The sequence below is a fragment of the Teredinibacter haidensis genome, assembly GCF_014211975.1.
Lineage (GTDB): Bacteria > Pseudomonadota > Gammaproteobacteria > Pseudomonadales > Cellvibrionaceae > Teredinibacter > Teredinibacter haidensis.
On record NZ_CP060084.1, the window covers coordinates 1,211,103 to 1,441,788 of the forward strand.

127 protein-coding genes and 1 pseudogene (2 of these 128 only partly in view) are annotated in these 230,686 nt (G+C 44.1%); 93 read left to right on the plus strand and 35 right to left on the minus strand.

The window, feature by feature from the left end; translation table 11 throughout:
- The 3 genes from H5715_RS04940 to gltA all read right to left on the minus strand — a co-directional run.
- Positions 1-2,745, minus strand: partial view of a Gldg family protein gene (locus H5715_RS04940; protein WP_075187932.1) — the 5' portion only. Its footprint begins 213 nt before the window's first position; the window shows 2,745 of its 2,958 coding nt (coding positions 1-2,745); its start codon is at positions 2,743-2,745; its stop codon lies beyond the left edge, outside the window.
- Positions 2,735-3,724 (minus strand): ABC transporter ATP-binding protein, encoded by a 990-nt coding sequence (locus H5715_RS04945; RefSeq protein WP_075187931.1) that lies wholly within the window; start codon positions 3,722-3,724, stop codon positions 2,735-2,737. The genes H5715_RS04940 and H5715_RS04945 overlap by 11 nt, the downstream gene beginning before the upstream one ends.
- A 259-nt stretch (positions 3,725-3,983) precedes the next feature.
- The gene (gltA, locus tag H5715_RS04950) at positions 3,984-5,297 is read right to left on the minus strand and encodes a citrate synthase (protein WP_075187930.1); all 1,314 of its coding nucleotides are present in this window, start codon (positions 5,295-5,297) and stop codon (positions 3,984-3,986) included.
- Between the two features lie 837 nt (positions 5,298-6,134).
- On the opposite strand from gltA, the gene sdhC reads away from it, so the two are divergent.
- The 11 genes from sdhC to H5715_RS05005 all read left to right on the plus strand — a co-directional run bounded on the left by sdhC (position 6,135) and on the right by H5715_RS05005 (position 20,880).
- Positions 6,135-6,509, plus strand: a complete 375-nt coding sequence (gene sdhC / locus H5715_RS04955) for a succinate dehydrogenase, cytochrome b556 subunit (protein ID WP_075187929.1) — start codon at positions 6,135-6,137, stop codon at positions 6,507-6,509.
- Positions 6,503-6,874 carry a succinate dehydrogenase, hydrophobic membrane anchor protein gene (gene sdhD, locus H5715_RS04960; protein ID WP_075187928.1) on the plus strand — a complete coding sequence of 124 codons (372 nt, stop codon included), beginning with the start codon at positions 6,503-6,505 and terminating at the stop codon, positions 6,872-6,874. Before sdhC ends, sdhD begins: the two co-directional genes overlap by 7 nt.
- Positions 6,874-8,646 (plus strand): succinate dehydrogenase flavoprotein subunit, encoded by a 1,773-nt coding sequence (sdhA, locus tag H5715_RS04965; protein WP_075187927.1) that lies wholly within the window; start codon positions 6,874-6,876, stop codon positions 8,644-8,646. Before sdhD ends, sdhA begins: the two co-directional genes overlap by 1 nt.
- 17 nt (positions 8,647-8,663) lie before the next feature.
- A complete protein-coding gene (locus H5715_RS04970; protein ID WP_075187926.1) occupies positions 8,664-9,368 on the plus strand; it encodes a succinate dehydrogenase iron-sulfur subunit in 705 nt (234 codons plus the stop codon).
- Positions 9,369-9,625: 257 nt separating this feature from the next.
- Positions 9,626-12,463 carry a 2-oxoglutarate dehydrogenase E1 component gene (locus H5715_RS04975; protein ID WP_075187925.1) on the plus strand — a complete coding sequence of 946 codons (2,838 nt, stop codon included), beginning with the start codon at positions 9,626-9,628 and terminating at the stop codon, positions 12,461-12,463.
- Between the two features lie 43 nt (positions 12,464-12,506).
- Positions 12,507-13,715, plus strand: a complete 1,209-nt coding sequence (gene odhB, locus H5715_RS04980) for a 2-oxoglutarate dehydrogenase complex dihydrolipoyllysine-residue succinyltransferase (protein ID WP_075187924.1) — start codon at positions 12,507-12,509, stop codon at positions 13,713-13,715.
- A 94-nt stretch (positions 13,716-13,809) separates the two neighbouring features.
- On the plus strand, positions 13,810-15,264 hold the full coding sequence (lpdA, locus tag H5715_RS04985) for a dihydrolipoyl dehydrogenase (protein WP_075187923.1): 1,455 nt from the start codon (positions 13,810-13,812) through the stop codon (positions 15,262-15,264).
- Between the two features lie 128 nt (positions 15,265-15,392).
- A complete protein-coding gene (gene sucC / locus H5715_RS04990) occupies positions 15,393-16,559 on the plus strand; it encodes an ADP-forming succinate--CoA ligase subunit beta (RefSeq protein WP_075187922.1) in 1,167 nt (388 codons plus the stop codon).
- On the plus strand, positions 16,559-17,431 hold the full coding sequence (gene sucD, locus H5715_RS04995; RefSeq protein WP_075187921.1) for a succinate--CoA ligase subunit alpha: 873 nt from the start codon (positions 16,559-16,561) through the stop codon (positions 17,429-17,431). The genes sucC and sucD overlap by 1 nt, the downstream gene beginning before the upstream one ends.
- 550 nt (positions 17,432-17,981) lie before the next feature.
- Positions 17,982-18,650: a MaoC family dehydratase gene (locus H5715_RS05000; protein ID WP_075187920.1), complete on the plus strand. Its 669-nt coding sequence runs from the start codon at positions 17,982-17,984 to the stop codon at positions 18,648-18,650.
- Positions 18,651-18,885: 235 nt separating this feature from the next.
- A complete protein-coding gene (locus H5715_RS05005; protein ID WP_075187919.1) occupies positions 18,886-20,880 on the plus strand; it encodes a TonB-dependent receptor plug domain-containing protein in 1,995 nt (664 codons plus the stop codon).
- A gap of 992 nt (positions 20,881-21,872) precedes the next feature.
- Here the strand turns inward: H5715_RS05005 and H5715_RS05010 are convergent.
- The 6 genes from H5715_RS05010 to H5715_RS05035 all read right to left on the minus strand — a co-directional run bounded on the left by H5715_RS05010 (position 21,873) and on the right by H5715_RS05035 (position 31,319).
- Entirely contained in the window at positions 21,873-23,624 is a 1,752-nt protein-coding gene (locus tag H5715_RS05010) for a peptide MFS transporter (protein WP_425507034.1), read from the minus strand.
- A gap of 42 nt (positions 23,625-23,666) precedes the next feature.
- On the minus strand, positions 23,667-25,289 hold the full coding sequence (locus H5715_RS05015) for an ABC transporter ATP-binding protein (RefSeq protein WP_075187917.1): 1,623 nt from the start codon (positions 25,287-25,289) through the stop codon (positions 23,667-23,669).
- Between the two features lie 11 nt (positions 25,290-25,300).
- Positions 25,301-26,197 carry an ABC transporter permease gene (locus tag H5715_RS05020; RefSeq protein WP_075187916.1) on the minus strand — a complete coding sequence of 299 codons (897 nt, stop codon included), beginning with the start codon at positions 26,195-26,197 and terminating at the stop codon, positions 25,301-25,303.
- Positions 26,198-26,204: 7 nt separating this feature from the next.
- Positions 26,205-27,134, minus strand: a complete 930-nt coding sequence (locus H5715_RS05025) for an ABC transporter permease (protein WP_075187915.1) — start codon at positions 27,132-27,134, stop codon at positions 26,205-26,207.
- A gap of 3 nt (positions 27,135-27,137) precedes the next feature.
- Complete coding sequence (locus H5715_RS05030) at positions 27,138-28,769, minus strand: peptide ABC transporter substrate-binding protein (RefSeq protein WP_075187914.1); 1,632 nt, start codon at positions 28,767-28,769, stop codon at positions 27,138-27,140.
- Between the two features lie 507 nt (positions 28,770-29,276).
- Positions 29,277-31,319 carry a M3 family metallopeptidase gene (locus tag H5715_RS05035; protein WP_075187913.1) on the minus strand — a complete coding sequence of 681 codons (2,043 nt, stop codon included), beginning with the start codon at positions 31,317-31,319 and terminating at the stop codon, positions 29,277-29,279.
- Between the two features lie 141 nt (positions 31,320-31,460).
- Between H5715_RS05035 and H5715_RS05040 the strand changes: the two genes are divergently transcribed.
- Positions 31,461-32,888 carry an HDOD domain-containing protein gene (locus H5715_RS05040; RefSeq protein WP_246434693.1) on the plus strand — a complete coding sequence of 476 codons (1,428 nt, stop codon included), beginning with the start codon at positions 31,461-31,463 and terminating at the stop codon, positions 32,886-32,888.
- Between the two features lie 11 nt (positions 32,889-32,899).
- On the opposite strand, the gene H5715_RS05045 is transcribed toward H5715_RS05040, so the two are convergent.
- Together H5715_RS05045 and gloB are read right to left on the minus strand one after the other, a co-directional pair.
- Entirely contained in the window at positions 32,900-34,420 is a 1,521-nt protein-coding gene (locus H5715_RS05045) for a LysM peptidoglycan-binding domain-containing protein (RefSeq protein ID WP_083608250.1), read from the minus strand.
- A 220-nt stretch (positions 34,421-34,640) separates the two neighbouring features.
- A complete protein-coding gene (gene gloB / locus H5715_RS05050; RefSeq protein WP_075187911.1) occupies positions 34,641-35,420 on the minus strand; it encodes a hydroxyacylglutathione hydrolase in 780 nt (259 codons plus the stop codon).
- Between the two features lie 151 nt (positions 35,421-35,571).
- Here gloB and H5715_RS05055 point away from each other — a divergent pair, with 151 nt between their 5' ends.
- Together H5715_RS05055 and dnaQ are read left to right on the plus strand one after the other, a co-directional pair.
- Complete coding sequence (locus H5715_RS05055) at positions 35,572-36,417, plus strand: methyltransferase domain-containing protein (protein WP_075187910.1); 846 nt, start codon at positions 35,572-35,574, stop codon at positions 36,415-36,417.
- Positions 36,418-36,845: 428 nt separating this feature from the next.
- On the plus strand, positions 36,846-37,568 hold the full coding sequence (dnaQ, locus tag H5715_RS05060; RefSeq protein ID WP_075187909.1) for a DNA polymerase III subunit epsilon: 723 nt from the start codon (positions 36,846-36,848) through the stop codon (positions 37,566-37,568).
- A 4-nt stretch (positions 37,569-37,572) separates the two neighbouring features.
- On the opposite strand, the gene nhaB is transcribed toward dnaQ, so the two are convergent.
- Positions 37,573-39,072: a sodium/proton antiporter NhaB gene (nhaB, locus tag H5715_RS05065; RefSeq protein WP_075187908.1), complete on the minus strand. Its 1,500-nt coding sequence runs from the start codon at positions 39,070-39,072 to the stop codon at positions 37,573-37,575.
- A 496-nt stretch (positions 39,073-39,568) separates the two neighbouring features.
- Between nhaB and H5715_RS05070 the strand changes: the two genes are divergently transcribed.
- The 4 genes from H5715_RS05070 to sohB are packed head-to-tail and all read left to right on the plus strand — an operon-like array spanning position 39,569 to position 43,856.
- Entirely contained in the window at positions 39,569-41,299 is a 1,731-nt protein-coding gene (locus H5715_RS05070; protein WP_246434695.1) for a FimL-related protein, read from the plus strand.
- Entirely contained in the window at positions 41,286-42,083 is a 798-nt protein-coding gene (gene nudC / locus H5715_RS05075) for an NAD(+) diphosphatase (protein ID WP_075187907.1), read from the plus strand. Before H5715_RS05070 ends, nudC begins: the two co-directional genes overlap by 14 nt.
- A gap of 8 nt (positions 42,084-42,091) precedes the next feature.
- Positions 42,092-42,748, plus strand: a complete 657-nt coding sequence (locus H5715_RS05080; protein WP_075187906.1) for a multidrug transporter — start codon at positions 42,092-42,094, stop codon at positions 42,746-42,748.
- A 25-nt stretch (positions 42,749-42,773) separates the two neighbouring features.
- Positions 42,774-43,856 (plus strand): protease SohB, encoded by a 1,083-nt coding sequence (sohB, locus tag H5715_RS05085; protein WP_075187905.1) that lies wholly within the window; start codon positions 42,774-42,776, stop codon positions 43,854-43,856.
- On the opposite strand, the gene H5715_RS05090 is transcribed toward sohB, so the two are convergent.
- The 6 genes from H5715_RS05090 to metH form a co-directional block, all read right to left on the minus strand.
- Complete coding sequence (locus tag H5715_RS05090) at positions 43,853-45,019, minus strand: cation:proton antiporter domain-containing protein (protein WP_075188122.1); 1,167 nt, start codon at positions 45,017-45,019, stop codon at positions 43,853-43,855. The genes sohB and H5715_RS05090 overlap by 4 nt on opposite strands.
- A gap of 132 nt (positions 45,020-45,151) precedes the next feature.
- Positions 45,152-45,649, minus strand: a complete 498-nt coding sequence (locus tag H5715_RS05095; protein ID WP_075187904.1) for a DUF934 domain-containing protein — start codon at positions 45,647-45,649, stop codon at positions 45,152-45,154.
- Positions 45,633-47,297 carry a nitrite/sulfite reductase gene (locus H5715_RS05100; protein WP_075187903.1) on the minus strand — a complete coding sequence of 555 codons (1,665 nt, stop codon included), beginning with the start codon at positions 47,295-47,297 and terminating at the stop codon, positions 45,633-45,635. The genes H5715_RS05095 and H5715_RS05100 overlap by 17 nt, the downstream gene beginning before the upstream one ends.
- Before the next feature lie 599 nt (positions 47,298-47,896).
- On the minus strand, positions 47,897-48,136 hold the full coding sequence (locus tag H5715_RS05105) for a DUF2970 domain-containing protein (protein ID WP_075187902.1): 240 nt from the start codon (positions 48,134-48,136) through the stop codon (positions 47,897-47,899).
- A gap of 72 nt (positions 48,137-48,208) precedes the next feature.
- Positions 48,209-48,511: a hypothetical protein gene (locus H5715_RS05110; protein ID WP_075187901.1), complete on the minus strand. Its 303-nt coding sequence runs from the start codon at positions 48,509-48,511 to the stop codon at positions 48,209-48,211.
- Between the two features lie 172 nt (positions 48,512-48,683).
- On the minus strand, positions 48,684-52,385 hold the full coding sequence (metH, locus tag H5715_RS05115) for a methionine synthase (protein ID WP_075187900.1): 3,702 nt from the start codon (positions 52,383-52,385) through the stop codon (positions 48,684-48,686).
- Positions 52,386-52,701: 316 nt separating this feature from the next.
- Between metH and nfuA the strand changes: the two genes are divergently transcribed.
- A complete protein-coding gene (gene nfuA / locus H5715_RS05120; protein ID WP_075187899.1) occupies positions 52,702-53,286 on the plus strand; it encodes a Fe-S biogenesis protein NfuA in 585 nt (194 codons plus the stop codon).
- Between the two features lie 54 nt (positions 53,287-53,340).
- Here nfuA and H5715_RS05125 read toward each other — a convergent pair whose 3' ends face one another.
- The 6 genes from H5715_RS05125 to H5715_RS05150 form a co-directional block, all read right to left on the minus strand.
- Positions 53,341-53,754, minus strand: a complete 414-nt coding sequence (locus tag H5715_RS05125; RefSeq protein WP_075187898.1) for a hypothetical protein — start codon at positions 53,752-53,754, stop codon at positions 53,341-53,343.
- A 510-nt stretch (positions 53,755-54,264) separates the two neighbouring features.
- A complete protein-coding gene (locus H5715_RS05130; protein WP_075187897.1) occupies positions 54,265-55,332 on the minus strand; it encodes a 3-deoxy-7-phosphoheptulonate synthase in 1,068 nt (355 codons plus the stop codon).
- Between the two features lie 144 nt (positions 55,333-55,476).
- The gene (locus H5715_RS05135; protein WP_075187896.1) at positions 55,477-58,938 is read right to left on the minus strand and encodes a UvrD-helicase domain-containing protein; all 3,462 of its coding nucleotides are present in this window, start codon (positions 58,936-58,938) and stop codon (positions 55,477-55,479) included.
- Entirely contained in the window at positions 58,935-61,658 is a 2,724-nt protein-coding gene (locus H5715_RS05140) for a PD-(D/E)XK nuclease family protein (protein WP_075187895.1), read from the minus strand. Before H5715_RS05140 ends, H5715_RS05135 begins: the two co-directional genes overlap by 4 nt.
- 1,535 nt (positions 61,659-63,193) lie before the next feature.
- On the minus strand, positions 63,194-63,526 hold the full coding sequence (locus tag H5715_RS05145) for a hypothetical protein (protein WP_075187894.1): 333 nt from the start codon (positions 63,524-63,526) through the stop codon (positions 63,194-63,196).
- A 69-nt stretch (positions 63,527-63,595) separates the two neighbouring features.
- Positions 63,596-64,459 (minus strand): acyl-CoA thioesterase, encoded by an 864-nt coding sequence (locus H5715_RS05150; RefSeq protein ID WP_075188121.1) that lies wholly within the window; start codon positions 64,457-64,459, stop codon positions 63,596-63,598.
- A gap of 42 nt (positions 64,460-64,501) precedes the next feature.
- Between H5715_RS05150 and H5715_RS05155 the strand changes: the two genes are divergently transcribed.
- Positions 64,502-65,146, plus strand: a complete 645-nt coding sequence (locus tag H5715_RS05155; protein WP_083608249.1) for a DUF4823 domain-containing protein — start codon at positions 64,502-64,504, stop codon at positions 65,144-65,146.
- Between the two features lies 1 nt (position 65,147).
- On the opposite strand, the gene H5715_RS05160 is transcribed toward H5715_RS05155, so the two are convergent.
- The gene (locus H5715_RS05160) at positions 65,148-66,773 is read right to left on the minus strand and encodes an electron transfer flavoprotein-ubiquinone oxidoreductase (RefSeq protein WP_175574343.1); all 1,626 of its coding nucleotides are present in this window, start codon (positions 66,771-66,773) and stop codon (positions 65,148-65,150) included.
- A gap of 232 nt (positions 66,774-67,005) precedes the next feature.
- Between H5715_RS05160 and H5715_RS05165 the strand changes: the two genes are divergently transcribed.
- From H5715_RS05165 to H5715_RS05175, 3 genes are all read left to right on the plus strand, one after another.
- Positions 67,006-67,758 carry an electron transfer flavoprotein subunit beta/FixA family protein gene (locus tag H5715_RS05165; protein ID WP_075187891.1) on the plus strand — a complete coding sequence of 251 codons (753 nt, stop codon included), beginning with the start codon at positions 67,006-67,008 and terminating at the stop codon, positions 67,756-67,758.
- Complete coding sequence (locus H5715_RS05170; protein ID WP_075187890.1) at positions 67,755-68,690, plus strand: electron transfer flavoprotein subunit alpha/FixB family protein; 936 nt, start codon at positions 67,755-67,757, stop codon at positions 68,688-68,690. Before H5715_RS05165 ends, H5715_RS05170 begins: the two co-directional genes overlap by 4 nt.
- A gap of 211 nt (positions 68,691-68,901) precedes the next feature.
- A complete protein-coding gene (locus H5715_RS05175) occupies positions 68,902-71,040 on the plus strand; it encodes a histidine kinase (protein WP_246434696.1) in 2,139 nt (712 codons plus the stop codon).
- Positions 71,041-71,214: 174 nt separating this feature from the next.
- On the opposite strand, the gene xthA is transcribed toward H5715_RS05175, so the two are convergent.
- Complete coding sequence (gene xthA, locus H5715_RS05180; RefSeq protein WP_185906598.1) at positions 71,215-72,024, minus strand: exodeoxyribonuclease III; 810 nt, start codon at positions 72,022-72,024, stop codon at positions 71,215-71,217.
- 33 nt (positions 72,025-72,057) lie between these two features.
- The gene (locus H5715_RS05185; protein WP_185906599.1) at positions 72,058-74,241 is read right to left on the minus strand and encodes a carboxy terminal-processing peptidase; all 2,184 of its coding nucleotides are present in this window, start codon (positions 74,239-74,241) and stop codon (positions 72,058-72,060) included.
- A 700-nt stretch (positions 74,242-74,941) separates the two neighbouring features.
- On the opposite strand from H5715_RS05185, the gene H5715_RS05190 reads away from it, so the two are divergent.
- The 12 genes from H5715_RS05190 to H5715_RS05245 all read left to right on the plus strand — a co-directional run bounded on the left by H5715_RS05190 (position 74,942) and on the right by H5715_RS05245 (position 94,526).
- The gene (locus H5715_RS05190) at positions 74,942-75,550 is read left to right on the plus strand and encodes an HAD family hydrolase (RefSeq protein ID WP_075187885.1); all 609 of its coding nucleotides are present in this window, start codon (positions 74,942-74,944) and stop codon (positions 75,548-75,550) included.
- Positions 75,551-75,741: 191 nt separating this feature from the next.
- Entirely contained in the window at positions 75,742-76,356 is a 615-nt protein-coding gene (locus tag H5715_RS05195; protein WP_075187884.1) for a TetR/AcrR family transcriptional regulator, read from the plus strand.
- 63 nt (positions 76,357-76,419) lie between these two features.
- Positions 76,420-77,616 carry an efflux RND transporter periplasmic adaptor subunit gene (locus H5715_RS05200; RefSeq protein ID WP_075187883.1) on the plus strand — a complete coding sequence of 399 codons (1,197 nt, stop codon included), beginning with the start codon at positions 76,420-76,422 and terminating at the stop codon, positions 77,614-77,616.
- A 4-nt stretch (positions 77,617-77,620) separates the two neighbouring features.
- Complete coding sequence (locus H5715_RS05205) at positions 77,621-80,767, plus strand: efflux RND transporter permease subunit (RefSeq protein ID WP_075187882.1); 3,147 nt, start codon at positions 77,621-77,623, stop codon at positions 80,765-80,767.
- A gap of 626 nt (positions 80,768-81,393) precedes the next feature.
- Positions 81,394-82,002 (plus strand): DUF1780 domain-containing protein, encoded by a 609-nt coding sequence (locus H5715_RS05210; protein ID WP_083608247.1) that lies wholly within the window; start codon positions 81,394-81,396, stop codon positions 82,000-82,002.
- Between the two features lie 2,761 nt (positions 82,003-84,763).
- Positions 84,764-85,987, plus strand: coding sequence for a lysozyme inhibitor LprI family protein (locus H5715_RS05215; RefSeq protein WP_075185003.1), 1,224 nt, complete (start codon positions 84,764-84,766; stop codon positions 85,985-85,987).
- Positions 85,988-86,889: 902 nt separating this feature from the next.
- On the plus strand, positions 86,890-87,447 hold the full coding sequence (locus H5715_RS05220; protein ID WP_075185461.1) for a restriction endonuclease: 558 nt from the start codon (positions 86,890-86,892) through the stop codon (positions 87,445-87,447).
- 926 nt (positions 87,448-88,373) lie between these two features.
- A complete protein-coding gene (locus H5715_RS05225) occupies positions 88,374-88,844 on the plus strand; it encodes a hypothetical protein (RefSeq protein WP_075186653.1) in 471 nt (156 codons plus the stop codon).
- Between the two features lie 2,182 nt (positions 88,845-91,026).
- Positions 91,027-91,461: a hypothetical protein gene (locus tag H5715_RS05230; RefSeq protein WP_075186169.1), complete on the plus strand. Its 435-nt coding sequence runs from the start codon at positions 91,027-91,029 to the stop codon at positions 91,459-91,461.
- 126 nt (positions 91,462-91,587) lie between these two features.
- Positions 91,588-92,109, plus strand: a complete 522-nt coding sequence (locus tag H5715_RS05235; protein ID WP_075186168.1) for a YcxB family protein — start codon at positions 91,588-91,590, stop codon at positions 92,107-92,109.
- Between the two features lie 505 nt (positions 92,110-92,614).
- Positions 92,615-93,034 carry a GNAT family acetyltransferase gene (locus H5715_RS05240; protein WP_075186167.1) on the plus strand — a complete coding sequence of 140 codons (420 nt, stop codon included), beginning with the start codon at positions 92,615-92,617 and terminating at the stop codon, positions 93,032-93,034.
- A 1,069-nt stretch (positions 93,035-94,103) separates the two neighbouring features.
- On the plus strand, positions 94,104-94,526 hold the full coding sequence (locus tag H5715_RS05245) for a lipocalin family protein (RefSeq protein WP_185906600.1): 423 nt from the start codon (positions 94,104-94,106) through the stop codon (positions 94,524-94,526).
- A 569-nt stretch (positions 94,527-95,095) separates the two neighbouring features.
- Here the strand turns inward: H5715_RS05245 and H5715_RS05250 are convergent.
- Positions 95,096-95,602: a DUF2938 domain-containing protein gene (locus H5715_RS05250; protein ID WP_075188200.1), complete on the minus strand. Its 507-nt coding sequence runs from the start codon at positions 95,600-95,602 to the stop codon at positions 95,096-95,098.
- A gap of 130 nt (positions 95,603-95,732) precedes the next feature.
- Between H5715_RS05250 and H5715_RS05255 the strand changes: the two genes are divergently transcribed.
- The 15 genes from H5715_RS05255 (at position 95,733) to H5715_RS05325 (ending at position 115,561) form a co-directional block, all read left to right on the plus strand.
- A complete protein-coding gene (locus H5715_RS05255; RefSeq protein ID WP_075188199.1) occupies positions 95,733-96,155 on the plus strand; it encodes a helix-turn-helix domain-containing protein in 423 nt (140 codons plus the stop codon).
- A 1,817-nt stretch (positions 96,156-97,972) separates the two neighbouring features.
- A complete protein-coding gene (locus H5715_RS05260) occupies positions 97,973-98,362 on the plus strand; it encodes a VOC family protein (RefSeq protein ID WP_083608212.1) in 390 nt (129 codons plus the stop codon).
- A gap of 1,045 nt (positions 98,363-99,407) precedes the next feature.
- The gene (locus H5715_RS05265) at positions 99,408-99,731 is read left to right on the plus strand and encodes a hypothetical protein (RefSeq protein WP_075186752.1); all 324 of its coding nucleotides are present in this window, start codon (positions 99,408-99,410) and stop codon (positions 99,729-99,731) included.
- A gap of 3,343 nt (positions 99,732-103,074) precedes the next feature.
- Positions 103,075-103,443 (plus strand): hypothetical protein, encoded by a 369-nt coding sequence (locus tag H5715_RS05270; RefSeq protein ID WP_185906601.1) that lies wholly within the window; start codon positions 103,075-103,077, stop codon positions 103,441-103,443.
- Positions 103,444-103,561: 118 nt separating this feature from the next.
- Positions 103,562-104,254: a hypothetical protein gene (locus tag H5715_RS05275; RefSeq protein ID WP_139309712.1), complete on the plus strand. Its 693-nt coding sequence runs from the start codon at positions 103,562-103,564 to the stop codon at positions 104,252-104,254.
- Positions 104,255-105,208: 954 nt separating this feature from the next.
- Positions 105,209-105,514 carry an NIPSNAP family protein gene (locus H5715_RS05280; protein WP_075187879.1) on the plus strand — a complete coding sequence of 102 codons (306 nt, stop codon included), beginning with the start codon at positions 105,209-105,211 and terminating at the stop codon, positions 105,512-105,514.
- Positions 105,515-106,165: 651 nt separating this feature from the next.
- Positions 106,166-106,474 (plus strand): BrnT family toxin, encoded by a 309-nt coding sequence (locus H5715_RS05285; protein ID WP_075184715.1) that lies wholly within the window; start codon positions 106,166-106,168, stop codon positions 106,472-106,474.
- On the plus strand, positions 106,471-106,662 hold the full coding sequence (locus H5715_RS05290) for a hypothetical protein (protein ID WP_075184714.1): 192 nt from the start codon (positions 106,471-106,473) through the stop codon (positions 106,660-106,662). Before H5715_RS05285 ends, H5715_RS05290 begins: the two co-directional genes overlap by 4 nt.
- On the plus strand, positions 106,649-106,786 hold the full coding sequence (locus H5715_RS05295) for a hypothetical protein (RefSeq protein WP_175574238.1): 138 nt from the start codon (positions 106,649-106,651) through the stop codon (positions 106,784-106,786). Before H5715_RS05290 ends, H5715_RS05295 begins: the two co-directional genes overlap by 14 nt.
- A 2,225-nt stretch (positions 106,787-109,011) precedes the next feature.
- Positions 109,012-110,031: a ParA family protein gene (locus H5715_RS05300; RefSeq protein ID WP_075188181.1), complete on the plus strand. Its 1,020-nt coding sequence runs from the start codon at positions 109,012-109,014 to the stop codon at positions 110,029-110,031.
- 590 nt (positions 110,032-110,621) lie between these two features.
- Complete coding sequence (locus H5715_RS05305; protein WP_075188182.1) at positions 110,622-111,119, plus strand: hypothetical protein; 498 nt, start codon at positions 110,622-110,624, stop codon at positions 111,117-111,119.
- Between the two features lie 138 nt (positions 111,120-111,257).
- Positions 111,258-111,989, plus strand: coding sequence for a hypothetical protein (locus H5715_RS05310; protein WP_075188183.1), 732 nt, complete (start codon positions 111,258-111,260; stop codon positions 111,987-111,989).
- Between the two features lie 124 nt (positions 111,990-112,113).
- Positions 112,114-113,889: an ATP-dependent nuclease gene (locus H5715_RS05315; protein ID WP_075188184.1), complete on the plus strand. Its 1,776-nt coding sequence runs from the start codon at positions 112,114-112,116 to the stop codon at positions 113,887-113,889.
- 538 nt (positions 113,890-114,427) lie between these two features.
- Entirely contained in the window at positions 114,428-115,060 is a 633-nt protein-coding gene (locus tag H5715_RS05320; RefSeq protein ID WP_075188185.1) for a DUF4145 domain-containing protein, read from the plus strand.
- A gap of 75 nt (positions 115,061-115,135) precedes the next feature.
- Complete coding sequence (locus tag H5715_RS05325) at positions 115,136-115,561, plus strand: hypothetical protein (RefSeq protein WP_139309947.1); 426 nt, start codon at positions 115,136-115,138, stop codon at positions 115,559-115,561.
- A 102-nt stretch (positions 115,562-115,663) separates the two neighbouring features.
- Here H5715_RS05325 and H5715_RS05330 read toward each other — a convergent pair whose 3' ends face one another.
- Both H5715_RS05330 and H5715_RS05335 read right to left on the minus strand, forming a co-directional pair.
- Positions 115,664-115,933 (minus strand): Txe/YoeB family addiction module toxin, encoded by a 270-nt coding sequence (locus tag H5715_RS05330; protein ID WP_075188187.1) that lies wholly within the window; start codon positions 115,931-115,933, stop codon positions 115,664-115,666.
- Positions 115,914-116,186 carry a type II toxin-antitoxin system Phd/YefM family antitoxin gene (locus tag H5715_RS05335; RefSeq protein ID WP_075188191.1) on the minus strand — a complete coding sequence of 91 codons (273 nt, stop codon included), beginning with the start codon at positions 116,184-116,186 and terminating at the stop codon, positions 115,914-115,916. Before H5715_RS05335 ends, H5715_RS05330 begins: the two co-directional genes overlap by 20 nt.
- Positions 116,187-117,233: 1,047 nt before the next feature.
- Here H5715_RS05335 and H5715_RS05340 point away from each other — a divergent pair.
- From H5715_RS05340 to H5715_RS05370, 7 genes are all read left to right on the plus strand, one after another.
- Positions 117,234-117,644, plus strand: a complete 411-nt coding sequence (locus H5715_RS05340) for a DUF4279 domain-containing protein (protein WP_075188189.1) — start codon at positions 117,234-117,236, stop codon at positions 117,642-117,644.
- Between the two features lie 535 nt (positions 117,645-118,179).
- Entirely contained in the window at positions 118,180-119,502 is a 1,323-nt protein-coding gene (locus H5715_RS05345) for a hypothetical protein (protein WP_083608276.1), read from the plus strand.
- 511 nt (positions 119,503-120,013) lie between these two features.
- Positions 120,014-120,541: a hypothetical protein gene (locus tag H5715_RS05350; RefSeq protein WP_075187527.1), complete on the plus strand. Its 528-nt coding sequence runs from the start codon at positions 120,014-120,016 to the stop codon at positions 120,539-120,541.
- Positions 120,542-122,006: 1,465 nt separating this feature from the next.
- Entirely contained in the window at positions 122,007-122,435 is a 429-nt protein-coding gene (locus tag H5715_RS05355; protein WP_185906602.1) for a hypothetical protein, read from the plus strand.
- 96 nt (positions 122,436-122,531) lie between these two features.
- Positions 122,532-123,680: a DUF6161 domain-containing protein gene (locus H5715_RS05360; protein WP_075185372.1), complete on the plus strand. Its 1,149-nt coding sequence runs from the start codon at positions 122,532-122,534 to the stop codon at positions 123,678-123,680.
- A 144-nt stretch (positions 123,681-123,824) separates the two neighbouring features.
- Positions 123,825-124,136 carry a hypothetical protein gene (locus H5715_RS05365; protein WP_075185373.1) on the plus strand — a complete coding sequence of 104 codons (312 nt, stop codon included), beginning with the start codon at positions 123,825-123,827 and terminating at the stop codon, positions 124,134-124,136.
- A gap of 3,515 nt (positions 124,137-127,651) precedes the next feature.
- Entirely contained in the window at positions 127,652-128,026 is a 375-nt protein-coding gene (locus tag H5715_RS05370; protein WP_083607995.1) for a hypothetical protein, read from the plus strand.
- A gap of 114 nt (positions 128,027-128,140) precedes the next feature.
- Here H5715_RS05370 and H5715_RS05375 read toward each other — a convergent pair whose 3' ends face one another.
- Together H5715_RS05375 and H5715_RS05380 are read right to left on the minus strand one after the other, a co-directional pair.
- Positions 128,141-128,536, minus strand: a complete 396-nt coding sequence (locus H5715_RS05375) for a type II toxin-antitoxin system VapC family toxin (protein ID WP_185906527.1) — start codon at positions 128,534-128,536, stop codon at positions 128,141-128,143.
- Entirely contained in the window at positions 128,533-128,763 is a 231-nt protein-coding gene (locus tag H5715_RS05380) for a type II toxin-antitoxin system Phd/YefM family antitoxin (protein ID WP_075184717.1), read from the minus strand. Before H5715_RS05380 ends, H5715_RS05375 begins: the two co-directional genes overlap by 4 nt.
- 650 nt (positions 128,764-129,413) lie before the next feature.
- Between H5715_RS05380 and H5715_RS05385 the strand changes: the two genes are divergently transcribed.
- The 12 genes from H5715_RS05385 to H5715_RS05440 all read left to right on the plus strand — a co-directional run bounded on the left by H5715_RS05385 (position 129,414) and on the right by H5715_RS05440 (position 142,271).
- Entirely contained in the window at positions 129,414-129,698 is a 285-nt protein-coding gene (locus tag H5715_RS05385) for a hypothetical protein (RefSeq protein WP_075187343.1), read from the plus strand.
- A gap of 524 nt (positions 129,699-130,222) precedes the next feature.
- Entirely contained in the window at positions 130,223-130,678 is a 456-nt protein-coding gene (locus H5715_RS05390; RefSeq protein ID WP_075186651.1) for a GNAT family N-acetyltransferase, read from the plus strand.
- 120 nt (positions 130,679-130,798) lie between these two features.
- Positions 130,799-131,167, plus strand: coding sequence for a hypothetical protein (locus H5715_RS05395; RefSeq protein WP_185906603.1), 369 nt, complete (start codon positions 130,799-130,801; stop codon positions 131,165-131,167).
- Positions 131,160-132,137, plus strand: a complete 978-nt coding sequence (locus H5715_RS05400) for a hypothetical protein (RefSeq protein ID WP_221892346.1) — start codon at positions 131,160-131,162, stop codon at positions 132,135-132,137. Before H5715_RS05395 ends, H5715_RS05400 begins: the two co-directional genes overlap by 8 nt.
- A 502-nt stretch (positions 132,138-132,639) precedes the next feature.
- Positions 132,640-133,056 carry a hypothetical protein gene (locus tag H5715_RS05405; RefSeq protein WP_075186652.1) on the plus strand — a complete coding sequence of 139 codons (417 nt, stop codon included), beginning with the start codon at positions 132,640-132,642 and terminating at the stop codon, positions 133,054-133,056.
- 134 nt (positions 133,057-133,190) lie between these two features.
- A complete protein-coding gene (locus H5715_RS05410; protein ID WP_075188144.1) occupies positions 133,191-133,907 on the plus strand; it encodes a L,D-transpeptidase family protein in 717 nt (238 codons plus the stop codon).
- 945 nt (positions 133,908-134,852) lie between these two features.
- Positions 134,853-135,281: a hypothetical protein gene (locus H5715_RS05415; RefSeq protein ID WP_075185462.1), complete on the plus strand. Its 429-nt coding sequence runs from the start codon at positions 134,853-134,855 to the stop codon at positions 135,279-135,281.
- 552 nt (positions 135,282-135,833) lie between these two features.
- Complete coding sequence (locus H5715_RS05420; RefSeq protein ID WP_075184540.1) at positions 135,834-136,322, plus strand: hypothetical protein; 489 nt, start codon at positions 135,834-135,836, stop codon at positions 136,320-136,322.
- Between the two features lie 1,884 nt (positions 136,323-138,206).
- Complete coding sequence (locus H5715_RS05425) at positions 138,207-138,617, plus strand: lysozyme family protein (protein WP_075187501.1); 411 nt, start codon at positions 138,207-138,209, stop codon at positions 138,615-138,617.
- A gap of 487 nt (positions 138,618-139,104) precedes the next feature.
- Positions 139,105-139,545, plus strand: coding sequence for a hypothetical protein (locus H5715_RS05430; RefSeq protein ID WP_075187500.1), 441 nt, complete (start codon positions 139,105-139,107; stop codon positions 139,543-139,545).
- Between the two features lie 690 nt (positions 139,546-140,235).
- Positions 140,236-141,858 (plus strand): DUF637 domain-containing protein, encoded by a 1,623-nt coding sequence (locus H5715_RS05435; protein ID WP_075187498.1) that lies wholly within the window; start codon positions 140,236-140,238, stop codon positions 141,856-141,858.
- A 53-nt stretch (positions 141,859-141,911) separates the two neighbouring features.
- On the plus strand, positions 141,912-142,271 hold the full coding sequence (locus H5715_RS05440) for a hypothetical protein (protein WP_075187497.1): 360 nt from the start codon (positions 141,912-141,914) through the stop codon (positions 142,269-142,271).
- A gap of 376 nt (positions 142,272-142,647) precedes the next feature.
- Here H5715_RS05440 and H5715_RS05445 read toward each other — a convergent pair whose 3' ends face one another.
- Positions 142,648-143,142 carry an IS110 family RNA-guided transposase gene (locus tag H5715_RS05445; RefSeq protein ID WP_075187496.1) on the minus strand — a complete coding sequence of 165 codons (495 nt, stop codon included), beginning with the start codon at positions 143,140-143,142 and terminating at the stop codon, positions 142,648-142,650.
- Positions 143,143-143,559: 417 nt separating this feature from the next.
- On the opposite strand from H5715_RS05445, the gene H5715_RS05450 reads away from it, so the two are divergent.
- Both H5715_RS05450 and H5715_RS05455 read left to right on the plus strand, forming a co-directional pair.
- Positions 143,560-143,970 carry a hypothetical protein gene (locus H5715_RS05450; RefSeq protein WP_075187495.1) on the plus strand — a complete coding sequence of 137 codons (411 nt, stop codon included), beginning with the start codon at positions 143,560-143,562 and terminating at the stop codon, positions 143,968-143,970.
- Positions 143,971-144,162: 192 nt separating this feature from the next.
- Positions 144,163-144,534, plus strand: coding sequence for a hypothetical protein (locus H5715_RS05455; protein WP_075187494.1), 372 nt, complete (start codon positions 144,163-144,165; stop codon positions 144,532-144,534).
- A 908-nt stretch (positions 144,535-145,442) separates the two neighbouring features.
- On the opposite strand, the gene H5715_RS05460 is transcribed toward H5715_RS05455, so the two are convergent.
- Together H5715_RS05460 and H5715_RS05465 are read right to left on the minus strand one after the other, a co-directional pair.
- Positions 145,443-146,219: a helix-turn-helix domain-containing protein gene (locus H5715_RS05460; RefSeq protein ID WP_139309902.1), complete on the minus strand. Its 777-nt coding sequence runs from the start codon at positions 146,217-146,219 to the stop codon at positions 145,443-145,445.
- A 103-nt stretch (positions 146,220-146,322) separates the two neighbouring features.
- Complete coding sequence (locus H5715_RS05465; protein ID WP_075187492.1) at positions 146,323-147,345, minus strand: ketoacyl-ACP synthase III; 1,023 nt, start codon at positions 147,343-147,345, stop codon at positions 146,323-146,325.
- A gap of 388 nt (positions 147,346-147,733) precedes the next feature.
- Here H5715_RS05465 and H5715_RS05470 point away from each other — a divergent pair, with 388 nt between their 5' ends.
- From H5715_RS05470 to H5715_RS05560, 22 genes and pseudogenes are all read left to right on the plus strand, one after another.
- Positions 147,734-147,991: a hypothetical protein gene (locus H5715_RS05470; protein ID WP_075187491.1), complete on the plus strand. Its 258-nt coding sequence runs from the start codon at positions 147,734-147,736 to the stop codon at positions 147,989-147,991.
- Positions 147,992-148,318: 327 nt separating this feature from the next.
- Positions 148,319-148,549: an IS66 family insertion sequence element accessory protein TnpB gene (tnpB, locus tag H5715_RS05475; RefSeq protein ID WP_175574329.1), complete on the plus strand. Its 231-nt coding sequence runs from the start codon at positions 148,319-148,321 to the stop codon at positions 148,547-148,549.
- A 292-nt stretch (positions 148,550-148,841) separates the two neighbouring features.
- A complete protein-coding gene (locus H5715_RS20165; RefSeq protein ID WP_281388207.1) occupies positions 148,842-149,036 on the plus strand; it encodes a transposase in 195 nt (64 codons plus the stop codon).
- A 224-nt stretch (positions 149,037-149,260) separates the two neighbouring features.
- Positions 149,261-149,587 (plus strand): IS66 family transposase, encoded by a 327-nt coding sequence (locus H5715_RS20170; RefSeq protein WP_246434699.1) that lies wholly within the window; start codon positions 149,261-149,263, stop codon positions 149,585-149,587.
- Positions 149,588-149,705: 118 nt separating this feature from the next.
- A pseudogene (locus tag H5715_RS20375) lies at positions 149,706-150,032 on the plus strand (IS66 family transposase); the annotation flags it as partial.
- Positions 150,015-150,203, plus strand: a complete 189-nt coding sequence (locus tag H5715_RS20380; protein WP_281388208.1) for a transposase domain-containing protein — start codon at positions 150,015-150,017, stop codon at positions 150,201-150,203. The pseudogene H5715_RS20375 and the gene H5715_RS20380, both read left to right, overlap by 18 nt.
- A gap of 1,901 nt (positions 150,204-152,104) precedes the next feature.
- Positions 152,105-167,986, plus strand: a complete 15,882-nt coding sequence (locus H5715_RS05485; RefSeq protein ID WP_075187490.1) for an SDR family NAD(P)-dependent oxidoreductase — start codon at positions 152,105-152,107, stop codon at positions 167,984-167,986.
- The gene (locus H5715_RS05490) at positions 167,983-168,981 is read left to right on the plus strand and encodes an NAD-dependent epimerase/dehydratase family protein (RefSeq protein ID WP_075187489.1); all 999 of its coding nucleotides are present in this window, start codon (positions 167,983-167,985) and stop codon (positions 168,979-168,981) included. Before H5715_RS05485 ends, H5715_RS05490 begins: the two co-directional genes overlap by 4 nt.
- A gap of 22 nt (positions 168,982-169,003) precedes the next feature.
- The gene (locus H5715_RS05495; protein ID WP_075187488.1) at positions 169,004-170,239 is read left to right on the plus strand and encodes an aminotransferase class I/II-fold pyridoxal phosphate-dependent enzyme; all 1,236 of its coding nucleotides are present in this window, start codon (positions 169,004-169,006) and stop codon (positions 170,237-170,239) included.
- Between the two features lie 26 nt (positions 170,240-170,265).
- Entirely contained in the window at positions 170,266-170,526 is a 261-nt protein-coding gene (locus H5715_RS05500) for an acyl carrier protein (protein ID WP_075187487.1), read from the plus strand.
- Between the two features lie 58 nt (positions 170,527-170,584).
- Positions 170,585-172,420: an ACP S-malonyltransferase gene (gene fabD / locus H5715_RS05505; RefSeq protein ID WP_075187486.1), complete on the plus strand. Its 1,836-nt coding sequence runs from the start codon at positions 170,585-170,587 to the stop codon at positions 172,418-172,420.
- A 57-nt stretch (positions 172,421-172,477) separates the two neighbouring features.
- Complete coding sequence (locus H5715_RS05510; RefSeq protein ID WP_075187485.1) at positions 172,478-175,021, plus strand: efflux RND transporter permease subunit; 2,544 nt, start codon at positions 172,478-172,480, stop codon at positions 175,019-175,021.
- Complete coding sequence (locus H5715_RS05515; protein WP_075187484.1) at positions 175,014-176,003, plus strand: outer membrane lipoprotein-sorting protein; 990 nt, start codon at positions 175,014-175,016, stop codon at positions 176,001-176,003. Before H5715_RS05510 ends, H5715_RS05515 begins: the two co-directional genes overlap by 8 nt.
- A 92-nt stretch (positions 176,004-176,095) precedes the next feature.
- A complete protein-coding gene (locus H5715_RS05520; protein ID WP_075187483.1) occupies positions 176,096-196,558 on the plus strand; it encodes a non-ribosomal peptide synthetase in 20,463 nt (6,820 codons plus the stop codon).
- Positions 196,555-197,682 carry an ABC transporter permease gene (locus H5715_RS05525; RefSeq protein ID WP_075187482.1) on the plus strand — a complete coding sequence of 376 codons (1,128 nt, stop codon included), beginning with the start codon at positions 196,555-196,557 and terminating at the stop codon, positions 197,680-197,682. Before H5715_RS05520 ends, H5715_RS05525 begins: the two co-directional genes overlap by 4 nt.
- Before the next feature lie 17 nt (positions 197,683-197,699).
- Positions 197,700-199,097 (plus strand): Tat pathway signal protein, encoded by a 1,398-nt coding sequence (locus tag H5715_RS05530; RefSeq protein WP_139309901.1) that lies wholly within the window; start codon positions 197,700-197,702, stop codon positions 199,095-199,097.
- A gap of 25 nt (positions 199,098-199,122) precedes the next feature.
- Positions 199,123-200,427: a diaminobutyrate--2-oxoglutarate transaminase gene (gene ectB, locus H5715_RS05535; RefSeq protein ID WP_075187480.1), complete on the plus strand. Its 1,305-nt coding sequence runs from the start codon at positions 199,123-199,125 to the stop codon at positions 200,425-200,427.
- A 501-nt stretch (positions 200,428-200,928) separates the two neighbouring features.
- Positions 200,929-202,986 carry a TonB-dependent receptor plug domain-containing protein gene (locus H5715_RS05540; RefSeq protein ID WP_075187479.1) on the plus strand — a complete coding sequence of 686 codons (2,058 nt, stop codon included), beginning with the start codon at positions 200,929-200,931 and terminating at the stop codon, positions 202,984-202,986.
- Positions 202,987-203,124: 138 nt separating this feature from the next.
- Positions 203,125-217,944, plus strand: coding sequence for a hybrid non-ribosomal peptide synthetase/type I polyketide synthase (locus tag H5715_RS05545; protein WP_075187478.1), 14,820 nt, complete (start codon positions 203,125-203,127; stop codon positions 217,942-217,944).
- A 14-nt stretch (positions 217,945-217,958) separates the two neighbouring features.
- A complete protein-coding gene (locus tag H5715_RS05550; RefSeq protein ID WP_075187477.1) occupies positions 217,959-226,226 on the plus strand; it encodes a non-ribosomal peptide synthetase in 8,268 nt (2,755 codons plus the stop codon).
- Positions 226,223-227,872, plus strand: a complete 1,650-nt coding sequence (locus H5715_RS05555) for a cyclic peptide export ABC transporter (RefSeq protein WP_075187476.1) — start codon at positions 226,223-226,225, stop codon at positions 227,870-227,872. The genes H5715_RS05550 and H5715_RS05555 overlap by 4 nt, the downstream gene beginning before the upstream one ends.
- Before the next feature lie 66 nt (positions 227,873-227,938).
- Positions 227,939-230,686, plus strand: the 5' portion of a protein-coding gene (locus tag H5715_RS05560; RefSeq protein ID WP_185906604.1) for an efflux RND transporter permease subunit. Its footprint extends 384 nt past the window's final position; only the first 2,748 of its 3,132 coding nucleotides appear in the window; the start codon lies at positions 227,939-227,941; its stop codon lies beyond the right edge, outside the window.

A 230,686-nucleotide genomic window follows, 5' to 3' on the forward strand; every position in this document is an offset into this window, starting at 1 on the left:
GCGGGAACGAATACTGAGCAAGCCTTCGTCCTCAAGGCTCCACTCAGCGGCATTAATGACAAACTGCAAAGGGTTGACGTAGTTGTTGCCGGCCATGGAGCTTTGTAGGCGTAGCACACCATCCTCGGCAAAGCTGTTAGAGGCGATAACAATTAGGCGTGCGGATTCGGGGGAGTGCTCGATGATGTTACTGAGCACTTCCTTATCGTCTTCGGATGTACCTTCTGTTTTCTCCTCTTCTTGGGTTTCGGCCGCTTCCCGCTTTAGTAACGGGGATTCCTTACCGGAATAGAACGATCTAAAACGACCGGTTAATACAACCGAAAGCGATTGTTCGCCAACGAACGCCCCAACATCAAAACCGGTGCTACCGTCCTCCCGCGTTTTGGGGTTGATATCCAGGTCGTCACTTAACCATGTGGTGCCGGAGCTTTTTGCCAGAACGACAGAGCTTCGCTTAGCGTTTTTGGATGCATCCAATGTGATGGGAGATGCCCAGGGCACGCTCAGCTGTTGGAGGCCGGAGGTGACTGGGTTTGTCTGGCTCAGTCCCGCGTCGCGTAACTCAAGGAAGTAGGGGTAGTCCAGCATGTCGATTTCCTGCACGGCGAACATACCTACTTGACGGGTGACGGGGATGGGGAAAGCAGAGTTTTGGGTATCCATCACCAAAGATTTACCGATACTGACGCCATGGTGAGCCAACCAGTCCTCTAGGTTGGATACGTGGGTATTTGCAGACAGACCTTGCTGCTGGAGTTGCGCAAGGAAGGGGGAACTTGCTAACAACAGGGTACCGCCACGCATTAGATATTGGTCGATCGCAAATACCGATCTTTCATCGAGATTTTCCGGCGCTAAGACCATCAATAAGTCAATATCTTCCGGTATTTTTCCAGATGAAAGCTCAACGTTTTTAGTCGTCATATTCTCATTGAGCATTTGTTGAAGCGCGCCGAAACTGGCGGGAGAAGGTTGGCCCATTTGCGCCGCGTAAGGGTTGGGTTGCGGTGCAACAATACCGATGGTTTTGGTGAAGCCGGAGGCAAAACGTTTAAGACCAGACTCCAGAGCGCGGTTAATGGAATCCTCATTCCACTCTTCAGGTAGCGCGATTTGCACTGCAATCTCGTCGTTGCTTAATACCAGATAGTAATAAAAAGTAGAGAGATCAAACAAGCTGGAGGCCATCGGTTGGAAACCATAGTTTTCAGCAATTTCCTGAGCGACAGCTCCATCATTGGCTTCTGGGTCGATAAATTTAAAGGCGAATTTGCCGTTGGATTTATCGCGGGTGTTTTCAAGTACAGATTGCAGTGCCGTATTCAATGCCAGCAATGATTCTGGCAGTTTGTCTTCGGTAGAAACATAGGCGGTAAGTTGGACGCTAGCCTGAATACTGTTAAAGAGGTTGCCTCCGGACTGGTAAGCATAGAGTACCTGCTTGATGGCATTAGTTATATCGTATTCGGGATTGCGCAGCTTAATATCCAGGTCGCTTTCGCCTTGGGCTTTCACTTCGATCAGTTCCTGAAAGCTCAATACTTTATATTCATCGCCGTACTGAATCAGAATGTTGAAGTAGGAATTTATGACGGCAGATTGATAACGGTCAGCAACGCGGAAGGGGACTGGTCGAATTCCGTATTTACTTCCGGCTTCCTCTTCCGCTTCTGGATTTGTGGCCGGGTCTATTAGTTCTACCCGTATTTTACCTTCGCTTTCTGCTGCATATTCTTTTAATAGGTCTTGTACTTCTGGGACGAGCGGTGCAAGTAGTGGATGTGTTTTTGCGCTGAAATAGCCGCGAATTAACAGAGGCTCCTGCAATTGATTCAGGTATCCCCGAGTCGCATCGCTAATGGAGTACATTTGTCCCTCTGTTGTGTCTAAACGCAGCGCAGAAACGGGTGAAAGTACCAGATTAAATATTAACAAATTGGCAATTATTAGTAGCGAAGAAAACTTCCAGCGGTTGTGATGTTTTTTATCTCCATCATCAGCCCACCGGTCTTTTTCCAGACTGTAGCGATTTAATACCAGAAAAGCGGCGGCAACACTGATGTAATAATAAAAATCACGGATATCCAGTACGCCGCGAGTAATGGATTCAAACCGCGAGCCGGACCCGAGAAAACGCAGCCATTCAGCGGTTTCATTGCTTACCAGCTTTAATAGTACAGGCGAACCGAGCAAATAGAACACCGTGCATAAAACAACGGTAAGAATCAGGCTGACGATTTGATTGTCGCTGCGACTGGAGACAAAAAGCCCAATGGCAATATAGGCTGCACCTAAAAGAATGGTTGCCATATAACCACTGACTACTGGCCCCCAATCCAGATTCCCGATCAGCGAAACAGTAATCGGCAGGGGTAGCGTTAACAGCAGTGCGACCAGCAGTAAAATTTTACAGGCGGCGAATTTACCTTGAACAAACTGCCAGCTCGAAACCGGCAAGGTCAAAACGTGTTCGAGCGTGCCGCTACGTCGTTCTTCGCTCCACATGCGCATGGTGAGTGCAGCGCTGAGGAAAATTAGTAATACAGGCATCCATTCAAATAGTGGCCGAACATCGGAAATATTGCGGGAAAAATAGGATTCACCCCAGAAGAAAATAAAAAGTGTCGTGGCAATAAATACGCCCAAAAACAAATAGGCTATAGGTGACGCAAAAAATAACTTCAGTTCTTTTTTTGCGATTTTAATGACAGGCTGTTGACCTCTTCGAATATCAAGCAGCATTGTTAACCTCCCGCTCGACGACGCCTAAATGGTTTTTATTTAAGTGAATATTACGGAATACGGTTTCCAGGTCTCGAAGCATTGGGTGGATAGCATAAATTTTATGGCCCTCCACAATAAGTTTTTCGCAAATCCAGGCGATTAGGGCTGAAATATCAATATTGCTTCCGGTAGGCAGATGGAACTGGTTGACTCCATTTGTGTCACTGACAAGTTCAGCCGCTGCAGAATCCAGTAGTTGATTGTTTACGTAAAAACTAGCCAACAGAGCATTCACTGCGCTTAAATTCGCAGAGGTTTGCAGTGCAATGGTGTCGCTGCGGCGTAGTTCTTCTAAGCTTTGATCAACGGCGAGTTCGCCGTTATCGAGAATAATTACGCGGTCACAGAGTGCGTCCACTTCTTGCATAATATGGGTGGAAATAATAACGGTAGACTGTTGCGCGAGCCCGCGGATAAGTTTCCGCATCTCGTGGGTTTGATGTGGGTCGAGGCCGTTCGTGGGTTCGTCGAGAATTAAAATTTTAGGGTTGTGGATAAGTGCCTGGGCAACACCAACGCGCTGCTTAAAACCTCGGGAGAGGGTTGCAATAGCCTGCAGAGCTTTACTGGCGAGCTGTGTTTTTCTGATGCTTTCAACAACTGCAGTCTCCTGCGCCTGCTCCGGGATATTGCGAACCTGAGTACAGTAGAATAGGTAATCCATCACGCTCATTTCCGGGTATATCGGCAAGTTTTCCGGAAGGTAGCCTATTGATCGCTGGATGTCGTTGGCGTTTTCTGACAGCTCTTTGCCATCAATAACAATAGAGCCTGCGCTGGGCTCAATATAGCCCGTCAGCATTTTCATGATTGTGGTTTTCCCCGCACCATTATGGCCGAGTAAACCAACAATTTCGCCAGACTTTATATGAAAAGAGACGTTGTTGACGGCGGCAAAGTTACCGTAGCTCCGACTGATATTGTTCGCACGAATCATTTCTGACCCCAAGTATTTTACGTTATTGTTTAAATATTAACCTGTGACGGTGGTTTCTTTAGTGTGAGTTCTTCTGAGCTTTTTTCTTGCTAAAGAGTTCCCTTAATTAACATATCGAGTAGGAATTTATCGGAAGGAAGGTGGTGCCTCCCGCAAAAATATCAAGTCTTGAATAAGAAGTTTTGGAAGGAGGGGGCGTCGAGCCTATAAAAAAGGCCGCGAGCTTTAGCTGGCGGCCTTTGCTCCAAAACAGGAAGTCTTAGAATATGGACGGATTGGCGTCTATGCGACCTTCGCGAACGGGGAAGTCGCGTGAAGGAGAGCCGGTGTATAACTGCCGAGGGCGACCAATTTTGTAGCCGTCGGTAATCATTTCATGCCAGTGCGCAATCCAGCCAATGGTGCGGCCAGTCGCGAAAATGACAGTAAACATATCGGTTGGAATGCCAATCGCTTTCATAATGATACCGGAGTAAAAGTCGACATTCGGATAGAGTTTTTTCTCTACGAAGTATTCGTCTTCCAAGGCAATGGTTTCTAGGCGTTTAGCGATTTTCAGGAGAGGATCATCTTCCAGTCCTAGTTCAGCCAGTACTTCGTCGCAGGTCTCTTTCATCACCTTTGCACGTGGATCGAAGTTTTTGTATACGCGGTGGCCAAAACCCATTAAGCGGAAGGGATCGTCCTTGTCTTTGGCGCGAGCAACAAATTTATCGATGTTTTTCTCGTCGCCAATCTCTTCTAGCATATTCAGTACGGCTTCGTTTGCACCGCCGTGAGCAGGCCCCCAAAGGGTTGCAATACCAGCAGCAATACAGGCAAACGGGTTGGCACCGGATGAGCCAGCCAAGCGTACGGTGGAAGTGGAGGCGTTTTGCTCGTGGTCAGCATGCAGCAGGAATATGCGATCCATGGCGCGCGCAATAACGGGGTTTACGTCTGGGTCATTGCACGGCGAACCAAACATCATATGCAGGAAGTTTTCGGCATAGCCCAGATTGTTATTCGGGTACATAAACGGCTGACCCTGCGAGTGTTTGTAACACATGGCAGCTAAGGTAGGTACTTTTGCAATTAGGCGGTGGGCAGAAATAATTCGATGGCGGGCGTTATTGATGTCGAGCGAGTCGTGATAGAAAGCTGACAGTGCACCGACAATACCGCACATCATGGCCATGGGGTGGGAGTCATAATGGAAACCGCGGAAAAAGCGGGAAATAGACTCGTGAACCATGGTGTGGTTGGTCACAATGTTAACGAATTCATCGTATTCGCTTTGCGACGGAAGTTCTCCGTGGAGCAGTAAATAGCAGGTTTCCAGATAGTCGGACTGTTTTGCGAGTGTTTCAATAGGGTAGCCGCGGTGTAGCAGAATGCCCTTGTCGCCGTCGATATAGGTAATTTTGGATTCGCAGGAAGCGGTTGAAACAAAGCCGGGGTCGTATGTGAAATAGCCTTTTCCTGTTAGGGCTCTAACATCGATAACATCTGGACCAATGGTGCCGGCGTATACTGGCAGTTCAATGGGTTCATCCAAGTTATCAATCTTTAGGCTGGCTTTTTTATCAGTCATTTTGGACTCCTGTGTAACAAAACGTGCATTCTCACTCAAATGAACAAGAACACATTCTTATATTGAAATTGTGTAGCTGCATGAACCGCAGGCACATGATGTGCGAGTTTGGCAACAAAACGAACCAATCGCTTTTTTTCAATTATGATCAGTATATTGCAACTGAGGTAATTTGCAGTAGCCGACATTAGTCTATGGCTACCGTTAAATGGCGGTGCATACAGGTTGGGCACCGATATTGGTCAAATAGTAGGCGTAATAAATCCTCTTTATCGAAACCGGCCTCCGCCAAGGGTCACGATTATAGTGAATTTTGCCTGCATAAGTGTAGTCTTGCGCTGAGCAGAATCAAAAAAACATGCTTTAATGGAAATAGGGATGGTTGATTTTCGATCGTTGTGAGCTTTTATGGTGAAAATATTAGCCTGTAGTCCAAAGTGGTGCGCGGCAACTTGCTCTTTAGTTGAATAATGTAGCCTAAGTACTTATAAACAATTGTAATTTTACTGTCGCATTATTATAATTTCGTGCGTTTCCGATGGCGCATTCGCGCATGAGGTTATGGCGCGTTTTTCGTTAATACCGCCTTCCCTAACACATCCAGCAAACCTGATTCATTTACCGTACTCTGTGGTGGTGGTTTTTTTGTAATCTGGTTCTTGATGCAGTGAGTTTATAGAGTCTAGAGCTTACAAAGGTATGCATATTGAGCGCGAAAAGAAAGAGCCATGAGTCGTTCTTTGGGTAGAGATCAAATAGGTGTCAATTAATGCCAGAAAGAACGAGATTGGTTAAATGAATTTTATACAAACCCGGTAAACAAGGTGCGACGCGACTGTGAAAAATAACAGACCTGTTAATCTGGATCTCTCAACTATCAAGTTTCCTGTTACGGCAATAGTTTCAATCTTACACCGTGTGTCTGGTGTGGTTTTGCTGGCAGGGGTTATTGTACTGCTACTGATGCTTGATATGAGTCTGTCCTCAGAAGAATCCTACAATCAGCTTGCTGATCTACTCGCTACGCTCTGGGCAAAATTAGTGCTCTGGGGTGTTTTGGCGGCTCTGGCCTACCATTTCTGCGCAGGTGTTAGACACCTGATTATGGATGTGGGTGTTGGTGAGAGCCTCAAGGGTGGCAGGCTGGGAGCCAAACTCGCATTGTTTTTTGCGATTGTACTAATTATTTGTGCGGGGGTATGGGTATGGTAACGGCGGTTACAAGCTGGGGGCGAAGCGGCCTCTACGACTGGTTGGTACAGCGCTTCAGTGCATTGGTTCTAGCGACTTACACCTTATTAGTTGTTGGTTTTATCGTTGCTCATCCGGGTATGAGCTATGAAGAGTGGTCTGGTCTTTACGGTCAGTTGTGGATGCGGGTGTTCAGCCTGCTGGCACTGATCTGTACCATTGCGCATGGTTGGATTGGCTTGTGGGGTGTGTTGACCGATTATGTGACTACGCGAATGATGGGCGAATCTGCATTGGTTTTGCGTATGCTGGCGTTACTAATCTATGCGCTGGTTAGTATTACTTTCCTAGTGTGGGGCGTTGAGATTTTGTGGGGGTTTAATTAATGGCTAACATCCGAACGATTTCATTCGACGGTATTGTTGTCGGTGGTGGCGGTGCAGGTATGCGCGCGGCATTGCAGATGGCTCAGTCCGGATTTAAGACAGCGGTGGTAACAAAAGTATTTCCAACGCGTTCTCACACGGTTTCCGCTCAAGGCGGTATTACCTGCGCAATTGGCAGTGCAGACCCAGAGGACAACTGGCGCTGGCATATGTACGATACCGTTAAAGGGTCGGACTATATAGGTGATCAAGATGCTATTGAATATATGTGTTCTGTTGGCCCGGAAGTGGTGTTTGAGTTAGAACATATGGGCCTGCCGTTTTCCCGTACCGACAATGGCCGTATATACCAGCGTCCTTTCGGTGGGCAATCAAAAGACTTTGGTCGCGGTGGCCAAGCCGCACGAACCTGTGCTGCGGCAGACAGAACCGGTCATGCGCTTTTGCATGCGCTCTACCAAGGCAATGTTAAAAATAACACCGTATTCCTGAATGAATGGTTCGCTGTAGATCTGGTGAAAAACCAGGATGGCGCTGTTTGTGGTGTTATTGCTATCAATATGGAAGATGGTGAAGTGGTCTACATTAAGTCGAAAGCGACGGTGCTGGCGACCGGCGGTGCAGGCCGTATGTATGCCTCGACAACCAATGCTCATATTAATACCGGAGACGGTCTTGGTATGGCGCTACGTAGTGGCTTCCCTGTTCAGGATATTGAAATGTGGCAGTTCCACCCAACGGGCATTCACGGTGCCGGTGTGTTGGTGACTGAAGGTTGCCGCGGAGAGGGTGGTTATCTGGTGAATAAAGATGGCGAGCGCTTTATGGAGCGTTATGCGCCAAACGCCAAAGATCTCGCTGGTCGCGATGTTGTGGCACGTTCTATGGTACTTGAAATTCTGGGTGGTCGAGGCTGTGGTGAAAATGGCGATCATGTGTTTTTGAAGTTGGATCATCTGGGTGCCGATACCTTGAACCAGCGTTTGCCAGGTATTTTGGAATTGTCCCGTACCTTTGCGCACGCCGACCCCATTAAAGACCCCATACCGGTTGTACCAACCTGTCACTATATGATGGGTGGTATTCCTACCAATGTTAATGGTCAGGCGCTTACCCAGAACGCAAAGGGTGACGACGAAGTCGTTGAGGGTTTTTATGCTTGTGGTGAGGTGGCCTGTGTGTCAGTTCATGGCGCTAACCGTTTGGGCGGGAATTCCCTACTGGATCTCGTTGTGTTTGGTCGCGCCTCGGGTCTGTATATCGAAAAAGCGTTGCGTGAGGGTATTGAATTACGTGATCCAACAGAGTCGGACTTGGAAGTTGCAACGGCTCGCCTGAATAAAGTCAATGCCAGCTCGGGTGGTGAGAATGCTTCTGTTCTGCGCACTGAGTTACAGAACATTATGCAGAACCACTTCGGCGTATTCCGCAAAGGTGAGTTTATGCAGGAAGGGATACAGAAACTTGCAGCACTGCGGGAGCGTGTCGAAAATGTAACGTTGGCTGATAAGAGCAGCACCTTTAATACTGCCCGTATCGAAGCACTGGAAATTCAGAACCTGTTTGAAGTCGCTGAAGCTACTGCGATTGCCGCAGAAGAACGCAAGGAATCTCGTGGTGCCCATGCCCGGGAAGACTTCCAGGATCGCGACGACAAGAACTGGTTGTGCCACTCGATGTATTTTCCTGGCGAAAAGCGCGTAGGCAAGCGTGATGTGAATTTCGCTCCGAAAACGATGGAAGCCTTCGAACCCAAAGTTCGTACCTACTAAAACAGGGTGCTCATAAAATGCTGAAAGTTGAAGTTTATCGCTACAATCCCGAAACGGACAAAGAGCCCTATATGAAAGCCTATGAGCTTGATGTCCAGGGTAAAGACCTTATGGTGTTGGATGTTCTTGAATTATTGAAAGCTCAAGACCCTGCGTTGGCCTTTCGTCGATCTTGCAGGGAAGGTGTTTGCGGTTCGGACGGGCTGAATATTGCCGGTAAAAATGGTCTGGCTTGTGTAACACCTCTTTCCGATTGCGTTAAGAATAATAAGTTAGTGTTGAGACCTTTACCTGGCCTACCGGTGGTGCGTGATCTGGTTATTGATATGAGCCAGTTCTACGCACAGTTTCTCAAGGTAGACCCTTATCTGCAGAACGATACGCCTGCGCCAGCGATTGAACGTTTGCAGTCTCCAGAAGAACGTGAAAAGCTGGACGGTTTGTACGAGTGTATTCTCTGTGCCTGCTGTTCAACCAGTTGCCCATCATTCTGGTGGAATCCAGATAAGTTTATTGGCCCTGCAGGCTTGTTGCAGGCCTATAGATTCCTGGCCGATAGTCGCGATACAGCTACGGACGAACGGCTGGCAAAGCTGGATGATCCGTTCAGTGTTTTCCGTTGTCACGGCATACAAAACTGTGTGGATGTTTGCCCTAAGGGTTTGAATCCTACACGAGCAATTGGCCATATTCGTAGCATGTTATTACATCGAGGAACTTAATCGACGGAGCAGTTTCAGCGTACTGATGATGTAAGTATCGGTACTGAAGCTGAACCGACATATTTAGTTGCCGGAGCTTTGCGTAGTGCGTTGCTCCGGTTTCTTCGATAAGAGCAGTAAGATTTTCTATACTGATTAGCAGGATTGGTGAAGCACATAAAAAATTACCAATCGGTTGATTAGAAAGCCTTAATTTGAGTATTTATTTGCTTCAGCCCAGCATGCTTGAGCAAATCCCTGAAAGCGGTGAGTAAACCATGCATGACAGTTTAATGGAGGCACTTTGGCAAACGGGCCATATATCCGGCAGTAATGCTGCATATGTGGAAGACGTTTACGAGTCGTTTCTGAAGGATCCAAACTCCGTCCCAGAGCAGTGGCGCGAGTACTTTGAAAAACTACCTACCGTTAACGGTGGTACTGGTGCTGACGTTCGCCATTCCGAGATTATCGAATATTTCGAATTGCTAGGCCGTAATCGTGCTCGTCCGATGGTAGCTCCCGGGGAGGGCGCTGCAAATATTGCGCACGAACGAAAGCAGGTTGAGGTTGTTCAGTTAGTTAATGCTTACCGTTTGAGCGGGCATCAGAAGGCGCAGCTTGACCCACTAAAACTGCGCGATGTTAGAACACCTCACGATCTGAGTTTGGATTTTCACGGTTTAAATACCGCTGATTTGGATTCCGTATTTCAAACTGGGGATCTGTCATTTGGCTATAATGAGGCCTCTTTAAAAGACATTATTGCCGATTTGGATAAGACCTACTGCCATACGATTGGTGCAGAGGTCATGCACATTACCAACTACGAAGAGCGTCGCTGGTTGCTGCAACGGCTTGAAAGTAGTCGTTCCTGTCCGGATTTTGGCGAAAAAACCAAACTCAATCTGTTGCGTCGTTTGACCGCAGCGGAAGGTTTGGAGCGCCACCTGGACAGTAAGTATCCGGGTACCAAACGCTTTGGCCTGGAAGGCGCAGAAAGCTTAATTCCTTTGCTGGATACTTTGATCAATCGCTGTGGTGGATACGGAGCCAAGGAAATGGTTATCGGTATGGCTCATAGAGGCCGACTCAATACATTGGTAAACGTGTTGGGTAAGAATCCGGTGGAACTATTCGAGGAGTTCGAAGGGAAGAAATTGGTGGACACCTCCGGTGATGTGAAATACCACCAAGGGTTTTCTTCGAATGTGATGACCCCAGGCGGTGAAATGCATCTGGCCCTGGCTTTCAACCCGTCACATCTGGAGATTGTAGCTCCAGTAGTTGAGGGCTCTGTGCGTGCACGCCAGGATCGTCGCGATGATGTTCGCGGAAATAAAGTAGTTCCTTTGGTAATTCACGGCGATGCGGCGTTTGCTGGTCAGGGTGTCGTGATGGAAACTTTTCAGATGTCCCAAACCCGTGCTTACAAAACAGGCGGTACGATTCATCTGGTTGTCAATAATCAGGTTGGCTTCACCACAAACCGAAAAGAAGACTCTCGGTCTACCGACTATGCAACCGACGTTGCAAAAATGATCGAAGCACCGATTTTCCACGTTAATGGTGATGATCCCGAAGCTGTTGCTTACCTAGCAAATCTGGCTGCCGATTATCGCAATGAATTTGGGAAAGATGTGGTTGTTGACTTAGTCTGTTATCGCCGTCGCGGTCACAACGAAACTGATGAGCCCTCCGCGACACAGCCGGTAATGTACAAAGCTATTCGAGCGCAGAAAACAACGCGTACGCTCTATGCTGAGCAGTTGGTCAACGAGAGTGTACTGAGTGCAGAAGAAGCGCAAAGCATGTCTGATGATTACCGTGCCGCACTGGATCGCGGTGACCATGTGGCGCGAGGCTTGGTCAGTGAGCCTGATAGATCCCTATTCGTCGATTGGTCACCCTATATTGGTCATGATTGGCAGACCCCCTACGATAGTACTTACCCTATAAAAGAGCTGCAGGATCTAGCAGAGCAAATCAACAACATTCCCGATGGTGTTCAAGTTCAGCGGCAGGTCTCCAAGATTTATGAGGATCGCCGCAAGATGGCCGGTGGTGCGCTACCTATTAACTGGGGTATGGCCGAAACTTTGGCTTATGCAACCTTGCTAAAGCAGGATTACGGCGTTCGTCTTACGGGGCAGGATGTTGGTCGCGGTACTTTCTCTCATCGCCACGCTGTTGTTCACAACCAGAAAGATGGTGAATGTTATATCCCGCTGCAAAATGTGAAGGAAGATCAGCCTGTATTTGATATTTTCGATTCGTTTCTTTCCGAAGAGGCTGTGCTGGCATTTGAATATGGTTACGCAACAACCAAACCGGGTGGTTTGGTTATTTGGGAAGCCCAGTTTGGTGATTTCGCCAATGGTGCGCAAGTCGTCATCGACCAGTTTATTACCAGTGGTGAGCACAAATGGCAGCGGTTATGTGGTTTGACGATGCTCTTGCCTCACGGCTACGAAGGTCAGGGACCAGAGCATTCTTCCGCTCGTCTTGAACGCTTCATGCAACTGTGTGCTGAACACAATATTCAGGTGTGCATTCCTACAACACCTGCGCAGGTTTACCACATGATACGGCGCCAGGCGATTCGTTTGATGCGCCGTCCTTTGGTTGTGATGAGCCCCAAGTGGATTCTGCGCCATAAATTGGCGACTTCATCTTTGGAGGAATTGGCAGAAGGTACTTTCCAATCCGTTATTGGTGATGACAAAGTGTCTGGTGAAGATGCAAAACGTGTCATTCTGTGTAGTGGTAAAGTGTATTACCACCTATACGAAGCGCGCGAAGAACTTGAACAGAACGATGTGGCATTAATTCGAATTGAACAGTTGTATCCCTTTCCGGAAGAAGATCTGCGTGTTGCTCTTAAGCAATATGCTCATCTTTGCGATGTTGTCTGGTGTCAGGAAGAGCCGATGAACCAAGGCGCCTGGTATGCCAGTCAGCACCGTATGCGTCGAGTGGTTGAGCGAGTTAACGAAGATGCCTACCTGCGTTATGTTGGTCGGCAATCTTCTTCCGCTCCAGCTGCGGGCTATATGTCGACCCACCTGGATGAACTGAACAAATTTGTAAATGCAGCACTGGACACCAGTGTATAAGTAACGACTTTTTAGCTAATAAGCGACAAGGACACATTTGAAAATGAGTAACGAAATCAAAGTCCCGACGTTTCCTGAATCAGTTCAGGACGGCACCATTGCAACGTGGTACAAGAAGCCCGGCGAAGCATTTTCGCGCGACGAGGTAATTGTCGATATTGAAACCGACAAGGTTGTACAGGAAGTTCCGGCTCCTGCAGATGGAGTACTGAAAGAAATTTTGAAAGAAGAGGGTGATGTCGTTACCAGTAACGAAGTGATTGCTATCTTTAGTGAAGGTGGTGCAGCGGCTTCAGACGATGTCACTTCGGTTGATAGCAGTGCTGACGCGGGTGAAATTCTCGCTGCCCCTGCAGCAAAAAAACTGGCCGACGAGCGCGGCATTAGCTTGGCAGATGTAAGTGGTACAGGCAAAGGCGGCCGAATAACCAAGGAAGATGTGGCTAACTTCAGCAAAGCGGCGCCAACAGAAGAAAAACCGGCCGCAGTTGTTCCAGCGCAGGCTAAAGCAGCCGCAAGCCCAGAACCGGTTATGCAGATGACGGGTGATCGCGTAGAGAAGCGTGTCCCTATGACACGTTTGCGTGCACGTATCGCTGAGCGTTTGCTCGAGGCGACCCAGTCTACGGCCATGTTAACTACTTTCAACGAAGTGAATATGGCGCCGGTAATGGAGCTTCGCCGTCAGTACAAAGACCGCTTTGAAAAAGTTCACAACGGCACTCGCCTTGGGTTTATGGGCTTCTTTGTAAAAGCGGCCGTTGAGGCTTTGCGTCGTATCCCAGCAGTCAATTCATCTATTGATGGAAACGATTTTGTATACCACGGTTATCAGGATATCGGTGTTGCTGTATCCACAGAGAAAGGCCTTGTTGTTCCGGTACTGCGTAATTGTGAAAACATGAGTATTGCTGAAGTGGAAAATGGTGTACGAGACTTCGGTATCCGTGGTCGCGATGGCAAGATTGGTATAGATGAAATGCAAGGTGGCACTTTTACCATCACCAATGGTGGTGTATTCGGTTCCCTGATGTCTACACCCATTCTCAATCCACCTCAGGCAGCGATTTTGGGAATGCATAAAATTCAGGAACGCCCAATGGCCGTAAACGGCGAGGTAAAAATTCTGCCAATGATGTATCTCGCACTGTCATATGACCATCGCATTATTGATGGTAAAGAGGCCGTTCAGTTCCTGGTGGCTATCAAGGATATGATTGAAGATCCTGCGCGTATTCTGCTCGAACTATAAATCATTTTCCTATTTGCAAGGCCAGTCATTTGATTGGCCTTGCTGCCATAACAAATTAGATTGCACATATACACAACTTTCTGGGGTTTATCCTATGTCTAACAAATACGACGTTATCGTTATCGGTTCTGGTCCTGCCGGCTATGTTGCCGCCATTCGTGCAGCTCAACTCGGATTGAAAACAGCCTGTATCGAAAAGTGGAAAGGTAAAGATGGTAAGGGCGTTAATGGTGGTACTTGTCTAAACGTAGGTTGCATTCCATCCAAAGCTCTACTCGATAGCTCACACAAATATCATGAGGCCAAAGTGTCATTTGGCTCACACGGTATTGGTACTGGTGATGTCTCCATCGATGTCCCATCGATGATCGAGCGTAAAGAGCGTATCGTAAAGCAAATGGCCGGTGGTGTAGCCGGCCTGTTAAAAGCTAATAAAGTAGATTCGCTCTATGGTACTGGCAAGCTGTTGGCTAACCGTAAAGTTCAGTTCGTCGATTTCGAAGATAAAGAAACTATTCTGGAGGCAGAAAACGTCATTTTGGCGTCTGGCTCCATTCCGGTAAATATTCCAGTTGCTCTCGTTGACAACGATGTCATCGTAGACTCAACAGGCGCGCTAGAGTTTCAGGAAGTACCAGAGCGATTAGGCGTAATTGGCGCCGGTGTTATTGGCCTGGAGCTGGGCAGTGTGTGGGGTCGTCTGGGCTCTAAAGTTGTGTTGCTGGAAGCGATGGAATCTTTCCTGGCGATGATGGATCAGCAAATTTCTAAAGAAGCTCAGAAAATTTATAAGAAACAGCATCTCGATATTCGTCTCGGTTGCCGCGTAACGGGCACAGAAGTCGTCGAAAGTAAGGGCAAAAAAGAAGTTGTTGTTACCTATACCGATAAAGACGGAAAAGATGCGAAAGAAATATTTGATAAGTTAATTGTTTGTGTCGGGCGTCGGCCATTCACAGATGGCTTACTGTCTGATGAAAGTGATGTAAAGCTCGACGAGCGTGGCTCTATTTATGTTAACGACTTGTGTTCAACCAGTGCCCCGGGCGTTTGGGCTATTGGTGATGTTGTTCGTGGCCCGATGCTTGCGCACAAAGGTTCCGAAGAGGGTGTAATGGTTGCCGAGCGTATCGCTGGTCAGAAAACTGTAATGAATTACGATATTATCCCTAACGTTATTTACACTCATCCGGAAATTGCTGCAGTAGGTCGCACCGAAGAACAAATTAAAGCCGATGGAGAGCCCTATAATATTGGAACTTTCCCATTCCAGGCTATTGGTCGTGCGGTAGCTGCTGATGAATCGGATGGTATGGTGAAAATTATCGCACACGCCGACACCGATCGTATATTGGGTTGCCATATTGTAGGCCCAAGCGCGCCCGATTTAGTGCAACAAATCGCTATTGCTATGGAATTTGGCTCCACTGCAGAAGATATTGGTATGACCGTATTTGGTCATCCGACCTTCTCTGAGGCAGTAAAGGAAGCTGCATTGGCCGTTAACGGGCATGCTATCCATATGCCCAACCGTAAGAAGCGCAAATAAACATAAAAGGCGCAAAGGGAAAACTCTTTCCTACATAAAACCCCGGCCAGCTTAAATACTGGCTGGAGACCTCCATAACATTTCCATACAAGTCCGTGGGGCGCGTTTGGAAAACATAGGAAGTAACAATGAACTTACATGAGTATCAGGGCAAACAGCTTTTTGCTGAATATGGATTGCCTGTTTCTAAAGGTATGGCCGTAGAAACGCCAGCCGAAGCGGCAAGTGCCGTCGATATTTTGGGTGGTGACAAATGGGTTGTGAAGGCCCAGGTTCACGCCGGTGGCCGCGGTAAAGCCGGTGGTGTAAAGCTGATTAAATCTAAAGCGGAAGCAGAAGAATTTGCCAAACAATGGTTGGGTAAAAACCTGGTTACCTATCAAACTGATGAAAACGGCCAGCCAGTCAGCCGTATTCTTGTGGAGACCTGTAGTGATATTGATCAGGAGCTCTACTTAGGTGCCGTTGTCGATCGTTCTTCTCGCCGCATTGTGTTTATGGCTTCCACTGAAGGCGGTGTTGAAATTGAAAAAGTTGCAGAAGAGACTCCAGAAAAAATCCTGAGGGCAACTATCGACCCATTGACGGGTGCCCAGCCTTATCAAGGTCGTGATCTGGCATTCAGGCTTGGTTTGAAAGATAAGCAAATCAAGCAATTCACCCAGATCTTTATGGGCTTGGCAAAAATGTTTCAGGACAAAGACTTGGCCCTGCTGGAAATTAACCCCCTGGTTATTACTACCGACGGTGACCTGCATTGTCTCGACGCAAAAATTAATATCGATGGCAACGCCATGTACCGACAGCCAGCGTTAAAAGAAATGCACGATCCTACCCAGGAAGACGAGCGCGAGGCGCATGCAGCTAAATGGGAACTGAATTACGTTGCACTCGATGGCAATATCGGTTGCATGGTGAATGGCGCAGGTCTGGCCATGGGCACCATGGATATTGTAAAACTACACGGTGGAAAGCCAGCTAACTTCCTCGATGTCGGTGGCGGTGCAACTAAAGAGCGAGTGATTGAAGCCTTTAAAATTATTCTCTCCGATGAAAACGTCTCCGCCGTTCTGATTAACATCTTCGGTGGGATAGTTCGTTGCGACCTTATCGCCGAAGGCGTTGTAGGTGCGGTAGAAGAAGTGGGCGTGAAAGTGCCCGTAGTTTGTCGCCTTGAGGGCAATAATGCCGAGCTGGGTGCAAAAGTACTGGCTGACAGCGGTTTGAACATTATTGCTGCAACCAGTTTGACCGATGCGGCACAACAAGCTGTTAAAGCAGCGGAGGGCAAATAATGAGTATTCTGATAAATAAAGATACCAAGGTTCTCTGTCAAGGTTTTACCGGCGCTCAGGGTACGTTTCACTCCGAGCAGGCAATTGAATACGGAACCAAAATTGTTGGTGGTGTAACGCCTGGGAAAGGGGGGCAAACCCATTTGGATCTGCCTGTGTTTAATACAATGGCTGAAGCAGTAGCTGATACTGGCGCTGAAGCCTCTGTTATCTATGTGCCAGCACCTTTCTGTAAAGATTCGATTCTCGAAGCCGCAAACAGCGGTGTAAAGCTGATTGTATGCATTACCGAGGGTATTCCAACACTGGATATGCTTGAGTGTAAAGTGAAGTGTGATGAGCTAGGTGTACGTTTAATTGGCCCTAATTGCCCAGGTGTTATTACGCCTGGAGAATGTAAAATCGGTATTATGCCAGGCCATATTCACCTGCCTGGAAAAGTCGGTATTGTTTCCCGTTCTGGTACTTTAACCTACGAAGCTGTTAAGCAGACTACCGATTACGGTTTTGGTCAGTCTACCTGTGTCGGTATTGGCGGTGACCCCATTCCGGGTTCCAACTTTATCGATATTCTCGAACTGTTCGAGAAAGACGAAAAAACCGAAGCCATCGTTATGATTGGTGAAATCGGTGGAACGGCGGAAGAAGAAGCGGCGGCATACATAAAAGAGCATGTCACCAAGCCTGTTGTTTCTTACATTGCGGGTGTAACTGCGCCTGCTGGTAAGCGTATGGGCCACGCTGGCGCCATTATTTCTGGCGGTAAAGGTACGGCGGACGAGAAGTTCGCTGCGCTGGAAAGCGCTGGTGTTAAAACCGTTCGCAGTCTCGCGCAAATTGGTGATGGCTTGAAGGAAATTGCCGGTTGGTAAATTCGTTTCATCCTTGGCTATGACAAAAAGCCTCCACTGAAAGGTGGGGGCTTTTTAGTTTCTAGGAAAGCTCGAAACACATGGGTTCAAGTTGAAAGGCTTCATTCGTTGCCTTAGCACTAAAATCCCGTCCCATTTTAAATGGTGTGAGCCCTGGGGCGCAGTCGCTACTAGAAGAGTTTTTATACCTTAGTGGGGGCTTGAATTGAGCCTTTTGAGATGCCACTGAACAATTTATGTGGATATGAGAGGTGGAACCTTTGTTCTCAGATAAACGGTAAAACTTCATACTGAATGTTGAAGCCGATAGGTTACTCAAAGGGGGTTCATAAAAAACACTTAAAAAACAATGTGTTACGCCCATGTCTTTACTCCGTTTATAGTTTTCTTTGTCTGCTTTCAGCGTTATACATTTTTCTAAAATATTCTTCTGAGTCTATATACGTCAATGGCGTTTGGGATCTGTTCGCTTTCGAGTACAATGTTACAACTGTTGATCGGATCGGTAGGTTGATGGCTAAGCTTCTCTTCGATTTTTAAGGAATATAAAGTGAAGTTGGTTGCATTGCTAAAAGAAAAAAGCCAACAAATTCAGTTGAGTAATGGCGAGTTTATTAAGCGATTCGAGCCTCAGGTTCGAGAGTTGCGGGAGTCCTTTAACCAGTCGGTATCGAACTCTTTTGCCAGCGCTTGGTTTTCACGCCTACTAGCGGTTGCGAATGAAGAAGAGCATATCAACTTACCGCCAATTCCTGAGGTGCTTGCCCTAAAAGACAGGCTTACAGGTAAATTGGGTGCTGAGATTCATATCAGTGGCTGGCACACGGTTACGCAGGCTTGCATCGATGGCTTTGCTGAGGTGACCGGTGACCATCAGTGGATACATGTGGATGAATGTCGCGCGAAAGTAGAATCGCCTTATAAATCCACCGTTGCCCACGGCTTTCTCATTCTCTCTCTACTCCCTCGTCTAAGGGGGCTTGATAGTTACGCGAAGGAACACTATGCCCAGGCGAAACTTGTCGTCAACTGTGGCTTGAATAACGTTAAGTTTCTTTCACCGGTAAAACCCGGAAATCCGATACGCTCCCGCACGTTTTTGCGGGCTTTGCAGGCGAACAAGAGAAGTCTTGATGTCACAGAAGAGGTCATTGTCGAGGTTGGCAATGGCGCTCGAAGGGCTTGTACCGTCGAATTGGTTACCCGTATTTACTTCTAATGCTGTTCTCTCCCCACCAAATCATACCTAGCACGGCGATCGAGACGATGTTCGTTCGTTTTCCGTAGGCTGTCTATACTTACGTGAGTCAACACCGTCGTTGACGATTTATTTGATAGTCCGAGGAGTTAATGCTTTGGTTTTGCCGAGCGTTTCGAAGCCGTTCCTAGCTGTTTGTTTAACTTATATTATCTTGTCATTCACATACTCAGAAGTGTCGTCCGCTGGCTCCGATATGAGCACCATTATGGGTATGTCGCTTGAGGATTTATTGAATATTGACGTAGCGGTGTGGTCTGTAAGCCGCTCAGATGAAGGTTCCGCGTCTGCTCCAGCAACTGTCGTTGTGGTGGGTAAACGAAAAATAAAGGAACGGGGTTATAGGGATCTGGTTGATGCGCTACGCGATTTGCCCGGTTTTGATATTATGGAGTCGGCAGGGCGGTTTGGTGAGTACTACACCATTAGAGGGATCCAGGGTAATGACCGCTTTTTAGTTCTAGTGGACGGCCACCGAATAAACCCTAACCAAGGCACCTTTCTTTCTACGGGCAACTCGATATCTATTCGTTATGCCGAGCAAATCGAGATTGTCTACGGCCCATCATCCGTGACTTTCGGTGCAGATGCTTTCGCCGCTATTATCAATATTGTTACGCCTCATACCTCTGAAACTAGCTCTCCCGAGGGTAGTGTTTATCTTGCCGGTGGGCAGGAGAGCACAAAAGATATCGGGTTTGAAGGTGTCACTCCGCTAGCGGGTAAGAATGGTTCGCTGTATATCAGTGGTCGTCAATATACTTCCGATGGCGTGGATCTTTCAGCGCGAGATACCGCGTTTTCTACCCTTGGCGACTTCGATCAAGCCATTTCCGACCATACTCTCAATGCCCGTTTGCGATATAAGCAAGTAGAGGTGGGGTATTTTAAGCAAAGTTTCAATGAAGGAAATGGCGTTGGACATAATCCGGCGATCTATGAAATGTCGAATGACAACGTATGGAAAACGTCCACCGATATCTTTTGGTTGAATTACGACATTACCCCTAAGGATACGGTCAATGTTCATATGGATCTGTCCTATACGAAACATATTCAAGATCCTGACACACTCTTTAAAAAGCAACCGGCGCAGTATTTTACCGGTGAGGACAAAACACTTAAGGCCAGCTCGACGCTGAATTACCGTATGGCGAATGATACTCAACTGGTGGCTGGTGCTGAGATTGAGAGAACCGAAAGCATACCGCCCTATGCCAATGATCAAGTCTTCGGTACGGGTAATTCAGTTCAATTTTCTGGCAGTAACGAAACAAGAATACGCGAGGAGTTAACGGTAGAAGAGGTGCGCTTGGCAGGGTATTCTCAATTAGCCGTGCCTCTTTACGATAATCTAAGCTTAACGGCTGGATTTCGCTACGATTATTCGGACGAAAAATCGAACAGCTTTAACCCTCGCGGGAACCTTATTTACACCCCGAATAAAAAGACAACGCTTAAATTTATTTATGGGACAGCGTTTCAAGCTCCGTCGTTGTTTTACCAGTATGAACAGTTTGTTGTCCCGAGCTCTAGCCTTATCATGATTCCAAATACCAAGCTCGAAAATCAGGAGCTAGAATCGTATGAGTTAAGCCTAACCCAGCGTTTGACCGATAATGCCGTGATCAATGTATCCCTGTACAACAATTCTCTATCAAACCTTATTTACCGGTCAAACTCAGATGTTGAGGTAGATGGTTTTTCCACGGTATTGCAGAATACCAATATAGGTACGCAGGAATCCTTCGGTACGGATATGCGATTAGATGCGGTTGTAAATGAAAAGTCTGAAATCAGCTTATTCTATAGCTATATTCATAGCCATTATGACTTGAGCGGCGAATCCAATGATACCCCTCGCGTTTCCACGCATAAGTCGGGCCTCTCATATACGTATAAACCGACACAGGGTTTCCTCACTACTTTGCAGGTACGTTGGGTTTCCCCTATCTCAACGCATGAATTAAACAGCCGGAATCCTGTAAGCGGTAAGCAGTCTGGACACTACTTGTTAAACGTGTTTATGAAATACCGAGTGCTTAAGACCATAGCGTTGTTTGCCAAACTGGAGAATTTACCGGATAACGATATTGAACATGGTGGATTGTTTGGTCAGAGCGGCCCTTACACTCCATCCCTTTATCAGCCGGGGTTTAACGGAACGCTCGGGATAGACGTAGAGTTTTGAGGAGAAACGCCAATCCCTCCCAATAAAAGTAACTCATCGTCCAATATTCTCTAGTCCCCATCATTTATGAGGCACCTATGGCCAGGCGTCGCTTATACCATTGGCTACCACGCTCTGTCGGTTTTGAATAATCGATTAAAGGACTCTATTGGGACGCTCCCGATTTTTGCAAAGGGCAAAACGCCTGGAGAACGGCAAAAGGTAGATTCAACTAAAATCCCATAACCCGTTATTTTATACCGATGTCGCCGAATCCGTTTGTCTGCTAGCCACCACTAAATCCCCCCCCAAACCCCGATCGATGTTTTGGAGAGTTGTTTAGTCGTGGCGATGGCTTAGTTGTAAAGCCTATCCAGAAGGGGCAGAAGCCTATCCGGATGGGTCAGAAGCCTATCCGGATTGGGCCAGAACCTTATCCGGGAGGGTCAGAAGTCTATCCGGGTTGGGCCAGAACCCTATCCGGGAGGGTCAGAAGTCTATCCGGATTGGGCCAGAACCTTATCCGGGAGGATTAGAACTCTATCTGGGCCATCGATACCCATTGCGTGCTTGCGCCACAAATCCGCCGTAAATCCATCCGTGGGGGCTTCACGCCCGCGTCCCTGCGGGTGAGAGTGTGTGGGGCAAACGCCCAATTATAGAGGCAAGTCTGCGTTACTAGGGGAGACTCATTAGACCAAGTCTCAATCGGAGTATCAGGCATGCCATGAGTATAGATAGTGAAAAAATCCTGCTTAGATTAACGAGTGCGATTTACGATAAAAAGCATAAGCACTATCGACAGCAAGGCATATGCAGGGAGCATGAACCATTTATTATTGCGATCAACGGAGCACTTTTTACACCGAGCTCTGGGCTCGACGACGTTACGCCGCGCATAGTTCCGTCCCTTGCTTGCAGGAGTGCAGGCGCTACAAAACTTCAGAAAAAGTGCCGCGCCTCCAGCAACAAAGTACTGTCTATATTCATCCATCATTATGGGTATTTTAGGGTTAATGAATGCCTTTCATTTCTTTTTTAAGCCAAGGTGAAAGCAGAATTACGAACAATCCAACGCAAATACCTATCCACATAAGGGTGGAGTATAAATTTGTGTAGGTTGCTAACATGGCTTCTGTAGTCGCCTGCTCAACGCCAGAGGTATCGATAGAAGCCATCTTTCCTATTCTGGTTGAAATAGTTTCAGATAGGGCGGTGGCTAAAAACCAGGTTCCCATACTTACACCAACAACTTTGTGAATAGACAGTTTACTGACTGCGGACAATCCAACGGGGGAAATGCATAGCTCTCCGGTTGTATGCAGTAAATAGGCGAGCACCATCCAGATGGCGGCGACTTTCCCCGCATCATTCGTATAGTGTGCGCCTATTACCAGAGCGCCAAAACCCAAGCCTGCTTGAATAATACCGAGCCCGAACTTTACTGGCGTTGATGGCTCCATGTTTTTTCGACCTAACCATGTCCAGAAAACCGCTAGAGGGATCGCGAGTATCATTATAAAACCCGCATTCAGGGAGCCAAACATAGATGCACGGATTTCTTGACCATTAACGTCTCTATCGAGAACACGATCCGCATAAAGCGTCATACTACCTGCCGATTGCTCGAATAGAGCCCAAAATACCACGCTGGATAATATCAGGAACATTAAGACGACTGTTCTTCTGTACTCGGGACTTTTATTTGTCTTAAATCCGTAACCAATAAAGGCGAAAAGACTGAGTAACATTAAGCCTAGACCGATATCTTTACCTGTTATGGCCCAAACCAAGCCGGTAACCACTGAAAAAGTCGCCAGAGTAAGTGCGGCTTTATCGTGCAATACACTTTCCTGATGGTAGCTCATGGAATAAAGTATAAGCGCAACGATGGCAACAATAAGCATGCTGTTTTGTGTAATGTGGACAATGGGTTCGTGCTGAACCAGCCACCAGACGATAGAAAGGGAAAGAATAGAAATTAAATAGATGGACCACTCGGTATTGATGGGCCCCAGAAATGCCTCTTTCAATTTTTTGGGTTCACTGGGGTCGGCGTGATTGTATAAATAACGTTGTCCGTAGAGGAAACTGAATAATCCAAATAGCATGCCTATGCCGGCAGTGCCAAAGCCGTAGTTCCAGCCAAAGGTTTCACCCAGCCAGCCACAAAGCAGCACTGCGGCGAACGAGCCAATATTAATGCCCATATAATAGATGGTGTAGCCGGCATCGCGACGTGTGTCTTCAAGCTCGTAAAGACGACCTACGATGGCAGAAATATTGGGTTTTAAAAAGCCAACACCGAGGGTAATAAGGGCGAGTGCAAAGAAAAATATATTCAGCGCAATTTTATCCTGAATGATGACTTCTTCCGCGAGGATTGTGCCGGCTAATATCTTTTCACCCGAATCTAACGTAAGTGTTTCCTGCAATACGGAGCCTGCGGCATATAGTGTAGCTTGGCTGCCTTCAAAGGCCATGGTCGCATGCCCTAGAGACAATAATATTGCGCCGAATACAACCGCCTTACGCATACCGAGATACCGATCTGCCAGCAGGCCGCCAATAAGGGGTAGGGCATAGACCAACCCAGCGTAGGCGCCGAGAACATCGTAGCTGGCCGCATCGGTGAAGAGATGGTATTTGGTCAAATAGAGTAACAGCAAATATTTCATGCCGTAGAAAGAAAACCGTTCCCAGAGCTCTGTAGTAAAGCAAACGAACAAACCCTTGGGGTGACCGAATAATTCGGTTTGCGTCATGATCGCTGACAAGATGAGTCTCCAAATTTTTGGTGTTTAAATTTAATGCTCTAAATTTTTAGATATAACCGGTATAGCCGCTAACAACTGCTGCGTGTATTCCTCTCGAGGGCTTTGAAACACGGTTTCGGTTTCTCCCTGCTCGACAATCTTTCCGCTGTTCATAACCATAACGCGATCACACAAATATCGAACTACAGAAAGGTCGTGAGAAATAAAGAGCATTGTTAAGCCGCGTTTTTTCGTAAGCGCCAATATCAGTTCCAATATCTGCGCCTGAATTGTAACATCCAATGCTGATACCGGTTCATCGGCAATAATAAATTTTGGCTTAGGTGCTAACGCTCTGGCGATGGCTATTCGCTGTCGCTGGCCCCCAGAAAATTCATGCGGGTACTTTCGTATATGTTCCCGCTCCAGGCCGACATCATCCAAAAGCTCATTTATTTTTTGCAATAGGTTGTCGCGGTTTGCAATATTGTGTTTCAACAAGGGTTCAGCGAGTGTGTCAAATACGGTGTATCGAGGATTTAACGAAGCAAACGGATCTTGGAAAATGATTTGAAAATCTTTTCTAGCATTCCTCAATTCTGTTTGGTTCATAGTGTGCAGCGTTTGTTCGCCCAAGGTTATAGATTTTGCGTCACTTTCTATTAAGCGAATAATGCTTCGGCCAAGTGTGGATTTTCCCGAACCGGATTCACCCACAAGCCCCAATATCTCACCTTTTCTAATATCCAGGCTTACATTGTCGACGGCTTTAAACGTTTGTGTATTTCGTTTAAACCAGGAGCTTGATGTTGTTTGGTAGACCTTGGTGATGTTTTCTACTCTAATCAAGGGCTTTTCTTTGATGTTAATTGCCGCATCGACAGGCTTTGTTGTGCTGGGTATTGCGGCGATAAGTTGCTGCGTATAGGGGTGCTGTTGTCGATGGAAAATATCGTCTGTTTTTCCTTGCTCAACAATTTCGCCATCTTTCATAACAATAATATCGTCGGCTAAATGCGAGATAACGGCTAAATCGTGGGTAATAAAAATGACCGCAAGATTATGGGATGCTTGCAGCTTTTTGATAAGTTCAAGAATTTGAGCCTGAATAGTAACGTCCAGAGCTGTTGTAGGCTCATCCGCGATCAGTAGTTTTGGCTCTGTAATAAGCGCCATGGCGATCATAACACGCTGGCGCATACCGCCAGAAAACTCGTGAGGGTAGGCGTTTAAGCGCTGCTCGGCATTGATAATGCCGACTTCTTCAAGTGTTTTTAGGGCCTTTTCCCTCGCATTTTTTTTATTCCCCTTAAAGTGTACGCGGTAGGCTTCCATTAGTTGGTCACCTATTTTCATATACGGATTTAAGGACGTCATCGGGTCCTGAAAAATCATACTGATTTTGTGGCCGCGTATGCTGAGTAGCTCTCGTTCGCTCATCTGCAATAGATCTTTCCCTTCAAACAGGGCTTCACCTGTTTCTATCTTTCCTGGGGGAGTGGGTACAAGACCTAAAATACTATAGCAGCTGACTGATTTCCCCGAGCCGGATTCTCCGACGATACCTAGGATTTTTCCCGCCTCGACACCGAAGCTGATGTTGTTAACCGCCGTGGTAACACCTTCTCGGGTGTAGAATTTAGTTGTTAAGTTTTTAACGGTAAGTATGCTCATTCTTCCGGCCCCTAATCTTTTGACGTTCGTGGATCAAAGGCGTCGCGTAAGCCATCACCGAGGAAATTTAAGGCGAATAGCGTGAAGGATAAAAACAAGCTAGGGTAAAGTATCAGCCATGGGTATTCTTCAATCGTTTCTACTCCATTTGAAATAAGCGCCCCCCAGGAGCTTTGAGGTGGTTGAATACCAAGCCCCAGGAAGCTGAGGAAAGATTCCAGCAAAATGACGCTGGGGATCGTCAGTGTTGTATATACGATTACCGGCCCGAGAATATTGGGGATTAAATGTCGAGTCATAATCTGCCAACGATTTAGACCCATAGAGATTGCCGCTTCGATAAACTCCTGGTGTTTTAGCGCCATTACTTGACCGCGTACAATTCTCGCCATCGTCAGCCATTCCACTGCACCAATGGCCAAAAACAGAAGGAAAATACTGCGGCCAAAAACAACAGTTAACAATATGATAAAAATAGTAAAAGGCAGTGCGTAGAGAATATCAACGATACGCATCATAACGGCATCTGTTTTTCCGCCTAGGTAGCCGGCAGTTGTTCCCCACAAAACACCGATAAGTAATGCAACTGCAGTGGCGACAATCCCAACCATCAGCGAAACCCGGCTGCCGTATAGAATACGGGTAAGCTGGTCGCGACCAAAAATATCGGTTCCCATCCAATGTGTCAGGGACGGTGGTGTTGCTCCCAGATCCAAATTCTGAGCTTCGTATGAATATGGGGCTATCAGAGGTGCGAGTAATGCGAGCGTCACTATCACGACTAAAAAAATAAGGCCTGCTATGGCAAGCTTATTTTTTTTAAGCCGTACATAGGCATCCTGTGATAGCGAGCGTCCGGCTTCGTATTCACTAAGTGAATCTTTCAAAAAAGGTTTGTTCAGGAGCATGGTTGAATTACTTACTCAGTGATTGTCGCAATTTGGGGTTCATCCAGGCCTGCAAAATATCCGCAAGGAAATTGAAGGTGATAATGAGTGTGGAAAAGAAAATTGTCGTACCAAGAATCATGGTGTAATCGCGGTTAAATGCTGCCTGCAAATAGAAACGGCCCAGGCCCGGAATTTGGTAGATGGTTTCCACTACAAAAGAACCGGAAAGCAAACCCGCTGCAGCGGGGCCTGCGAAAGCCACAACGGGAGAGAGTGCGCCGCGCAATGCATGGTGAAAGACAACATTGAATCTTGAAACGCCTTTTGCCCTTGCTGTACGAATATAATCCTGTGATAAGACTTCCAGCATACCACCGCGAGTTAGGCGCGCGACGTAGGCAGCGTAAGCTGCTCCCAGAGTAATGGCGGGCAGTACTTTATCGCCTTGAGATGACCCCCACCCAGAAACAGGAAACCACTCAAGCCCAATTCCAAAGCCCAAAATCAACAATGGCCCAAGTACGAACGACGGTAGGCAGATACCCATCATGGCAATCGTCATGGGAATATAATCTTGCAGGGTGTTGGGCCTTAAGGCAGCAATTACACCGGAAAGTATACCCAGGCAGGCGGCAAATAGGAGGGCATATAAACCTAGCTCAATGGTGATAGGAAGTCCCGTTCCGATTATTTCGGTAACACTACGGCTCGGGTATTTAAAGGAGGGCCCGAAGTCTCCTTTTAATAGATTGAAAACATAGTCTTTAAATTGTACTGCGATGGGGGCGTTCAAGTTGTAGCGTTCGTTTAGATTTTGCAGCACTTCGGGAGAAACGGCTCGATCACTATCGAACGGGCCTCCTGGTGCCATATGAACCAGGGTGAAAGTGATCAGTACAACAAAAAAAAGTACTGGTATCGCTGAAAGTAAACGAATAATAATGAATTTAAACACGGTTTATTTTGGCTCGCTTTCGAGGTAGACATTTTTATAGGGGTGGCGATGCAGAACATTGGGGTACCAGTTTTTAACATTGGTTTGAACCAAGTTAAGATCCGCCATAAAATACAGCGGGACTATTGGCATTTCGTCCGCAAGAATTTTGTTGGCCTGTTCAAAAAGAGAAAAACGTTCTGTATCTGTCTTGGCGCTTTGGGCATTTAAAACAAGTTGGTCGTAGTGTTCGCTTTTCCATCCGGTATCGTTATTGCCTCCGTAGGAAAGCATAAGTTCATAGAAGTTGCTGGGATCCAGGTAGTCTGCTATCCAGCCTTTTCTCGACACATCGAATTGCAGATTCTGTTGTGTGTTTAAATACACTTTCCATTCCTGGTTTAATAAGTTGGCTTCGATATTGAGGTTTTTATTCCACATTTGTTGTACAGCTAGCGCAACCTTACGATGATTGTCGTGAGTGTTAAATAGAATGTCGATCGCTGGAAATCCTTCGCCGTTGGGGAAGCCTGCCTCTGCAAGTAGTTCCCTGGCCTTTTCTGGGTTATAAGCGAAGTAAGATTTTGGTTGGTGGCCGGAAGGGTCGGGTGGAACAAAATAGTAGGCCGGAATTTCACCACCCTTGGTTACTCGTTTAACTAGCGACTCTCGGTCAACCGCATAGGCTAGGGCCTTACGCACACGAACATCATTAAAGGGTTTTCGTGTGGTATTAAGCAGGTAGTAGTAATTGGAATAAACTAATTTTTTCCTTAAAAATTGAGGTTTTTCTTTTTCGTATGTAGCGATTTTTTCAATTGCCATTTGAGGCGTATAGGTTAGGTGCACCTGTCCACTGCGAAAGGCTCGCTCCTCAGTTTGTTGGTTGTCGATAGGGAAGAAGTGTATGCCATTAAGTCGTACGGCGTCGGCCCCCCAATACTGAGGGTTTTTTTCCACTTCAATAACCTTGTTAATTTCCCAGCGCTTTAGTGTGAAAGCAGAGTTGGATACAATATTTCCAGGTAGCGTCCACTTGGATATGCGGTCATCGATTTTCCCAAATTTTTCAATGGTGGCCTGGTGTACAGGGAAATAAGTGTGATGCTCCAGTACCTGTAAAAAATAGGGTGTTGGATTAACGAGTTTTACTTCCAGTCGCTTGTTGTCCAGCGCTTTAACGCCAACCTTTGAAAAGTCGTCTGTTTTCCCCAAATTAAATTGTTCTGCGTTTTCAACATAAAACATCATGTAGGCATATTGATTCCCCAATCCTGGGGATAGTGCGCGCTTCCACGAATAAACAAAATCCTGGGCGGTTAAGTTGTCGCCATTCGACCATTTGGCGTTATCGCGTATTTTAAATGTATAAGTGAGTCTGTCGTCTGAAATTTGCCAGTTTTCAGCTGTTGCGGGGATTGGCTCGAGCGTTTTTTCATGTAGTGTTGTCAAGCCTTCAAACATTGATGTTATAACGTTGAAGTCGGGACTTCCGGTGGTTATGTGGGGGTCAATACCTTGAGGTTCCTCACCGTTGGCGATAAAAAGAATTTGATTTTCATTGCCATATTCAACGTTAGTCATTTCTTTTTTACCGCAGCCAATCGATAACGCAAGCACACAGCTTAAAAGAAGATGGATTGAAACTTTTAACATGCGTTATTGCCCTCTTAGGGTTATTTGAATTAACGGTTTATTAGTGTGACACGAAGCTCCTTCGGGGATTGATAAGTGTTGAGCTGCATCATAAGGGATTGGTGGCGGAGCTGCTTGATCCAAGAGCAATGGCGAGAATTTGTTAGCGTTGCTATAGATGTTTGAAATGATGTTACGCATTGAGTCTCGTTAAATACCAGTCAAAGGGGCAGGTTTGCGATATGTGGTGTGCTTCAAGAGCATACCACTTGGAAAACTAAAGTGCGCGAACTGCAGAATAACATGTTGGCAAAAATGACGGGTATAGCATGGGGTTGCACAATATATAAACGCAACATTTTAAGCCAGGAAGTTAGATCAATCATTGATGTTGCCAACCGTCACTTATGACAAAAACGATTAATACGACATATTGTTACGACAAGGGGTACATTCTATAAGATCGGCTCCCCGATAAGGTGCGCCGATTCTTCGGGCGCACCAAGGCAGTTCCTCTTAGGTCTGTTGTTAGTGGTCCACTTTTAATTGCTCTGCAAAGGTTTCGAAGCTATAAGGGCGACCTAAAAAGTCTTCGACTAGTACTGCCGCATCTTTCACTCCACCAGGAGTCAATACCGATTCACGATAGCGGCGTGCAATATCTTTATTACGCAAGCCTGCCTTTTCGAACTCGCTAAACATATCCGACGCAATAACCAGCGACCACATGTAAGTGTAGTAGGACGCGGAGTAACCATAGAGATGACCGAAGCTATTGTGGAAATAGGTGTCTTCGACATAGGAAAAGGGGGAATATTCCGCCTGCAACTCCGCCATAGTGGTCGTCAGATCGAGATCTTCCGGGTTTTGATTGTAGAAGTGGAGGGACACTGCGGCATAGAACATCTGGTGTCGCGTCCAGAGGGCTCTGCCGAAATGGCGACCTGCGTTCATTTTTTCGACTAGTTCATCGGGAATTAGCTCGCCATCAGCATTACGAGCAAAGGTTTTAAGGGTGCCACTGTCCCACACCCATTCTTCCAGCATTTGCGATGGAGCCTCCACAAAGTCGTGCTCTGTTTTGATCCCCGAGAAATATAGCCAGCGTTGGTGGCCGCCAAACAGGCCGTGGAGGAGGTGCCCGAATTCATGTAGGAATGTCTCTACCTGGGCATGCTCCATTAGTTCGCTGCCGTCCTTTTCGCCGGGGAAATTGCACACCAGTGCAGCAATAGGTGGTTGAATCCCGGCAACACCATCCTGCACGCCAAATGCCGCAGCGTGGCTGTATTTCCCATCTCTTGGGTGCATATCTAGATAAAACTGCCCTATGAGATTATCGCCTTCATACATCTCATAGGCACTGACAGACTCGTGCCAAACATCCGTCTGCCACGGTACAATTTTCACACCGAACATTTTTTCGGTCAGATCGAAAATACCCTGTTTGACGTTGGCGTAGCTGAAGTATTGACGAACCTGTTGGGAATCGACGGCGTATGCTTCATTCTTTACCTTTTCTTCGATAAAGGTTTTTTGCCAGTCACCCACGCCGTTGGCTTCGGGATATACCTCGCGCAAGCGATTTAATAGTTGCTGGTATTCACGTGCGGATTGGGGTTTGGCGAGTTCACTTACGCGGTTGATAAAGTTTTCCGCTTTTAAGGGATCACCAATCATCAAATCTTCCATCACATATTGGGCGTAGTTTTGGTAGCCGAGTATCTGTGCCAGCTCGTATCGCTTGACCAGCAGGTCCTTTAGTACTGTCTGGTTGTCTGGGTAGGCACGTTTGCGGAATTCTTTATAGAGTTCTAGGCGTAAGCTGTCGTCTTCAGCATATTGCATAACCGGTATGTAATCGGGGTAGCGTGTTGTTAGGGGTATCTCGCCGTTTTCGTCTGCATTGTGACTGTCGATATAGTCCTGGGGTAAGCCCTTAAGACGCTCTACCGAATCGATCTTGATCGAACGAATATTTTCCCGAATATTTTTATTGAAGGTTTGGCCTAGCAGTAAAAGCTCTTCATTCAATTCGCGTATACGCTCACGGGATTTTTTGTCCAAGCTTACGCCCGATCTTTTGTAATCCAGCAGCATTTTTTCAACCAAGCGTTTATCGATGGCGTCGTAGCTTATTGTATCCAGCGCCTGCAGTTGGTTGAAAATGGGGCGTGAAAGCGAAATATCCGTGAGCAGCTGGATATAGCGCTGTTGGCATTCGTCAGCGGCTTTTCGCACTTCCGCGTTGGGGTGAACATTTCTGTACAGGCTGGCTTTGCTTAAGCTCTTATCTAACAGAATATCCAGCTCGTTTATTTCTGTGAGCAGCTCTTTATTGCCGGCGGAAGGTTTATGTTGTTCGAGCACCATGTAACGCTTGGTGGCTTTCTGGATATCCTTTTTACACTCCCCTTGATAGGCAGCTGCTTGGGCATCTTCAAAGACAGTTTCGAGAGACGCTTGATTTTCATCCGGAGTATCGGTTGTTGAGCACCCGACTAGGGCTAAAACAACAAATATGAATAATAGGGGCTTAGAGAGGTGCAAAGAAGAAGCGTACGAGTTCATGATATTGCCTATTCAGTAACGGTTGCCCAAAGTTTATCCTATATTTTGCGTGCTTGCGAAGTACCAGAGTGGGCGTGTATCTGGCGCTGGACTACACTGTATAGGTATTTTCACGAAACAGGATCACTAACGGAAGCGCCTATGCCCGTAAAAGGATTAAAAGCTTGGACTGAAAAGTTACAAAAGCAGGACATGCCCGTATTGGGCAATGTCATCGCAGAGTTGAACAAAATTACCGGTAGCGATGACGCAAATGTCAACCAATTAGCAGAGGTTATTCTTCGAGATCCACAGTTAACATCGCATGTATTACGTATTGCCAATAGTGTGCAATACAACTATTCCAAGGCTTCTATTAATACGGTTAGCCGGGCCATTGTTTTAATAGGCCTCAAAGGTGTTCGCGCCATTTGTATCTCATTACTTGTTATGGACAGCCTTTTGGGCGATCAACCAAAAGAGCAGGTCTTGAAGTTGGTTGCGCAGGGCTTCCACGCGGCCACCCAGGCTCGCCAGATTGTGCAGAAGGTGGATGAAAAGGTAGGCGAAGAAGTGTTTATTGCCGCGCTGCTTACCAACCTGGGCGAAATGGCTTTTTGGGCCACCGAAGGTGAAGCGCAGTCGCATCCGGGGTTGTTAAGCGAGGAGCCGGCGATAAAACGCGATGCGATGGAGCAGGTGCTGGGTACATCGTTCAAAGCCATTACAGGCCAGCTGGCCAAACATTGGAAGTTGGGTGATACGCTGGAAGAGGCGCTGTATCCCAAAAAGCACCTGTCAAAAAAAGCGGAAGCGGTTATTATCGGTGAGCGTTTAAGCAGAGCTTCTCTTTATGGGTGGACGAGCCCCCAGCTAAAAAAAGTGCTTCGGGAGGTTATTTCGTTTACCTCGATGGATGCGGAAGCAACCCTTGCCATGGTTAGAGATGGTGCGGACCAGGCTGCGCAAGTTGCGCTTAGTTATGGTGTCTCGGAGGCCTGCCCGCTCATTCCTTCTGCCACCAAAGCTAGCAGCAAAGGGAAACGTAAAATACGCAGTAAAATTCTAAAGGGCGACCCGAGCGTGCAACTCAGTATTTTGCGCGAACTTTCTACGGCCGCAGCTGATTGTCTGGATGTGAATACCATTTTTCAAATGGTGTTGGAAGGGATGCACAGGGGGATAGGTCTCGAACGCGTATGCATTGCCTTTATCGATAAACGAAAGCTGAAAGCTAAATACGTTTTAGGCGAGGGTACCGAGCACTGGCGCAGTAGTTTTCTGTTTGATATAGGCCCTTATAGCGACAGTATTTTTACGCGCGCTATCGAGCAGGGCGGCAGTCATTGGTTTAGTTTGGAAACTATCAATGCAAACCCAAAACTATTTAGCGATGATATTTCACGCATTATTGGGAAATTTCCGGCGTTTGTTTCGGTTCTTCAGTTAGGCGACCGAAAAATCGGGCTTTTCTACGCCGACCGTTCGACTTTTGGCGGCAAACTAGACGAAGAGCAGTTCGAAAGCTTTAAGCATTTTGCGGGGCAGGCTCAGTTTTCTCTATCGCTACAGTCAAAAAAGCGAAAGTAATAAGCTGCCATTTAGTTTACGTGAGTGACATCCACAAATAGCGTTAACGATTGTCCCGGCTGTAGATATTTTTTTGTGCTCAGCTTATTCCAGCGCAGGATATCGTTTACCTTCAACTGAAATTTGTCGGCAATACGGTGTAGCGAGTCCCCCCTGCGCACTTTGTAGGAGACCTTGCGAATAACGGCGTTATTGTTGGATTGTTTTGTGGCGACGCTGCTTGTTTTGGTCCAAATAGCGAGGGTTTGGCCAGGATAGATAGGGTCGGTTGGAGCCATATTATTCCAGCGCGCAACCTGGCGGGTGCTGACCTTGTAGCGGCGGGCGATGGTCCATACGCTGTCACCCTTCTTGACGTGGTGATCAACGCGCGTGCCGTTCGCTGTTTTCGAACTTAAGCTGCGGCGATTGTGTAGGCGCTGATCCAGGCTCTGGCTGTAGTGGTGCACATCGGCAGCTGCCACGGGAACCATTAGGGTTTTACCTGCGCGAATAAAGGAGTTGTTAATGTTATTGATGGCTTTTAACGAGCGGATACTGATCTTGTATTGATCGGCAATAGTGGAAAGGGTATCGCCGTTGCGAATGGTGTAGCGTTCCCAGGTGACTCGGTCTCTCTCGGGAATCTTCGAAAGATTTTCTTTGAAGCGGGTCGCGTTGTTAACGGGTATCAATAGACTGTGTGGTCCTTTGGGATCTGTCGCCCAGCGGTTAAAAGCAGGGTTAAGGTGGTAGAGAGTATCCATGCTTAAATCTGCCAGCTCTGCCGCCTGGGCCAAGTCGATCTGAGAGCCTGTTTCAACTTCGGCAAAGTAGGGTTCGTCGGCTATTGAGTGTAATGAAAGTCCATACTTCTCTGGGTTTCCGATAAGGATTGCCAGGGCGATTAGCTTGGGGACGTAAGCTTCCGTTTCCCTGGGAAGATCAAGGTTCCAGAAATCCGTCGGCTTACCTTTCTTACGATTTTTTCGAATGGACTTGGAGACGTTACCTGAGCCACTATTGTATGAGGCCAGTGCATGCAGCCAGTCACCGTCGAAACGAGTATTTAATTTATCGAGGTAGAGCAGGGCCGCGTTGGTAGAAGCGACAATATCGCGCCTGCCGTCGTACCACCAGTTTTGTTTTAAGCCCCACATTTTCCCGGTGCCGGGAATAAACTGCCATATACCGGATGCCCGACCGTGGGAGTATGCGAAAGGATCAAATGCGCTTTCGACAACCGGCAGTAAAGCCAGCTCCATTGGCAGGCCCTTTGCCTCCACTGATTCTACAATATGATAGAGGTAACGCTCCCCGCGTTTTGCCACGCGATTAATGTACTGAGGGTGTTTGGCGTACCACTTTAGTTGTTGCTCAACTCGCTTGTTGGTGGATCTATCCAGCTGGTAGCCTGCGCGAATACGATCCCAGATATCTCCTGGTAGCGGCTCTGGCAATTGCGCCAAGTCCTGCTCTGAAAGCTCATCACTCGGTTCCTCGAACAAAAAAGCAACGGGGTTTGTGACAGCTGATACCTCTGAATGAAGCATCTGAGCGGGTCTAATATTGAGGGTGTTACAGCCACTTATCCAAAGAAGGGTGAACAGTAAGGTGAAAATTTTTGCTGATAGAGATCGGCTACTATGCATAAGTACTAATAAACGGGTGTTTTAAGCTGTTTTAGTTGTGTAGATCTATGAGACAAACAAATGGCCCTGAGGTTCAGGTTCCTGGCGCAGCAGTTTACCTTCGCTCGGCCTATATGCAAGTTCAAAACCGATCTTTCCACTGGCGAAGCAGGGTAAAGACATCTTCTTCATTGCTAGCCTGCTTATCAAATGCGGCTTCCACGGTGGCTTTTACCTGGTCGTCATCGCAGCGTAAAAACGGGTTTATCTGCAATTCGGTCTCCAGGGTAGACGGTAATGTGGGGGCGTTGTTCTGCCTATGGCTTTTAACCTTGGCCATATACGCCTTAACCGCGGCGTTTTCCGGCATTACTGTATTCGCAAAGAGTAAGTTGGCGGCTGTATATTCGTGGGTGCAGTAGATGGAAGTCCTTATCGGCAACTGCTTTATGCGGTCGAGAGAGCTTTTCAGCTGCGTTGCTGTACCACCTAACAAGCGGCCGCAGCCGGCAGAGAATAGAGTGTCTCCGCAAAACAGGCTTGTACCTTCTGGTTGTTCCAGGATATACCCGAGGTGTTCCTGGGTGTGACCGGGAATTTCGATAACAGAAAATCGTAGAGTGTTATCTATCGCTACCTCAGAGCCTTCATGTACGGGATGCGTAATACTGGGGATAGAGGGAGAGTTCGGGCCAAAAACGGGGCAATGGTATTGCTTCACAAGCGCTTCGATACCACCAACATGGTCCCAGTGCTGATGGGTGACCAGGATACCAGCCAAGCTTACATTCTGCTGTTGCAAGGCCTGAGCAACGGGGGCTGCGTCGCCCGGGTCAACGACAACTGCCGACCTATTGGCTTGATCGGCAATCAGCCAGACATAATTGTCCGTCAGTATGGGGATAGCTTTTATATCTAACATGTCGAAATCTCTTTAAGACGAGTGCTGTTACATCCTATGCCTGTAAAGTAACGCAGTGCTGTCAGCTTGTAATATTAGAGTCTCTGGTACACTATTGCTGACCAGATTAAGGTAGTGAACAAGCCAGTATAGCAATTGCTCTGCGTTATTTATGAAAACGAAACAAAGCATCAAGCCACTCCATCAAACAATAGCTCAGATTGCCAAGTGGTATGAGTCGCCCCTAGGTCAATCGATTCTTGCTGCCCAGCAACAGGTACTGAACGAGGAACTTAGTTGCCTGTTCGGCTATCATCTTATGCAGTTGAGCGTTTTACCTTATCATCGCCTGTCGGAATCCAGTCGCATTAATCACTGCTTCTCTTTGGCTCCAGCCGTAGTGCATTCGAAGCAGGCTGCGCAAAACTTGTGCGATCTTCAAGGCATGGCTGAACTAGATGCCTTGCCATTAGCTGATGAGTCTATCGATGTCACCATTCTCCACCATGTGCTGGAGTTTTCCAATAATCCCCATCAAGTGCTCAAAGAGGCTGCCCGTGTCACGGTTCCCCGGGGACATATTGTTATTTTTGGCTTTAACCCCCTCAGTCTTCTCGGGTTATTGCAACTGGGAGCCCAGTTTTACAGCCGCAAGGTCATTTGGAAGCGGCGGGCTTTACGTGCAGGGCGCTTGAAGGATTGGCTGGAATTTCTGGATTTTTCCTGTTTACAGCTCAAATACCTTTCGCATAATCTGCCCATTAATCATGCTCGCTATCTACATCATTCCCGGTTCCTGAGTCGCGGGTTAAATAGCACCCTGCCTTTCGGTTCAACATTCTGTATGGTCGCGCGTAAAGATAAGGTTGGGTTGACGCCTTTAAAACCCGAGTGGGAAGCTGCGGCTCCGTTGCTAGGGGCTTCGCCTCTACCCAAAAGATCGATGACTGCTCGTTCGGGCGAATCAGCGTTAATCTTGCCCTTGCGGCGTAGAAATAACATTCAAACAAAGCGCTAACACATTGAAAATAAAGTTATTTTTAGAAGTTATTTGTTTCGGTCGCCTGGGGCTGGGCTCTTGAGGCCTAGCCATACTGTACCGAAGTGCAGAGAAAGCGCTATACGGTGGTGAAGTCCTCAGAGTGAATAGCCGTATGGAGTTACGCGCGGCAATCGACGGCTTACCCAGCCTCAAGTAGAGTCACGGTGACTCATGGGGCCGATTCCTAGTCTGTGCGTAGAGGCATTACGGAATGGATTACTAAGTGAAGGCTGGAAATAGCGGCAAAAATTGCTGTCGTGATTGAAGGTCTTTGGCAGCAGTTAGGGGCTCGAACCCAGCGCCATAGTATTCGATAGAAATGGGTAAAAGGCCGTCGGGAAAATGAAATCGCCGACGAGTTGGATAACCGTGGTATTGATGAACTTTAACAGGATGAACAAAACGTGAGACAAGTTGTACTGGACACTGAAACGACGGGCCTTGAACCCGAACAGGGTCACAAAATTATTGAAATAGGTTGTGTAGAACTATTTAACCGCAAGCTGACCGGACGCCATTACCATCAGTACATTAAACCCATGCGGGATATCGATGAGGGCGCAATTGAAGTTCACGGTATCACAACTGAAATGCTCGAAGATAAGCCGGTCTTCTCACAAATTGTGGATGAATTTCTTGAATTTATCGGCGATGCAGAGCTGGTAATTCATAACGCCCCCTTTGATGTTGGCTTCCTCAATCATGAAATCAAAGCGTTACGCCGCGGTTTAGGTACCATTGAGGATCGATGTAAAATACTTGATACCCTGGTATTTGCACGCCGCAAGCACCCTGGTCAGAAGAATAATCTCGATGCGCTGTGTAAGCGATATACCGTAGATAATTCCCAGCGAGACCTGCACGGCGCTCTTTTGGATGCCGAGATTCTTGCCGACGTATATTTAATTATGACCGGTGGTCAAACCAATCTCGCCTTGAGTGGCAATCAGGTGGATGGTTCGGGAGGTGCAGAAGGGGAGGAGCAGGTAGTGCGGATAGCAACCGATAGGCCAAGGCTTAAAGTCCTACGTGCCAGCGAAGAAGAGCTGGCACAGCATGAAGCAAAATTGACCACCGTCGACAAAGTCTCCGGTGGTAATTGTTTATGGCTTAAATCTGAACCTTAAACGACTAAGCCAAGTACAGTACGGCAACAAATCCAACGCCACCTAATACAAAGGTGTACGGCAGAGCCATAAGGACCATCTTCCCATAGGAAAGCCGAATGAGTGGCGCAAGAGCAGATGTTAGCAGGAACAGGAAGGCTGCCTGACCATTGGGGGTCGCCACGCTTGGCAGGTTGGTGCCCGTGTTAATCGCTACCGCCAGCAAGTCGAAATGTTCCCGGGTGATATCTCCTGCCAGAAGCGCACTTTTTATCTCTGTTATATAAACCGTCGCAACAAAAACGTTGTCGCTGATCATGGATAAAATGCCGTTGGCGACAAAGAACATGGGGCCTTGCAGCTCGGGGCTTAGGTCTAGCAGAAGATGAGTGATCGGTTGAAATAGGTGCTGATCGTGAATAACGGCAACAATGGAGAAGAAAACTACCAGTAGTGCGGTAAAAGGCAGGGCCTCTTCAAATGCATGGCCAATCCGGTGCTCTTCGGTGATGCCATTGAAAGCGGTGAGCAGAATAATGACAGCCAGGCCAATCAGTCCAACTGCTGCTAAGTGGAATGCCAAGGCAATTACCAGAAATAGGGTACCAAGAGCTTGAACGACTAGCTCAATTTTTTCGTTATTCGTACGCTTGGCTGACTCTTTGCGGTCGAAGTCCTCAAGAATCTCGCGCACACGATCGGGAAGAAGGGCGCCGTAACCAAATATTTTAAACTTTTCAACCACAACACAGGTGATAAGACCTGCAACTAGAGCCGGCATGGATACTGGTGCCATCACCGTAAAGAACTTAATAAAATTCCAGCCCGCCTGCTCTGCAATTAACAGGTTCTGCGGCTCACCAACCAAAGTGCAAACTCCTCCAAGGGCTGTCCCCACTGCGCCATGCATAATCAGGCTGCGTAAAAATGCGCGAAAGGCGTCAAGGTCGTTGCGGTGTTGATCGTCTACTTTTCCGTCATCCGAATGGTCGTGGTCAACGTTTTTGTGTCCACCAGAGGCGAAGCGGTGATATACCGAGTAGAAGCCTACTGCTACGGCAATCAGTACAGCGGTAACTGTAAGCGCGTCTAAAAATGCCGATAACACTGCTGCAACCAGAGAAAACAACAATGACAGTATGATTTTTGAGCGAACGCCGAGCAATATCTTGGTAAACACGAACAGCAGCAAACTTTTCATAAAGTAGATGCCGGCAACCATAAACATCAATAGCATGATGACTTCAAAATTGGCTTCAGTTTCATGTAAAACGGATTCTGGTGATGTCATACCCAGCATGACCGCTTCAATTGCCAGCAATCCACCCGGCTGCAGTGGGTAGCATTTAAGCGCCATTGCGAGCGTGAAAATAAATTCCAGTATTAGTACCCACCCGGCAACGAACGGATTTACGGCAAATAAAACAGGGTTTATTAGCAGAAATGCGATTATTGTTTGTTTATACCAAGTGACGGACGGGCCAAGAAAGTTTTCGGCGAGCGCGTTTAATGGTTTTAGTGGCATGACATTTGATCCTTTAGAGAAATTCCCCATCGGGGTTAAAATTTTACGAAAAACGAATACGTTAAGAATAGCCTAATCTTGCCATAATCTGGCGCATTGTATGGTAACGGAGGTATACGAGAACTCGTTTGTGGGTACTTAACTTCCATATTGGAGTTTGAGAGCTGACGTAATCTATGGACATCCATATCGGGACGACAATTTGGACTAGATCTTAATAAAAATCAACTGCTATCAGATACTTAGCGTATGGAAGGGGCCTTGGCCTTGAATCGGCAAAAAAAGTAAACCTTTTTATTGCCGCCTCAATTGGCATGACGCAAATAACAACATAAAGGTTTTGGAGTAATCCCCTGCCACTATGTCGAGATCTTTACTTAAGGTTGAGAGGTAACTCTTAGAAAATTAAAGACTTTTTCGTAAACCATATTATACTTGTAGGGCTTTTTACCCATTTTTTGGTTAATTCCAAAGCTGAACCAAGGAAAGTAACCCTGTGAAGCCAGATACGGATTCCGTTAAATTTCAATCGCTCAATATGGTGCGTGATGAGCTCGTGGCAACAATAGACGAGTCTGCGCGCAACCTGGAGCAGTTTGTAACCCAGCAAGAAGACAGCGATGCATTGCAGAGCTGTATTAACGGTATACGCCAAATTGTGGGTATTCTCCGGTTAATCCAGTTTGGAGGGGCCAGTCTTTTAGCGGAAGAATTGCTGATTACCGCAACCGATATTTCACCTGGGAACAGTGGATCTCATTTTGATAAACAGCTTGAAGTGATCTCGAATACTTTTTTCGTCTTAACGCGTTACCTTGAATACATACAGCAGGTCGAACGAAATATCCCCGTTTTGCTAATACCTCAAATTAATGAGCTTAGAAAGTTACGCTCGGAACCTGCGCTTTCGGAGTGTCATTTCTTTCATATCGATTTGGGGCAGAGCCCAGCCATACCTGCGTTCGAGCCCTTTCCCTTAAACGGGACTTCTTTCACACAAATGGTCAAGCGGCTTAGGCAGATGTATCAAATCGGTTTGCTCGGTCTGATGCGCGAACAGCAAATCAAGAACTCGCTGGCTATGATGCGGCGGGCAATGATTCGTATGCAGCGCATTTCTGGTCATTCACAGCCCTTAACCCTGCTGTGGTGGCTCGCAAATCTTTCGCTTGAGGCGATGCATACTGAAGGGATGGCTATTCTGGAAACCCGCAAAATACTGTTTTCCCGGATTGACAGGGTGCTGAGGCAAATTCAGGTAAACGGTGAGGCGGCGCTTAAGGCTGCTCCACCCCGGGCATTGCTGAAAGAGCTAGTTTATTTACTGGCGCTTTCCGGAAAGGCGTCGTCAGAGATTACCGCCATTCGGGAAAGTTACGGGATATTGGGGTTTTCTCTCAACGATAAGGATTTAACTAATGAGCGTGATGCCCTAAACGGCCCCAGTGCACATACGGTAATGTCGTTAGCCAATGTGCTGCAAAGCGAATTGGAAGGCACGAAGCGCGTACTCGAAAATGCAGCGCAGAGCAGCAGTCAAAAAATAGATGATATTGACGAGTTTATCGCCAACCTGCAAAAAATCGCCGAAATTTTGTCGGTTGTTGGGTTGGTTTCGCCGAGCAATATTCTGAGGGAAGAAATTAAACGGATTCAGCTGTGGAAACTCGATCCCGACGCACCGGATAACAGTGAGTTGGCTGATGTAGCGAATACACTTTTGTACCTGGAAAGCGCTGTCGCTGCGCTGGAGTCTGCCAAACTGTCCGACGAAAAACTGGCAGAGGCCAATAAGATTGCGCAGCAGGAAATTATTGCCTCCAGCGAGCTTTCAGAAGCTGGTCGGATCGTTGTCGAAGAGTGCGAGGCCGGTCTCTCTCTCACCAAGCGTGCTTTAAGTTCCTTTGTTGATTCGAATTATGATATCGGGCATATCCGCAATATAGCTAAAACGCTCAATACCGTTCGTGGCGGCATGATTATGTTGAAAAGAGATCACGCTGCAGATGTTTTGGCGCGCTGCGTCAGTTTTGTAGAAGATGTTCTAATGGATCAGGAGCAGCCCGCTGCACTAAAAGAGTTGTTGGAAACCTTTGCTGATGCCATCGTATCTATCGAGTACTATCTAGACTCTGCCACATCGTCGTTGCAAATGGACGAATCCGTATTAAAAATTGCTGATGAGAGCCTCGAAGCATTAGGTCACGCGGTTTATGGAGAAAGTTGAAAGAGGCTGCCAGCCTACCTCGGTAAGTGAGTCTGCAATCGTTATTTTACAGTCAAAATTTCTTCTCACAAAAAACGATAACAGTGAATTTATATTTCCTGTCGAGAGTTTATTATCCCTGGGCACGACGGTGTTGCGGCAATATAGCCTTGGTGAAAACCCTGTAATTGTCGAGGTCACCGATGACTCTTGTGCAGAGGGATTTGAGTGGCGAGATCTCCGGCAAATACTTAGCAGTGTGGAGCCCTCGCTGTTCAAGGTTGCCAGTAAAACGATACAGTACAGCCGATGGTTAACGGATCACACGTATTGTGGTCGTTGCGGACAAAAAACGCTTTTGGATTCGATGGAACCAAGGCTTTATTGCGAGTGCTGTAAGCTGGATGTTTACCCCAGAATATCTCCCTGCGTGATCGGCCTAATTCAAAAAGGCGACCAGTGTTTACTGGCGAGAGGAGAACGGCACCCAGATATTTTCAGTACCTTGGCCGGGTTTATCGAGCCCGGTGAAACACCAGAAGAGGCTTTTGCTCGCGAAGTAGCAGAAGAGGTGGGGGTTTCCATTACCAATATACGCTATGTGGGCGCTCAAACCTGGCCGTTCCCTAGTCAGTTGATGCTGGGCTATACGGCTGACTATAAGCATGGTGATCTTATTATCGACGAAAAAGAAATTCTTGAAGCCGGGTGGTTTGATGTCGATAACTTGCCCTCGATCCCGTCGGAGCGTACGATCGCCGGGCAATTGATTCGAGCCTTCGTTAAAAGCAAAGCAAGTCATTAGGAGAAGCTATGCTCTACAGTGGATTCGTTGGACTGATTATATTGTTGTCCCTCGCTGCCATTTATTTCGGCCTGAAAATGATGGGGCGCGGGAGGTGGCTACTTGCCTGGATGAGAGGAACGTTTGGAATAGGGCTTCTTGTTGGGGCGGTATTGCTTGGCCTGCTAAGCTTGGATTTGCTCAGCTATAAGCTATTGTTGGAAAATAAACCACTGGGAACCATTAGTTTCAGCAAGCTTGCAGATCAGCATTACACTGCCAAGCTAACGCTTATCAATGAAGGCACGGAGTTGGAATACCCGATTTTCGGTGATCAGTGGCAAATTGATGCCCGTATCATCAGTTGGACCGGAGCGCTTAAAATGTTGGGTGCCAAGCCGGGTTATCGCCTCGATCGCCTGAGCGGACGATACTATTCCTTGGAGGATGAACACCGCAAGCAACGTAGCATTCATCAGCTAGCCAGTAGTGAATATTGGGTTGATATTTGGAGCTGGCTACAGAATGACAGTGGGTTTGTTCCTCTCATTGATGCCACTTACGGAAGTGCCACGTACTTACCAATGGACGATGGTGCGTTTTATGAAGTTTCACTTAGCAGCAGTGGGCTGCTAGCAAAGCCAATGAATAAAGTCGCTGAGAATGCCGTAGAGCATTGGCGTTAATACTGTAAATAGACGGAGTCTTATCTTGGAATTTTTATATGAATATGGCCTTTTTTTTGCGAAAAGCGTCACGATTGTTATCGCTATAGGCGCTGTCGTGGCTGTTATAGCGGCCACAAGCCTTAAATCGCACGGCCATAGTAAAGGTCATATTGAAGTCAGTAAGCTTAATGAAAAATATGAAGATATCGTCGAGGGGATTAAGTCGGTTGTTATCGATGAAGAGACATTAAAGCTCGAAGAAAAGGAAAGGAAGAAACAGGCGAAGATCGATAAAAAAGCCGCAAAAACGAAAGCGAAAGCTGAAAAAAAGAACAAAACCGAGCTTGTTGAAAATACTGAAGAGAATGTCAAAAAGCGCGTTTTCGTTACTGATTTCGACGGCGATATTAAAGCGTCGGCAACGGAAGAGTTACGTAAGGTAGTAACGGCAATTTTGTCTCTTGCTAGCGAGCATGATGAAGTTGTTGTGAAACTCGAAAGTCAAGGTGGAATGGTACACAGTTATGGCTTGGCTTCCAGTCAGCTTTCCAGAATTACCGCAAAGGGTATTCCATTAACGGTTTGTGTCGATAAAGTTGCTGCGAGCGGTGGTTATATGATGGCATGTGTGGCCAATAAAATTATCAGTGCACCTTTTGCTATTATTGGCTCTATTGGCGTTGTTGCGCAGCTGCCTAACTTTCATCGGTTGCTGAAAAAGAACAATGTTGATTATGAAATGTTTACGGCGGGTGAGTACAAGCGCACCATAACGATGTTTGGCGAAAATTCGGAGAAAGGCCGCAAAAAGTTTGTTGAGGACCTGGAAGATACTCATGTTCTTTTTAAAGACTTTATCCGTGAGAATCGCTCGGTCGTGGATGTGGATGCGGTTTCAACCGGGGAAATCTGGTTTGGTACGCGAGCTTTAGATAAAAAGCTTATAGATGAAATCCAAACATCGGACCAATATTTGATGGATGCGTGTGTTGATTCTGATGTGTTTGAAATCACCTATATTGAGAAGAAATCGCTGCCAGAAAAATTCGGATTGAGCGTGGAATCGGCACTAGACAATGTTTTTACCAAAACACTACAAAAGTTAAATAATAAAATTTTCAGTTAATCTCGTCTTAACTTATCGGAAACGGCTATAGGGTTCGGGAAGTTAAAGATCACAATATAGCTGGAAATTACGAAAGTAAAGATAGCCGCTGTTTGAATAAGCAAGGATGCTTTCTCTCCGATCAACCCTGTCGTTGTCGCAACAAAGACAATGAGCAGGGAGAATTCACTGATTTGCCCCAAACGAAAACCAATATCCCAAGCTAGCGCTGGCCTTTCACTTTGCTGCCGAAGTAACCCGTAAAAGACCAAGGGCTTAGCAATTAAAATCATCCCCGCATAAATTGCCGCGAACAGAAGTATTTCTGGCAGTAGTATAATGTTGAGCTGAGCTCCCAGGCTAAAGAAAAAGAGTACGAGGAAAAAGTCGCGCAGCGGTTTCAGGTTTAAGGCTATATATTGGGCGATCGGACTGGTGGCAATGGAAATACCCGCTATAAACGCCCCAATTTCAGCCGACAAATAAAGAAGCTCTGCCAGCTCCGCCAGCCCTAGGCACCATCCAATAGCGACTAGGAAAATATATTCATGGAAGCGGTCGAATCGTGCGATCAGTTTTATCAGAACAAATTTTACGAAAAGAAAGGCGCAAGAGACTAAAATCGGAAGGGCGATGATGGCGATACCGAGTTGGGTAAATTCCACAGAGCCGCTTTTTCCACTGATTAGAATCATCAGGCAAATAATGGCGATAAAATCCTGCAGCAACAGCAGGCCAATCATTAATTCACCCGTGTGTTTGTGATGCAGTACGGTGGTAGGCAGTAGTTTGATTCCAATAATTGTACTGGAAAACATCGAAGCCATGCCGATAGCTGTAGCTTCCATAAGTGTGAAGCCAAAAACTAATCCTAGCCCCAAGCCCAGCAGCGCAAAGACAGTGCTGCTAATTACCGCAATATGGGTTGCGCTGCGCAATACGGCTAGTAGAGCGCGAGGCTGCATATCTAGGCCTAGCAAAAATAGCAGGAAAATAATGCCGATCTCGGATATTTCGGCGATATGTGAAACGTCTTTAACAACGGAGAAACCGTAAGGGCCTAAGAGTACGCCAAGCGCAATATAGGCGACTAAGAGTGGTTGACGGGTATAAAGTGCTACTGACGCAAGAACTGCAGCGCCACAAAAAATCGCAAAAAACGCACTAAAAATTTGTCCTTCCATAAGGGAAATGGCCGCCATTAATCCAACTGCTAGTCTATCATTGTTGCAGTAAAGGCGTTTAAAGAAAAGAGTGGCGAAGAAGTGGTGGATTATAGAGGAGGCAGCCACCGATGAAGGCGACTGCCGTAGGCCCTAATTCCGGCGACGAAATAACGGTTGGGGCTCATCAATAGCGGCTTGGTATTTCACAGAAAAATCTTCCAGACTTTCCAATGCCGATTCCACGTCAATATCTTCAGAAAGTTCAAAGCTGTTAACGCCACATCGAGCGAGGTAGAACAGCTGATCCTGAATAAAATTACCGATGGCGCGAATTTCGCCTTGGTAATCATAAGTCTCCCGAAGTGAGCGTGCTATGGAAAAGCCTCTACCGTCGGTAAAAGCTGGAAAATCAATACAAACTAGAGGGGTTTTATCCAGGATGGTTTCTAAAGTCGAGGACTCATTATCCGTGCTAATCCACACGGCATTAAGACTGGTGCCTTTTGTATCTTTGGCAAAGGCTTCGAACTCGGGTAACGGGAGTATGTAGTTTCCCTGCGCGAGATCTGCCTGCTGGCACTCTTCCGCTGTACGTAATATGCGCCAGTTATTCTCTGATAGTACCGAGTCTTTAATTAGCTTTCGCATACACTCGCTCCTTAAATGAGGTTATACCGATACGATGGTAGGTCTCGCCGAAGCTTTCTTCCTCGTTGCGATACTCAACATAGACATCAACCAGCTGACGAATGACCCTGGACATTTCTTCCCGAGAGAATGATGGGCCTAGTACTTTCCCGAGAGCGGCATTGTTACCTGAACGACCGCCGAGCTGTACCTGATAGAATTCCTCGCCTTTTTTGTCAACACCTAGTATGCCGATATCGCCGATATGGTGGTGGCCACAGGCGTTCATACAACCGGAGATATTCAAATCCAAATTGCCGAGATCGTATAGGTAATCCAAATCATCAAATTCACGCTGGATGGCTTCAGCTATCGGGATAGATTTGGCATTTGCCAGAGAGCAGAAATCGCCACCGGGGCAACAAATCATATCAGTGAGTGTGCCGATATTGGGGGTCGCAAATCCGGCAGGTTTCAATTCCGACCATAACGAGAATAATTGGTGGACCGGCACATCGGCCAGGACAATATTCTGTTCGTGCGTTGCTCTAACTTCGCCAAATGAATATTTGTCTGCAAGCGTCGCGATGAGTTCTAGCTGCGCGTCAGTGATATCTCCCGGTGGAATACCAACTGGCTTTAACGATAAGGTCACGGCTCTATAACCGGGCATTTGGTGGCCGAAAACATTACGTGAAAGCCAGTTGCCAAAGGCCTTGCTCCCCTTTACTTGATTTGCCAGTTGTTGTGCTTCTTCCTGTTCGGTAAATTCTTCGTAATCAGGTGTAGTGAAGAAGCTTTTGGCCCGTTTAATTTCTTTATCGGTAAGCAGTGTTTGACTATCGCGAATTTTTTCCCATTCATGTTCAACCATTTGGCTGAAGGCTTCGGGGCCTTTGGCCTTTACTAGAATCTTGATTCTCGCTTTGTATTTGTTGTCGCGACGACCGTGCAAATTGTAGATACGCAGGATGGCTTCCAAATACGTCAACAAGTCTTGTTCTGGGAGAAACTCTCGAATAACACTGCCAATAATGGGGGTTCTACCCAAGCCTCCACCCACCAACACCTTAAAACCAATACTGCCGCCTTCCTGTTGGATCAATTGCAGGCCAATATCGTGGAAATGGATGGCAGCACGATCATCTTTACTACCGGAAACGGCGATTTTAAATTTGCGCGGCAGAAAGGCGAATTCTGGGTGGAAAGTAGACCACTGGCGGATGATTTCGCAGTAGGCGCGCGGATCGACAATTTCATCCGGTGCGACACCGGCGAACTGATCGGATGTCACGTTGCGGATACAGTTACCGCTGGTTTGTACCGCGTGCATTTCAACTTCAGCGAGTTCCGCGAGAATGTCGGGCACTTGCTCTAGTTGCGGCCAGTTCAATTGAATGTTTTGGCGAGTCGTTACGTGGCAATAGCCCTTGTCGTAGTATCGACAGATATGAGCGAGCTTTCGTAACTGCCTTGAGTTCATCATGCCGTATGGAACGGCAATGCGCATCATTGGTGCCAGGCGCTGAATGTAGAGACCATTTTGGAGGCGAAGGGGTAAAAACTCGTCTTCCTTTAGCTTGCCTGCAAGGTAGCGTTCGGTTTGACCTTTAAACTGAGCGGCGCGCTCTCGGATAATCTGGTGGTCATGTTCGTCGTAAACGTACATTGATTAGATATACCTAATTTACAGTTGTGTGACATGTAGCATCCAGCGATAAACTGTTGCCACAAGTAGGCGTTATGACGAAAGCGTTACGACTGAATGCTGCCAAAAAGGAGCGCAAGGATACAGTAATTCTTTTAAAGCTGCGAGTATAAGAGGCTCTCTGGCTGTCGTTGGTTTGGTATAAAAAACTGTGGGAGTGTAGGGTTATTCGCACCTTGACACCAATTTACCCATGCGGTGGGTTAATTGGTGTCAAGGTTCACATTATTCACTGTCGTTAGAGTTAATTAATGTTAAGGCACTTGCAGATTATAATGAGTTGAGATTGAATGTAGTCGGTGGAGCATATTTCGCACAGCGAAAATTGCTTGTTAATCGTACTCTAGATATAAAAAGAAAGGGGGAGACGATGGAAGATGATATTCAAATGATGGAAACAGGTGACAGTATTGCGGACGCCGTTGCGGCGGTGGCACTTATACTTATTTTTGTAACAACCTGCGTATTTTGGATTAGTGGCCAATAACTCTTTTTGTAGGGCTATAAAATTCGTACGTGATTAATAGCGCAAAAAAACCCACTGTTTAAAGTGGGTTTTTTTATATAATCATACTAACAACCGCAATCAATATCCCTATAAGAGCAAAGGTAAAGACGATGCCCGCAACAATATACGGCAGTGCTGACTTCTGAGAAAAATCCGACTGCCTGTTTTTCTCACTTTGAACACCTATTGCGGCAGCTAGTACGCTTCTGAGCAAACGAATAAACCCAGGCTTGTTCGTTTGCTCAGAAGCGGTGGTCTTGGTAGTAAAAAGAATAGCTGTTCGAAGGCTCATTGAGATTCAAAGTCCGGCTTGGTTTGTCTGATTGTGCCAGAAAGCCGGATAAAACCCCAGAGGCCATATTATCTATTGAGTAAAGCTAACGTAGTGTATGGAGTCTCGTGTATTTGTCTGCGCCGCAGGTAACAGCTTCTTAGCAACACTGTATTGGTCTCCAGCAGCTTTTAATTCGCTAAAGCACTGTTTACGGGCAAGACCTTCGGAGGCAGCGCATTGTTGACGCAAATTTTTGTAGTTTTCTACAATCACCTTTGCTGAAGATGCAGACATAAAGGGCTTGGTTTCGGCGCCTATGCTTTCCGAAAAAGCGTAAGCGCTGTGTAAACAAAAAACACCTATAGCAACGGATAAAAACAGCTTCTGATTCACATCTAAACTCCTATCTCAAACGTTCAAATAAACTGACTTATTTTTCCAGTGTAGTGTTGAACATTAAAACTGCTACGAAAGGATGATTAAAATGTGATCAAGTGCGCATACTAAAGAGCTGTTTGTAGGTGTGGCGGCACCAGTGTTTTGTATCTGGCGCCTTACGCATCGGCTAGCGATCGTAGTTAAGTATGGTGGCTAGCCAGGTTTCGATTTCAGCGACCTTTTTTCCTTTTCTCTTCGCCAAGGACTCGACCTGATCCTTGGTGATCTTGCCTGTGCTGAAATACTTGGCTTTAGGGTGAGCGAAGTACCAGCCGGAAACAGAAGCTGCTGGCAGCATAGCGAAATGCTCTGTAAGTGATATGTCAGCTTGTTCTTCAGCATCCAGTAACGCGAATAGGCTTTGTTTTTCGGTGTGGTCTGGGCAGGCCGGGTAGCCGGGAGCTGGACGAATGCCGACATATCGCTCTTTTACGCGTTCCTCGTTTGTTAGTGTTTCATCTTTTATATAGCCCCAGTAACGCGTTCTCACCTCTTCGTGTAGTTTTTCGGCGAAGGCCTCCGCGAGCCGATCTGCCAGGGCTTTAATCATTATGGCGTTGTAATCATCTCCTTTGCGTTCATATTCTTTTGCATGCGCCTCTGCGCCTATACCGGTTGTAACGGCAAATCCGCCAATAAAATCCTGCTTACCACTTTCTTCGGGAGCAATAAAATCGGCCAGGGAGTGCATCGGTCCTGACCCGTTTGTTTTATCGATTTGCTGACGAATGTGATGAAGGGTGGACAAGCTTTTGCCGTCGCTATTCTTCACCAAAATGTCATCATGATTGACAGTATTTGCTGGCCAAAAACCAAATACTGCTTTTGCCGATAGCATCTTTTCGGAAATAATTTTTTCAAGCATTTCCTGTGCGTCGGCATAGAGTTGTGTGGCAGCTTCACCAACGATCTTGTCGGAAAGTATCGCTGGAAATTTTCCGACTAAATCCCATGTGATAAAAAAGGGCGTCCAGTCGATATAGTCTACGAGTTTTTCAATTGGGTAATTGTCTAATGTCTTTGTTCCGATAAACGAGGGTTCAACTGGGGTGTAGCTGGCCCAGTCTAATGCAAATTTTTTATTGGTAGCTTCCTTATAGCTTAATGCCTGTCTTTTCGACTGCTGTTTGCTTCTTCGCTCGCGAACTTTTTCATACTCAGCTTTTGTTTCAGCAATAAGAATCGGGCGTGCTTCGTCAGAGAGAAGGCGGGCTGATATGCCGACAGCGCGGGAAGCATCGGCAACATACACGGCCTGGTTTAAAGAAAATTGCGGATCGATTTTTACTGCCGTGTGAGCTTTGGAGGTGGTAGCGCCACCAATGAGTAAAGGAAGGTTTATATTTTGATCCTGCATTTCTTTTGCAACCGTAACCATTTCGTCGAGTGATGGCGTAATCAAACCGGAAAGGCCAATAATGTCACACTTTTCCCGTTGAGCGACTTCAAGAATTTTTTCACACGGCACCATTACGCCGAGATCAATAACTTCAAAATTGTTACATTGCAGAACGACACCGACAATATTTTTACCAATATCGTGCACATCACCCTTGACTGTCGCCATCAATATTTTACCGTTTGATTTTGTTTTTTCGTCTTTTTCTTCTTCGATATAGGGTTGCAATAACGCTACTGATTGTTTCATTACGCGGGCTGATTTGACTACCTGGGGTAAAAACATTTTGCCTGAACCAAATAGATCGCCAACAACGTTCATTCCGTCCATTAACGGCCCTTCGATGACATCTAATGGGCGCTTAGAGCCCTGGCGCGCCTCTTCTGTATCTTCATCTATGTAGGTGGTAATGCCTTTCACCAGTGCGTGCCCCAAGCGCTCAGCGACCGGAAGCTTCCTCCATTCTAAATTTTCCTTTTTATCCTGGGTTTGACCGTCACCACGATAGCTGTTTGCCACAGTAAGTAAGGCTTCGGTAGCATCCGCAGAGTGATTTAGAACAACGTCCTCGACTAACGTACGTAATTCGTCGGGCAGGTCGTCATAAATTGCGAGCTGTCCGGCATTCACTATGCCCATATTCATTCCCGCCTGAATCGCGTGGTAAAGAAATACTGAATGAATGGCTTCGCGCACCGGGTTGTTGCCGCGGAACGAAAAAGATACGTTACTGACGCCGCCTGAAATACCCGCGCCCGGCAGGTTCTCGCGTATCCAGCGTGTAGCCGTAATAAAATCAACGGCATAGTTGTTGTGCTCATCAATACCGGTCGCAACGGCAAAGATGTTGGGGTCGAAAATTATGTCTTCTGGGGGAATGCCTGCAGTTTGGGTGAGAAGATCATAGCTGCGCTTACAGATTTCTATCTTTCTGTCAGACGTATCGGCTTGCCCTTTTTCGTCGAAGGCCATAACAATCATGGCGGCGCCGTAACGCCGACAGAGTTTTGCTCGCTCCAGAAACTCAGCTTCGCCTTCTTTAAGACTAATGGAGTTAACAATGGGCTTGCCTTGAATGCATTTCAATCCAGCCTCAATCACATCCCATTTAGATGAGTCCACCATAATGGGGACTCTTGAAATATCCGGTTCGCTCGCAATCAGGTTTAAAAATTTCACGATCGCCGTCTTGCTATCGAGCATCCCTTCATCCATATTGATATCGATAATTTGGGCGCCATCAGTGACCTGCTGAAGGGCGACATCCAGTGCAGTTGTATAGTCCCCCTCTATAACGAGACGTTTAAATCGTGCGGAACCCGTAACGTTGCAGCGCTCTCCAATGTTGACGAAGAGGGAACTATTTGTAATGTTGAAAGGCTCCAAACCTGAAAGGCGGCATGTCCCAGGGTTTTCGGGTTTTATGCGAGGTGTTTCTTCCGATAGAGCGTTAGCGATAGCCTCAATATGTGCAGGTGAGGTGCCACAGCAACCGCCGACAATATTCATATAACCCTTTTTCGCGAACGAGCGAACGATCGCGGCCATTTCTTCAGGGGATTGATCGTATTCGCCGAATTCGTTGGGTAGACCGGCATTGGGGTGTGCGGACACGTAGCAGTCGGCAACACGCGAAAGCTCTTTCACGTAGGGTTCGAGTTCTTTTGCACCTAGTGCGCAATTGAGGCCGATGGATACGGGATTTGCGTGTGCCAGGGAGTTGTAAAAGGCTTCAGTCGTTTGGCCTGAAAGTGTTCTCCCTGAGGCATCTGTGATGGTGCCCGAGATCATTATGGGTAGTTCATAACCTATTTCGTCATAGACAGACTGGACCGCAAATATGGCTGCTTTGGCGTTGAGTGTATCGAATACGGTTTCAATCAATAGGATGTCAGCGCCACCTTTTATTAGGCCACGCGCGGCTTCGGTATAATTCTCCACCAGCAGATCAAAGGTTACATTGCGGGCGGCGGGATCGTTAACGTCTGGCGACATCGATGCGGTTCGGCTGGTAGGCCCAATCACACCCGCTACCCATCGAGGTTTGTTCGGGGTGGCGGCGGTGTACTGGTCTGCGATAGTCCGTGCTAGGGCCGCAGAGGCTTCGTTCAATTCGTAAGCAATAGATTCTGTGTTGTAGTCGGATTGCGAAAGCTGGGTCGCATTAAAGGTATTGGTTTCAAGAATATCCGCCCCGGCGTCCAAGTAGGCCTTATGTATGTCGCGAATAATATCTGGGCGCGTAAGCGTTAGCAGATCATTGTTGCCGATCAGATCTTGGTTGTGCTTGGCAAATCGTTCACCACGATAGTCCTTTTCCTGCAGTTTATATTGCTGGATCATTGTTCCCATGGCGCCATCTAATATCAAAATGCGTTGGCCTAGGGCCTGGGAAAATAGAGGGTTTCGCGTTTGTTGATCGGAGGACATGAACTTACCTTTAAAAATCGAAAGAAATACAATCTTAGCCTTTGCGGCAACCCTATATCGAAATATATTGATATAGGTGGCGGCAGATGCTAACAGATTCTTAAAAGATACGCACCCGAAAATAAGGGAGCCAAAGAAAGCTGCCGTATACGGCTCGCAGTTTGGCGGTATTGCTGCGTTTTATGACTATAGACTTTGTTGGTATTCTTGCATGGAAATCTGTCGTTAATAGGGATTTCCATGGGGCCTGAATTCAGATAATATAACCAAGTATTTCACTCAAGTATTTCCCGTGTAAAACGTAGACAGGATATAGATGCTCAACGTAACCATTACTCCTAGCGCACAAAGTTACCTTAAAGAATTGCTCGACAAACAGGCGTGCGAAGGCATTGCTATACGTATGTTTGTTTCCAATCCGGGGACTCCTCAAGCGGAAACCTGTATTGCCTACTGTAAGCCTGGAGAGGAAAAAGAAAACGACCATCAGTTGCCGCTCGACGGGTTTAAGGCGTTTTTTGAAGATCGCAGCATTCCATTTTTGGACGAAGCGAAGGTTGATTACGCGGCGGACAAAATGGGTGGACAGTTAACTATTCGGGCGCCTAATTCAAAGATGCCGAAAATTAGTGACGATAGCCCTATAGAGGACAAGATCAATTATTTGCTCTATAACGAGGTTAACCCGGGCCTGGCTTCACATGGCGGTAATGTTAGCTTGGTAGAGATGACAAATGATGGTTATGCGGTGCTGAAATTTGGCGGAGGGTGCCAGGGCTGCAGCGCCGTAGATATGACGCTAAAAGAAGGCGTTGAAAAATCACTTATGGAAAAAATACCCGAACTGAAAGGTCTGCGTGACATTACCGATCACTCGGATAAATCGCACGCTTACTACTGAGCTGCCTTCTGTAAAGGTTAAGAGAGCACTCTGCGGGTACTCTCTTAATTTCCGCTACTCTACATCGTCAATTAAGTTGACGCTGTGCTCAAGTAGCATTTCAACAAATTCAAACTGTGCCGTTCCGTTTAGCTTTGAGCGGCTGCAATCGATGATGAGCGATTCGCTCCAGTCGATATCATAACGATCCATCTCGAGATCGCCCGATTCATTCTTTTCAAAACCAATTAAAACGGTTCTTTCGGGATCGGAGCGAAGTAGTGCTTGAATGTTGCCAAGGAAGTTTTGAAGTGTAACGAAATCTGTAATTTCATCGCAAATTTCCATGGGAGCAAAGATATAGTCGAAACCAGACATCTCTGCAACACGGATATCAAACCAGTCGGAAAGGGTTTCATAGACCTCTCCAAAGGAGGGCTGTAAAGGAGTGGCCGTATCTGTGTGGTTTGCTTTTACATGAGCGTTCATGAGTTGTGTGACCCCACTAAGTTAAGTTCTGGACATCTCCTTGTCGCTTCGTTTTTATTTGTAGTTTACGTTTGCAAGCTTAGGTCTGTATTGCGAAGAGCTGCCGACCGGATGCGCCTTAGCTAGATTCGCAATGTATTTATTAATCCATACGGATATATGAAAGACCATCATCTATACACTCAAGAAATTACCAGCTAACCAAATCAAATTCCACTACTTTCGATTGATGTATGTTAAATTTTTGGGGGATATCTGCGTATTTTCGCTGAGATGAGATTCAATAATGGCACTTTATACCTCAGTAAAAAGTGAAGTATTGCTTGGTGGATCTATTTTTGTTAATTTTATCAATGGGTTATGATGGTTTTGTTATCTGATTTCGAAGCTGGCTTTAAGTTTTGCGTATGGCGCAGCAGGCAAATAAAACCTGTCTATAAGCTAAATAAAGGTTGATCAGAGTGGTGAATGGGAAGCGACAACACAGCATGTACGTTGCCGCTCGGGGTCTTAGCTGTTTCGAGTGGGCAAGGTTTTACGAAGCTTTTCAGCAGCACTTAAAATCATGGTTTCGGTGGTTTCCCAGTCAACACAGGCGTCCGTTACAGAAACACCGTATTCGAGCTGTGATAGATCGGCGGGGATATTTTGGTTACCGGCACCAATATTGCTCTCTACCATCACGCCAATAATGGATTTGTTACCTTCCAGGATCTGGTTGGCGACATTGTCGAGCACGAGCGGTTGCAGCTCATGGTTTTTATTGGAGTTGGCATGGCTGCAGTCAACCATAACATTCGCCGCTACCTTAGCGTCAGCCAGCTCCTTTTCACACATCGCAACGCTGACGGAATCGTAATTAGGTTTGCCATTACCACCACGAAGAACAACATGCCCGTAAGGGTTTCCGCGCGTGGTAATTACAGATACGCTACCGTGCTTGTTAATACCCAGGAAACGATGGGGGCTGGAAACTGATTGCAGTGCGTTGATGGCAACGGTAAGGCTACCGTCTGTGCCGTTTTTGAAACCTACGGCCGAAGACAAGCCGCTAGCCATTTCTCGGTGAGTCTGGGATTCAGTCGTCCTGGCGCCAATAGCCGACCAGGAGATCAGATCTTGCAGGTACTGCGGTGAGATTGGATCTAATGCTTCGGTTGCGGTGGGTAGGCCTAGCTCAGCCACATCCAGCAGGAGCTTACGGCCCACATGTAGGCCTTCCTGGATTTTGAATGAGTCATTCATATAGGGATCGTTAACCAAGCCTTTCCAGCCTGTTGTTGTACGTGGCTTTTCAAAGTACACACGCATAATTACATAGAGCGTATCGCCCACCTTGTCAGATAATGCTTTCAAACGATTGGCATAATCCATGGCGGCTTCGGTATCGTGAATTGAGCATGGGCCAATAACAACGATCAAACGGTGGTCTTTGCGGTCCAAAATATTGCGGACGGTTTCTCTACCGACATTGACCGTTTCTGAAGCCTTGGGCGAAGGAGGTAACGCCTCTTGTAGTTGCGCAGGCGTTATCAATACTTCTTGCGATACTACGTTTAAATCTTGAATGCTGGACATAGGTTAACCGGGTATTTACTTTTAATTATGAATAACATTTACCACGAAAAGGGATAGCCCTTTCGCGCTCGAGTAAGGGAAGTAAAGTATTGTACTGGAATCAGCCACTGAAATGGATGAATACAACGATAAATAATGCCCATTTTAGGTATATTCCGCAAGTTCGCCGATTCTTGGGAAGTACAGTGCCGTTCTATATCCGTGGACAGTCAATGCCGGGGTCGTTTGGTCGAGTCCCTGCATCAGTTTTTGATAGTGGGTTAACTGCGGCTGATAGCTGGCCTTTTCTCGCAGAATAAACGTTTCAATGTTTTCGCCCTCTGCCGGTATCGAACTTTTATAGTCGACAATCCAGCGTATGCCTTTGGCATCAACAAAGGTGCGATCCAGTATCGCGTAGCGGGCTGGCTTGCCATAGCACAACCGGTATTCGCATTGGCTGTCGGTGTGTCTGTTGTCCAGCAACCAAGCAGCTTTTGAATCGCTTAAAAGTAACGGCAAGGTGGACGATAATATCGCGACGCCTTGCTGTGCTGCTGATTGACCCAAGCCGTTTTGTTCAAGCTGTGCCTGCCAGAATGGGGATAGGGTATCCGGTGAGCGCGACTGCCACTGTGCGTAGCCCTCGCGGTGAATATTTTGAAGAATTCTATGTAATACGATTCCTACCGCAATGGCCAGGGGAGCATTGGACGCTCCTTTGAAATCTTCAATTACCTGTATTTCTGTATTGTCGAATATTGCGGGTTTCCACTTGTCGATATCCGTTGACTGCGGCTTGTCACCACTGTAATTGAGGGGCAGCCGCCGAATATAAGTGCGTTCAACTTGTTGGACATCCAGCTCTGTCGATTCATTCTCTACAGTGGATTCAAATAATTGAATCTGACGTTGAATAACAGGCCAGAGCTTCGATACCATCGACGAGCTGGAAGGGGGTTTTAGTGCATCATCCTTAGCAGGTTTTACATTGCAACTTAGGTAAAGGCGCTTTTTGGCTCGCGTGCAGGCAACGTAGAGCAGTCTTGTTTCTTCCAGTTCTTTACGTCTTTTGGCTTCTCTGCTAATCAACAGTGTTAAAGGATCTCTGTCTGCAGCATCAGAAGCGGATATGGGACTGATCAATAAATCCAGTTCACCCTTTGTATTTAATCTTTCATGCCAGTTTAAGAGGTCTGCGGTATCTGCCTTGCCCTGCTTATCTAGCGAAGGGAGGAATACGCTATCGAACTCAAGCCCTTTGGATTTATGCATGGTCAATATTTGAACCGCTCCCGCTGAACTTTCGGGCTGTGCAAATAATTTTTCGAGCGCGTTCATAAATGACTGCTTTTCTGTCATTCGGCCGAGGGGAGCGTATTTACTTAATAATCGAAGAAAGGTGCCAATATCTTTGATTTCGCTCTTATTCTTGAGTGTTTCTGGCCCGCCGAGCTCTATCCATGCACTCTCCACCAGCTCTGCCATTGGCCGCCGTTCACGCAGTGTCAGAGCACTGTTTATCGATGTTTGCAATCGTCTAAATACGGCTTTTCCCTCGGCTTTGAGTTGTCCCGACGAATCCGCAAGTTTCATTTTGTTTAGTAAGCTGTACTCGATCGTTGACTCCAACGGATTAAAGAGAGAGTACAAATCTACATTGTCTACGCCACACCACGGGCTGCGCAGCAAGGTCAGCCAGCTTGCATTGTCAGCGGGGTTTTCCAGTACTAGCGTTAATGCCAATATATTCTGAATACAGGGGCGCGACAGTAGCGGGTCGATATCGACGGCGCTGTAGGCAATGTCCCGGTCATGTAGCGCGGGGAGGATTTCACTGAGGTGACCGCGGCCGCGAACGAGGATTGCAATACTGTCTTCGGGGTAGGACGACTTTAAGTCGACAATTTCTTCGGCGATAGCTATCGCTTCTTGTTCGCGGTTGGGCTGATCAATAAAACCCCTGCATTGCACGTAGCTGCTGGAATCCGTTTCGGGTATCTGCGTAAAGGCATGCGAAGGGGTATATCGTACTGCACCCAGAGATATATTATCTTTTTTCGGGAATGCGCTATCGAAACTGTGATTGACCCAATCGATAATCGTCGATGTGGAGCGAAAATTCACGCTCAAGTCTACGGCGTTTAGCTCTTTCCCCTCAAGACCATGCTTGCGTACATCGAGAAATATCCCGACGTTAGCATTTCGAAATCCGTAGCACGACTGCATTCCGTCACCGACAATAAACAACGTTTTCCCTGCGGTGCTGTCCCATTCTCGTGTTAGCAGCTGCAATAATTGCAGTTGGCTGTGTGAGGTATCCTGAAATTCATCAATAAGAATATGGTTGAGTTGGTAGTCCAGTTTTAAGGCGAGTTCTGTAATATCGTTAAAACCACCAAGTGCTTCTCTTGCACATTCGGCAATTTCGACAAAATCGGCATTGCCATTTTTTTGGAAAACCAACTTTAAGTGGGCGGTTAAAAGGGGTAATAATTCAATTAGCGCAGACAGTACACGCCATTGTTGCGGAGAATACGTAAGCGAAACAAACTGCTGTATAGATGCAAGATTTTCTCGAACAGTGGGTTTTTCTGCGAATAGTTTCAAAAGCGCCAAATAGCGAGTTTTTTTGTCTGAATATTCTGCTTTGGTTTCTTTGTCGCCCGTGGGGAATCCGTGACGCTTGTCCACCCGTTTTATAAATTGCTCAGTTGCTGTAAGTGCAATATTGGCGAAGGGTTGCCAAAACTCCTTTATCGCTATTTGTGGTGTTGTATCAACGGGAAAGCCATGTACTCCGGAAAGTGCTGTAGAAATCGAATCGGGTTTGTCATTCTGTAAATGGGTGCCGGCAAAATCCAGGAGTTCGCACAGTTCCCCCTCATACAGCTGAAGATCGTCCGCCAGTTCATGTAAGAGCTCTTCAGCCCACAAAGATAAATTGCTTTCCAGCCACTCTTGAACAACTTCGAGTTTAGAGTCGTCGACGCTTTTAATGCTGTAAATTAACGGTAGCCATTGGTCGCGCGTTTGAAGCATGGCCATCAACAGGCGCGCCAGCCTGTCCAAATCGCCCCCTAAATGCTGGAACAGCACTTTCAATGAGTTGGGCCAGCCATTTGAATTACAGCTATCTAGGAGAGAAATAACGGCCTCTTCAAAAACAGTATTGGTATCTTCAACCATTGCAGGGGCAGTTCCAGCGCGGCTCATTAGCGGCATTTGCTGGGTTAAACTGCGACAAAATCCATCAATCGTCAGGATTTTTAGACGGAAGGGCATTTCCTCAAGATGCCAATTCAAACGGTCATTATTGTCCGCAGCTGCTTTGGCATAACGCATTAAGTTTGCGTGATGAGGATCCTCGATTAAACCAATATCGTTTTGGCTTAGTATTTGTGCTTCTTTTAAAGCGCCAAGAATGCGCTCACTCATCTCTTCAGCGGCTTTACGGGTAAAGGTAATGCATAAAATTTCTTCTGGCTGTTTGCAGGTGGCGAGCAGGCTTAAAACTCTCAGGCTTAACAATCCCGTTTTCCCGGACCCTGCAGGAGCTGAAACGGCAAAGGATTGCTGGGTATCCAGTACGGCTTCGCGCACGGCTTTATCGATTGGCGAAGTCATTTAGAATCCTTTTGTTTGCTAGGCTCATCGTGCGCTGCGGGCAAAATGTGTTCGTAGTGACGCAATAATGAAGGGTTGTGGTTGATACAGGCGGTATAACCGCTGGCGAGCTGTTGGGTATAAAACTCCAGTTGTTCTTTCCACCAGGCCAGAGCGTCGTCCCACTGTGCTGGCAATTGATAGCGATTGAGCTGTGCTGCAGTGGAGATACCCGGAATGGATAATTCGGTATCGCTAATTCCACTGTAGGAACACCGGCGAGCGTTGAGTTCAAAGTAACTGATACCCGCCATATTTACTGGATCGCCTGCGAACAAATAAAGGGGTAATTGAGGATCTAAAATAGGCTTCTTCTGTAAATGTGACACGGAGGGCTTGCCTGTTTTGTAATCAATCACCAATTGCTTGTCGTTAATGATATCGATTCTGTCGACGCGTAATGAATAACGATACTGTGCAATGTTTACGCTAATGGGAGCTTCAACTGCGGCAACCTTAAACGGAGGGCGTTCGCAATCGGCCACGACCGCATTTAACGCGATATTGCAGAGCTGTTCTTTTGTTAGCGCTATAAGGTCTGCGTTAAGGTTAAGATTGTGGCGTTTTACTTGTGCTGAAACCGCACGATCAAATTCTTTTTCAAAGGTACATAATCTTTCTTGTGCAGATACGTTTTCAGCAGATGCTTTTGAAGGGTATAGCCCCCAGAATGCCGCCAGTATTTGATGCAGGATAGAGCCGCGTACAAATGCTGGAATACCGTAACAGGGCTGTTGTTCAGCCTGAATACCCAGGCGGTAGTTGGCGAACGCATAAAATGGATTGGCGATAAAAAGCTGTAAATGATATGCACCGCCAGCGATAGTATCACCGGGTGTTAATGGTGGGCCGTAGCTGGTATCCACCACGTCAGCATTTATATCTTTTTCCACCATTTGAAGGATATGGGTATCGACCACGTTACGCTCGGGCAATTCGCTAAGTTGATCTGATATAGCCATAGAGAGCAGTGGGCTGGGGGAGCAGGCTTCGTCGTTATCATTTTTCTGGTGGTAACTAAAGATTAGGTTTTCACTGGCATTTTCGTAGCTGTGCAATAATTTCCGCGCGTATTCAAGCTCTCTCTCCGATGTTGAGCGAGGTGTTTTGACCTGTTTTTGGAGGCCGTAGGGCAGAAGGCTGTTAGGTTGTGGTGCCGAAGGAAAATTGCTTTCCGTTAACGATATAACGCGACAATGTTTAAATTGAATCCCGGCACCTTCCATCAAACCCAATATCTGAATTGGGCAATCGAGCTTTTGCATATGGAATGATGTTTTTTCACAGAGCCATTGTAGAAGAGACATAAATTGCGTGAGGTTGATCGGCTTTTTGTGCTCTAAAAGTACTGCGTAGCGATCTGATGTAGATAGCACCTCAAGAAATGTCTGGGTAGCTTGGTATTCGCGGCTGTTTAGCGTTCTGTTACCCGGCCAACCCGCAGCCTCCAATAGTTTCGGTAATAGTGCTTTCCATTCGACAAAGGTTTGAGACTTAGTCTTTTGTTTTAGCGTGCTTATGAACCGAATAAGATATTCGCTATCTGCTGTATTTGTCGCGGTTACGCTGGCTTCGGTATCGGCTGCTCGTGTATCGGCTTTCTGTAGTGTATCGATGTAAAGACTCAGCGTAACTTTGTGAGTCAACAGTTGTGTTAACGCACTTTGCGCGAGGAGTCGCGTTTCACTTAAGCCGTTACCCCAGAAGCTGGATAAATTCAGTTTCTGCAACCGGCTCGCCTCCAATTGAAATTCGGAGAATGAGAAGAGTTCGAACAGTGAGCCGATAATAGGTTCTTCGATAAGGCTTGAACTGACGGAAATATCAAAGGGAACAGCGGCGGCATCGCGCTCATTGCCACAGACATACGCCGGATCGAACACGCGATTGAACAGCGATGAAACCCGTTGGTGAACGTCCGATAGGTTGGTTACGACAACGGCTATTTGTTCATTTTCCTTAAGCTCGGGCAAAAGCGCTTTGCACCACTGGGCTGCGGCTTCAACTTCTTCAGAAAAAGAAGAAAAAGCCTGCACGGGTATACCCGTATGCAAATCAGGCTTGTTCGAGACGTCTTTTATCCCTTGTGTTGAGACCAAAGACAGCGTGTCTCGCCAAAGGGGGCTTAGCTCTGCGAAGCCATGAAGACGAATCTCACCCTCAATTCTTATGGCCGACTGATCGGCCGCGGCTTTAAGTAATTGGATGGCGTCGTCTTTTACTAGCCAGCGATTACTCTGCAGTTTGGCATTTAGTCTTTCAATACAGGCCAATAGAAATTGTGTTTCCTGGTCATTGGCTAGCGAAAGCTGGTTTGTGGGAATACCCCAGTGGACTATCAAACTCCGTGCTTGCTTGAGTTGTTCGACCAGAGGCCTTGAATGAATGAGTGACTCAATTGAAATGCCAAGCTCTAAGAGTTGTTGCCGGAAAGTGGGATCATTTAATAACTCATCCCAAAGGAATAGCTCTTCCTGATCAGACATTAAACGCTTATCGGTATTGGGGAAGCAGGAATCCTGAAGTTCAAGCCATATTTCCTGAAACCAGCGCTCCAAACTTGCTATGGAGGGGGCAACAGACACCGGTAGGCGGGTATGCGTTATGTATTGTTGGAGTAGATACCGTTGTTGTCGCTCATTTGCTGTAAGAATGAGTGATTCCTCTATTGCGCTGCTCATATTGCCTTTTTTCGACCTAAGTGAATGCTTTCGCGGTTTATACCTAAAGGGTATTAAATAAAGTTGTTTATTTCTAAGTTGTATGGCCCGTCAAATCGTGACGATAAGCGCCAATAAAAAGTTTGATTTATGTCAGTTGTGTTACTACAGGGCTTTCAGCGTAAGTAGCGACTAACGTTTTATGCACACGGGGCTTACTCTCTGTAGAAATCTACGTCAGATTGTCGAAATTACGTTCTTTTCTGCCGGGGAATACTACAAAAACTCTCTAACATATTGAAAAATAAAGGAATTAATTTAGTGGTTATATTTTGATCGATCTGTGTTCTTCTGAGTATTTATGGGCGTCATGGCGTTTTGCACAAAGACTGTCCACTAAGTTATCCACAGGAAATGTGGACAACATAGGTTGGTGAAATGACACCCAGGGAAACATCTTTGTCATATTTAGGTTTTCGCCGCTTAGAATATTTTCTTTTAACGTTAGGGACAATTATTATCGTCCTTTTCAAGCCTTTCTGACGTTAGCAGGATGGGCTTTGGATCGAGCGCGCTTTCATAGACAAATCGATGATGCTGTGAGGTCTTTAGCCTGATGAGGTGGCACGTCATGGTTGGTTGAGGTGCTCAGTATAGCTTTAGTAAAAGTCACTAAGCGCTGTTTGGCTGCTTTCTAGTCAGGCAGAAACATCCCCGATAAGCCTCTAAAGGGTAATATCAAACGGATCCTGAGCGGCTTAGGGAATACGGCTAGCTTCATGCGCTGGGCACAGGCTAGCAGAGTTGGGCAGCTGCGTCAGTAAGTCTATAACAGTGATTGAATATCGCCATTATTATGCGTTTACTCGTTTAATACTCGTGCCTCTTTGTAAGGGCTCTCGATTATCTGTCGTCCACTTTAGTACTGATACGGCCAATTTCCATGACACTTATTGTCCGAATACTTTCGGACCTTCAATAAACACTATTCGGTTCTACTGTATTACGCGGTTCGCTCAGTCAATAAAATATTCTGCGATGAATAAAATTGGATTTATTCGGTAGCGCAGGTGAGGGGATAGCAATGGAGATGAATAAGCTTGGCAATAGGTTGACCCACGACCAGATAGTAACAAAATAAGTAGGGGGGCATAAAAAAAGCCCGGCGTTTCTGGGGGAGAGCGCCGGGCCAGGACCATTAGGAGTGAAACATTAAGGGCTATGCCCTCAACAAGCTACAAGTAGCTCTACCAGCAGCGCAGACACTTGGGGGGGATGTGTGCCACCGGTATTAATAAGTATCGGTTATTTTTCATTTTATTCCACTTTCCCGGCTTTGTATTTTTAAAACATTTCTTAATAGAAAGTGGGTCAAATTAATCTCAATGCTATATATTTTTACTTGCCTAATTTAAAAAACGCTATTTTACTCACTTAAATGCTTAGTGATCGTAAAGGTTCTATTGTTTATAAGCGCTCAATGCGTTACCCGCTCGCATGCGGGTGCTGACGGTATAAACGATAAATTTGTTGACCGCCCCTAATAGTCAAATACTTTAGTCAACCTCAAATAAGTTTGCTACTGGAGGTATCGCTTGCTGCAATTGTTTTGCCGTTGAGGTTCTTGGAAACCATATTTCAATATTATTTTGTATATGACGGAGGTTCAATTTGCTCGATTGAAAGGCGATAGTGACGGGTTCATAGGTCATGGTGTGATCGGAAACGCTCAGTTTCGCCAGTTCATTTAATTCACCAAAAATTGTGGTGATTAAATCGAATATACAATCTTTTCTGTGAATCTTACTGGTTTCCCAGTATGCAGTCGTAAGTGCACTTGAAAGCTCTTCCAAATTATGTACTGCGTCAGCTACGGATGTTCTGTTCATGTTGTTAATACCTGCAGTTATCGATCTCTTTAGTATAGACACATGATAATTTTTTATTCTAAGGTCGATCTATTCATTCTGTCTAATCAGGCCTTCCTGTGCGGCCGAGAGAATAAGTTTACCGCCTTTGGTGTATACGTGGCTGTAGGCGAATCCGCGCGCACTCCCGGCCCACGGGCTGGTGCTGTGGCAGAGTAGCCAGTCATCTGCTCGAAAATCATCTGAATGAAACCACATGGCGTGGTCGATGCTGGCGGGAAAAATCTTGCCCGAATAAATGGATATACCGTGGGGGAGAAGCGTTGTTGCCAACAATCCCAAGTCGGAGGCAAAGGCGAGCGTACATAAATGTTGGATCTTGTTGTCACCGAGGGGTTTGCGCGTTTTTATCCAAAAATAGGCATCGGCAGGACGTGAATCGCAGGATTGAAACAACTCCTCATCGATGGGAAGCAAATCAAAGGGGTTGTGCGTTTCGTGCCCCAAGTCCGGCGCTGGTAGTGGGCTTTTTCCCGAAGGTGGTGTTCGACGCTCTAGAATTTCTTCGGGCATAGGAATATTGGCAGGAAAAGGCGTTTGATGATGAAAGCCTTCTTCTGGGTGGTGGAAAGAGGCTGACATATTAAAGATGGGCCGACCAAACTGACGCGCGACGACGCGACGACTGATGATGGACCTCCCATCTCTTACCTTTTCAACATCGTAAATCACCGGCACATCACTTTTGCCCGCACGTAGAAAATAGGCATGTAAAGAATGGGGAAGGGCGATGCTGCGGGCCTTGTCCTGCGTGAGATGGCAGGCGAGGAGAGCCTGGCCCAAGACCTGCCCACCAAACAGTGTTCCTTTGAAGTTTTCCCTGTGGTGGCGGCTACGGAAAAGGTTGGTGTCGAGCGTTTCTAGATCTAGGATGTCGTCTAAGGCTGAGTGCATGAGGGGGCCTTTAATAATTCTGTATTCTGCCGATACTCTAAGATGAATGATCATACACCTCTATCACGAGACGTTGAGATGCTTTTTGCCCGCTTACTTTGCTTAACTCTGGTTGTGTTGATTTCAGCCTGCTCAACCAGCTATACCGCCAATAACTTCAGCCATGCGAAGCAATGGGTTCGCCTCGATAACAAGCATCAGCTTACCCGTAGTAACCAGTGGCGTTTGGCTCGGGACACCTCTTTGTACTTAGCCAAACCGGTACTGCCAATGCAGGTCACCAGTGGAGTGCTGGCCTATAACCGGGCGCGATACTCCCTTCTGCAGTCGATGGAAAGCGCGTTATCGATTTATTACCCTTCACTGCAAGCATCTAGCGTTGATATGTCTATGGAAGAGGCGCTGATTGCTTCGCGGCTCAGTGGCAGCCGTATTCTTGTCTTCCCCAGGCTCCTGGAGTACCCGGATAGTGGGCCCAGCCACCAGTCCCGCGAGAAAATTATCGATGTATCACATGCCCATTTTCAGGTGCTGTTAGTTGATGTGTATACTGGCGAAATATTAGACACGGGCACCATCAGCAGTCGCAGTAGTATCCACAGTGCCAATAGCACAGCGGCCAATGAATTAATGGCGTCCGCGTCTAAACACTATGCCGCACAGTTGGCAGGGCTTAATCCGCAATAATCTACATATTGGGGTAATTAGGGCCGCCGCCACCCTCCGGTGGTTGCCACTGAATATTTTGTTCCGGGTCTTTAATGTCGCAGGTTTTACAGTGAACGCAGTTCTGTGCATTTATTTGAAACTGTGGCTCTCCCGAATCATTTTCAATTACTTCGTAAACGCCTGCAGGACAGTAACGCTGAGCGGGCTCGTCAAACTCCGGTAGATTATAGCTTAACGGCAGCTTGGCATTTAACAGCTGTAAATGGCAAGGCTGATCTTCTTCGTGATTTGTGTTTGACAAATAGACAGAAGATAAACGATCGAAACTTAAAATATTGTCGTGTTTTGGGTATTCAATTTTTTTCGATTGTGCCGCCTTAATAAGCTGTTGGTGGTCGGGCGTTTTATCTTTTAATGTCCAAGGCAGACAGCCATTGAAAATATTGATATCCAAAAAGGCGTATGCAGAGCCCCAAAAATTTCCCCACCGGTGTTGTGCCGGTCCAAAGTTACGTTGTGCATAGAGTTCTTTGTAGGCCCATGATTGCGTAAAGGCTTTAGGGTATGCCGCAAGGCTCTCATTCTGCTGACCGTTAGCAATTGCAGTGGCAACCGTTTCTGCGGCGACCATGGCGGATTTCATCGCCGTATGCGTACCTTTAATTTTAGCGAAATTAAGGGTGCCGGCATCATCGCCGATCATAATTCCACCCGGAAACACCATCTCGGGTAAGGATTGAATGCCACCCTTAGTAATGGCGCGCGCGCCATAAGCGATACGTTCGCCGCCAGTTAAATGTCGTGCTATTACTGGGTGATGTTTGTACCGTTGAAACTCTTCGAAGGGGTCCACATAAGGGTTGCTGTATGACAAGTCTGTGATAAAACCGACGGCTACTTGCTGATCCTCCAGGTGATATAAAAAGCCACCGCCAGAGGAATCACTTTCGCTCAGCGGCCAACCTGCGGTATGTATAACCCGTCCTGCTTGGTGTTGGCTCTGTGGTACTTTCCATAGTTCCTTAACACCTAAGCCGTAATGCTGCGGGCATTTTCCGCTGTCTAAGGAATAGTGTGCAATAAGCTTCTGACCTAGGTGTCCTCGAGAGCCTTCAGCAAACAGGGTGTATTTCCCTCTTAACTCCATTCCCTGCAGAAAACTGTCCTTTTGAGCTCCATCGGCGGTAACACCCATGTCTCCCGTGATAATGCCAAGAACCGTATTATTGTTACCAAAAAGAATGTCGGCTGCGCTAAATCCAGGGAAAACTTCTACACCCAAGGCCTCTGCCTGCTCGCATAACCAGCGGCATAAATTTCCCAGGCTGACAATATAATTGCCTTCGTTGTGCATGGTTTTCGGGGTCAGTATCGAGGGGATTCTTTTGCTTCCAGTAGCGCTGCTGAGCAAAAAAATTTCGTCGCCAGATACCTTTGTGAATATTGGCGCCCCAAGCTCTTTCCAACTAGGGAACAGTTCGTTCAGGGCGCGAGGCTCTATTACGGCACCCGACAAAATGTGGCCACCCACTTCTGCACTTTTTTCAACAACGCACACACTAAGTTCAGAGTTGAGTTGCTTTAGTTTGCACGCGGCACTTAACCCGGCGGGTCCGGCGCCAATGATGACAGCATCGTATTCCATGGACTCTCGTTCCACTTCGCACCCCTTATGTAGTTGATTTGTTCACTATAGCTATACAAATAATAGCTATATCGGCAGGTATTTCCGTTCGCTGCGTGTAACTTGCGCGCTCAATGTCTCGAAATAGTCGTGGTTTATAGTTGTTTGGCCCGTGAGAATAGCATAGCCTTTAATGACCTTATCTAGTTTCAAAGAAAGATCCTTACGTGGAATAGCAGGAGCGTGAAAGAGTATGAAGATTCTGGTGCCAATCAAGCGCGTTGTCGATTACAACGTAAAAGTCAGGCCAAAATCCGATGGCAGCGACGTTGATCTTGCCAACGTAAAAATGTCGATTAACCCCTTCTGTGAGATTGCGGTAGAAGAGGCGATACGTATTAAAGAAGCCGGGAATGCAGAAGAGGTTGTTGTTGTAACTGTTGGATCGAGCAAGTCACAGGAACAGCTGCGCGCAGCGATGGCGCTTGGTGCCGACAGAAGTATCTTGGTGGAAACAGACGAAAATCTGGAGCCATTGGCGATCGCAAAAGTCTTGAAAGCTATTATCGAAAAAGAACAGCCAGGGTTGACCCTAATGGGCAAGCAATCGATTGATGCGGATAACAATCAGACCGGACAAATGCTCGCCGCCCTGTGCCAGCAGCCCCAAGGCACGTTTGCTTCGCAAGTAGAATTGGATGGCAGCAAAGTGGCTGTAACGAGGGAGGTCGATGGTGGATTGGAAACGTTGTGTTTAAGCCTACCAGCGATAATTACAACCGATTTGCGCCTAAACGAGCCTCGGTTTGCAGCACTGCCAAATATTATGAAAGCCAAAAGAAAGCCGCTTGAGATTATTCCCTTAAATGACCTTGGGCTCGATACGGGTGCTCGCACGCAAATACTGTCTGTAGAGCTTCCTAAAGTACGCGAGGCTGGCGTCAAAGTCGCTGATGTGAACGAGCTGTTAGATAAACTGAAAAATGAAGCAAAGGTGATCTCATGAGCGTACTCGTCTTGGTAGAACACGATAATCACAATCTAAAGGCCGTAACACTGAATACTGTTACAGCAGCTTTGGCGCTAGAGGCTGATGTCCACCTGCTGGTGGCCGGCTACAACTGTTCAGAGGTTGTCGAAAGCGCCAAAACAATACAGGGCGTAACGACTGTGCTTCAGGCAGACTCGGTGATACTTGAACACCAGATGGCGGAGAGTGTTGCACCCTTAATCGCCAGCCTCGCGAGCGAGTACAGCCATATTTTGGCTGCCGCAACAACCTATGGCAAAAACAGCTTACCCCGCGCTTCTGCACTGGTTGATAGCCAGTTGATTTCGGACATCCTGTCTGTTGAGAGTGCGGATACCTTTAAGCGTCCTATCTATGCAGGGAATGTTATCGCAACCGTCAAAAGCAATGATGTAATCAAGTTTTTGACGGTTCGCACTACCGCCTTTGATGCCGCTAACGCTGAAACAGGTACCGCTATTGTTAAATCCGTTACTCCCGGTGAAAATCAAATCCTGTCCTCCTTTGTTGATCGGCAATTAGCAAAATCAGACCGTCCAGAGCTGACCTCAGCGAGTATTGTTGTGTCTGGTGGACGAGGGTTGCAAAATGGCGAAAATTTTGAATTGCTATTCAAGTTGGCTGATGAACTTAATGCCGCTGTCGGTGCCTCGCGCGCGGCGGTTGATGCTGGGTTTGTTCCAAACGATATGCAAGTCGGGCAAACGGGTAAGATCGTTGCTCCAGATTTGTATATTGCCATCGGTATTTCTGGGGCAATCCAGCATTTGGCTGGAATGAAAGAGTCAAAAGTGATCGTCGCAATTAATAAAGATGAGGGTGCCCCCATATTTCAGATAGCTGATTATGGCCTGGTGGCCGATTTGTTTGATGTGTTACCAGAGCTAACCGATAAACTGACTGCATAAAAACACACTATGGTGGCGAGTTCTTGGATTGCTCGCGACCATCGTTTCTATTCAACACGGACACCTCCGCTTGTTACGGCTGCTGCTGCAGGAGTAGAATGCCGACCAGCAAATAACTTGTTGCTGTGTTTAATAATCAATCAAGCCAGGCCCGGCATTTATGTTCAGTTTCTTCCTTCCCTCGAGTAAAGTTCAGAAAGATCGCAGCATCATGCGTGAAACAGACGCAAGGATGGCGAAATATAGCCGTAGAGGCCTTATTTTCAATTTTTTGGCCTACTTAATTTGCTTGGTGGGTGGACGATTTATCGATGAAAATCGTGATCTAACCATAACGCTGACGATTGGTCTTTTATTTATTACCATCGTTAGAGGCTTTTTTCTTTTCCGCTTTGACCAACTTTACCCAAGAGCGCCGCAGCGCTGGCGAACGAACTATTTTATTGCGACTTTATTCGGTGCATTCTGGTGGGCTGTTATTCTTGTTAGCATCACCCTTAAATTGGATATGCGCAACGAAGCTCCGTTGCTTTGGTTGTACACCGTCGTCTTTTTTTCGACCACTGCACATGCTTTTGCTCCCTACCAGAAATTTCTGTCTTACTATCAATTTATTGGCTTAGTCCCTGCTGCGTTAGCGGCTATGTTTGTAGGTGAATCAACGGCCTACCTTTATGGCATTCTTATGCTGATGTTTTTCTTTGTTTTATCGCATCAATGTCGATTGATTTCGGAAAACTACTGGGAGAGATTGGAAGCTGCGTACGCACTTGCGAGAAAAACTCAATCAATAGAAGAGGAAAAACGTGATACGAGGGCGAGCGTCCAGTTAAATAAAGAGTTTCTCGCATATCTCAGGAATGATTTAAAATCGATTTTTATTCAGGCTAGCGATGCGTTGAATGAGCTGGATCAAGGACATGTCAATCGACCATCTCTACGCCAATGTGAAAAAGCGTATCAGGATGTCTTTCGCAGCGTAAGTGATTTTAATAATGTGCTCAATAAAAAGCTGGTGCTCGAAAACAAAATATTCAATATACGCCACGAGCTTCAACACCTTGTGGCGGAATATATCGATGAGTCTGAAACTGAAGGTATTCGTATAGAGACTGCCTTATCGCCAACACTGCCCATGCGCCTAAAAGGCGATGCATCCCGTCTCGCACAAATTATTCGCACCCTAATTTCGCTGAGCATTCAGTCGTTGGATAGGGGTGTTGTGTTAATTGAAGTTGAGTTCCTGCGGGAGTATGAAACTGCAGGTGAGCTTTATATTAATATTTCCAGTTTTAACCAAAGCCAAAAGAAACATTTCTTTAGTGAGGAAAATGGTCAGGCACCCAAAACCAGTATGTCCTACGCCGTTGCCAAAGGTATTGCCGAGCTTATGAACGGCAGTATCGAAGTAAGTGAAATATCCCAGGAGGGAATTCTGTACCGGCTTGATGCAAAATTTGATATCGCAGAGCAAGCCGGTCACTTGGACTTCCACCGAAATTCTTTTCTTGGTCGCAGTGTAATGCTGATACATAACAATCGTCGGATTGTTGACATAAAGCGCCGGGAACTCGCTGCACTTGGATTTGAGGTCTTTACAGAATCTCAATATAGGAAAGCGCAACAGCAATTGGCTAACAGCTATAAAGACAGTAAGCCAATTGAGTGTGTCCTTTACTATTATGAAGAAGGTGAAAGCGAAGCCGTCGAATTTAATAATGCCTTGGCCGAGCACCCAGAGCTTCGTTATACGCACCAATTAATTGTTGCTACTGAGCGGCAGCAACGCCTGCTCGGGAAGCTTGGTTTTAGTGATACCGAATATTTACATGTTGTCAATAAGCCTGCAGGGCTATACGAGCTGGAAACGTCCTTTAAAGAAGTTTATAGCATGATGGAGGATGAAGAGATTTCTATTGAAGATGTGATTGTAAAGGTATCGTCTGCAGATGAAACCGTTTTGGAAATGCTGCTAATTAGCAGGCAAGAGAATGCAGAGTCTCGCGTGAAAGACATGCTACAGGGGCTTCGGTTGGAGTTGACGTTAGTTTCTGAGGCCGGAAAAGTTCAAGCTGTTTTTAATAAAAAGCAGCCAGTTGTCGCTATTATCGATTGTGATGAAGAGCCTGAGTTTATAAATATTGTTGATAGTATTCGTAGCTTGGAGCAAAAAACTAATACCGATTTTTATATGCCTATTATTGGGATAAGTTCTTCTTCTACAGTGGCGGAATCTACAGCCTATGAACTTGGTGTGGACGACTTTGTTGACCTGTCTAACCCAAAGAAAACATTGCGAAGAATTGTAGAAAACTGGTTGTCGTTAACAGCGAATGCAAAGGAAGGCTAACGGTTTTATTTAAAGCGTAAAAGTATTGAGCTTTGTTGCTAGTAGCTTTAATGCAGAGCGTGGACGTTGCCGCGGTTGGGCCGAAAGGGAATTCTTTGCAAGCCCGAAATAAAATACAAATCACTCAAGTAGCTATTAGGGTTTGTGGGGTGGTACTGTACATTGCCCACTTTTTTAGGAAAATTCTGCCCAAATAGGGCAGTGGTCGGAAGGCTTTTCCATCGCTCTTATCTCTGTATCAATACCGGAGCCAATACACTTGTCAGCAAGTGACTTGCTCGCCAAAATAAGGTCTATACGCAGGCCGCGTTTAGGTTCACGTTCAAAGCCTTTGCTTCTGTAATCGAACCAGCTGTAGTGGCTTTCCTGTTCGCCGTGAATACCCCTAAAGGTATCAGTAAGCCCCCAGCTCATTAGCTTATCCAGCCACTCTCGTTCTTCGGGTAGGAAGCTGCACTTGCCGGATCGCAGCCAGCGTTTGCGATTGTCTTCACCAATACCGATATCAATATCCTGTGGCGAGATGTTCATATCGCCAATAACCAACAAGGTATCATCTGGGCTGTAATTGTTTTCAATATAGGCCTGTAGATCACGATAAAAATTGCGTTTGTTTGGGTATTTTACGGGGTGTTCATTGCTTTCGCCCTGAGGGAAATATCCGTTCATTACGGTGATGGTATTTCCTTCAATATCAAATGTTCCTGCAATAAAGCGCTTTTGTGAAGAGCTATCATCGGTTGGGAAGCCTTTTTGCACGGTTTTAAAGTCGTACTTGGATAGCAGCGCAACCCCGTAATGGGTTTTTTGCCCTAAGTATTGCACTCGGTACCCCATAGCTTCAATAGTTGCTACAGGGAAGTCTACATCGGTAACTTTAGTTTCCTGAAGGCCAATAAAATCCGGGTCGTATTTATCGATAAGACGTTGCAGCTGGTGCAAGCGTATACGCACACTGTTTACGTTAAAGGATATGCACTTCATAGAGCTTATATGTGTTCTCTGGCCTTAATATGGCTAATTTTTAGCTTTAAATGGCGAGCGCTGTCCCCAAGTGGACAGCGCAGGTTCCTTTTGCTCAAAACTTGCGGCTTGCTGCGTGTTGCTGGTGCTTGAAATGCGAATCATATCCACCAGAATATTGCCAGTTTCAATCAGTAATGTGTCGCCATCGACGTCAATTCGATTTTGCTGATTTGAGGCGGCTTGCTCCTGTTGCTTTTCTTCGGATTCTTCTTCCGATTTCCTAAATTCTTCAAGTGTTTTATAAGGTTTAAGTTGTTTGCCTAGACGTCGTTTATTATCTATAGCCATAGCTTGTTTTTCTAGGCGTTCTTTTTCCTGAATGCGTTCTTGCTCATTTAGAGACACGATTTTTTTGCGCTTGTTTTCTTCCATAATATGGATTTGATCAAGAATAAAAGTGAAGTCGGGGTCGTTGGCCACCCGTTTATTGTGAGAGTCCATCAACTGTGGGATTAACGGTTCATAATTGAAGTACGTGGCATGTGGTACCGCGTGAATTTGATCCCAGGGCAGGGCGTTGTCGTACGCGGCTTCACCCACTTCTTCCGTATCGATTAATAGAGGCAGTGCAATATCGGGTACAACACCTCGGTGCTGAGTGCTTTCGCCGGATACTCGGTAGAATTTGGATTCGGTGATTTTTAGCTTGCCTTCGAGCAGGGGGGTAACAGACTGGACGGTACCTTTACCAAACGACTCCGAACCAACAATTAGCCCACGATGATAATCCTGAATTGCGCCAGCAAAAATTTCAGAAGCTGATGCGCTTAAGCGGTTTACCAGAACTACAAGAGGGCCTCGGTAGCGCGCTTTAGAGTGGGATCGATGGTGGCGATTGATTCGGCCATCTGGCGAGCGTATTTGTACCACAGGCCCTTGATCAATAAACACATCGGTTAAGCGCGTAGCTTCGTGTAGCGAACCACCTCCGTTATTGCGAAGGTCGAGAATTACGCCATCTACATTTTCTGCTCGCAGTTCATCCAGTAAGTTTAGGATGTCTTGCGTACTGCTTTTGAAGTTTAAGTCACGGTTGTTGTAGGCTTCAAAATCGATATAAAAGGCGGGCAGGTGGATCACCCCAATCTTGTACAGGTCCACGCCATCAGTAAGTTCAAGTACGGCTTTTTGCGCCGCCTGATCTTCAAGTTTTACCTTGCCTCGATTGATTCGAACGGTTTTTGATTCTGCATTTGCTGGACTGTCTGTCGACATTACCTCCAGTTTAACAACAGTATTTTTGGGTCCGCGTATTAAATTGACGACTTCATCCAGTCGCCAACCGACAACATCCACTAGTTCGCCATCGGAACCCTGGCCAACAGAGATAATTTTATCGGCGGCTTTTAGTTGCCCTTGCTTGTCTGCTGGCCCACCGGCAACTAAGCGTACAACTTTGGTGAATTCGTCTTCTGATTGTAATACTGCGCCAATCCCCTCGAGCGATAAGGACATATTGATGTCGAAGTTTTCAGACGTTCGTTGACTCCAGTAATTCGTATGTGGGTCATAAAGCGTGGCCAGTGCATTAACCATTGTTTCAAAGACATCAACACTGTCTTGCTGCATTACGCGGTTCAATTGATTTTTATAGCGGCGACGCAGGGTATCCCGGGCCTCGTCTAGCGTTTTACCTGCAAGCTTTAAGTTCAATAAGCTGAGTTTAAGGCGTTTGTACCAGAGCACATCGGCTTCGTCACGTGTAACGGGCCATGCGCTATCTTCTCGATCCAGCGCGAGGGAATCTTTTTCGGTAAAGTTGAATTTAATGTCGTCGTCGTCGAGCATATCCAATACGGATTCAAGGCGAGAGACCAGTCGCTGACGGAAGGTGTGGTAAATATCAAAGCCTGGCTCTAAATTTCCGCGCTTAAAAAAATCGTCAAAGTTATCTTTGTTTTTTTCAAAGCCTTCAACGTCTTTAGAGTAAAAAAAGAGCTTGGCAGGATCCAGTGTTGTAAGGTATTGCTCCAGGAATTTTTTCGACAGCTCGTCGTCGACAGTTTGCTCTCGATAGTGTCGAGACTGCAACTTGGCGATAACGTCTTTAATCGTCTCCGACTGCGCTTTGGTGTGTTGGAGTGGCGCAACAATGGAGGCCTCTGCGTAAATGCTGGCCAGTACAATGAGCAGTAGGGCGATGCTGTAACGAGGAAATACTTTGGTTAAAATCATACTTTTAGATAACCGGGATCTGAATGGCTGTACGTTTTTTGCGTTAAACGCCTGAAATATCTGGCAAATATAGCACAGAGTCGAAGTATTAAAGAGTGAGTCAGGTGCATTTAGTTCCTCTTTGCGTAGCAGTTACGCCATAGCCTATGTCGAACCACAAGGCATTCAGTTCAATAATGAATCATTACCGCCGTGATACAGACTCTAAGCCCCCTAGAAAAGTAGGGTATTATTGTTCTACATAGCTTCTTTTTAGCTTTCGGAGGCTTTTATGCTCATTTTTTAGAGCTAAACGGTAACGGGCTTGCTTGAGGTTTTCGGCTGAGGGCTCGTCCATGCGCCCGCGCGTTCTTGGCGTCTGTGAGATGGGGCCGTTGCGAGGCGCTTATGCGCCCAATATTGGTGCTTTCATTGTTTCCTCTCTGTATAGGTATTGTTGAGAGCCTCTGCGCCAGCGCTGTAATGCTTCTGGCGCCACTGAGCTATTTTCTAGATAAACTTGTGACTTCCGGGGCAGGAAAAGAGGCCGGTAACAGCTATAGCGCTTCAATTAGACTGCATACGGGAGGGCGGTGCCGATACCATCCGTTTCACGCTCTTTGTTATATAGACATCGTTTTGCTGGGGCTCGGGGATGGTTACTTTGGGTTAGCGATCACACAGGAAGATAGCTTAAATATAAATACTATGGTTGTAATCAATGAGTGAGATAAAGGTAATTTTGTTTGATTTAGGTGGTGTACTGCTGGAGCTTGATGGTCCACCCATTAAAAATCACTGGATAGAAGAAGAGTTGACCCACGAGCAAAGTTGGCAGCGTTGGATGTCATCACGTTATGTTAAGCGGTTTGAAACGGGGAGTATCTCGGCTGATGAGTTTGTGTCTGGCGTGGTTCAAGAATTGGGTATAAATCTATCTGAAGGAGAGTTTCGAAAGGCCTTTATCGATTGGCCTAAAGAGCTTTTTGATGGTGCTGCGGAAATGCTTACGGCGTTAAAAAAGCGATATCATATCGCTTTTTTTTCCAATACTAGTGAGCTGCATTTGCCCCGGTTGTTGGATAAATTAAAGTTGGCTGACTATTTTCACAATACCTATGCATCCTACGAAATCGGTTTTTTTAAGCCTGATATTGCCGGTTTTCACTATGTCGCTGATGATCTGGATATATCCGTCGAAAATATTTTATTTATCGATGACAATCAGGTGAATGTGGATGGAGCAGTCCGGGCCGGGATGAGAGCAAAAAAAGCTGTTGGCTTAAACCAGGTTGAGCAGGTTCTACGCGAATTTGGCTGTTTGGTATAGGGTTTAATTAAATGCCAAAGCACACTGTGGAGCGGTAAAAAGGCTCACTCCATTTACAGTTTTGGTCGAATCTACTGAAGAGCATTCCTTATTGCTCTAGTGTCGGCTCACGAATCTTTATACTTGAAACCTTGACATGCAAGCCTTTTCACTTAGAATGAATGAACGTTCATTCACTGGTAGTGTACTTTATGTCAGACGCTATTTGTCAAGATGCCCGTTTACCCGCTCAGGAAGCTAAGCGGCAACAGATCTTGCGGGCAACTCTCAAGTTATTGGCTAAGCAGGGCTTTCACGGGTTTTCCATTAAGCAGGTGGCGAAGGCAGCAAATGTGGCCGCCGGAACGGTGTATCTCTACTTCCGTGATAAGCAGGATATGATCGAGCAGCTTCATATGGAGATTATTCAGAGTGTGGCCAGTGCGACCTTTGATGGCTGGGATGAGAGCGCTCCACCATTCAATCGCTATCAACGCCTGTGTCGCAATCTTTGGTACTTCAATATAGAGCATCCAGATGCTTTGCTGTGCAAGGGACAGTTCGATCAACTGCCGCCGGATGTGCTGCGCAATCAGTACACAGAGGCGCAAAACCTTTTTGCACCGTTGAATGCCCTATTCTGCGAGGGTAGGGAGAGTGGAGAGCTGGAGGCTCTGCCCAATGAAGCAATGTTCTGTATTTCGGTCGATACCTTCTGGCAGATGGCGCGCAAGCAGCACCTGGGGATGGTGGAGGTGAATGAGGCGTTATTAGAACAGATGATCGATAGTACTTGGCGAGGGATATCGCGAAACCAAAACACCTGAAGTGGCCCGTAACAAACCCCTCATGCTGCCGTAACGCGGCAGTTGAATTTGAAGGAATATATGATGTACCTACCCCGAATGCCTTTAATGATTACCAGCGGACTTTTGATCTTGGCAGTATTGGCTTTGTCCGCCTGCCAGCAAGATGAACAGAAGAGTACAGCGAACCGGCAGCGACCACCCGCCGAAGTCGGCGTGGTTACCCTGCAAGCCAAAAATGTACCTCTTACCTCGGAATTACCGGGCCGCGTTGTTGCTACACGCATGGCGGAAGTACGACCACAGGTTAGCGGTATCGTCCAGCAGCGATTGTTTGATGAAGGCTCGCAGGTGGAGGCTGGTCAGCAGTTATACCAGATTGACGCCGCTCGATATCAGGCGGCACTGACGACGGCGAAAGCCAGTTTGACCCGAGCGCAAGCGTCTTTTGATACGGCAAATACCCAATACCAGCGTTATCAGGCGTTAATTAAAGACAATGCCGTCAGTCAGTTGGATTTTGACAACGCCAAGTCTGCTTACTTGCAGTCCAAGGCCGAAGTGGCGGTGGCCGAGGCGGCGGTGCAGACAGCGGAGATCGACCTAGCCTACACCCATGTTCTGGCTCCCATAAGCGGACGCATTGGTAAGTCGAACGTAACCGAAGGTGCATTGGTGACTGCGGGACAGCAGTCTGCCTTGGCGACGATTCACCAACTCGACCCTATCTACGTCGACCTTGCCCAGCCCGCGCGGGAGCTTCTTAATCTACGTCGCCAGATCGCGGCAGGGACCCTAAAGCGTGACACGCTTGGCCAAGTACGGCTTTTAATGGAGGATGGCAGTCGCTACAAGCATGCCGGTAGCTTGCAGTTTTCCGAAATGAGTGTGAACGCGAGTACGGGTAGTGTGACTGTGCGTGCACTGGTGCCCAACCCAGAGAGCCTTCTAATGCCCGGTTTATTTGTGCGGGCGGTACTCGAAGAAGGCTTTCGGGAAAATGCCGTATTGGTGCCTCAACGCGGTGTAACCCGTAACCGTCAGGGGGAGGCGACAGCCCTAGTGGTTAATCAAGACAACGTGGTAGAAGCGCGCGCACTAACTACTGGTCGCAGTGTCGGCAATCAGTGGTTAGTGGAAGGCGGGCTGCAAACTGGCGACAGGGTTATTATTGAAGGCCTGCAGAAAACCGCGCCGGGAGCTACGGTGATACCGGTAGAGTTGCCTGATGATTCTGCGAAAAACTCATCCATCGAAAAAACCGTAGTAGTGGAGGGGTAAAGTTATGGCTCGTTTCTTTATAGACCGGCCTGTGTTCGCATGGGTTATTGCGATCGTTATTATGCTCGCGGGAGCCCTCGCTATTACTCAGTTGCCAGTGGCTCAATACCCCGAAGTCGCACCGCCTTCAGTGTCCATTCGTGCCGCCTACCCGGGTGCCTCAGCCAAAGTGGTTGAAGACTCGGTCGTGCAGGTTATCGAGCAGAACCTTACCGGTGTGGATAATCTGCAATATATGTCGTCAGTCAGCGACTCAACAGGTGCGGCGGAAATCACGCTTACTTTCGAGGCCGGTACTGACCCAGATATCGCCCAGGTGCAGGTGCAAAACAAACTGCAAACGGCTATGCCATTGCTTCCGACTCAGGTTCAACAACAAGGGGTGCAAGTCAGTAAGTCCACTGCTGGGTTTCTAATGGTGCTGGGCTTTGTGTCCAGCGATAACAGTTTGGACAAACATGATATCTCCGATTTTATTGCCGCCAAAGTACGCGAGCCCCTGAGCCGCGTAAACGGCGTTGGTCAGGTGAGACTGTTCGGCTCTCAGTATGCGATGCGTGTATGGCTGGATGCCGCCAAAATGGCGGCCTTTGAATTAACAACCGTTGATGTGGTGAGTGCCATTCGCGCTCAAAATGCACAAATCGCCGCCGGTGAGTTGGGTGGCTCACCCGCTCAGACGGGGCAGGATATTAACGCCAGTATTGTGGTTCAAACGCAACTTTCGTCCCCAGATGAGTTCCGTAGCATATTGATGAGAGTGAATACTGATGGTTCCTATCTCACTCTGGGCGATGTTGCCCGCGTGGAGCTGGGCGCGGAGAGCTACCAGTTTGAGACCGAGTATAACGGTCAGCCGGCGTCGGGGCTGGCTATTACCTTAGCCTCCGGTGCGAACGCTCTGGATACGGCCGCGCTGGTGAATGAGCGCCTTGAAGAGCTGAAACCCTTTTTTCCTCATGGGTTGGAAGTGGTACGAGCCTATGACACAACGCCCTTTGTGAGAATATCCATTGAAAGTGTGGTGCACACATTGGTGGAAGCCATTGTGCTGGTCTTTTGTGTGATGTATTTATTCCTGCAGAATTTTCGCGCAACGCTTATACCTACCATAGCTGTACCGGTGGTACTACTCGGCACCTTCGCGATTTTATTAGCTTTTGGATACTCAATTAATACGTTGACGATGTTTGCCATGGTGTTGGCGATTGGCCTGTTAGTGGATGATGCCATTGTGGTCGTGGAGAATGTTGAGCGCGTTATGCATGAGGAGCAGCTTTCCCCCCGTGAAGCTACGCGCAAATCCATGGACCAAATTACCGGTGCTCTTATCGGTATCGCGCTGGTGCTTTCTGCGGTGTTTGTGCCTATGGCGTTTTTCGGTGGTTCCACCGGGGTCATCTACCGTCAGTTTTCTATCACGATTGTTTCCTCGATGCTCTTGTCTGTGGTTGTGGCCCTAACGCTCAACCCAGCCTTGTGCGCCATTATGCTAAAAACCACGGACGCCGATCACTACAATCGCGGCGGGTTTTTTGGTTGGTTTAATCGCAACTTCGATCGTGGTAGTCGGGGCTATCAGAAGGGCGTTCGCTCGATGCTCGCACGTAAGGGTCGTTTCTTACTGGTGTATCTCCTGATTGTAGGTGGCCTAGTTTTATTGTTCGGCCGGTTGCCCGGCTCATTCCTCCCAGACGAAGACCAGGGCATTATGTTCACCCAGATGACCCTGCCTGCGGGCGCGACTACGGAGCGATCAAAAGATGTTATGGATAAGGTGGAAACCTATTTTCTGGAACAGGAAAAAGAAAATGTAGAGTCGGTGTTCTCCGTCATCGGGTTTAGTTTTAGCGGACGTGGGCAGAACAGCGGTATAGCTTTTGTTAAAATGCGTGATTGGAGTGAACGCAAACGCCCTGACCAGCATATCCAGGCAGTAGCTGGTCGTGCGATGGGCTACTTTATGCAACTGCGTGAGGCCCTTGTGTTTCCCTTTGTGCCACCAGCAATCACACAGCTTGGAACCTCCTCCGGATTCAATTTGCAGCTGCAGGATCTCGGTGGTCAGGGCCATGATGCGTTAATGGCTGCACGCAATCAATTGATAGGAATGGCAAGTCAGGACCCGCGCCTTGCGCGCGTGCGCCCCAATGGCCAAGAGGATACGCCACAGTTTAAGCTGGATATCGACCAGACCCAAGCTGCAGCCCTTGGCATCTCTCTGGAGCAAATTAATTCAGTGTTTTCTACAGCATGGGCTGCAACTTACGTTAACGACTTTATCGATCAAGGCCGTATAAAACGCGTTTATGTGCAGGGAGATACACCTTACCGTATGACACCTGACGATATTGGTGATTGGTATGTACGTAACAACCAGAATGAAATGGTTTCGTTCTCCGCCTTCGCGAATGCCCATTGGTTTTACGGATCGCCGCGCCTTGAACGTTATAATGGCGTGTCTAGTGTAAATATTCAGGGACAGGGTGCGCCGGAAGTGAGTTCAGGAGACGCGATGATAGTAATGGAAGAGCTGGCGGCAAAACTTCCGCCCGGTTTTGGTTATGAGTGGACCGGTATGTCATTGCAGGAGCGACAATCTGGTGCTCAGGCTCCCGCTTTATATGCGCTTTCAATTTTGGTGGTGTTCCTTTGTCTCGCAGCGCTATACGAAAGTTGGTCTGTACCTATTGCCGTCATGATGGTGGTACCTCTCGGAGTGATTGGTGCTGTGTTACTTGCGATGGCTCGTGGACTGTCTAACGATGTGTATTTTCAGGTGGGGCTGTTGACGACTATCGGGCTATCGGCAAAGAACGCAATACTGATTGTTGAATTCGCTCGAGCCCTTTACGAACAGGAAGGCAAACCATTGATTGAAGCGACCATGACAGCAGTGCGCATGCGCTTACGGCCCATCCTTATGACCTCGTTAGCTTTTGGTCTTGGTGTGCTGCCTCTGGTTCTGGCTGATGGAGCTGGTTCCGGCAGTCAGAATGCCATTGGTACGGGTGTGTTTGGTGGAGTGATCAGTGCTACGGTATTGGCAATCTTCTTCGTTCCAGTGTTTTTTGTGGTGGTGTTTAAATTGAGCCACAAATTGCAAGGCATTGCTCCAGAGAGCAAGCCATTAGAGTCAGAAAAAAACTAAAATAGAACGTTCGGTTGGGCTTTCTGGCCCAGCCGAATCCATATTAAGGTAAGCCGTTTTTGTTCTCCTAAAAAGTTCTTTAAGATGCTCTATAGGGTGTCCATTGTGTTAGCTTGCAAAGTGTCGTCGCGAAAAACCTAATTCCTTTCTCTTGTCTGCCACTATCATTTCTTGCTCCAAATCAACCCTATGTTTTCCGCTATGGCTGTTTTAGGGATAACTGATTCACAATGGGTTAGTTTTGATACAAGGCTCGCTCCTGTGGGGAAAATCCCCGAATCAACGGTTTTCTCCCTCTATTGGTCGAGCCTTAAATGAAGGTTTTATCTACCCTGTCGGGCCTTATTCTGCTGGAGGTTTATTAGTTGTCGAGCGTTCCTTCTGTGTTTCCCATGGATTTTACAGTGGGTGTGTGCATATATACAGTTAAAGTGGGTTGCCGTCTAAGCGCAACTTGTGTGCAAAAGCTCGAAAACTACTTATAACTTTTTATTATTAGCCTTGAGGTTAGGGTTTGGAGTGCTTTTGGAGGTATGCTTTAACAACGTACGCGCTGAAAGGCGGCATTTCGCCGTGTTTAATACGGCGTTTTACATTCTAATAATATTGTTAAACATAGGCCAACCATGAACGACGAAGAATTTATAACAGAACGAGTAGAGGCAATGGAAGAATCCGTCCGTTATTATTCTGCGGATAAGAAAGCTGAGCGGGAGCGTTGGGTTGCCTCTACTTTTCTTGAAAATTTGAATATCTCTCACTCTGTTGAAGATATCATTAATCCAGATATTGATCCCCCTGATGCAGTGATTTTTGGAAGTGATTTTGAAATAAAAGAGATCCTTGATTTCGGTCGGAAACGTCATAAAGAATATAAAAAGGAGCTAGAAAGAATTAAATCAATTACTGACCCAAAGGATCTTTTTACAATGCATTCACCTAAGGATATGAGCATTGAAGATATCTTCCAAAAATGTGTGGTTGAGTTAGAAAAGTTGGATAAAAAATACCCAAAAGAAGTTAAGGAATCCCTTAATTTATTGTTCTACGTCAACCTACAGCATATATGTCATATTTTTGAAGAGCCTTTCCCTAATGCATCATCTCTAAAAGATTTTGGCTGGAAATCAGTTTCCTTCATTAAAGGTAAAATAGCTTGCTCCTTTTACGCTAACGAGCACGCGCCGAAGTGGATAAAAGACAATGTCGGCAGAATAGTTCATGCTCAATGCTAAAATGTTTAACAAAAAGCTGCACCTGACATTTTTTGCTACGCTCAATTGTGTATGTCGCGTAGCTCCATTTTACACAATTGCTCTCCGCAAAAACTGCAGGTGAGCTTGGCGTTACTTGTCTATTCAAAAAAGTTTGGTGTGTATTTAAGTTTCAGTAGGGTGTTCCTAAATTCGTCACCCTCCATCAAGTTTAGGTAACCAACCTTTGGTCGCTTACAACGTGCTTCGTAAAAGGCAGATTTGGTAATCCGGTAAAGCTTCGTTGCAAAAAAGCGCAACCAAGCTTTACCTAGCAAAGGGAAATTGCGGCTTATTCCTCCCGTTCGTTCCTTGCTGTTGGTTGCCATAATCACTTGTTGTTTTGGGTCAATTTTATGCCTTCTGTTTTGGCTATCCCACGGTTATAGTTGGGTCCAACCAAAGCTTCAGGCTTTTTAAACAAATACAGCAATTGGCGTAGCAGCGTAGTTCAAAGCGAGTAGGTGTTTGGTACAAGTAACAAACCAAGCCAGAAGGACTTACTTTGCTGTCGCTTCGCTCCAAAACGCAAAGTAAGCCTCTGCTTGGGGCGTTACTTGTCTATTCAAAAAAGTTTGGTGTGTATTTAAGTTTCAGTAGGGTGTTCCTAAATTCGTCACCCTCCATCAAGTTTAGGTAACCAACCTTTGGTCGCTTACAACGTGCTTCGTAAAAGGCAGATTTGGTAATCCGGTAAAGCTACGTTGCAGAAAGCGCAACCAAGCTTTACCTAGCAAAGGGAGTTTGCGGCTTATTCCTCGCGTTCGTTCCTTTCTGTTGGTTGCCATAATCACTTGTTGTTTTGGGTCAATTTTATGCCTTCTGTTTTGGCTATCCCACGGTTATAGTTGGGTCTAACCAAAGCTTCAGGCTTTTTAAACAAATAGAGCAATTGGCGTAACAGCGTAGTTCAAAGCGAGTAGGTGTTTGGTACAAGTAACAAACCAAGTCAGTAGGACTTACTTTGCCGTCGCTTCGCTCCAAAACGCAAAGTAAGCCTCTGCTTGGGGCGTTATAGCGGTCTTTAGCATTTTACATTTTTAGGTGAGTCTCAAGTATCCCTTACCTTACTTCGTAGGGGCCTTGGTCAAGCAGTTGGATCGTAAATCGCGAGATTCGGCATCGCTAACGTAGTTTCTTTTTCGTTGGTGGTATTTAACTACGAGCCTTTACCAGTTTGGATGTTGTGCTGTTGCTCAGCTTTTGTCAGTGGTGGTAGTGTTTAAAGGAAAGTAGGGGCGGGCGGTCTGGTCGTTATTGTCGGCAATGGCTTTGTTAGAGAAATGGGGAAGGTTTGTAGGCATGAACGCTGCCTTGCTATAACAAAGTCATCAAACCTGACACTTTTTACTGCATTCCATGTTGTGCATGCCTACGGCATAATCGCACAACATTACATTACATAAAAAGTGCAGTTTATAACAACGTTATAGCGGTCTTTAGCATTTTATATTTTTAGATGAGCCTCAAGTATCCCTTACCTTACTTCGTAGGGTGCTTGGTTAAGCAGTTGGATCGTAACTCGCGAGATTCGGCATCGCTAACGTAGTTTCTTTATCGTTGGTGGTATTTAACTACGAGTCTTTTCCAGTTTGGATGTTGTTCTGTTGCTCAGCCTTTTTTAGTGGTTGTAGTGTTTAGACGGGCAGTAGCTTGGTATGGCTTGGTCGTTATTGTCGGCGATGGCTTTGTTAGATATATGGGGAAAGTTTGTAGGTATGAACGCTGCCTTGCTATAACAAAGTCATCAAACCTGACACTTTTTACTGCATTCCATGTTGTGCATGCCTGCGGCATAATTGCACAACATTCCATTACATAAAAAGTGCAGTTTATAACAACGTTATAAGCGCTCGTAGTTGGTTGTAAGGTTTTTACGTGTTTCAATTGAGCGCAGAGGCCCCTGAGGGTTTCGTGGAACCACTTTTAGGCTAAAAGGCCGCCTGTCGGCCGCCATAGTTTGAGGTTAAGAGTGTTCGTTCTCGGTGCGAGTTATACCAGCCAAACTAAATTGTTAAAGAGCAACAATATAGCTTGGCTTAGTCAATCAGTTTGTTGTTGGTTGTTTGACTCTGTTCCAACCATCTTTGTGTCGGCTAAGTCAAAATATTGAAGAAGGGTCTTTGAGTAAGGTATTGTGGTCCTCACTAGCAGGTTCTGTGCGGTTCCGCTTATAACAAATTACTTAAACATCGTTCCGGCCAAAAAGACGGCCTCCACTGGACGCAGCAAGCTGCGCCGTTTAGCAAAACGTTACTTGTCTATTCAAAAAAGTTTGGTGTGTATTTAAGTTTCAGTAGGGTGTTCCTAAGTTCGTCACTCTCCATCAAGTTTAGGTAACCAACCTTTGGTCGCTTACAACGTGCTTCGTAAAAGGCAGATTTGGTAATCCGGTAAAGCTTCGTTGCAAAAAAGCGCAACCAAGCTTTACCTAGCAAAGGGAGTTTGCGGCTTATTCCTCGCGTTCGTTCCTTTCTGTTGGTTGCCATAATCACTTGTTGTTTTGGGTCAATTTTATGCCTTCTGTTTTGGCTATCCCACGGTTATAGTTGGGTCTAACCAAAGCTTCAGGCTTTTTAAACAAATAGAGCAGTTGGCGTAACAGCGTAGTTCAAAGCGAGTAGGTGTTTGGTACAAGTAACAAACCAAGCCAGGAGGACTTACTTTGCTGTCGCTTCGCTCCAAAATGCAAAGTAAGCCTCTGCTTGGGGCGTTAGGCAACAAAAAAAGGAATTCACATTAGATGATTAGAATTATATTACTTCTTACAGCATTTCTATCAAATGCATCCCTTGCTGCAAGTTTTGATTGCAGTAAGGCTGACCGAGAACTAGATAAAACAATTTGCTTGAATAAAAATTTAAGTAAACTTGATGAGGATATGTCTTCCTATTATTTTAAACTTAAAGAAACCCTTAATGAGAAAAAGTCCGATAAATTCCTTAAGAATCAAAGGGTATGGCTAAAGCAGAGAGCAGTAGAGTGTGGTTTCAATGATGCTACTTGTCTAGTGGAACTTTACAAAACGAGAATTCTAGAGCTTAGAAAGGAACACGAAAACCTTATTCCATATACATATTCAAAGAAAAGTATGTTTCAAGGTGTGAAAGGTGCGTGTAGCTTTGATACTGAAGTGATTTTTGATGATACAAAGATTTATGCTGGCGGATCTTATAGCGGTAAAAAAATCAACTTTCAAATCGATCAAAGTGGGCATCAAGCAACTCAATTTGAGGTGATTGTTAACTCTCCCAATAATCCAGTAGCATTAATTTTAGGGGCTTATGAACCCTCTGTTTGGAATATAGCCTGGACACAAGGAACAAAAATATCTGCTGTTGTTGCCACTGGCTATCATAGGCAAGCCGTTGCAGGTCTACCTCAAGATACACCAATATTAATAAGTTCCTATGATAATCGTGGCCCGTGTGGTTACGTCTATGTAGCAGAAAAAAATCTAAGGAAAATTAACCCTCTGTCTAGGAAGGTTTTTAATAAAGATGTGACATTAGTGCATTATGCCAGTAAAGGTAGCTTGGTTTTTGGTGACCAGATTAATCATAATGACAAATTGTTTACATCTAAAGATACTCCACCGGAATTATTCTTTGATAAAACCGTTCCATTAGCAGGTCAGGCCGGTTTAGAAGATTTTGTCAGGAAGGGATTAATTCGAAAAGCTACTGTACAAGACTCTGAGCGGTGGGCACAAATGAAAGCTGAGATGCATAAAGATGAATTGCCGCCAGTAGCTTCAGGCTCTATCTCATCAACATTTCGACCAAGAAGTATTCATAACGGGTATGTAATACTTAAGGAAATTACTATTCCTTCAGGCCTATACGGTGGTAATTCTGCCACTTTCTTTTTAAACAAAGGTGTTCCATTTCCGAAGGGAAAACTAGGCCATTCTACGTTGTATAATTTCAATACCAAGTCTTGTTCGGGCACTGGCTGTCGTAGATAGTAAATGCCTAACAAGGGGCTGCAATCTGACTCCGCAACCTGTCACTTTTTGTGCAAAAAACCGCACAAAAAGCGCCAGTTCGCTACGCAGTTGAGCCCGGCGTTATAAGCGCTCGTATTTGGTTGAAAAATGTTTACGTGTTTCAATTGAGCTCTGAGTTTTTCTGAGAGTTTTGTGGAATCACCTTTAAGTTAAAAGGCCGCCTGTCGGCCGCTATAGCTTCAGGTTAATAGTGTTCGTTCCCTGTGCGCGTTATACCAGCCAAACCAAATTGTTGAAAAGCAACAATATGGCTTGGCTTAGTAATTCATTTGGTTGTTGGTCGCTGAACTTCGTTCTAACCATCTTTGCGTCGGTTACGTCAAAATATTGAAGAAGGGTCTTTGAGTAAGGTATTGTGGTACCCTCTAGAAAGTTCAGTGCGGTTCCGCTTATAACAAATTACTTAAACATCGTTCCGGCCGAAAAGACGGCCTCCACTGGACGCAGCAAGCTGCGCCGTTTAGCAAAACGTTATGCATAAAGGAGTATTTTGTTGTTACATATTGCAGTTATGTTTACTAATGCCGTTTTAATATTAATGGTTTCTTTCAAGATCTTCCCGTTTTCAAAATGCTATTTTAAAAGTTTTTATGTGAAAATCGAGAAATATAGGAAGTATGGAAAAATAATTGGGTATCTTGGTTTGGCTTATTGTTTTCTTTTAACGATTAAGTTGTTTGTATAAAATATATTTACATTTTGGTGAAAATACAAAATGCGTCAAAGGCATAACAAAAATAGCCACCTGACAAAAATTGTGAAGCGCCTTATTTGTGTAAACGCTTCGCTTATTTTACACAAAACAGCACTCCACAATTTGTGCAGGTGCTATAGGCGTTAGGGCTCGCTAGGAAATCAAAATGATATCGCCTTTTAAACATATTGATTCGAATATGAGCTCGAAAGAATTCGAAATTGCGGTTTGTAACTGGGTGAATTCTTGTGGAAAAGACCTCAAAAATATCGAAGTCCTGCATGATCAAAAAATTTCGGCGCACGATGGCACTTACCAAATAGATGTGCTTGCTACATTCAATGCATTTGAAGATGCGGAGTTTAAAGTTCTTGTAGAATGTAAGAAACACGGACGAAAAATTGAAAGATCATATGTACAAGAATTACATGGGAAATTACAGTCCCTAGGGGCGCAAAAGGCTATATTGTGCTCAACCACTGGGTTTCAATCCGGCGCGTTAGAGTACGCAAAAGCACACAAAATAGCTTTGGTTTTAATTTCTTCGGAAGGTGCGAGGTATGAGACCCGGATGTTAACAGTAGAAGACTTACATAACCCTATTGGAGCTAGTGATGAAACTACCGCTTGGCTGGTGGAGCAAACAGGTGAGAACAAGGCCACGGTTACTCGTCTCAATTTATTTACTGATAGCTTCAGTATGTTTATTCAAGGTCAGCCCTAACAAACAAAGTCAGCCGACGCAAAAAGCGCGCGGCTGCTTTGGGCGTTACTTGTCTAATCTAAAAAGTTTGGTGTGTAGTTAAGTTTCAGTAGGGTGTTCCTAAATTCGTCACCCTCCATCAAGTTTAGGTAAGCAACCTTTGGTCGCTTACAACGTGCTTCGTAAAATGCAGATTTGGTAATCCGGTAAAGCTTCGTTGCAAAAAAGCGCAACCAAGCTTTACCTAGCAAAGGGAAATTGCGGCTTATTCCTCCCGTTCGTTCCTTTCTGTTGGTTGCCATAATCACTTGTTGTTTTGGGTCAATTTTATGCCTTCTGTTTTGGCTATCCCACGGTTATAGTTGGGTCTAACCAAAGCTTCAGGCTTTTTAAACAAATAGAGCAATTGGCGTAACAGCGTAGTTCAAAGCGAGTAAGTGTTTGGTACAAGTAACAAACCAAGTCAGTAGGACTTACTTTGCCGTCGCTTCGCTCCAAAACGCAAAGTAAGCCTCTGCTTGGGGCGTTATAAGCGCTCGTAGGTGGTTGTAAGGTTTTTACGTGTTTCAATTGAACGCTGAGCTTTACTGAAAGTTTTGTGGAATCAGTTTTAAGCTAAAAGGCAGCCTGTCGGCCGCCATAGTTTGAGGTTAAGAGTGTTCGTTCTCGGTGCGAGTAATACCAACCAAACTAAATTGTTAAAGAACAACAATATAGTTTGGCTTAGTCAATCAGTTTGTTGTTGGCTGTTTGACTCCGTTCCAACCATCTTTGCGTCGGCCAAGTCAAAATATTGAAGTAGCGTCTTTGAGTAAGGTGTTGTGGTAATCACTAGGAAGTTCGGTGCGATTCCGCTTATAACAAATTACTTAAACATCGTTCCGGCCAAAAGACGGCCTCCACTGGACGCAGCAAGCTGCGCCGTTTAGCAAAACGTTAGGCAAAATATGAATTCAATCATCCTTAGAATCTGCGTGATATATTTTTTGACTGGTTTCCAGCTTGCCTTCGCAGGAGCAGACAAATTATGTGGTTATCTAGATGCATATCTAAAAACGATAGGTCCTGATAAGTCATCGACTATTGAGTTGCACACATCGTGGGGTTCAAATTTTATAGGGGAGTCGGAAGAGGCTTTCGCGGCTAAGAGATGCATTCGAGATGAATCTCCATTGGCAAAGAGCTTATGCAACTACTTAATGGAGAACTCATCTACCGAGTTCTCTGGAGTTAATTTCAAAAGGTTTTTGATGTGTCTATCGCCAAAAACGAAAATAGAAAGAGACGTGTCATTTGAAACGGCGTTTGTTTCGCTATCATGGGGTACGGATGAACGCGGCTCACTTATAGAGCTGTCCCTGAAAAATGATAAAAAAATTGGTGGTATGGTACTTAAATTGGAAGCGGAGGGTTATTAAGCCTATGCCTAACAATTTACTCCTGCTGACGTTTTGGTCTACGCTCCGTTTTGGGGTGGCTGCGCCACTTTACCCCAAAACTCCACTTCAACCAAAACGCAGCAGAGTAAGGCGTTATAAGCGCTCGTAGTTGGTTGTAAGGTTTTTACGTGTTTCAATTGAGCGCTGAGGCCCCTGAGGGTTTCGTGGAACCACTTTTAGGCTAAAAGGCAGCCTGTCGGCCGCCATAGTTTGATGTTAAGAGCGTTCGTTCCCGGTGCGAGTTATACCAGCCAAGCTAAATTGTTAAAGAGCAACAATATAATTTGGCTTAGTCAACCAGTTTGTTGCTGGTTGTTTGGCTTCGTTCCAACCATCTTTGCGTCGGCCAAGTCAAAATATTGAAGTAGCGTCTTTGAGTAAGGTGTTGTGGTCCTCACTAGCAGGTTCTGTGCAGTTCCGCTTATAACAAATTACTTAAACATCGTTCCGGCCAAAAGACGGCCTCCACTGGACGCAGCAAGCTGCGCCGTTTAGCAAAACGTTATAAGCGCTCGTGGTTGGTTGTAATGTTTTTACGTGTTTCAATTGAGCTCTGAGTTTTTCTGAGAGTTTTGTGGAATCACCTTTAAGTTAAAAGGCCGCCTGTCGGCCGCCATAGTTTGAGATTAAGAGTGTTCGTTCTCGGTGCGAGTAATGCCAGCCAAACTAAATTGTTAAAGAGCAACAATTTAGTTTGGCTTAGTCAATCAGTTTGTTGTTGGCTGTTTGACTTCGTTCCTACCGTCTTTGCGTGGGCTAAGTCAGAATATTGAAGAAGGGTCTTTGAGTAAGGTATTGTGGTCCTCACTAGAAAGTTCGGTACGGTTCCGCTTATAACAAATTGCTTAAACATCGTTCCGGCCAAAAGACGGCCTCCACTGGACGCAGCAAGCTGCGCCGTTTAGCAAAACGTTATAAGCGCTCGTAGTTGGTTGTAAAGTTTTTACGTTTTTCAATTGAGCTCTGAGCTTTCTGAGAGTTTTGTGGAATAACTTTTAAGCTAAAAGGCCGCCTGTCGGCCGCCATAGTTTGATGTTAAGAGCGTTCGTTCCCGGTGCGGGTAATGCCAGCCAAACTAAATTGTTAAAGAGCAACAATATAGCTTGGCTTAGTAAACAATTTGTTGGTGGTTGTTTGACTTCGTTTCGACCATCTTTGCGTCGGCTAAGTCAAAATATTGAAGAAGGCTCTTTGAGTAAGGTATTGTGGTCCTCACTAGCAGGTTCTGTGCGGTTCCGCTTATAACAAATTACTTAAACATCGTTCCGGCCAAAAGACGGCCTCCCCTGGACGCAGCAAGCTGCGCCGTTTAGCAAAACGTTATAAGCGCTCGTAGTTAGTTGTAAGGTTTTTACGTGTTTCAATTGAGCACTGAGTTTTCTGAGAGTTTTGTGGAGTCACTTTTAGGCTAAAAGGCCGCCTGTCGGCCGCCATAATTTGAGGTTAAGAGTGTTCGTTCTCGGTGCGAGTTATGCCAGCCAAGCTAAATTGTTAAAGAGCAACAATATAGCTTGGCTTAGTAAATAATTTGTTGCTGGTTGTTTGGCTTCGTTTCAACCATCTTTGCGTCGGCTAAGACAAAATATTGAAGTAGGGTCTTTGAGTAAGGTATTGTGGTACTCACTAGGGAGTTCGGTGCGGTTCCGCTTATAACAAATTGCTTAAACATCGTTCCGGCCAAAAAAACGGCCTCCACTGGACGCAGCAAGCTGCGCCGTTTAGCACAACGTTATAGCGGTCTTTAGCATTTTATATTTTTAGATGAGCCTCAAGTATCCCTTACCTTACTTCGTAGGGTGCTTGGTTAAGCAGTTGGATCGTAACTCGCGAGATTCGGCATCGCTAACGTAGTTTCTTTATCGTTGGTGGTATTTAACTACGAGTCTTTTCCAGTTTGGATGTTGTTCTGTTGCTCAGCCTTTTTTAGTGGTTGTAGTGTTTAGACGGGCAGTAGCTTGGTATGGCTTGGTCGTTATTGTCGGCGATGGCTTTGTTAGATATATGGGGAAAGTTTGTAGGTATGAACGCTGCCTTGCTATAACAAAGTCATCAAACCTGACACTTTTTACTGCATTCCATGTTGTGCATGCCTGCGGCATAATTGCACAACATTCCATTACATAAAAAGTGCAGTTTATAACAACGTTAGGGCTCAAAATACATGAAGTCAATTTTACTGTTTATAGGATTATATTTTTCCTTATGCGCTTTTGCAGAAAAGGCGCCTGTTGGACAATTTGAAGTAGAGACAGAAAGTGGTTTTTCTGTAAAGCGTACGGAACTATCTATCATTTTTGAAGAAGTAACGTCAGGGGAATTGATTACATTAAGCCCATTTAGAATGCCTGAAAATGCGACATTTGAAGAAGTGGTAAAAAAAGTGGAAAGGAGTGAGTATCTAAGTGTTGGCGAGTTTAAGCTTTCATCGGTTACTAAAAAGTTTAATCTTTACGAAGGCGTGTGGGAACGTAGTTGGTTGGCATATTCTCGTGACTTTGTGTTTCTTATAAAAAATGAGTCTAGGAAGGAGAGCTTCCCTGAGTTGGATAGTTTTGTTCAGAAGGCTCTCTCGGCTACCACATGGGCAAAGCCCTAACAAGTTGCTGCACGCTGACACATACTGCTACGCTCGTTTTTGTGTCTGTCGCTGCGCTCCATTATTCCACAAAAACGCTCTCCGCAGTATGTGCAGGTGAGCAAAACGTTACATTTAAGAGGAAGTATGGAGCAAACTTTTAGATACGAAAAAGAAGATTGGAAGAAGTTTCAGTCGTACTTGGAGAAAGACCTCTGTAAATCGAAAAAGATGTGGTATGAAACCCTTTGGTTTAATTTTGTTTCGTGGTTCGGGATAGCCATCGTGTTTTTTTCGTTTTTTCAGAGTAAAAGTGAATTCAGCTGGGCAACAGCGGGGATTGTGTCTTTTTTCTTTGTGTTCATATATGCACAGCTTATTCTAACAGGTATCAAATTTAAAAAATTGTGTGCACCTTCTGACAAGGGAAGCTTTATTGGTGAGCATCGCTTCAAATTTGACGAAAGCGCGATCCATAGCGAAGGTTCTGGATATACCGCTAAACATAATTGGAGTGTCATTAAGCGCGTGGCTAAAACAAACGATGCAATCTATCTGTTTTTAGATAACGCATATGCGTATATATTTCCGGTGTCTCAAATTGAAGATCCCGATAAATTCTATGAATATGTTAGTGCAAAAATAAATGTAACAAGTTTGTCCATTTGACGTTTTGGTCTACGCTCCGTTTTGGGGTGGCTACGCCACTTTACTCCAAAACTCCACTTCAACCAAAACGCAAATGACAAAGGCGTTATAAGCGCTCGTAGTTAGTTGTAAGGTTTTTACGTGTTTCAATTGAGCACTGAGTTTTCTGAGAGTTTTGTGGAGTCACTTTTAGGCTAAAAGGCCGCCTGTCGGCCGCCATAATTTGAGGTTAAGAGTGTTCGTTCTCGGTGCGAGTTATGCCAGCCAAGCTAAATGGTTAAAGAGCAACAATATAGCTTGGCTTAGTAAATAATTTGTTGGTGGTTGTTTGGCTTCGTTTCAACCATCTTTGCGTCGGCTAAGCCAAAATATTGAAGTAGGGTCTTTGAGTAAGGTATTGTGGTACTCACTAGGGAGTTCGGTGCGGTTCCGCTTATAACAAATTGCTTAAACATCGTTCCGGCCAAAAAGACGGCCTCCACTGGACGCAGCAAGCTGCGCCGTTTAGCAAAACGTTAACACTCATATGAAAGTACGCGTATACAACGAAGAAGATCAAGATTCCGTCATTTTACTTTGGGAAGAATGCGGCTTAGTTGTGCCACAAAATAATCCAACCAGAGATATAGAGCGAAAGCTTAAAGTTGACCCTGATCTTTTTCTGGTTGGCACCAATGAAAATGGAATAGTAGCAACTGTAATGGGTGGTTATGAAGGTCATCGAGGCTGGATTAATTATCTAGCTGTTAAGCCTTCGGAACAACGCAAAGGCTATGGACAGTCTATTATGCAGGCAGTAGAGTTGCGAATTAAAGATAAAGGGTGCCCTAAAATCAACTTGCAGGTACGCACCACGAATGAAGCAGTTATCGCATTCTATGCTGCAATTGGTTATGGCAACGATAATGTCGTTGGTCTAGGAAAGCGCCTTGAACATGTTTCATAGCCAGGTGTTAACAAACGGCTCAAGCCGACCTCCACTACGTTGCTCGTTTTGTGCTTTTCCGCTACGCTCGCACAAAACAATCAACTCCGTTCCGGCGGCTTAGCCGGGCGTTATGGCGGGTTTAAATAATTTGTATATCGTTCTAGAGTTCGTCAAAATTTGAGAGTTCGCAGTTTAGTAAGTGCCATCGTCGAGAAAGAACAAATAGTTTCACTCGGCACAAGAAAGTAGCCAAGTGGTCACAATAGAAAGCATTGGAATAAGGTGAGAGCAAAACCATTCGCTCCTTGGTTCACCGTTTAAGATTTCACTGCGAAACAAAAGTGGGTGACTCGCATCTTCAAGGCTTCATCAAGAAGGTACGAACTAAAATAATAGTAGTTTAAACTGGTTGGGTTTTTAATAGGCTAAAGTTCCGCGTTTGCTCCACAAAGAGCGCTGTAGAAAGTAAGTGCCACCCAGCTCATAACAAATCGCTGCACTCGGACGCATATTGCTACGCTCGTTTTTATGTATGTCGCGGTGCTCCATTTTACATAAAAACGCTCTCCGCAATATGCGCCGGTGAGCTCGGCGTTAGGAGTTCATCGTAATCAAGATCGCAGTTTTTCATATTTTAATTCCTGTTGCCTTTTCGGTAGTAGTGGCGATGCTTGGCGCACGGCAAGAATTCAGCGATTTTATAGTTGCGTTATCTGGTGGCGTAATTTTCTATAGCGCGCCACACTTATGTTGGTTGGCTTTTCAGCTCCTAGTCAAACCAAGCAGTATTGTTGTGCAGTCGGGTTATTCCGGTGCTTCATTTGCATTGTTTTTAATCGCTAGTCTCTGGCTTCTTCCTCCGGATCAGTCGGGGTTGCCAGTTCAATGGATGGCGTATTTGCCATTGGCGGCACTACTTATAATTTTATTTTCTGGAGTTGCGTTTATTTTTGTTAAGCTGCGTAGATCCTAACAAAGCAAATCAGTCTGACGGATTTTTCGCTACTTGCTTTGTGGTTTACGCTACGCTACCACAAAGCAATCCACTACAAAGCCGCAGCTGTTTGCGGCGTTAGGCGTAAATTTCATGAAATTATTATCCGCTATATTTTTGGTAATCTTTGTTGGTGCATACGCTTCGGCAGAAGAAGAGTTGAATTGTGAATACTTAGTCGGTACTTGGGTTGGTAGTAGTTTTGAGTACAGCATACAATCCCAGAAAACGTTTCAATCCACCTTTAATAAAGATGGAACATTTGAAATGGTATTTAACTTTGCTGATGGCGTTGTAGATGAATCACAGAAAGAGTCTGGGGTGTGGGAGTGTGATGGGAGGTATGTTGTAGAGCATACGCTGACAGTTTCTGAAACTGAAGTTGAGTATGTAGACTTGTATGAATATTTGGAGTTAACAGCGTCTTATAGCAAGTACAGAGCTGTTCTAGCTAATTGTGATGATGTTATTGGGGATTGTAATGGAAAGCTGTATGAGTCAGTAAAAATTCGTTAGCCTAACAAAGCTATCAAATTGACCACCGAAGCTACGCGCCGTTTGGTGTATTTTCTTCGCAAATTATCACACAAAACGTCACTCCACTTCGGTGGCAATTTATAGCGGCGTTATTGAGCAGTTTAGGAATTGGTTTAATTTGAAGTATGTAGAAAACGTACTTCGTAGATAGGAATCCGGCATAGAGCTACGAAGAAAAAATGTATCTCGCCAGTGTCGTTCTGGTGCCATAGTAAAGTAATTGGTTGCTGGTACATTATGCTTCGCGGCGTGGGTTACCGGTGTTAAGGTTTTGGTTTGTGGGTAGAGAGCGCTATTGTTCGTTTGGCCTAGTTTTCGGCAATTGGCTGCGCTAGCGCTTCGCGAGTGGTTCTAGTGAACTGTGTCCACCGCTAATAACAATACAAATCAAGGTGACGTCTTTTGCGTTGCGGCTTCGCCTCCACTACAAAGCCGCACTTGTTTGTAGGCGTTAGCAGTCTTTTATAGTCAATATTTACAGTTAGATTTTTGTGAGTTTGACTCATTCGTTTTCTCTTCACAATTAATTAACGTCATGCTTTTACTTATTACTCCAAAAACAATAGATTGATTATGGCAGTGAAATAGAGGCCTAAGCCAAAGACTAGATGAGTTAATAAACTGCGAAAGCGAGCCACATTTGGCTTAGGGGTCTTGGCTGCGGCAATACCGAAACCAAAGCAAGGCTGTATTATAAAAAAGGGAAAAGCTACGGTTAATGCGCCAAATGTTATCGCAGGCACTATAGATGGCTCAATCAACCATTTATTTCCGGTAAATATTATTAGTGCTGCCGCAAATGTAATGCCGATCAAATAGTGTGATACCCAACCGATTACTGACTCTAACGCAACTGGCTTCACCATACTGATATTTTCATGACAAAATGCACCTCTAGGTATATTTGCTAACCAGCGACCGACCAAAGCATAATTAAGTGGAACAATACCCAAAATACGCTGTAATAGAATGCCCCAAAGATCCATTACCAAGGTTGCACCAGTGCCAATAATGACAGAACTGGTAAACAGTCTAAATAATAATTCATCATTCATTAAATAATTCTCTCTTAAATTTTGTTATAAAAAGTTAAATTTACAGCTGATATCAAAACTTGCTTTAATTTGGTGTTTCAGTGTTAGTTCGCTATGATTACACTTCAAGTTAACTTGAGGTCAAGTGTAAATGTTAAAAAAATCCTTAGATATTGGCGAAGTAGTAAAACGCGCGGGATTGCCTGCATCAACTTTGCGTTATTATGAAGAAAAAGGCTTAATTAAATCAGTTGGCCGACATGGGTTGCGGCGTATGTTTGATGTCAGTGTACTGCATCGATTATCCTTGATTTCATTGGGGCGACTTGCAGGTATGTCGTTAGAAGAAATCAATACGATGTTTTCTCGCGATGGTATTGCAAAAATAAATAGACAACAATTATCAAATAAAGCGGATGAGTTAGAGCAAAAGATTATGCATTTAAGTACAATGCGTGATGGTCTGCGACATGCGGCAAGTTGTCCTGAGCCAAATCATTTTGAATGCCCAAAGTTTAATCAAATGCTTCGTCTTGCTAATCGTCAAATAAGAGTGTTAAATAAAAAGAGTTGAAGTGAATTTAATGGATATGATGAAAGAGTATCACGACTGCTAACAAGAACATCAAACGGAAAAATTACAGTTGGCTGTTTTCGTTCCTCAAACATTATAGCCAACTATCATTTTCCGCTTATGTAAGCGTTATAAGCGCTCGTATTTGGTTGTAAGGTTTTTTACGTTTTTCAATTGAGCGCAGAGGCGCCTGAGGGTTTCGTGGAACCACTTTTTGGGCTAAAAGGCAGCCTGTCGGCCGCCATAGTTTGATGTTAAGAGTGTTCGTTCTCGGTGCGAGTTATACCAGCCAAACTAAATTGTTAAAGAACAACAATATAGTTTGGCTTAGTAAATCAGTTTGTTGTTGGCTGTTTGACTCCGTTCCAACCATCTTCGCGTGGGCTAAGTCCAAATATTGAAGTATGGTATTCGAGTAAGGTATTGTGGTCCTCACTAGAAAGTTCGGTACGGTTCCGCTTATAACAAATTGCTTAAACATCGTTCCGGCCAAAAAGACGGCCTCCACTGGACGCAGCAAGCTGCGCCGTTTAGCAAAACGTTATAAGCGCTCGTAGTTGGTTGTAAAGTTTTTACGTTTTTCAATTGAGCACTGAGCTTTCTGAGATTTTTGAGGAATAACTTTTAAGCTAAAAGGCCGCCTGTCGGCCGCCATAGTTTGAGGTTAAGAGTGTTCGTTCTCGGTGCGAGTTATACCAGCCAAACTATATTGTTAAAGAGCAACAATATAGTTTGGCTTAGTCAATCAGTTTGTTGTTGGCTGTTTGACTCCGTTCCAACCATCTTCGCGTGGGCTAAGTCCAAATATTGAAGTATGGTATTCGAGTAAGGTATTGTGGTCCTCACTAGAAGGTTCGGTACGGTTCCGCTTATAACAAATTACTTAAACATCGTTCCGGCCAAAAAGACGGCCTCCACTGGACGCAGCAAGCTGCGCCGTTTAGCAAAACGTTATGTGTCATATACACCAAAGCATGGAGTTAGTATTGGAAATAGTAATAGCCGAAATAATCAATGACCATTACTCTGTAGATAAGGAAGTGTCTTGGCTAAAGTGTAGAACCGATAGCAATGTCTTTGTATGCTTCTGGGGTGAGCTTGGTAAGCCAAATAGAAACATTGTCTCAATACGTAACCAAGTGGTTCCTCTCAGTATAGAAATACTGAATCCTGAGTGTTGCGAGCCAACGCAATATGAAAAATCAGAGTATGGTATTGCCATCAGTGTTCCTTCGGATACATATATACAAATTAATCCCGAGCAATAAGCACATAACAAATTGCTCAAGTACACTCCGGCCGCAAAAGGCGCGGCCTCCGCGGGACAACCTACACTGCGTTTCGGTTGCCCCTTAGCAAGGCGTTATAAGGCGCTCGTAGTTGGTTGTAAAATTTTTACGTGTTTCAATTGAACTCTGAGTTTTTCTGAGAGTTTTGTTGAATCACCTTTAAGTTAAAAGGCCGCCTGTCGGCCGCCATAGCTTGAGGTTAAGAGTGTTCGTTCTCGGTGCAAGTTATACCAGCCAAACTAAATTGTTAAAGAGCAACAATATAATTTGGCTTAGTCAACCAGTTTGTTGCTCGTTGTTTGGCTTCGTTCCAACCATCTTTGCGTCGGCCAAGTCAAAATATTGAAGTAGCGTCTTTGAGTAAGGTGTTGTGGTAATCACTAGGAAGTTCGGTGCGATTCCGCTTATAACAAATTACTTAAACATCGTTCCGGCCAAAATACGGCCTCCACTGGACGCAGCAAGCTGCGCCGTTTAGCAAAACGTTATGAATCCAGAGGCTCCGAGGGGTGTAGCTGAGAAATCTGTATGGGCATAAAATTTATAAACACTATTGTCTTCTGCTCGGATATAAAACTATCAAAAAACTTCTATGAAAGTATATTGGGTGTACAGGTTGAGAAAGATCTTGGAGATATAGTGTTTTTTGGCAATAATCTGGTACTGCATTGTGCAGATAGTATCACCAGTACAGTATTCAAACGAGAAAAAAGTGCCCCTCCGTCAATGCAGGGTAAAAAAAATATATTAATCTACTTTGAAGTAGAAAACTTGGAGCAGATTTTCTCCAAGATTGGGAAAATCGTAAAAGTAATTCATGGTGTTGAAAAGCAGGCATGGGGGCAAAAAGTATTCAGGTTCTATGATCCAGATGGCCATATAATCGAGTTTGGAGAGCCATTCGATGTAAATTCATAACAAATTGCTGCACGCTGACACATACTGCTCCGCTCGTTTTTGTGTCTTTCGCTGCGCTCCATTTTACACAAAAACGCTCTCCGCAGTATGTGCAGGTGAGCAAAGCGTTATGGCGGGTTTAAATAATTTGTATATCGTTCCAGAATACTGTCCAATTTGAGAACTCGCAGTTTAGTAAGTGCAAACGTCGAGAAAGAACAAATAGTTTCACTCGGCACAAGAATGTAGTGAAGTGGTTACAATAGAAAGTATTGGAATAAGGTGAGTCTAAAACCATTCGTTCCTTGGCTCACGGTTTAAGATTCCACTGCGAAACAAAAATGGGTAGTTCGCATCTTCAAAGCTCCATCAAGAAGGTACGAACTAAAATAATAGTAGTTTAAACTGGTTGGGTTTTTAATAGGCTAAAGTTCCGCGTTTGCTCCACAAAGAGCGCTGTAGAGAATAAGTGCCACCCAGCTCATAACAAATCGCTGCACTCGGACGCATATTGCTACGCTCGTTTTTATGTATGTCGCGGTGCTCCATTTTACATAAAAACGCTCTCCGCAATATGCGCCGGTGAGCTCGGCGTTACTTGTCTATTCAAAAAAGTTTGGTGTGTATTTAAGTTTTGGTAGGGTGTTCCTAAATTCGTCAGGCTCCATCAAGTTTAGGTAAGCCACCTTTGGTCGCTTACAACGTGCTTCGTAAGAGGTAGATTTGGTAATCCGGTAAAGCTTCGTTGCAAAAAAGCGCAACCAAGCTTTACCTAGCAAAGGGAAATTGCGGCTAATTCCTCCCGTTCGTTCCTTTCTGTTGGTTGCCATAATCACTTGTTGTTTTGGGTCAATTTTATGCCTTCTGTTTTGGCTATCCCACGGTTATAGTTGGGTCTAACCAAAGCTTCAGGCTTTTTAAACAAATAAAGCAATTGGCGTAACAGCGTAGTTCAAAGCGAGTAAGTGTTTGGTACAAGTAACAAACCAAGTCAGTAGGACTTACTTTGCCGTCGCTTCGCTCCAAAACGCAAAGTAAGCCTCTGCTTGGGGCGTTATGAGGCAACATGCTCTGGAAGCGTGCAAAAACATTTAAACTCATTCCTGTATTGCCGAAGAACTATCGCAGTATTTGTTTGCGCGCTATTGAGGTTGCTACTGACCCGAGAGTTCTCTTGGATAACCAGTTGATTACCGATTTTTCGGAGCAAGGTAAGCTAACTCAGAAAGGCATACGAAGTTGTATTAACTTTGAAGTTCAGGATGGAAATATAGGTATTGTGGGCTTTCATGACCATCCAGAAGAAATGTGGGTAAATGCAAATTACCAGAATTTTGCAAGCTATTGTGAGCAGCAGGGTTGGCTCCACATTGAAGGGCCAGTCTCTTAACAAGGCCATCATGCATCGCCAGCAAGCTGGCTGGACAAATTTTCCGTCGCTTGTTTTGTGGCTTAACGCTACGCTTCCACAAAACAATCAACTCCAAATTTGCCGCATATGGCGGCGTTACTTGTCTAATCTAAAAAGTTTGGTGTGTAGTTAAGTTTCAGTAGGGTGTTCCTAAATTCGTCACCCTCCATCAAGTTTAGGTAACCAACCTTTGGTCGCTTACAACGTGCTTCGTAAAATGCAGATTTGGTAATCCGGTAAAGCTTCGTTGCAAAAAAGCGCAACCAAGCTTTACCTAGCAAAGGGAAATTGCGGCTTATTCCTCCCGTTCGTTCCTTTCTGTTGGTTGCCATAATCACTTGTTGTTTTGGGTCAATTTTATGCCTTCTGTTTTGGCTATCCCACGGTTATAGTTGGGTCTAACCAAAGCTTCAGGCTTTTTAAACAAATACAGCAATTGGCGTAACAGCGTAGTTCAAAGTGAGTAGGTGTTTGGTACAAGTAACAAACCAAGTCAGCAGGACTTACTTTGCCGTCGCTTCGCTCCAAAACGCAAAGTAAGCCTCTGCTTGGGGCGTTATGGCGGGTTTAAATAATTTTTGTATCGTTCTAGAGCTCGTCAAAATTTGAGAGTTCGCAGTTTAGTAAGTGCCATCGTCGAGAAAGAACAAATAGTTTCACTCGGCACAAGAAAGTAGCCAAGTGGTTACAATAGAAAGCTTTGGAATAAGGTGAGAGCAAAACCATTCGTTCCTTGGTTCAACGTTTTAGGTTTCACTGCGAAACAAAAATGGGTAGTTCGCATCTTCAAGGCTCCATCAAGAACGTGCGAATTGTTAGAATAGTAGTTTAAACTGGTTGGGTTTTTTGGGGTATTGGTTTCGCTAAAGCTCCACAAAGAGCGCTGTAGAGAATAAGTGCCACCCAGCTCATAACAAATCGCTGCACTCGGACGCATATTGCTACGCTCGTTTTTATGTATGTCGCGGTGCTCCATTTTACATAAAAACGCTCTCCGCAATATGCGCCGGTGAGCTCGGCGTTATGGCGGGTTTAAATAATTTAGTTGTCGTTCCAGAATTTTTATTAAATTGAGAGTTCGCAGTTTAGTAAGTGCAATCGTGGAGAAAGAATAAATAGTTTCACCCGGCACAAGAATCTAGCGAAGTGGTCACAATAAAAAGTATTGAAATAAGGTGAATCTTAAACTGTTCGCTACTTGGTTTACCGTTTAAGATTCCACTGCGAAACAAAAATGGGTAGTTCGCATCTTCAGGGCTCCATCAAAAAAGGTGAGAATTGTAAGAATAGTAGTTTAAACTGGTTGGGTTTTTAATTGGCTAAAGTTCCGCGTTCGCTCCACAAAGAGCGCTGTAGAGAATAAGTGCCACCCAGCTCATAACAAATCGCTGCACTCGGACGCATATCGCTACGCTCGTTTTTATGTATGTCGCGGTGCTCCATTTTACATAAAAACGCTCTCCGCAATATGCGCCGGTGAGCTCGGCGTTATGGCGGGTTTAAATAATTTGTATATCGTTCTAGAGTTCGTCAAAATTTGAGAGTTCACAGTTTAGTAAGTGCCATCGTCGAGAAAGAACAAATAGTTTCACTCGGCACAAGAAAGTAGCCACGTGGTTACAATAGAAAATATTGGTATAAAGAGATAGCAAAACCATTCGTTCCTTGGTTCAACGTTTTAAGTTCGACTGCGAAACGAAAATTAGTAGCTCGCATCTTCAAGGCTCCATCAAGTCGGTGCGAATTACAAGATTAGTGGTTTAAACTGGTTGGGTTTTTAATTGACTAAAGTTCCGCGTTCGCTCCACAAAGAGCGCTGTAGAAAGTAAGTGCCGCCCAGCTCATAACAAATCGCTGCACTCGGACGCATATCGCTACGCTCGTTTTTATGTATGTCGCGGTGCTCCATTTTACATAAAAACGCTCTCCGCAATATGCGCCGGTGAGCTCGGCGTTATAGCGGGTTTAAATAATTTGTAAATCGTTTCAGAGTTCGTCAAAATTTGAGGTCTCGCAGTTTAGTAAGTGCAATCGTCGAGAAAGAACAAATGGTTTCACTCGGCGCAAGAAAGTCGCGAAGTGGTTACAATAGAAAGTATTGGAATAAGGTGAGTCTAAAACCATTCGTTCCTTGGTTCACCGTTTAAAAACCCACTGCGAAATGAAACAGGTAGTTCGCATCTTCAAGGCTCCATCAAGAAAATGCGAATTGTTAGAATAGTAGTTTAAACTGGTTGGGTTTTTTTGGGGTATTGGTTTCGCTAAAGCTCCACAAAGAGCGCTGTAGAAAGTAAGTGCCACCCAGCTCATAACAAATCGCTGCACTCGGACGCATATTGCTACGCTCGTTTTTATGTATGTCGCTGTGCTCCATTTTACATAAAAACGCTCTCCGCAATATGCGCCGGTGAGCTCGACGTTATGGCGGGTTTAAATAATTTAGTTGTAGTTCCAGAATATTTATTAAATTGAGAGTTCGCAGTTTAGTAAGTGCAATCGTCGAGAAAGAATAAATAGTTTCACTCGGTGCAAGAAAGTAGTGAAATGGTCACAATAGAAAGTATTGAAATAAGGTGAGTCTAAAACCATTCGTTCCTTGGCTCACCGTGTAAGATTCCGCTGCGAAACAAAAATGGGTAGTTCGCATCTTCAAAGCTCCATCAAGAAGGTGCGAATTGTAAGAAAAGTAGTCTAAACTGGTTGGGTTTTTTTCGGGGTATTGGTTTCGCTAAAGCTCCACAAAGAGCGCTGTAGAGAATAAGTGCCACCCAGCTCATAACAAATCGCTGCACTCGGACGCATATTGCTACGCTCGTTTTTATGTATGTCGCGGTGCTCCATTTTACATAAAAACGCTCTCCGCAATATGCGCCGGTGAGCTCGGCGTTATAAGCGCTCGTAGTTAGTTGTAAGGTTTTTACGTGTTTCAATTGAGCACTGAGTTTTTTGAGAGTTTTGTGGAGTCACTTTCAAGCTGAAAGGCCGCCTGTCGGCCGCCATAATTTGAGGTTAAGAGTAAGAGTGTTCGTTCTCGGTGCGAGTTATGCCAGCCAAGCTAAATTGTTAAAGAACAACAATATAGTTTGGCTTTGTAAATCAGTTTGTTGCTGGTTGTTTGACTTCGTTCCAACCATCTTTGCGTCGGCCAAGTCAAAATATTGAAGTAGCGTCTTTGAGTAAGGTGTTGTGGTAATCACTAGAAAGTTCGGTACGGTTCTGCTTATAACAAATTACTTAAACATCGTTCCGGCCAAAAGACGGCCTCCACTGGACGCAGCAAGCTGCGCCGTTTAGCAAAACGTTATGCATTTAAGGATAGATTATGAAGTCAATAATTATAATGTTGGTCTCGCTATTGCTAGTCTCATGTAAAGATAATGGAAGTTCAGGCACCCTCGAGGAAGAAAGCATACAAGTCTACATAAATAGCGGGGCTATTCAGTGTGAAACTACAGGAAATTCATTTCAGGTTACTGCTCAAACCTTAATTGAACATGGTATTGATGTTATTAATTCAACATGTGGCTATATAACAGGGCTTGCGGTCGCAGCTCAATGTGGTCTTGGCGATAGCAATATTAATATTCATACCATTTCAGCTCAAAATTTACCAGATGCTATAGAGCTGGGCTATAAGAGTACAGACACCCTTCCTCAAGGGTACACCGAAATATGTGAGAGCGATGCATAACAATTTTCTCCAGCCGACATCCAAACCTCCGCGCCTTTTTGTGCTTCCGCTTCGCTCATTGTCGCACAAAAAAGGCGCTACAGTTTGGCTGCGGCTGAGCAAGGCGTTAGATTTTATTATGAATATCGACGAAAAATTGGCGAAAGAATACTTTGTTCTTCAGGGATATGGATCTCTAGTGTTTGAGCCTGATGGGAATTGCCCTCCAGATTTTAGTATATCTAGCCGCGTAGGAATTGAAGTAAGAAGATTAAACAAGAATCACACAAAAAACGGAAAAAGAGTAGGCTTAGAACAGGAATCAACTCCTATCGTTGACTGTATAAATAGCTCCCTAAAATCGTTTGGTAAGGTTAAGGGGTTGAGCTGCTATTTGGGAATAATTAGTTTAAAGAGACCGTTTCCAACTATAAAAAAAGTAAAACTAGCGGTAAAGGAAAATGTAGAGTCATTTTTAAAGAACCCAACCTCTTCGGTATATACATTTGATATTGGCGGCAGCCTTATAGTAAAGCTTGCTGAAGCAAGTGATGATCATGAATTCACGTTTGAGGTTGGGGCCATCACAGATTTTGATTTAGGGGGCTGGGTAGTTCCAGGCGTACTAGAGAATATACGGCTGTGTATTGCCGAAAAGACAGAAAAAATACAGCCTTATCTAAATAATTATAGTGAATGGTGGCTGCTACTTGTTGATCATATAGGTTATGGTCGAAATGGCGTTGAAATTTCCAATAGTACCATCAGGCCGAAAGAGTGGAATAAGATAATAGTAATTGATCCGGTTAGTAAGTCCGCGTATGAAATCTAACAAGTTGCTCCTGCTGACATTTTTTCCGTTGCGCCTTTTGTGCTTAATAGCACAAAATTCTTCACTTCAAAAATACAGCAGAGCAAGGCGTTATAAGCGCTCGTAGTTGGTTGTAAAGTTTTTACGTTTTTCAATTGAGCTCTGAGCTTTCTGAGAGTTTTGTGGAATAACTTTTAAGCTAAAAGGCCGCCTGTCGGCCGCCATAGTTTGATGTTAAGAGCGTTCGTTCCCGGTGCGGGTAATGCCAGCCAAACTAAATTGTTAAAGAGCAACAATATAGCTTGGCTTAGTAAACAATTTGTTGGTGGTTGTTTGACTTCGTTTCGACCATCTTTGCGTCGGCTAAGTCAAAATATTGAAGAAGGCTCTTTGAGTAAGGTATTGTGGTCCTCACTAGCAGGTTCTGTGCGGTTCCGCTTATAACAAATTACTTAAACATCGTTCCGGCCAAAAGACGGCCTCCCCTGGACGCAGCAAGCTGCGCCGTTTAGCAAAACGTTATAAGCGCTCGTGGTTGGTTGTAATGTTTTTACGTGTTTCAATTGAGTAACGAGCTTTCTGAGAGTTTTGTGGAACCTCTTTTAGGCTAAAAGGCCGCCTGTCGGCCGCCATAGCTTGAGGTTAAGAGTGTTCGTTCTCGGTGCGAGTTATACCAGCCAAACTAAATTGTTAAAGAACAACAATATAGTTTGGCTTAGTCAATCAGTTTGTTGTTGGCTGTTTGACTCCGTTCCAACCATCTTCGCGTGGGCTAAGTCCAAATATTGAAGTATGGTATTCGAGTAAGGTATTGTGGTCCTCACTAGAAAGTTCGGTACGGTTCCGCTTATAACAAATTACTTAAACATCGTTCCGGCCAAAAAGACGGCCTCCACTGGACGCAGCAAGCTGCGCCGTTTAGCAAAACGTTATGTTCAGCAAACAATTTTGGCGTTTTCAACAAGGAATAGATAAATGGTCACATGCTATTTGAAATATGTGTTAGATCCATTCAAGATAAAGGAGTTTGAGTATTATTCAAAACTCTGGATTCCATTGGTTGCAAAGTTTGGAGGTAATCATCATGGTTACTTCTTGCCTCATGAAGGGGCAAGTAATGTAGCTATTGCGCTATTTACATTTCCAAGTTTAGCTGAGTACGAAGTTTATCGTCAGCAAGCAAGTGATGATTCAGAGTGCCAAGCTGCGATGAAATATTATGAAGAGACCAAATGCTTTTTGAGCTTTGAGCGCTCATTTATGAAGCCTCTGTTTCAATAGATAGGAAATGTATTCTACGAAAGAAGTGCCAAAAAAACATAACAAACAGCTTCAGTCGACGTTTTGGTCTTCGCTCCTATTTGCGCATGGCCTAGGGCCATTGTTGCGCAAATATCCACTACAACCAAAACGCAACTGAGCTGGGCGTTATGGCGGGTTTAAATAATTTAGTTGTAGTTCCAGAATATTTATTAAATTGAGAGTTCGCAGTTTAGTAAGTGCAATCGTCGAGAAAGAATAAATAGTTTCACTCGGTGCAAGAAAGTAGTGAAATGGTCACAATAGAAAGTATTGAAATAAGGTGAGTCTAAAACCATTCGTTCCTTGGCTCACCGTGTAAGATTCCGCTGCGAAACAAAAATGGGTAGTTCGCATCTTCAAAGCTCCATCAAGAAGGTGCGAATTGTAAGAAAAGTAGTCTAAACTGGTTGGGTTTTTTTCGGGGTATTGGTTTCGCTAAAGCTCCACAAAGAGCGCTGTAGAGAATAAGTGCCACCCAGCTCATAACAAATCGCTGCACTCGGACGCATATTGCTACGCTCGTTTTTATGTATGTCGCGGTGCTCCATTTTACATAAAAACGCTCTCCGCAATATGCGCCGGTGAGCTCGGCGTTAGAGTCACACGTAAATATCGATAAAGGAGGAAGTTATGCTATTTGATTGGGATGAAGAAAAAAGAAATAAAACTCTCTTAGAAAGAGGGATTGACTTTATTGATGCAGCTTTCGTTTGGGAGGATCCGTTTCGTCAAGAGCGAGCGGATGAAAGGAACAATTATGGAGAAAAACGAATCCAAACCATAGGGAAGGTGAGCTTTGGTATCTTGTTAGTTGTTTATACGGAGCGTGTCCGAGAGGATGGTAAAGAAGTCATCCGTATTATTTCTGTGCGGAAAGCGGGACGAAAAGAGAGGAAAGAATACGAAACTCGCACTTTTGCATTGAGGAGAATCGTATGAGTAAAGAATATAGCCTAGAAGAGCTGAAAAACCTGAAAAGTAAAACTGATGTGAAGCGGTTTAATGAAACTTCAGAAAAGGACATTATGGAGCAAACAATAGCTGATCCGGATCTCCCAAATCTGACTGAAAAAGAGCTTAAAGAATTCAAGCAAGGAAAAGGGAAATCTTCAAATGAAAAAGACTAAATCATCGCCAAAGAATATTCAAGAGCTTAAAAAAGAAAAAAGTAAAACAAACTGGGGTAGAGTTTTGGCTGAAAAAGAAAGCTCTAACAAGGCAATGCAGCCGACGCAAAAAACACGCGGCTGATTGCGGCGTTATGGCGGGTTTAAATAATTTGTATATCGTTCTAGAGTCCGTCAAAATTTGAGAGTTCGCAGTTTAGTAAGTGCAATCGTCGAGAAAGAATAAATAGTTTCACTCGGTGCAAGAAAGTAGCCACGTGGTTACAATAGAAAATATTGGTATAAAGAGATAGCAAAACCATTCGTTCCTTGGTACAACGTTTTAAGTTCGACTGCGAAACGAAAATTAGTAGCTCGCATCTTCAAGGCTCCATCAAGTCGGTGCGAATTACAAGATTAGTGGTTTAAACTGGTTGGGTTTTTAATTGACTAAAGTTCCGCGTTCGCTCCACAAAGAGCGCTGTAGAAAGTAAGTGCCGCCCAGCTCATAACAAATCGCTGCACTCGGACGCATATTGCTACGCTCGTTTTTATGTATGTCGCGGTGCTCCATTTTACATAAAAACGCTCTCCGCAATATGCGCCGGTGAGCTCGGCGTTATAAGCGCTCGTAGTTGGTTGTAAAGTTTTTACGTGTTTCAATTGAACTCTGAGTTTTTCTGAGAGCTTTGTGTAATCACTTTTAAGCTAAAGGGCCGCCTGTCGGCCGCCATAATTTGAGGTTAAGAGCGTTCGTTCCCGGTGCGAGTTATACCAGCCAAGCTAAATTGTTAAAGAACAACAATATAGATTGTCTTTGTAAATAATTTGTTGGTGGTTGTTTGACTTCGTTTCAACCATCTTTGCGTCGGCTAAGTCAAAATATTGAAGAAGGCTCTTTGAGTAAGGCATTGTGGTCCTCACTAGAAAGTTCGGTACGGTTCCGCTTATAACAAATTACTTAAACATCGTTCCGGCCGAAAAGACGGCCTCCACTGGACGCAGCAAGCTGCGCCGTTTAGCAAAACGTTATAAGCGCTCGTAGTTGGTTGTAAGGTTTTTACGTGTTTCAATTGAGCGCTGAGGCCCCTGAGGGTTTCGTGGAACCACTTTTAGGCTAAAAGGCCGCCTGTCGGCCGCCATAGTTTGAGGTTAAGAGTGTTCGTTCTCGGTGCAAGTTATACCAGCCAAACTAAATTGTTAAAGAACAACAATATAGTTTGGCTTAGTCAATCAGTTTGTTGCTGGTTGTTTGACTTCGTTCCAACCGTCTTTGCGTGGGCTGAGTAAAAATATTGAAGCAGGGTCTTTGAGTAAGGTATTGTGGTAATCACTAGAAGGTTCGGTACGGTTCCGCTTATAACAAATTACTTAAACATCGTTCCGGCCAAAAGACGGCCTCCACTGGACGCAGCAAGCTGCGCCGTTTAGCAAAACGTTATAGCGGTCATTAGTATTTTACATTTTTAAGTGAGTCTCAAGTATCCCTTACCTTACTTCGTAGGGGCTTGGTTAAGCAGTTGGATCGTAAATCGCGAGATTCGGCATCGCTAACGTAGTTTCTTTATCGTTGGTGGTATTTAACTACGAGTCTTTTCAAGTTTGGATGTTGTGCTGTTGCTAAGCTTTTGTCGGTGGTGGCAGTGTTTAGAGGGTAATGGGGCGGGGCGGTCTGGTCGTTATTGTCGGCGATAGCTTTGTTAGAGAAATGGGGACGGTTTGTAGGTATGAACGCTGCCTTGCTATAACAAAGTCATCAAACCTGACACTTTTTACTGCATTCCATGTTGTGCATGCCTGCGGCATAATCGCACAACATTACATTACGTAAAAAGTGCAGTTTATAACAACGTTAGGAGTTCATCGTAATCAAGATCGCAGTTTTTCATATTTTAATTCCTGTTGCCTTTTCGGTAGTAGTGGCGATGCTTGGCGCACGGCAAGAATTCAGCGATTTTATAGTTGCGTTATCTGGTGGCGTAATTTTCTATAGCGCGCCACACTTATGTTGGTTGGCTTTTCAGCTCCTAGTCAAACCAAGCAGTATTGTTGTGCAGTCGGGTTATTCCGGTGCTTCATTGGCATTGTTTTTAATCGCTAGTCTCTGGCTTCTTCCTCCGGATCAGTCGGGGTTGCCAGTTCAATGGATGGCGTATTTGCCATTGGCGGCACTACTTATAATTTTATTTTCTGGAGTTGCGTTTATTTTTGTTAAGCTGCGTAGATCCTAACAAAGCAAATCAGTCTGACGGCTTTTTCGTTACTTGCTTTGTGGTTTACGCTACGCTACCACAAAGCAATCCACTACAAAGCCGCAGCTGTTTGCGGCGTTAGGCTCTTTAATCGCGGGTAAATAAATAGGAAGTGATTATGATTAAGTATTCTTTTTGGAACAATAAAGGCGGAACGGGAAAAACTAGTCTTGCTTTCCAGTCGGTTGCTATGTTCGCGGAAAAAAATCCGAATGCGCGTATTTTGGTAGTAGATCTATGCCCACAAGCTAATCTTTCTGAGCTGTTGTTGGGTGGTTTAGTTGGTCAAGGAAGCGCTCAATTACAAAAATTACAAGATGAAATTCCAAGATGTAGCATTGGTGGCTACTTCCAAGATCGGCTACCATCTCCATATTCTATGCCCGCGATTAACGTCCAACAATATATCTGCAAACCGTCCCAGTTCAATCGTAATATTTCAAAAAACATTGATCTAATTGCAGGTGATGCATTAGTTGAACTTCAGTCAAATGCAATTACTACATTGGCGAATACCCAAATACCCGGTACGAACACGTGGTTACAGATTATCGATTGGCTGAATGATTTAGTTAATAAGCTAGATGATGATTATGATTATCTATTTGTTGATGCTAATCCTAGCTTTTCGGTTTATACACAGATCGGTATAGCCGCAACTGATCGAATGATATTGCCAGTAATGGCTGATGACTCTTCGAGAAGAGCTGTACAAAATGCAATAGCGTTAGTTCAAGGGTTGCAACTGCCTTCCGCGACATATGCACAGCATAACTTTGCATCACAGTTAAAAGCAGCAGGAAGAATTCCACCTAAGTTCCATTTGTTTCCGAAAAACCGCCTAACTCAATATATGGGCCCCGCATCTGCCTATCATGCAGTTTTATTGGAAATTGATACTATGATCGGAAATATACTAAAGTCGCATCCCGAAGTGGCAACCTTTAAAACGGTCTCAGATTCAAACGTAGAAATACGAGATTTCCAGACCACGGGCGTGGTTGCATTTGCTCAGGGCATACCCTTTACCCGCTTAAGAGCAGGTAAGCACCAATTACCAGGAAGGGAAGTGCAGGTAAAATCAGACTATTTAACAAACTGTATTGACGCAATGAATGAGCTAGTTAATAAGCTATAGCCTAACAATCATGTCAACCGGACAGTTTTTTTCTACGGCCTTTTGCGAATTTCGCTTCGCTACATTTTATCGCAAAATGCCTCCGCAAAAAACTGCGCGGTTACATGGGCGTTATAGCGGTCTTGAGCATTTTACATTTTTAGGTGAGTCTCAAGTATCCCTTACCTTACTTCGTAGGGGCTTGGCCAAGCAGTTGGATCGTAAATTGCGAGATTCTACATCGCTAACGTAGTTTCTTTATCGTTGGTGGTATTTAACTACGAGTCTTTGCCAGTTTGGATGTTGTGCTGTTGCTCGGCTTTTGTCAGTAGTGGTAGTGTTTAGAGGGGAATGGCGTGCGGCGGCCTGTTCGTTATTGTCGGCAAAGGCTTTGTTAGAGGAATGGGGAAAATTTGTAGGTATGAACGCTGCTTTGCTATAACAAAGTCATCAAACCTGACACTTTTTACTGCATTCCATGTTGTGCATGCCTGCGGCATAATCGCACAACATTACATTACGTAAAAAGTGCAGTTTATAACAACGTTAAGTGGCACTCGCTGAGAAAATGTTTTTCTGCTTAAAATGGTATTAATTAAGAAAATACAGGTATGAAAAAGTTAGTTATAAATCTATTTATTATAATTTTTGCTTGCACGCTTTTATTTATGTCGTATGCCCAGTTTAAGGGCATCTTCGACTGGGCTCCATGGTATGTTAATGGTGCAGATGTATTAGAGGTTGATGGTAAGGTAAAGTCTGTAACATGGAGAGGGGGTAAAGGACGTTGCAATTGTTGGGTAGTACTGGCTTCAAGCGCAGATAAAGTTATATCTTTCTATAGTTATAAAAGTAGTTACACAGGTGGTCTTCCGAAAGTAAATGGTGAGTATTCATTTAAATATCAATTGAATCCGAACCAAGAGAATAGGCCTATCGGTATATATATTTTGAAATCTGGCCTAAGTATCTATAATGCAGAATTATATGCTGGTTTTGGTTTGGCAGTGACTAGCGCCGTATTAGGTACCCTAACTTTTGTTCTATCTATATTTTTATTTATGGTGTCTTTGGGTTACTTTAAAAAACATATTACTTATCCAGAATAACCACTTAACAAAAGCAAGCACTCGGACCGCTTTAAGCTGTCTTCGTTTTTGCACAAAGGCCGCAAAAACGCAGCCATCTCAAACCGTCCGGTGTTGCGGGCGTTAGCTTTCAAAATAAAGTATGGAGTATTAATAAGAATGAATAGGATCTCTTTAGGGTTAGTAGTTTCATTATTTGTTGTCATGATGCAAGGCTGTGCGACTTACACTACTCCAGCTGCGGGGGTAAATATCACTGCCCTTACTGATGATGATATCGCTGAGTTAATGAAAGTTGAACCGGCAAGCTCTTTTCCTGCACGAATAGCCGTAGCCAGAGTCCAGGCTTCTGGATATACGTCCAGAACAAACAATGGTTATGGTCACGGCCGTTATAGCGTGGTTACGACTAGGGACATAGAGGATGAATCAGACTTTGAAAAACTTTCAAGTTTAGTAATGGTGGGTGGCGTTGCTCCTTTAAGCAGGCTTCTGCTACCACCAAATTTAGATTCAATCAAAGATCTGAGGTTATCGGCTGCACGTCTAAAAACAGACCTTATTCTTATTTACTCTGTAGATACCGCATTTCACGTTGAAGGCACACCTCTTGGACCGTTATCTGCAATTACCTTAGGGTTTCTTCCCAATAAAAAAGCATTTGTTTCATCAACAACATCTGGCGTTTTAATCGATGTTCGTACTGGTTTTGTTTACGGAGTAGCTGAAGCGACCGAAAGAGAGGAGCAGCGTACCACTATATGGAACTCTGAGGATGCAATCGATGAAGCAAGAATGGATTCTGAAAAAGCTAGCTTTAAGAGCTTTGTTAGTGAATTTGAGAAGCTATGGAAAAATACATTGGCTCAGTATGCTGTCAAAAAGAGCTAACAAGTCCATCAAGTTTGACGTCTTTTCCGTTGTTTGCTCTGTGGCTTAACGCTACGCTACCACAAATCAAACAACTCCAAAGCCGCAACTTATGGCGGCGTTAGGCTCCCTACAAGGATGAATCGTGAAAATTGAGAAAATTATAATAAAGAACTGGAGATCAATAAAAGATCAAGAGCTTCAAGCTCAAGATTTAATGGTGATAATCGGTCAAAATAATCACGGTAAATCTAATCTTTTATCATCAGTTTTATTCTTCTTTGGCGAAGTAAAACACCAAGATCTTGATTTTCATCATGGCTCTACGGAATTGTTTGTAGAGCTTCAATTTGGTGAGCTAGATGACGCAGACAAGGTAACGTTCAAAAAATACCTCACTTCTGAGAATAAGGTTGTAGTCCGAAAATCTGCATTCTTAGGCGGGAGCTTTGAATATCGTGGCTACATTGAAAACCCCGTTGAAGATTGGCTTCAAGAAGCAAATGCATCTGCATATGCAAAAAGAGAGTTAGCCAGTAGCTTGCCATTTCATCCATTCCTTCCCGATGCTGGTAGAATCACAAAGCAGAATATAATTGATGCCCAAATTGAATATATCGAAGAAAATAGAGAGGAAATATATTTTAGCTTTGAAGTAGAAACAACAAACTTTTTGGGGCTTAAGTCAGTAGCTAAAGGTATATTTGGCGAGGTATATTTTATACCCGCTGTCAAAGAAGCTTCTGACGATTTCACTTCAAAGGACTCTAGCGTTTTTGGAAAAATGTATGCTGACGTTGTAGCACTAATGTCAGAGGACAATAATGATTGGAAAGAAACAAAAGAAAAACTCGGAAAACTTTTCTCGACACTTAATAAAAATGATTCAGACGGTAACGAGAATGAAGATCGCCCCCAGCAATTAGTGGATTTTGAAGAGGAGCTAACTAAAGAACTGATCTCTTGGGGGGCGGAAATAGATATAGAAGTTAGCCCACCAGACATCGAGAGTGTTTTTAAAGCAAATACACAAGTTTGGGTTAACGATGGGGTAAGAACTGATATTAAAAGAAAGGGGCATGGGTTGCAGCGGGCATTAACCGTCGCACTTATTCAAGTAGTTGCAAAAAGAGCAATGGCTGCGGCAGAAGACGAAGATCAAGAAAGTGGCGGAAGTCGTAAGGTTTCTAATTCCAGATACTTTATTTTTGAAGAGCCAGAGCTTTACCTTCACCCTCAAGCTCAAAGGTCTCTGTTTGATTCTTTCGTTGGCCTCTCTGAAACGGGTAGCCAAGTTATACTATGTACTCATTCAAGCGGTCTCATTGATGTAGAGAGATACAAATCAATATATATCGCTACGAAGGACAGCGATTCAGACGAGACCAAAGTAAAGCAATGTACAGAGGACTTATTTGAAGGAGACTCAAAGAAAGATTTCAATCTATCTTATTGGATCAATCCTGATCGCGGCGAGCTATTTTTTGCGAGTAAAGTTGTATTGTTAGAAGGTGCTACTGAAAAAACGGTAATTCCTTTGCTGGCTAAAAAAATGGGTGTGTTCAAATATGAATACACCCTAATCGACTGTGGCTCAAAAGATAATATTCCTCTATATGTCAAACTTATGAATAAGTTCTTGATACCTTATGTGGCTGTCTATGATCAAGACCATCAGGTTCATAAAAGCGAAGATGCCATTGCATCAGCCGACACATCTACACAGAAAATTGAAGATGAAATAAACAGTGATGTTGGTGCATCAATTGTTTTAACAAACGATATTGAAGAGGAGCTTGGATTACCTGCTGGGGGAAGCAGTAAACCTTTTGTGGCGTTAAATCATATAAACTCCGATGGGTTTACCATTAGTGAATCTATGACTTCAAAAATTCGGAGTATGTATAGTTCCCAAGCCTAACAATGCCATCAAATGGACGTCTTTTCCGTCGCTAGATTTTGTGGCGAAAAAGACTGCCACAAAACAATCAACTACAAAGCCGCCATTTATGGCGGGCGTTATAAACGCTCGTAGTTGGTTGTAATGCTTTTACGTGTTTCAATTGAACTCTGAGTTTTTCTGAGAGTTTTGTGGAATAAATTTTAAGCTAAAAGGCCGCCTGTCGGCCGCCAAAGTTTGAGGTTAAGAGTGTTCGTTCTTGGTGCGAGTTATACCAGCCAAGCTAAATTGTTAAAGAGCAACAATATAGCTTGGCTTAGTCAATCGGTTTGTTGCTGGTTGTTTGACTTCGTTCCAACCATCTTTGCGTGGGCTAAGTCAAAATATTGAAGAAGGGTCTTTGAGTAAGGTATTGTGGTCCTCACTAGCAGGTTCAGTGCGGTTCCGCTTATAACAAATTACTTAAACATCGTTCCGGCCGAAAAGACGGCCTCCACTGGACGCAGCAAGCTGCGCCGTTTAGCAAAACGTTAAGTGCTAGTACGTACAGGAAGCAAAAATGAGTAAATACTATCCACCTACATTCGAGGAAGAGCAGTTTCACTGTATTAAATGTGGTGTTTTTGCTAAGCAAAACTGGGGAAGTTTAATAACCCGTGGTCAAGGCAGCGGTACCAGGTTTACGTACTCTCGTTGTAACCACTGTTGGGAGGATTGTTATTGGTATGAAGGCCGAATGATAGTCCCATCAGAAGCGCCAGTGCCTCCGCCACACCAAGATTTACCAGAATCCTGTATAGCTGATTATGAAGAGGCAAGGGATATAGTCGCTCGTTCACCTAAAGCGGGCGCAGCTCTTTTGAGGTTAGTTCTTCAAAAATTAATGGTGGAGCTTGGCGAAAAGGGGAAAAACATTAACGACGATATTGCTTCTTTGGTTAAAAAGGGGTTGCCAATCGAAGTCCAGCAGGCACTCGATTATTGTCGTGTAGTAGGAAATAACTCAGTTCACCCGGGGGAGATTATAATTGATGATGATCCCGCCATTGCGCAGAGCTTATTTGAAATGATTAACTTCATAGTTGAGGTTAGAATTTCTCAACCTAAAAAAGTTGCAGAGCTTTATAGCATACTTCCAGAAGGCGCTCTCAAAGCGGTAGCGAAAAGAGATGCGCCTAAAGAAAGCACTTAACAAGCGCATATTGTCGGACTGGCTTTCCGCTGCGCTCCAAGCCAGCCGCAAATGCGAGCGTTACATGTCAAAACGATGAGTGACCTAAAGCGCATAGAAAAGATATTGGATGAATACCACGATCAAGAATGGGATCTTTGGTATTTGGGGCCATGTGATGAAATAGCCAACATTTCCAGAGAGCTTAGTGATAAGCAGTGGGATGCGTTCATTGAGAGTACGAAGAAGGAAAAGCCTGATGACTGGCGCGTAATGTTAGCGCATTCATTTGTTGAGCATCATTATGGGAAAAGTAAGTCCTTGGTAGCTTTTCAAGTAGTAAAGTGCCGAGGCTATATGGGGTCATACTGTGCGCTCCAATACATGCAAGATTTGCAAGGTGTTCCCGTATGGCTAAAGGGTGCATTGGCAGAAAAAATAAACAGTATGTTGATTAAGGCTGGAGAGCAAGATAAAGTTCTACTAAACAATATTCTGAATGAGTGCCTGGCCAGCATGTAACAAGTCAAAGCACGCGGACTTGGCAAAGCTGTCACCTTTTTTGTTCCAAAAAAGTCGCCAACTTCACCAAGCCGGTGTTTGAGGCGTTAGGGCTGCGCAATTTCAGTGATCGTCGTAATGCCCACCAATTGCAAAAATATAAATTGAATGTTCATCGTATTTATAAATTAGGCGATCTTTTTGGGAGATGCGTTTTGACCAAAAGCCCGCGAGGCTGTGTCTAAGTTGCTCTGGTTTTCCCATGCCTTTGCTTGGATCGTCACGGAGCATTTCTCTCAAAAGTTTGCAAAGAGCTTTGTGTAACTTTTTATCTTTTTCACGAAGCGCTTCGTAGGTTTCCCAAGTTTTACCTTCAAATACCAGTGATCTCATTTATTTGCTCGCTGGTAGGGCTATAGCCGGCGCTTTTGTTGTGAGTTGCCATTGAGTCAGCAATCTGTTTCATTAGGTTGTTGTTTTGTAGAATGTAGAGCGTTTCTTGCTCTCTTTCCCAGTCGTCGGCACTCATTATTACAAATGCCTCTCCGGCTCTGCGGGTTACCTTGAGAGGCGTATGGTTTGTAACTACTTGTTCTACAAAGGTTTTTAGCTTATCTCTAAACTGGTTTACGCTTACTGTATCCATATTTGACACCAAGTGTACGGGGTTTCGGTACAAGTATAGCAGTAAGGCCCTAACAAGGCTATCAACCTGACGTCCAAAGCTACGCTGGTCTTTGGGCATGGCCTACGGCCATTATGGCCCAAAACCAGCTCCACTTTGGCCGCAGGTTATAGCGGCGTTATAAGCGCTCGTAGTTGGTTGTAAGGTTTTTACGTGTTTCAATTGAGCGCAGAGGCCCCTGAGGGTTTCGTGGAACCACTTTTAGGCTAAAAGGCCGCCTGTCGGCCGCCATAGTTTGAGGTTAAGAGTGTTCGTTCTCGGTGCGAGTTATACCAGCCAAACTAAATTGTTAAAGAGCAACAATATGGTTTGGCTTAGTAAATAATTTGTTGGTGGTTATTTGACTTCGTTTCGACCATCTTTGCGTCGGCTAAGTCAGAATATTGAAGAAGGGTCTTTGAGTAAGGTATTGTGGTCCTCACTAGAAAGTTCGGTACGGTTCCGCTTATAACAAATTGCTTAAACATCGTTCCGGCCAAAAGACGGCCTCCACTGGACGCAGCAAGCTGCGCCGTTTAGCGAAACGTTACTTGTCTATTCAAAAAAGTTTGGTGTGTGTTTAAGTTTTGGTAGGGTGTTCCTAAATTCGTCACCTTCCATCAAGTTTAGGTAAGCCACCGTTGGTAGCTTACAGCGTGCTTCGTAGGAGGCAGTTTTGGTAATCCGGTAAAGCTTCGTTGCAAAAAAGCGCAACCAAGCTTTACCTAGCAAAGGGAACTTGCGGCTTATTCCTCCCGTTCGTTCCTTTCTGTTGGTTGCCATAATCACTTGTTGTTTTGGGTCAATTTTATACCTTCTGTTTTGGCTATCTCAAGGTTATAGTTGGGTCTAACCAAAGCTTCAGGCTTTTTAAACAAATAAAGCAATTGGCGTAGCAGTGTAGTTCAAAGCGAGTAGGTGTTTGGTACAAGTAACAAACCAAGCCAGAAGGACTTACTTTGCTGTCGCTTCGCTCCAAAACGCAAAGTAAGCCTCTGCTTGGGGCGTTATGTTACTAAGGAAGGTTTGGTGGAAGAAGAATATTATTTTTGTCATTCCGCATCACTGAGAATATTCTCTGATAGTGGATTGGATTTTGACAAAATCCAATCCAATTTATTATTGGCTCCAGATCATCAACATAAAATAGGTGATAAACGGTTCCCGAATAGTAATCGAAAACCTTATGCTAATGATATGCTCTCATTTGAATCAGGTTTAAGTGATGAAGAGTCACTTGAGGATCATTTGTTAGCTCTTTGGATTAAATTAAAGCCATATAAAAAGTTTATTGTTGGCTTAAAAGCCGAAGCAAAAGTTGATATATTTTGTGGTTATAGAACTGATTGTGAGACCGGAGGTGTAGATATCTCTAGTAAAGCATTAGAAATATTCCAAGAACTAAAAATAAATTTTGCTTTGTCAGTAATCGTAACATAACAAGAAATTAAACAAGGACAAAAAACAGTTGGCTTTTGCTCCTTCGTCGCTTATTTTAGCCAACAATTTTTTGCCTGTTAATTAGGCGTTATAAGCGCTCGTAGTTGGTTGTAAGGTTTTACGTGTTTCAATTGAGCGCAGAGGCGCCTGAGGGTTTCGTGGAACCACTTTTTGGGCTAAAAGGCCGCCTGTCGGCCGCCATAGTTTGATGTTAAGAGCGTTCGTTCTCGGTGCGAGTTATACCAGCCAAGCTAAATTGTTAAAGAACAACAATATAGTTTGGCTTAGTCAATCAGTTTGTTGCTGGTTGTTTGACTTCGTTCCAACCATCTTTGCGTCGGCTAAGCCAAAATATTGAAGTAGGGTCTTTGAGTAAGGTATTGTGGTACTCACTAGGGAGTTCGGTGCGGTTCCGCTTATAACAAATTGCTTAAACATCGTTCCGGCCAAAAAGACGGCCTCCACTGGACGCAGCAAGCTGCGCCGTTTAGCAAAACGTTAGTTTTCAGTACATCACAATGAACAAGGGAATCTTATGGGAAATGGTTTAATTGTATCTGACGTAAAGAAACTTGAGATGATTACCAAGGAAGAGGCTCATCTTGTGTCAAAAGAAATTGTGAATGTGCGGGAGGAAGTTCAGGATTGCCCATACTTAGAAGAGGCGCTAAAGGTTTTACCTGTTAAGGGGTATAGAAGTGCAATTGGAGCTTACTGGAATGCGGTCATTGACGACATTAGACAGAAAATAATTCATAGAAGTTTGGACTTGTTTAACAAAGAGGTTAATCCTAAGAAAACAATAGTTCATTATGAAGATTTCCAAGATCATGTGACTGACAATGATTTAATTGATGGCGCATACAAAATTGGAGTCTTGAGCTGGGAAGGTAGGAAATTAATGCATCAATGTCGTGAAACAAGAAACATGTTTCATGGGCACCCCAAAAGTTCAGATCCTGGATTGCTTAAGGTTTTAAATTTAATATCAGATTGTAATAAGTATGTTCTTTCTCAAGAGTTTCCTCCTTCTATTATTAATATTGAAACTTATCTTACGCAAATGGATTCGGTTGATTATTCGCGTAACAAAATTGCAGTTGATCAAGCATTTACAGATTTGCCCTCAGTATATAAAACTGAGCTATCCAATCGATTCTTGACAACATATATAAGTGAGAACATATCTAGTGACTTACGAGGAAATATCGAGTTTTGCGCTCCGATATTGTGGTCTTCTTTAACGAAAGAGGATAAGAAGCAAATTGGTAAACGTTTTGATAAGCTCATTGTTGAGAGTGATCAAAAAAAGATAGACCGAGGCCTATCATATATCAACTTAGTGGCCGGAATGATGTATGTTAATAAGGCTTCTAGACGAATTATTATAGAGCCAGTAGTTGATGAATTATTTGACTCTTTAGATGATTGGGATAAAGAATCAAAGTTGGTGAGAGAAATCAAACCATTTTCTCGTTTTATTCCAGAAGAATTATTGCCGAAATTTATACTAGCGATAACGAGAACATATGTAGGTTATGAGGGCAGTAGTAGTCGTTTTTCTCGGACTAATTTCTACTCAGACTCAGCTGCTCCAACTATCAAAGAAATGTTTCAATCTTTTGACGTTGAGAGTATAGATATTTTTGTTTCTATAGTTAAAGAAGACACAAAAATTAGACGAAGAATCAAGGGGCAGGGCCAGTTGGATCGACTTAGAATCTTAGCTAATATTCTACTTGAAAATGAAATCGCTTCAGATGATTCCAACGACTTTATTGAAAGTCTATGCGATGAAGATAAAACAGAAGAGTTTTTTACAAAGATCCTTCCTAGGATCAAAAAAACTAACAAGTAGCTGCACCTGACAAATATTGCTACGCTCGTTTTTGTGTATGTCGCGTAGCTCCATTTTACACAAAAACGCTCTCCGCAATATTCGCAGGTGAGCTAAGCGTTATAAGCGCTCGTAGTTGGTTGTAAGGTTTTTCAGATATTTCAATTGAGCGCTGAGGCCCCTGAGGGTTTCGTGGAACCACTTTTAGGCTAAAAGGCCGCCTGTCGGCCGCCATAATTTGAGGTTAAGAGTGTTCGTTCTCGGTGCGAGTTATGCCAGCCAAGCTAAATTGTTAAAGAGCAACAATATAGCTTGTCTTAGTAAACAATTTGTTGGTGGTTGTTTGACTTCGTTTCAACCATCTTTGCGTCGGCTAAGTCAAAATATTGAAGAAGGGTCTTTGAGTAAGGTATTGTGGTCCTCACTAGAAAGTTCGGTACGGTTCCGCTTATAACAAATTACTTAAACATCGTTCCGGCCAAAAAGACGGCCTCCACTGGACGCAGCAAGCTGCGCCGTTTAGCAAAACGTTATGTTTAAAATCGCTATGAACAAAAATATTGTTTTATTTACACTGATTTTGGCGGGGTCTTCTCAAGCTGGCCCTTACTCCACAATTGAAAATTTGAAGTGTAAGCCTGAGAGCGATGTATGTGAAACTCGCGTTAAGATACTGAAAGAAGGTGTTGAGGTCGTCGAAATATCTGGTCTTGAAGGCCCGATAATTCATTCTAGTGAAAATTCCCAAGTTCTATCTTGTGAATCCAATGCAGTTTTCGAAACCAAGGGCATTAAGGTTTTTGGCTACGACGGCAAAGAACTATTCTCATATCCCCATCTTGGGTATCAGCGGGAATGTGGAGTTTTAGCTGAGGGGGCATTGTATTGGTTTCTATACAATATAGTGGAGAATGATAAACCACAAAATAGTGTAGTCGTGCTCAACTCCAAAGGCGAAGTCGTTTTTAGGTCAGGCATAACTGTACTTACAGATTTTGGATTTTCCTACAATGGGGTGCCGCTCACGTTAACAGTCCCTGCACCAGATTGGCCGGGGTAAACATAACAAGGTTATTAACCATCGCCAGCAGGCTGGCTGGACCTCCACTGCGTTGCTTCGTTTGCGGTTTAAAGCTACGCTACCGCAAACAAATCACCTCCGTTTCGGCCGGTTATAACGGCGTTATGGCGGGTTTAAATAATTTGTATATGTCAATTAGCTACATAGTAATTTGAGAGTTCGCAGTTTAGTAAGTGCAATCGTCGAGAAAGAATAAATAGCTTCACTCGGCGCAAGAATCTAGCGAAGTGGTTACAATAGAAAGTATTGGAATAAGGTGAGTCTAAAACTGTTCGTTCCTTGGTTCACCGTTTAAGATTCCCCTGCGAAAAAAATAGGTAGTTCGCATCTTCAAGGCTCCATCAAGAAAGTGCGAATTGTAAGAATAGTAGTTTATACTGGTTGGGTTTTTAATAGGCTAAAGTTCCGCGTTCGCTCCACAAAGAGCGCTGTAGAAAGAAAGTGCCACCCAGCTCATAACAAATCGCTGCACTCGGACGCATATTGCTACGCTCGTTTTTATGTATGTCGCGGTGCTCCATTTTACATAAAAGCGCTCTCCGCAATATGCGCCGGTGAGCTCGGCGTTATAGCGGTCTTTAGCATTTTACATTTTTAGGTGAGTCTCAAGTATCCCTTACCTTACTTCGTAGGGGCTTGGCCAAGCAGTCGGATCTTAAATTGCGAGATTCTACATCGCTAACGTAGTTTCTTTATCGTTGGTGGTATTTAACTACGAGTCTTTTCCCGTTTGGATATTGTGCTGTTGCTCGGCTTTTGTCAGTAGTGGTAGTGTTTAGAGGGAAATGGCGTGCGGCGGTCTGGTCGTTATTGTCGGCGATAGCTTTGTTAGAGAAATGGGGACGGTTTGTAGGTATGAACGCTGCCTTGCTATAACAAAGTCATCAAACCTGACACTTTTTACTGCATTCCATGTTGTGCATGCCTGCGGCATAATCGCACAACATTACATTACGTAAAAAGTGCAGTTTATAACAACGTTATAGCGGTCTTTAGCATTTTATATTTTTAGATGAGCCTCAAGTATCCCTTACCTTACTTCGTAGGGTGCTTGGTTAAGCAGTTGGATCGTAACTCGCGAGATTCGGCATCGCTAACGTAGTTTCTTTATCGTTGGTGGTATTTAACTACGAGTCTTTTCCAGTTTGGATGTTGTTCTGTTGCTCAGCCTTTTTTAGTGGTTGTAGTGTTTAGACGGGCAGTAGCTTGGTATGGCTTGGTCGTTATTGTCGGCGATGGCTTTGTTAGATATATGGGGAAAGTTTGTAGGTATGAACGCTGCCTTGCTATAACAAAGTCATCAAACCTGACACTTTTTACTGCATTCCATGTTGTGCATGCCTGCGGCATAATTGCACAACATTCCATTACATAAAAAGTGCAGTTTATAACAACGTTAAATGTCACGATATCTGAAAGATCTAAACTATTAATGGAAAGAAATATGAAGAAGTTATTACTTATTGGAATTCTTGTAATTTTTAGCACCAATGTAATTGCTGGTGATGTCTGCGATAAGGCGTCTAAAGAGTTTGCGCAGGCTGTCGAGGTATATAAGAAAGAAGGTGGCACAGCTTTTATGAAGCGCGTTCTTAAAAATGGTCCATTAGAAAATGACACGAGATCATTGAGTCAGGCGCAAGCACTAGGGCAAATCGAGCAATTTTTCGGCCCTATAGAAACAGCTTCGGTTTTAAGCACAAAAGCTCTCGGATCAAAATCATGCTATATCATCGGCATATTGGAGTATCAAAATGGGCCAGCTTTTGCGGTAGCAAACTACTACAGTGGCTCAAAAGGCGTTGGTGCTACATCAATGTTTTTCCAAACAGAACCCGAAAAAATATTACCTAAGCAGTTTCTTGTTCAGTAAAACATTTAACAAGCTAAGTCAGCAGGACGCCGCAAGCGGCGCCTCTGCTTAGGGCGTTAGAAATCATATTGGTATTTCCTACCAAGGAGAAAGTACTTGCAAGAAAGTATTGAAAGAGAAGCAGATGCGTGGGATTGGCTCAAAAGTTTTCAAACAGAATTTCCTGGCTATAAAGAGCTCTTTGATTTAAATACAAGATTTAGTCGTGAGCATTCAAAGGATTCCCCATCCGACGAAAAGCTGGAGTCGATTTTAGAGGACTTTCATAACTTGGTTGAAACTAATGGCGTTATTCTTTCTACATCCACTACCGGACGATTTATAAATAGTATTGAGGATAAAGAAGTAGGCTCTAGCGCTTTGAAAGTATTCCTAGGGAAGGCCGATAAGGAATTGGAGGGAACTCTTAGTGCACTTCTATTTAGAAAAGGGCTTAGGAAAAAGCTATTACCTGAAAAGCAGGCATATCTCAATTTACTGGCGGAAATACGTGCTGATTCACGTCGTCAGCTTGAAGCGCTTACCGAAACAGAGCAGGAGTTATCCAACCGTTGTCGAGTATCTGAGCAGTTGGTCTTAGGTTTAGATTCGAGAGTTAAAAAAGCCATAGAAGAAGCGGAGTCTCAAAAAGATACTTTTATTGGTAAAGTTAATAATGAAATTGACCTAAAATTAAAAGATGCAAATTCTGAAGTCCAAGAGAGAATTGATGAATTAAAAAATATACTGAAAGACGAAACAGAATCTGCTAAAGAACGAATTAATAATTTTGTGGCAGCCTATAAAAGTGAAATGCAGCTTCAGGCGCCAGTCTCTTTTTGGGAGGAAAATAAGAAGTTTCACCGGAATAGAGCAAAGTATTTTGGAATTGCGTCGTTAATTATTTCTCCAATTATATTCGCGATGATTACATGGATAGGATGGGAGGTTCTTTCAACGGAGAAGGTGTTATGGGGGAAAGTTGGTGTTGTAATATTTGCCACGTCATTGGCTGTATGGTTAATACGAATATTAGTGAGAATGTATTTAAGCCATAATCACCTAGAGCTTAGCTCTCAAGAACGTATTATTATGACTAAATCTTACTTAGCGCTACTTAGCGAAGGCGGTGCTTCATCTCCTGAAGAGCGACAGCTAGTTCTTCAATCAATATTTAGGCCAGCAGCAACAGGAATAATTACGGATGATGGCGCCCCACCGAATGTTATTGAGCTGATAAATAGAATTCCAACTGGTAGAAAATGATTCTAACAAACGGCTTCACGCAGACGCCCAAACCTACACTGTTTTTGTGGGTTTCGCTTCGCTGCACTTTACCACAAAAACAGCTACGGCTTGGGCGCTGGTGAGCCGGGCGTTATGCAAGCGCCACGTTAAGGAGAATCGAATATGTTTGATGAAAAGGATATAAAAACATACTTACTAATTAGAAAGGGTGTAAAAGCCAATAAATGGTTAAGTTTTTTGTTTATTGTGTTTAGTTTTATTTGTCCGGTATTTGGTTGGGCCCCATTTGATATTCCACCATCTAACATGCCCCTAATTGGATCTTTGTTTGGGGTTCAATTTTTGTTTTATAATACTCCGAAATATGGCGCCGAAGCAGCATGTAGCTTGATCCAAAAGGCTATCAATAGAGACACTGAATCTCTAACTCTTTATGCTGAGCTTAAGAAAAATGGAAAAATAGAAAATGCATAACAAAACGTGCCAGCAGACATTTTGGTCGGCACTCCATTTTGTGTATGGCTTCGCCATTTTACACAAAACTCCACGCCAACCAAAATGCAGCTGCACTCCGCGTTATAAGCGCTCGTAGTTGGTTGTAAGGTTTTTACGTGTTTCAATTGAGAAACGAGCTTTCTGAGAGCTTTGTGTAACCACTTTTAAGCTAAAGGGCCGCCTGTCGGCCGCCATAATTTGAGGTTAAGAACGTTCGTTACCGGTGCGGGTAATGCCAGCCAAACTAAATTGTTAAAGAGCAACAATATAGCTTGGCTTAGTAAACAATTTGTTGGTGGTTGTTTGACTTCGTTTCAACCATCTTTGCGTCGGCTAAGTAAAAATATTGAAGAAGGGTCTTTGAGTAAGGTATTGTGGTCCTCACTAGAAAGTTCGGTACGGTTCCGCTTATAACAAATTACTTAAACATCGTTCCGGCCAAAAGACGGCCTCCACTGGACGCAGCAAGCTGCGCCGTTTAGCAAAACGTTATAGCGGTCTTTAGCATTTTACATTTTTAGGTGAGTCTCAAGTATCCCTTACCTTACTTCGTAGGGGCTTGGTTAAGCAGTTGGATCGTAAATTGCGAGATTCTACATCGCTAACGTAGTTTCTTTATCGTTGGTGGTATTTAACTACGAGTCTTTGTCAGTTTGGATGTTGTGCTGTTGCTCGGCTTTTGTCGTTGGTGGCAGTGTTTAAAGGGTAATAGGTCGGGGCGGTCTGGTCGGTATTGTCGGCAAAGGCTTTGTTAGAGAAATGGGGAAAGTTTGTAGGTATGAACGCTGCCTTGCTATAACAAAGTCATCAAACCTGACACTTTTTACTCCATTTCATGTTGTGCATGCCTGCGGCATAATTGCACAACATTCCATTACGTAAAAAGTGCAGTTTATAACAACGTTATGGCGGGTTTAAATAATTTGTATATCGTTCTAGAGTTCGTCAGAATTTGAGAGTACGAAGTTTAGTAAGTGCAATCGTCGATAAAGAACAAATAGTTTCACTTGGTACAAGAGTCTAGCGAAGTGGTTACAATAGAAAGTATTGGAATAAGGTGAGTCTAAAACCATTCGTTCCTTGGCTCACCGTTTAAGATTCCACTGCGAAACAAAAATGGGTAGTTCGCATCTTCAAAGCTCCATCAAGAAGGTACGAACTAAAATAATAGTAGTTTAAACTGGTTGGGTTTTTAATAGGCTAAAGTTCCGCGTTTGCTCCACAAAGAGCGCTGTAGAGAATAAGTGCCACCCAGCTCATAACAAATCGCTGCACTCGGACGCATATTGCTACGCTCGTTTTTATGTATGTCGCGGTGCTCCATTTTACATAAAAACGCTCTCCGCAATATGCGCCGGTGAGCTCGGCGTTATAGCGGTCTTGAGCATTTTACATTTTTAGGTGAGCCTCAAGTATCCCTTACCTTACTTCGAAGGGTGCTTGGTCAAGCAGTTTGATCGTAAATCGCAAGATTCGGCATCGCTAACGTAGTTTCTTTATCGTTGGTGGTATTTAACTACGAGTCTTTTCCCGTTTGGATATTGTGCTGTTGCTCGGCTTTTGTCAGTAGTGGTAGTGTTTAGAGGGAAATGGCGTGCGGCGGTCTGGTCGTTATTGTCGGCGATAGCTTTGTTAGAGAAATGGGGACGGTTTGTAGGTATGAACGCTGCCTTGCTATAACAAAGTCATCAAACCTGACACTTTTTACTGCATTCCATGTTGTGCATGCCTGCGGCATAATCGCACAACATTACATTACGTAAAAAGTGCAGTTTATAACAACGTTACTTGTCTATTAAAAAATGTTTGGTGTGTATTTAAGCTTTGGTGGGGTGTTCCTAAATTCGAAACCCTCCATCAAGTTTAGGTAAGCCACCGTTGGTCGCTTACAACGTGCTTCGTAATAAGCAGATTTGGTAATCCGGTAAAGCTTCGTTGCAAAAAAGCGCAACCAAGCTTTACCTAGCAAAGGGAATTTGCGGCTTATTCCTCCCGTTCGTTCCTTTCTGTTGGTTGCCATAATCACTTGTTGTTTTGGGTCAATTTTATGCCTTCTGTTTTGGCTATCCCACGGTTATAGTTGGGTCCAACCAAAGCTTCAGGCTTTTTAAACAAATACAGCAATTGGCGTAGCAGCGTAGTTCAAAGCGAGTAGGTGTTTGGTACAAGTAACAAACCAAGCCAGAAGGACTTACTTTGCTGTCGCTTCGCTCCAAAACGCAAAGTAAGCCTCTGCTTGGGGCGTTATAAGCGCTCGTAGTTGGTTGTAAGGTTTTTACGTGTTTCAATTGAACGCTGAGCTTTACTGAAAGTTTTGTGGGATCACCTTTAAGCTAAAAGGCCGCCTGTCGGCCGCCATAGTTTGAGGTTAGGAGTGTTCGTTCTCGGTGCGAGTTATACCAGCCAAACTAAATTGTTAAAGAACAACAATATAGTTTGGCTTAGTCAATCAGTTTGTTGCTGGTTGTTTGACTTCGTTTCGACCATCTTTGCGTCGGCTAAGTCAAAATATTGAAGAAGGCTCTTTGAGTAAGGTATTGTGGTCCTCACTAGAAGGTTCAGTGCGGTTCCGCTTATAACAAATTACTTAAACATCGTTCCGGCCAAAAGACGGCCTCCACTGGACGCAGCAAGCTGCGCCGTTTAGCAAAACGTTATAAGCGCTCGTGGTTGGTTGTAATGTTTTTACGTGTTTCAATTGATCAACGAGCTTTACTGAAAGTTTTGTGGGATCACCTTTAAGCTAAAAGGCCGCCTGTCGGCCGCCATAGTTTGAGATTAAGAGTGTTCGTTCCCGGTGCGGGTAATGCCAGCTAAACCAAATTGTTAAAGAGCAACAATATAGCTTGGCTTAGTAAATAATTTGTTGGTGGTTGTTTGGCTTCGTTCCAACCATCTTTGCGTCGGCTAAGTCAGAATATTGAAGAAGGGTCTTTGAGTAAGGTATTGTGGTCCTCACTAGAAAGTTCGGTACGGTTCCGCTTATAACAAATTGCTTAAACATCGTTCCGGCCAAAAGACGGCCTCCACTGGACGCAGCAAGCTGCGCCGTTTAGCAAAACGTTATAAGCGCTCGTAGTTGGTTGTAAGGTTTTTACGTGTTTCAATTGAGAAACGAGCTTTCTGAGAGCTTTGTGTAACCACTTTTAAGCTAAAGGGCCGCCTGTCGGCCGCCATAATTTGAGGTTAAGAGCGTTCGTTCCCGGTGCGGGTAATGCCAGCCAAACTAAATTGTTAAAGAGCAACAATATAGCTTGGCTTAGTAAACAATTTGTTGGTGGTTGTTTGACTTCGTTTCAACCATCTTTGCGTCGGCTAAGTCAAAATATTGAAGAAGGGTCTTTGAGTAAGGTATTGTGGTCCTCACTAGCAGGTTCAGTGCGGTTCCGCTTATAACAAATTACTTAAACATCGTTCCGGCCGAAAAGACGGCCTCCACTGGACGCAGCAAGCTGCGCCGTTTAGCAAAACGTTATGTGTAAGCGAGTATGAGGATGGAGTGGTCTCAAATCGAAATATTTAAAGGTATTGATCTTAACGATTCATTTGTTCTGAGTTGGTATTACGAAGCTGATAATGTATCTTTCGAATTGGACGCAAGTATTTGGCCTGAATCCGAGTATTACTCAACGCCTAAGAAAAATGAATATACCTGTTACCGAAAAGCAACACTTGAGTTTGTGGGGGTAAAGAAGGTGAGTGGCTTAAAGTTAAGAGAGTTAGTTCAGCCAACTACAGATCCTGATGGATCAGTTGATTACGGCAAAATTGACGAACTCAATGTTGCCGATGATTCATTTCTTGTTGTGGGTGATTTTGGCAAAGTTAATATTCAAGGTGGGGAACTTCGATTTGAAGTCCACACATAACAAAAAGCTGCACCTGACAAATATTGCTACGCTCGTTTTTGTGTATGTCGCGTAGCTCCATTCTACACAAAAACGCTCTCTAGCAATATTTGCAGGTGAGCTTGGCGTTATGCATCACCAAAGCGTATCAATTATCTCACTTGAGATAAGGTTTTGATCTGCGGTTATGAGCTGAGCGTTTTGAATTATTGATGTGGCGGAAATAATTCTATCGGCGGGGTCCTTGTTTATTTCTGGTCCGAGACTTACAGACAGTTCTGCAATTTCCGGGGAAATTTGAATGACTGAAATATTTCTCGTTTGCAGGTACAAATTTACAAAGTTGGAGGCGGTAGTGTCTATTTTAATCCGCTCTTTGTGTACGAGCATTGCTATTTCCCAGATAGTAATGTCGGAAATAATAAGCGCATTAAACTCGTCCGCTTTGTTTATGGCACTTAAAGCTCTATCTGTAAGTTGTTGGCGGTCAAGGGCATCCCATATAACAGCGCAGGTATCGAGAAGAATCATATATTCGCGTCCCACTCTGAGTCTATTGGTGCAACAACGTCAGTAATCTTGGCGCTTTTAGCCAGTAGCTCTAATTGCTGTTGGGCCAGTTGCTTTTGGTTTATAGGGGGCGCTATGGTGGCAATTAGCTTACCGTTGGTGGTAACGCTTATTTGCTCGCCGCCGTTGGCCTTCTCTAAGTATTTCAATAGGTTAGCTCTAAAATCGCTAATATTTACAGTTTGCATAGCCGTACCGCTCGTTAGTTGTACAATTAAGCTGTACAATATAGCGTAAAATGCATAACAAAGCCATAAACCCTGACGCCCAATGCTACGCTGGTATTTGGGCATGGCCTAAGGCCATTTTTGCCCAAAAACCAGCTCCACATTGGCGGCAGGTTATAGCAACGTTACTTGTCTAATCTAAAAAGTTTAATGTGCTTTTAATTTGCAATAGGGTGTTCCTAAATCTGTCACCCTCCATCAAGTTTAGGTAAGCCACCTTTGGTCGCTTACAGCGTGCTTTGTAAGAGGCAGATTTGGTATTCGGTAAAGCTACGTTGCAGAAAACGCAACCAAGCTTTACCTAGCAAAGGGAATTTGCGGTTTATTCCTCCCGTTCGTTCCTTTCTGTTGGTTGCCATAATCACTTGTTGTTTTGGGTCAATTTTATGCCTTCTGTTTTGGCTATCCCACGGTTATAGTTGGGCCTAACCAAAGCTTCAGGCTTTTCAAATAAATACAGCAATTGGCGTAACAGCGTAGCTCAAAGCGAGTAGGTGTTTGGTACAAGTAACAAACCAAGCCAGAAGGACTTACTTTGCCGTCGCTTCGCTCCAAAACGCAAAGTAAGCCTCTGCTTGGGGCGTTATGCAATAAATTGAGAAGTCTTCATTATGGAAATTATTGCCGGAATCATTGAGGCAATTGTAGGTTTTATTGTTGCTATCGTAGAGGCAATAGTAGGGCTTTTTGTGGCAGGTGTTGAAGTGCTTACAGCTTGGGAGGTTTTTGGAATCCTGGTTGTTCTATTTGTTGAGTTTATATTTTGGGTTATTCTCTTTGTTGTAGAATTAGTGGCGTCGCTTTTTAGATGGCGTAAGCCGAGGAAGGTTGTAAAGCCTGTTCTATGGCGGCCTAAAAAACTCAATAATAAGGTAGAGAGTGACCCAAATGCATAAAAAAAGTATACACTCGACAAAAACTGCGTCGCTCCGTTTGTGTAAGGGCTTCGCCTATTTTACACAAACTACACGCCACAGTTTTTGCGTGTGATACTGGCGTTATAAGCGCTCGTAGTTGGTTGTAAGGTTTTTACGTGTTTCAATTGAACGCTGAGCTTTACTGAAAGTTTTGTGGAATCAGTTTTAAGCTAAAAGGCAGCCTGTCGGCCGCCATAGTTTGAGGTTAAGAGTGTTCGTTCTCGGTGCGAGTAATACCAACCAAACTAAATTGTTAAAGAACAACAATATAGTTTGGCTTAGTCAACCAGTTTGTTGTTGGCTGTTTGACTCCGTTCCAACCATCTTTGCGTCGGCCAAGTCAAAATATTGAAGTAGCGTCTTTGAGTAAGGTGTTGTGGTAATCACTAGGAAGTTCGGTGCGATTCCGCTTATAACAAATTACTTAAACATCGTTCCGGCCAAAAGACGGCCTCCACTGGACGCAGCAAGCTGCGCCGTTTAGCAAAACGTTATAAGCCATTATGAACATCACCGAGAATTCCAGAGAATATTTAGCAGATTTTATTCGCCTCAATGAGGAGTGGATTGGCCATTATTTTGCAATCGAAGAAACTGACAGAAACTTAGCTTCTAACCCATTTAAGATCATCGAAGATGGGGGTTATATTTTCTCTTTGATTTCAGGAGATAAAGTCATAGGCGTATGTGCATTATTTAATGAAGGTGAGGGTGTTTTTGAGCTTGCAAGAATGGCCATTTCTCCAGCATACCAAGGAAATGGTTACGGAAACCGGCTAATTGAGCATTGCCTTTCAAAGCTCAAAAAAATTAACGCCCAAAGAGTTTATTTGGTTTCAAACACTAAGCTAGGTACTGCTATAGGTTTATACAAAAAATATGGTTTCCAAACTGTCTCAGAAGGGCCTCACCCTGTATATTCAAGGGCAAATATAGTTATGGAGCGTCATGTCTTATAACAAGCGGCTCAAACCGACCTCCACTGCGTTGCTCGTTTTGTGCTTTTCCGCTACGCTCGCACAAAACAATCAACTCCGTTCCGGCGGCTTAGCCGGGCGTTATGCATTTAAGGATAGATTATGAAGTCAATAATTATAATGTTGGTCTCGCTATTGCTAGTCTCATGTAAAGATAATGGAAGTTCAGGCACCCTCGAGGAAGAAAGCATACAAGTCTACATAAATAGCGGGGCTATTCAGTGTGAAACTACAGGAAATTCATTTCAGGTTACTGCTCAAACCTTAATTGAACATGGTATTGATGTTATTAATTCAACATGTGGCTATATAACAGGGCTTGCGGTCGCAGCTCAATGTGGTCTTGGCGATAGCAATATTAATATTCATACCATTTCAGCTCAAAATTTACCAGATGCTATAGAGCTGGGCTATGAGAGTACAGACACCCTTCCTCAAGGGTACACCGAAATATGTGAGAGCGATGCATAACAATTTTCTCCAGCCGACATCCAAACCTCCGCGCCTTTTTGTGCTTTCGCTTCGCTCATTGTCGCACAAAAAAGGCGCTACAGTTTGGCTGCGGCTGAGCAAGGCGTTATATGCAGGGTCGAGTTCAGTGACAAAATGTAGACTGTGTGAAGAAGAAAAGGATTTGGAGTTAAGCCATATAATCCCCAAGTTTGTTTTTCGTCACCTTAAAAAAACATCACCTACAGGCAATATTCGCTCTACTGAAAATCCAAATAAGTCTACCCAAGACGGTCTGAAAATACCTTTTCTATGTGGTGACTGCGAAGATTTATTTAGTGTATGGGAGACTAAATTCGCAAATGAAATATTCTTCAAGTATCAAGACGGTAGCGAAAATACCTTTTCCCATGATACTTGGCTAACTAAATATCTTGCCTCCGTTTCGTTCAGGGTTTTGTCGTATGCTTACCATGAGGTTGGGCTAGATTATTTTGATGAAGGTATGCTTCGTCATGTTCCCACCGCAATTGATCGACTCAGAAACTATCTGCTGGGGAAATCCACTAATCCTGGGGAGCAACGCCAACTGCTATTGCTCTTAGATAAAGCAAGCGAGCCCTCAGATAGTGATTTTAATATGTACCTCGTACGCGGTATAGAGCACGATGTCCTTACAACGGATAAAGACTCATTTGTATATATAAAATACCTTAAGTTTTTGCAATTATGCCCAATAAAACTATCAAGTAACAAAGGCTGGAAAACTGCTCGTATATCGCCAAACAAAGGCACTTTGGCAGTAAAAGACCATGAGCTCCCAGATTACGTATCTAATAGGTTAAGGAAAGGCACCGAAATACTCACATCAAGTCGAGATAATATTTCAGAAAAGCAGGCATCCATAATTTGCTCCCGAGTTAAAGCGGTGCCAACGGAAAAGCTGTTAGAATCACCAGTTGCAAAGGCAGCATCGAAACATGATATATAAATCGGGCAAAGCATATAACAATTTAAGCAAGCGGGACTGCCGTACCGGCAGCCCCTTCTTAAGGCGTTATAAGCGCTCGTAGGTGGTTGTAAGGTTTTTACGTGTTTCAATTGAACGCTGAGCTTTACTGAAAGTTTTGTGGAATCAGTTTTAAGCTAAAAGGCAGCCTGTCGGCCGCCATAGTTTGAGGTTAAGAGTGTTCGTTCTCGGTGCGAGTAATACCAACCAAACTAAATTGTTAAAGAACAACAATATAGTTTGGCTTAGTAAATCAGTTTGTTGTTGGCTGTTTGACTCCGTTCCAACCATCTTTGCGTCGGCCAAGTCAAAATATTGAAGTAGCGTCTTTGAGTAAGGTGTTGTGGTAATCACTAGGAAGTTCGGTGCGATTCCGCTTATAACAAATTACTTAAACATCGTTCCGGCCAAAAGACGGCCTCCACTGGATGCAGCAAGCTGCGCCGTTTAGCAAAACGTTAGGGCGCTGCTAGTGAGAGACTCAATGAGAATATTACTTATAGCTGTATTTTTAATTATCTCAGTAGTGTCGCTTGCGCAGACTGAAGGTGAGTCTGCGTTAGTGAGTATGTCAAAAACTGTAGGCCAGTCGTCCTGTGAAAATGAGATTAATTACAAAGGCCTATTTTCGTTGTCGCTGTCAGGACAGTATACAGGAGCGTCTACAATGGAATGGCTTTCGCAAATAAACGAAACAGCATTCTTTAAATGCCCTAAAGGGTTCTTGCGGTATTTGTCGTTACTGCCAAATATGGAACAAGATAAGGTGCTAATGTATTTTGGTATTGTAAATCCTCCGTGGGAAATAGCAGCCGCTTTAGAGCCATATGAAAATAGCACTGAACTAGGTGGCTTTATAAGCAGTAAGTTAAGTGGTTTTAAAAAGTATTCAAAGCCCTAACAAGTAGCTGCACCTGACAAATATTGCTACGCTCGTTTTTGTGTATGTCGCGTAGCTCCATTTTACACAAAAACGCTCTCCGCAATATTCGCAGGTGAGCTAGGCGTTAGCACTCTTGGTCCTTCTCACGAAATATGAATAAACTAAAACCAATCATATTCTTGCTTTCTATCTTATTGGGCCTTGAGTCTCTTGCAGTAGAAATCCCAACAAGTGCCCGAGCAGAAAGATCCATAGCAAGCGTAGAGCCAGCGTTGAAGAAGGAGCTATCGAATCTAGGTCTTAAATACGGGGCACCTATATTTATCCGTATCTTCAAAGACCCTGGGGTACTTGAAGTATGGGTTGAGTCCGATGATGGAACCTTCGTAAACTTCAAAAACTATGATATCTGCACCTTTTCAGGCAATCTCGGTCCGAAGCTGAAGCAAGGTGACAACCAAAGCCCTGAGGGCTTCTACTATGTTAATGCAGGCAGGCTAAACCCCTGGAGTAGTTACCACTTATCTTTCAATTTAGGCTACCCCAATAAATACGACCGCTTGCAAGGCCGTACCGGTAGTGCACTGATGGTTCATGGCAGCTGCGTATCCATAGGTTGCTACGCGATGACCGACGCATATATTAATGAAATTTACGCCCTTGGCGTTGCTGCGCTAAAATCTGGGCAACCCTATTTTAGGGTTCATTCATTCCCTTTCAAACTTGAGGGCGTTACCCTATTAAAATACAGCTCAAATCAGTGGCATTCGTTTTGGCTTAACCTCAAAGAGGGTTATGATTACTTCAATAAACATAAACAACCGCCAAACGTTGAGGTATCCAATGGTAAATATGTGTTCGGCGCGTAATCCAGTGCTAACAAGTAAAGCAAGCCGACGCATAAATGCGCGGCTTCTTTAAGCGTTATGGCGGGTTTAAATGATTTAGTTGTCGTTCCAGAATTTTTATTAAATTGAGAGTTCGCAGTTTAGTAAGTGCAATCGTGGAGAAAAAACAAATAGTTTCACTCGGCGCAAGAAAGCTACCAAGTGGTAACAATAGAAAGCATTGAAATAAGGTGAGTGAAAAACGGTTCGTTCCTTGGCTCACCGTTTAAGATTCCACTGCGAAACAAAAATGGGTAGTTCGCATCTTCAAAGCTCCATCAAGAAGGTGCGAATTGTAAGAATAGTAGTTTAAACTGGTTGGGTTTTTAATAGGCTAAAGTTCCGCGTTCGCTCCACAAAGAGCGTTGTAGGAAATAAGTGCCACCCAGCTCATAACAAATCGCTGCACTCGGACGCATATTGCTACGCTCGTTTTTATGTATGTCGCGGTGCTCCATTTTACATAAAAACGCTCTCCGCAATATGCGCCGGTGAGCTCGACGTTATAAGCGCTCGTAGTTAGTTGTAAGGTTTTTACGTGTTTCAATTGAGCACTGAGTTTTTTGAGAGTTTTGTGGAACCACTTTTAGGCTAAAAGGCCGCCTGTCGGCCGCCATAATTTGAGGTTAAGAGGGTTCGTTCCCGGTGCGGGTAATGCCAGCCAAACTAAATTGTTAAAGAGCAACAATATAGCTTGGCTTAGTAAACAATTTGTTGGTGGTTGTTTGAGTTCGTTTCGACAATCTTTGCGTGGGCTAAGTCAAAATATTGAAGAAGGGTCTTTGAGTAAGGTATTGTGGTACTCACTAGAAAGTTCAGTGCGGTTCCGCTTATAACAAATTACTTAAACATCGTTTCGGCCAAAAGACGGCCTCCACTGGACGCAGCAAGCTGCGCCGTTTAGCAAAACGTTATGAGTAGGTGCTAATGAAATATCTAATCTTATCCATTATATTTATTTTCGCTAAAAATTCTTATGCAGTTGAGGCGTGTCCCCATGAGAATAGCGAGTCTATATTGCAAGATTATCTTTATGATGTTCGCTTACCTTTTACCGCGCTTCAGTATTTCAACATAAACAAACCTGATGAGGCTCGTCATAGCCTTACTCGTGATTTATCCAATACTATTTATGGGTTAGGTCAACTTTTGCCCTATGAAGAGTGCTTTGAAAATGAAGCCGAACTTGATCGAGCATGGGGAATGATTAGAGTTCTTGCTGTCATGCATGAGAAGTATCCCGTGCCAGAGTGGAAGAATAATGAGCTAATATTATCAATTCTACAAAAAGCTAAAGAAATAGATCCAGCTCAGACTGCAGGGGTAAGAAATAGAGATTGGAGCAAGCAGCAATGAAACTCATAACAAGCGCATCATGGTTCAGCCGCTTCGCGGCTTGGACTCACAAAAGCTGCGCTTTTGCTCGCCCCATATACGAACGTTATAAGCGCTCGTAGTTGGTTGTAAAATTTTTACGTGTTTCAATTGAACTCTGAGTTTTTCTGAGAGTTTTGTGGAGTCACTTTTAGGCTAAAATGCCGCCTGTCGGCCGCCATAATTTGAGGTTAAGAGTGTTCGTTCTCGGTGCGAGTTATGCCAGCCAAGTTAAATCGTTAAAGAACAACAATATAGTTTGGCTTAGTAAATCAGTTTGTTGTTGGCTGTTTGACTCCGTTCCAACCATCTTCGCGTGGGCTAAGTCCAAATATTGAAGTATGGCATTCGAGTAAGGTATTGTGGTCCTCACTAGAAAGTTCGGTACGGTTCCGCTTATAACAAATTACTTAAACATCGTTCCGGCCAAAAAGACGGCCTCCACTGGACGCAGCAAGCTGCGCCGTTTAGCAAAACGTTATGTTAACCGACTGCCCTCACAAATCGTAGGGTGAACTCATTAAAGGATTTACTATGAATAAAATAATTGGATTAATGTTTATTGTTGTAATCACGGCATGTGGAGGAGGCAATGATAGGAGTAATACTGAAAGAAATTCCGATATTGTAGGTCTTTGGTCTTCCGAGTTTGTCAGAGGTGGTGAAACAGGCAATAAGTTTTTAATAATCACAGGTTCAACTATAGATTTTTACGAAGTAGGTAATGGGACTATTATGAATGAATGGTACTCAGGTCTAGATACCGAAACTTCATATGTTTTTAGCATTGATGGAGTTGAAGGAGATTATCTACTAGATGGTGATGAACTAGTTATGATGTATTCAGATTCTGAGATAAATACAGCAAGAATTACCGAAGAGGAGTCTGGTTCAGAAATTTATTCATGGCAGATTGGGAACGGTTCAGTAGGGCAGGAAGAGCGTATTAGATATCGAGTTACATCAAATCAGCTAGTGTTGATCTCTGGTAGTGAAGAAGAAATATACATTAGAGTGAATTAACATAACAAGCACTTAAAGCTGACCTACACTGCGTCGTCGTTTTTGTGCTGATCCGCTGCGCTAGCACAAAACCAACGACTCCGTTCCGGCAGCTTAAGTGAGCGTTATAAACGCTCGTAGTTGGTTGTAAGGTTTTTACGTTTTGCAATTGAGCAACGAGCTTTCTGAGAGCTTTGTGTAATCACTTTTAAGCTAAAGGGCCGCCTGTCGGCCGCCAAAGTTTGAGGTTAGGAGTGTTCGTTCTCGGTGCGAGTTATACCAGCCAATCTAAATTGTTAAAGAACAACAATATAGATTGTCTTTGTAAATAATTTGTTGGTGGTTGTTTGACTTCGTTTCGACAATCTTTGCGTCGGCTAAGTCAAAATATTGAAGAAGGCTCTTTGAGTAAGGCATTGTGGTCCTCACTAGCTGGTTCTGTACGGTTCCGCTTATAACAAATTACTTAAACATCGTTCCGGCCAAAAAGACGGCCTCCACTGGACGCAGCAAGCTGCGCCGTTTAGCAAAACGTTAGAAGTATCCAATACGGTATATCGCATTGTCTTTGGGTGTGTGGTTCTTGCGGAAGTTGTGTGCAAAACGTTGTAGCCCGTCGTGCCGTCAATGGGCAGTGTTGCATCTCGTGCAAAGTGCCATTAATGTGGTTTTCTATCGTAGAGGGTAAGGGTGTCAATTGCAGTTTGGCCCTTCGGATCTTCGTGCTTTCGTTGATCTGGGTGGTGGAATTCAAGTTTGTTGGTTGCGTTCTTGGTGCCATTATCAAGTTTGGTATGCAGCGGCCAGTATAGAATGTTTAACCGGGTTGCCTTTGTAGTGGTTTAAAGGTTCATCCATCTAACAAGTGCAGTCACCGGACATAAAATTGCTTAGCGCGTTTTGTGTTTCGCTGCGCTCATTTTTACACAAAGCACCCTAAGCAATTTTATGCCGGTGCTACAGGCGTTATAAGCGCTCGTATTTGGTTGTAAGGTTTTTTACGTTTTTCAATTGAGCGCTGAGGCCCCTGAGGGTTTCGTGGAACCACTTTTTGGGCTAAAAGGCAGCCTGTCTGCCGCCATAGTTTGATGTTAAGAGCGTTCGTTCCCGGTGCGAGTTATACCAGCCAAACTAAATTGTTAAAGAACAACAATATAGTTTGGTTTAGTCAATCAGTTTGTTGCTGGTTGTTTGACTTCGTTCCAACCGTCTTTTCGTGGGCTAGGTCAAAATATTGAAGCAGGGATTTTGGTTAAAGTATTGTGGTACTCACTAGAAAGTTCAGTGCGGTTCCGCTTATAACAAATTACTTAAACATCGTTTCGGCCGAAAAGACGGCCTCCACTGGACGCAGCAAGCTGCGCCGTTTAGCAAAACGTTATGGCGGGTTTAAATAATTTAGTTGTAGTTCCAGAATTTTTATTAAACTGAGAGTTCGCAGTTTAGTAAGTGCAATCGTCGAGAAAGAACAAATAGTTTCACTCGGCGCAAGAAAGTAGCCAAGTGGTTCCAATAGAAAGTATTGAAATAAGGTGAGTCTAAAGCCATTCGTTCCTTGGTTCACCGTTTAGGATTTCAATGCGAAACAAAAGTGGGTAGTTCGCATCTTCAAAGCTCCATCAAGAACGTGCGAATTGTTAGAATAGTAGTTTAAACTGGTTGGGTTTTTTTGGGGTATTGGTTTCGCTAAAGCTCCACAAAGAGCGCTGTAGAAAATAAGTGCCACCCAGCACATAACAAATCGCTGCACTCGGACGCATATTGCGGAGAGCGTTTTTATGTATGTCGCGGTGCTCCATTTTACATAAAAACGCTCTCCGCAATATGCGCCGGTGAGCTCGGCGTTAGGTAATTTGTTGATGATTTCATTCAATGAAATTTTAAATATAGGGAAATTTTTATTACATGAATATGTTAAAGATAATAGAGTCCGTAGGAAAAAATGGTAAAAACCAAATCTCAGATGTCAAAAAGATCAGAGTACTATTAAATTGCTATCTTCGTTCTAAATCAAAAACTGGACTTATTATATCGGGAAAAGCCGATATCAATCTAGAAGAGGCAATTGCATTATTTCAAAAAGACTATGTTGGGTCATCTAAACCTGATTCAAAAATAGACGTAAATGGAAAGTCTTATAATAAATTAAAAGAATTTTTGAATAGCATATTTAAGCCTGTAGCGTTATCTCCACCAACATATGGAATTGTCACTTGGGAATCAGAAGGGGCGGAGGGGGGGCCATATCATAGTCGAAAATTACATGTACCAAGTACTTCTTCTGGATTAACTCTTGGAAGAGGGTATGACTTTTGAAGGAAATCTCAGAGTAAAATCTATAATGATTTAACTTCGTCAGGCGTAGACGCTAAAATTGCCACTATTTTAAAGCAAGCATCAGAACTTTTCGGTGTAAGTGCATCACAGTTTGTAATAGATAAAGATTTATTAGATTTACAGATAAGCGGTGAAGTACAAAAGAATCTATTTAAAATAAGCTATGATATTGAAAAATCAGAAGTAAAGAGAATCTGTGAGAAGGCATTGGTAAAAAAGACGTACGGTACCACTGATTGGTCTGGGCTCCATAGTACAATTAAAGATATGGTAATAGATTTAAAATTTAGAGGTGATTACACTCCGTCAGCAAGGAAAATCATACAAAAAAGTATTGCTGAAAATAATCTAACTGAATTTAAAAAGAAAATAAAAGATAAACGTAACTGGTCGAACGTTCCACCTGATCGCTTTATCAGACGTTCATCATTTATGGATAAAACCTGATATATCTAAAGGAATTAAAGTGAAAAATGTAATTTGTAAATTTGTATTTAGTCTATTTGTTCTGTTTTCTTTTGCATGTATGGGTAACTCTGCATCAGAAGAAACAATTCCATTATCAATTGATGCGGTTAGCACTTCTCGTGTTGGTGAAAACTTAATTCGAGTAATTCGTTACAACATGGAGTTAGAGCCCCAAATTACAATAGAAAGACTTTCTACTCCAGTATTAAGTCTAATCGAGTCAAAAACTATAAACTCCATTGTCATATCAGGAGAAAAATTAGATTTTAATAGAGGACAGGGTGTATTTATCGAAGATTTTTCCATCGAAAAATCAAGGATTCATATAAAATTAGAATATTTTTACCCTAAAGGTGAGTCTGTAATCGCAGAGTGCGAAATGTTGGTCACCGTAAATAATTTTGAACCATTGAAATGCCGAAAATCACTTCAAAATTGAAATTAAAATGCCTAACAAGGGCACTTAAACGGAACTAAAACAGTGGGTTACGTTTCGCTTCGCTACACATTTTAACCCACTATTTTAGTCCGCTTAGTGCGGCGTTATGCTCCAATCTTAAATAGAGAAGTATATGAAGAATATTTTAATTGTTTTAGTCTTTTCGTTTTCGCAAGTATCGGTTGCATCTAATTTAGGTTTAGGTCTATCGGCCGAATCTGGAGACAATTTTATTTACTTTCCCATTGTGCTGTCCGACAGTATCCGATTAGAACCATTCTTTGGGTATAGCGATGATGGTGAGGAATCTATATCCGGAGTTGATGAAAGCTATAGTAAGAACTCGTATAAATCAAAGAGTTTTGGAACCGGATTATTCAAGTACTCCAAACTAAATGACAATGTACATTCATATTTCGGGGGTAGGATTGCCTACATCGAGACGGAGAGAAAAACTGAAATATCAATTAGCCTTGGAGAGAATCATTATTAATGAAAGTCTAGATGGATACTCTATATCCCCCACGATTGGCATTGAGTATAGATTCGCGAATGGGTTTTCAACAGCTGTTGAGGCCGAATGGTATTACAACAGGCTTGAAGGCCAGTCTACAGGGAAGCTCGATCTATCCGAAATTTCTGAAACGTCAAGAGAGCGGAGCGGAACAGGAACAAAATTTATAATCAGGTATGTCTTTTAGCTTATTGCGCATGCATTATGTTATCCCGAAACCTGAAGACGGTACTGAACTAAGCCAGGACGAAATACTTGATGCACTTGGTGCGGAGGAGGGGCTTGGCTGGATAAATACGTTGCGTTGTAAGCCTGAGGTAACTCAAGGTGAGTGCGCCTACGATAATGTTGAATGGTCTGGTGTTGAACTGGCTTTTGAGGAGTGGGATTATCAACACCAGGGGCTTACAGAAGGCGCCGCAGCACTGCTTTCAATAGCCGTTGCCATAGCCACAAATGGCATGGGCGGGGAACTCATCGGGGCGCTTACATCTACTACTACTTCAGCAGCAACTACCGCTATAAGCACCGGGCAGTATATGCTTACGCAGTCGCTGAATGCAGGTATCACCACGCTGGCCAACCAAGCTTCAATGACTCTTTTTTCTACCGGCTTTGATATTGGTGAAACTTTAAACGAGCTTGGTTCCTCTGAAAACGTTCATCAGTTGTTGGATTCCATGCTTACGGCGGCGGTGGTGCCTCAGAATGATGTCTCGTTCTTTGATGGTGACGATCTCGGTTTTTGGCAGCAGACGGCTAATGCTTTGGTTGATGCGACGGTTGATGCGGGGTTGACTGCGATTGTTCAGGGTGCGGTGTATGGGTATACGGATGAGGAGTATTTGGCGTCGTTTCAGCGTGCGGTTGCGGCGAACAGTATTCGTTACCTTGGAGAGCAGCTTGCTACTGGAATTGGGGATGCGGCAGAAACCGGGAACTGGGAGTTAGGCTACCAGTTGATGGCTCACGCTGCTGCGGGTTGTTTGGGCGGGGCGCTTAGTGCGGATAATAACGATGCGGATGGTGAAAATGGTTGTGCCAGTGGTACTATGGGGTCGGTTATTGGGGAGATGATGGGGAAATTAAAAACCATCTCAATATCTAATGATAAAGAAAGCTTAGAAACTGAAGCCGCAATTCATGAATTCTACCTTGGTTTAGACGAGTTAGTAAAACAAGGGGCAGACATAACAAAACTAAGTGCTGCTGTTTCTGCATTCGTGTTTGGGCTTGATCCGAGTATTGCATCTGATTATGCGAGTATCGCTTATATATTTAATGCTACCTCCAAGTTACATAGGGCGGCTAGATCAAATCAAAGTCGAGCTATATCCTATGAAGATGCCGTTGAAAAAGCCATACAGACGAGTCATTCAATCCGGGCTAATGGTGAAGGTGATTTTGTTAGTGGTGAAAATATTGGAGCACCTATTATTCTTAACGAGCCTTGGTTTATCGGTGACTATTATTATAGCTATCCTGATGGCCTTGAATGGGATGGCGCTGGAGCTGGATATTGCGCTGGAGTCGGGACGGGGGTACCAGGCTATTGGGTTAGTGCTGTTTCTGAAGGGACTGTTGCTTTGGTAGTAAATGTGGCTGATGGCAATAGTTTCAATGCTAGTAGTTATGCGCTTTCAATTGCTGGACCAGACTGGCTTAATCTGCCTCAATATTTCTCTCAGCCTATATACGCGACTTTTGAGGCAACAGGTGAAACATATAAATATCAAGTTAATCAATACGGGAATGTTACATGCGAAGTATATTCTGGTTCTTCTTTCTCTTGTCATTAGGGTGTAGTCATGGCTCGTCGAACTCTTTTCGAATTATCTCTGTTGATGATGTTATGGCGGGGAAGATAGATGATAAAGCAGCAGTTGCGATAAAAGGTTATCTTGTTTTAGAGAAAGATATTTATTTTCTTTATAGTAACTTTGAGTCTGCAAATTACAAAAGTGATGAGCGCAATTTTTTTCGTGTTAAAATTTGGATTCCGGAGAATATGGATATGGAGCGCTGTTCGAATAAGAGTGTAATTATATATGGTGTAAAATATACTTACATTGGTGCTCCCGGGATTGATGAAGTGGTAAGAGTGTCGGATCTTGGGCAGAGTGAGTCTTCGTGTCAGCCACTAAAAGAACCTTTTAATCGCTTTCAGCAATTAAAAGCTAGGATCGAAGCTGGTAGGCAGAATAAACCATAGGATTAAAATAACAGGACATATATGGACGCTCCTGGTATGTCAAGGCGAAAAACACCTCGCCATCAATATTTGATAGCCTTTTTTGTGGTGTTCCCTTATTGACCGTTTTTTTGATTTGGGTTCGTGCTGACATATATTCGGCCTATTGTGAAAGTTTGTTTTTGAACGTTACTTTCTGGCCCTGATGAATTCCGCACTTAACTGTCTCAAACAGTCACTCGGCTTATTAAAGCCTTGTCCTAACCAGACTATGGTTAAGTACGGAAAACCCGCTTTAACATCAAAATTCGACGATACCAAGAGAAAATATTCTTTTAATTGTTCTAAGTTTACCTAAAAAATAAATTGTTTTTATACGTTATTACAATGCGTATACCTACGCAGGAATAATTTTATAATCTACACCCCGTTGCAGTATGACCCAAATCAGTCGTGCTAAACGGTTAGCTAAAGCCACGGCGGCTTTATTGACGCCACGACGCTCAACGAGGTTATTTACCCAAACGGAGAGTTTGTCCGTTTTGAGTTTTGATCGATACAATACGGATCGCGCACCATGAATCAGCTGCTTGCGTAAATAACGATTCCCGCGCTTAGTGATACTTCCGTTAACGGATTTATCACCGCTAGAAAATTGTTTTGGTGTAACGCCCAACCAAACAGGAAGTTCACGAGGATAGGAAAATTGGCCTGCATTTCCAATGGCCGAATACAGTGCGGTTGCAATAATAATACCAATCCCCGGTAATGTTATAAGTCGTTGGCATAGCGGGTTTGAACGAACAACTTCAATGAGTTCCTGTTTGATTTGGTCGCAGTGATCTGTAATGCGAAAAAATTCATCATGCGCTTCTAATAGCTGTCGCTTCATGCGTAAGCGTAAAAAAATAAAAGAAAAAATAAAAGGACATCCAAAAACTTGACACTAAAAGTAATCCGGTCTATTCCTGTCTTTGCGCAATAGCGATCAGCTTGCCACTTCTTTACCGATTAGGAGAAAGGCTCGTTTTTGTTAGTGTAAATGCTGGTATGGAAGGCGAGGGTGCTGTTGGTTCGCCGTTGGCATTCGTTGTCGGTATGCTTTTCGAGAATTTTATATTGGCACCATGTTTGGTCCTTGCTATTTACGGTGGGTTACTTTGGCGTAAAAGTATTACTGTCAGTCGCTTAACAAGTAGCTGCACCTGACAAATATTGCTACGCTCGTTTTTGTGTATGTCGCGTAGCTCCATTTTACAAAAAACGCTCTCCGCAATATTCGCAGGTGAGCTAAACGTTAAGGCTTATCATGAAAAATGTATTGATATTTATTTTACTTTTATTTTATTCAGCTTCCGTTCTGGCTTTTAGGATCGACGTGGAGGCGGGTGATGCAAGATCGGTACAACTTTTTGGTGTGTGTGGGGATTGTTCCAAATCTGCCAAAATATCTGTCGTAGATGTTAGGTTGCAAGAGGGGCAGTGGTTTCCAACAACTGAGATCCAATTTAAGGGAAGTACCGAATCGGAAAAATTTGGCTTTGGTATTGCGATGTACCAAGATGGTAAAGGATTGAGTGCGTATTACACTAAGGGTTCTAAAACAACCGTTTTGAAATCTAATCTAAAGTTGCTAACAACCTATAACATTGATTTCGAGTATGTAGGTAATAATATCCTAAGTTTTTCTGTGGCCGGAAAAATATTGAAATCGACTTAGGGTTCAAGCCGAAAAGTGTTAGACACGGTGTATCAGGTATGGCGGTAGATATAGAGTACCAGCCTTAACAAGGCTATCAAGCAGACCTCCATTCCGGTGCTTGATTTCGCGCTGGCCGCTACGCTAGCGCAAAACAATCACCTCCATTACGGCTGCTTATAGCGGCGTTATGCTCGGTAAAGAAAAATTAATATGAATCAATATAATTCACCAATTTCGAATCTAGATGTAGATGAGAACCGTCGAGATAAAAATCACTACCCGTGGATAGCGGCTTTGGTATGCATAATATTCTATTCTACGATTTTCTTGTTCGTGCAAGATTTTGAAAAGGAAATTGTACGCTTTACGCAAGTATTTGGGTTTGTCGCGGGTGGTCTATTGGTAATATTTTCACTTCTAAATAGTGTCGCCTTTTTAGGGGCAATTTTATGGTCGAAAATAGGAGACGTCAGAGTTCCATTTGCGTTTAACAAAATAGTTCAAGTCGTCTATGTGGGCTCTATAGTGCTTACTATAATTGTATTTGTGGCTGGCGTATATTATGTCGGAAAAAATGCATAACAATACGTGCCAGCTGACATTTTGGTCGGCGCTCCGTTTTGTGTATGGCTTCGCCATTTCACACAAAACTCCACACCAACCAAAATGCAGCTGCACTCTGCGTTATGGCGGGTCTAAATAATTTGTATATCGTTCTAGAGTTCGTCAAAATTTGAGGTCTCGCAGTTTAGTAAGTGCAATCGTCGAGAAAGAACAAATGGTTTTACTCGGCGCAAGAAAGTCGCGAAGTGGTTACAATAGAAAGTATTGGAATAAGGTGAGTCTAAAACAGTTCGTTCCTTGGCTCACCGTTTAAGATTTCGCTGCGAAAAAAATGGGTAGTTCGTATCTTCAAAGCTCTATCAAGAAGGTGCGAATTGTAAAAATAGTAGTTTAAACTGGTTGGGTTTTTAATAGGCTAAAGTTCCGCGTTCGCTCCACAAAAAGCGCTGTAGAAAGGAAGTGCCACCCAGCGCCTGAGTTATCAAATGAAGTGCAACGAAATTGACACTTTTTACTCCATTCCATGTTGTGCATGCCTACGGCATAATCGAAAAACATTACATTACGTAAAAAGTGCAGTGAAGAACTTCAGCGTTTGCGCAGAGAAAACAAGCGTCTACAAGAGGAAATGGCTTTTCAAAAAAAGGCTGCTGCGTACTTTGCGAACGACCAAAAGTGAAGTAGGCCGTCATTTGAATGCACGTTGGGCAATTCACGATAGCGTTGATGTGTCGAGTGTTGGGCGTATCTCGATCAGGTTTCAATCGTTGGCGAAAAAGGCCAAAAAGCTTGAGGGCATCCCGTCGAGAGCAAATGGAGGTGCCAGTAAGAGAAACGTATGAAGAATTCGAAGCGGCCTACCGGGCGCCAAAATTACAAAAGAGTTGAATCAACTCTTACGGCTTGCTACCCAGGTTGCCGAGGCGTTATGCGTTCCCGCCAAGCCCCAACTTAGCGACTTTCTGACTAAGAGTACTTCGAGCAATGCCCAGTATTTCTGATGCGTGGGTGATATTGCCAGATGTTTTGGCCAGGGTTTCTTCAATAATTCGTGATTCCAGCTCCAGGAGAGCCTGCTTTAAACCGTTTTCTGGACAGGCTAAGTTAGTCGCTATTGTGTAAACAGATTTGTTCTCACGTGTTTTTGGGATAAAGCTCAAGAACACATATTGGTTTTTCTCTGTGCTTGTAAAAAAAAGGATCCAGATGGTTAAACATACGGTGACAGAAATAAAACCAGAGGCATTTATTTTAAAACCCAAGGCCATTAACAATACAACTAAAATTGCAATTGTTGCCATTGGGGCGAAAGCAAACATATAGGTTTTAGCAAGAGTTCTAGCGCTACGCTGTTTGCTAGTTAATATCGTAAACCCTAAAACACAGACCATAGTGACTAGGGGTACTAGTAATCCCAGCTGAATAACAATATAAAAAGGGCCTGAAATGCGTGTAATGGAATAGCCTATACTTTGAGCCCCGGCAATAGCAGCACCGGGAGTTAGTAATACGGCTTCGACAAACAGAAAAACAGTGCCCAAAGGATATAGCCACCACTTGGTTTTTATTGTTGTATTGGTCAGCGTCAGCGCTAGGGTAGAGTACGCGGCAATCAGGGCAAATGCATAATAAATAATGAGTGCTGTAAGCCCGTCGCCTTGATTGTTTGCAACACGAAAAACACCCAGTTCGCAAATATTCATTACTATAAATGCGATAGATATTGCATAAATAATGGGCGACGCCTTATATATTAGCCCCTTGACATTCCAAAGGGCTAATATTTTAAGCGCTAACGCTAATACACTAATTAGTACAAGGTACTGCACTGAAATCAAGTCCTATCTGACAGATGCTTAATCCGCTTCCGGCTCCCAAAAACAGTATTTTTTCATTCGTTTTTGGTCTATTTGCATCGTAGTTTACCGCAAATGTAGCACTAGTCAAATTACCATAATAGTCATAGGTGATAGGCGCCTTATCAATTGGCACGTTAGCCATCTGCGTCATTTTCCTGTGGGGCCTCGCACCAACCTGATGGCAGTAGAGCGCACCTATATTCTCGGGGTGCCATCCAAGCGACGCATAGGTGCCGGGCATCATCTTTTGATGCTCGTCGATCATTGCCCTGCTGATAGTTTCCATGTTCATTTCAAATTCAATGTAGCCGTCTTGCTGTTTGGCATAACACAGATTGGCATGTACGGAGTTAGTTTTGAATCGCATGACATCTAGTTTGGGTCCGCCGCCAGACTTGGTGATCACGAAAGCTCCACCAGCATCACCGACAGTAAATGCACCCAGGAGGCGACGCAGGTTTTCCTTGGACCTATTAGTCGCTAACTGCTTAATAACATCATAGGTTACTACGCTGGGCTTTTCTCCCGTACAAATGAGGATGTTTTCGGCTGCGCCGCTTCCGATATACAAGTCTGCTATGGATAATCCATTGAGCAAGCCAAGGCAGGCATTGGATATATCCAGGCATGCTGCGTTGTGCGCGCCTAACATAGCCTGTATTTCATGGGCGGTAGACGGCTCTGGATACTCCGTATCAATCCCGCAATAGATAACACCGTCGATATCGGTGGATTCTATATTCGCATCCGCAATTGCTTTTTGCGAAGCCTTATAAGCCAGGGTGGCGTACGTTTCCTTCGGGGGGGCTACGCGCCGCTCTTTTATTCCGGTGCATCTCTCGAGGAAGTCAAAGCGCACACCAACGGCATCCGATTTAGCTTCACGCATTAACTCTTCTGAAGATACGACGGTTTGGGGCAGGTATGCGCCTGCCCCTGAAAGCCATGAATTACCTTTTTGATTAATCATATTTATTCTCCTAGTTAAAGTGTTTTCGCGTTGTTTTCGCGTGCCCCATATTAAATAGAAAAATGTATGTATAAAAATCAATTTATTGGCGCCTAATTCAGCGTTGAAAAATGGGCATTAGGTGTTTTTTGGTTTTTTTTTGTACTTAAAAGGCAATTACTTTTAGTAAGTACGAATATCCGCAATAAAGACGCGCTTTTCGATACTTTTTGTAGAATTGTGGCGTATGTATCTGACATATGGCGCATAAATACCGTCGAGAATACGACCGAAACCCATTTGATGTGGCCCTCTTGACACCTAATAGAATGGAATTAATCTCGAATTAGAGAAAATCCACGTGAGCTTGGCGAGATAAACCGTCTTCGCAGCGAAAAATGAGGTGTCTATGAACAATATTGATGCGGGTGATAAAATGATAAGGAACGATAACGGTGTTGATAATATGATTTCGAAGTTGCTTGAAAGTATTCCTCCTGCGCAGGTTCGCTCTCTAATTGAATTTTCTAAATCTATTGAGTCTTCATTTTTTGTCACCGCCTCAGATCTGCGGCCGGTTTCATGTGTCTTGAACGAAAGAAAAGAGGGGGCTAACGTCAAAAGAGGTACAAACCGCGCAACTCTTTCTCTCGTCTCTGTGCGCTGAAACCAGCCGCGACATAAGAAAAATAGGTAGACGGCCGGTAACCGCCAAACCAACGACACCCTGCGAAACATACATTAAAGAGCGGACTGTTTAGCTTACTTTAAATTCAGGAGGCTACTATGTCCAAGCGCCGCTCTTACGATTGGCCTCAGCTCTTTGTAGAATTCGAGCAAAAAGGCCGTTCTCAAATCGATTTCTGTAAGCTCGCCCTAAGTGCTTCAGCTTAAAGCTCTCCAAGCGCAATACCTAGGAAGGTGGGGCGTTTACAATGGCGATTGTTAAACCAGAGATTGGCTCAACTCAAAGCCTGATTTTGGAGGTGGGTAATTGCAAAATTCACTGCCCAACTTCCATTCCCTTACCGTCCTTTATATCACTGATTCAGTCTTTTGCATGATTCGTTGGGCTGAAGATTGTCCGATCTATCTGCATCGAGATCCGGTAGACTTCCGTAAAGCGATAAATGGTTTAGCGGTAATTGTTAGCGAAGAGCTGGCGTTGGACGTTTACGATAAAGCCTTGTTCGTATTCCGCGACCAACTCAAAAAGTTGTGCTGAGATAGCAGGGACTTCGCCGTTTGGCAGAAGCGTCTGGAATAGGATAAGTTTAAATAGCCCCGAAAAAAACCGTTCGCAACCTTGTCAATTACCTGTGAGTAATGGCACTGGCTATTGCGCGGTTTTGATGTTGCAAAGTTCAAACCCACAAACAATTGAAATTTACCGACGTCGCTTAATGTTGTTGTTAATGGCCGCTATGAACGATACAGCGGCTCTACAAAAATAAAATGAGTTGTTGCGTGAAAAACTCGTTGAGCGTAATACGCAAATCTCCGTTCTCAACGAATAAATCAAACACCTTCTCAGTAAACGTTTTGGTTCTTCCAGTGAAAAATCGTCACCTGACCAGCTAGGCCTGTTTGATGAAGCCGAATGCGAAGAATCTGGCAGGACAACAGTTAAAAGCCATTCCGGTACCCACACGCCGGGTGTCAGCATCCCCGACAATCTCCCTCGTGAAGAAATTGTTCACGATCTACCCTAAGCAGAGAGGGGCTGCCCGCCCAATGGCACCGAACTCAAAACATTGGCAGCGACGATCAAGAACAGTTGTAGATCATTCCGGCCAAAATCAAAGTTGTACGCCACACGCGTTTAAAGTACGAGAACCACATAGTCCCTGCAAGTAAGTCGAAACAGCCCATCGAAAAGATCATTGCCAGCCCAAGCTTACTCTCCTACATCGCTACGGAGAAATACGCGGATGCTTTGCCCCTATATCGTCAGAGTGAGATATTCAAGCGTATCGGTATTGAACTAGGTCGAACCAATATGGCCGACTGGATGGTGAAGTGTGGTGAACTAGTGCAGCCACTAATTAATCTACTGATTGATCATCCACATAAACAGCCATGCCTGCACGTGGATGGAACAACCTTACAAGTGTTAGACGAGCCCGGCAAAACGGCACAGAGAAAAAGTTATATGTGGGTTATGGGCAATACCGGTCATCGGCGATCATGTGTGTTCCGATACTCGCAGTCAGCAGGCCCCTCTAAACCTGCTCAGTCAAGACAACACTGGCATTACGGCTGAGGGCTAAGAAAGATATCAAAAAATCCTGCGATCAATACCAAATAGAACGTTTTGGCCGCATGGCCCATGCGCGTAGGAAGTTTAAAGACGCAAGCCCTAAAAAAATGGGAAAACCGGCAAAGCCGATCAAGCACTGGCCCATATTCAAAAACGTTACGCCATTGAAAAGAAAGTAAAAGACGAACCGCCAGATAGACGTTACGAAATAAGACAAAAAGAAGCCACGCCCACACTCGATAAACTCAAAGCGTGCATGGAAAAGATCTTACTTGCGGTTGCCCCCAAAACGGCCATAGGCAATGCGTTGGTGTATCTGAAAAACCAGTGGGATCGATTAATCACTTACCTAGAATATGGCTGCTACTCCATCGACAACAATGGGGATGAACGTGCAATACGTCCGTTTACTATTGGTCGAAAAAACTGGATGTTTAGCAAAATCCAGGCTGGCGCGAAGGCAAGTGAAAATCTGTACAGTTTGATTGAAACTGCCAAAGCTAACGACCTGAATACGTACGACTACTTGCAGCACATTTTTAAAGATCTGCCCAACGCACAAAATATTGAGCAGGTTGAAGCACTGTTACCTTGGAATATTGAGCTCGGCAATTTCTAAAGAAAAGAAATAGTACTTCGTTAATTCAGTAGAGGGTTATAGTGAGTGTCTATGGACTCATATGGTTGTCGATATTATGCCATCAATGTTTTTAGGTTGATCAGGGCGTCAGGGGTCATCGCTCTTAACTAGGGCGATCGTCTTTCTGGCCGCTATACCGCCACATTCATTATCAGAAAAAGGAGTGAGCCACCTATAGGCGCGCTTTCTATAATGCGGAAAAAACGTCGTCACACGTGAATTGTACGGTTCCCCCCCCTTAACAGGAAACTATCATTTAAGATTTTAATCCTGTTAACCTTCTGACGGTTTAGATGGAAGATAAAATCTTCCTAAATCTGGCAGGATCAATACTATTTATTAGCGAAATTATTTAAACTATTCTCTCCTGTCGACAATTTTTACTGGTTGTATATAGTCGATATAGATTGTAATACTAAATTTAAGCTACAGCATCCATATTTGTATTCGCCTCGAAATATACACCTTTCTTAAATTTACAGCCGGCCAACAATGGCTCGACTACCGAATTATTTTAACAATCCCCTATGTTAATAACCCGTGATTTATATCAGCAACCCAATAACAATTTTCTGCGCTGCTTCGTGCGGATTGATATGCCTTACAAAATTGTAGCAAGGAATAAGAATAAGTTGATCAAAAGAGTGTTTCTCGCCATTCATAGGGTGGGATTTTTTTCGCTAAAGATATTTATCGGGAGAAATGGTTTCTGAACGGGTTATGCTAAAGTGTCATGCATTTAAAACGCAGGGGAATTCAGCCGGATATTTCCGACAATTAAAATTATATCGTTAATTCCCTATGTAAAATCAGGAAGGTGCTATACACCCACTAATATCAATGTATATATTAATTATATGTCCTAGGGGGAGCGCATCTTCTGCAGTAGGGTGTATTGGCGTTAATTTTATTTTCTATAGGACGTTTCCATCTTGTTGGGTGGGGTCTGCCATTTTTATTTGGGTTTTGTTGGTTCGAAATTGGTGCGCCAATATGAATATTTAAACGCCTTTATCCTTGCTCTATTAGTTTTGGCTAATGTAGTGTGTATAGGCGAGATTTTAAAATTACCGGTTTTTTTGAAGCGCCCACCTACACATGACCTGCAGGCAAAACTCCATACCTTTACCATCTAAATAAAGTTCGACTATTAAGTCATGACGTGGAAATATTTAAAGTGGCGCTATAAGCGCTGCTATCATTTTATCTATCCTATTGCTTTCTATTTTTTTAATTTATTTTTTTGTTAATAGAATTGAAACATGCTTGTCATCTGAGCGCGGATTGGGTTACATTGGCGCCTTGATGACTTGAGTATTGATAAGCATTAAGTCATAGGAGCGCGACCGCAGTGTCGTGTGACAAATATATAACAATAAAAAGTATTACCATTTGTTTTAGCTATTCATTTTTTTGTCATACCGTGGTTGTAGCATTGGCGGCGGTCAGAAGGGTGACAAATTAAATGAGTAATTTTCAACTCAATGGATTTATCAGTGTTTATCTTTTGAAAAGATGTATTGTGTTTTAAAAAATATATCTAGTCGATGACCCATTTGGGTTAATGGCAATGATTGTTTGTTGTTGGTCGCTCTGAAAGTAAGCGCGCCATAATTATCGCTTTGCTGTCGGAAAAACCATAAAGGGGCGGCAGTGTTCTCGTTTCGGATCGGTTCAAAATAGTAGTCCGTTGCTAGACAGGCAATACACTTAAATGACAGATTTAATACTCCCATAAAGTCCGAACTTGGGGTTCTGGTTTTCAAAAAAATAGGCTTTAGAAGTTTCTGGCAATATTAAATGTGCCAGGGAAGCGGTCGTTTGCCTTTTTTTTGTGAGTAGTAATTTATTAATCTTCGTATATTTTTTGGTGAGATAAAATGGATATAGCAATTATTGGTGTTGCATGTAAGTTTCCGGAGGCAATAAGTCCCGACCAATATTGGAAAAATCTCACATCTAAGCGTTCCTGTATATCTGAAATTCCCGTGTCTAGGTGGGATTGGAAGGAGTACTGGGGAGATCCTAAGAAAGGGGATAATAAAAGTTTAAGTAAGTGGGCCGGGTTTATTGACGGCGTAGATAAATTCGACGCCAATTTCTTTGGTTTGCTTCCAAAGGTAGTGTCAACGATGGATCCCCAGCAAAGAATTTCTTTGGAGCTGGCGTGGGAGTGTCTTGAAAATGCGTGTATTGCCCCCTCTACGTTGAGAGGGTCTCGTACCGGCGTATTTTGCGGCGTTTTCAATCACGACTATAAGGAACTTCAGGAAGGCCAGCGCATTAATATCGAAGCACACCATAGTACAGGTACGGCTTCTAGCATAATAGCCAATCGAATTTCGCACTATTTTGATTTCAAAGGACCTAGCTTCCCAATTGATACAGCTTGTTCCAGTTCCTTAAATGCGGTTCACAGCGCGATCCAGGCTATTGAATATGGCGATTGCGATTTAGCTCTGGCTGGCGGTGTTAATCTGATTTTAACACCAACACGTCATATATCCTTTTCAAAAATGGGGATGTTGTCGCCTACAGGCCGATGTAGCACATTTGACGATTCTGCGGATGGATATGTGCGGGGCGAGGGCGCGGGCTTTCTGCTCATGAAGCCTTTAACTCAGGCTTTGGCAGATGGTGATATTATCCAGTGTGTTATTAAGGGTAGTGCAGTCAATCATTGCGGTGAAACTTATACGTTAACCTACCCCAGCGCCGAAGCACAGGCAGACGTGATATGTGACGCGCATCGACGTGCAAATGTCCCATTAAGTTCAGTGAGCTATGTAGAGACTCATGGTACCGGTACGCCTAAAGGTGACCCGATTGAAATTGAAGGTTTAAAGTTGGCTTTCGATCGAATGGCGAAAGAACAAAAAATAGATCTAAGCGAACTGGAATGTCATCTAAGCGCTGTTAAAACAAATATCGGGCATTTAGAAGCGGCCGCAGGAGTAGCCGGAATTATTAAAGTGATTCAGTCTTTCAAGAATAGAGAACTGGCTCCGCTTCAAAATTACCAGGCTCTGAATAGTCGAATTAGGTTGGATGATACGCCTTTTAAAATCGTAAAAGATGCTACTAATTGGCAGAAATTGGTGAAAAATTCGCAGATTTCAGCGCCCTTGAGAGCTGGTATATCCTCATTTGGATTCGGCGGAACGAACGCTCACATTGTATTGGAGCAACCGCCGGAAAAGAAAATAAAGCGGCAAGCTCAACATTCTCACTACCTTGTTTTAGTTTCAGCAAAAACTAAAGACAGCTTGTTTTCTGCCAAGAATAAGCTGAAAGATTGGATTGGGAATGACGGACGGAAAGCCAGAATGCAGGATATCTGTGCTGGATTGGCAATAGGTAGAGATCACCTAAACGTACGTTCGGCGTATGTAGTAAAAAATCATAGTGACTTATTGACCGCTTTACACAAAGATATCGATCTAGGTGTCGACCATTGCCGTCAAATTAATATTGATGATGTAGAAGTTTTTGAATATTCCAGTAAAAAAGCTACGGCGTTTATTGATGCGCACTTAAGCGCGACGGCTAAAAATCGCAATATAGAAAAATTATATGGGGTTCTTCTGGAGCTCTATTTACAGGGGGCAAAATGGGATTTTTGTAAGTTATTCCCTACCAAAAAAACACAACGGATACAGTTGCCAACATATGCATTTGAGAAAAATTCATACTGGATTCCCGAGGGGAATAGGCAAGGTTTCAGCGCTGGCGCTATGTTGCACCCACTGGTTCATGAAAACACTTCGTCCTTGGAGGAGCAACGTTTTACGAGTCATTTTACAGGGCGTGAATTTTTCCTAAAGGATCATATAGTACAGGGAAATAAGGTATTACCAGCGGCGGCATATTTGGAAATTATTTGCGAGACATTGATCCGCTCTGCGGAGGCAGGAGAGGTAGATAAGTCCACCATTGAAATTAGAGATATGGTGTTTTTAAAGCCTTTAGTTGGTCGTGATGAACATTCAGAGATGAGAGTTAAAATCTTTCCATCACAACCGACATTTTCGTTACCAGAAAATTCGACATATATCACTTTTGAAGTTGCAAGTGGGTTTGAAAACTCCATAATCGATATTAATTGTCATGGTAGTGCCCTCCTTAGCGAAGGAGTTCGCGGAAACGATCCGATTGAAGGATTTTGGACGGATACGCCTAAACAATTTAAAAAAGAAGAAATTTACGTATTATTAACCCAGCTGGGATTTAGTTATGGAGTATCTCATCAATCGATAGTCAAGCTGAATCTTTCTTCTGATGCCGCGTTAGCTGAGCTTTCTCTGCCTGATTCCATTGGAGAAATTGATAATCAATATCGGATTCATCCGTCAATAATTGATGGCGGTTTGCAAAGTGCCGTAGTTTTATTGAGCGAGATATGCCAGGAAGAAAAATCCGACGCTAAAACAATTTTACCATTCTCTATTGATCGCGTAATCGTGAGTGAACGATTACTGAAATCCTGCTTTTCTCTTATTAAGATCCAGGATGTTAGTGGTAAAAATGGCGTAAAAAAAGTTGATATTCTGTTTTTTAATAGCAATCCTTTCGAGGGTATGGCTATACCGTCTGTAGTTATTCAGGGGCTTAATTGTCGTGAGGCGCTTCTAACGGCTCGGTCAGAATCAGATTGCGTGCGCGATAATGGTGATAAAGAATCCTCCGATGAAGAGCTCTTTCATTGGTCGCAACCTAATAAGAATAGCTACTATGTCCCAGTGTGGAGCGCTATTGATAAGGCTGCATCGAAAATCCCTATCGCGAAATATCTCCTAGTTGTGGGCGGGGAAGAGCGCATTGAACGCTGCGTTAAGGCCTTGAGTTGTAATGAGGGGTTTTCTGGATCTACGTTTGTCTCGGTAAGTACGGGAAAGGAGCTTAAAATTATTTCGAATACGGAATTCTGTGTTCGAGCTTTAGAGTTTGACGATTATGACGCTGTATTCAAACGACTAAAAGAGCACGGTACTTTACCAGAGCAAGTAATTATCTTACACGATGATTTTGATTGTTTATCGCCTGACAGGACCGACATTCTTTCTTTAACGGCTATAGTAGAGAGTGTTTTCCTTTTGGTTAAAGCTGCATTTAAGCCTCTTCGAAAAATGAAAATTTTGAGTGTGGCGAAGGGTGATCACAGAACCGCGAGTTCGTTGATACAAGGCCTAAGTGGATTTTACAAGTCAATCAAACTGGAAAAACCGACGTATAGTGGCCGAGTTCTGTTATTGGATGAACTTGATCTTCAGTCCCAGAGCTTCGCAAATATTGTTAAAGATGAGCTAGGTTTTGATGATACCCGAGTAGACTTGGCTTATATAAAGGATGAACGGTACGGTCGGCAATTTGTTACTTTCAACGACTTCTCAAAAGTAAATGAATTGGTAAAACCCGAAACCGGGTGCGGTTTCAAAAGTGGTGGAACCTATTTGGTGACCGGCGGACTGGGAGCTCTCGGCATACTTGTCGCTAAACATTTAATATCGAATTATCAGGCGGATATTTACCTCACAGGGCGGTCTGAGTTGACGCCTGAAAAAATGGCCCTGCTCACAGGTCTATGTGAATCCGGCGGTTCCGTTACGTATTTGCGTGGGGACGTAGCGGAAATTGATACGGTAAATAATTGGATTGATCAAATAAATCAAAGCGGAAAGTGGATAAATGGGGTGATTCATTCCGCAGGCGTGATTGAAGATAACTTCGTAATTAAAAAAGAATATTCTGCGTTTCAGAGAGTTTTGGCCCCAAAAGTTAAAGGTACTGTTGCTCTTGATGTGGCGACGAAAGATCAGCCGATAGACGTATTCGTACTATTTTCAAGTGTTACAGGAATTTTCGGTAATCTGGGGCAGAGCGATTATGGTTACGGAAATTCGTTTGAAGATTACTATAGCCACTATCGAAATGTACTAAGTGAAAACGGGCAACGAAATGGTTCTGCGGTATCAATTAACTGGCCATACTGGAAAGACGGTGGTATGCAGCTGGGCGATAAAGAAGAGGAAATATTATTCAAAAACTTTGGTATTACGCCATTAGAAAACGCCGCTGGACTCGAAGCACTGGAGTTTGCGGTTAACCTCCCTATTGGACAGATGGCGGTATTGGAAGGTGATCAAGAAAAAGTCAAGAAAGTACTTGGTGTTACGTCTCTGTTCGAAAGTCAAGAAACACAAACGCTAGCGTCATCGAAAGAAATGGGTGTGTCTTCAGCCGGAGTTGTTTCAAAGAACACAATTTACGCCTACCTTGTCGATATCTTTGCGAAAGAACTTAAGATTTCCAAAGAAAGGTTCGATCTTACTAGCAACTTTCAAACCTTCGGCTTTGATTCCGTCGTTATGATAGATATGGTTAATGTACTGGAAAAGGAGTTCGAAGGCTTACCTAGAACGTTATTTTTCGAAAATCAAAATCTTAATGACTTGTCGGAATATCTGCTAAGCGAGTATGGCCAGAATTTTTCAGATGTATTGTCGAATGCGTCGAGGCCGACGATTTCTAAGAATTCTACACTGGGATATAACGAACCCACGCTTGCGCGGTCAGCGAGGTTCACTACTCAAAATCGTACACCATTAAGCGAATCTTTATCCATGGATAAAGATATCGCAGTTGTTGGTATTTCGGGTCGATTTCCCGAAGCAGAAAATGTTACTGAATTTTGGAATAACTTAAAGACGGGGCGAGATAGCATTTCAGAAATCCCTGAAGATCGTGGCTGGAATATTGAAAAATTATTCAGTGACGGATCCCCTAAGGTTGGTAAAACTTATAGTAAATGGGGGGGGTTTCTTTCCGGCGTTGATCAATTTGATCCGCTGTTTTTCAATATTTCCCCAAAAGAGGCTGAGGAATTAGATCCCCATGAACGGCTATTTCTGGAAACCGTTTTCCTCGCAATTCTTGATGCGGGGTATCGCCCAGAACAGCTCGTAAAACCTAGAGACCTTTACGATAGCCCTGTGGGCGTCTACGCCGGAGTTATGTGGGGTGATTACCACCTTTTTGGTATTGACGGAGGATCACCTGGCACACTAAATACTCCCCAGTCCTATTACTGGGCCGTGGCAAATCGGGTGTCATATCAATTCAATTTTTCCGGCCCCAGTATAACAATCGATACAGCATGTTCATCCTCTATTACCGCGATGCATTTGGCCATTGATGCGTTGAGGAAAGGCGAAATTGACGCGGGTGTTGCCGGAGGTGTAAATCTTTCACTGCATCCAGCTAAGTATGCACTACTGTCGAATCGAAGATTTTTGTCTACGGATGGCCGTTGCCGTAGTTTCGGTGTTGGTGGTGACGGCTATGTTCCAGCTGAAGCTGTGGGTGCCGTTATATTAAAACGTAAAGCTGATGCGATTAGAGATGGCGATCATATTTACGGAATTATCAAAAGTACAGCCATCAATCATGGTGGAAAAACCAGTGGCTTCACCGTTCCAAACCCAAATCGGCAAGCCGCATTAATAAAAAATGCTATAAAAACTGCCGGTATCGACCCACGCGATATCAGCTATGTAGAAGCTCACGGCACTGGGACCAGTCTGGGCGATCCTATTGAGGTCTCTGGCCTTACAAAGGCATTTGAACAAAATGATTCACAGTTTTGTGCAATAGGATCAGCTAAATCTAATATCGGACATGCGGAAGCCGCTGCTGGTGTCGCGGGATTAATCAAGTTGTTGATGCAGCTTAAACATAAGCAGATTGCTCCATCATTACATTCCGAGGATTTAAATCCCTACGCAAAAATAGACTCCAGCCCCTTTGTAGTCCAGCAAACACTTGGTGATTGGACCGTTAATAACGGGAAAAATCGGTTGGCCGCGTTGAGTTCATTCGGAGCCGGTGGAGCGAACGGACATTTAATTCTTGAAGAGTATGTCGCTGAGCCTCTTCCTCTGACGGGTAATAGCGATCCGAAGCTGATCGTATTGTCTGCACGAAACGAATTATCGTTAAAAGGGCTGGTTGCAGAGCATGCTGATCATATCAAACGCGAAAGTAACCTTGTGCTCGAGCAAATTGCTTTTACCCTGCAGACCGGGCGAGTTGCGTATGACTATGGGTGCGCTTTAATTGTCGAATCAGTAGCTGAATTAAGTCTTCTGCTTGAACAGGTATCGGTTGGTAAAACACCCAAAAATATTTTGTGGGGTAAACGAGAAAGTAGAGGAAATATTAAAGGGGATCCCGCTGCTGTAGATATTGAAGTTGGCGCTCAAAAGCCTGATCTTCTAAAAATCGCAAGCCATTGGATGACTGGGAGTGATATTCCTTGGGAGCTGCTTTATTCTACAAAAATTAGGAAAATATCACTGCCAGGTTATGTCTTTGATAAAAGCCGCTATTGGGTAAAGCATACCCCACTCGGGACTAACGCTGTTGAAGCGCTATCACCGCTTATAGATAAAAATATCTCGACATTTGATGAGCAGTGCTTTGAAAAGACCTTTCACCCGAACGAAAGCTACCTGATGGATCACAGGGTAGGCGATAGTCGTGTACTACCCGGTGTCGGTTATGTGGAAATGGTGCTTCAAGCCGCTAGGCAGGCCAGCCGGAGTGTGGTTCTTGGCTTTGAAAATATTCAATGGTTAAAGCCCATTATTGTCGATGACGATGCCAGTACAATTAGGACCGGACTTTATATCGATAATGATAGCGTTTCTTTTGAAATATTTGGCGCTGACGACGGTAGAGAACTGTATTGCTCTGGGAAACTTATTATCGAAGGGTTGAGCCCCGCTGGGAAAGAAAAAAGTTTTTCTGTACCGATAGAAACCCCTTCAGTTGAACAGCTTATCAGTACCGGTACCGAAATAGATCGTTCTGAGGTTAATAGTGCTTTTGATCGCTTAGGTTTCAATTTTGGCGAAACATTTAGAGTTATCGAAAAAATAGTCTACTCGGAAACAGAATCCTATTCTGAAATTAGATTATCGGCTAACGACAAGTCAGAAAATTCCGAACGGTTTTATCTATACCCCGCATTGCTAGATGGCGCGATTAGAACGTCTGTAGCTATTGGTGGATTCAATTTAAATTCTGGAATTCCCCTTCCGGTATCTGTTGATAAAATAGTCGTTCGAAAGCCCCTGGTGGGCGGTTGTAAAGTATTCGCGCGTAAGTTGCCAATTAATTCTAATCAGAATCTAAGGAGCCGCTACGATATATTTCTATTGGATAGCTCTGGCGATGTTATCGTAAGCTTTTACGGGTTTACTGTTCAGTACGTCGTTAAACTCGCAGGTACAAAAAATAAGTCGTCCGTAGCCCAATTGCCTAAATCGGCTTTAGAAAATAAAAAAACTATTAGTTTGCCGGTAGGTAATAGTGAATCAAATGGATCGATTGATAAGTATTTAAAAAGTCTAGTCTCTGACGCAACGAAGGTATCTCTAAATGAGATAGATTCAAGTGATGCTCTCGATGCCTATGGCATAGACTCCGTTATGATTATGGCGATGAATGAAACATTACGTGCGGACTTTGGGGACGAAATCCCGCAAACATTATTTTTTGAATACCAAAGTATTGATGAACTAAAAGAATTCTTTGAAGAAAACTATAATGAGCACTTTAGATCGATTATAAAATCACCAGCAACTGATGCAGTCGATGCCATACAGGTAATTGAAAATAAAAATACTCCTCCCGGTTCAGACTCCAAAATCGCGATTACGAATTTTTTGAAAGAAGCTTTATCGTCAGCAACCAAGTTGCCGATCAATGCAATTGATATCGATGAAGCACTGGACAAGTACGGTGTAGACTCTGTCATGATCACATCTATGAATGATCAGATTTCACAGGTGTTTGGAAACGATGTGCCGAAAACGCTTTTCTATGAATTTCAAGAAATATCTAGTATTTCAGAATATTTTTTGGAAAACCATGAGAAGGATATCATCAGGAAATTGATGGTATTGACAGATGCCAGTGTTAATGTCGTAAGCCCGGTAGGGAATAGTGAACATTTTGTAGATAGCGATATTGAGCAATCTAGTGAGAAGGTAAGTTCTGAAAAATCCCTGGATATATTTAATATATTTTCAGGTGAACTGTCATTAATTGAAGCGGACGATATTCTTGATGAATCACTTTCACACCTTTCTATAGATGCCGTGTCTGCTATGCATATAGAAGCAAAACTGGGTGCTCTATATCCTGAGTTTCTCGGCAAGAAATTGTCGATATATGGGTCGATTAACGAGTGCATTGAAAGGTTAAGCGGCGACAAATTGTCGTTTCCTAAAGTGTCCTTCGCACCTGATTCATCATCAAAAAAAGTGCAGAGCACTACGTCAGATCGTGTCCGAACTTCCATCGCGAGAAATAAACCCAAGGCAAGGCATCGCTTCGCCATAAGTTCAAGTAGCGAGCCAATTGCTGTTATTGGTCTGGCCGGTCGCTATCCACAAGCAAATACACTTGAAGAATTTTGGAACAACCTTTGTTTGGGTAAGGACAGTATTGTAGACGTTCCTAAAGATCGATGGGACTTTAGAACGAGCTTTACCGAAGACAGAACAAAAAAAGGAAAAATATATAGTAAATGGGGCGGATTTCTTGATTCTGTAGACCAATTTGATCCTGAATTTTTTCGTATAACCATGAGGGAAGCGGAAAAAATAGACCCACAGGAACGCTTGTTTCTACAAACGTCGTGGGAATGCTTCGAAGATGCTGGGATAAACCGAATAGCGCTAAAAGGATCATCTGTCGGCGTTTTTGTCGGTGTAATGTGGGGTCTCTATCAGCATATCCCTATTTCTGAACAGCAACTGAAATTTGGTAAACCTGCTTCGTCATTTTCGTCAATTGCAAATAGGGTTTCATACACCTTTGACTTGAAAGGGCCGAGCATTGCTTTGGACACAATGTGCTCGTCGTCAATAACGGCTATACAAATCGCTTGTCAGAATATTCGTAATGGTGATTGTGAAATTGCGGTCGCCGGCGGGGTGAATCTCGCAACACACGCCATAAAGTATGAATTGCTTAGCCAGGAACAATTTCTCTCTAGTGACGGCCGTTGCAGAGCTTTCGGTGAAGGCGGTACAGGCTATGTACCCGGTGAAGGGGCAGGAGCCGTATTATTGAAACCGCTAAGTAAAGCTATCGAAGACGGCGATAATATATACGGAGTTATCCATGCGACCGCGCTGAATCATGGGGGAAAAACAAACGGCTATACAGTGCCCAACCAAAAAGCTCAGACAGCGGTTATTGCCAAAGCACTTGCACGCGCAAATTGGCGAGCCGATTCATTGAGTTATATTGAAGCGCATGGTACAGGAACCTCACTCGGTGACCCGATTGAGGTGGCCGGGTTGACTCGGGCGTTAAATGACAGTGTCGAACACGGATTATCGAATATTTCAAAAATCGATATCGGTTCAGTTAAAACAAATATTGGACATTTAGAATCTGCTGCCGGTATTGCGGGTTTAACAAAAATACTTCTTCAGTTAAAAAACAAAAAAATTGTTCCATCGCTTCACTCTAGGGAGTTGAGTAGGAATATTAATTTCGACAGTACACCACTTAATGTTCCCCAAATTTTAAAGGAGTGGGAAAATAAGTTGTTGACGCCTCGCAGGGCCGCTTTAAGCTCCTTCGGTGCTGGTGGTTCCAACGCCCATATCTTAGTTGAAGAGTTTGAGGATATCGAATTTCCTCTTGACGAGAGCGTACACAAGGTAGTGTTTGTATTGTCTGCAGATGACCAGGCCCGACTGACTCTATATGTAGAGCGGGTTCTGGGTTGGTTGTGTGATTTAGAGACCAAAGATGTGCATTTATTGCATCGCTTAGCATTTAGCTCGCAAATCGGTCGAGACCAACTCGCATCAAGACTCGCTGTAGTCACCGATTCAGTCGATGAATTGATCTCTGCTTTGTCGGCGTTTATAGAAAAGTCAGATCATGCATCGCTGGTGCTTAATCACGCCGAATCTAATATAGGTCTTAATAAACTGTTTGATGAGGAAGATAGAAACAAATTATTAGAAGGTATTTTGGCTAAATCACAATGGGAGAAATTGGCGGCTGTTTGGGTATCATCTATAGATGTTGACTGGGCCTCCTATACAAATGTCCTATTTCCACTGGTACAACAGTTTGGCCGCCAGTACCTCAAAAAAATGTCGTTTCCGCCAAAACCGTATTTGGAGCAACGCGTATGGGTTGACGAAGCGAAAAAATCCGAAGTCAAGCTTGACCCTATACACCCACTAATTGATCGTAATCATTCATCGATATTTTCGCAGCGTTATTCAAAGACGTTTACCGGCAAGGAGTTCTACCTTTCAGATCATGTCGTCAATACGGGCGACGCGAGAATAATTTTGCCTGGTGTTGCTTATTTGGAGATAGCGAGAGTTTGTGGAGAACAAGCCGTTTTGGGCGAGTATCCAATTAAGCATATTCAGAATTTGTTGTGGATATCACCTATTGAAGTTAGGGGAGAGCCAATAGAAATTGAGGTGCATATTCGCCCTGATGAAGCTGAATTGAACTTTGATATACGGAGTTCAGATACGGCGAATACTATCCATTGCCAAGGCACATTACTAATCGGAGGTGATGAATTTCAGGACGATGAGTGGCTGGATATCGACGCGCTGGTAGATTCTGCTCATACGGTAGAAAACCGTGATGATATCTACAATGAATTCTTTTCGATGGGTTTTGAATATGGGCCGAGCTATCGAGTGACGCAAAGACGTTACAGGTTTGACGCCAAGCAAGCGTTATCGGAGTTGGTGCTATCCGATACACACGAAAGTACATTGCAGGATTTCGTGTTACACCCTTGCATTATGGATGCCGCTGTGAGGACAGGTTTGGCTGCGGACTATGCGGTCGGGCATACGCCTAGTCATCCTATAGTGCCATTCGGTGTCGAGCATGTCGAAATCATACATCCGCTTGAAAAGCATTGTTTTGCCTTTGCGTATATGGATGAGGAGAGTTCAGGTTCTGAACTAAAAAAGTATCAGATAGTGATTGCTAATTCTCAAGGTAAAGTTCTAGTAAAACTACACAATTTTTCCGCTCGTTCATTCGTAAAAATCGGACCTGATATTATCGATGACGTCAATATTTATGACTATTTTTGGAAACGGGAAGACGCCTCAGTTCAGGATTCTAGCCGAATTCGCGAGTCTGTCCTTCTTTTCGATTTTGATCGAGATCTCGCGCAAGAAATGAAGGAAAAATGTGATCGCGGTGTAATAGATGTGAGCATATCGGATGATAGCTATTTTGGTAAATCGGATGATGGTAGTACCCATTATTGGCGTATAAACGCAGGCGATTATAGTGCTAATACTCAGCTAGTGTCGGCTCTAAAGCGAAAGAATGCCTTCCCTTCCGTCATATTTTTCCAAGCAAAAGGTGAGCTAGGCGCGCCAGGTAATGGTAATCGGGGAGTGTCTAATGAGGTCGAAAAGCTGGCGCACCTATTAAAAGCCATTGAAGAGATTCATCCGTTACAACCTTTCAAGCTGGTTTGCTTTCACGAGATCTCTGATCCTAATAAAAATTCGATTAACGGTGCACTCACTGGTTTTTCGAAATCGCTTTTAGCGATCAACCATCGATTTAAAATGGTGTCGGTTTGTTTCCCAGCTAGCATAGATTCAATTACTCGTAGCTCAATTTTGATAAGTGAATACCTCGACGGTAATAACATGTCTGAAGAGGTTCGTTACCTAAATGATGAACGTGAAGTTAGACGTTTACAGGTTAGTACAAAATCGTTGAGAGATAACGTATTAAAATTCAACGGAACTTACATGATTACTGGAGGTATGGGTAAGCTCGGATTGGTATTCGCCAGATATTTAGTCGATACCTACCAAGCCAATTTGTTGCTGACTGGTCGATCGGCGTTGACCAATGAAAAACAATTAATAGTGGATACTCTACGTTCAGAAAACAACCATGTGGAATATGTTTCGGCAAATACCTCTGATCCAAAAGAAGTAAACGGTCTAATTGATCATGCATTAAAGACTTTCGGAAGCTTAAATGGCGTAATTCACAGTGCGGGTGTCTCAGATGCGAAATCACTTACTGAGCAAGGCGTAGAAGAATTTTCGCGCGTTCTCGAACCTAAAGTCACCGGAACGCTAATTTTAGACGAAGCAACGAAGAGAATAAATCTTGACTTTTTCGTGTTGTTTTCGTCGATATCGGCACTCGTTGGGGATTTGGGATCTGGTAGTTACGCTTGTGCTAACCGCTTTATGGATATGTTTGCTGAACACAGGCAACAGAAAGTTGTAGCAGGAGAGAGAAATGGTTTAACTCTGTCAATTAACTGGCCGCTTTGGCTTGAGGGCGGGATGGAAATCCCCAAAGAGCAAAAGGCATTTTTCGAGTTTTCGGGGATACAGGCTCTTGGAGAAGTTCAAGGGTTGAAGGCTTTTGAATCGCTGCTATCGCTTGGTTTAACTAATGCCGTCGTCGCTGCGGGGGACTCCCAGAAACTGAAAGGCTATTTGAAAGTGGTCGGCGGAGTGGCGCGCGCGGATAAAGTCGTGGAAAAAAGAATAATAGTAAATGACGAAGGAAACACGATTCAAATGAAGCGGACGGTGTCTGTACCCGAATCACTAAAGACGGGTATCAAAGATCCAATTGCTGAAACTAAAAATGACGATCTAAACGAGTTTCTTAAAAATGCAGTATCGTCGGTTACAAAAGTTGTTTCTGAAAAAATCGATATCAATACTCGATTTGAAGGACTTGGACTTGATTCTGTCATGCTTATGGAATTGCAAAACCAACTGCAAAGTACATTTGAGACGCTACCAAAAACAGCGTTATTTGAACATGATACTGTTGCGAGGTTGGCAGAATTTATTAGTAGCCAATACTCCGATTCTGTTATCTCTTTGTTCGGACAAAATGCTAAGCCTAAACAGATTAGAGCTACGTATGAAGAACCAAAACCAGCAAAGAAAATTAATGGATTGGTTAAGCCTCTTGGTGCTTACCAGCCATTACCAAAACGAGTAGAAAAAGCCTCTGAGGATATAGCCGTTATTGGCATAGGAGCACGCTTCCCTAAAGCCAATAACCTTGAGGAGTTTTGGGAGATATTATGCTCAGGGGACAGTACGATTAGCGAAATCCCAGATACTCGCTGGGCCGCAGAAGACTTTTATGGTACCCAAGTTGGACGTGTTGTAGATAAAGCAGTGAGCAAATGGGGAAGCTTTATTGATGATATCGATGAATTCGACCACGACCTATTCAATATGACATTTGATGAAGTCTGTAAACTGGATCCACAAGTCAAATTACTTCTGGAGGCTGCATGGTGCACCTTCGAAGACGCGGCCTATACACCCAACTCGTTTGGTGATGATCGGGTCGGAGTTTTTATAGGATCAATGAGTGATGACTTTTCTCGTGTTGTTGCAGATAGCTGGAATGAAAAGAAACAGTATTTCGGGCCGGGGTCTGTGGGTAGTGAGTTGGCTAATAGAATATCCTATTTCTTTGACCTTCACGGCCCGAGCATGTCAATTCAAACAGCATGTTCTTCTTCATCAACAGCAATACATTTGGCAAGAAACGCTATTTTAAATGGTGAATGCCGCTACGCGCTCGCAGGTGGTGTGAGTGTTAGCTTGCACCCAAGTAAATATCTAATGCTACAGGATATGAAAGTCCTTTCACCCAACGGAAGGGAAGCGACTTTTGATGAACATGCAAATGGACTTGTCCCAAGTGAGGGTGCCGGACTTATCCTTCTAAAGCGCTACGACGATGCGCTTAAAGATGGCGACAATATCTATGGCCTTATCAAGGCAAGTTCAGTTAGTCATGCTGGTGTCGGCGCAGGCCAATTTTTACCCAACTTGAGGGATATGGCGCGAACCGCAGCGGACGCTATAGAAGCTTCTGGCATCACCGCCGAGCATATTTCCTATATTGAGTGTCACGGTACAGGTACCGAGCTTGGCGACCCCATTGAATTGAAAGCGATGGAATTGGCCATAGCTAAAACAACAGAAGCAAAAGGTTTCTGCGCCTTGGGGACTAAGGCAAACTTAGGACATATGGAAGCAGCGTCAGGTGTTTGCTCTGTAATAAAAGTATTACTGAGTATGAAACATCGCACAATTTCGCCTTGTGTAAATATCAAAGAGGCAAATACTGTCTTCGAAAAAGACCTTTCGCCATTCTATATTCCCATGCGGGCAACATCGTGGAGAATGAATGAGCTGCAACCCGTAGCAGCGGGAATCAACTCGTTCGGGATGGGGGGCGCAAATACATTTATGGTACTAGAGTCCTATTCACATAGCGAAATGGATATTCATAGTGATCCCGAACAAGCAATTGTTTTCTCCGCAAAAACACATGAGCAACTTGTTCGCTATGTGGATAATGTTAAAACATATTTGCAGGGCGATGTTATTTATAACCTTCAGGATGTTGCGTTCACTACACAAGTCGGCCGTGCAGCGATGGTATATAGAGTGGCGTTTATTGTGGATAACGTGCAGACATTTATAGGGAAAGCAGAAAAGTGGGTAGGCAACACTGAAAAGGAACTGCCTGGAGTAATCATTGGCGATCCGAAAAATAAAAGTACAACATCATTTACGGAATTACTTTCTGATCAGTCCGGTGAACTTTACATAAATAGCCTGATGTTGAATCGACAGCTTCAAGCTCTTGTTTCGCTATGGGTGATGGGGGCGCAGATCGATTGGAATAAATTTCATTCACATGGAAATCCCAAAAGAGTTTCGTTACCCAATTACCCATGGAATAGAGTGAATACGCATTTGAGTAATTATTCAGGATTCGTAGCTACAGCAGAAGGAAAGGGTAAGGAAGACATACTACACAAAAACGTAAGTAAAGAAGGAGTTTATGATTCTTGGTTTATTATCGATAAATCGAATATTGATATTGCAGGATTAGTTGTTGGTGAAGGCGGTAGGTTAGGCGGAAAGATTTTCGGCAAGGACGACTGGAAAAAGCGGTATTGGAAAGAATATTTGAATGAATTTCAGTCGCAAAATGAACTGGGTGATCTATACAGTTGTTCAAAATTCGGAAATATTTCTGAAGCCAATATTCAAGAATTGTCAGCTGAAGAAATCACGGTATTGAAGATGTTCTGTGCTGATAATCAAATTGAGCTTGAAACACTATTTATCGGAGCTTGGGGACTACTTCTTTCAAGATTATCTAGTAACAAATTTAGTCAGTTAGCTCATGGGCTATCTACCGGAAGCGTCAACGTGCTGCTTCCATTCCGGATACCCTGTGTTGTAAGGAGCACGGCTTCAGAGTGGCTTAGAGTTATTCAAACTGAGCGGTTGATTAAATACGTAGCCTTTGAAGAGTTTAATGAATTCTTCGCGGATCGAAAACACCAAGAGACGCATAACTCGCTTCTAACATTCAATACTCATGAACTCACTCTGCCAATGATGAAGGAACTTAAGTTAGAAGCAGCAGCCGATATTAGCTACTTTGAAAACAAAGCAAAAATTACGCTTTACTGTCATGAGAACGGGTACATGGGGCAATCTTCCGAAAACATACTTCAGTATTTGCTCGGATTTATTATCGGGATTGCCACGAACCCAGAAAGAAATCCAGCGGCGGTCCCGTTGCAGTTGCCCGGGGATAAGAAAAAGAAGACATTCATGCGTATTTTAGATAGAGAAGGAGAAGGTAAACGATGAAAGTATTTCTCACTGGAGGGAATGGTTTTCTTGGCTTAAATATCGTGAGAGCTCTTAAATCTGAAGGGCACGAGATACTGTGTTTGGTTCGTGAAAATTCTAATGTCGACTATCTGAACCAATTTAACGTTAAAACAATTAGCGGCAGTTTACAGGATAAACGATTTCTTCATGGTGTGGCAGAAAACGTCGACGCTGTAATTCACACGGCAGGTATTACCAGTTGCAAAAAATCGGATATACCAAAGTTGCTTGAAGTTAACTCTGAAGGAACGAAAAATATTTGTGAAGCCGCATTAGAAAAAAAGCTAAAACGCGTAGTTTTTACAAGTACTACATCTACAATAGGGTGCGCAAATAGCGTTTCAATTCATGCTAATGAAATGACCCCGTTGTCTGGGTTTAGAGAGCATAATCCCTATGGGGTATCCAAACTCAAAGCCGAACGTTACGTTCTTGATGCCGTTGAGAAGGGTTTGGATGCGGTTATCCTAAATCCATCGGAAGTGGTTGGCCCCTATGATTACAATTTTCAATGGGGCCGAATAGTACTTGCAGTGGCATTTAATCAACTTCCTTTTATTCCTCCGGGCGGTGGTAGTTTTTGTCACGCCCAGGAAGTAGGTCGGACCCATGTAAATGCTCTCATAAATGGTAGGGCGGGCGAAAGGTATATTCTAGCGGGTACAAATGTAACGTTTAGAACGTATATTGAGTCTATCGAAAAGATGTTGGGGCGTGTCTCGGATCGGCCGGGAGGTAATTATTGGATGAAATATCTAAAGGCTTGGATGAGCGATAACTTGCCGTACCTCCAAATAACGAAGCCCGCTGTTGAAGCCTATAGAATGCGGGTATTTGGCGGGCACTATTATTTCGATTCAAAAAAAGCAGTAGCAGAATTGGATTATCGGGAAGCTTCTTTAGATGAAATGCTAGAAGCTTGTATCCGTTGGTATAAAAGTTCCGGAATCATTCCGGCTAAAGCAGCTTAATTTATAATAGGAGGGGAGCATAGTGGATTCTCGCGGATTAATCGAACTCGAACGCATGCCGTTCAAAGAAAGATTGTCGAAACAATATTCTTTTTATTTAAAGGAATTAGATAACGGCTACATGATGGGACGAGAAGGGTTCGCGCCAGTGGACAAAATAATGAAATACAAGGATTTGTATTCAGATGAGTTTCATGAGGTCCTAATTTTTGGCTCTAATAGTTATCTTGGTTTCTCAAATCATCCATACGTAAAGAAAAGAGTAAAGGATGCAATTGATTTGTATGGTATTGGCTCGGGCGGTAGTCCTGCATTTTCCGGTTACACTCGACAACACAAAGAGCTAGAGCTGCGTTTGGCTAAGCTTGCGGGCCATGAAGATGCAGTATTGCTCCCAGGCGGGTATATGGCAAATTTGTGCTGGGTAAGTGGATTAATGAACCGTAACGATGTGATCGTTTATGATAAAAATAGTCATGCAAGTGTCATTAACGCGATAAAAATGACCGGGGTTCCGTTCTATTCGTTCGACCCAGAAAATCTTGTAGATTTCGAAAATATTGTTAAACGAATTCGCGAACGAGAAGGCGAAGATAAACAGATATTCTCGACCGTCGAAGGTGTCCGCTCTATCGATGGAACTATTATTGAACTTGCCGAATACCTGAAGATTTGTAAGGCTAACAATGTTATCACTATTTTGGACGATGCTCACGGTCTAGGTACTGTCGGAGCAACGGGTAAAGGAACTCTAGAATATTTGGATCTTATTGGTCAGGTCGATTTGCGTATGTCCACCTGCAGTAAAGCCTTGGGAGCGCAAGGAGCTTTTGTCTCCGGAAGCAAGGAGTTGATTTTTCTCTTGCGTAATTTTTCGTACCCCTACGTTTTTACGTCCGGTTTAGCGCAGCCGACAATTGCAGCGATTTCTGCTGCGTTGGATCTATTAGAGAACGAGCCAGAACACGTTCAGAACTTGCATTCAAATGTTGTTTATATGCAGGATTCTCTGGAGGCAGCTGGATTCAATATTTTGCGTGGTGAATCAGGAATCATACCAATTTTCTTCGGGAAAGACGGCCATGTAAGACAACTTAATAAGGAGCTTTTCAAAAAAGGTTTGTTTGCAAATATAATGGAATACCCGATGGTTCCGCCCGGATTGGAGCGGCTGAGGCTTTCTATTATGTCTACCCATACAAAAGAAGAGATGGATAGAGTAGTTGATCTAATCGATTCGACAAGTAAATCAATTTGAGATGATAAAACCTAGGAGCTTTTAGTATGAATAGTGACAATGCACTCGATACGTTTTTTAGTGTGGTTAACAATATTAAGAAAACAGCCTTTTCCGCAGATATCATTGCAACGGATTTTCATCTTGGTGGAGACCTGGGTATAGATTCTCGAGAGATGTTAGAAATTTGGTACGACCTAGAGGAGCAGCTCTCCTTGTCTATCCCAGACACTAACAAAAGAGATATCTATACCGTTCAGGATGTATTGGATGTCTTGGAAAATAAGACAGAACTTCAAACCGCGTAGTACTTTAACGTTGTTTGATCGTGTTAATAGATGCAATGCACCGTAAGAGGGTAGTTCGATGAAAACAGCATATGTGTTTCCCGGGCAGGGATCGCAATTCTTGGGTATGGGCGCTGAATATTTTGATCGATTTCCAGAGCTCGTAAAGATGGCTGATTCAATGTTGGGATATTCTATTAAGGAGTTGTGCCTAGATGATCCCAAAAAATGTTTGAACAAAACTGACTTTACACAGCCGGCCCTCTATACGGTAAATGCCCTAACATATGCCGCAAAAATTGAAGATAGTTCGATAAAGCCCGACGTTGTAGCGGGCCATAGTCTTGGAGAGTACAACGCTTTATTGGCTGCCGGAGCTTTTGACTTTTCAACGGGTCTAAAAATAGTCCAAAAGCGTGGTGAATTGATGGCCAAGGCCGATCAAGGCGGTATGTTGGCGGTGCTAGGTATCGATATCCAAAAAGTGGAGACCATATTGCGTTCCCTGAATAATAAAAATATTCAGGTTGCTAATATAAATTCCGCAAAGCAGACTATTTTGTCTGGCGATAAAGCCGCGTTACTTGAAAGTACATCGGTATTTGAAAAGAGTGGTGCAAGAGTTGTCCCTTTAAATGTGAGCGCCGCTTTTCATTCGACTTATATGAACGATGCAAGAGAAGAGTTTTCATTGTATTTGCGCGGCTTTCAGTTTAGGTCCCTCGAAATTCCCGTTATTGAAAATCTCACAGCTGAATTATATCCGGAGATAAGATATGAGACGCAACTCGCGAATCAGATAACCGGATCCGTTCGATGGCACGATACCGTCATATGGATGATAAAAAATGGGTATGAGAATATTGAAGAGGTTGGGCCTGGGTTAGTTCTAACAAAGTTAACAAGTATCATAAAGAATGATCTTTCCGAAGTTTCGCAAAAGGAAGAAACTATACCAACAGCCGAAAATAACCTTCTATTTATGTACGGAGGACAAGGATTTCATTATTTGGGAATGGGTCATGAGTTGTTTGAAACACAGAACGTTTTCAGAAAAACAATGATGCAATGTGATTCTATGGTAAATGATATTCTTGGTGTTTCCATTGTGCATGAGTTCTACGAAAAAGATCCAGAGGAAGTTGATGTTGAAAATATTTTGATTACTCATCCAGCCATTTATAGCTTTGGCTATTGCCTAACCAAGGAATTGGAGTCGCAAGGGTTAAGGCCTGCCGCTGTCATGGGTTATAGTTTAGGAGAATATGTTGCTGCGACAATAGCTGGTTCTATAACGTTTAACGAAGGTCTCACTTTGGTTTGTAAGCAGGCACAGCTTTTAAAGCAGCATGCCAGAGACGGTAGTATGCTCGCCGTTCTAGCGGATGTTAAAGACTACAACATGCATCTCGATGACTACGCGAATGTCACAATGGGATGTATTAATTACAATGACAATTTTATTGTAAGTGGAAAGAAAAATGAAATATTAGCGACAAAACGTCGTTTGGAATCTAGAGGTGTCCTATCACTTGTTCTCCCCGTCGCTCATTCTTTCCATTCGCACCATATTGAGACAATCAAAGAACCCTTTACGAAAATCGTAGACAATATTGAAATGTCTGCGCCGAATATACGGATGTATTCGCCAATTAAGTCCGGCCATCTCAGTGACGTGGATTCTGAGCATTTATGGAAGGCTATTCGAGAGCAGGTCAACTTTAACGGTATAGCTGGGGTTTTGAAGGAGTCTGGAGAATATAGATTTGTAGACCTCAGTCCAACTGCATCCTTAGCCTCATTCCTAGATCGTCGTTTTGGTAAACATGAAGATCACCACTACGCCGTAAATCAATTTGGAAAAAATAGAGATACTTTGAATAAAATGGTCTCCGTGATATCTGGAACTACATAATAATTTCTGAAATACGTAGTGTAACTATTCGATCTATATTTGGTGAGATACTCTTCGATGAAAAATATTGACAAAATTTTTGGACATATTCCTGGTTGGGCTAGAAAATACCGGCTGTTCATAGGGATTTTTTACGTCATTGTTATTGGCTTATCGTTTGTTGGTGCGGGAAAAATACAGAAGGATGACAGCCTAAAAGCATGGTTTGGAAAGGATTCTGAGATATTTAAAAACCAAAATAAGTTTGATAAAACTTTCGGAAGCAATGAAGACGTTTATATCGTATACAAGGCAAAAGATGGCGATATATTTTCCACTCGCTCCCTGACGGCCTTAAGTAGGCTTCATAATGAGCTTGCTGATTTTGGATCAGATATACAACAAAACCCAGAATCACCACTAAATCATACACGAGAAGTCATTTCGCTCGTCAATATTCAAGTAACAAATGTGGTAGGTAATAACCTATATACCAAAGAATTTATCGGTCCAAATATCCCGAAGACTAAATCTGGTCAAGAAGAGTTACGGAAATCTGCACTTGGAAATCAAGAGATTGTTTTAGCTTACATGTCCAAAGATTCTCAATATGGTGCTATATCGATAAAAACAGATTTTGGTGAATTGAAGTCATCCAGAAAAGCACTCGATTTGGTTGATAGTTCGGACGTTGTCGGTATGGATTGGACCTTTGTCGAAGACGATTCTGAGTTAAAGGACGAATATGTAGAGGAAGAAACTAAAGACTACGATGCGTACTATTTCTACATGCAAGCGGTACGTAATGAGGTCTTAAAGGCTGGAATTGAAAATGATCTCGACGTTTATTATGCCGGGCTTCCCGAGATTGTGTATTTTCAAACTGACGTACTTGATCAAGAAATGCCGGTAATATTTCTTGGTTTGTTTCTGATTATTTTGATTCTTTTACTTGTCTTGTTTAGACACCCCGCTGGGGTTATATGGCCGGCAACTATCGTTGTATTGGCCGTGTTGCTCACGCTAGGTTTTATTGGTTGGTCGGGAGTTCCAAGCTCTAGCTTGAGCGATCCGATGATATTACTCATCATATTAATCAGCGTAGCCGATGCTGTTCACCTCATATCGACCTACAACTATCAAAGGTCTGTTGGAGATACTGATGCCGTTGGTATTAGTAACGCCTACAAAAAGGCAGGCTTGTCTTGTTTTTACAGCTCGTTAACTACCATTATTGGCTTTGGCTCGCTCTGGGTTGTGAAACCCTCGATTCCGATCGCCAACTTTGGCTATTTCTGTGCCGTGGGTATTATGATGGCATTTTTTGTCACCATCACATTGCTACCGATATTTCTATCATTCTGGTCTCCTAAAGTTCATAAATTGAAGGCTGGTGGCGCCGCCGAAAAATATAGAGTTGCCGATGCTATATATAACCTTGTCTCAAAGAAGTCTGGTTTTATAGTGGCGTGTTTTGCGTTTCTCATAATAGCGGTAGGGTTGGGCATAAAAGATTTAAAAGTGGATACCAATGTAATAGAAAGCTATAAGCCCGACTCCTATATCCGTAAAGCCTTCGAGATAGCCGACAAAAACATGGGCGGCACTCAAAATATCGATTTTATGATAGATCTTCATTCAGACAATGCTCTATACGATGATCAGGTACTACTGAAGATCGAGCAATTTCAAAATCGCGTTCAAACGGCTTTTCCCGATCTTGTGGTTACCGGAATTTCAATTGCGGATGTAATGAAGAGAGTTAACCAACAGTTACATGATGGCAATATAGCGAGTTATCGTATGCCTGAATCACCAGGTGAGATTAGCCAGCTTCTTTTTCTATTCAATAATGTGTCACCGGACGAGAGAAGACGACTAATATCGGATGAATTCGATGCAACCCGCGTAGCCTTTATGGTTCGAAACTCTGGTTCGACGGATTATGTTGAATTGGTTGCAAAAGGTAATGAGTGGCTAATTGAGATATTTGAGCCGTTAAAAGACCGGTACCCCAATATCGAATTAATAAACGCGGGCGGTGTAGTAACGTTTATGCATTTATTTGATCGGATTGCCCATTCACAGATTTCCAGTTTCGCCATTACGCTATCAATAATCTCAATCGTATTAATTATTGTATTTAGATCACTTTCGCTGAGCTTACTAGCGGTAACGTCGAGCGTGGTGCCCGTAGTTATTACATTTGGGGTTATGGGGTGGTTAGGCTTGGAATTGAACCAATTTACGATGATTGTGGCTCCGATAATTCTTGGAATAGCTGTAGATGATTCTATTCATCTTATTAACAAACTTAGAGCTTTATTGAAGCAGAATAGTGATATAAACATCGCGACCAAGGTAACGTTAAGAGAAATAATCAGCCCTCTCGGGTTTACATCAATTGTATTGTCCGGCGGATTGCTAACGATGCTATACAGTTCAGACGCTTCATTCCAGGCTTTTGGGTACCTAAGTGCAATAGCAATAATGAGCGCTCTTGTGTCTGACATCATACTTATACCTTCAATATGTATTTTATTCTTTCGTAAAAAGATCTCGGAATCTCTGGTGAATACCGAAGAGCTATCGTCCCAATTAGGAGAATCTTCAAATGTTTAAAACTCTGCCTCTATTGCTGATTTCGATTTCGATTTCTTGTATGGCGTCTTCCAGTCCTGAAATAACAAAAATCGGCGATGTAAAAGTAGAAACTGAAACTGATATGACAAGAAGTGAGGATACGTCTAACGCGGATAGACAAGGCAGTCTAGACGTTAATGGGATCATGGCGAAAGTTATTGATCGCTATGTAGGTCATACAGAGGTCAGTACTATATCGCTTATGACATGCCCTTACCGAATGAAAAATAATTCATTAAGCTGTTCATCGAAGCCAAGGAAGAAAACCGTTAAGTCATTAACAAAGAGTTACGGTGATAATTTGCGCGACAGTAAAGGCTTGATGCTAATCGTTTCTCCGGTTGCCGAATATGGGATTGGGGTTTTACAGTATGATTATACCAGTAGCGGAAAGGATGCAGATCAATGGTTGTATCTTCCGGAGCTGGATCAAGTGAAACGTGTCGCGTCATCTGCAGATGCACCGAAAAAAGGATCGTTGTTCGGAAGCGAATTTGCTCTAGAGGACATGGAAAAGGAAAAGATTGAAGAGTACCACTATACAATTATTGAGGAATCTGAATTTTCCGGGCACGATGCCATTGTTATTGAGCAAAAACCAAATTTGGAACGCGCCAAAAAATCCAATTATCTAAAGAGAGTGAAGTGGGTTGACAGAGAAAACTATGTCGTTCTTAAAGAAGATTTTTATGAGCTAAATGGCGAGCTACTCAAGACCAGCTTAAGTTCAGATATTGAAAATATCGAAGGTATTTGGACAGTTAAAAAGCAAACGATGAGAAATATAAAAACGAGCCGAATTTCATTAATTCAATACACTGGCGTCACTTACAACCTTGATATAGATGATGAGTATCTAACGCAGAGAATTCTTAGTGATTCAGTTTTTCGGGAGAATTTTTTGAACTCACTAGGTGATTTGAAAGTGGCAGATAATATGCAGGAATCCTCTTCCCGCTGAGTTACGAAGCATGACATTAAGTTTGTGTGATAGTCCGCGATAGTTGGAACATGTTTAGGAATATATAATTAGATCTTCTGGGAACCATTGTTATGTCGACAAAATTAGAGTCTGCAAAAAATGTTGAAGAATTGCTTCAATATTTGGAGGCTGAAAATAACGCCAGCCCGTTACAAGATGCGAGCCGCTCTCGACAGTCTTTAGATGGGTTTTGGGTTCAGAGTTTTAAAATGATCCCAGAAGCTAATAGCATTATTGAGTTTTTGAGCGCTTGGCATTCCGTTTTAAATTGGTTGCGTTACGACAACAAACCCATTTTAACCTGTGTGTTGAGTTCAGAAGGAACACGTACACTACCGCTAATTTCACACGTAGATAACAAAACATCTTTCGGCGATATGCGCCGTAGCCTGGGTCATCAATGGCTCGAAAACGAGTCGAAATGGCCATATATCAATGAGCTTCCGTCTAAAATTCAGGACGAAATGAAATGCCATAGTGTTTCGGTTTCCGATGATTTTTCAGAAGATAGTCAGTCTGAGTTTTCACTAATTTATGGAAGAGATCGTTTTACGATTAGAGCGGCCAAGTCGATTTTTTCTGAACAGTATGTTGTTGCAATTGGAAAGTTACTGTGTTTTTCGCAGGGAAATGACTCTGGAAATTTGATATCGAAGATGTCATTATCGGAAAGTTCGAAATTTGAGTTAGCCTACTCTTCTGGAAAGCAGCTATCAATACCGGGAAATCTTATTGCTGTGTTTAAAAGCCAGTGCAAGAAAAAACCACAAAAAATTGCTGTCATCGACAGCTTTAGAGAATATACATATGCGGAACTAGACCGATTATCAGACATCTGGGCATTGGCATTGTCTGAAATTGGAGTAGGAGCGGGTGATAACGTTGCTCTCGCGTTCGGGCGGTCTGCAAATATGGTGATTGCACAGTATGCTGTTTTAAAGCTCGGCGGAACCTTTGTACCGCTAGATTACAGTCTTCCGAAAGCACGTTTTGAGTCAATGCATGCTGACGCGAATTTTAGATGCATTCTTACAGAGAATATTTTCGAAGGAGAACTTTCAAGCAAGGCTGGCGCCATCCCCATATTAATGGTTGAATCTATCAGAGGTTCCGGCAATATTAAATTCAATGGCAGTGGTATACTGAGCAGTGATTCCGCTTACATTATATTTACATCAGGATCTACGGGAAACCCAAAAGGGGTAGAGGTTAGCCACGAAAATCTAATCAATTTCGTATCCCATTTCAAGATTGAGAAATACGTTGATGACATGGATGTGTGCACACAATTTGCTCCGTTTTCATTTGACGCTTCCGTTGCAGAAATTCATACAGCTATTTTGAATGGCAAGACGCTATTAGTATTGTCAAAGGAATTAATTGACTCGCCAAGCGATTTGCAGAACTATCTTACACGGAAAACGTGTACTTTCGCTGTATTCCCTCCCCAATATTTACAGCAGCTTTCACCGGAATATTTACCGACGCTTCGGCGCTTAGCGACTGCGGGTTCGGCTCCAACACGCGACATCTTGTGCAAGTGGATGCCTCACGTAAACTATATGAATGCCTATGGTCCGACGGAAACAACGGTGCTCTCTACAGCCTGGGAGGCAGAGACTATTCCTGATGAACATAATCCGATATCCATGGGAAACCCCATTACGAATACCGATGTCAAAATTATTAACCAATTTGGAAAAACATTACCCGTTGGTATGATCGGAGAGCTTTCTATTAGCGGAAAAGGCGTTGCACTTGGTTATGTCAACCAGGAAGAGCTAACGGCCGAAAAATTTATTTTAGGGGACGACGGGCAGCGTTGGTATAGTAGCGGCGATCTAGGCTGTTTTTTGGATGACGGTCAATTGTATTTTAAAGGTCGCGTTGATGATCAAATTAAATTGCGTGGCCATAGATTGGAGCCGGGTGAAGTAGAGTCCGCCGTATCCACCTTGGTTAATGTCGATGTGGCTGCCGTGGTCGTTTATAACGTATCAGATCAAGTTCAGTTAGCTCTGTTTTTGCAGGGTACGCCGTTGACGGAAGCGGAAATGCGTCGTGTTCTTATAGCGAAGATTCCCGATTGGGCGATGCCGAATAGAATTATTTGGCAGGATAAATTACCGCTGACGAATAACGGAAAGGTCGATTACAAGCGATTGAAAGCCACAGTGAATAGCGAGTCATCAGTTGATGTTGTTGATATTTCCTACAAGGATGAATTAGAGCGTTCTGTTGCAAAAATATGGGCTGACGTCTTGCATCGTAATATTATTCGACGTGACGATAATTTTCTGTTTTTAGGCGGTGATTCGCTGACCGCTTTAGTTGTTGCCTCCTCATTACGAAGCAAGGGGTATAGCTTTAGCTCGTCGCTATTGATTCATCAACCTGTATTTATGGATTTCGTCGAGGCTATTCGTAATAAACGTAAAGCTGTAGATCGAACTTATGAAGCTGAAATCGGCAGCGCACCATTAACGCCAATACAGGCATGGTTTTTCCAGCAAGATCTGGAATGCCCGCAGCGATTTTGCCAGTCCCTGGTTATCGAAGTGGCAGAAGCTCTTGATGTACGGATTTTGACGCAGGCTGTGTCTAAACTTTGTGCTTACCACGACATATTACGTGTTAGCTTTAAAGAGCATGGTAACGGCGAGTGGACACAGAATATTGACAGTAAGCCGTCGGGTGACGTTGATATAAAGGTGGTTACTTGCGACGAGACAAAGTTTGGCGAGTTTTCTTTGCTTGAACAATCTTCTCTTGCCGATGATTTGGATATTGAAAATGGGCCTCTCTTTCGAGTCGCACTATTACAAGCGTCTAAGCGAAGTAGAATAGTGTTTGTTTTTCATCACCTATTGGTCGATACCATTAGTCATTCAATTCTCTTGTCCGATCTACAAGTACTTTATAGAAACCCTGATGCAGACATTCATGAAGTCTTACCTGGGAAAAGCTTAAGTTATTTCGCTTGGTCAAATTCTTTGTTGCAGGATTTTCACAACAATGAATCTCTTCTATTCGAATTTTGGAAGCCGGTCATTGAGACGTCGAAAGCATTTCCAGCGCTACCCTTGAAAAAGGGTGTAAGCGGGTCTTTACAAGTAGACATTTTTTCTTTCGACAAGCCTGTTACCGACAAACTATTGGGATCTGCAACAGAATGCTACCGACAATCTCCTGAGGAGTTGCTGATGGGGGCCGTTTATCTTGCGGTTTCTAAAACTTTCAATGTATCGGGTGTTGGATTGGCGGTTGAGTGGCACGGGAGAGATGAGTGTTTTGCAGGAGAGCAGGGGTTAGATAGAACAACCGGTTGGTTTACTAGTATTCATCCGTTGTATTTGGACGTGCCAACACAGGAATTGTCGAATGAAGAGTTAGGCCTTTTCTTATGTGCATTAAAGGAAACACGTGCAACCATTCCCGATCGTGGGAGGGGATTTTATGCGCTTCAATATCAGTCTGAGAACAGGGAAATTCGGACAAATTTTGAAGGCTATACCGGACCGGAGATTATGTTTAACTTTTCCGGTGTTGTTCAACGATCTGCCGATGACTGGGAGGCTATTCCTGTTTCCGCCATTGAAATGGGTGAGGGTAATAAAAACCCATACTGTCTCTCGGTAGAAAGTGATATTCGGGATGGTCAGTTAAGCGTTGGGCTGTATTTGGACAGTGCTCGGTGGTCACAACAACAAGTTACACAATTTAAGAAAAATTTGAGCGATTCTTTGGTGCGAATCGTTTCGCATTGCTCAAATTTGGAAAATATACGCAGAACCCCATCTGATTTCCCTTTGTTGTCTCTTACGAACGAAGAGGTAGCCTGTATCCCGACAAATGTCGACAAAGCGTTTCCTTTGACCGATATGCAGCAAACGCTTTATCGTCATAAAGAAATATACCAAGTGTGGATGCACTACGAATTCCCCCACGAATTTCAAGACGGCGCGTTTAAAGCGGCAGTACAAGATTGGGTTAAGCATAATGAATGCCTACGTACGGTTATTCACACCTGGAAAAGTGGCAAGGTGGCGCAGCTGGTACTTAACGAATATATGCCGATAATCGCCAGTAAGAAGGTGGACGGAGCATCCCGCACACCAGCCGTTGAAATGGAAATTGCAGCGCAAAAGGAGCGGGTTATCGAGTTCGATGCGTTAGCTCCTTACGGGTTGCAAGTATATTCTAGCGACACAAACAATTTTTCGGTGTTGCTGTCGATCCACCATATTATTCACGATGGTTGGACGATAGAACTGCTAATAGATTCGCTAAACCGTTTTTATAGTAAGCACTTGGGCGCAACAGTTGAATTGCCCAAAAAATCTTCGGCGTGCATGCAGGACATGGTACAGGCGCAATTGTATACGGCGAAAGCAACGGATTGTAACGCTTACTGGGATTCAATCTCCTGGGCGGATAACTATTGCTTGCTACCTAAGAGGGTGAATGCCGATCAAGTAAAAGGTCGTCAAATCGAATTACTTTTGACTGAACTGCCTAATGATGTTGTAGCCAGCGCTCGCATTCAGGCGAAGCAACAGGGCGTAACCTTAAATTGTGTGTTTTTATCTGCGTTTGTTTGTTTGCTGCGTTACTTGGGGGGCGCCCACCAAGTACGTTGTGGCGTAATCCAAAGTGGTAGACCGGAAGCGCTATTTGATGTGGATAAAATAACGGGCTGTTGTGTCAATACTTTACCTTTGGTTGTCGATTTCGAACATACGCAATCTTTGGAAAGTATTATCAATGGCGTACATAGCCAGTTACTCACACTGAAAGACTCTGCCACTTATCCTCTTTCAAAAATATATAAAAAATTGAAAAGTAATATAGACGGCGATATCTTTGACTGTCTGTTTAATATCGAAAGCAGTGATTATTGTTCATCACCTGGCGAGGAGAGGCCGAAACTTATAGGTGGATATGAGTCTACCAATTACAATTTTATATTTGGCCTTATTGAAAAAACAAACGCGCAAAGCGAAAAGGACTACGGATTGCGTCTGGGCTTCGATAATAGTCGATACACCCAAGATATGGTGAACAGCTGGGTAGATATTTACGTTAATATATTAACTATTATAGGCAGTAAAAGTGATCAATCTTGGTCTCAGGTTAAACCTCTTCCTGCGCAAGATATGTCTCGAGTTTTACAGTGGAATGATACTACCACCAATTATCCATCAGAAACGTTGTTAGCGGATCATTTTGAAAATTCCGTTAGATGCTCTCCCAATAAAACAGCACTGGCGTTTAAAAATATAAAAATAACCTACGCAGAATTGGATGAGCGAACCGATCGCTTATCGCGTTTATTAGCGTCCAAAGGCGTAGGATCCGAAGTCGTCGTTGGTTTGGTTTCCGAGCGGTCTTTGGAAATGGTCTACGGAATTCTCTCAATAATTCGCGCTGGCGGCGCTTATGTACCTATAGATCCAAAATACCCGGAAGACCGTGTTACCCATATGCTGGAAGAATTGAACTGTTCACTGATTCTTTTGCAAAAGGCTGAATTTTCTTCGGTTATCCCCAAGGGGTTAGAAACCGAGAAAATAGTAATACAGGACGGTATTCAGACTGATGTTTCAGATCTTCCGAAGGTGGATAAACGTTCACAACATACACGACAATTAGCTTACGTGATGTACACCTCTGGCTCTACGGGAAAGCCGAAAGGCGTTATGATTGAGCAGAGATCTATAATCAGATTGATAAAAAACTCGAAGGATATTCAGTTCGCTCAAGATGATTGTATCTTAATTACGAGCGCGCCAGGTTTTGATGTAACCACTTATGAATTGTGGAGTGCGTTGTTAAATGGCCTAACCTTGGCAGTTATTGATGAGGATACTCTTCTCGACCCGGTTTCACTTTCTAGAGAAATTATCGATAAACAAGTAACATTTTTATGGGTGGTTTCGCCACTGTTTAATCAGCTTATACAGGAGAAGCCCGATTTGTTTGCTCCTGTTAAGCGGATTATGATTGGTGGCGACGCGTTGTCTCCGTACCACATTAATCTCACACGTAGTAATTGCCCCAACTTAGTTTTTATTAACGGCTACGGCCCTACGGAAAATACATCTTTCTCGACGTATCACTTCCTATCTGAAGACGATAGTGAAATTATCCCAATAGGTCGCCCGGTAACAAATTCCACCTGTTATATCGTTAATCCAGATGGCCATTTATTACCCCCGGGTGTGAAAGGGGAGCTTTGTGTTGGTGGCCACGGGGTCGCGAGAGGATATTACAATCGTCCAGAATTAACTGCCGAACAATTTTATAACAACCCTTTTTCCGACCCGGAAGATATCCTTTATCGAACAGGAGATCTCGTCAGCTGGCGAATGGACGGGCTCATAGATTTTCATGGTCGAATTGATTTTCAAATAAAAATTCGTGGATTTCGTGTGGAGCTCGGCGAAATCGAAAGTGTTATTTTACGTGTAGCTGCCGTTAAGCAAGCAATTGTTTTGGCTAAAAATCACGGTAATCAGAAACGTCTGTCAGCCTATGTGGTGCAAGACTGTGCTTTAGATGTTAATTCGAGCGAACAATTTATTGAAACGTTGAAGGCCTCACTTTCAGACGAATTGCCAGATTACATGTTACCCGAATCCATTATTCTACTGGAAGCTATGCCGCTAAATGAAAATGGGAAAATCGATCGTCCAAGATTACCTGATCCCGTTTACACCGATGGCAATATCTCCCGCGTAGCTCCAAAAACTGATACAGAAAAAGCACTATGGGAAATATGGAAAGAAGTTCTGAAAATCGATAACTTCGGGGTAACTGACAATTTCTATATGATCGGCGGCGATTCAATTATCGCCATTCAAGTAGTTTCAAGCGCTCTGAAATGCGGTCTCAAACTCTCAACCAGATCTTTAAATGAGCACAAAAATATTCGTGGCCTAAGTCAACTATTAGAGGAGCAAAACAATCAGTCAGGTAGAGAAGTAGAACTACGGGCACCGGAATCCGTATCTGGTGAGCAGCGAATGCTTCCAATTCATTTACATTTTTTATCTTCGGATTCCGTAGACCAACATCATTACAACCAATCTGCTTTAGTTCGCTTGCCTTTAGGCGTTACGCAAGCGCATTTGTTATGTGTTTTTCAAGCACTGGTTGATCGTCATGATGCCTTTAGGTTGCGTTTCCGCAACTCGCCTAATGGTTGGATGGCGAGATACAACAATGAGTTTATCGAATATCCGGAGCAGCTTGGGTCCTGGCTACAGGAGCTGGATTTAAGTCAAGAGACCCCAGAAGACGCGGAACATCTTTTGGAAAGTGCGCTGCTTAAATTACAAAGCGGTTTAGACCTAAAAAGCGGTGATGTCTGTCGCTGGTTACTTGTGCGTGATGAACACTCCGATCGCCTATATTGGGTAATGCATCATCTCATTGTCGACGGAATTTCGTGGCGCATACTAACCAACGATTTTGAAATGTCATTATCAGCTATTTGCAATAATCGCGCTGTGGAGATCGACAACAAAACAAGTAGTTATCAGTCTTGGGCATCAAAATTATATGAGTATGCGAATAGCGAAGAGATTCAAATACAAAAAGATTGGTGGATACAGCAATTGCTAATGGATTCATCTGTGTTGCCCTTTGATGACACCTCGGCTAAACGTAGGCTTGAAGCCGATACAGCGATCATTGAAATTTCGCTCTCAGTAAGTGATACAGAAAATTTGTTACATCGATCCAATCAATGTTATCAAACGTCAATAAACGATTTGCTGCTGTCTGCGCTATCTATCGCTTTGGATACCTGGGCTAATACTCAAAATCTGCGTGTCTATCTGGAAGGTCACGGCCGCGAAGAACTATTTGAGGATATTGACCTTAGCCAAACTGTCGGTTGGTTTACAACTCTATTCCCAGTTAACGTTACGCGTATCAATGGCGACATTGGCCAACAAATCTTGCATATTAAACAAACATTAGAATCGATCCCGAATAAAGGCCTAGGATACGGAGTTTTGCGCTATCTTACTCAGGATGAGGAGCTATTAGATCTGCTAGAAGAAATACCAGAGCCTGACTTAGTGTTCAATTATCTAGGTCAAATGGATGAGCAGGCTGGAAACCAGGTTGATGAATTACGCGTTGAAATGTCAACAGCCGGAGGTACTGTTAGTGGCAAGCGTCAGCGCATGCATGCGTTAGGGGTTAACGGTTACGTAAAAGACGGCGTCTTGCGTTTTAACGTGGATTATCATCGTGAACAATTTAGACCTTCTACCATTTCGAATTTTACTAAGTACTTTAGGTCAGCGCTAATTGATGTGATAAAACATTGCATTGGTTTCGATAGTGATAAGAGTATACCGAAATTCGATTTTCTGTCTGTATCTCGTGAGCAAACAGAAACACTTCAAGAAACGTACCCAACATTAAGCGATGCATACCCAATAACACCGATGCAGCAGGGGTTGGTACTCTATACGCAGCGCGATAATTCTGGAGCCTATTTAACACAGATTAGAATGACGATTGACGCACTCGATATTTACCGATTTAAGAAGGCATGGGAAATATTGGTCGCCCGCTATGACATTTTTCGTACAGCGTTTGTCGATCTTGGCCAACACAATTTGAGCCAGGTAGTATCGCAATCGGTTCCGTTAAATTGGCAGGAACTGACGTTCTCTGGTGATGACTTGGCGCTCGATAGGGCCCTTAATGAAGAGCGCGTAAAGCCTTTTGATACGACACAAGCCCCCCTCATGCGATTCTTGATCCTGCATTTGGATGAAGATCAGTCAATTTTTTCCTGGACGCATCACCATGCACTTTTAGATGGTTGGAGTATGTCGATTGTAATTCAGGACTTAATTAAGACGTACACGCAATTGTTAGGTGGGAAGGCCGTTAGTAGCTATTCAGCACCGTCCTATAAAAATTATATTCATTGGTTAAATGACAGGAACCTTAAAGACGCTGAGGTTTTCTGGAAATCACAGTTAGCAGGTGTTGAGTCGGCCGATCATTTACCGCAAGCAAAGAAAGATATTGACGATAATCAAAAGGGCGAACAAAGGCTTACAACTACCGTATTGGACGAGCCGTTAAGCAGGTCATTACAAAAGCTCGCGCGTGCATCGGGGTTTACCCTCTCAGCCTTTATACAAACAGCGTGGGCGCTACTGCTCAGTAAGTACACTGGCGAACAAGACGTTGTATTCGGCTATGCCATAAGCGGCCGACCAGCAGATCTCGATGGCGTCGAGCGTATGGTCGGTTTGTTTATTAACTCTCTGCCAATGCGTGTTTCTTTGGGCACTGGTGATTCTCTAGCCGCTAGCATAGAAAAGATACAGAAACAGCAAATGGATGCTGATGAGCACAATTATGTTGCGCTTGCAGATATTCAAAAATGGGCGGGATTACGGGCCGACACACGTTTGTTCGAATCTCTAGTTGTGCTAGAAAACTACCCGCTGGACCCTTCAACGTTAAACAGCGATACACCTGGCACCCTAAAAATACTCGATATTCAAGGGGTAGAGCAAAACGATTTTGCATTGAATCTTGTTGTGTATCCTGGCGATACAATGGCAATAAAGTTAGTTTACTTATCAGGATTCTATGATGACAGTACCGCTAAGACCATGTTGGCACATTTTTGTAAATTGCTATCGGGCATGGTTGTCCGTAGTACTTCAGAATTATCGCAAACTCGGCTATGTGATCTACCGTTACTTAATGACGAAGAAATCCAGCGCGCTGTTTTTGAATGGAATAATAGCGCTTTAGATATTCCAAATACGGGCACCATTTATGAACTCATTTATGCGCAAGCAATAGATACGCCAAAAAAAGTAGCACTGGTGATGGATGAGCAATCATGGACCTACAAAGAATTGCTTTCAAAGGTCGATGTTTATAGTCGCTGGTTGCAATCCGAAGGGGTGATATCGGGTGATTTGGTGGCGATCAGTTTACCAAAGAGCCCCGAACTTATAGCGTGTATTCTTGGCACTATTAAATTGGCGGCGGCCTATATCCCGGTTGCATTAGATTGCCCTAAAGATCGACTAGAATTTATCGCATCGGACGCTAATATTCGCGCATTGATTTCGAATAGCGTTGAAAAAGAGCGGTTTAAAAATGTTGAATTTAAAGTTCTATATTGCGACACGTTAGATGTAAAGGAATGGCAGCATGAGAAATTAATTGGACCAACAATAATTGAGAATACTGCACACCACCTTGCGTACATTATTTATACCTCGGGAACTACGGGTCAGCCAAAAGGCGTGGCAATCAGTCATAAAAATCTTATTAACTTTTGTTTTTGGTGTAGATATGATAGTTGGTTAAAGCCTGGCGAGCGAGCCGCGCAATTTGCTCCATTCACGTTCGACGCCTCAGTTGGTGAATCGTTCGGTGCACTAATGAACGGGGCAGAACTGCACCTACTTAGTGAATCACTGATTGAAAATCCCGCAGATGTTGTCGATTATTTAAATCGTCACCATATTGCTTTCACTGCATTTCCTCCATCGTATTTACAACAAATCCAGACGAAAAACTTGCCGAAGGGGATGACCCTCTTAACCGCAGGTGCTGCGCCCCCGATTGAAAAAGTATCTGAATGGGGTGAACAATGTCGTTATATAAACGCATATGGCCCAACAGAAACAACCATCTTGTCCTCGGTGTGGCATTACAATCGTGAGACCATTCTTCACGGAAAACTGCCAATTGGCCGCCCTATTTGTAACACTCAGATGTATGTAGTGGACCAGTATGGTCAGCTTTGCCCGCCGGGAATTAGCGGTGAAATATACATAGGCGGGGCGGGTGTGGCTCGCCAATATTTGAATAACGACGAGCTCACGGATAGGCAATTTATCAGTGACCCTTGGCGACAGCGTAATCGGCTTTATCGGTCGGGAGATCTGGGTCGTTGGCTGCAGGACGGCACTATTGAGTTTGCTGGTCGTCGCGATCACCAAGTAAAAATTCGTGGCTTCCGCATTGAATTGTCCGGTATCGAATTTCAGTTGCGCCAGCAACCTGAAGTTGAACAAGCTTGTGTGTTAGCGAAAACGGTTGGGGCGGACAAGCAATTACTAGCTTGGATTGTTCCGAAGCCTGAAGTGGCTCATTCAAATGCGGTTGACCTAGTGGCAGAGTTGCGTTCGGAACTACGAAAAAAGCTGGCTCACTATATGATTCCTCAAGGGTTTATGGTCGTTAGTGAGCTGCCAGTAACCGCAAACGGTAAAATCGATACCAAAGCGTTATTAACAGCAAATATTGACCCCATTTATGAAGGTGGCTATGTTGCGCCGCAAGGGGAATTCCAATGTGCACTTACCAAAATATGGGCAACACTTTTACATATCGACCCCAAAAAACTTAGTACAACGGCCAATTTTTTCGATATTGGTGGTCACTCTTTGTTAGCAACACGAATGGTGACAGAAATTGCCAATCAACTCGGCGTCAAAATCGAGATTCGTGATGTTTTCGAAATGAGCAATATAGCGAAGCTCGCGGAATTAATTGGTAGTGGTACAACGCCCGACGCACTGGACAGCATTTCAGTGATTGATCGCAACAAGCATCTTCCTGCGTCGTTTTCGCAGCAAAGATTATGGTTTATCGACCAACTAGAATCTGGTAGTGCGCAATATAATCAGCCATTGTTTTTACGGCTAGAAGGCTGCATTAAAATACATGCTTTACAAAAGGCATTAGATTCGGTAGTCGAAAGACACGAGGTTCTACGGACGCGTTTTATTACTGAAAGCGGAGAACCTCATTTACAAATAGACCCTACCAGCAGTGTGCCAGTAAAGATTTTCGATATCAGCAGTATTTCTCAAAAAGAAAAATTGGTTGAAGAAGGAAAAATTATTCAGGAGGAGATTGGTATCCCTTTTAACCTGCAAGATGGGTTAAAACTACGTACAACCTTGATCATTAAATCTGAAATTGAATCAATCTTGGCGATCACCTTGCACCACATCGCCTCCGATGGCTGGTCTTTCTCCCTTTTGATTGAAGAAATATCGGCTCTTTATCAAGAGTTCGTCACCGGTGAAGTTTCTTGCTTACCTGTCCTGAAAATCCAATATACGGATTACGCAGCATGGCAAAGAAATACCTTGCAAGGTAAAAATTTAGAGGTTTTAAGCGACTATTGGAAAGTACAGCTTGCTGATTTACCGCCAGCGCATAAAATCCCACTGGATTTTCCCCGGCCTTCGACCCAGAGCTATAGTGGCGAAGTGTTTGTTCAACATATTGGCCCCGAATTAACGGTTGCACTACGACAGCTTGCACAAAAACATAACACCACCTTGTTTATGGCTTTACAAGCATGTTTTTCTGTATTGTTCAGTCGTTATAGCGGTGAAGAAGATATTGTAATCGGTACGCCAATTGCGAATCGCGAGCAACCAGAAGTAGCACCGCTCATTGGGTTTTTCGTTAATACGCTAGTGTTGCGCAACCAGGTATCGATGGATATGCGATTCGATGAAGTGCTATTGCATTGTCGTGAAGTTGCCCTAGACGCGTATGCCCATCAGCAAATGCCTTTTGATCTACTTGTCGAAGAATTACAACCTGAACGCAGCCTAAGTTACAACCCGCTTTTCCAAGTGATGTTTGCATTGGAGAATATTGATAGCCGTAGAAAAATTCAGTTGCCAGATTTAACCTTGGCAGCTATGGAGAATCCTGTACAGGTAATGGCCCAATTTGATCTTTCTCTCGATATTGCAGAGGGGAATGACCAGCTTGAAGCCGTATGGAGCTACGCAAGTGACCTGTTCAAGGCCAGCACCGTAGAACGGATGGCAGGGCATTTCGAGCAATTGCTGAAATCTGTCTGTGAACATCCAGGGTGTACGATTGGTAAGCTGCCAATGATATCTTCGGATGAAAAACGTCAATTGCTGCAGGAATTTAATTTGCCGCTGCAACCCGAATTGTTTAGCCACAGTTGGCCGGAATTATTTAAATCGCAAGTATTAAAAAGTCCAGACAGTATAGTTGCTGTATGTGAAAGCCAATCGCTGACATTTTCTGACTTGGATAGGCTGTCGTTAAATTTAGCTAAGGCATTTAACGCCATGGGGGTTGGTCAGGATTGTATTGTCGGTCTTCTTGAAGATCGAGGTATTGACTTACTCGTAATGATAGTGGCTGTGCTTCGCGCTGGCGCGGCCTACTTACCGTTAGACCCCACACAGCCAAAAAATCGCTGGCTTGAAATTCTGAACGACTCATCCCCAGACCTTCTGGTTGTTGGCGATAATTACGCCGATCAAGTGCTTTGGTTGGAAAGTTCATGGATAAACCCAAGACTCGCCACACTTACGGAAGTGCGCAATTATGAATACGATTCTACCCGTGAATTACAGGATGTCGCGTTAACCGATTTGGCGTATGTGATATTCACTTCGGGTTCTACAGGTAAACCGAAGGGCGTAATGATTGAACACCAGGGCATGATAAATAACATGCTTTCAAAGGTTAAGCCTCTTGGCTTAAGTGACAACGACGTTATCGCCCAAACAGCCTCGCAGTGCTTTGACATTTCGGTTTGGCAGTTTTTGACTGCGCCGATTATCGGAGCCACGGTGGTAATATTCACCAACGAAACAACTCGAGACCCTCAAGCACTGGCTGAATTGCTATACCGTCATAGTGTTTCGATTTGGGAGCCGGTACCGTCTGTAATTCAATCTATATTACCGTTAGGTCGTGATCTGCCTTCTTTACGCTGGGTATTACCTACTGGCGAAGCGTTGATGTCAGGCTTAGTTGAACGGTGGTTTAGGCAGTATCCCCGTGTGCCATTAATGAACGCCTACGGGCCGGCAGAATGTTCGGATGATGTTTCTTTTCAGCCTATATATGGCCCAGTGGAATGCGTTTTAATCGGTAAACCCGTCGCGAATGCTCGATTACATGTTGTAGACAGGGACTTGAATTTACTTTCAATCGGTATTATTGGAGAGCTTGCGATTTCCGGTCCGGTTGTAGGGCGAGGCTATTTACATCGTGAAGACCTTACCCATGAGGCATTTAAAATTAATCCCTATACGCTGGATAAATGGGACAATCGTCTATACCTTACGGGCGATTTGGTCAAACGCCACGAAGACGGGAGCTTGGAATATATTGGGCGTAAAGACTCACAAGTTAAAATTCGTGGTTTCCGTATAGAGCTTGGTGAAATTGAATCACGATTTTCGCAGTATCCTGCGGTAAAAGAAGCTGTCGTTAAGGTTGTCAGTGTTGATGATGACGATAAACGTCTAATTGCGTATGTCGTTATCGATCCCAGCGCTAAGGTTACAGTCGAAGATTTGCGCGAATCCATTCGGTCTGAGTTGCCGGAATATATGGTGCCTACTTGGCTGGTATCTCTGGATTCAATTCCGTTAACGGCTAACGGTAAAGTTGATACAAAATCGCTGCCGGAACCGGACACATCACATTTACATACAGAAAATTATGTTGCTCCTGAAGGCGATATAGAACACCTGTTAGCTCAATGTTGGCAGTCTGTATTAAAAGTTGAGCGGGTTGGTCGACGTGACAATTTTTTCAATATGGGTGGTCATTCGTTACTGGTGATGAAGCTTATGGAATTGCTTCGTAATCAGGGTTTGAATATGAATGTTAGATCAATATTTGAAACCGAAGATCTTGCAGAGTTAGCTGAATCCTTGACGCGACAAACTGATAACGATCTGTTTGTCGCGCCGCCGAACAAAATACCGGAGGGCTGTGAAAGAATCACGCCGAATATGCTGCCGTTGATCGCACTTACTGACGATCAGATTACTTTAATCGCCAACCAGGTTCCCGGTGGCCACAGTAATATTCAGGACATTTATCCTTTAACACCGTTGCAGGAAGGAATCCTATTTGATCATCTAGTCAGCGAAGTGGGAGACACATACTTAGCTTCCATCCTGCTAGGCTTTGAAACGAAAGAGATTCTTGATCGTTACTTATCTGCCCTTCGTCAATTGATTGGTCGGCATGACTCTTTGCGAACTGCAATTCTCTGGGAAGACTTGCCTCGCGCGATTCAAGTGGTTTATAAAAATGCAGAACTGGAGACTATCAATGTAGATTTAAATCCGAACCGTGATGCCGTGGAACAGTTCGAGGAAATGATGGGGCTCGAGGGACGTCACATCGATCTACGAAAAGCACCCATTGTTGGTTTAATGATCGCGAAAAATCCCGAAAATGGCATGTGGCTGGTATTGCAACAACAGCACCATTTGATTTGCGACCAGGTCTCTATGGAAATTGAATTTGGCGATATTGTTGCCTTTTGGAATAATAAGGGCGAAAGCTTGGAGCCTCCGGTACCGTACCGTGAATTTGTGGCTCACACCATGCACCGCGCGGAAACTTGCGATGCACAAGAGTATTTCCGTAAATCTTTGGCTGGTGTCGATGAGCCTACAGCGCCTTTTGGATTAATGGATATTTATCGCGGCGGGAAAAGCACCACAGAATTTGAATACACCTTAGCAACCGAGTTAACGCAACGGTTACGTCGAAGTGCATACACATTGGGCGCCTCACCCGCGGCCATATTTCACTTGGCTTGGGGCTTGGTTTTGGCGCGTTGCTGCAACCGCGATGATGTGGTGTTTGGCACGGTAACGTCGGGTCGCTTACAGGGTACGAATGGTGCAGACAGAATATTTGGATTGTTTATTAATATGCTGCCATTCCGTTTGCCCATGGCACATCTTTCTGTTGCCGATGCGCTTACTTTTACGCGCGAAAAGCTAGTTGAATTGCTGAATTATGAACAGGCGCCGTTGGTTGAGGTTCAGCGTTGCTCAGAGCTTCCTGGGTCCACGCCTTTATTTAGCGCGATATTAAACTTCCGGCACGATGCAAATCGAAAGGTTGACCTGGAAAATGTAATAGAGGGGGTAAAGCTTCTCAAAGCACCTGGTGACATCAGTAATTATTTATTCGATATGTCAGTCAGCGACGAAGGTACTGGATTCACGCTAACCGCAAGTATTGACGAATCCATAGGCTCAGAACGAATTATGGGTTATATGTGTCGCGCGCTAAATGAAATCAGCCGGGCGCTGGATGACGCTCCGGAAACGCATTTGCTATCGCTGCCAGTACTTTCAGATAAGGAACAAGCTCAATTATTATCAGAATTTAACTATCCGTTTCAACGCAATTTGTTCAGTAGTCCCTGGACAGATCTGTTTTCGGACCAAGTTGCTAAAACGCCTAATAAGATCGTCGCAGAGTGTAATGGAGATTCTCTTACCTTTTCGGAGCTCGATAAGAAGTCAGACAATCTTGCCAAAAGGATTATTATCAAGGGCATCGGCAAGGGCTGTATTGTTGGTTTATTGGACAATCGGGGCCTTGACTTACTGACTATGATTGTTGGTGTTTTGAAATCTGGTGCGGCCTATTTACCACTTGATCCGACACAACCGACGAAGCGTTGGCTAGAAATCCTTAGGGACTCAAAGCCAGACTTACTGTTGGTTGGAAACAGTTTTGACGAGGAAATTTGTTGGCTAAAAGGTGAGTGGACAGCGGAAATAATTATTACGTTAAACGATACTGAGCAGGTGGTTCTCGACGATCAGATAGAGCTACCTGATATTGAATTACGTGATCTTGCCTATGTTATTTTCACCTCTGGTTCAACCGGAAAACCCAAAGGAGTAATGATCGAACATATGGGTATGGTGAACAACATGCTGACTAAAGTAGCACCTCTAGGCTTAACTGAAGGGGATGTTATCGCACAAACAGCGTCTCAATGTTTCGATATTTCAGTTTGGCAGTTTCTTACGGCTCCCATCCTCGGGGCTAAAGTGGTGATTGTTGACAATGAAACCACGCGCGATGCTCAAGCCTTGGTTGAATGTTTGAGTCGTAACGGCGTGACCATTTGGGAGCCGGTACCATCCGTAATTCAAGCCTTATTACCTCTCGCCCACCCTTTACCTACCATGCGCTGGGTATTACCTACTGGCGAGGCGTTAGTGTCTGGATTGGTTGATCGCTGGTTTAAGCAATATCCCAACGTGCCGATGATGAATGCCTATGGTCCTGCGGAATGTTCCGACGACGTCGCCTTCCAGCCTATTACAGGGCCTGTCGAGCGCGTGTACATCGGTAAACCTGTGCCCAATGCGAAATTACATGTGGTTGATCGTCATTTGGCACTCTTGCCTGTTGGTGTGATCGGTGAGTTAGCGATCTCGGGGCCAGTTGTAGGGAGAGGGTATTTACATCGCCCTGAGCTTACCGACGAAGTGTTTAGAGCAAATCCCTATGCTCAAGATGAGCTTGATACCCGGTTGTATCTTACTGGTGATCTGGTGAAACGCCACGAAGATGGTAATCTGGAGTACATCGGCCGTAAAGATTTCCAAGTGAAGGTTCGTGGGTTCCGCATTGAATTGGGAGAGATAGAGTCGCGTTTATCACAACACCCAGGTGTTAAAGAAGTGGTGGTTGCCGCACTAGCCAACGCGCAAGGAGACAAATATTTAGTCGCTTACGTTATATTTGAAGGCAATACGTTTTCGAAGGAGCAATTGTCCGACTACCTTGCGGCAGAGCTTCCTGATTACATGTTACCAAGTATCTATGTGACTCTCGATGCTATGCCATTAAACAATAACGGAAAAATTGACCGTAAATCCCTGCCAGAACCCGAAATTTCCAGTGCTCAAATGCACGAATTTGAAAAACCCGAGAGCGAAATTGAAATAAAAATGGCGCAAACTTGGCAGGAAATACTAAACCTGGAGAAGGTCGGGAGGAACGATAACTTCTTCGATCTAGGCGGAAATTCAATACTGATTATTCGACTGTTGAGTGAACTGAAAGCGAAGGGTATTGAGCTGCATGCTAACGACATTTACACTCATCGTGTTCTAAAAGATTGTTGTGCACGCGTACGGAAAAGTGGCCAAAGTCTGAAAATTTGGTTAGATACTAATGGAGGCTCTTTCGTTTGGTCTGAATTTAAATGGCAGGGACAGATACTTAAATCGCTTATCCTCTGCGAACCGCTAAAAGCCAAAGAGGCAGAGTTGAGAATAATTCTGGCGGCAGAAGAGGAAGACCTTATACCGGATTATGTTGCTTATGCAGATAAGCCAGAGGAGCTTTCAAAACGACTTCAAAAGCGCGGTTTACGCGCGATGCCAAAATGGAAGCTTACAAGTGCGAGAGATGTTAAGCGTAGCCTCAATGAACAGATGAATGTATTTGAATCCAGTCTTATATCTGGCAAAGTCGAAACGCGCTTCCCGTACAGCCCTATGCAAAAAGAATTATTACAGTGGAAAACTAGAGACGATTTTGAATGGGTGTCTGTCCGCGGATATTTCACACCGCAACACTTGCAAAAAGCATTCTATAAGCTGATGTGCGAACAGGACATGCTTCGTGTTTTAAGCGATGAGGGTAGTCAGGAGTGGCTATTAGTCGATAAAAGTGCTTTAAGTGGTAATTTTCCATGGGTCGATCTGTCTGGATACAGTGCTGGAAAAGCTGAAAAGCTAATGAAGCTGTTGTTTAGACAGCTCCGGCAAAAGCAATGTAAATCGACATTACCCTATATGGGGGTTTGGATAAAACGTTCGGATACACTTCATCAGTTGATAATGATGGACGACCATATGATTTCTGATGGATCATCTTCGGCATTTATTCAACGGCGCCTGGATGAGCTCGTTAAGGATAGAGCTTTGGGTGTCCATCATTGCTATCGAGACTACATTCGCGAAGTTTGGAAAAACACTGGTGACGAAACTTGTACTGCGGTCATCGAAAACCTTGAATTAGTGAAGACCGTAGCTTGTGTAAAGCCTACTAACCAGAGGTTAACGGCCCGGGAAAATAAGAAATTACGTAGTAGGCTGATAAAAGTTCCGATGAAAGACGGCGAAGCCGCTGTCGATCAGGCTTTCAATTGGTTTAAAAAATTGGTTTTCGATGTATTAAATGTCAAACAATTTGTAATGGTGATGAACCACTACGGTCGACAGCTTAACGATACAACATATTTCGACCAGGTTGGACTGTTTATGGACAAAATTCCACTGCTCGTTAATGGGGATACGCAGTTACAACAATTGAGTAACAAGATAGAGTATTTAGTTAAAAACAGCATTAATTTTATGGCCTTGGAAAAATCCGGGAATGAAATTATCCAACAATCTTTCCCCGGACTTAGTCATGAAATCCTCTTCAATTATGAAGGGGAGATAGGAGAGCATGATGTTATGCACGAAATTCTTTCCGAGCAAAAGTCCGAAGAAAAACTTAAACAATATTGTGGCATTTTATTTGAGGCTTACAGCCTGAATAGCGATTTAATTATTCATTGCGCTTTCCGCGGAAGCTCCGATGATGAAGAACGTTTGTTGAAGGTGATCCCAGGGGAAAACTTTAATCCCACTAGTGTCAGTAGAAACACGCATAAATCAAATGATGAATCGATCAGTGTGATCCAAAATGAAGGGCTATCTAGCAACAAAGGGGAGAACATGAAGTATTCAATAGAGGTTAACGACGTTAGGAAGCATTATGGAAGCTTCGAAGCTGTTAAGGGGGTAAGTTTTAAAGTCGAGCAGGGTATATGTTTCGGGATTCTCGGCCCAAATGGCGCTGGGAAAACTTCCCTGCTCAGTATGATAGAGGGTATATCAAAAATCACGTCAGGAAGTATTAGCGTGCTTGATATGGATGTCGCCACGAAGATTAAAAAAATTCAACCCCACGTTGGAGTTCAGTTACAACAAAATAACTACTTTGAATTTTTAACGGTTGACCAGCTTTTACGGTTTTACAAAGAGTTGAGATCTGCGAATAACAGAAATGTTTCGGGCGAGTCTGTTGACGAATTATTGGATAGACTCAATCTGTCGGACAAGAAGAAGTTTAAAGTCGATGAGTTGTCGGGCGGGCAAAAGCAGCGCTTATCCATAGCGATAGCGCTACTTGAAGATCCGGATATTTTGTTCCTGGATGAGCCGACATCAGCACTGGACCCACACAGTCGTCATGACGTCTGGAAGTTTATAGAGCATCTAAAGAAAGATAAATCAAAAACCATTATTTTGACTACTCATTATATGGAAGAAGCGGAAACTCTTTGCGATGAAATTATGATTATGAGTGATGGGAAAATTATCTCACAAGGGACACCTTCTGACCTCATCAATACACTCAGTCCGCATCACGACATACACTTGCAATTCGGTCGCGGCGAGTTTGAAACAGATTGTCTGGTTGAGCTTTCCGGCATAATCGATTACCAGTGGGAAAGTCAAGCAAAGCAGCTCACGATTAAAACGGAAAAATTCACAGAAACCTTAAAAGAAATACTCGATATCAGTGAAACGAAACGATTGGAAATTGTTAACTTCAATATAAATCGACCTAACCTAGAAGACGTATTTTTATCTAGCACCAAAAAGGAACTCGTAGAATGAAGAAGACTTGGATATTTTTTAGGTTAAGAATGTTGCAATTGAAGTCCGATAAAACAGCGCTCTTTTTCTGTTACGTGTTTCCTGTCATTTTGTTACTAGGGATTGGGTACCCTCTGCAGTTACAAAGTGATCCGAAAATTGAGCTGTACTACCATGATTCGGCTGTCAACGAGGAAAGCCATGGGTTTATAGAAGCACTTTCGAAACAGAAGTTATTGGAGCTTAAACAGTATGTTGATAAGGATATATCACCGTACCAGGCAGTTTCGGAGAATGAGATTAAACGTTATATGGAGATTCTCCCTCAGGGTGAATCTCCTATAAAATCCGGTGTTGGCATGAAGTTGGAGCCGGCTGAATTTTCGATAGATAAACTTACAACCATTTCGCTTCATTTGACGAAAAACAATATTGACGAAAATAGAATCGAGAATTCTGCAATTGCAAGTATTATCAACCGCGTTGCTTCTGGTAATAACGAAACAGAGCTTGATCAATATCTTCTGGAAAGCGACCGACTTACATCGTATTTGGTGACGTTGCTTCCGGGTTTGATCGGTTTGACTCTAATGATTATCGGGTTTAACGGCTTTGGCTCAGTTCTTATTGAAGAAGAACATCATGGTTTATTCAAAAACATTAAGACAATTGATGTGTCGCCTATTCCGTTTTTAGCGGGGCTATTCTTGTCTCGGCTATTGATTTCTTATTCAGTTGCTTTTGGTTTATGTCTTGTTAGCGTTCTTGTTTTCGGAATTCAATTTAATTTTAACTGGGCACTTTTAATTTTGGTCGTAACTCTAGGTAGTGTGGCCTTTTTGGGTATAGGCTTAGTTATAGCAACGATTAGCCCATCCACAACGGCGTTTAACGGTATTGTGAACTTTATACAGATGCCGTTTATTGTATTAGGCGGAGTGTTTTTCTCGATCACCTTGTTTCCAGAATGGCTTCAATATCTATCCATGTCTATACCGCTTACACAACTCAATATAGCCATGCAAAAAATTCTGTTTGATGGTGGATCTATAGATGCTCTTAAAGATATGGTAGTAGAATTTTCGGTTCTGTTCGGCTGGTGTATTGCGTCACTATTCGTCGCTAGAATGAAGTTTAAGTGGTAAAAAAAGGGTTGGTTAGCATGGCTTTAAGGCGTTACCCTTTATCAATCTGGGTCAGATTTCTTGTTTTAAGTCTGTCTCTGTGTGAAACAAAAGTTGTCTATGCTCAATTCCAAAATGGAGGTTTAGAGAACGATACTACAAAAGATGGAGCCTCCTACAGTGTTCTAGCAGAGGAAGATATTGTCTTTGGCGATGAGTTTGACTTTGTCGGAGACGAATCGGAAGAAATTTCGAGTGGCGAATCAAAGAGAAAAACGTTTCTCGGAGGTTCTAGAAAGTTTATCTACCAGCATGATTATGCGTATATTTTCACAGATCCAAAGGAGGTGGGTAGTAATCGATCCTCACTTCGCTTTCAGTGGAATAGGGTGGCTTTCAATAGACTCTATTTAAACGTAGATATAAAACCAATTATCTATTTTTCTGGAGATGACGCCCTAGAAGACGGCAACAATATTGACACAACGATAAAAACAAAAGAGTTGTATGCAACCTTAAATGTAGGAGATACCACCTTTACAATTGGTGATAAAATTGTTGTTTGGGGTGAGGCTGAATCGACCGCCGTCACAGATATTATTAGCCCGCAAAACATTACGGATATGGTTTTCACTAGTTTAGACGAGTCGAGAATTTCGCAAAGTATGCTATTGGTCGAGCATTACGCGAATACTCATCAATTATCCCTAATTGTGAACCCGAATATAAAATTTGATGAGCAACCAGGAATTGCTATCCAGAATGGTTTGCCTAGAGAGGTAGATGACAAGAGCTTTGAGTTAGGTCTTAGATGGAAGGCTCCCATTGGGCTTGGTGATTTTTCCCTTATGATTGCTGATGTTATCGACAATAGTTCTATAGAACGATATTCAAATGATATTAATTTGGGTACAGTTTCGATTAGCAACTATTATAAAAACTATCAAATGTTGGGTGCCGCTGCCAGTCTAAACTTAGGGAATATGGCATTACAAATTGAATCGGCTTTTAATAAAAATAGAGCTCAGGAGTTAGTCCTTAGAAACTTTGACAGAAATCGATTTCCAGACGGATACGGCGTGAGTGATGAAATACTCTTGGCTGTTAATGTTAACTATCAAGAGAATGGTTTGAGGGATTGGAGCGCCGGAATTTTACATACACAATACTTGGATTATTCCGACAGATTTTTGTTGGGCGAGGAAAGTTTAAACGAAATATATTTTGGTGTTTCCAATAAATTCTACCACGAACTGGTCACTATTGATGTGGAATACCAATATCAGATTGAATTGGAGGCAAGTATTGCGTATCTATCGACAAGCTATTCTGCATCCGATAATTTTACCCTCAGTATTGATGTTTTTAGTTTGGATAATATTGAAGGTGGTTTTGATCAAGATAGTGTCACTACACGAATAATATATAATTTTTAGGGTTTTTCCCGTTTTTGGAGAGTATATGGATACGAATTTGGATGTATTCAACCATTTTGAATCGCAAGTACGATCGTATTGTAGAGCGTTCCCTACTGTATTTGTCAAAGCAAGAGGCAGCCAGTTATACGATGAGTTTGGAAATGAATTTATCGATTTCCTCTGTGGCGCCGGATCCGTCAACTATGGACACAATAATCCAGAAATAAAATCGGCAATTATCGATTACCTGGAAAACGATGGCATTGCGATGGGTTTGGATTTCCATACTCAGGCAAAAAGGGATTTTATTTGTAAGTTTAACGATTACATTTTGATGCCGAGAAAATTAAATTATCGTATGCAGTTTACGAGCCCTACTGGTACCAGTGTGGTTGAATCTGCTATTAAACTTGCGCGCAAATATACGGGAAGAGAAAATATTATAGCATTTACCAACGGCTATCATGGGATGTCTGGTGTATCTCTAAGCGTTACAGGTAATCGATACAATCGGCAATCGGTGTCTTATAGCAGCGTTTCTCGCTTTCCTTTCCACAATTATCTAGGCAACGAATACGATGAAATTGGTTACTATAGAAAAATGCTAACGGATAACAGCTCCGGTATTGATATACCTGCAGCATTTATTTTGGAAACAGTTCAAGGTGAGGGCGGTATTAATATCGCTAGCGAAAAATGGTTGCAGGATATCTGTACCTTAGCCAAAGAATTTGGCGCGTTGGTTATTGTTGATGATGTCCAATCCGGATGTGGTCGAACGGGTAAGTTCTTTAGTTTCGAACGCGCTGAGATTAAACCTGATATCGTCTGCTTGTCAAAATCAATTGGCGCCTACGGCATCCCTATGTCGCTGTTGTTGTTCAAAGATGAGTTAGATGTTTGGGGAGCGGGCGAAGATAATGGGACGTTTCGAGGAAACAACATTGCCTTTATAGCCGCAAGTAAAATGTTAGAACTTTATTGGGACGGAACTTCATTTGAAAATGAAGTTCGGGATCGAGGACAGGTTGTGTCTGAGTTTTCTGCTCGCATGAAAAAAGAACACTCAGGATTGATTCGGGATACTAGAGGAATTGGCCTGATGCAAGGCTTAGAATTTTTCGATGAAAATCTATGTGGAAGAGTATCAAAGCTATGCTTTAAAAACGGACTGGTTATTGAACGAAGCGGCGATCGAAGCCAAGTATTAAAAGTTATGCCAGCTTTAACGATTGATATTCCGACGCTTAAAAAGGGCTTGAGTATTATCGAATTTTCTATTTCTGAATCATTGGGTTTAAAATTTAAGGTTAGCTCGGAATCCATAGAGGATGTCACCGCTATTTAGTTACAGTCCATGATGTCGGTTGATTTAAAGTAATGTGATTTGATATAGATTTTTTGGTTTGGCCGCTATCGTATAATTAAACCTGTGTTAAAAGCTTAGTTAATGTTTTTCTACTGAGCTAGTAATTATGCGATTTCGGTCCCAACTGATAGGTGTAGTTGACCTGTAATTAGACCCCGCGTTTAAATAATTCCGGCAACAATTGTTTATGTTTTCCGAATTTGTTGCGGCTCGCCGTTGCATTTAATTTTGTTTAAGAAGAATAAAATCACTTATCGTTTTGCGATAGCGTTTTCCATGTCATTGATCAACAGTGGGAAGTAGGCGTTGAGTTAATAACTATTGGAATTGAGCGGATCCTCACAGTTAATAGAAAAATCGGGAATGGTTATTCTCACGTCAAACATATTGTTTTACTATCTCCTTGAATGTTTTGTGTCTCTTGCTTACTTATTAAGACATATCGGTAGCTATTTAATATCATCCAATAAAGGATCAAAGATGAAATACATATACGCTGCAGCTTTCGGTGCGGCGATTACGAGCAGTCAACTTGTATTCGCACAAAATATTGCTGAAAAACAGGAAGTAAATAGAGGTAACGAGAGATCTAGTCAAATTGAAGAAACTATTGTTACAGGGTTTAGGAAGGCGGGATTCACTGAAATCACGGAAGATGCTGAAAAGCTTATGAATATCCCGGGCGCGCTAGGTGACCCTATAGGTGCGATTACCGCGTTGCCCGGAGTTATTTCTCCTGTGGGCGGTGGTGAGCCTGCTGTGCGCGGATCGGCGCCTGAAGATAATCGGTATTATATTGACGGCATGCCAGCCGGCTATATTTTTCACGAATTTAACACTTCAATATTTGATGAGAATGTTGTTCAGGATTTTCAATTGTTCTCGGCAGGGTTCGGTGCACAGTATTCAGAGGCAACAGGAGCCGTATTTGATATTCGTTTACGAGATCCGAGCAATATCGATTTCACATCGAAATTGAACATATCTATGTTGCGCGCAGGAATTTTTATCGAAAGTGGATTAACTGACAATACGGCGTTTTATTTGTCTGCCAGGCAAGGACTTATTCACCTTTTTGTTTCCGAAGAAGATGAAGCCGATGATGATGGCATGAGACTGATTACTGCGCCCAAGGATAGTGACTATCAATTTAAGGGAAGCTGGGATGTCTCAGGTTCCCATGGTGTAACTTTAAGTTTGGCGGGTGCATCCGATTTTGCCGAAGCTGAATTTGGTGAGTTTTCCGATGATGTACAGAAAAATCCGGATTTTTCAGGAAAAGCCACTGTGGATCGAAAATTTGATAGCCAGGGAATTAACTACCGCTATCTTTCCGATGACTACGTGGAATCCAATTTAACTATTGCCCGATATACTGACTCTCAACTTGTAGAGTGGGGGAATAACTATTTTTTGGAATTGGAGTTAGAAAATATCCTGGCTAGGGGGCACTATAGCCGAAGCGTAGGAGCACATACTTTTTCGATAGGCGGCGAATACAGTGATAAAACCTATGATTACACAGCAAGGCTTATACAATTTGTGTGCACTGATTTTGATGTGGACTGTCAAGATCGACGTGGATTGATTGATGAAACTGAAGAGGCATCCGTTGCAGAAACCAATATTTACATTACTGACAACTGGCAAGTTACGGAGGACATATTGGTTGAAGCTGGTATGCAACGTAGTGGCAACAACTACACAGATGAATATTTTGTAAATCCCAAGATATCAATGTCGTGGAAGATATCCGATGTCATCACCTTAATGAGCTCAGCCGGTAAATATAACCGTACACCGAATATCGATACAATATTATCGTCCGTTGGTAATCCACACCTAAAATCTCCGCGCGCTTCGCATTTAACCTTTGGCATGAAAGGTCGAACAAACACTTCTTGGACTTGGACTATTGAAGGATATTACAAAAAACTTACAGAACTTCCGTTAGCTCTCGACGAATCACAACCTGATGTGGATCTTTACTACAGTAACGATGTGGAAGGGCGCATTCACGGGCTTGAATTTATGCTTAATAAGGATTTAGTGGGTAAATGGTTCGGTTGGGCGTCTCTATCCTTGGCGAAAAGTGAAAGAACAAACTTGAGAACTGACGAAACACGGGAGTACACTTTAGACACCCCTGTCGTATTCAATTTTGTAGCCAACTATGAAGTTAACCATCATTGGACAACCGGTGTGAGATTTACCTTGAAAAGCGGGGAAGCATCAACAGAGATTACAGGTATTCAGGCTAACAGCGACTTCCCTGATCACTACTTACCTGTTTATGGCGAAGCTTATACCGATCGTTTGCCCTTTTATTCTCGCTTGGATTTTCGTGCAGAGCGTGAATTCTCATTTTATGGGAACGACGCCAACTTCTATATCGACATTCTAAATCTTCTGAACCGTGAGAATGTGGTTTCAGAAGATCTGGATTATGAGAGAGTGAACGAAACCGGCGAGCTATATTTGAAAGAATCCGTCGATATGGGAATATTTCCATCCATTGGATTTTTAATAACGTTTTAATGGCTTAGAAAGATTGTCAGGGATTTCTACGCCTTAGTTGTTATTAATTAATACACAGTAAAAATGGTCTGTATGTTTTTCACATATATCATCTGACGTCTGTATTTATTATTTACAATTAGCAGGGGATTTAAAGTTATGACAATTAAACTCGAGCCTGCAACGCTTGTTGAAGTCGTTAACCAAAAAGCGGGGAATAAAGCAGCGAATAATGCTTTGTATAATTTTATTGGTGATGATGGAGCTCTGAGTTCTTCACTGACTTACATAGAGTTGAAGAGGAAAGCGGAGACCTTAGCGAAGGTGATTCTGTCCAAAACAGCCCCAGGTCAACGTGCTTTACTGATGTACAGCCCTGGAGTATCGTTTATTATCGCATTCTACGGTTGCTTGATGGCTGGTGTCATTGCTATTCCCACTTATCCACCAAGGAAAAATCAAAACCTCCAACGCTTAAAAAATATTATAAACGATGCAGATGTTAGTGTTGTCTTGTCTGATGATTTGGTTCTTGGTGTCGCACAAGCGAAGTTCGCAGCGGATGAAAACCTAGCTAAGATAGTCTGGATCAATACCGAAGAATATCCAACTAATATTGAATTGATGAACATATCATTGCCTGTTGTTACGCGGGATAATATCGCGCTATTTCAATATACCTCGGGTTCGACTGGAAATCCAAAAGGTGTCGTGATAACTCACAAAAATATCATCAGCAATCAATCAGTAATAGCGTCTATAGCTTGTCACTCAGAAAATTCTGTGGGTGTTAGTTGGTTACCACATTTCCACGATATGGGGTTATTTTACAGTGTGATTCAGCCTCTTTTTGTCGGCTTTCCCATGTATATAATGAGCCCGGCCTATTTTTCTCAAAAACCAATACGTTGGCTGGAGGCGATTTATAAATATCGGGCAACTACCAGTTGCGCGCCAAACTTCGCGTATGACCTATGCATAGACACTTTAAAAAATATTGACGAAATCGACTTCGATTTATCATGTTTACAAACGTCGTTTAATAGTGCAGAACCAATTTCGCCCACTACAATAGATAGATTCCAAAAAACCTTTGGTCCTTTTGGATATTCCGGCGCAGCTCATAAGCCCTGCTACGGTATGGCGGAAATGACTCTGCTTGGGGCCTGCACCAGGCGTAATTCACACAATCGACTGGTATTGAGTGCAAAGCAATTTCTCCGTGGTAAAGCTATTGACTGCACAAATGAAGAGCGGAGTTATGTCGTCGTTTCCTCTGGTGTTTCAGCTCACGGCCACAGCATAGCTATTGTTGATCCTGATAAAAAAACACTCTGCGTGGATAATCAAGTTGGTGAAATCTGGTTTAAAGGCGATAGCGTTGCTGCGGGATACTGGAACAGAGAGAAAGAAACTAAGGAGTGTTTTCAGGCTTATATTGCGAATACGGATCACGGACCTTATTTGCGCACCGGCGATTTGGGGTTTTTGCGCAACGGCGAAGTTTATGTTACCGGTCGGCGTAAGGATACAATGATTTTCCGCGGGCAAAATTATTATCCGCAAGATATTGAAGCAATCGCCTCACGTGGAAAGGAATGTGTAAATAATGGTGCAGCAGCTTTCTCAATTAGCGTTGCTGGCGAAGAAAAGCTGGTGTTAGTGCAAGAAATAAAACGTACGTCTATTCGAAATAAGAACCTTGATCTAGTTGCTTTAAGAATAAAAAAAAGCATTACGGAAGAATTCGGATTGCAAATCCACGATATTGTATTTGTTAAGGTTAACCGCTTATTAAAAACTTCGAGTGGGAAAATTCAGCGACAAGAAAACCGCCAAACCTATATTAATGGCGAAACGGAATCCATTTACCAGCTTAGCTCAACTGCTGATAGAAACGAACAAAAATATATTTCTCCACCGAAAGATGATGTCGGACCGATAAGCGCAACAGACTCCTCAAATTCAATCGTTAAAACACAAAAACTAAACACAATAAAGCACTGGTTGCGAAAACGCATAAGTGAATTCGTTAATATTAGGGAGGCTACGATAAGCTTTGATGTGGAGTTTGCTCAGCTCGGAATGGATTCAATACTCGGAATGCGGTTGATTGGTGACTTTAATGATGAATTTAATATTAGCTTGTCCGCAACACATATTTATGATTATCCAACCATTCATCTCTTTGCTACTGCAGCCATCAGTGATATTTTTTCTTCTGATTTTCCTGACAACCCCCCAATTGTGTCTCAATGTAATAAAATTGCTGTTATCGGTATGTCCTGTCGCTTTCCAAAGTCTGACAATATCACAGAGTATTGGAATTTAATCCGAAATTCGGAAGAGGGGGTAGGAGCTCCTCCGGCTGAACGAGTCGAATTGGAAGGCAGCTCCTACAAAGCGGGGTATTTGAAGTGCGTCAGTGACTTTGACGCGGAGCTTTTTTCGATATCGCCAAAAGAAGCACGCCTGATGGATCCACAACAACGAATACTGTTGGAGCAGGTTTTCGAAGCTTTATTATCCGCTGGTTACAATCATAGACAATTGGCCGGGTCGCGCACTGGTGTTTTTGTAGGTGTAACCTCCAATGATTACAGTGCCTTGTGTCTTACGGAAAACGCGCATACTAGCCCTTATTTTGTTACTGGTAATGCGCCGAGTATCACGGCAAACCGGATCTCCTATTATTTTGACTTCAAAGGCCCGAGCTTTGCGATCGATACTGCCTGTTCAAGTTCGCTGGTGGCCGTTACGCGGGCTGTGCAGAGTTTACGTAACGGAGAGTGCGATCTTGCCATCGTCGCCGGAGTGCAGCTGAATTTGTTGCCTCAAATTAGCGAGTCATTGGCGAGTGCCAATATGCTTTCGCCAGATGGCCACTGCAAAGTATTCGACGCTAGTGCCAATGGTTATGTTCGAGGGGAAGGGTGCGGAGTTATTATTTTAAAGCCCGCTAATAATGCTGCTGAAAGCAATAACAAAATTTTTGCGCTAATTTCTGGGGTTGCGGTAGTGCAAGACGGTCGCACCAATGGTTTGAGTGCACCAAACGGACTTTCTCAACAACAAGTTATTCAGCGAGCACTACATGACGCCAATGTATCGGCCGATCAGATTGATTATGTTGAAGCTCATGGTACAGGTACCGAGTTGGGTGATCCCATTGAGCTGCAAGCGTTGCAAGCTGTTTATGGTGCCGCTTCTAATCGGCAACATCCGCTCAAAGTTGGTTCCGTAAAAGCAAATATCGGCCATCTGGAAGCTGCAGCGGGCATGGCCGGATTGATCAAGCTGATTCTCTGCTTGCATCATCAGGTTATCCCCAAACAGCGCCATTTTGTCACGCCAAACCCACATATTGATTGGGGTGCAACCAATATTAGTGTCCCCAGACATGCCATTGAATGGCCCAAACTTAAGCAGCAGAGATACGGCGCTATAAGCTCTTTCGGTTTCGGTGGCACCAATGCACACTTGATTTTGCAAGATGAGCCATACGTTACCACACCGCCTGAACAAGCAGGGTTGTTACCGCCTTCATACGGCGTATTTACTTTTTCGGCACACAATGGCAGAGCAATTCAGAATTTGATGGTGCGAATCAATCAAAAAGTAAGCTCATTGCCAAATGATGATCTATGGAATTTTGCCTATACATCGGCTGTAGGATGGTCGCATTTAAAACTGCGTAAAGCAGTGTTTTTCGCTGACCAAAAAGAATTGCGTAAGTTATTGTCAAATGGAATTGATACTTTAGATAATCTCGCCCCATGTACCCCTCCGTCGCAGCTTACGTTTATTTTTACCGGGCAGGGATCGCAATATCCGAAAATGGGGAAAATATTTTATGAGGTTTACCCAGTTTTTAAAGCTGGAATGGATCGCTGTGATGCATTACTCAAACCCTTACTTGGTTACTCCATTTTGGCGCTGCTATACGGCAATACAGCATCGACTCCGAATGGACTAACGCTGGATGACACTGGCAATACACAGCCAGCTATTTTTTGTGTCGAGTACGCCTTGGCTCAGTTGTGGATGTCTTGGGGGATCATACCAACTGCAGTTTTAGGGCACAGCGTAGGAGAAATTGTTGCGGCCACTATCGCTGGAATTTTCGACCTCGAAGATGCCCTTAAATTCATTGCCGCACGCGCAACACTGAGTCAAAGTGTTAGCTGCGGGTGTATGGTTAACGTGTACACAAATTCGGTTAGCCTCATTCCTTATCTCGAGCCCTATGGCGACGGCCTATCCATAGCGGCAATCAATACCCCAGATACCTGTGTCGTCTCCGGCGAAGAAAATGCCATTAAAAAATTGATAACAGTGTTGACGTCACAAGGCATAGAGACAAAAAAATTACAGGTATCTCACGCATTTCATTCACCAATGATGGAGCCAATAAAGACGTCACTAGATACTCTATTGAGCAGTGTGAGATTGCAACCACCAAAGCTACCATTCATAGATAATCTGCATAGTGAAATTAATCATCCAGCCGTTTGTACGTCGGAATATTGGCTGAATCATTTGACTGGTACAGTGCGCTTTGCCGACAGCCTTAATGTTGCAGGTGAGCAAGGTTGCCGACATTTTTTGGAGGTGGGGCCAGCCCCCCATTTGTGTGGCTTAGCAATACAGACAGATAGACGAAGTGATTCCGTGTACCTGGCTTCATTGACGCCGAAAGAAAATCCGGGAACTAGTGCCGCCAAAACCCTCGCTCGACTATATGACGATGGCTTTGATATAGACTGGGAGGCATATTACGCTCCATTTGCGAAACGCAAAATTACGCTACCTGATTACCCATTCCAGCGCAACTCATTTTGGGTGCCGACTCAAGTCCAAGCAGCTACAAGTGCCGCACCGTTTGTTACTGCTCCGGCGGTTAGCTCGTTTACCAATACGACGTCGATGGCTGCGTCCCCATCTATTGAAACGAAACTTTCAACAGGTATGAGCCGCGAGGGCTTACTTAATATTTTAAAGGGCTTGCTGGCCGACAGCCTACAAGCGGATGAAGCCAGTATTGATGCGGACACACCGCTGTTAGAAATAGGGGCTGACTCCCTTATTATTCTCGAGTTTGCCCGAAAAATAGAAGCAAAATATCATTTGAATTTTGCCATCTCCCAGTTTTTCGAAGAACTCTCTACACTACGTAAACTCAGCGAATACATCGTTCTTAATGGCGCCACTGACGAATCAATTGTCTGCGTTGAAACTGCAGAAAGTAATTCTCCGAATACAACAGCGCGACCATCTACGCCACCGCCTAATTCCGCAGAAATGCGAGCTGTTGTGCCCCTTTCTACGGAGTCCATGATGCAGGTTATGCAGAGCCAATTGTTATTCGCGAGCCAGACGCAAACGGATCAAGCGCGCCTTACACTTCACGATATTTGTGCACTTCAACTCGATTATTTTACACGACTGGACAGTACTTCACTCCTTACGCCTAACCCAACGCTAAGGGGGGATCCTCCCGCTATAGGGCAACCAAATAAGACCGGAAATGGACAGACAGTGGCAGTAGTTCCAGCGTTGCGAGCAGAATCCAAGTCTTCGTCGCTCCCGCCATGGCGTCCGGCTACAGATAATTTCTCCGCCTACGGTGCAGAACAAAAACGTCATTTGCAGGTGCTGACTGAATCTCATAATAGGCGTACGCGTAAGTCTAAAGCTCTTACGCAACAATACCGAGCTACTTGTGCCGACAGCCGCGCCTCGGCGGGCTTTCGTTTGTCCACCAAAGAAATGCTGTACCCAATTTACGGTGATAGAGCTTTAGGTGCAAGAACCTGGGATATCGACGGTAATGAGTACATCGATATCACTATGGGCTTTGGGGTGAATTTGTTTGGCCATCAACCCGTGTTCGTTATTGAGGCTGTTCAAGAGCAATTGGAAAAATCCATGCAGCTCGGCTTGCAAACGTCATTGTCGGGTCAGGTGGCAGAATTAATTTGCGAATTAACGGGCATGTCGCGCGTCACTTTTTGCAATTCAGGTACCGAAGCAGTAATGACTGCTCTGCGCTTATGCCGTGCAGCTACCAAACGAAACAAAGTAGTCCAATTCATAGGTTCCTATCACGGGCATTACGACGGCACACTTGCGGAAGCTGCAAGTTCGTCGGCTATCTCAGTCCCTATGGCGCCTGGAGTTAATCGTGGTGCGGTAGAAGATGTCATTCTACTAGAGTATGGCAGTGATGATGCTCTGGCGGAAATTGCTCTGCAAGCCGGGGAGATCGCTGCGGTATTGGTTGAGCCAGTGCAAAGCAGGTATCCAGAATTACAACCCACCGAGTTTTTGCGGGCCTTGCGAACCCTCACAGTCGAAAATGGAATTTTATTGATTTTTGACGAAATGATAACTGGCTTTCGAATTCTACCTGGTGGCGCCCAGCAGTGGTTTGACGTTCAGGCCGATATCGCAACCTATGGGAAAATTGTCGGCGGAGGACTACCTATCGGTGTGGTGGCAGGACGCCACAATATTATGGATGGCATAGACGGTGGTGCGTGGCAGTACGGCGATGATTCCCATCCAAGGGCAGAAACTACATTTTTCGCCGGTACTTTTTGCAAACATCCGCTCACTATGGCGGCGGCGCATGCGGTTTTGAAAACGATTCGAGATCGTGGCGTCCAGATGTATTATGACCTCAATCACAAAACACTTCAATTAGCTTGTCGTCTCAATTCGTTCTTTCTAGAAAAAGAAATGCCGCTTGAAATTGTTCAGTTCGGATCTTTGTTCCGCTTTAAATTTAAGTCAAATTTGGATGTTCTTTTTTACAACCTAATGCAGCGTGGTTTATATGTATGGGAAGGGAGAAACTGTTTTCTGTCGATCGCGCACACAGATGAAGATATAGAAGATATTTACGTGATCATTACCGAAAGCTTGCAGGTGATGCAAGACGACGGTTTTTTTCCATCAAAAGCGTCACTAACAAACACCACGAAGAGCCTCGCAAGAGCAACCTGTGAGTCTACAGCTAACGCTCAAACTGTTGCCTCTTACTTTTCTGTAGCATCGGAACCGAAATCTAGATTTCCGCTTTACGATGCGCAAAAACAACTTTGGGCAGCCGATCATTTGGACGATGAGGGCGGTTTGGCTTACCACCTTCCACTCACAGTGAAATTAGACGGTACACTACGTCTCGACATGTTGAAGCAAGCAATTCTGAAGTTGTTAGATCGCCATCCAGCATTGCGAACCTGTTTTAGCGATACCGGTGAAGAACAATTTTATCAACCAACACCAACTCACTTTGAATTGCGGGAATTGAATTTAGTTGATGTGTCAGAGAGTCAACGAGCTGCCAAAATGCGTGCGTTTTTGGAGGAAGAAAATTGCCGTCCGTTCAAATTGACACAGGATTTACTATTGCGTGTTTCGCTAATAACTCAGTCTGCGTCGGAGTTTCTGCTGATGTTGCGCACTCACCACATTGTTGCAGATGGCCTATCGCTAAGCATCTTATTGAATGAACTAGCCGAAGTTTACAGTGCTCTGGTAAACCGCAAAATAATGAATCTCCCTCAGGCAATGGAGTTATCGTGTTATGCGCAGCTGCATACTCAATTTACCCAAAGTGCAGAGTTTGCTCGCCAGGAAACTTTTTGGTCGAATATTTTTTCTACAGGCGTCCCGCAAGTGGAGTTGCCAACAGATTACCCAATAAAAGCCTCCCAGTTTAGTGGCCAATGTGTAACCTTTTCACTACCAGCCACAACAATTAGCCACGCGTATGAGTTTGCCAATAAGCATCAATGCACGCTGTTTATGGCATTGGTCGCGGTCTATACCTTGTGGCTTCACAAGGTAACAGGCCAGGAAAGAATTATTGTGGGTTTTCCGGCTGCTGGTCGCGGCATCTCTGATAGGGGTGACGACACTATTCATAGTTTGGTTGCTTATTGTACGCATGTAGTTCCGTTATTAAGTGAATTACGTGCGGACGAAGCACTATCGCAGTTTGTTTCTAGAATTCGACAATCGTTACTGCGAGCCTACGAGAATCAGGATTACCCCTACGCAAAATTACTGAAACTACTACAGCCAGGACAAGACCTTTCCCGAAGGCGTTTAATCAATTGCGTAATCAATTTAGATGTCATTAAAGACCATCCAGAATTTTCGGGGTTACAGCTTAGCTTCGGGGAAAAATCCGTCGATTATGTTGACTTTGATTTGTCGTTTAATTTCATAGATAGCACCACTCAATCAAAAGGTTTGATTGGTGGTAATCTCAAACTCGAAGTCGAATATCGGCGATCTGCTTTCAGCGACACTTCGGTGCAGCGGTTTTTCCAACAGTACTGCACCTTGTTCGAGCAATGTGCCTCGTATCCAGATAGCCCCGTTACAGACTATAGGTTGCTGGATACACAACAACAAAGAATTCAGTGCGATAACTGGGACGCCATGCAGGGCGAGAGGGCAGTAAGCGACTGCTTTATAAAGCGACTTGAGTGCGGAGCTGAATCACATCCAAAGCGAATCGCACTGAGGATGGCTGACCGTAGTTTGAATTACGGGGAAATGAACCACCAGGCTAATAGGATTGCAAAATCATTATGGGAGCAAGGTATTTGCACAGGCAGCCGGGTGGCTGTTTACCTTAGCAAGTCGATTGAGCAAATCACCGCAGTGTTGGGGATTTTAAAGACAGGAGCGGCTTATGTGCCAGTCGACGCAGCCCTCGTGCAAGAGCGAGTGCGCTATATACTTAACGACAGCGCAGCTGATTTTATTATTAGCACCCAGAGTCTTTTGCATGATGTTGGTAGCTCCTTACCCTATCTTTCTGTAGAGAAAATGATTTACGACGGTGAATCTGAAAACCTCGTATTAGAGCGCGATGGTGAAAATCCTGCCTATGTTATTTACACCTCTGGTTCTACCGGAAACCCGAAAGGAGTGGTAGTACCCTATGCGAATCTCATGCGTCGATATTACGCTTGGAATCGTTGTTTTGGACTCGAAGAAATCGTCGATCCTGTACATTTACAAATGGCGAACTTCTCATTCGATGTGTTCACAGGTGACCTTATCCGCGCTTTAGGTTCAGGCGCTACGATGTTACTTGTTAGTAAAAATGATCTATTGGATACAGCCCATCTTTGTCAAATAATCGAAGACAACCAAGTGAACTTTGCCGAATTTGTTCCAGCGATTGCAATGTCACTTACTGAGTGCTGCGAGCGTAGCCAAAAAACTCTAAATAATTTAGAGGTTTTTATCGTCGGATCAGACAGTTGGTATATCAACAACGCGCGACGAATAAAGGAAATTCTGCCTGCTTCGACGCGTTTGTTTAATACTTACGGTGTCACAGAGGCGACTATCGACAGTAGCTATTGCGAGTTAACAGACGAACTGCTCAGTGCCCTGCCAGAACATATGATGGTGCCCATTGGCAAGCCGATGAACAACGTCTGCATGTTTATTGTTGATCAGGATTTCAATATTCAACCCCAAGGGGTTGCCGGAGAGTTACTCATCGGCGGCGACAGCTTGGCGACAGGATATTGGGGGAACGAGACGTTATCGAAGGAGAAATTTGTTTCGGATAGCGTGACAGGAAACGTATTGCAGCGACTTTACCGCACTGGTGATCAAGCCAAATATCGCGATGGTGGGTTCATTGAATTTATAGGCAGGCTGGATCATCAAGTAAAAATTCGCGGTTACCGGGTCGAGCTTGGCGAAGTTGAATTTGCCGTGCGCAAGTTAGATGGTGTACTTCAGGCAGCGGTAATTTCGCGCGACGATAATGGTGGCAAAAAACAACTGCTTGCGTTTGTCGAAGGTAACCCATCCAAGCTGCAGCCCGAGCAAACAATGCTGGCGGAGCTAAAATGCGTGCTACCCGAGTACATGCTGCCCACTAGTATTGTGGTGCTCGAGAACCTCCCGCTCACTGCGAGTGGAAAGGTAGATAGAAAAAACTTGGAATCCATCGAAGTTAATTTCCACGTTAGCACAGTTGACGATACGGTGCCTGTGAGTGAGCAGGAGAAAATTCTTACTGAGATATATAAAGATCTTTTTCGTCGCCAGAAAGTCAGTACCAAGGACAATTTTTTCGCTCTCGGCGGCGATTCTATTACTGCCATTCAATTGCTCAGTCGGCTCAGGCAACTCAATTTTCTATGTAAAGCAAGTGATGTTTTTTCGAATCCTGATATAGCATCTCTCGCTAAGGTAATTACGGTATTGGCACAAGAAAGCGACTCGGAGGCTGTTTGCGAAGAGGTTATTACCGATAAATTAGAAATCCAACCCAACCCAATCCAAGCCTGGTGCTATGAGCAGTGTTTTCAAAACCTTAGCCATTGGAATCAGGAGTTGTTACTTACTTGCCATAAAGGTATTTCAACACAACATTTACAGCAGGCTTTTAACCTTCTAGTAGATCATCACAGCGCTCTGAAAATGCGTTTTGAAAAATCATTATTAGGGCAGTGGACTCAGTGGCATAACTCAGCGTCCGCTATTGTTCCAGTACACGAAATCGAATTCACAGGGGCTGCTGATAAGCAAGACGTGCAAATTGAAATCGAAACGTTTTGTGATTCTTTACATGCAAAAATGCGGCTTGATAAAGGTGAACTTGTGCAGGTGGCGATTGTGCGCACCCCGGAATTCATGGCTACCGATCGATTATTTGTATCGGTTCATCATTTGGTGCTTGACGGTGTAAGCTGGCGCGTTCTGATGGACGACTTGCAGCGCGCAGTGCAGGCTCTGCGTTCGGGCCGGAATGATTTCTTTGGTTATAAAACGACTCACTTTAGTGAATACAGTCTGCGCTTAAATCAATTTGCAAACAGTGCTGAATGTCTGCAAGATTTAGCATATTGGCAGGGCGTTGTTAATCAATCATCAGCTTCGCTGCCCTGTGATTTCATAGTGGACACAACTTATGAAAAAGATTCGAAAAGTGTTACTGCAACCCTTGGTCGCCAGGCAACTAGTGACTTATTGCAGCGTTCAAATAAAGCTTATCACACGGAAATTGATGAGCTTCTTCTCAGCGCCATGGGGTTAGCGCTTGCTAACTGGACCGGTGGTGAATGTTTCAAAATATCTTTAGAAGGTCACGGTCGCGACACTTTTTATTCTCCCATAGATATATCCCATACCATCGGTTGGTTCACTTCGATTTATCCCGTTCTTGTACAAGTATCTCAGGAACACTGCCTTGACTTTAAGAAAAACCTGGCACAGATTATTGAAGCCACTAAACATTCGCTTCGGTCGGTGCCTAAGTCTGGATTTACTTATAGTCCCATACGGTATTTAAGCCAAGACGAAAAGGTACGATCTTCATTGCAGTACACGAATATGGTCGAATTTAATTACCTCGGTCAGACAGACAACATGAACATAGAGCAGATGGGACTGGGCTTAAGTATCGTCGACGATATACTAGGTAAGACACGCGCAGCGGAAAATCATCGCACCAACGATTTAGAAATAGATCTGATTGTTGTTAACGATGAAATGAAAATTCGGATTGCGTTCAGTTGCGCGCGCTACGAAAACAGTACTATGCAAGCGCTGGCCAACCACTTCATCAGTTATCTAGATGATATAGTTGATCACTGTCTTCAAGTGAATAATCAATGGCATGTCCGAGAATATCCTCTTGTTAATTTATCGCAAGATGAATTTTGCGCTTTGGTCACGAGACTCAATGATATTGATGATATTCAAGATATTTATCCGCAAAGCGCTTTGCAATCCGGCATGCTGTTTCACAGTATAAATGACCAAGAAGGCTCCACTTACATTGATCAACTGTATTGCGAATTTTTCTCTGCCGTTGACGAATCCAAATTCCAACAAGCATGGCAACAATTGGTGGATACGCATTCAATTTTCCGAACGGAATTTGTTTTCGAGGGCTTAAGTCAGGGACTACAAGTGGTGCGCAGTGGCGTTCGTGCTCCTCTCGAGATTATTGATGCTCGTGGTGAAGATTCGGCAGATGTTTATTTTGAACAAATGGTTAAAACTGAGCGGAGTAAACATTTAACCTACACCTCACCAAGTCTTATGCGACTTATGTTATATCGCCTCGATGAGAGCCACTATGGATTCGTATGGACTTTTCATCATGCAGTTATGGATGGTTGGTCGCTGGCCAACGCGCTCGAACATTTTACCTCAACTTACCAAGCCCTTGTGGGCGGCGCTTTAGCTCCCGTATTTAAGAAAGATGAATACGTGGATTACATCGCCTATTTGCAAGGCTACGACCAGGTAAAAGCAAATGTATTTTGGACCGAATATCTTCGCGATTTTGAAACGCCAACAAAATTGAGGGAAAATCCGGATTCCACTCTACCAACAGAGATTATTGGAGAAACGATCTTATCCATAGACCGCCAATTGTTCAGAAACATCATACACTTCGCGCAGGCCCAGCAAGTGACTCTCAATACCATTATGCAAGCGGCCTGGTTACTGGTTTTGCACACCCATACCCAAAGCGACGACATAGTACTGGGTGTTACATGTACAGGTAGACCTGCCGAGTTAGATCATGTGGAAGATCGCGTTGGTTTGTACATCAACACCATTCCGTTACGAGTTAAATTCGATCAATCGATAAGCTGTCGTGACTGGTTAAAATCCCTTCATAAAAATCAATTAGATGTGCTCGATTATCAATACAGTTCTCTTTTAGATATCCAAAAGTGCTCCAAGATTGGCGCGGACAATCCGCTTTTGAATATCCTACTCGTCTGTGAAAATTATCCCATTGGTGCGACAGGGGATGGGGATAACGGCAGCAGTCTTGCTATACAAAATATTCATGCACCGGAGCACACAAATTTCCCCATCAGCCTAGAGGTGGCGATGGAGGAGAATGGGTTAAAACTTAAATTGACTTACCAAACCAAATTGTTCGGAAAAGCGTTTACGCAACAACTTCTTAACCATATAGTTCGAGCATTTATTGAGTTAACAAACGATTGCGATCGCACACTCGATCAACTGCAGCTGGTGGACCCTAGCGAAACCCAATACTTACTTCACGAGTTAAATCAGTCCAAGCGCAATTATGATCTCAGCACAAGTTGGGTAAATCGGTTTCAAAAACAAGCAAAGCAGACGCCCAATGCCGTGGCAATGGTGCATGGTGATAGCATACTTAATTACGCGCAACTGAATCGCCTCGCGAATGGTTTTGCCCGTGTATTGCAGGATAAAGGCGTGGGTATTGGTGATGTGATACCAGTAATCGCTGCTTCTGGGTTTTTACCACCAGTGGCATTTCTTGCCATCAATAAATGCGGTGCTGCTTTCGCACCTTTGGATGCACGCTGGCCCCGCCAAAGGCTTATGGAAGTACTTGCAGATATAAATGCAAAATGCGTTCTGCTCGATACTCGTTTAAACCTCGATCTTCAAATCGTTGACAATATTTACATCGTGGCTATCGATGATATTGAAGAACAAACTGAAAACCCTGGCGTTGAGATCAGTCCAGACCTACCGATTTACGTTATCCATACCTCTGGATCGACGGGTAAACCTAAGGGTGCCGTTAACTGCCACAAAGGCATTCTAAATCGTTTTCTATTTATGGATGAGTATTTTGGTGTACCGTCTCAGGACACCATTTTACAAACTACGCATCATTGTTACGATTCGGCGGTGTGGCAGTATTTTTGGCCGCTGCTGAGCGGTGGTAAATCCGTATTGCAGAACTGGGAGCAGGGCATCGACTTGTTTCAAATCATCGATATGGTGCAACGGCATCAAGTTACCATTTCTGATTTCACACCTGGCGTTCTGGCGTCGTTGATAGCGCACCTCAAAGAGATGCCGGAGCACCGCGAACAGCTTTCTAGTTTACGCGCCTTGCTGTTAGGAGGCGACGCATTATCCACGAAGGTTGTACGCGATATCCGGAAGCTTTTCCCGCATGTACGCTTAAACAATTGCTACGGTCCATCTGAGACTTCAATTGGGGTTGTTTTTTATGAAATTCCCGCTTGTGTCCCTGACATTTTACCGATCGGGCGGCCCATCGCAAACGTTAAAGCCTACGTGCTGAATGCCCGCGGCCAAACATTGCCCAGTGGTGTGGTGGGTGAGCTTTATCTAGGTGGCAGCTGTATTGGATTAGGTTATTTGAATAATCCCGAGGCCACTGCTGGCGCTTTTGTTGCTAATCGATTCGACGAGGAGGGCGGACAACTCTACCGTACTGGTGATTTGGTGCGCTATTTGGCGGATGGCAATATCGAATTTATTGGTCGACGCGACAATCAGGTGAAAATTCGCGGCCATAGAGTTGAACTGGGCGACGTGGAGGTTTCTATCAGCAAACTGCCTGACGTGCACAGCTGCTGCGTGCAGTTGTATAAAGATGCGCAAAACGAAAACCAAATTGCCGCTTTTGTCGTTACAAAAAATAAAAACCTGAGTGTTGCCGCTTTACATCGCAACTTACGCGAGAGTTTACCTCGTTTCATGCACCCCGCAAATTTGCAATTGGTGCCTGAGCTTCCAGTAACCTTTGCGGGAAAAATCGATAAAAAATATTTGATTGAAACACTAAAAAACAAAGACAATAACATCTTCGTTGACAGACATGCTAGTAATGAAGCCCCTCGTACGCCTCTTGAATGTCAGCTCTGTGAGATTTTCCAGAACGTCCTCAAGTTAGATCAGATTGATATTCACACGGGCTTTTTCGACGTCGGTGGACATTCGCTTAGCGCGACGCAGGTGGTTTCACTCGGGCGTAAACATCTTGGTATCGAAATGAATGTTAAAGACTTGTTTATGCACGCCAGCGTGGCGCAGCTAGCTGAGGTTTTAGAGTCTAGGAGGAGCCTGGATCCTGCCTTCGACGCGAGTGCAGAGGCTGTCGATTCGCGGGTAACAACCTTCGACGAATCCGCGCCCGATGAAATTGAAATTTAAAAAAGGGATATCCAATGCGTAGCAATATGAACCCTAGTTCCAGTGAAGAATCTGATCAGAAAACTGCGCTCGAATTTCTTGAGTTTCTGGCGCGGCTTGATGTACAGGTGGTATTGAAAGAAGACAAACTAAAAGTCAGCAGCAGCACGGGAAAGGTGCCAGACGAGCTACTTTCGACTATTAAGTCGCGCAAGCAATTGTTAGTGGATTATTTTCGCAACACTGGGAGTGAGCGGGAAGTAGCAGCCTCTTTTGCGCAGCAACGTTTGTGGTTCGCGGATGCCCTCGCAGAAAACAATAGCTACCACTTGAGCGAATTGCTACGCATGCACGGCGAGCTAAAAATTGAGATTTTACGCGACGTGTTCGGTGTGATAATTGAGCGCCATCAAATTCTGCGCACGCGATTTATAGAAATACATGGCGAGTTGAAACAACGAATATCCACCAAGTCACTGTTTAAATTTCAGCTGGTGGAGTTGCCCAAGCAGGATCATGACGCTGCAGCGCAAGTACAAGCTTGGGTTGAAGCTGAAATGCACAAACCTTTTGATTTGCAAAGGGACAGCTTAATTAGGGTGTACCTGTTTAAAGAATCTGACACCTCGTATTGGTTGTTTGTTAATCTCCACCACATTATTGCCGATGGCTGGTCTGTGGGCGTTCTGACTAGAGAAATCGTCGCGTTATACGAGGATATTAGCCGCGGCGTTATCCCTCAACTTGCACCATTGTCCCTGCAGTACGCGGATTATTCCCTTTGGCAGAAAAAACAAATGGTAACAGGTGTATTCGACCAGCAATTAAATTACTGGCGCGAAAAACTCAGGGGTTGTCCAACTCTAACGCTGCCAACCGATCATCTAAGGCCACGACGCCAGAGTACTCGTGGCACCAGTCATAGTTTGGACTTGGGCGCCGAGTTTTCTGGCGCACTCAAAGCCTTTTGTAAGGCGTCTACGGCTAGTCCATTCATGGTGCTGTTGAGTGGGTTCTTTATATTGATGCAGCGCTATTCACAGCAGGACGATATTATAGTAGGCACCTCAATTGCTAACCGCAATCGCGACGAGTTCGAACCTCTCATTGGGCTGTTCGTGAATGTTTTGGCCATTCGCCACAATCTTGCGAATAATCCCAGCTTTGAGCAACTTGTTAACGACATTAAATTGAGTTTGCTCGATGATTACGAAAACCAAGATGTACCCTTTGAAAAAATCGTAGAAGTATGTGAGCCTAAACGCGACCCCGCTCGTTCACCTTTATTCCAAGTGGCGTTCACTTTGGAAAACACTCCATCCACTCAGTTGGATTTGGGTGATTTGCGCATCGAGTCTGTGCCCTTGCCTTGCAGCACAGCTAAATACGACCTGACATTTCATGTGCAAGAGCTGAGTGACCGTTTCGTTGCTGAAATTGAATACTGTAGCGATCTTTATAGCGCGTCCACAATCGACACAATGAGTCGTTGTTTTAGTCACCTTTTAACAGAGGCTATTACTTATCCTGAGAGTCCGATTGGCGACTTAAAACTTCTTTCAAACGCAGATTTACACGCTATTTTTGAACTTGGAAGGGGTAAAGTAAACCCTTTCCCAAATGAAAGTTTGGTTAAACTTTTCGAAGAATGTGCGCAACAATTTGCCGAATTACCGGCTGTTATTGCGCCGGAACACACCCCGTTAGAATTGTGGCCGTCAATTTCTGAATTCTATGTGTACGATGATTTACTCTATTATGCGATGACCAACGATGAAAAACGAAATCAAAGTTATCGTATTGCAATAAATAAGTTGGTTCCAGGTAAAGTGGTGCTGGAAATTGGTACTGGCCCGGATGTGATTCTCAGCCGCTTTGCCGTGGAAGCTGGCGCGCGCCATGTTTATGCGGTTGAACTACTACAAGAAACCTATGATAAAGCTCGAGACACCATCAAACGGCTGAACTTACAGGACAAAATTACGCTGATCCACGGCGACGCCACCAAGGTGGAACTGCCGGAGGAAGTGGATGTAATCCTCTCAGAAATTGTCGGAGCCATCGGCGGATCAGAAGGCTGTACCGTAATTCAAAACCAAACGCGAAAATTTCTTAAGCCTGATGGCCACGTTATTCCAAACCGCAGCCTTACCACTATTACGCCGATCGCGCTACCGGGAGATTTTTTTTCAGAACCGGGGTTTTCCAAAACCTCGGCACCCTATGTGGAGAAAATATTCAAAGAGCTTGGCTACCCATTTGATCTGCGATTGTGCGTAAAAAACATGCAGTACGCTGATTTGGTTGCTAATATCGAGCCGTTCGAGGATTTGTTATTTTCCGATCATGTGGAAGAGGAAGAGCTTCACCCCATCCACTTTGTTTTTAATAAAGACTGTGCCATCGACGGATTTTTACTTTGGTTAAATTTAGAAACCATCGATGGAGAATGGATTGATACGTTGGCGCACGAACACTGCTGGCTTCCCGTTTATGTTCCGGTGTTTGAAAAGAAAGTGGCCGTACTCAGCGGTGATACCATAACCGCGACTGTCGAGCGTCGCCTTTGCGACAACGGCATTAACCCCACCTTTTTTGTCCAGGGTACGGTGTTCCGTGCAAGAACAAAAGACTTGGTGTTTTCAGTAAGCCTCGATCATTTTACTAAGGATTTTTGTGCTCACCCGTTCCACCGAAAACTTTTTACTGAGGGCGACGCACGCATCCGACCTGATATTTACTCCACCGTCACTTATGCCGAACTGAACAGCAAGGCGAATCAACTTGCGCATTTACTTCGAGCGCGCGGCCTTGCCCCGGGGGATTTGGCTGGCATTTGCCTAAAAAAATCTTGGCAGTCGATGTTGGCAATTTTGGCAATTTTAAAAACAGGTGCGGCTTATTTACCTATCGACCCGGATTATCCAAAACAGCGCATCGACTACATCGTCGAAAATTCAGGTATTGATTTACTGTTAAGCGCAAAAGATTTAGCCGCGATATGGCAGGACTTTTCAGTGCCTGTGATAGACGTGCTCGCAACGGCTGCAGATGTCGCGAATTATGGGAATCACAATCTAGAGTTGGCTGTGCACGCCCAGGACTTGGCGTATGTGATTTACACCTCTGGCTCTACTGGGAACCCCAAGGGCGTGATGATTGAACATGCGTCGGCAGTGAATCTCCGTCAAGCTCAAGCGCGCCAATTTGGCGTTGCTGCGGGCGACCGGGTTTTACAGTTTGCCCCGCAAGCCTTTGATGCTGCCGCCAGTGAATGGCTGATGGCACTCCTATCAGGAGGGACGCTGGTTGTTCCAAGCTCTGCGGTAAGCGGTGATTTGGATTTGCTTGCCGACTGTATCCGCCAACAACGGGTGAGCGTTGCCACTTTGCCCCCGGCTGTGCTGGCCGTACTCGAGCCTCAAACCGTTTCGGGACTTACAACCGTGATCTCTGCCGGTGAAACCTGCACACGGGAAATATGCAATCGGTGGAGTCCAGGCCGTCGTTTTTTTAATGCCTATGGCCCGACGGAAAACGCTGTGTGCTCCACCATTTATGAATGTGCGCAGTGGGAAGAGCGCGACCCTCCCATCGGCCGAGTAATGGACAATCAACAGGCGTACATCCTCGATGCCGAACTCTGCCCATTGCCACTTGGTGTACCTGGTGAATTGTGTATGGCGGGCGTTGGGTTGGCGCGTGGTTATCTTAATAATCCACAGCTTACTAAACAATCATTCATTCAAGTACCTTGGACTACACAGCATTTGTATCGAACTGGCGATATTGTTAAGTTTGATGAGACGGGAGATATCCACTACTTAGGTCGGCGTGATAATCAGGTCAAAATTCGCGGCTATCGCATTGAACTTGGTGAGGTCGAATACCAATTACGTAACATCCCTGAAGTAAGCGAGGCAATTTGTGTCGTGCGCGAAGAAAACGGGCATAAACAGCTTTACGCTTTTGTGATCGGCAACGAAAATCTCGCAGAGGAAACGCTGAATCGTGTCATGTCCCAACGTGTACCAGGGTATATGGTGCCAGCGCGATTTTTTGTTTTGGATGAATATCCAATCACGTCCAACGGGAAAATCGACAAAAAAGCGTTGCTCGTTATGATCGAACAATTACAAGGTGCTATGGTAAGCCTTCTTGTCCAACCCCGCACAGAAAATGAAGCTTTGTTTGTTCGTTGGTTTAGCGAGGTGCTCGGCGTGAAAAGTGTGAGCGTTACCGATAACTTTTTTGATCTCGGCGGCGATTCCATTCTAGCAGTTCATTTGGTGGCCAAGAGCCGACAAGCTGGGTTTTTACTGCGAGTAAGCGATATTTTCGAGAGCAAAACCCCAATTGCCTTGGCACAAATTAGCCGCGGGCGTTTGCAACCCTTAGAGGCCCAGCAGGGGCTACAAACGGGTGATGTGTTGTTAACGCCTATTCAGCACTGGTTTTTCGCCCAAAGCAATCCGGAGCCTCATCACTGGAACCAATCTTTAATTGTGACGATTGAGAAGTCTGTGACTGTGGAAATGCTACGCGCCTCACTGAGGGAATTGATTGTTCACCATGACGCCTTGCGTCTTCAGTATCAAGCCTGTACCAACAGTGACGACTCAGTACGGCAGGCCTACTCAAACAATTTAGAAATAGAGCTTGAAGTAGTGGATCTAAAGCACCTCGATAATGCTCTGGATTTAGAGCAAGCTATTTGTGAGGTTAGTCAGACTTTTCAACAAAGTTTCTGTTTAGGAAACGGACATTTGATGAAAACGCTACTGTTTTTGACCGCCCCAAATCTTGCTCGCAACCGGCTAGCAGTGATCGCACATCACTTGATTGTGGACGTCCACTCCTGGCGAATCATTTTAGAGGATATTGAGCGACTAATTGAAGAGGGCACTGCAACCATCCCTTTGGCGGAAAAAACCACCTCGTTCCAGTGTTATGCCCAGCGTCTTCAGGACTATGTTAATGGTCGTGCATGCCAAGCCAATTTATCCTACTGGCAGGATGTTATAGAAATGCAGGCAGGCGATCAGATGGCAAGTGCAATGGCCACAGAAGCAGGGGAGCAGCAACACATTCCGCGTCGCGAAAGTGTGAGTGTGTCTCTGGATGCGGCCACCAGCGAACTGTTAGGCGGTGCGGCGTTAAAGGCTTACCACACACAGGTATTGGATCTACTCATTGTGGCTTTGCGCCAAGCGGTGCACGTTAATTGGAACTTGCAACAATTTAGCGTCGTTTTGGAAAATCATGGTAGACAAGACTTTGATGAATGTGTTGATGTATCACGTACGGTTGGTTGGTTCACCACTCAATATCCGTTGGTGTTCTCAGACAACGTCCCAAATTTAAACAGTGAGCTGATTAAACAGACTAAAGAAACTCTACGTGCGATACCTAATCGCGGGTTCGACTACGCCGCTCTGCGTTATTTACATAGCAATCCTAACGTGCGGCGTTCACTCACGCCGGTCACAGAACCTTCGGTATTAATCAATTATCTTGGTCAAATGGAGCGTCAGCAAGCGAGCGATGCGTTTGAACTTCTTGATACCACACCGGGTGAGAACATCGGCGCACAAAATTCATGCAGTCATCCTCTCGCGATTACCGCGAAGTTTAAGGATGACCGGTTCGAACTGGATTTCACATTCGACAATACTAAGTTGAGTGAGAGTAAAGTGCGTACCCTAGCGGACACAACGCGGGTACGTTTGAGCGACATTGTACAGTTTTGCAGCGCGCAAACCCAACCACGCCATACACCAAGCGATTTCCCTCTAGCGGTTTTATCCCAGGCAGAAGTTGATACGCTCGATGACGCCCACACAACATTAACGGACATATGGCCCTTAACAAAAAGCCAGCAAGGCATGTTTTTTTGTACGTTGGCGAGCGAAGGGAAAGCATTCGTTGAGCAAATGGTGCTGGAAATTCTCGGTGATTTGAACCTGCAAAAATTTGCTGCTGCTTGGACCTCTGTGCAATACGCAAATCCACTGTTAAATAGTCGGGTACACATGCTGAAGGATAGTACGTACTTTGTTATCCAAAAGGACGAAGTAGTACCTTTGCTGTGTAAGGAATTGTCGATAGACAAAGGCGCAAGCCTATCGCAACAAGCGCTACTAGAATATGCCAAGCGCACGCGCGAAGTTGGCTTCGACCTGCAATGCGAACCGGGCTGTCGGCTTGAGACGTTGACCATTGAGCCCAGCCGCTATGCGCTCGTTTTAACGGTCAGTCACGTATTGATGGATGGCTGGTCGCATGCGAATCTCATGTCGCAGTTGCTTTCCGCTTATAACGGCAAAGGCCTCAGTGCACCGCAGTTTTCAGGTTACTTACATTGGCTTCAGCAGCGCGATAGAGAGGAGTCGAGCGCTTACTGGAAACAACTTGTCGGCCAATCCAGGCGGGTCAGTCAGGCTAACAAGTTATGCGAGACAAAACTGGTTGAGCAATTGGTAAATGAATCACAAATTGTATCAGTTTCGACACTCTTAACGGAGGAAGATTTACACCAACTTGATGATTTAACACGGTGCCACGGGCTGCTGCTAAACGCGCTGTTGCAGGCGGCATGGGGGCTACTCATTGGTGCATATACCCAACAAAAGCATGCAGTATTTGGCTATACCACATCAGGTCGTCCTGACGATTTAGCCGATGCCAATAAAATGATTGGTTTGTTTATTAACACCTTGCCAATAGTGCTCGATATTGATGATGACGATGTTTGGTCACTGGCGGGTAAGGTACAACAGCAAATTCTGGAACACAGTGCACACCAATATTTGTCTGCTGCGGAGATTCAAATAGCAGCTGGACAAGCGGATCCGCTATACGATAGTTTGCTAGTGTTTGAAAATTATCCGTTGGACGATGTGAGCCAAACCGCGAACGCTTTGGGGTTAAAACAAATTGTTCACCATCCGATCGAAGGCGGCGAGACAACATCACCATTGACACTGCTGATCAAGCCAGAAACTTCCCTATTTTTAGAATTGGTGTTTGATGCTGCGCGAATGGATGCTGCACAGATGACGCAACTGGTGGAAGATTACAAAACTATTTTATTGCAACTGATCCGTGGCGAATCTCAAATCCCCGCTTTATTTACATTGCTAGGCCCACGGCAGAAACCTATGTTTAACCAGTTAGAAACTCTTAGCAATGTAATGCCAGCGAGCGAAATGGAGTACAAGGTGCAGGGGATTTACCGCGCGATTATTGGTGTGCAAGAAGTGGGAGTAGAGGAAAGATTTTTTGATATTGGTGGCCACTCGCTGTTAGCGTTGCAGTTGTTACAGAAAATTAATGACACATTTTCATGTAATCTCTCGGTAGGCGACCTGTTTTTGGCGCCGAATATTAGAGCGTTGAGTACTTTGATTACGCAGCAACAGAATGCGCCTGCTAGCGTGTTAAATGACACATTGGTGCCATTATCCATTAGCGTTGATGCACAAGCGCTTTATTTTGTAGCGGGTGTGGGTGGAAGCTGTATCAGCTTTTTTTCTTTAGTTAGGTCGCTTAGCAAAGTTACTGCGGCATTCGGTTTGCAGCCACCTCAATTAAATGGCAATCATTCTGTGGTGTTTACCAGTGTGTCGGATTATGCAAGCCACTATATTGAAGCTTTGCAGACCGAGCAGCAGCAAGGTCCCTTCCGTTTAGTTGGCCATTCCTTCGGCAGCTTCATTGCATTTGAGATGGCACTGCAGCTAGAGGCACGCGGTCACCAAGTGGCGCTAGTGCTGCTGGATACTCCGGCCCCGGTTCCTGGTCGCATTGCACAATCAACGCATTCTGTTGGCCAGCTCCGCTATCGGGGTTTGAAAATTGTCGCGGGTTTTGCAGGTTTTAGCTGTCCGTTTACTGAAGCAGAATTCAGCGGGTTATCTGCAGCAGAACAAGACCTACGTATCGAAACACTGTGCGCACAACAGCAAATACCTTTTAATGCTACTACTTTACGTAACTTTCTCGACGTTTACGTCAATCAATCCAGTCTGGATTATGCCCCGATAGGGCGCTTGCAGGAAACGCCAATTACGTTGATCAATGCGGCAGACACTCGTGAATTTTTCCGGGAACATGAACTCGACGATTTGGGTTGGCGTGAATTTACAGCTGCAACTGTTTCCGTATGTGTAACTCCAGGTGATCATTTGTCCATGCTTCATGATCCTCACGTTAAGCGCATCGTCGACTACATCCACAGCACTTTTTTTGGGCCCGTGTTGGACAGTGGTCAGCATGCTGTTATAGAAGAGATTCATTTATGAGTAGCTCTGCCATTGTTCGATTCTTCAAGGAGGAGGGCTACGGTGTGTTGCTCAGCCAACTGGGTATTGCGATTTTGTTTACCGGATTGGCGAGCATTGCTTTGTTGGGACTGATCAACGAGGTAGCGTTTAATGGTCGGGAATCCTCTGACGACCTGATCTATTACGCACTGGCCATTTTGGTTTTTTCATTGGGTACCCGATTTCTAAATATTCGCGTAACCCGCCTGGTAGAGAATCAACTGTTGCAGTTGCGCCTGCGAATTATGGAAGGCGTACGCGGGGCGGATTTAGCGTGGCTAGAGCGGCTTGGTAGAGAAGACATTCATGTTGTGCTGTCGCAGGATGTCGCGTTGATTTCTAATAGTGCGGATATGCTGGTGTCGGCTGTGCAGCAGTGCGTTATGTTGCTGTTTTGTTTGGTGTATGTGGCTTGGTTGTCGCCCATAGCTTTTCTTGTTGTGGTTGGTTCCATTCTCACCACCTATTTCCTTATTAGTAAATTACAGGCGATTTTGCAAAAAAATTACTTAAGCCTTGCCGTTACAGAGAGCAGATTGTTTGCGGTGCTGGACCATTTGGTTAATGGTTTTAAGGAAATCAAAATCAACGGGAAAAAGAGTGCTGCCATCTCGGAGGAGTACGCTATTCACCTAAAGGAATCTGAACGATTGAAAGTGGATAATCGGGTGCGAGCGTCATGGGCAATTCTTGCGTCCCACCTGTTTATGTACAGCTTGCTTGGTGCCGTGGTTTTTGCGTTACCGCTCGGGACTGGCAACGTTGATGGGCTGATAGGCAAATTGGTGGCGACAATCTTGTTCATCATCGCACCGTTATTACTAATTCTTGAAGGTATTCCCACAATCGAGCGCGCAAACTCATCTTTAGAGCGACTTTACGAGCTGGATGTAAAGCTCAAGAACGAGCAGCTCAATGAAACCTTCGGAGGGCTCATTCCCGAGTTCAACAAGCTCACATTGCGCGGTGTGACTTACGGTTACGATGATGATAACGGCAACAAAGGGTTTACCGTTGGGCCACTCAACAGCACTATAAACAGCGGTGAAATTGTCTTTATCACAGGTGGCAACGGCAGTGGTAAATCGACCCTACTAAAGCTAATTACCGGCCTTTATACCCATCAGCACGGTCAGATAGCATTAAATCACGAAGTGATCGGCATCGATAACATCCAAAAGCTGCGAGAGCAATTTGCAGTTGTGTTTACGGATTTCCATTTGTTTGATCAATTTTATGGCCTGGATTCGGTGGATGCAGGCAAGGTGAACCAGCTGATCAAGGACATGGAACTGCAAACCAAAGTGGCCTACGAAGATGGACGCTTTTCCACAGTGAACTTGTCGACAGGCCAGCGCAAACGCTTAGCGTTCATTATGGCAATACTCGACAGCCGAAATATTTACATTTTTGATGAGTGGGCCGCTGATCAGGACGCGCATTTTCGCGATAGATTCTACAAAACTCTCCTGCCATCACTAAAAACGCAGGGAAAAACCGTAATTGCAGTCACTCACGACGACCGCTATTGGGATTGCTGCGACCGCCTTATTAAACTGGATCTAGGTTCTATTGCGGAACAAAAAGATTTTAAACCCCTAGCGGAATCAATCTCTGTCTTGTGATTGAATGAATGGCAGTTTGTGTACATTTAAAAACCACGTTCATACAAGCGAGGTTAGTAAGGTTGAATGAATATAATCAGAAAATTCACAGAGCACAAAGTGGCCGCCACCATGCTCATGTTGATTATGGTGATGATTGGCCTTTGGGGAGCGCGCCAAATTAATTTGCAGCTTAATCCGTCGCAACACTACAATAATGTCATTGTTGAAGCGTACTGGCCCGGCGCTGGTGCCGAAGATATTGAGCGCCAGATCACGCTACCATTAGAGCATCAGCTGCGTTCGGTGAAAGATCTGCGATCGATGAAATCTTCTATTAGTCAGGGTTTGTTGCGCATAGACTTAGAATTCGAAGATCATATTAACAGCGACGAAGCTCTGGAAGAAGTTAAACAGGCGACCAGCCAAGCGCGGTTTTTACCAAGTGAGATGGAGCCATTGGTGATCAAACCTTTTGTTCCCTACGAACGCTTGGCGGATCTGTTGGTGACGGGCAATCAATTGAAAGCGTTGGTGCCACAAGCACTCGATTTTGAGCGTGAATTGTTGACGCTTGGTATCGACAAGATTGAATTTCTGTCTCTGCCTGATATGGAAATGGCGATTCAGGTTGATCGTCAAAATTTGCTAGATATGGGTATCTCCCTTGATCGCCTTGGCGATACCATTGCCGCAACCAGTCGCGATTTTCCAGCTGGGAACGTTGGTGTGGGCGACAGCGAAATGCAGCTGCGAAGCTTAGACCAACAGCGCACAGAGGAAGGATTTCGCGAGCTGTTAATTCGTTTAGACAGCGGGCGTTTACTGCGGCTTAGCGACATAGCAACGGTTGATGAGATACCTCGAGATAATACTGTGTTGACCACGCAAAACGGTCGCCCTGCTATCTGGATGCGGGTATTACGCGCACCGGGCACCAACACTTTCTTAGCTTCAGAAATACTACAAACCTGGTTAGCAGAAAAAAAACGCACACTGCCTGAAAACATGGATGTATCTCCGTTGTTAGAGACCTGGAAGTTCACGGAACAGCAATTCCAGTTAGTGATGCGCAACGGCATATCGGGTTTGATCTTAGTGTTGTTGACTTTGTACTTTTTCCTCAATGGACGTATCGCGTTTTGGGTGGCCGCAGGCATTCCTGTCAGTTTCGCTTTTGCGGTTACGTTGTTTTATTACGGCGGAGGTTCCATCAACGCCCTAAGTCTGATTGGTCTCATCATGGCGTTAGGTATAGTTGTGGATGACTCCATCGTAGTGGCGGAGGAATACCAGACGCGCTTAAGCCGTATGAACCCAAACCGTGCAGCTTACAGTGCGGCCCAGTCGATGTTGTCGGCTGTGCTAGCATCTTCTCTCACTACGATTGCAGCATTGATTCCGATTATGTTAGTGGATGGTGGGGCTATGAGGGAAATTCCGTTACTCATTCTATGCATCATCGTTGCTTCTTTATTGGAGTGCTTCCTGGTTTTACCAGGTCATATTTTAGCAACAGATTTGCGTCGTCAATCCTCCGCTATGACCAGATTTCGTGCTCGTATGCAGACTCGGGGGGAGTTGTTTCGTCAACAAATATTTTTACCTCTCGTTAGACAGGTGTTGCGTTATCGCGGCGCCACACTATGTTTCGCCTCCATGGCATTTTTAGTGGCTTTATCTCTGTTAATAAGCGGACGTATAAAAACCGAAATGGCGGTGGGGTTTTCCCTGGACTATATTGAGGCCAGTATAAAAGTACCAGGTACCCAAACAGATATAGAAGCAGCTGTTGCCGTTTTGCAGGACTCGCTAAGTCAGGCGGAACAACAGTTGGGTGGCGGCTTGATTGCTACACACATCCTGTCTAAAGGCACCGCGTTTCTCGATGGTGAAAAAAAATACGGGCAGTTATATATCACTCTGTTTGCAGAGATGGTTTCATCGGATGAACGCCGAGTAACAGCGGAAGAATTTACCCACGCTTGGCGCCAGAAAATGGCGGAGGATCAATCCCAAACAATTGAGGTCTTCGATTTTCATTTGGGGCAGGATCTAAGCGCAGACATATCACTGTATTTTACCGGTAACGACGTTCACCAACTAAAGACTGCAGCCGAGGAATTGAAACAGATTATTCGCGGGTATACTGGGGTGCATTCGGTCGCAGATGACCTTCCCTACGGTGACTATCAATCGGTGTTTAAACTCAACGCCGAGGGCAGGGCGATGGGCCTGACTGCTGAGTCTTTAGCGCGCCAAATTTACGCCGCTTACGAAGGTGTAAAAGTGCAGTTGTTCAACCGCCGGGGCCAAGAAATTGAAGTGATGGTAAAATTACCTAAAGACGAGCGTGAAAATGTCTTCCGTTTAAAAGAATTTCCAATTCAAACTCTGGATGGTCGTACAATCCCTTTGGCCAGTGTTGCTGAGGTCTTGCAGCAAAGGGGCATTAAGGTAATCCAGCACTACAACGGTGAGCTTGCCGTAAATATCACTGCCAATGTAATCCATCAGCTCAATACACCGCTGGCTGTGCTCCGGACGTTGGAAAAAACGGCTATCCCCCAAATTGCGGAGAAATATCATCTTAAGTATGGGTTGTCGGAAAACTCAGCAGCAGAACAGCGCATTATCTCGGATTTATTGTGGGGGGTCTTTGGCGCACTGGTGCTGATCTATTTGATTCTCTGTTGGAACACCGCCTCATATATATGGCCGTTGGCGATCATGTTAGCTATACCCCTTGCGCTCACGGGAGCATTTTTTGGGCTGTATTTTTCCAATATGAATTTGGGTGTGCTGTCGACACTTGGTTTGTTTACTTTGACGGGG

Excerpts from the sequence above, each read along its gene's own strand:
- H5715_RS04945 (WP_075187931.1), bottom strand. The coding sequence starts at position 3,724 with ATGATTCGTGCGAACAATATCAGTCGGAGCTACGGTAACTTTGCCGCC.
- gltA (WP_075187930.1), bottom strand. The coding sequence starts at position 5,297 with ATGACTGATAAAAAAGCCAGCCTAAAGATTGATAACTTGGATGAACCC.
- sdhD (WP_075187928.1), top strand. The coding sequence starts at position 6,503 with ATGGTAACGGCGGTTACAAGCTGGGGGCGAAGCGGCCTCTACGACTGG.
- sdhA (WP_075187927.1), top strand. The coding sequence starts at position 6,874 with ATGGCTAACATCCGAACGATTTCATTCGACGGTATTGTTGTCGGTGGT.
- H5715_RS04970 (WP_075187926.1), top strand. The coding sequence starts at position 8,664 with ATGCTGAAAGTTGAAGTTTATCGCTACAATCCCGAAACGGACAAAGAG.
- H5715_RS04975 (WP_075187925.1), top strand. The coding sequence starts at position 9,626 with ATGCATGACAGTTTAATGGAGGCACTTTGGCAAACGGGCCATATATCC.
- odhB (WP_075187924.1), top strand. The coding sequence starts at position 12,507 with ATGAGTAACGAAATCAAAGTCCCGACGTTTCCTGAATCAGTTCAGGAC.
- lpdA (WP_075187923.1), top strand. The coding sequence starts at position 13,810 with ATGTCTAACAAATACGACGTTATCGTTATCGGTTCTGGTCCTGCCGGC.
- sucC (WP_075187922.1), top strand. The coding sequence starts at position 15,393 with ATGAACTTACATGAGTATCAGGGCAAACAGCTTTTTGCTGAATATGGA.
- sucD (WP_075187921.1), top strand. The coding sequence starts at position 16,559 with ATGAGTATTCTGATAAATAAAGATACCAAGGTTCTCTGTCAAGGTTTT.
- H5715_RS05005 (WP_075187919.1), top strand. The coding sequence starts at position 18,886 with ATGAGCACCATTATGGGTATGTCGCTTGAGGATTTATTGAATATTGAC.
- H5715_RS05010 (WP_425507034.1), bottom strand. The coding sequence starts at position 23,624 with ATGACGCAAACCGAATTATTCGGTCACCCCAAGGGTTTGTTCGTTTGC.
- H5715_RS05015 (WP_075187917.1), bottom strand. The coding sequence starts at position 25,289 with ATGAGCATACTTACCGTTAAAAACTTAACAACTAAATTCTACACCCGA.
- H5715_RS05020 (WP_075187916.1), bottom strand. The coding sequence starts at position 26,197 with ATGCTCCTGAACAAACCTTTTTTGAAAGATTCACTTAGTGAATACGAA.
- H5715_RS05030 (WP_075187914.1), bottom strand. The coding sequence starts at position 28,769 with ATGTTAAAAGTTTCAATCCATCTTCTTTTAAGCTGTGTGCTTGCGTTA.
- H5715_RS05035 (WP_075187913.1), bottom strand. The coding sequence starts at position 31,319 with ATGAACTCGTACGCTTCTTCTTTGCACCTCTCTAAGCCCCTATTATTC.
- H5715_RS05040 (WP_246434693.1), top strand. The coding sequence starts at position 31,461 with ATGCCCGTAAAAGGATTAAAAGCTTGGACTGAAAAGTTACAAAAGCAG.
- H5715_RS05045 (WP_083608250.1), bottom strand. The coding sequence starts at position 34,420 with ATGCTTCATTCAGAGGTATCAGCTGTCACAAACCCCGTTGCTTTTTTG.
- gloB (WP_075187911.1), bottom strand. The coding sequence starts at position 35,420 with ATGTTAGATATAAAAGCTATCCCCATACTGACGGACAATTATGTCTGG.
- H5715_RS05055 (WP_075187910.1), top strand. The coding sequence starts at position 35,572 with ATGAAAACGAAACAAAGCATCAAGCCACTCCATCAAACAATAGCTCAG.
- nhaB (WP_075187908.1), bottom strand. The coding sequence starts at position 39,072 with ATGCCACTAAAACCATTAAACGCGCTCGCCGAAAACTTTCTTGGCCCG.
- nudC (WP_075187907.1), top strand. The coding sequence starts at position 41,286 with ATGGAGAAAGTTGAAAGAGGCTGCCAGCCTACCTCGGTAAGTGAGTCT.
- H5715_RS05080 (WP_075187906.1), top strand. The coding sequence starts at position 42,092 with ATGCTCTACAGTGGATTCGTTGGACTGATTATATTGTTGTCCCTCGCT.
- H5715_RS05090 (WP_075188122.1), bottom strand. The coding sequence starts at position 45,019 with ATGGAAGGACAAATTTTTAGTGCGTTTTTTGCGATTTTTTGTGGCGCT.
- H5715_RS05095 (WP_075187904.1), bottom strand. The coding sequence starts at position 45,649 with ATGCGAAAGCTAATTAAAGACTCGGTACTATCAGAGAATAACTGGCGC.
- H5715_RS05100 (WP_075187903.1), bottom strand. The coding sequence starts at position 47,297 with ATGTACGTTTACGACGAACATGACCACCAGATTATCCGAGAGCGCGCC.
- H5715_RS05105 (WP_075187902.1), bottom strand. The coding sequence starts at position 48,136 with ATGAGCCTTCGAACAGCTATTCTTTTTACTACCAAGACCACCGCTTCT.
- metH (WP_075187900.1), bottom strand. The coding sequence starts at position 52,385 with ATGTCCTCCGATCAACAAACGCGAAACCCTCTATTTTCCCAGGCCCTA.
- nfuA (WP_075187899.1), top strand. The coding sequence starts at position 52,702 with ATGCTCAACGTAACCATTACTCCTAGCGCACAAAGTTACCTTAAAGAA.
- H5715_RS05125 (WP_075187898.1), bottom strand. The coding sequence starts at position 53,754 with ATGAACGCTCATGTAAAAGCAAACCACACAGATACGGCCACTCCTTTA.
- H5715_RS05130 (WP_075187897.1), bottom strand. The coding sequence starts at position 55,332 with ATGTCCAGCATTCAAGATTTAAACGTAGTATCGCAAGAAGTATTGATA.
- H5715_RS05135 (WP_075187896.1), bottom strand. The coding sequence starts at position 58,938 with ATGACTTCGCCAATCGATAAAGCCGTGCGCGAAGCCGTACTGGATACC.
- H5715_RS05140 (WP_075187895.1), bottom strand. The coding sequence starts at position 61,658 with ATGAGCAGCGCAATAGAGGAATCACTCATTCTTACAGCAAATGAGCGA.
- H5715_RS05145 (WP_075187894.1), bottom strand. The coding sequence starts at position 63,526 with ATGAACAGAACATCCGTAGCTGACGCAGTACATAATTTGGAAGAGCTT.
- H5715_RS05150 (WP_075188121.1), bottom strand. The coding sequence starts at position 64,459 with ATGCACTCAGCCTTAGACGACATCCTAGATCTAGAAACGCTCGACACC.
- H5715_RS05155 (WP_083608249.1), top strand. The coding sequence starts at position 64,502 with ATGAATGATCATACACCTCTATCACGAGACGTTGAGATGCTTTTTGCC.
- H5715_RS05160 (WP_175574343.1), bottom strand. The coding sequence starts at position 66,773 with ATGGAATACGATGCTGTCATCATTGGCGCCGGACCCGCCGGGTTAAGT.
- H5715_RS05165 (WP_075187891.1), top strand. The coding sequence starts at position 67,006 with ATGAAGATTCTGGTGCCAATCAAGCGCGTTGTCGATTACAACGTAAAA.
- H5715_RS05170 (WP_075187890.1), top strand. The coding sequence starts at position 67,755 with ATGAGCGTACTCGTCTTGGTAGAACACGATAATCACAATCTAAAGGCC.
- H5715_RS05175 (WP_246434696.1), top strand. The coding sequence starts at position 68,902 with ATGCGTGAAACAGACGCAAGGATGGCGAAATATAGCCGTAGAGGCCTT.
- xthA (WP_185906598.1), bottom strand. The coding sequence starts at position 72,024 with ATGAAGTGCATATCCTTTAACGTAAACAGTGTGCGTATACGCTTGCAC.
- H5715_RS05185 (WP_185906599.1), bottom strand. The coding sequence starts at position 74,241 with ATGATTTTAACCAAAGTATTTCCTCGTTACAGCATCGCCCTACTGCTC.
- H5715_RS05190 (WP_075187885.1), top strand. The coding sequence starts at position 74,942 with ATGAGTGAGATAAAGGTAATTTTGTTTGATTTAGGTGGTGTACTGCTG.
- H5715_RS05195 (WP_075187884.1), top strand. The coding sequence starts at position 75,742 with ATGTCAGACGCTATTTGTCAAGATGCCCGTTTACCCGCTCAGGAAGCT.
- H5715_RS05200 (WP_075187883.1), top strand. The coding sequence starts at position 76,420 with ATGTACCTACCCCGAATGCCTTTAATGATTACCAGCGGACTTTTGATC.
- H5715_RS05205 (WP_075187882.1), top strand. The coding sequence starts at position 77,621 with ATGGCTCGTTTCTTTATAGACCGGCCTGTGTTCGCATGGGTTATTGCG.
- H5715_RS05210 (WP_083608247.1), top strand. The coding sequence starts at position 81,394 with ATGAACGACGAAGAATTTATAACAGAACGAGTAGAGGCAATGGAAGAA.
- H5715_RS05215 (WP_075185003.1), top strand. The coding sequence starts at position 84,764 with ATGATTAGAATTATATTACTTCTTACAGCATTTCTATCAAATGCATCC.
- H5715_RS05220 (WP_075185461.1), top strand. The coding sequence starts at position 86,890 with ATGATATCGCCTTTTAAACATATTGATTCGAATATGAGCTCGAAAGAA.
- H5715_RS05225 (WP_075186653.1), top strand. The coding sequence starts at position 88,374 with ATGAATTCAATCATCCTTAGAATCTGCGTGATATATTTTTTGACTGGT.
- H5715_RS05230 (WP_075186169.1), top strand. The coding sequence starts at position 91,027 with ATGAAGTCAATTTTACTGTTTATAGGATTATATTTTTCCTTATGCGCT.
- H5715_RS05235 (WP_075186168.1), top strand. The coding sequence starts at position 91,588 with ATGGAGCAAACTTTTAGATACGAAAAAGAAGATTGGAAGAAGTTTCAG.
- H5715_RS05240 (WP_075186167.1), top strand. The coding sequence starts at position 92,615 with ATGAAAGTACGCGTATACAACGAAGAAGATCAAGATTCCGTCATTTTA.
- H5715_RS05245 (WP_185906600.1), top strand. The coding sequence starts at position 94,104 with ATGAAATTATTATCCGCTATATTTTTGGTAATCTTTGTTGGTGCATAC.
- H5715_RS05250 (WP_075188200.1), bottom strand. The coding sequence starts at position 95,602 with ATGAATGATGAATTATTATTTAGACTGTTTACCAGTTCTGTCATTATT.
- H5715_RS05255 (WP_075188199.1), top strand. The coding sequence starts at position 95,733 with ATGTTAAAAAAATCCTTAGATATTGGCGAAGTAGTAAAACGCGCGGGA.
- H5715_RS05260 (WP_083608212.1), top strand. The coding sequence starts at position 97,973 with ATGGGCATAAAATTTATAAACACTATTGTCTTCTGCTCGGATATAAAA.
- H5715_RS05265 (WP_075186752.1), top strand. The coding sequence starts at position 99,408 with ATGCTCTGGAAGCGTGCAAAAACATTTAAACTCATTCCTGTATTGCCG.
- H5715_RS05270 (WP_185906601.1), top strand. The coding sequence starts at position 103,075 with ATGAAGTCAATAATTATAATGTTGGTCTCGCTATTGCTAGTCTCATGT.
- H5715_RS05275 (WP_139309712.1), top strand. The coding sequence starts at position 103,562 with ATGAATATCGACGAAAAATTGGCGAAAGAATACTTTGTTCTTCAGGGA.
- H5715_RS05280 (WP_075187879.1), top strand. The coding sequence starts at position 105,209 with ATGGTCACATGCTATTTGAAATATGTGTTAGATCCATTCAAGATAAAG.
- H5715_RS05285 (WP_075184715.1), top strand. The coding sequence starts at position 106,166 with ATGCTATTTGATTGGGATGAAGAAAAAAGAAATAAAACTCTCTTAGAA.
- H5715_RS05290 (WP_075184714.1), top strand. The coding sequence starts at position 106,471 with ATGAGTAAAGAATATAGCCTAGAAGAGCTGAAAAACCTGAAAAGTAAA.
- H5715_RS05295 (WP_175574238.1), top strand. The coding sequence starts at position 106,649 with ATGAAAAAGACTAAATCATCGCCAAAGAATATTCAAGAGCTTAAAAAA.
- H5715_RS05300 (WP_075188181.1), top strand. The coding sequence starts at position 109,012 with ATGATTAAGTATTCTTTTTGGAACAATAAAGGCGGAACGGGAAAAACT.
- H5715_RS05305 (WP_075188182.1), top strand. The coding sequence starts at position 110,622 with ATGAAAAAGTTAGTTATAAATCTATTTATTATAATTTTTGCTTGCACG.
- H5715_RS05310 (WP_075188183.1), top strand. The coding sequence starts at position 111,258 with ATGAATAGGATCTCTTTAGGGTTAGTAGTTTCATTATTTGTTGTCATG.
- H5715_RS05320 (WP_075188185.1), top strand. The coding sequence starts at position 114,428 with ATGAGTAAATACTATCCACCTACATTCGAGGAAGAGCAGTTTCACTGT.
- H5715_RS05325 (WP_139309947.1), top strand. The coding sequence starts at position 115,136 with ATGAGTGACCTAAAGCGCATAGAAAAGATATTGGATGAATACCACGAT.
- H5715_RS05330 (WP_075188187.1), bottom strand. The coding sequence starts at position 115,933 with ATGAGATCACTGGTATTTGAAGGTAAAACTTGGGAAACCTACGAAGCG.
- H5715_RS05335 (WP_075188191.1), bottom strand. The coding sequence starts at position 116,186 with ATGGATACAGTAAGCGTAAACCAGTTTAGAGATAAGCTAAAAACCTTT.
- H5715_RS05345 (WP_083608276.1), top strand. The coding sequence starts at position 118,180 with ATGGGAAATGGTTTAATTGTATCTGACGTAAAGAAACTTGAGATGATT.
- H5715_RS05350 (WP_075187527.1), top strand. The coding sequence starts at position 120,014 with ATGTTTAAAATCGCTATGAACAAAAATATTGTTTTATTTACACTGATT.
- H5715_RS05355 (WP_185906602.1), top strand. The coding sequence starts at position 122,007 with ATGAAGAAGTTATTACTTATTGGAATTCTTGTAATTTTTAGCACCAAT.
- H5715_RS05365 (WP_075185373.1), top strand. The coding sequence starts at position 123,825 with ATGTTTGATGAAAAGGATATAAAAACATACTTACTAATTAGAAAGGGT.
- H5715_RS05370 (WP_083607995.1), top strand. The coding sequence starts at position 127,652 with ATGGAGTGGTCTCAAATCGAAATATTTAAAGGTATTGATCTTAACGAT.
- H5715_RS05375 (WP_185906527.1), bottom strand. The coding sequence starts at position 128,536 with ATGATTCTTCTCGATACCTGCGCTGTTATATGGGATGCCCTTGACCGC.
- H5715_RS05380 (WP_075184717.1), bottom strand. The coding sequence starts at position 128,763 with ATGCAAACTGTAAATATTAGCGATTTTAGAGCTAACCTATTGAAATAC.
- H5715_RS05385 (WP_075187343.1), top strand. The coding sequence starts at position 129,414 with ATGGAAATTATTGCCGGAATCATTGAGGCAATTGTAGGTTTTATTGTT.
- H5715_RS05390 (WP_075186651.1), top strand. The coding sequence starts at position 130,223 with ATGAACATCACCGAGAATTCCAGAGAATATTTAGCAGATTTTATTCGC.
- H5715_RS05395 (WP_185906603.1), top strand. The coding sequence starts at position 130,799 with ATGAAGTCAATAATTATAATGTTGGTCTCGCTATTGCTAGTCTCATGT.
- H5715_RS05400 (WP_221892346.1), top strand. The coding sequence starts at position 131,160 with ATGCATAACAATTTTCTCCAGCCGACATCCAAACCTCCGCGCCTTTTT.
- H5715_RS05405 (WP_075186652.1), top strand. The coding sequence starts at position 132,640 with ATGAGAATATTACTTATAGCTGTATTTTTAATTATCTCAGTAGTGTCG.
- H5715_RS05410 (WP_075188144.1), top strand. The coding sequence starts at position 133,191 with ATGAATAAACTAAAACCAATCATATTCTTGCTTTCTATCTTATTGGGC.
- H5715_RS05415 (WP_075185462.1), top strand. The coding sequence starts at position 134,853 with ATGAAATATCTAATCTTATCCATTATATTTATTTTCGCTAAAAATTCT.
- H5715_RS05420 (WP_075184540.1), top strand. The coding sequence starts at position 135,834 with ATGAATAAAATAATTGGATTAATGTTTATTGTTGTAATCACGGCATGT.
- H5715_RS05425 (WP_075187501.1), top strand. The coding sequence starts at position 138,207 with ATGAATATGTTAAAGATAATAGAGTCCGTAGGAAAAAATGGTAAAAAC.
- H5715_RS05435 (WP_075187498.1), top strand. The coding sequence starts at position 140,236 with ATGTCTTTTAGCTTATTGCGCATGCATTATGTTATCCCGAAACCTGAA.
- H5715_RS05440 (WP_075187497.1), top strand. The coding sequence starts at position 141,912 with ATGGCGGGGAAGATAGATGATAAAGCAGCAGTTGCGATAAAAGGTTAT.
- H5715_RS05445 (WP_075187496.1), bottom strand. The coding sequence starts at position 143,142 with ATGAAGCGACAGCTATTAGAAGCGCATGATGAATTTTTTCGCATTACA.
- H5715_RS05450 (WP_075187495.1), top strand. The coding sequence starts at position 143,560 with ATGAAAAATGTATTGATATTTATTTTACTTTTATTTTATTCAGCTTCC.
- H5715_RS05455 (WP_075187494.1), top strand. The coding sequence starts at position 144,163 with ATGAATCAATATAATTCACCAATTTCGAATCTAGATGTAGATGAGAAC.
- H5715_RS05460 (WP_139309902.1), bottom strand. The coding sequence starts at position 146,219 with ATGAATATTTGCGAACTGGGTGTTTTTCGTGTTGCAAACAATCAAGGC.
- H5715_RS05465 (WP_075187492.1), bottom strand. The coding sequence starts at position 147,345 with ATGATTAATCAAAAAGGTAATTCATGGCTTTCAGGGGCAGGCGCATAC.
- H5715_RS05470 (WP_075187491.1), top strand. The coding sequence starts at position 147,734 with ATGAACAATATTGATGCGGGTGATAAAATGATAAGGAACGATAACGGT.
- H5715_RS20380 (WP_281388208.1), top strand. The coding sequence starts at position 150,015 with ATGTTTAGCAAAATCCAGGCTGGCGCGAAGGCAAGTGAAAATCTGTAC.
- H5715_RS05485 (WP_075187490.1), top strand. The coding sequence starts at position 152,105 with ATGGATATAGCAATTATTGGTGTTGCATGTAAGTTTCCGGAGGCAATA.
- H5715_RS05490 (WP_075187489.1), top strand. The coding sequence starts at position 167,983 with ATGAAAGTATTTCTCACTGGAGGGAATGGTTTTCTTGGCTTAAATATC.
- H5715_RS05500 (WP_075187487.1), top strand. The coding sequence starts at position 170,266 with ATGAATAGTGACAATGCACTCGATACGTTTTTTAGTGTGGTTAACAAT.
- fabD (WP_075187486.1), top strand. The coding sequence starts at position 170,585 with ATGAAAACAGCATATGTGTTTCCCGGGCAGGGATCGCAATTCTTGGGT.
- H5715_RS05510 (WP_075187485.1), top strand. The coding sequence starts at position 172,478 with ATGAAAAATATTGACAAAATTTTTGGACATATTCCTGGTTGGGCTAGA.
- H5715_RS05515 (WP_075187484.1), top strand. The coding sequence starts at position 175,014 with ATGTTTAAAACTCTGCCTCTATTGCTGATTTCGATTTCGATTTCTTGT.
- H5715_RS05520 (WP_075187483.1), top strand. The coding sequence starts at position 176,096 with ATGTCGACAAAATTAGAGTCTGCAAAAAATGTTGAAGAATTGCTTCAA.
- H5715_RS05525 (WP_075187482.1), top strand. The coding sequence starts at position 196,555 with ATGAAGAAGACTTGGATATTTTTTAGGTTAAGAATGTTGCAATTGAAG.
- H5715_RS05530 (WP_139309901.1), top strand. The coding sequence starts at position 197,700 with ATGGCTTTAAGGCGTTACCCTTTATCAATCTGGGTCAGATTTCTTGTT.
- ectB (WP_075187480.1), top strand. The coding sequence starts at position 199,123 with ATGGATACGAATTTGGATGTATTCAACCATTTTGAATCGCAAGTACGA.
- H5715_RS05540 (WP_075187479.1), top strand. The coding sequence starts at position 200,929 with ATGAAATACATATACGCTGCAGCTTTCGGTGCGGCGATTACGAGCAGT.
- H5715_RS05545 (WP_075187478.1), top strand. The coding sequence starts at position 203,125 with ATGACAATTAAACTCGAGCCTGCAACGCTTGTTGAAGTCGTTAACCAA.
- H5715_RS05550 (WP_075187477.1), top strand. The coding sequence starts at position 217,959 with ATGCGTAGCAATATGAACCCTAGTTCCAGTGAAGAATCTGATCAGAAA.
- H5715_RS05555 (WP_075187476.1), top strand. The coding sequence starts at position 226,223 with ATGAGTAGCTCTGCCATTGTTCGATTCTTCAAGGAGGAGGGCTACGGT.